This window comes from Streptomyces sp. NPDC049879 (assembly GCF_044461265.1).
Lineage (GTDB): Bacteria > Actinomycetota > Actinomycetes > Streptomycetales > Streptomycetaceae > Streptomyces.
Window position 1 is genome coordinate 112,504 of record NZ_JBITKT010000008.1, and the last position, 214,361, is coordinate 326,864.

The following is a 214,361-nucleotide window of genomic DNA, read 5'->3' on the forward strand; positions in this document are numbered from 1 at the left end:
CCGGGCAGGTCGCGGCGGTGGTCGCGCGGATCGAGGACGTCGTCAAGCGGTATCCGGCGGCGGCGGGCTACCGGCCCGGCGCGATCCTCTGAGCGCGGGGACGCGGGCGCCGTGGGCGGCATGGTGGGCGGAGACCCGTCGCTGCTGCGCCGGATCAACTCGGCGGCGGTGCTGCGCGCGCTGCGCGAGGCGGGGCGCACGCCCCGGTCGCTGACCGACCTGGCCGGTGCCACGGGGCTGTCGCGTCCCACCGTCGAGGGCGTGCTCGACGGGCTGGCGCGGTCGGGCCTGGTGGCCGCGTCCGAGGAGCCCGCGGTGGCGGCGGGGACGCGGCGGCTCGGCCGGCCCGCCCGCCGCTTCCGGTTCAGGGCCGAGGCCGGGCACGTGCTCGGCGTCGAGGTGGGGGCGCGGCGGGTGGCCGTCGTGCTCTCCGACCTGGCGGGGCGGCGGCTCGGGACGCTCGTACGGGAGGTGTCCACGGCCGCGCCCGCCGAGGAGCGGCTCGCGTGCGCGGCGCGGACGGCCGCCGAGCTGCTGGACGGGCACGGCGGCCCTGGCGTGACCCTGCGGGCGGTCGGCGTGGGCAGTCCCGGGATCGTCGGGCCCGACGGCTCGGTGCGCCTGGGCACGGCGCTGCCGGGCTGGACGGGCCTGCCGCTGCGCGAGCGGCTCGGCGAGGCGCTCGGCTGCCCGGTGCAGGTGGAGAACGACGCGAACGCCGCCGTGCTCGCCGAGCGCTGGCTCGGCGCGGCGGTCGGCGCCGACGACGTGGTGATGGTCCTCGCCGGGCTCAGCCCGGGGGCCGGCTCGCTGATCGGCGGGCGGCTGCACCGGGGGCACGGCGGGGCCGCCGGGGAGATCGGCGCGCTGCACCTGCTGGGCCGCCAGGCCACGCCGGAGCGGCTGCTGTCGACGTCGGTCGAGCCCCTCGTGCCGCTGGACGAGCAGGCGGTGGCGCGGGTGTTCGCCCGCGCGCGGACCGGGGACGAGGGCGCGGCGCAGGCGGCGGAGCGCTTCCTCGACCGGCTGGTGCACGACGTGGCGGCGCTGGTCCTGGCGCTCGACCCGGAGCTGGTGGTCATCGGCGGCTGGGCCGCCGGGCTCGACTGGGTGGTCGAGCCGCTGCGGGCGCGGCTGGAGCGCTACTGCCTGCGGACGCCGCGCGTCGTGGCGTCGGTGCTCGGCGCGGCGGCCGTGCCGCTGGGCGCGCTGCGCCTGGCGCTCGACCGCGTGGAGGAGGAGCTGTTCGCGCTGCCCGAGCGGGTCACTCGCCAGGAACGGTGACGGGGTGTCTGCCGCCGAAGGTGAGGCGGCAGGTGTCGGCGCGGTAGGTCGCCACGGCGGCGGCGACGGTGCGGCCGTCGATCAGGTAGCGGGTCGTGACGACGAGGACCGGGGCGCCGGGGAGCTGGTCGAGGCGCCTGGCCTCGTCGGCGCCGGCGGAGCCGAGTTCGACGGCGCGGTCCTGGCCGTCCGGGGCGAGGGCGTGGAGCAGCGCGAGCGCGCCGCCGCGTTCACCGGGCGCGCCCCCGGTGCCCGGCACGTACACGTGCTCGATGGCGACCGTACGGCCGTGGCTCAGCAGGCTGCGGTGGGCGACGCGCGCGGTGGCGCCCGGCTCGGTGCCGAGGAGGCGCGCCACGGCGGGCGGCGGCGGGGCGGTCCCGCCGTCCGTGGTGGTCCAGGTGTCGCCGGGACCGCCGGGCAGCGCCTGGTCGCGCGGGCTGACGTCCACGCCGACGCGGGGCGGGGCGACGGTGGTGCCGATGCCGCGGCGGCGCTGGAGGCGGCCTTCGAGTTCCAGCTGGTCGAGCGCCTGCCTGAGGGTGGCGCGGGCGACGCCGAAGCGTGCGGCGAGCGTCCGTTCGTCCGGGAGCGACTGGCCGACGCTGAACTCCGAGTCGAGCGCGGCGGTCAGCACCGTCTTGAGGTGCCAGTACTTGGGCTCGCCGTGCCGGCCCGCCTCCGTCCGCGCGTCCGCCTCCGGCCGGCCGAGCTGTGTGGTCCCCACCCTGAGCCTCCCGTGATCGTCCCGCCGCCGGCGGTCGCCCGCGCGTCCCCGGCAGGCGGTCATGAGCGGGGCGCCACGGGCGCGGAGGCCGATGACGCCATTATGAAAGGTTGTTGCGTATGTGCGGACACTACGGCGGCCCGGGACCTTGGTCAAGACCAATCCGAGGGGTGAGATGGCCGGTGACCGCCCGTATCGTTCCGGTATGCGGAGGGGGAACGGGCGCACGGGCGGGGTGCCCGAACGGCCGGGCGCCGGCGTGCCGTTGACGTTCCGTCCGTCAGCCCTGCGCGAGGTGCGCGGTCTTCTCCGGGTTGGTGAGGACGAGCACGCGCAGCGCCCGTCCGTCGGCGATGTCGAGCTGGAACACGCTGTGCGGACGGCCCGCGCTCGTGACGAGGAGGCCGAAGCCCCCGTTGAGCGCCACGAGTTCGTACGCGGCCGCGGTCGGCGCCTTGCCTGCGATGCCCATGAGGAAGCGGCCGACCTTGTCCGCGCCGGTGATGTCGCGCAGGGGCCCCTGCGCGATGCCGCCGCTGTCGGTGACGAGCGTGACGTCCGGGGCGAGGCAGGCGAGCAGGCCGGTGAGGTCCCCGTCCAGGGCGGCGGCGAGGAAACGTTCTGTCAGGTCGCGCTGCGCGGCGGCGTCGACGGTGTAGCGCGGGCGGCGTTCCGCCACGTGCCGCCGCGCCCGCACGGCGAGCTGCCGGACCGCGGCCTCGTCGCGGCCGAGGACGTCCGCGATCTCGGCGTGCGCGAGACCGAACGCCTCGCGCAGTACGAACACCGCGCGCTCCAGCGGCGACAGGGACTCCATGACGACGAGGACGGCGTAGGAGACGGTCTCGGTGAACACGACGTGGTCCGCGCCGTCCGGGGCGGTCGCCGGGGAGGCGACCGCACGGTCGGTCGGCAGCGGTTCCGGCAGCCAGGAGCCGACGTACGTCTCGCGGCGGGCGGCGAGCTGCCGCAGGCGGTCGACGGCGAGCCTGCTGACGACGCGCACCAGGTACGCGCGCGGCTCGCGCACCGCCGCCCTGTCGGCGGACGACCAGCGCAGCCAGCACTCCTGCACGGCGTCCTCGGCGTCCCCGACCCGGCCGAGCATCCGGTAGGCGACGCCGAACAGCAGGGACCTGTGCGTCTCGAAGACGTGCAGCGGGTCCGTCGCGGGACCGGCGCCGTCGGGGCTCTCGTCTGCCACGCGTCCATCTCATCAGAGTGCGCCGGTGCGCCTGAGCGGAGGGGGCGGGTGGGGCTGGAGCGAGAGGAACAATTGCCCCCTAAGCCGCCTTTACTCTCCGGTCACAGGCCGTTCGTGATCACGCAATAAGCGAGGACGACAGTGCAGGCATGGCAGACTGCGACGCACAGCACAGCTCGATCCGCCTCCCGCGCCGCTCCGCCCCCGACACCATGGGCGGTTACCGGTCGGGCCGGTCCTGTGCACCGGACACCTGGGGCGGATCGGAACGGCTGGTCACCGACGGCGCGGACGGCACGGCAACCCCGGTGCTGCTGCGGCCCGCCGGTCCGGCCGACATCCCGGCGGCACGGGCGATGCACGCCCGCTGCTCGCCCCACACCCTCACCCGGCGTTACACGGGACCCGCGGGTGACGCGGACCGGTACCTGGGACACCTGCTGAGCCCGCGCTTCGGCCGGAGCCTGGCGGCGGAGACCGCCCCCGGCCGCATGGTCGGCCTCGGGCACCTCCTCTGGGACGACGACGAGGCCGAGATCGCGCTGCTGGTCGAGGACGACTGGCAGCGGCGGGGAATCGGGCGCGCGCTGCTGCGGTCGCTGCTGGCGATCGCCCTGCGCGAACGCCGCGAGATCGTATACACCGTGACGCGGACGTCCGACGCCGCGATGCTCGCCCTGATGCGCGGCACGGGCCTGCCGCTGGAGCGGCACGCGGAGGGCGGAACTCTCGTTCTCAGCACCCGAGTCACGGCACCGCCCGTCGCCGCGCTGCCCCTGGCGGCCGGTGGCTGACCCGGGCCGCGCGGGCCGGCGGGAGGCGGCCCGGCGGGGCATCCGGGCATGTCAGGGGCGGAACGGGGCGTGACGAACCGGCCCCCTCCGTACGAGGATGGGGGCCATGTCAGAAGATCCCACAACTTGGCTTCCCCGTCGGCTCGCCGACGCGTATGTCGATTCCCTCGTCGAGCTGGACCCCGTGCTCGGCACCTACCTCGGTGTGGCGGCGTCGGCGGACGCGCTGCCGGACTACTCCCCCGCCGGAGAGGGGGCCCTCGCCGACCTGAAGCGGAGCACCCTCGCCCGGCTCGCCGAGGCCGAGAAGCTCCCCGGCGCGGACGCGGACATCGAGCGCCGCTGCGCCCGGCTGCTGCGCGAGCGGCTGACGGCCGAGCTGGCCGTGCATGACGCCGGGGAGCCGCTGCGCGCGGTGAGCAACATGTTCTCCCCCCTGCACTCGGTGCGCGACGTGTTCACCGTCGCGGCGACCGGGACGGACGAGGACTGGGCGGCCATCGCCCGGCGGCTGCGGGCCGTGCCCGCCGCGCTGGAGGGGTACCGCGCCTCGCTGGCGGAGGGGCTCGCACGCTCGCTGCACGCGGGCCCGCGCCAGGTGGCCACCGTGCTCGGGCAGCTGGACGAGTGGATCGGCGACGAGGACGGCGGCACGAGCTGGTTCACCGGCTTCGTCGCCGACGGCCCCGAGGCGCTGCGCGGCGAGCTGGACGCGGCGGCGCTGACCGCGACGGACGCCCTCGTCTCGCTCCGCGCCTGGCTGCGGGACGTGTACGCGCCCGCCGTCGAGGGCGGCCCCGAGGTCGTCGGCCGTGAGCGCTACGCCCGGTGGGCGCGCTACTGGAACGGCACGGACCTCGACCTGGAGGAGGCGTACGCGTACGGCTGGTCGGAGTTCCACCGGCTGCACGCGGAGATGACCGCCGAGGCCGCGAAGATCCTGCCGGGCGCCACCCCCTGGGAGGCGCTGAAGCACCTGGACACCGCGGGCGAGACGGTGGACGTCGCCGACGTCAGGGAGTGGCTCCAGTCCCTGATGGACCGGGCGATCGAGACGCTGGACGGCACGCACTTCGAGCTGGCCGAGCCGGTCAAGCGCGTCGAGTCGATGATCGCGCCCGCGGGCAGCGCGGCGGCCCCGTACTACACGAGCCCGTCGCTGGACTTCTCCCGGCCGGGCCGCACGTGGCTGCCGACGCTCGGCGAGACGAAGTTCCCCGTCTACGACCTGGTGTCCACCTGGTACCACGAGGGCGTGCCCGGCCACCACCTGCAGCTCGCGCAGTGGGTGTACGTCGCGGACCGGCTGTCGCGCTACCAGACGACGGTCGGCGGCGTCAGCGCCAACCTGGAAGGCTGGGCGCTGTACGCGGAGCGGCTCATGGACGAGCTGGGGCTGCTGGAGAACGCCGAGCAGCGCATCGGCTACCTGGACTGCCAGATGATGCGCGCGGTCCGCGTGATCATCGACATCGGCATGCACCTGGAGCTGGCGATCCCGGACGACTCGCCGTTCCACCCGGGCGAGACGTGGACCCCTGAGCTGGCGCACGAGTTCTTCGGGCGGCACAGCGGGCGTCCCGCCGACTTCGTGGCCTCCGAGCTGGTGCGCTACCTCGGCATGCCGGGGCAGGCGATCGGCTACAAGCTGGGCGAACGCGCCTGGCTGACGGGCCGCGAGGCGGCGCGCGCGGCGCACGGCGACGCGTTCGACGCCAAGAAGTGGCACATGGCGGCGCTGTCGCAGGGTTCGCTGGGTCTCGACGACCTGGTGGACGAGCTGTCGGCGCTGTGACAGCGGGCGCGGCGCGGGCCGGGGCGGGCGCCCGGTCCGCGCCGCGCGGCCGGTCCCGTGCCCGGCGTGCCCGGGTCAGGCGTCCAGGGGCGCCATGTGGTGGCGCAGCGTCGAGCCGGTGCGGGTCTTGACCACTTCGAGCTGGACGGGCACCCGGGCGCGCAGGTCGGGGACGTGGCTGACGATCGCGACGCTGCGGTCGTGCTCCCGCAGGCCGTCGAGCACGTCGAGCACCTCGTCGAGCGACTGCTCGTCCAGGCTGCCGAACCCCTCGTCGATGAACAGGGTCTCCAGCCGGATGCCGCCCGCCTCGGCCGTCACGACGTCGGCGAGGCCGAGGGCGAGCGCCAGGGACACGAAGAACGATTCGCCGCCGGAGAGGCTGGCGGTGTCGCGGGCGCGGCCCGTCCAGGCGTCCAGGATGTGCAGGCCGAGTCCGGAACGGGCGCGGTGGGCCGCGCGGGCGTCGGAGTGGACGAGCGTGTAGCGGCCGGAGGACATGCGGTGCAGGCGGGTGCCCGCGGCGGCGGCGACCTGTTCGAGGCGGGCGGCCAGGACGTACGTCTCCAGGCGCATGCGGTACTCGTTCTCCGCCGAGGTGCCCGCCGTGAGGGCGGCCAGTCTGGCGATGCCGCGTGCCTCGGCGCGCAGGGGGGCGAGCCGTTCGCGGTCGGCGGCGGCGTGGGCGGAGAGGCGGTCGAGTTCGTCCCGGCTGGTGCGGGCGGCGGACTCGGCCGCGGCGGCCGTGCGCAGGCGCGCGGTCGCCTCGGCGAGTACGGCGGCGGTGCGGGACGGGTCGGCGGGTGCGGGGTCGGCGGGGTCGGCGGCGCGTTCCTCGGCGAGTACGGCGGCGACGGCGCTCTCCTCGGCGTGCCAGGTGTCGAGGCGGTGCTGGAGCGCGCGTTGTTCCGGCTGGGTGAGCCGGGCGTGGGCCGCGGCGGCGGGGGTGGGGAAGCCGGCGGCGTAGGCGGCGGTGGCGACCTGGTCGTCCGCCGTCTTGAGGCGGTCGGCGGTCTCCTCGGTGGTGTGTGCCGCCGCGGCGGCGAGGCCGAGGGCGTCGGCGAGCGCGGCGAGGTCGGCGGTGCGGGCGGCGACCGTGGGGGCGCCCGCGCGGGCGCGGTCGATGTCCTCGCGCAGGGCGGCCCGTTCGGCGGCGAGGGCGGCGCGCTGCGAGGTGCGGGCGGCGATGCGGCGTTCCGTGTCCTGGACGCGGTCGCGCAGGGTCTCGTGCTCGCGCTCGGCGGAGGTGAGGGCCTGGCGTGCGGCGGGCTCGCCGGAGGCGGCCTCGCGGGCGGCGTCGTGGTCCGCGCGCAGGGTGGCGGCGGTCGCGGCGAGTGACGCGCGGGGCTCGTCGCCCGCCTCGGCCGCGGCGGTGGCGCGCTCCTCGCGCAGCGCGGCGAGGCGTGCCTCGGCGTCGGCGCGGTGGGCGTCGGCCTCCTGGTGGGCGGCGGACGCGGCGTCCTCGTCGGCGCGGTCGACGTGGTCGGCGGTGATCGGGGTGGGGCGCGGGTGTTCCGGCGAGCCGCAGACGGCGCAGGGCTCGCCCGAGGTGAGGGCGGCGGCCAGTTCGGCGGCGATGCCGCGCAGGCGGCGTTCGCGCAGGTCGAGCCAGTGGGCGCGGGCGTCGGCGGCGGTCTCGCGGGCGTGCAGGAGGTCGTCCTCGGCGGCGCGGACCGCGGTGTCGAGCGCGTCGCGGCGGTCGGCGGAGGCGAGGCGGCGTTCCGCCGGGCCGAGGCGCTGGGCCAGGACCTCGGCGCGTGCGGCGGCCTCCGCCGCGTGCTCCACGCGCTGCCGCAGGCGTGCGGCGGTCTCGGGCCAGGCGGCGAGGCGCGGGAGCTGGGTGGCGAGCAGGTCACGGTCGGCGGAGGCGGCGGTGTCCAGGTCGGCGAGTTCGGCGGTGAGGCGCTGGGCGCGGGTCTCGGCCTGGGCGGCGGTGGCGAGGGAGCCGAGCTGTTCGCGGACGGACCGTTCGCGGGCGGTGAGCTGGGCGGCGGGGGCGGTGGCGAGGTCGGGTGGGAGCTGGGCGCGGGCGTGGCGTTCGGCCGTGGTGGCGGTGCGGTGTTCCGCGTCGGCGGTGTCGCGGAGGGCGAGGGCTGGGGCGACGGTGTCGGCGGCGCGGGCGCGTTCGAGGGTCAGGCGGGCCTGGTCGCGTTCCGGCTGCTGGGCGGCGAGTGCTTCGGCGCGGCGGCGGGCGTCGGCGAAGCGCTCCTGGCGGCGGGCGCGTTCGCGGGTGTCGGCGTGCGCGGCGTCGGCCGTGGCGTGCCCGGCCTCGGCCGCGCGCAGGGCGGTGACGGTGATGTCGTGGTGCTCGCGGGCGGTGCTGCGCGCCTGGGCCGCCCAGGTGAGGACGGTTTCCGCGAGGTCGCTCTCGGTGTCGGGGGCGTCCGGCGGGTCGGGCAGCCCTGGCAGGGCCGCGGCGGCCTGGGACATGCGGTGGGCGGTGGCGAGGAGGCGTTCGTCGGCCTCGCGGACGCGGCCCGCGGCCTCGGCGCGGAGGTCGGCGAGGTGGGCCTCGGCGGCGGCGAAGCGGCGGGTGTCGAAGAGGCGGCCGAGGAGCCGGGCGCGCTCCTCCGCGTTCGCGCGCAGGAAGCGGGCGAAGTCGCCCTGCGGCAGGAGGACGACCTGGCAGAACTGGTCGCGGCTCATCCCGCCGAGGAGGCCGCCGAGTTCGTCCGCGATCTCCTGGTGCGAGCCGCTGAGGGCGTGCCAGGTGCCGGTGACGGGGTCGTGTTCGCGTAGGAGGGTGCGGGCGCGGTCACGGGTGGTGCCCGTGCCGCGGCGCTTGGGGCGGGTCTGCTCGGGGCGGCGGGTGATCTCCAGGCGCCGGTCGCCGAGGGTCAGGTCGAGGACGACCTCGGTGGCGGTGTCGGGGGCGGCGTGGTCGCTGCGGAGGGAGACGCCCGTGGTCTGGCGCGCGCCGGGGACCGTTCCGTAGAGGGCGAAGCAGACGGCGTCCAGGACCGAGGTCTTGCCCGCGCCGGTGGGGCCGTGGAGAAGGAAGAGACCGGCCGTGGAGAGGCGGTCGAAGTCGACGTGCTGGGTGCCGCCGAAGGGGCCGAAGGCCGTGAGGGTGAGCCGGTGCAGCCTCATGGGGTGCTCCGGTGGACGCGTGCCGCGTCGAGGGCGGCGCGGAGGTGGGCGCGTTCGGCGTCGTCGGGTCCCTGTCCGGCGCGGACGTGGGCGACGAAGTCCTCGGCGATCTGCCGGTCGTCGCGTCCGCTGAGGCGCTGGGCGTACGAGGCGGGGGACGCCGGATCGGTGCGTTCCGGGTCGTGGACGAGGCTGAGGATGTGCGGGAAGCGCGCGGTGAGCCGGGCCATGGGCTCGTCGGGGTGGACGGGGTCGGTGAGGGTCGCCTCGACCCAGGCGTCCTCGCGGGGGGCGAGCGACGGGTCGGTGAGGAGGGATTCGAGGCGGCCCCGGATGCGGGCGAGGGGGCGGGGGACGGGGAAGTCGACGCGTTCGGCGTGGACTTCCCCGGCGGGGCCCAGGTCGATGAGCCACAGGGACTTGCGGTGCCCGGCCTCGGAGAAGGAGTAGGCGAGCGGGGAACCGGCGTAGCGGACGCGTTCGGTGAGGGTCTGGCAGCCGTGGAGGTGGCCGAGCGCGGTGTAGTCGATGCCGTCGAAGAGGGCGGCGGGGACGGCCGCGACGCCGCCGACGGTGATGTCGCGTTCGCTGTCGGACGGCAGGCCGCCGGTGACGAAGGCGTGGGCGAGGACGACGGACCGGGTTCCGGCGGGGCGGCGGGCGAGGTCGGCGCGCACGCGGTCCATGGCGGCGCCGAGGACGGCCGCGTGGTCCGCCTTGGGGACGGCGAACTCGTCGCGTACCAGGGCCGGTTCGAGGTAGGGCAGGCCGTAGACGGCGACGTCGCCGTGGGCGTCGGCGAGGACGACGGGGGTGGCGCAGTCGGCGGGGTCGGTGCGCAGGTGGATGCCCGCGCGGGCGATGAGGCGGGCGCCGGAGCCGAGGCGGTGGGGCGAGTCGTGGTTGCCGGAGATCAGGACGGCGGGGATGCCGGTGTCCGCGAGGCGGTGGAGGACGTCGTCGAGGAGCCGGACGGCGTGCAGCGGGGGGATGGCGCGGTCGTGGATGTCGCCCGCGACGAGGACGGCGTCGACGCGTTCGGTGCGCGCGGTGGTGACCAGGTGGTTGAGGAACGCCGCCTGTTCGTCGCGCAGGCCGACGCGGTGGAAGCTGCGGCCGAGATGCCAGTCGGAGGTGTGGAGCAGTCGCATCCGGGCCGTGGTCCCCCGTCCTTCTTCCGGCCCCGGGTCCGGCGCCCGGTGGTGACGGGCCCAGTCTGCCACTGGGCGGGGGTGCGGCCGGTGGCGGGTGAAGTGGCGCGCCGGGGCGGGGGGTCAGCGCTCGCCGGGCACGACGATGCGGTTCTCGTAGGCGAGGATGACGGCCTGCGTGCGGTTGCGCGCGCCCAGTTTGGTGAGGACGTTGCTCACGTGGGTCTTCACCGTCTCCATGCTGACGGTGAGGTGGTCGGCGATCTGGGGGTTGGACAGTCCGGTGGCCATCAGGCGCAGGATGTCCGTCTCGCGGGCGGTCAGCGGTGTGGGGAGCCTGCCCGGGGTGCCGCCCTGGCCCGTGGCGGCGGGGCGGGTGGCGACCAGCCTGCGCACGGCGTCGGGGAACAGGAGGGTGTCGCCGGTCGCGACGAGGCGGATGGCGTGCGCGATCTGGTGGACGGGGGCCCGTTTGAGGATGAAGCCGTCCGCTCCGGCGCGCAGGGCGTCGTACACGTAGTCGTCGCTCTCGAAGGTCGTGATGACGATGATCTTCGGCGGGTCGTCCAGGTCGGCGCGCAGGCGGCGGGTGGCCTCGATGCCATCCATGCGCGGCATGCGGACGTCCATCAGCACGACGTCGGGGCGCAGGCGCTCGGCGAGCGGCAGCGCGTCGGCGCCGTCCGCCGCCTCGCCGACGACGGTCAGGTCGGGCTGGGCGGACAGCAGGGTGCGCAGGCCGGTGCGGGTGAGTTCGTCGTCCTCGACGAGCAGGACGTCCAGTGCGGGGCGGGTCATGAGCCGGACCTCAGGGGTATGCGCGCGGTGAGGTGCCACCGGCCGTCGGTGCCGCGTCCCGCGGTGAACTCGCCGCGCAGCAGGCGGACGCGTTCGTCCAGGCCGCTGAGTCCGCGTCCGCCGCGCGGGCGCGGGGCACGGGGCGGGCGGTGGTCGGGCAGCGGGTTGGCCAGGTCGATGGCGAGCCAGTCCCCGGCGGCGCTGAGCCGCAGGGTGACGGGGGCGTGGCGGGCGTGCCGCAGGGCGTTGGTCAGCCCCTCCTGCACGATGCGGTACGCCTCGCGGGAGACCGCGGCGGGCAGGCGGGCGAGGTCGCCGTCCATGTGGGCGTCGATGTCCGTGCCGGTGTGGCGGAGGCGTTCGAGCAGCGGCGCCAGGTCGGTGACCGTGTGGTCCGGGGTGGTGGCGGCGCGGCCTTCGCGCAGGACGCCGAGGACGTGGTCGAGGTCGTCCAGGGCGCTGCGGCAGGACTCCTCGATGGCGGCGAGCGCCCGGCGGGCGGCGGCGGGGTCGGTCTCCAGCAGTTCGGCGGCGACGGCGGCCTGGACGGTGGAGGCGGTGAGGGTGTGGCCGACGGAGTCGTGCAGCTCGCGGGCGAGGCGGTTGCGCTGCTCCAGCTCGCGGACCTGCGTCTCCAGGGCGGCGAACCGTTCGTCCGGGCCGGGCCCGAGGAGGGCGGACGCCGCCGCGCGCAGCAGCGCGGTGGCGCCGGCGCTCAGCAGGCAGCCCAGGAGGAGGGCGGCCGCGGAGACGACGGGTGTCCACGCCCCGGCGGGGCCCGCGGCGATGTGCACGGGCCGGAAGAAGGTGATGTCGTCGCCGCCGCCTATCCAGACGCCGGTGAACACCAGGGCGACGGTCACGCACAGGACGGTGGCGCCGAGCAGTGCCCAGCTCGCCGCCTGGTGCAGGACGATCCAGGCGGTCGTCCTCGCGCGGGTCCGCCAGGCACGGGCGGCGGGCGGCAGCGGCGTGGGGAGCGCGGTGCGCAGCGTGCGGTTGACCAGTCGGATGTTCCAGCGGCGGGCGGCGGGCAGGGCGCCGGTGGCCGCGGTCAGCAGGATGAGGAGGACGAGGGAGGCCACCCTGCCGCCGCCCGGCAGCGACGCGCCCGCGCCGAACCCGGCGGCCAGCGCGACCCCCGCGGCGGGCAGGCTGAGCGCCGCCCCGGCCAGGGCCAGGGGCTGCCCCCGGTAGGTGTCGGCCCGGCGCAGCGGACCAGTCGGTCTCCACACGCGGGCCAGTATGGCAGTGGCCTGCGACAATCCCCTCCCCCGGCCGGGGGCGCCTCCTCCTCCCCCGGTCGGGGGAGGGCGATTTCCCCCACAGCCGCGATGTGCGGGCACGGGCGGTTCGGCGAGGGTTCCGTCATGCTCGAATTGATCGATGTCGGCAAGGTCTACCGGGGCGGCAAGAGCGCCGTCTCCGGGGTGACACTGCGCCTGGGCCCCGGAATACTCGGCCTGCTCGGCCCCAACGGCGCGGGCAAGTCCTCACTGATGCGCATCTGCGCCACGGTCACCCGGCCCACCGCGGGCTCCCTGCGGTTCGACGGCGCGGACGCGGTGCGCGACCCGGAGCCGCTGCGCCGCGCCCTCGGGTACCTGCCGCAGGACTTCGGTGTGCACCCGCACCTGAACGCGCGGGAGTTCCTCTCCTACCTGGCCGCCGCGAAGGGGCTCTCGGCCCGTTCCGCGCGCGGCCGGATCGACGAACTGCTGGAGACGGTGAACCTCACCGGGGCGGCCAAGCGGGCGCTCGGGACCTACTCGGGCGGCATGCTGCGGCGCGTCGGCATCGCGCAGAGTCTCCTCGGCGACCCGCGCGTGCTGGTCGTGGACGAGCCCACCGCCGGGCTCGACCCGGAGGAGCGGGTGCGCTTCCGCAACCTGCTGAGCGACCTCGCCGCCGACCGCGCGGTCATGCTGTCGACGCACATCGTCTCCGACATCGAGTCGGTGGCCTCGGACATCGCGCTGATGACCGGCGGACGGCTCGTACGTCGCGGCTCGCCCGGTGAGCTGCTGCACGAGGTGTCGGGGCGGGTCTGGGAGCTGACGGTGGCGCCCGAGCACGTGACGGCCGTGCAGGCGCGGTACGTGGTGAGCCGCATGGTCCGCACGGACGCGGGGGTGCGGCTGCGGGTCCTGGCGGACGCGGCGCCGTCCGCGGGCGCGGAGCCGGTGGCGGCGGGTCTTGAGGACGTCTACCTCGCGGTCGTGGGGACCGCGGGCGCGGCCGGGTCGCGGCCGGTCCCCGGCGTGCGGGAGCTGCCGTGAGGCCCGCGGTCGGCAGGATGGCGTTCGCCGACTTCCTGGACCGGATGCGGCGGCCCGCGTACGCGGTCACCCTCGCCGGGGCCGTCGGGCTGGGGTACCTGGCGGTGCCCGCGGTGGACAGCCACTGGGCGATCATGCAGCTCGGCGACTACCGGGGCCTGTACAACAGCGCCTACACCGGGATGGCGACGGCGCTGGCCGGGACGCTGTGGCTGACGTTCGGCGGCTTCTTCGTGGCGCGCAACGGCGTGGCCAGGGACGAGGCGACGGGTGTGGGCCGCCAGCTGGCGGCGACGCCGCTGCCCACGTGGCGCTACCTGGCGTCGAAGTTCCTGAGCAACACGCTGCTGCTGGGGTCCATGGCGGCGGTGCTGGCGGGCACGGCGGTCGTCATGCAGCTGGCGCGCGGGGAGGACCGGACGCTCGAACCGGGGCCGCTGCTGATGCCGTTCCTGGTGCTGACGCTGCCGATGGTGGTGCTGACCGCCGCGGCGGCCCTGCTGTTCGAGACGACGCCGCTGCTGCGCACGGGCGTCGGGAACGGCGTGTGGTTCTTCGCCTGGCTGGTGCTGGTGCTCGGTGGCCAGCGGGAGGGCGCGCCGCTCGGCGGGATCGGGGTCCACGACGTGGTGGCCACGATGGGCGACGACCTGACGCGGCAGGGCGTGCCCCTGTCGGGCGGGGACTTCAGCCTGGGGTTCACGTTCGTGGAGGAGCCGCTGCGGACGTTCACCTGGGGCGGTTTCACGCCGGACGGCGGCTTCCTGGCGGGGCGGCTCGCGGTGCTGCTGCTCGCGGTGCCGGTCGCGCTGCTGCCCGCCCTGTGGTTCCACCGGTTCGACCCGTCCAGGAGCGTGCGGGTCTCGGCGGCCCCGGCCGCCGAGGAGGCGCCGGTGGCGGCCGCCGTGCCCGAGGCGGGGCAGGCCGTCCCCGGGTACGCCGGGCCGCCCCGTACGCCCGTGTCGTACGGCAGTCCCTTCGCGCGCCTGTTCACGGGCGAGCTGCGCGTCCTCGCGCACGGGCCCGTGTGGTGGTGGGCGGGCACGGCGCTGATCGCGCTGGCCGCCCTGTTCGTCCCTCTCGAAGGGGTCACGCGGCTCCTGCTGCCGCTGGCCTGGCTCTGGCCGCTGCTGGTGTGGTCCCGGATGGGCGCGCAGCGGTACGAGCACGGGGTCGCGGTGCTGCTGGGTGCCTGCCCGGGACCGGTGCGGCGCACGCTCGCCGAGTGGTGCGCCGGGGTCGCGGTGGCCGCCGTCACCGGTCTGACGCCGCTGATCCGGCTCGTGGCGGCGGGTGACGGCGCGGGAGCCGCCGCGTGGGCCGGCGGCGCGGTGTTCGTGCCGTCCCTGGCGCTCGCGCTCGGCACGCTGAGCCGCACGCACCGGACGTTCCAGGCCGTCTACCTGCCGCTGTGGTACGTGACGGTGAACGGGCTGCCGCTGCTCGACTTCATGGGCGCGGTGCGGGAGGACGGCCGCCCGGCCGGGCCGCACGCCGCCTTCTTCTGCGCGGCGGCGCTGCTGCTGCTCCTCGCCACACTCGCCACCGGGGCCACGCGGCGCCGGGCCGGCACGGAGAAAGGTGTCAGCCGATGACCACGCAACCGTCCGCGACGGCACGACGCAGGGGGCTGGCGGTCTTCTTCGCCATCTCCTTCGGCGCCGGATGGCTGCTCGTGCTGGGCGCGCACGCCATGGGGATGTCGCTCGTGAACCCGCTGGTGCAGCTGCCGTTCGCGTTCATGCCCGCCGTGGGCGCGATCGTCGCGCGGCGCTGGGTGACGCGGGAGGGCTTCGCGGACGCGGGCCTCGCGCTGCGGCTGCGGGAGGCGTGGCCGTACTACGCCGCCGCCTGGCTGGGCCCGCTCGCCATCACGGCGGGCGCGGCCGGGACCGCGGCGCTCGCCGGGCTGTGGGACGGCGACCTGGGGCCGCTGCGTGACCTCGTGCCCGGTACGCCGTGGTGGCTGGCGGTCCTGATGCTGGTGGGCGTGATGCCGCTGCTGGCGCCGCTCTACTGGGGCGAGGAGTTCGGCTGGACGAGCTACCTGCGCCCGCGCATCGGCGGCGGCACGCTGCGGTCCGTCGTGGTGACCGGGCTGATCTGGGCGGTGTGGCACTACCCGCTGGCGTTCGTGGGCTACGTGGAGTTCGGCAACGTCGGCGTCGGCCTGCTGGTGTGGACCGGATCGTTCCTGCTGCAGGAGATGCTGCTGGCGTGGCTGTACATCCGCAGCCGCAGCATCTGGACCGCCGCGCTGGCGCACGCGGGGAACAACATGGTGCTGTCCATGCTGGTGGGCGTGCTGCTGGGCGAGGACGACGGCGGCGCCGGTCTCGGCGCCACGACGCTCACCTGGCTGCCCGCCGTCCCGATGGCCGTGCTGTGCGGCTGGCTGCTGCTGCGCGGCGCGTTCCGCGGCCCCGTGGCGGAACGGCCCGCGCCCGCCGCTCCGGCGCGGGAGTCGGCGGGCGCGGGCGCCACCCCGTAGGGCGCGTGGCGCGTGGTTCAGCGGGGCCGCAGGGCGGCGAGCTGCTGGGCGAAGGGGACGACCTCGGGCTCCTCCGTCCCCTCCCCCGGCGGCTCCGCCTCCGCGTCGCCGCGCGGCGGCGGGGCGGGGAAGCGCTCCCCGGCCCGGAGGAGGGCCGCCAGCTCCCTGGCCGCCCGGTCCACGCGGCCGGGGAGCGTGTCGGTGCGCGGGTCGCCCGAGCCGCCCCAGTCCTCCGACGCGGCGTACACGCCGGTGGGCACGACGGTCGCGTGGAGGTACGAGAAGAGGGGCCGCAGGGCGTGCTCCAGGACCAGGGAGTGCCGCGCCGTCCCGCCGGTGGCGCCGACGAGGACCGGCTTGCCGGTGAGCGCGTCGGGCTCGACCAGGTCGAAGAACGACTTGAACAGGCCGCTGTACGACGCGGCGAAGACCGGGGTGACGGCGATCAGCGCGTCCGCGCCCGTCACCTCGTCGAGGGCGCGCCGCAGGGCGGGGGCCGGGAAGCCGGTCACGAGGTGCCCGGCGATCTCGGTGGCCAGGTCGCGCAGTTCGACGACCCGCACCTCGGGCTCCGGTCCCCCGCGGGCCAGTTCGCGCCGCACGGCCTGGACCAGCCGGTCGGCCAGGAGGCGGGTGGACGACGGCTGGCTGAGGCCCGCCGAGACCACCGCGATCCGCGGGGCGTGCGTCTGGCTGGACATGACTGCCTCTCTCTCGTCTGCTGCTGTCTCCCTCACGCGGACGCCGCGGTCAGGCGGCCGGTCCCGCCGCCGCGCGTTCCCGCTCCCCGGCGGCCGCGAGGAGCGACGCGTGGGTGGGCGCGTCCGGCACGTGGGCGGGCCGTCCCTTGGCGAACTCCTCGCGCAGCACGGGGACCACCTCGCCGCCGAGGATGTCCAGCTGCTCCAGGACGGTCTTCAGCGGCAGGCCCGCGTGGTCGACGAGGAACAGCTGCCGCTGGTAGTCGCCGAAGGACTCGCGGAACGTCAGCGTCTTCTCGATGACCTCCTGCGGGCTGCCGACGGTCAGCGGCGTCTGCTCGGTGAACTCCTCAAGCGACGGCCCGTGGCCGTACACCGGCGCGTTGTCGAAGTACGGGCGGAACTCGCGGACGGCGTCCTGCGAGTTCTTCCGCATGAAGACCTGCCCACCGAGGCCGACGATCGCCTGCTCCTCGCTGCCGTGCCCGTAGTGCGCGTACCGGCGGCGGTAGAGGTCGATGAGGCGCTGGAAGTGCTCCTTGGGCCAGAAGATGTGGTTCGCGAAGAATCCGTCGCCGTAGAACGCCGCCTGTTCGGCGATCTCCGGGCTGCGGATGGAGCCGTGCCAGACGAACGGGGGCACGCCGTCGAGCGGGCGCGGCGTGGAGGTGAAGCCCTGGAGCGGGGTGCGGAAGCGCCCCTCCCAGTCCACGACGTCCTCGCGCCACAGCTGGTGGAGCAGCGCGTAGTTCTCGATGGCGAGCGGGATGCCCTGGCGGATGTCCTGGCCGAACCAGGGGTAGACCGGGCCGGTGTTGCCGCGCCCCATCATGAGGTCGACGCGCCCCTCCGCGAGGTGCTGGAGCATCGCGAAGTCCTCGGCGATCTTGACCGGGTCGTTCGTGGTGATCAGCGTCGTGGAGGTGGACAGGATCAGCCGCTCGGTGCGGGCCGCGATCCAGCCGAGCATAGTGGTGGGCGAGGAGGGGACGAACGGCGGGTTGTGGTGCTCGCCGGTCGCGAAGACGTCGAGCCCGACCTCCTCGGCCTTGAGCGCGATGGCCGTCATCGCCTTGATGCGGTCGTGCTCGCTCGGCACCGAGTGGTCCGTCGGGTCGGGCGTGACGTCGCCGACGGTGAAGATCCCGAACTGCGTTCCGGCCTGCATGGCACCCACCTCCAAGTTGTTCATCGTTCAACTATCCAGCGGAACGATACCCTCTGCGCGGCTATTCCCTTCCTCCAGAGGGAAGGGGGCCCGGCCCGTCAGCCGGGGGCGTACACCTCGCCGCCCAGAGCGAGCCGCGCCGCGCCGCCCGTCGCCCCGGCCAGCCACGCGCGGAACGCCTCGACGTCCCCGGCGGGCAGGCCCACGCCGATGGTGACCTCGGCGCCGTACTCCACCTCCCGCACCGCGTGCCCGGTGGCCCGCAGGTCGTTCTCCAGACGCCCGGCCCGTTCGTGACCGACCGTGACGGTCGCCAGACGGAGCCGGCGGCGCGTGACCGTGCCCGCCACGTCGAGGGCCGCCCCCACCACGCCCCCGTAGGCGCGGATGAGGCCTCCGGCACCCAGCTTGATGCCGCCGAAGTACCGGGTGACCACCGCCGCGGTGAATCGAACCTCCCGGCGCAGGAGCATCTGGAGCATCGGCAGCCCGGCCGTGCCGCCCGGCTCGCCGTCGTCGCTGCTGCGCTGCACCCCGGCGTCGGCGCCGAGGACGTACGCCCAGCAGTTGTGGTTCGCGGCCGGGTGCGCGGCGCGGACCTCGGCGACGAACGCCTGGGCGTCCTCCTCGGTGCCGACGGGGGCCAGGGCGCACAGGAAGCGCGAGCGGTTGATCTCGGTCTCGTGGACGGTGCGGCCCGCCACCGTCTCGTACGCGTCACGCATCGGGCCAGCCTATGGGTTGGGGGAATGGCGCGGCCCGGCCGGTCGTTGTGCGGGGCATGTATGGCGACCGAGAGACCGCGCAGCGCATCCTGACCGAGTCCGGCGACACGTGGGCCGTCGTGGGGCTGTCCGGCAATCCGAGCCGCGCCGCGTACGGCGTCGCGGCGGTGCTCCAGCGGTTCGGCAAACGCGTCGTGCCGGTGCACCCGAAGGCGGAGACCGTCCACGGCGAGCAGGGGTACGCGTCGCTGGCCGACATCCCCTTCCCCGTGGACGTGGTCGACGTCTTCGTGAACAGCTCCCTCGCCGGGGCCGTGGCGGACGAGGCGGTGGCGGCGGGTGCGAAGGCGGTGTGGTTCCAGCTCGGCGTGGTCGACGAGGAGGCGTACGCGCGCACCCGCGCCGCCGGGCTCGACATGGTGATGGACCGCTGCCCGGCGATCGAGATCCCGCGCCTGCCCGCGCGCCCCTGACGCGGGCGGCGGGCCGCCGGGCGGTTACGCGGGGGCCCGGGTGCTCCCCCGGACGACCAGCCGGGTCGCCAGCTCGACCCGCGGGTTCTCCAGGGTCTCCCCGTCGATGAGGCGCAGCAGGGTGCGCGCCGCGAGCGCGGCCATCTCCAGGATCGGCTGGCGGACGGTGGTCAGCGGCGGGGAGACGCGGCGGGCCAGCGGGAGGTCGTCGAAGCCGACGACGCTGATGTCCTCGGGGACCCGCAGGCCGCGTTCGCGCAGTGCCTCGAAGGCGCCGAGCGCCTGGAGGTCGCTCGCCGCGAAGACGGCGGTGGGCGGTTCCGGGAGGTCGAGCAGGGCGCGGCACTGGGCGTACCCGGAGCGCTCGTTGAAGTCGCCGTGGCTCAGGTAGCCGGCCGGGACGGTCAGCCCGGCGCGCTGGACGGCGCTGCCGTACCCGTCGGCCCGTGCCTGGCTGCAGTTCAGCTCGGGCGGTCCGCCGATGTGGGCGATGCGGCGGTGGCCCAGGTCGATCAGGTGGCTGGTGCCCGCCATGCCGCCGCTCCAGTTGGTGGCGCCGATGGTGGGGATGTCCTCGCCCGCGCCGCCCACCGGGTCGACCAGGACAACCGGCACGCCCATGGCGGCGAGCTTCTCGCGGCGCTGCGCCGACAGTTCGGAGACGACGAGGAGCACCCCGGAGGAACGGCGGGTGGCCAGGCGGTCCAGCCACTGGCGGGTCTCCTCGGCGCGGCCGTGCACCGCGGACAGGACCATGTCCATGCCCGCCTCGTGCAGCACCTCGTCGACGCCGCGGACGATCTCCAGGGACCAGTCGCTGTCCAGTTCGTTGAGGACCAGGTCCACGAGGGTGCCGCGCTGGCGGGACGGCCGCCGGTGGTAGCCGTTGCGCTGCATGACGGCCTCGACCATGGTCCTGGTGTCCTCGGCCACGTCGTTGTGGCCGTTGAGGACCTTGGAGACCGTGGAGGTGGAGACCCCCGCCTCGCGGGCGATCTGCGTGATCGTCACTCTGGCCCGGGAACCGGACGCCATGTACGTTCCTCCTCGCTGATCCGGGTTGCAGGATATGCCGGGACGGGTGGTGCTCAGCGTGGTCCCGGGCGGTAGCGGAAGGCGGTGAAGTCGGCGGGCAGGCCCTGGCGTGGCAGGTCGTGGGCGCACAGGCCGATGAAGGCACCGGTGAAGCCCCAGGTCGCGGGCAGGGGGTCCGGTCCGGTGACGGCGTACTCGTCGGAGAGGCGGGAGACGTCCAGGCGCGGGCCGACGGGACGGAAGGCGCCGCCCGGGTGCGACCAGCTGAACTGCCCGTGCTCGCCGTCCGCTTCGAGACGCAGCAGGACAGGGGCCGCGCCGGGTACGGGGACGGGCGCGGCCGGTTCGGTGTAGGCCCCGTTGTCGCAGACGCCGAGGCGCAGGACGCGGCCCAGTTCCTCGTCCCGGGTGAGGTGGAGGTAGTGCCACAGCCGGGTGTTGTAGAAGTGGGTGAGCCCGGCCATCTGCTGAGAGGTCTCGGGCGCGTAGGCGACGGTGACGTCGGCGGTGAAGCGGTGGTGCTGCTGGCGGCGGGCCACCAGGGACTGCCGGTGGGTCGAGGCGGGGGACTCCTGGCCGCGCAGGCGGAGGGCGCCGGGGCGTTCGGTCAAGGTGAGCCACGCAGGGTCGGGGAGGATGCGCAGGGTGGCCCACTCGGGGCGCAGCCGGGGCGCGGAGAAGTCGTCGTGCCAGTCGGCGTCCGGGGAGGTGTGGGGGGCCGCGGCGGTGGGGGTGGTGGCGGCCGGGGCTTGGACGTGTACGGCGGGCAGCCGTCCGCCGTCCGCGAGGCGGGGCCAGCCGTCGTCGCTCCAGGTCACGCGCTGGATGGCGGTCTCGCGGCCGAGCGGGCAGCGGCCGCCTGGCGTGAGCGGCCTCGCGCACAGGTGGGCCAGGTACCAGTCGCCGCCGGGGGTCTGGACGAGGCTTCCGTGGCCCGCCTTCTGCAGCGTGGCGTCGCTGCCGTACGAGGTCAGCATCGGGCCGAGGGGATCGGCCTCCCAGAAGCCGGTCAGGGTGCGGGAGCGGGCGACGGTGACCGTGTGCTCGTAGCCGGTGCCGCCCTCGGCGACCATCAGGTAGTACCAGCCGTCACGGCGGTAGAGGTGCGGGCCCTCGGTGCGGCCGACGTCGCTGCCGTGCCACAGGGTACGCAGCGGGCCCTTGGCGGCGCGGGCGGTGCGGTCGTACTCCTGGATGAGGATGCCGCCGAAGGGGTCGTGGCCGGGGCGGTGGTCCCATTTCATGGCGAGCAGCCAGCTGCGGCCGTCGTCGTCGTGGAAGAGGGACGGGTCGAATCCGGCGCCGTGCACCTCGGTGGGTTCGCTCCACGGCCCGGTGGGGTGGGGGGCGGTGGCGACGTAGTTGCGGATGTCCTTGAACGCCCCGCCGAGTGACCGGACGTTGGACCACACGAGGTGGAACAGGCCGTCGGCGTGGCTGAGGCAGGGTGCCCAGACGCCCCCCGAGTCGGGGTTCCCCGCCATGGGGAGCAGCGCCTCAGTGGTGAGCGCGCCGCCGAGCGGGGTCCAGTGCACCAGATCGCGGGAGTGGTGGATCAGGACGCCTGGCTGCCATTCGAAGGTGGAGGTGGCGAGGTAGTAGTCGTCGCCGACCCGCAGGATCGAGGGGTCCGGGTGGAATCCGGGCAGCACGGGGTTGGAGATGGCCGCGCCGTGGGGTGTGGGCGGGGTACCGGGCTGCGGGGTGGCGGCCGGGGCGGGACGGGGACCGGCGGAAGCGGTCATGCGGAGGGCACCTCGGTGGGTTGGACGGGTCGGACGGCGGACGGGACGGGGAAGGTCAGCCCTTGACCGCGCCGGACATGACACCGGCGATGACGCGCCGGGCCAGCAGGGCGAAGAGGATGAGCAGCGGGATCACGGCGAGCACCGCGCCGGACAGCATCAGCGCGTAGTCCGTGTAGTAGCCCGCGGCGAGCTGGTTGAGCGCGGTCTGGACGGTGCCGTTGTCGGGCGGGAGCACGACCAGGGGCCAGAAGAAGTCGTTCCACGCGGTCATGAAGACGAACAGCCCGAGGACCGAGGCCGTGTTGCGTACGCCTGGGACGATGACGGACCACCAGACGCGCAGCAGGTTGGCGCCGTCCATGCGGGCGGCTTCGACGAGTTCGTCGGGGATGCCCTCGTCGATGGCCTGCCGCATCCAGAAGACGCCGAACGCCGAGACGGCGCCGGGCAGGATCACGGCCCACAGGCTGCCGTAGAGGCCGAAGTCGGTCATCAGCATGTAGAGCGGGATGATGCCGAGCTGGGTCGGCACCATGAGGGTGGCGACGACGACCACCATCAGGGCGTTGCGGCCGGGGAAGCGCAGCTTGGAGAAGGCGAATCCGGCGAGGCTGGAGAACACCACGTTGCTCAGGGCGACGGCGCTGGAGATGATCAGCGAGTTGCGGATGGCGGTCCAGAACTCGACCGAGTCGAACACCCGCGAGATGTTGTCGAAGAGGTGCCCGCCGGGGGTCAGCGGCGGTGTGGTGTCGGCGAGCACCTCGTTGCCCGACGAGGCCACGACGAACGTCCACCAGAGCGGGAACATCGACGCCAGCGCGATCAGCGCGAGCGCCGTGTACGTGAGGGGTCCCGCCCTGCGGACGCCCAGCCGGGCGCGGCGCCGGCGCGGCCGGGGTACGGAGGGTGCGGCGGTGGCGGCCATCGGGGTGTCAGTCCTTTGCGGAGATGCGGCGGGTGAGGAAGAAGTTGAGGGCGGCGATCACGGCGATGAGGAGGAAGAGCATCCAGGAGATCGCCGCGGCGTAGCCGGAGTCGAAGTTGGCGAACCCGTGCTTGTAGAGCAGCAGGGTCAGCGTCTGGAACTGGTGGTCGGAGCCGCCCTCGTAGCCGTTGATGCCGCCGAACAGCAGGGGCTCGGTGAAGAGCTGGAGGCCGCCGATGGTGGAGATGATCACCGTGAAGACGATGGTGGGCCTGATGGACGGCACGGTGATGGACCGGAAGACGCGCCAGCGCGAGGCGCCGTCGAGCAGGGCCGACTCGTAGAGGTCGCGGGGGACGGCCTGCATCGCGGCGAGGTAGATCAGCGCGTTGTAGCCGGTCCAGCGCCACATGACCATGGTGCTCAGCGCGAGATGCGAGGTGAACGTGTCGGCGCGCCAGTCGATCGGCTCGTCCCCCGCCAGGCCGACGGTGTCCAGCAGCCAGTTGACGACGCCGAAGTCGCGGCCGAAGAGCTGGGAGAAGACGAGGCCGACGGCGACGACGGAGACGATGTTGGGGATCAGCACCGCCGAGCGCCAGAAGGTGCTGCCGCGCAGCCGGGTGTCCAGCAGGTAGGCGATGCCGAGGGCGAGCAGGAGCTGGGGCACCGTGGAGAGGACGAAGATGCTCAGCGTGTTGAACAGCGCGTTGGTGAAGTCGGGGTCCGCGAGGAGGTCCCTGAAGTTGTCCAGGCCGACGAAGCCCTGGCGGCCGTTGACGAGGTGCCAGTCGTTGAGCGAGACCCACAGCGTGTAGAGCAGCGGAAACAGGCCGAAGAGGCCGAAGACGAGGAAGAAGGGGCTGATGAACGCGTAGGCGCCGGCGTGCCGGCGCAGCCCGCCGCGGCGGCCGCGGGCGCGGCGGTCCCCCGGTGAGCGGTAGGGACTGCGGCGGCGCCTGGACGGGGCGGCCGGCCCTTCGGTCGTGGTGGCCATGGGGCGTTCCTTCTGTACGGCGGCGGGCGGGGCGGCGGCGGTGTGCGGGGCCGGGCCCGGAGGGCGGGGAGTCCTCCGGGCCCGGGGCCGGTGGGGCGGACCGTCAGTCGACGGCGCCCGCGGCTTCCTCGACGGCCTCGGCGAACGCGTCGGCGGGCGAGGCGTTGCCCTGCTCGACCCGCTGGAGGGCGCTGCCGAAGACGGGCCTGACCTCGGAGTCGCGCACACCGCGGAAGTTGGGCTGCAGCTCGGCGGCGGACGACGCGAAGATCTGGCCCACCGGCGCGTCGTTGAAGTACGGGTTGGTGAAGTCGCTGACGGCCGGGTCCTCGTACAGCGCGGGGATGGAAGGCAGGCTGCCGACGTCCTGGAAGATGCGCTTTTCCTGCTCGGGCGCGGTCAGCCAGGCGGCCAGCTCGGCGGCCTCGGCCTGGTGGTCGCCCTGGGCGGGGACGGTCAGGAACGAGCCGCCCCAGTTGCCGCCGCCACCGGGGACCGCGGCGACGTCCCACAGGCCCGCGGCCTCCTCGCCCGCGGCGTCCTGGATCAGGCCGAGCGCCCAGGAGGGGCAGGGCGCGGTGGCGAAGGAGCTCTGCTTGAACCCGACGTTCCACTCCTGGGAGAAGCCCACGAGTCCGGCGGACATCCCGTCCTCGACGGCCGCGCCCACGGCCAGGAACGCGTCCTCGACCACCGGGTTGCTGTCGCCGACGAAGGTCTCGTCGCGGTCGAAGTAGCCGATCTCGCTCTGGTTGAGCATGGAGGAGTAGATCGTGTCGGCGCCGTCGAACCAGGCGGCGTCGGCGCCCGAGTCGAGGAACTCCCGCCCGGCGGCGAAGTAGTCGTCCCAGGTCGGCCAGAGCGCGCCGACCTCCTCGCGGTCGGTGGGCAGCCCGGCGGCCTCGAACATGTCGCGCCGGTAGCACATGGCGAGCGAGCCGACGTCGGTGCCGTAGCCCATCACGAAGGCGCCGTCGTCCAGGACGCCCTGCTCCCACTTCCAGGGGAGCCAGCGGTCCTGGAGTCCGGCGCCGCCGTGGTCGGCGAGGTTGGCGAACCGGTCCTTCGACTCGCGGAAGCGGGGCATCCAGCCCTCCTCCACGGCGACGATGTCGGCGGCGCCGGAGCCGCCGGCGAGCTGGGTGGTGAGCTGCTGGTGGTGCTGTTCGAACTGGCTGACCTGGATGGTGACCGTGACACCGGGGTGGTCCGCCTCGTACTCGTCGACCAGCGCCTCGTAGCCGAAGTCGCTGAACGTGGCGACCGTCAGCTCGACCGAGCCGTCGTCGCCCGAGTCGGAGCCGCAGGCGGCCAGCGGCAGCATGGCGAGGGACAGGGCGGCGGCGGTCGTCGCCCGGCGGGTGCGTCTTTGCATGGGTACTCCAGGGCACGGGGTGATCGGGAAGGGCCGGAGTGGGCTCCGAGTCGGCGTTCACTGTGCGCGAGAGTCCCGGTAGTCGTCAATAATTTTCCCGGGAATCTACTCGAAACATTTAGGTAACGAGGTCGGTGCCTGCATGCACCCGATGGCGCACCTGGCGCGGACGGCAAGGGGACGCGCGGTACACACCGCGTTCCAGAGCAACCGATCTGCCCGCGCGGACCGTCTGCGGGCTCCGGGAATCATCGAAAGATTTGCGAGAAAGGTTGACGGAGCATCGCACTGGCTGCAGTGTCCTCGGGCGAGTGACCCCCTCGGCCCGTGGCGCCGGTCCACCGGCGCCGCCGGGCCCCACCGGAGGAAGGAAACCCCGCCGATGCCCCATGTCCCCCGACTGCGCTCGCTGCGCGGCAGGTTGTGCGCCGTCGCGCTGCTCCCCGCGTTACTCCTGCCGGCGGCCGGCGCCACCGCCACGGCGACGGCCGCCTCCGCGGCCTCGATCGACGACGCGCCGGGCGTGCCGGACGACGGCCGCGTCATGCTGATCATGGGTCAGGACAGCAGCACGCTCGCCGACTACCGCCGCGACGTCCTGGACGTCCCGGCCCTCGACGCCCCGGAACCGGCGGGCGTCACCCTGTACACCAATCTCGTGATCCCGCCGGGCGGCGGAGGCACCGGGCCGGGCGCCGGGCTGAACGGCCCGGTGGACTACGGCTCGGGGACGGTCGACTTCCCCGCGACGCTGGCCCAGTACCCCGGGGCGGCGGTGTCCGTCGGCCTCTACCTCTCCGACACCCAGTTCGCGGCCTCCTGCGGCAACCAGCCGCTGCGCGCGCTGATCGGCAGGAACGACGACGACGTCCAGAGCGGCAGCCCGAACCTCGTCCAGCGCTACCGGACCGAGCTGGACCGGATGATCACCACCTTCGCCTCCTGGAACCGCGACGTCTTCCTTCGCGTCGGCTACGAGTTCGACGGCCCCTGGAACTGCTACAACGCCGACTTCTACAAGGAGGCGTACCGCTACATCGCGGGCCGCATCGACGCGCTCGGCGCGCACCGGGTGGCCACCGTGTGGCAGTCCGCCGCGTGGCCGCTCAACACCCACCCCGACCACCCGGAGTGGAACTACATCGTCACCGACCCCGACCACTTCGACACCTGGTACCCCGGGGACGCGTACGTCGACTGGGTGGGGCTCTCGACCTTCTACCAGCCGGGCTCAGTGGCCACCCAGTGGGGCTGCTCCCGGACGGACATCGACCCGATCGTCCAGCAGGACCGGCTGCTCGACTTCGCCCGCGCGCACGGCAAACCCGTGATGGTCGCCGAGGCCGCGCCGCAGGGCTACGACACGGGCGCCGCCACGGCGAGCTGCATCATGGACCCGCGCCCCGCCGCGGTGGACAGGAACGCCGTCTGGAACCAGTGGTACGACGGGTTCTTCTCGCTCATCGAGGAGAACCGCGACGTGATCAGGGCGGCGGCGTACATCAACACCGACTGGGACAGCCAGAGCATGTGGCGCTGCCCGCCCGGGAGCGCGCCGGGATCGCCGTCCTGCCCGAACGGCTACTGGGGCGACAGCCGGGTGCAGGCCGACCGCGGTGTGCTGGACAGGTTCCTCGCCGAGGCGCGCGCTTCCCACTTCGTGAACGGTGACGGCAGCGGCCCGGGACCGGGGCCGGGGCCCGATCCGGACCCGGACGGGCCGTTCACCCAGGGCCTCGACACCTCGGGGGCGACACCGCTGCTGTGGTTCCGGCCGGACGCGAGCGCCACGTTCACCGCCGTCCACTACCGGATCGACGGCGGGCAGCAGCTCAACCACATGATGACGTGGAACGCCGCCGCGCGGCGCTGGGAGCAGCCGGTCCCCGGGCTGCGGCCGGGGTCCGAGGTGCGGTACTGGTTCGACTACCAGCCGGCCACGCAGACATGGCAGATCACCACCGGCGAGTTCACCGCGCGCCGCTGAACACCGGGCCGCCGCCCGCCGCTCCCGGTGGCGGGCGGCGGCGCTCTCCGCTCATCTCACCCGATGGAAAATGTTTGATTCTCGGGCGTTCCTGATTGGTTCCGTTCGGCTCTGTCCCATGTTACGTTCCTCCCCGTCCGGACCACGCTCCGTCGTGGACCGGCACGCGGGGCCCGCCCCGCGCCCGCACCGCTCGCCAGCCCCGCACGGACCCCCGGCCGCTGCTCGTGCTGCGCCGGACTCCGCGCGCCCCCCAGCCCTGGAGGAGTCTGATGCGACGCATCATCGCCTTCCTGGCGGTCTTATTGGTGATGGCCGGAGGACTGTCCTTCGCCGGCACCGCCTCGGCCGCCATCATCCCCAAGACCCCGCCCCTGACGACCCCGTGGACCAACCAGGTGTCCACCACGAACCCGCTCCCCGAGTACCCGAGACCGCAGATGACGCGGCCGGACTGGCAGTCGCTCAACGGGGAGTGGCAGTTCCTCAACCCGGCGGTCGACGGCTCCGGCAACGTCAACCGCAACGCGGCGCCCCCCATAGGCCAGACACTGCCCGAGCGCATCCTCGTCCCCTACCCGGTCGAATCGGCGCTCTCCGGCATCATGCGCAACGACAACCGGGACCTGATGTTCTACCGGCGCACGTTCACCGTCCCGCCGGACTGGAACGGCGACCGCGTCCAACTGCACTTCGGCGCCGTGGACTACGAGGCCACTGTCTGGGTCAACGGCACCCAGGTCTCCACGCACCGGGGCGGCTTCGACCGGTTCGAGGTGGACATCACCGACCAACTCAACGGCGGCACGAACGAGTTGATCGTGCGCGTCTACGACCCCACCGACGGGCGGGGTGAGAAGCAGCCGCTCGGCAAGCAGGTCAACAACCCCGGCGGCATCTTCTACACCCCCAGCTCCGGCATCTGGCAGACCGTCTGGCTGGAGCCCACGCCCGCCTCGTCGATCTACTCCGTCGACATCAGGGCCGACCTGGCGACCAGCACCGCCCGGGTCAGGGTCTTCACGCGCGGCAACGTCGGCGGCCACACGGTCCTCGCCGAGGCGATGTCCGGCACACAGGTGGTCGGCCAGGCCACCGGCGGCTTCACCGAGTTCTCGGTCCCGGTGCCCAACACGAGGCTCTGGTCGCCCGACGACCCGTTCCTCTACAACCTGCGCGTCACCCTGCGCGATCAGTCCGGGGCCGCCGTCGACCGCGTGACGAGCTACTTCGGGATGCGGGAGATCGGCACCCGGATGGTCAACGGGACCCTGCGGCCCACCCTGAACGGCGAGTTCGTCTTCCAGATCGGGACGCTCGACCAGGGCTTCTGGCCGGACGGCCTGTACACGGCGCCCACCGACGCCGCGCTGGCCTCCGACATCCAGCGGCACAAGGACCTCGGCTTCAACATGGTCCGCAAGCACATCAAGGTCGAGCCCGCGCGCTGGTACTACCACGCCGACCGGCTGGGGCTGCTGGTGTGGCAGGACATCCCCTCCACCCCCGCGTCCGACCAGAACCGCACCGCCGCGCAGATCGCCCAGGTGGAGACGGAAGCACGGGAGATCATCGACGAGCACCGCTTCTCCCCCGCCGTCGTCACCTATGTGCCCTTCAACGAGGGCTGGGGCGAGTGGGACCTCGCGGCCACCCGCCGCGTCACCACCGAGCTGGAGAACTACGACCCGTCGCGCCTGATGAACGCGCACAGCGGCTACAACTGCTGCGCCTCGCGCGGTGATCCGGGCACCGGCGACATCATGGACTGGCACGTGTACACCGGACCCGACGCGCCACGGCCCTCGAACACGCGCATCTCGGTGCTCGGGGAGTTCGGCGGCATCGGCCTGCGGACACCGGGCCACGAGTACAGCCCGAACGGCCAGTTCTTCGCGTACGAGCAGGTGTTCAGCCGCGAGCAGCTCAACAACCGCTACACCGGCATGGTCCGCGACGTGCAGCAGCTCATGACGACCAAGGGGCTCTCCGCCTACGTCTACACGGAGATCACCGACGTCGAGGGCGAGTACAACGGCCTGTTCACCTACGACCGGCAGGTGCAGAAGGTGGACACGGCGCCGGTGCGGGCGGCGCACAGCGCGCTCATCGCGGCCTCGCGCAACCTCAACGCGACCGTTCCCCTCACCCTGGAGCACGTGCGGTCGTTCCGGGTGACCACGCCGGACTACACCAACCGCTACCTGCGGCACGCCGATTCCCTGGCCCGCACCGACGTGCTGACCTCCGCGTCCGCCGACGGCGCCCGCCAGGACGCGTCGTTCCGCACGGTGCCCGGCCTGGCCGACCCGCGCTGTTACTCGTTCGAGTCGGTCAACCAGCCGGGGCGCTACCTCAGGCACGCCGGCTACCGGGCGCGCATCGACGCGGACACGGGCGGCTCGTTCGCCGCCGACGCCACCTGGTGCACCCGCACCGGGCTCGCGTCCGGCGGCACCTCGCTCGAATCGCTCAACTTCCCCGGCCACTACCTGCGGCACCACGCGGACAACGTGTACCTCGCCCGCAGCGGCGGGCCGAACGCCTGGGACACCCCCACCTCGTTCGCCGCCGACGCCACCTGGAACCTCGGTGAACCCGCGCTGTGGCGCAGCTCCGTGTCGCTCGCCACCGACGCGCGCCAGTCGCTGCGCGTGACGACGCCGGGCTACACCGACCGGTACCTGCGGCATGCCGGGGGCCTCGGGTACACCGAGGTCGTCAACGCGGGGAGCGCCGCCCTGCTCAAGCAGGACGCGACGTTCACCGTACGGCGCGGGCTCGCCGACTCGTCCTGCTACTCGCTCGAATCGGTGAACCAGCCGGGCCAGTTCCTGCGGCACGCCGACAGCCGCGTCCGGCTCGCGGCCAACGACGGCTCGGATCTGTTCCGCCAGGACGCCACCTTCTGCGCGCGGCGCGGAGTGAACGCGACGGGCGTCACGTTCGAGGCCATCAACCAGCCAGGATCGTTCCTGCGCCACTACGCGTCGGAGGTGTACATCACCAACGGCGGCGGGGCGGAGACCTCCTTCGGCCGGCCGCAGGCCCTGACAGCCGACAGCAGCTGGCAGGTCAGCACCCCCTGGGCGCCCTGACCGAGTCCCGCTAGAACCGTGTGCCCCCGTCCTCCAGGGCGGGGGCACACGCGTTGACCCGGCGGCGGGCAGGCCCTCTACCGCCAGTGCCGACAGGGCACTTCACCTGACCGCCCCGTCCCCGCCCCCGAGGGGACGGGGCGCTGCACGACCCTTGCTGTTATTACATATAACGCCTAGGCTCGCAGGCCCCGCGAGCCGCCGCGGTGCGCAGGCACCCACCCCTGGCAGGAGGCCACAGATGGCCAAGCAGCGCGACCTTCTGACCTTCGAGGTCGAGGGGCACACGATCTCGGCACTCACCGCCGGTCCCGCCCGGCCGACCGGCAAACCCCTGATCGCCGCCCTCCACGGCGGCACCTACACCGCGCGGTACTTCGACGTCGCGGGCGCGTCCGCGGGGTCGTTCCTCGACGTCGCCACCGCCCACGGCCACCGGGTGGTGGCCTTCGACCGGCCCGGCTACGGCGGCAGCACGCCGCTCGACCCGGACGCCAACACGTTCTCCCGCCATGTCGAACTGCTCGGCGGCGCCCTGGCGCAGGCGGCCGCGCGCTTCGGGGCCGACAGCGTGCTCCTGGTCGGCCATTCGATCGGCGGCATGCTCGCCCTGATGATCGCCGCCGCCGATCCCGGCCTCCCCCTGATCGGCGTGTCGGCGACCGGGATGGGGGCCGTCATCCCGAGCGGCGGCGCGGCCGAGGCTCTCGGCGCGCTGCCGCCCGACCTGACCGTGGACCTGCCGTACGAGGAGCGGGACAAGGTGATGTTCGGCCCCGCGCACACCTTCGGCGCCGAGGGGCTGCGGCAGGCGCGCGACTCCTACGCGCCCGTGCCCGTACGGGAGTTGATCCAGGCCCCGGCGTGGCCGAAGGAGCACCTGCCCGCCGTCGCCCCACGGGTCCGCGTCCCCGTGCACAACGCGCTCGCCGAGTTCGACGCGCTGTGGAGCAGCGGCCAGGAGAACGTCGACCGGTTCGCCGCCCTGTTCACCGCCGCCCCCTTCGTCGACGCGTCCGTCGCCCGCGGCACGGGCCACTGCATCGACCACCACACGCTCGGCATAGCCCTGCACCTGCGGCAGCTCGCGTTCGCCGAGGAGTGCGCCCGCTGGGCCGCGGCGCGGCGGAAGACCGGGAACGGCGAGTGACGCCCTCCGCCGGGCAGCGGCGCCTCCCCCGGAAGGTGCAGGTTCTCGTCGCCGGTGGCGGGCCCGTCGGCCTGGCGGCCGCCGTGGAGCTGGGCCGGCGCGGCGTCGAGTGCCTCGTCGTCGAGCCGCGCCGCTCGGTCTCCCGGACGCGCCCCCGCTGCAAGACGCTCAACGTGCGCACGATGGAGCACCTCCGCCGCTGGGGCCTGGCCGACCGGCTGCGGGCGCGGGCGCCGCTCCCCGCGTCCTGGTCGCAGGACGTGGTGTTCTGCACGTCGCTCGCCGGGCGGGAGCTGTCGCGTTTCCGCGGCGTCCTGGGGCTCGTGCCCGAGGGCGACCGTTTCGCGGAAACCGGCCAGCAGGCGCCGCAGTACGTGCTGGAGGAGGTCCTCCGCGAGGCCGTGGGGGAACTCCCCTCCTGCCGGCTGGTGCTCGGCTCGAAGGTCACCGGCGTGCGCGGGGACGACGACCTGGTGTCCGTGACCGTGGAGGACGGCGCCGGGGACCGGACCGTCGTCACGGCCGACTACGTCATCGGCTGCGACGGCCCGCGCAGCGTCGTACGCGACGAGATCGGCGCGCGCTACGTCGGCGGGGAGGCCCTGCGCCCGAACTTCGGCATGGTCTTCGAGAGCCCCGGGCTGTGGGAGCACGTGCGGCACGGCCCGGCCGTCCAGTACTGGATCGTCAACCCGGCCGCCCCGGCGCTGGTCGGGCCGCTGGACCGGACGGGCACCTGGTGGGCGATCGCCTTCGGCGTCGGCCAGGAGACCGGCGTACGCGAGGCGGGCCGCATCATCGACGGTGTGGCGGGCCGCCCGGTGAAGGCCGGGGTGCTGTCCACCGACCCGTGGACCGCGCGGATGCAGATCGTGGACCGCATGCGCCGCGGCAGGGTCTTCCTCGCCGGTGACGCCGCGCACCTCAACCCGCCGTTCGGCGGCCACGGCCTCAACACCGGTATCGGGGACGCGGTCGACCTGGGCTGGAAACTCGCGGCCGTACTCGCCGGCTGGGGCGGGGCGGACGTCCTCGACAGCTACGAGACCGAGCGCCGCCCCGTCCAGGAACGCGTCATCCAGGAGGCGACGGCCAACATGCGCGTGCTCTCCACCGAGCTGCTCGCCGACAACCTCGACGCCGCCGACCGGGCGGGAGCCGAGGCCCGCCGGGCCGCGCACGCCCGTATCCAGGAGTCGAAGAAGGCGGAGTTCCATTCGCTCGACCTGGTCCTCGGGCTGCGCATCGCCGCCTCGCCGGTCATCCCCCCGGGGCGGAACGGGCAGGCGGGCGCCGCGTGGACGGGCGCCCGGCTCCCCCACCTGTTCCTCAAGGACGGCCGGTCCCTGTACGACCTGCTGGGCGACCATCTGACGCTCCTCGTGCTCGGACGCGGCACGTCGGAGGCAGCCGTCGAGGAGGCCGCACGCGCGCGCGGCGTCCCGCTGACCGTGGTGCACCTGCCGGAGGCGGCGCACCCCGGCTACGCCCGGCTGCTGGGCGCGCGCCTCGTGCTGGTCCGCCCCGACCAGGTGGTCGGCTGGCTGGGCGACGAGGTCCCGGAAGACATCCCGGCCGTCCTCGGCACGCTGAGCGGCGGCGCCCGCCGGAGCGAGGCCGCGGCACCCCGCGGCTCCTGAACGCCCCACCTGAGGAAAGGCAAGGACACAGCACCCATGAACGCTCGCAACTGGACGAGGCGTCAGCTCCTGAACACCGCCGCGGGGACGGGCGGCGCCCTCGCGGGCGCCTCCGCGCTGGCGGCCCCGGGCGTCGCCCAGGCTCACGGCGGCAGGCCCGGCGGGGGCGGCCGCCTGAAGATCATCGCGATCGAGGAGGCCGTCATGCTGCCGGGCCTCATCACCCAGGGCACCGCCCTCAACGGCGCGATCCCCTTCCGGCCCGAGGTCGCCGCGCGGTGGATGGAACGGCTCCCCGACATCACCGAGTACCGCCTCGCCGACATGGACGAGAACGGCGTCACGATGCAGGTCCTGTCCCTCACCCCGCCCGGCGTGCAGATGCAGCCGGACGCGGCCATCGCCGTCCGGGACGCGCAGCACGCCAACGACGCGCTGGCCGGCATCATCGCCGCGCACCCCACGCGCTTCGGCGGCCTCGCCGCGCTCCCCCTGCAGAACCCCCAGGCGGCGGTGCGCGAGGCCAGGCGCGCCATGGACGACCTCGGGATGGCCGGGTTCCTCGTCAACGGCCACACGAACGGGCACTATCTGGACGAGCCGCAGTTCCGCGAGGTCTGGGCCGTGCTGGAGGAACTGGGCGCCGCCCTCTACCTCCATCCGACTCCGGCACCCGCCGGCGACTGGGGACTCACGCACGACCGGCCCGAACTCGTCGGCCCCCTCTACAGCTGGGCGGCCGAGACCGGCGGGCACGCCCTGCGGATCATCCTCGGCGGGGTCTTCGACGACTTCCCCGGGGCCCGGCTCATCGTGGGCCACATGGGCGAGTTCCTGCCCTTCCACATGTCCCGCCTCGACGTGCAGATCCAGAACATCACCACCCGCGTGGCACTGCGGAGGAAGCCCTCCGAGTACCTCGTCGACAACGTCGCCATCACCACCTCCGGGGTGATGGACGACGACATGCTGCAGGCCGCGATCAAGGCGGTGGGGATCGACAACGTGCTCTTCGCCATCGACTACCCCTTCGAACGGAGCGCCCAGGCCGTCGGGTTCCTGCGCGGCGCGCGCCTGCCCGCCGGGCACCGCGAGAAGATCGCCCACCGCAACGCCGAACGCCTCCTGCGGCTGTAGCCGCCCGCACGGCGCGAGGGACGGACCACCCGGACGGGCGGGCCGCCGTGCGGTCTGACATGCACGCGGCCCGCCATCGGGGCCTCGCTATAGTTGATGCCGACCACCGGCCGAAGCGAGGTAAACACCGTGGCGACACCCCGAGGGGTCCTTCGGCCCATCACGTCGCGGTCGGTCGTGGAGCAGGCCACCGAGGAGCTGCGCCGGGCGATCCTGGCCGGCGACCTGGCCCCCGGCGCCGAGTACTCGCTGCGCGAGCTGGCCGGCATGCTCGACATCAGCTTCATCCCGATCCGCGAGGCGCTGCGCAGTCTGGAGAGCGAGGGCCTGGTCATCATGCGGCCGGGCCGCAGCGCCGTCGTGGCACCGCTCGACCTCGACGACCTGCGCGGCATCTACCGTCTCCGGCGCGCCCTGGAGCCGGAGATCGCCGGGCGCTCGTGCGGCCTCCTGGCGGACGAGGAGCTGGACCGCCTGGACTCGCAGGCGGCCGGCTTCGGCGCCGGGGAGCACGGCATGGCCGACATCTACGACGACCACCACGCCTTCCACCTCGCGCTCCTGGCGCCCGCCGCGACCGCCTGGGACATCCGCATCCTCACCACCCTGTGGCGGGCCGAGGAGCGGTACATCCGCATCGGTTTCGGCCGGCTCGACCCCGACCCGGCCGAGCACGAACGGCGGGGCAAGGCGCACACGGACCTCGTCGCCGCGTTCCGCACCCGCGACCCGGCCGCGGTCGCGGACGCCGTCGAGCAGCACCTCGCCCGGAACGAGAAGATCGCCGTCTCGGCCCTCTCCTGACCGCCGCCGGTCGCTCCCCGGCGTTCCGCCCCAGGCCGCTTCATGATCCGGATAATCATCATGTTGAATTGACCTGACGGTGTGACGACCGGGCGCCGTCCGGCCCCGGAGCGCCCGTCCGGCGAACAGGAGTGACAGTGGCCAAGCTGGAGATCATCACGGCGAGCACGCGGCCCGGGCGCATCGGTCCGGTGATCAGCGAGTGGGTGGCGGCCCAGGCGGTGGAGCACGGCGGCTTCGGCGAGGTGGAGGTGGTCGATCTGGCCGAGCTGAACCTGCCGTTCATGAACGAGCCCCACCACCCGCGCCTCGGCCGCTACACCCACCAGCACACCCGCGACTGGAGCGCCAAGGTGCGCGAGGCCGACGCGTTCGTGTTCGTCATGCCGGAGTACAACTACGGCTACAACGCCGAGCTCAAGAACGCGATCGACTACCTGCACGAGGAGTGGAAGTACAAGCCCGTCGGCCTGGTGAGCTACGGAGGCGTCTCCGCCGGGACCCGCGCGGCCCAGATGATCAAGCAGGTGGTCACGACGCTGAAGATGACGCCCCTCGCCGAAGCGGTGTCGATCCCCTTCGCCCACGGGTTCGTCGAGGACGGCCGGCTCGCGCCCAACGAGGTCATGACCTCCTCGGCGAAAGCCATGTTCGACGAACTGACCCGCGTGGCGGCCGCGCTCCGCCCCCTCCGCGCGTCCGGGGTGCCGCAGTCGTCGTGACGGGCGCCGGCAAGCGCGGCGCCTGAGCGGCCCGCCCCCGCGCCCACCCCGTCCGGCTTCCACCGGGCGCATCCGGAGCATTGCTGTTATCACATATAGCGGCTACGGTCGGTCCATCCTGGCCGCCCCCGGCGGAGGCGCGGAGGCACGGACGCCCCGGCTCCCGCACCCGCCCGGCAGAAAGGCACGACGATGTGCGTCAGCGACAGCAACAGGCGTGACTTCTTCAGGACGGCCACGGCCGCCGGAATCACCGTGGCGGGAGCGCAGGCCCTCGGCGCGGGCGCCGCGCACGCCGGGGAACGGACCGCCGCCGCCGGCGACAGGGTCGCGCTGACCCGCGTCCGGGTCTTCGACGGCAACCGGATCACCGCACCGCGCACCGTGGTCGTCGACAACGGCCGGATCGGCACCGTCGCCCTCGGCGCGCGCAGGATCGACTGCCAGGGCGCGGTCCTGCTCCCTGGCCTGATCGACGCGCACCTCCACCTGCGGGACGTGGCCACGCTCCGGCAGCTCGTGGCCTCCGGCGTGACGACCGCCCTGGACATGGCCTGCTTCCCGCCCTCGGCCGCCGACGCGCTGCGCGGGCTGCCCGGCCTGACCGACATCCGCAGCGCGGGCACCCCGGCCGTCGCGCCGGGGAGCCCGCAGAGCCAGTTGCCGGGCTTCCCCCAGGACGCCGTGCTGACCGGCCCCGAGCAGGCACACGACTTCGTACGGGCCCGGGTCGCCGAGGGGTCGGACTACATCAAGGTCGTCATCGAGGAGTCCGGCCCGGCGCCGGAGACCGTCCAGGCCGTGACGGCGGCGGCCCGTTCCCTCGGCAAGGCGGTCATGGCCCACGCGACCAGCACCGCCACGGTCGAACGGGCCCTGGCGGCGGGCGTCGGCATGATCCACCACGTCCCCCTCGACCGCCCGCTGTCGCCCGCGCTGGCGGAGCGGTACGCCGCCACGCTCACCGTCGCCGTCCCCACGCTGACCATGATGGAGGGCTTCGCGGGCCTCGGGATCCCCGGCATGGACTACGCGGCCGCCGAGGGCAGCGTCGCCGCGCTGCGCCGGGCCGGGGCCCGCGTCCTGGCGGGCACGGACGCCAACCTCACACCCGGCATACCGGTGCAGCCGCCGTTCGGCCACAGCATGCACCACGAGCTGGAGCTGCTGGTCCGGGCCGGGCTGACCGCCCGTGAGGCGCTGCGGGCGGCGACCAGCCTGCCCGCCCAGTCGTTCGGGCTGCGGGACCGCGGCGCCGTCCGCCCCGGGTACCGGGCCGACCTCCTGCTGGTCGGCGGCGATCCCCTGGCCGACATCACGGCGACCCGCGACGTCCTGCGCGTGTGGGTCGGCGGGATCGAGCACGTCCCCGCGGCGTGACCGCGATGGCCCGACAGCGCGTCACGCGCGGACGGTCCTGCGGTTCACTGGGTGAGGTCGAGCGCGGCGGCGACGATGCTGTCGGTGTCGATCCCGTGGTGGCGGTAGACCTCGTCGAGGGAGCCGGACTGGCCGAAGCGCGTCACGCCGAGCCGCCGGCTGGGGACGCGGTGGATCGCGGCCAGGAACGCGAGCGTATGCGGGTGCCCGTCCAGCACGGTGACGAGCGGCGTCGCGCGCTCCGCCGGGAACGCCTGGCCGAGGATCCAGTCGGGCGCCTCCCCCTGCCCGGCCCGCGCGTCGAGGGCCCGGTAGAGGAGCCCCGGGCTGGTCACGCAGACGACGTCGGCCGGGACGCCCAGGTTCCGCAGGCGGTCCGCCGCACCCAGCGCCTCGGTCACCATGGCGCCCATCGCCGCGAGGGTGACGCGGGCGCCTTCCTCGCGGCGCAGCGGGTAGGCGCCCGCGACGACCTGCCTCCGGCGGCGTTCCCTGGCCGCCGGGTCGGTGGGGACGGCGGCGAGCGTCTGGTCGACGGGGCGGGTGGACAGCCGCAGGTAGGCGGAGCCGCCGTCGGGCCTGCCGAGGCGTGCGAGCGCGGCCAGGAGCGTCCACTCGGTGTCGAGGGCGAACGCGGGCTCCCACGTGGTGCAGCCCGGCTGCTCGATGCCGAGGGAGGGCGTGGTGACGGACTGGTGGGCGCCGCCCTCCGGCGCGAGGGTGACGCCGGAGGGGGTCCCGACGAGGATCGACCTGCCACCGGCGTAGATGCCGAACGACCAGGGCTCCAGGGCGCGTTGGACGAACGGGTCGTACATCACCCCGATGGGCAGCAGCGGTTCGCCCCAGCGGCTCCAGGTGGCGCCGAGTTCGCCGAGGAGGCCGACCAGGTTGGTCTCGGCGATGCCCAGTTCGATGTGCCGGCCGGTCGGCCGCTCCCGCCAGTGCAGGATGGTCTCCGCGTCGTCGGCGAACCAGTCCACGCGCTCGGCCGGGGACCAGACGCCGACCTTGTTGACCCAGCCGCCCAGGTTGGTCGAGGAACTGACGTCCGGGCTGACCGTCACCACCCGCCGGGCCGCCTCCGGTGCGGCGCGGGTCAGGTCGAGCAGCGCCCGGCCCAGGGCGGCCTGGGTCGTCGCCACGCCCGTGGGGGTGCGGCCGATGTCCGCGGGGATCGCGGGGGGTGCCGTCACCGGGACGCTGTCCCGGCGCAGCCGCGCCGCGGTCTCGGCGCACAGCCGTGCCGCCGCGGAACCGGCGGCGAGGCCTGCCCAGGGGTTGTCGGCGTCGGCGCCCACCGCGTCGGCCAGTTCGCGCATCTGCTGCTCGGTCAGCAGGGAGGAGTGGTTCTGCGGGTGCCCCTGGGTGGGGAGGCGGTAGCCCTTGACGGTGTAGGCGAGGATCACCGTGGGCCGCTGGTCGTCCACGTCGGAGAGGGCCGCGTCGAGGGCGGCCAGGTCGTGGCCGCCGAGGTTGCGGACCGCCTCCATCAGCGTCGCGTCGTCCGTCCCCGTGAGGAGGCGGGCGATCGACGGCGCCCCGGGACCGCTGCCCGGCAGCCGTGTGCGCAACTCGTCGGCCGGGCAGCGCAGCAGGCGCTGGTACTCGGGGTTCGGCATGTCGTCGATGCGGTCCCGCAGGGCGTGCCCGCCGGGACGTGCGAAAAGGTCCTCCAGGAGCGTGCCGTACTTGAGCGTGAGCACCTGCCACCCGGCGGCGGCGAACATGCCGCGCAGGCGCCCGGCGGCCATGTCCGGCACGACGCGGTCCAGGGACTGGCGGTTCAGGTCGACGATCCACACCAGTTCGCCCAGCCCGGCGACCTGCGGGTCGAGCACCGCCTCCCACACGGCGCCCTCGTCCAGCTCCGCGTCGCCCACCAGCGCGTACTGCCGTCCGGCGAAGCGCCCGCCGGTGGCCCCGGCGGCGTAGCGGCGGGCCAGGGCGCCCCAGATCGTCGCCGTGGCGCCGATCCCCACCGACCCGGTGGAGTAGTCGACCGGGTCGGGGTCCTTCGTGCGGCTCGGATAGCTCTGCAGCCCGCCGAAGGCGCGCAGCGTGGGCAGGTAGGAGGCGTCCAGCTCGCCGAGCAGGTGGTTGACGGCGTGCAGGACGGGCGAGGCGTGCGGCTTGACGGAGACCCGGTCCTCGGGGCGCAGGTGGCGGAACCACAGGGCGGTCATGAGGGACGCCATCGAGGCGCACGAGGCCTGGTGGCCGCCGACCTTGAGCCCCGACGGGTTGGGGCGCACCCGGTTGGCGTGGTGGACGATCGCGGTGGACAGCCACAGGACGCGGTCCTCGATCTCGCGCAGCGCGCCGAGGGCGGCGTCCGTGGTCCGCCGGGGGGCGGCGGGTGCGGTGGTCATGGCGGCGGGTCTCCTCACGCTCGGCACGCCCCGGCCGGGGGACGCCCACGGCCTGATCGCGGGCGGCGTCCTGCCGGGAGCGGGCTCGTTGCGGACGAGGAGACCACCGGGCCGCGCCGGCGTTCAAGAACCCGTGAGGAAATTACGCAGAATGCCCAATCCCCCGGCCTCCCGGCCCAGGAAGGTGCGCACCGTGCCCAGTCCAGAGCGGATCGATCCGACCGACGCGCGCCTGCTCCTGGCCCTCGCCGCCCGGCCGCGGGCCACCACGGTGGCGCTCGCCGAGGCGAGCGGCCTGAGCCGCAACACCGTCCAGGCACGTCTGGCGGCGCTCGGCCGCACGGGCGCGGTGGAGTCGTTCGAACGGTGCGTCGTCCCGGCGGTCGTCGGGTATCCGCTCACCGCGTTCGTGACGACCCGGGTGTCCCAGCGCAGGCTGGACGAGGTCGCCGGGGCGCTCGCGGCGATCCCCGAGGTCCTCCAGGCGTACGGGCTGACCGGCGACACCGACCTGCTGGTCCACGTGGTCGCGACCGACGCCGAGGACCTGTACCGCGTGGCCGGGCACATCCTCGGCATCCCCGGGGTGGAGCGCACCAGCACGGCGCTCGTGATGCGCCAGATGGTCGACTACCGGATCGCCCCGCTGCTGCGCCGGGCCGCCGCGCGCTGACGCGGGGGCGAGGCCCGTACCCGGCCGGAAAATCCGTGCGCCGCCGCCTTGCTGTTATCACATATAGCGCTCTACTGTGAGCGGCAGCACAAGGCGACGTCGCCGCACGAGGAGGACCGCATGGCCACGGCGGCCGGCGCTCACGCGCCCTCCGGCACCGCGTCACGGCCGCCGGTGTACGCGCACGGCCCACCACGCGCTCACCGCGCCCGTCCGGCAGCCCATCCCCCCAGGAACACAGGAGCAACTCCGTGCGCATCGCCAATCTCTCCGGCCGCCTGGTCCTCGTCGTCGACGGACTGGCCGTCGACGTCGAGACGGCAAGCGGTGGCCGCTTCGCCGCGGATCCGCAGGCCGTCTACGAGCGGTGGGAGGAGTTCCGCGGGTGGGCGGCCGAGGCACGCCTGCCCGAGGGAACCGCCTTCGACGCCGCGCTGCTGGGCGCCCCGGCGCCCGCGCCCCGCCAGGTCGTCGCCGCCGGCCTCAACTACCGCGACCACGCGGCCGAATCCGGTTTCGCACTGCCCGAGAACATGCCGCCCGTCTTCACCAAGTTCCCGACCAGCGTCACCGGTCCGGTGACCGAGGTGACCCTGCCGCGCGGCGGCCACACCGACTGGGAGATCGAACTCGTCGCGGTGATCGGCGTCCGCGCCCACCGCGTCGCCGCCGACGCGGCGTGGGGCCATGTCGCCGGCCTCACCGTGGGGCAGGACATCTCCGAGCGCGTCACCCAGCTCGACGGGCCCTCCCCGCAGTTCAGTCTCGGCAAGTCCTTCCCCGGCTTCGCGCCCATCGGCCCGCACGTGGTCACCCCCGACGAGTTCGACGACCCGGACGACCTGGGGCTGCGCTGCACCGTCAACGGCGAGGAGGTCCAGAAGAGCCGCACGGACGACCTCATCTTCTCCGTGCCCGAGCTGATCGCCCGGCTGTCCTCGGTGATCCCCCTGCTGCCGGGGGACGTCGTGTTCACCGGAACGCCGGGCGGCGTCGGCCTGGGCCGCGACCCGCAGCGCTGGCTCGCTCCCGGCGACGAACTGGTCAGCACGATCGAGGGCATCGGCGAACTGCGCCAGCGCTTCGTCGCGGAGAGCTGACCCCGGGCCGACCGCCCGCACCCCCGTACGACCCCACCGGCCGGCGGCGGACACCCACCACCGGGTGGGCACCCCGCAGATTCGATCGAGGAGGATCGGATGACCGCAACTCCGAAGCTCGCCCACGTGGTGTTCCAGACCAGCGACCCCGGCGGGATGCGGGACTGGTACTGCTCCGTTCTCGACGGACACGTGGTGTTCCAGAACGACAGCCTGTGCTTCATCACGTACGACGAGGAGCACCACCGCATCGCCCTGCTCACCCCGCCCGTCCCGCTGGAGCGCAAGACTCCCACGACGGCCGCCGCGCACCACACGGCGTTCACCTTCGAGCACCTCGACGACCTGCTCGCCCGCTACGAGCAGCTCCGCGACAAGGGCATCACCCCGGCGGTGTCCATCGCGCACGGCGTCACCACGTCCATGTACTACCAGGACCCGGACGGCAACTTCGTCGAGATGCAGATCGACAACTTCGCCGACCCGGACGAGGCCACCGGCTACATGAACGGCCCGGAGTACAGCGCGGACGCGGTCGGCCCCGCGTTCGACCCCGAGGAACTCCTCACCGCCCGCCGCGCCGGAGCCTCCGTGGAAGAACTGATCCACCGCTCCTGGGCACTCAGGAGCGCCCTCCCCGACCCGATGCTGGTCCTCTCCGGAGCCGCCTGAGCCTCCGGCCAGGGCGGCCGCCCCGCCGCCCTGGCCGGGGCGGCCGCCCGGCTTCGCGCCGTGGGCGCGTGGCCGTCAGGCGGGGAAACCGGCGAAGTAGCCGGCGGCCATGTCCTGGGCGCCGTGCCCCTGCGCGGAGGCGCGCAGGAAGCGCCGGTGACCGGCCTCGACCGTGTCCAGGCGGACCCCGGCGCGCTCGGCCGCCTCCAGGACGAGGCGCGCGTCCTTCGCGGCGTTGTCGACGGAGAAGCTGGTGGTCCAGTCGTCCCGGAGGATGGCCGCGGACTTGCCCCTGAAGTAGCCGCTGTCCATGGGGCCGCCGCTGACGACATCGACGAAGTGCTGTGGGTCCACGCCCAGTCGTCCGGCGAGCGCGAGGGACTCCCCCACGCCGTGGGTCAGCGCCACGACCCAGGTGTTCAGGACCAGCTTCAGGCGGCTGGCCGCACCGGACGCACCGTCCTCGCCGACCCAGAGGGTGCGCGATCCGATGGCGTCGAAGAGGGGCTGCACGGTGGGGCGTGCGGACTGCGGGCCGGCCGCCATGACGACCAGCTCCGCGAGTTCGGCGGGCTGCCGGGTGCCCTGCACGGGAGCGTCGATGAACACGAGCCCTCTCCCGGCGGCGTAGGCGGCGAGTTCGTCGACGGCCTCGCCCACGGTGCTGACCTGCACCCAGATCGTCCCTGCGGTCACAGCGGGCTCGGCGCCCCGCATGGCGTCGAGGACGCGCGGGCCGTCGTTGAGGACGGTGAGGACGACATCAGCTCCCCTGACCGCATCGGCCGGGGTACCGGCGGTCAGGACGCCGTCGGCGGCCAGTGCCTCGGCCTTGCTCCTGGTGCGGTTCCAGGCCCGCACGGTGAAGCCGTTCCTGCTCAGGTTGCGTGCGACCGGGGCCCCGATGATGCCGGTACCCAGAATCGCGACGACCGGTTTGTTGTCGGACATGTCACCCTCCTCAAGGGTTCGCAATTTCTCGTGTCGCTTCAACCTGGGCACGACGCGGCCAGGTTGACGACGTGTTCAGGTGTTCGTGTTCCGGAAGGCCCGCTCGCTCGTACCGCCTGCCGCGCACCGGACATCAGCGCGCTTCGGTGAGTACGGGCGCTGCCGCAGGCCACGGGATAGCGGGAACGCCGCGCCGTGCACGGCGTCGCAGGGCGTCGGAGACGGCGACCGACCCGAGCCCCGCGACCGCCAGCAGCGCGCCCACCCAGGCCGGTGCCGTGTAGCCGAGACCCGCGGAGATGACCAGTCCGCCCAGCCAGGGGCCCAGGGTGTTCCCGATGTTGAAGGCCGAGGTGTTGGTGGTGGTGGCCAGCGTGGACGCCTCTCCCGCCTCTTTCATCACCTGCGCCTGCAGGGCGGGGTTGATGGAGAAGGCCGCCAGCCCGAAGACCACGAGCAGCACGACCGTGGCGGCCCCGTGGGGCGCGGCCACCGCCAGCGCGGCCAGGGCAACCGCCATGACCGCGGTGCCGACGTACAGATTCGGGAGCAGGGCGCGGTCGGCGAACCTGCCGCCCACCATGCTGCCCGCGAAACATCCGACACCGAAGAGCACGAGCAGCGGCGGCACGGCCGCGGAGGAGAAGCCGCTCACGTCGGTGAACAGGGGTGAGAGGTAGCTGAAGCAGCAGAAGATCGCGGCCTGGGTGAGCATCGACGTCGTCAGGGCCACCCACACACGCGGGTTGCGGAAGGCGGCCAGCTCGGCGCGTATCCCCGCGTGCGGCGTGCTCGGACGACGCGGCACCAGGGTGGAGACCCCGAGGAGCGCCACGACGGCGAGGGCGTCGACCACCCAGAAGCTGACGCGCCATCCCGCGTGCAGGCTGAGGAAGGTCCCCGCGGGGACGCCGAACACGTTGGCCACGGTCAGGCCCGCGAACATGACGGCCAGGGCCTTGCCCCGGCGTTCCGGTCCCGCGAGGTCCACCGCCACCATGGAGCCGATTCCGAAGAACGCCCCCTGGGCCAGGGCCGCGATCACGCGCCCCGCCATCAGGACCCCGTAGCCGGGTGCCAGTGCCCCCAGGGTCTGCCCCAGGATGAACAGCACCAGCAGTCCGGCCAGGGAAGTCTTGCGGTTCACCCGCAGGGTGGCCACGGTCAGGAGCGGGCCGCCGACGGCGACACCGAGGGCGTATCCCGAGATCAGCAGCCCCACCGTCGGGACCGACACCGCCAGGTCGGCCGCCAGGTCGGGCAGGAGTCCGGAGATCATGAACTCGGTCGTGCCGATGCAGAAGACAGTCAGGCCGAGCACGTACACGGCAGCGGGCATGCCGCCCCCTTCTTTGAACGAACATTCCAAAATAGGCGCGGCAAAAAGCCCCCGCGTGACGCGGGGGCTCTCAGAGCGACAGCAGGACCTTCTCGACGACGCCGGACATCACCTGCCGGTCGGCGACCTTGCCCATGACGCGCAGCCCGTACATGGAGCTGAGCAGGTACTGCGCCAGCTCCCGCGGATCCCGGTCCGCCCCGATCACCCCCTCGGCCTGGCCGTGCCGGACGCAGGTGGTCAGCGCGTTCTCCATGCGCTCGAAGGTGCGCCGCACCACCTCCGCGACCTTCTCGTCCCGGCCGGCCAGCTCCATGGCGGAATTGACGACGAGGCAGCCCCGGCGCCCTGGGGTGGGCGCGGTCTCCTCGCGCACCACCGACTCCAGGAACTCCCGCAGCCGCTCCATGGCCGGACGCCCCTCGTCTTCGAGGCGACGCATGGTCGGCGCCGACGTCTGCTCGTCGTACCGCCGCAGGGCGGCCTCGAACAGGCCGTGCTTGCTGCCGAAGGCGTTGTACAGACTGCCGCGCCCCAGGCCAGTGCCGTCCACCAGGTCCTGGGCCGATGTCTCGGCGTATCCGCGATCCCAGAAAGCGCCCATGGCGGCGTCGAGGACGAGGTCGATGTCGAAGCCACGAGAGCGAGCCATGAGCGCACGCTAGCATGTTTGGAACGTTCGTTAAAAAATCCTCCGGAGACCCTTCCTCGATCGACCATCCCCGTGGTCATGTGCAGTCCTCGGCACTTCACACTCGTTCGCGGATGCACTCCGGCCGGCTTCGGGACCCACTCGCCCGTGGCCGCCACCATCGGCCTCATCTGCTGGGGCGTCACCTCGGCGGCGCGCCGACCCTGCTGCAAAGCCACCGCCGACGCCGCGGGCGAGGAAGCGGACATCACCCAGTCCATGCTGGTCATCGTCTTCAGCCTCGCAGTCGCGGGCGGCCTCCTGCTCGACGCGACCGGCGCCACGGCCTTCCCCTGGGCGCTGCTCATCCTCGCCCTGGCAGGCGCGGCGGTTCCGCCCCGGAGCCCGCTGATCCTGGCACGCAACGCCGATTGTGGCGGGCGGCTGGTTGCCGTACTCGTCGGTGTCCGCACCGGTGGCCGCCCAGTCCGTGTCGAGCACGGGTGCTGGTGCCCGCCGTCGGTCGGCTCTCGGTGGCGCCGGACCCGGAACGTCCCCCGTCAGCCCGGGAAGGACAGCCCGACACGGCGGTCGGGGTTGTCCCCGTTCGTGTCCCGACCTCCGGTGTCCCCGACCTGGCCGCCGGCCTCGCCGGAGGCGGATTTCCCACTGCCCCATGGAGGTGAACGGGTGCTCGCGGCGCTCACCCCGGGAGATCTCCCCGCAACCGTGGCAGGTGAGCAGTTGCTGGAAGGCGAGCGCGGCGCCGGGCCAAGGGTGGACGGGATGTGAGCTGGCACGGCACGCGTCGGCGCGACCTCACAAACCTGCGAGCCGTGTCGTCTGTCAAGTGTGCCGAAGGCCAAGTGGCAACTGCAGATGGGGACTTCCATGCACGACACCTCTTCCGAGAGCGCGCCCTCCCGTGCCGGAGCGGGTACCGCGGTCATCCCGATGGCCGAGGCGGTGGACGGCCGGGGCGCGGTGACGCTGCTGCGGGTCGTAGCGGCTCTCGCCTGTCTTGACACCCTGTTGCAGGGCCTCCTGGCCGGAATGCTGCTGAACGGCGATCTCGACTCGATCGATCCGCACGGCCACAACGCCTACGTCTTCGAGTTCCTGGTGTCCGTCCAGGTCGTGGCCGCCGTCCTGCTGTGGCGCCGCAACCGCCGACTGACCTGGCCGTTGAAGGCGACCGTCGGCATCCTGCTGGTCACCTTCACCCAGACCTACCTCGGTCTGGAGAGTTCGCTCGCCGGCCACGTCACGCTCGGCGTCGCCCTCTGCGCGATGGAGGCGATCCTCGTCATGCGGGCCTTCTCCCTGCGTGTGGCGGACAGCTCCGCCTCTGCCTGACTCGGCGGGGACGGGGCCCCTCGCCCCCGCGCGGTCACGGCGGCACGGCCGTTGTGACCGCTTCGTGCTGCCCAGCTGCTGGCCTCACAGCCGACGGTGCTGTCTCGTCTTCTCCGGTGACGGCATCCGCACGATCCGAGGAGACTGCCAGCATGACCAGCCGATCCCCGCAGGGGCACGAGGAGCAGCTCGACCCGAGCCTGGACACGATCATGGGCGAGCGGCGCCGGCTGATCAACCTCGCCTACCGCCTCCTGGGCTCCGTGACCGACGCAGAGGACGTCGTCCAGGAGGCGTACGTCCGCTGGTACGCCATGACGCCCTCGCAGCAACGGGCCATCAACTCGCCGGGTTCCTGGCTGGCCAAGGTCGCCAGCCGCATCTGCCTCGACCTGCTCGGCTCGGCACGGGCCCGCCGTGAGACCTACGTGGGCGAATGGGTGCCGGAGCCCGTGCCCGACCGCACCGAGTGGACCGCGGTCCGGCCCGCGGGCGCCGAACCCGACCCCGCCGAACGCATCACCCTCGACGAGTCGGTCACCATGGCCTTCCTCGTCGTCCTGGAATCGCTCACCCCCGCCGAACGCGTCTCGTTCATCCTCCACGACGTGTTCCGCTACCCCTTCAACGACATCGCCGACATCGTCGGCCGCACCCCGGCCGCCTGCCGTCAGCTGGCCACGTCGGCACGCCGCCGGATCCGCGACGCCCAGGCCCCCCACCGGCCCAGCAGTCGACAGGCCGTCATCGTCCGCGACTTCCGGCAGGCCTGGGAGGCCAAGGACGTCGACGCCCTCATCAACCTGCTCGACCCCGGCGCCCTGTCGGTCGCCGACACCGGCGGCCTCGTCGAGGCCGGCGCCCGCTCCGTGGAGGGAGCCGCGGCGATCGCGCACGGCCTCGTCGCCCTGCGCTCGCGGATCCCCGACCTGGCCATCCTGGAGCGTATGGTCAACGGCCGGCCCGGACTCGTGATCCAGCGGGACGGCGTGATCGTGAGCGTGATGGCGCTTGAGGCCGACGACGACCGCATCACCCGCATCTGGGCCATGCGCAACCCCGAGAAGCTGCGGCACTGGCGGGCCGGCGAGGAGGACTGACCCGCGCCGAGCCTCCCGCTCGACCGGAACGTACTCACACGCCCCGGTGCGGTCGATCCCGGCCGCCTAGGAGGACGCGCTGAGCTGCCACGTTCCACGGCATCGACTTCTCGGTCCGGCGGAACCGGAGATCGAGAAGCCCTTGAACGAGATCCGCCACCGGGCCGCCGACGGCCAGGACCGCTGATCCCCGACCGGACCGGCCCCGCTCACCACGTGCCGTGACCTCACAAAGCCGACAGCTGCGTCGTCGTAGGGATGAGGCCCGGAGTTCATGGAATCGGAACAAGGAGAAGATCATGGCACCACAGAGCGCGGCTCCCATGGCTGGGCCGGGAGTGACTGCTGCGGACCCCAGACGGTGGCTCATCCTCGCCGCCGTCTGCTGCGCCTACCTCATGGTCGGCCTCGACCTGGCCGTGATGAACGTCGCGCTTCCGGACGCGCAGCAGGACCTCGGCTTCACGGACGGCGACCGGCAGTGGATCGTCACCGCGTACGCGCTGCCGATGGGCAGCCTGCTGCTGTTCGGCGGACGACTGACCACCGTGCTCGGCCGCAAGCGGTCGGTCCTGCTCGCGCTGATCGGCTTCGCTGCCGCGTCCATCCTCGGCGGGGCCGCGAACAGCTTCGGCGTCCTGGTGGCGGCCCGGGCCCTCCAGGGCGCCTTCGCCGCACTGCTGTCACCGGCCTGCATGTCCGTCGTGGCCACCACCTTCACCAGCCCCAAGGAGCGCGGCAAGGCGTTCGGGGCCGTCGGCGGTGTCATGGCGATCGGTGGCAGCCTCGGCCTGATCATCGGCGGCGCGCTGACGGACAGCCTCAACTGGCGCTGGTGCATGTACATCAACCTGGTCTTCGCCGGTGTGGCGTTCCTCGGCAGCGCCACACTGCTGACCGAGCAGCCCCGGCAGGGCGCCCACATGGACATCCCGGGCGTCGTGGCCGCGTCCGGTGGCCTGTTCTGCCTGGTCTACGGGTTCTCCAACGCCGAGGACAGCTGGAGCGGGCCCTCGACCTGGGGCTTCCTCGTCACCGGTGTCCTGATGCTGACCGGCTTCTGGGTCTGGCAGACGCGCACCGCGAACCCGCTGCTGCCGCCCCGGGTGGTCGCCGACCGCAACCGCGGCGCCGCCTACCTCACCACGCTGTTCGTCGGCGCGGGCTTCTTCAGCCTGCTGCTGTTCCTCGTCTTCTACATGCAGACCATCCTGGGCTACTCGGCGATCAAGACCGGCTCCGCCATGCTCCCGATGGTGGTGTGCACGATCCTGGTGACCGGTGCCGCGGGCGCCCGCCTGGTGCCCAAGCTCGGCCCCCGCCCCATGATCCCCTCCGGTCTGGTGGTCAGCGCGCTCGGCCTGGCCTGGCTCACCTTCATCGAGGTGGACTCCGCCTATGCGTCCGCCCTGCTCGGCCCGCTCGTCGTGATCGGCATCGGCATGGGTCTGATCTACTCCGCGACCGCGAACACCGGCACCTCCGGAGTCGCGCCGGAGGACGCCGGTGTCGCCTCGGCCTCCGTCAACGTCGGGCAGCAGCTCGGCGGCGCCATCGGCACCGCGCTGTTCAGCACGATCGCCACCGACACCGCCGCCGGCTGGCTGGCCGACCACGTCGCGGGCGAACCCTCCCGGAGCCAGCTCCACCAGGCGGCGCTGGAGGGCTACACGGTGGTCTTCCTCTGGGCCGCCTGCGCGCTGGCCCTGGGCGCCATCATCACCGCCGTGATGCTGCGCAGCGGCCCCCTGCCCACATCCGAGGGCGACAGCATGGCGAAGGAGCAGTCCGAGCCGCTGATTGCGGACCGGGTCTGACACGGCCGCGCCGCGCACGGACGACGTTCTTCCGGAGTTCGAGTGCTGCTTCAGACGGTGCTGTCGGTGTGCGGAGCATGAGTAACCACAAGGCCGGCGAACCTCTCCGGCGCGGCGAACGCGCCAAGCCGCTGTCTTCCGGACCGACGACCTCGTGTTCGAGACGAAGGGGCAGCCCGCCCTCCAAGACAAGGAGCTGACGCAACAACCTCGGGGGCCGGTCCGGGCCCCTGGGCAGGAAGAAAGGCCCGGCGCCTCCTCCTTCTGTCCAGGGGCCCGCTGCACATCCCGATCTGACCGAGTCCTCGTGCCGGTCCTCGACGGGGTAGGGCTGTTATCCAGACCGAAAGCACGGGTCAGGTTCGCAGCTTCCTGCGATTCCACAAACCCTCGCTCAGGCGCACCGAGTGTGCAGTCCATGGCCGCGGCGGGCGACGGTCCGCAGGACTTCGGCCGCATGCGGGAGCGGCTCGACGCGGTGAGTACGTCCTCGCGTCGGGTCCGTATCGCGCGGGACTTCGACGGACGCGCCCACGACGGTCCTGCTCAGCCGAGGAAACTCAGCCGGACCTGGCGGTCGGGGTTGTCCCCGTTCGTGTCGACCAGGCAGATGGACTGCCATGTGCCGAGTTCCAGGCGGCCCCGGATGACCGGGAGGGTCGCGTGGGGTGGGACGAGGGCGGGGAGGACGTGGTCGCGGCCGTGGCCGCGTGAGCCGTGGCGGTGCTGCCAGCGGTCGTCGGGCGGCAGCAGGTCGCGCAGCGCGGCGAGGAGGTCGTCGTCGCTGCCCGCGCCCGTCTCCAGGATGGCGATGCCCGCCGTCGCGTGGGGCACGAAGATGTTCAGCAGGCCGTCCGCGCCCGCCGCGGTGTCGGCGAGGAACGACTCGCACGCGCGCGTCAGGTCCTTGACGGTCTCGCGGGAGCCGGTCGTGACGTGGAGGACCGTGGTCCTGAAGGCGTCGCTCATGGGGTCCACGCTACGAGGTGGCGGGCGGCTCAGCCGCGCGCGGGGCGGCTCGACTCGCGGACGACCAGCTCGGGGTCGAGGACGATCCGCCGGTGCCGGTGGGCGGCGGCCTCGCCCGTCTCCTCCAGGAGCAGTTCGGCGGCCTGGTGGCCCATCCGGGCGGCCGGCTGGCGTACGGAGGTCAGCGGGACGGCGGCCGCGGCGGCGAACTCGATGTCGTCGTACCCCACCAGGGCGATGTCGTCGGGCACGCCCACGCCCGCCGCGAACAGGGCCTGGAGCACGCCGAGGGCCAGCAGGTCGTTGGCGCAGAAGACGGCGGACGGGCGCGGGGACAGTGCCAGCAGGCGGGCGCCCGCCGCGCGGCCGGAGGCGACGTCGAGCCGTTCCTCCTCGACGTGCTGGAGCGCCGAGGCGTCGAGCCCGGCCCCGGCGAGGGCGGCGAGCGCGCCGTCCCTGCGGTCGCGGCACTGCTGGAGCGACATGGGTCCGCTGACGTAGGCGACGCGCGTGTGCCCCCGGTCGAGCAGGTGGCGGACGGCGAGGGTGCCGCCGAGCACGTCGTCCACCGAGACCGAGCAGCCCTCCTCGCTGGGCAGGACGCGGTCCACCAGGACGAACGGGATGCCGTGCCGCCGGAAGCCGGCGACCGTGCGGCCCGACATGTCGGCCGGGGTGAGGAGGACGCCGCGGACGCGCTGCTCGGCGAACAGGCCCAGGTAGTCGGCCTCCTCCGACGGGCTCTGGGCGCTGTTACACAGCATCACGCCGAGGTGCGCGGCGCGGGCGACGCGTTCGGCCCCGGCGGCGACCTCGACGAAGAAGGGGTTGGCCATGTCGAGGACGAGCAGGGCGATGATGCGGCTCTGCCCGGCGCGGAGCTGGCGGGCCGACTCGCTGCGGACGTAGCCGAGTTCGGCGATGGCGGCCTGCACGCGTTCGCGGGTGTCGTCGGCGACGGCGTGGGGGCGGTTGATGACGTTCGAGACGGTGCCGACCGAGACCCCGGCGTGCCGGGCGACTTCCTTGATCCCCACCGTCCGCGCCATGTGCTGTGCCCCGCTCCTCGTCGTCACGTGCCGCCCGCCGCCGGGTCATCGTACGCACCACCGGCGGGTGCGCCGCCGCGCCGGGACGCGCGGTGACGCCCCTGACCTGCGCAGTCCGCTTGACAGTACCGGTCGCCGCCCCTAGCGTCACCCCTCGATGAAACGATTCATTCCCGTCACCACCCAGGAGCCCTGATCGCATGCCCGTCCCTTCGGCCGTCACGGCGGCCCTGACCTCCCAGGCCGTGGAGACCCCCTCGTGGGCCTACGGGAACTCCGGCACCCGCTTCAAGGTCTTCGCCCAGGAGGGCGTCCCCCGCACGCCGCGGGAGAAGCTGGAGGACGCGGCCCAGGTCCACCGCCTCACCGGCGCCGCGCCCAGCGTGGCCCTGCACATCCCCTGGGACCGGGTGGACGACTACGCGGCGCTCGCCACCCACGCGCGGGACCTCGGGCTGCGCATCGGCACGATCAACGCCAACGTCTTCCAGGACGACGCCTACCGCCTCGGCAGCGTGTGCAGCCCCGACCCGGCGGCGCGGCGCGCGGCGCTCGCGCACCTGCTGGAGTGCGTGGACATCATGGACGCGACCGGTTCGCGCGACCTGAAGCTGTGGTTCGCGGACGGCACCAACTACCCAGGCCAGGACGACATCAGGGAGCGCCAGGACCGGCTGTCCGAGGCGCTGGCGGCCGTTTACGAGCGGCTGGGCGCGGACCAGCGCCTCCTGCTGGAGTACAAGCTGTTCGAGCCGTCCTTCTACACGACCGACGTCCCCGACTGGGGCACGTCGTACGCGCACTGCCTGAAGCTCGGGCCGAAGGCGCGCGTGGTCGTGGACACGGGGCACCACGCGCCGGGCACGAACATCGAGTTCATCGTGGCGCTGCTGCTGCGCGAGGGGAAGCTCGGCGGCTTCGACTTCAACTCGCGGTTCTACGCGGACGACGACCTGATGGCGGGGGCGGCCGACCCGTTCCAGCTCTTCCGGATCATGTACGAGGTGGTGCGCGGCGGCGGTCTGACGCCGGATGTCGCGTTCATGCTCGACCAGTGCCACAACATCGAGCCGAAGATCCCCGCGATCATCCGCTCGGTGCTCAACGTGCAGGAGGCGACGGCGAAGGCGCTGCTCGTGGACCGCGAGGCGCTGGCGGCGGCGCAGCGCGCGGGCGACGTGCTCGGCGCGAACGCGGTGCTGATGGACGCGTACAACACAGATGTCCGTCCGCTGCTGGCCGAGCTGCGCGCCGGGCAGGGGCTGGACCCGGACCCTGTGGCGGCGTACGCGCGCAGCGGCTGGGCGGAACGAATCGTGGCCGAGCGCGTCGGCGGGCGCCAGGCCGGATGGGGGGCGTGAGCATGACCACGACGACGGGACGGGGCGGGCAGGACGCGGTGGTCGAGGCGCTGCTCGCCCGTTCGCACCGGCTGGGCGCGGACCCGCGCAACACCAACTACGCGGGCGGCAACACGTCGGCCAAGGGTGTGGCGGCCGATCCGGCGACGGGCGGCGAGGTCGAGCTGCTGTGGGTGAAGGGGTCGGGCGGCGACCTCGGGACGCTGACGGCGGACGGTCTCGCGGCGCTGCGGCTGGACCGGCTGCGGGCGCTGCGGGACGTGTACCCGGGTGAGGCGGACGAGGACGCGATGGTCGCGGCGTTCGACTACTGCCTGCACGGGCGGGGCGGGGCGGCGCCGTCGATCGACACGGCGATGCACGGCCTGGTCGATGCGGCGCACGTGGACCATCTGCACCCGGACTCGGGGATCGCGCTGGCGTGCGCGGCGGACGGTGCGGCGCTGACGCGGGAGTGCTTCGGCGACCGGGTGGTGTGGGTGCCGTGGCGGCGGCCGGGCTTCCAGCTGGGGCTCGACATCGCGGAGGTGCGCCGTGCGCATCCGGAGGCGATCGGCTGCGTCCTGGGCGGTCACGGGGTGACGGCGTGGGGCGCCACCGGTGAGGAGTGCGAGGCGAACTCGCTGTTCATCATCAGGACGGCGGAGGCGTTCCTCGCGGAACGGGGGCGGCCCGAGCCGTTCGGGCCGGTGCGCGCGGGGTACGGTCCGCTGCCGGTGGAGGAGCGGCGTGCACGTGCGGCGGCCCTGGCGCCGGTGGTACGGGCGCTGGCGTCGCAGGACCGGCCGCAGGTGGGGCACTTCACGGACACGGATGTGGTGCTGGACTTCCTGGCCAGGGAGGAGTGCGGGCGGCTGGCGCGGCTCGGCACGTCCTGCCCTGACCATTTCCTGCGCACGAAGGTCCGTCCGCTGGTGCTCGATCTGCCGGGGGACGCGCCGCTGGAGGAGGCGGTGGCGCGGCTGCGGGAGCTGCACGAGGAGTACCGCGCGGAGTACCGGGCGTACTACGAGCGGCACGCGGTGCCCGGGTCGCCCGCGATGCGCGGGGCGGACCCCGCGATCGTGCTGGTGCCGGGCGTGGGGATGTTCTCGTTCGGCCGGGACAAGCAGACGGCGCGCGTGGCGGGCGAGTTCTATGTGAACGCGATCAATGTCATGCGGGGCGCGGAGGCGGTGTCGTCGTACGCGCCGATCGAGGAGTCCGAGAAGTTCCGGATCGAGTACTGGGAGCTGGAGGAGGCGAAGCTGCGGCGGATGCCCCCGCCGAAGCCGCTGGCGGCCAGGGTCGCGCTGGTGACGGGGGCGGGCTCGGGTATCGGGCGTGCCATAGCGCGGCGCCTGGTGGCCGAGGGCGCGTGCGTGGTGGTCGCGGATCTGAACGGTGACGCCGCGGCGCAGGTGGCCGGGGAACTGGGCGGCCCCGACAGGGCGGTGGCGGTCACGGTGGACGTCACGTCGGAGGAGCAGATCGAACGGGCGTTCGCGGCGGCGCTGCTGGCGTTCGGCGGGGTGGACCTCGTGGTCAACAACGCGGGCATCTCGCTGTCCAAGCCGCTGCTGGAGACGGCGGCGGAGGACTGGGACCTGCAGCACGCGATCATGGCGCGCGGCTCGTTCCTCGTGTCCAGGGAGGCCGCCAGGGTCATGCTGGAGCAGGGCATGGGCGGCGACATCGTGTACATCGCGTCCAAGAACGGCGTGTTCGCCGGGCCGAACAACATCGCGTACGGCGCGGCGAAGGCCGACCAGGCGCACCAGGTGCGGCTGCTGGCCGCCGAGCTGGGGCCGCACGGCGTCCGCGTCAACGGGGTGAACCCGGACGGTGTGGTGCGCGGCTCCGGGATCTTCGCCAGCGGGTGGGGTGCCCGGCGGGCGGCGGTCTACGGGGTGCCGGAGGAGAAGCTCGGCGAGTACTACGCGCAGCGCACGCTGCTGAAGCGCGAGGTGCTGCCCGAGCACGTGGCGAACGCCGTCTTCGCGCTGACGGGCGGTGAGCTGAGCCATACGACCGGCCTGCACATCCCCGTCGACGCCGGGGTGGCCGCCGCGTTCCTGCGCTGACGCCCCGCCCCTCCCCCGCCTGCCCTCCCCCGTCTGCACCCGAGGTGAACCGTGTCCCCATCCCCCGCAGTCCACGCCGCCCCCGGCCGTCCGTTCGCGGCCGTCGACCTCGGGGCGTCCAGCGGGCGCGTGATGCTGGGCGCCGTGACGGACAGGGGCGTGTCCCTGCGGGAGGTGCACCGTTTCCCCAACCGGCCGGTACGGGTGGGCGGGACGCTGCACTGGGACGTCCTGGCGCTCTACGGCGGGGTGCTGGACGGCCTGCGCGCGGCGGGCAGCGCGGTGGATGGGGGGCCGGCGGGGATAGGGATCGACTCCTGGGCGGTGGACTACGGGCTGCTCGACGGCACGGGGGCGCTGCTGGGGAATCCGGTGCACTACCGCGACGAGCGGACGGCGGGTGCGGCGGAACGGGTGGCCGCCGTGCTGCCGCCCCGTGAGCTGTACGCGGCGACGGGCATACAGCATCTGCCGTTCAACACGGTGTACCAGCTCGTGGCGGCGCAGGGGGGCCCGCAGCTCGCGGCGGCGCGACGCCTGCTGCTGATACCTGACCTGATGGCGTACTGGCTGACGGGAGTGGCCGGCACGGAGCTGACCAACGCCTCCACGACCCAGCTGGTCGACCCCCGCACCCGCGACTGGGCGCGCCCGGTCGCGGACGCGCTCGGCATCGACCTGGGGCTCTTCCCGCCGCTGCGCGCGCCGGGCGATCCGGCGGGGGAACTGCTGCCGGGGGTGCTCGCGGAGACGGGGCTGGCCGGGCCGGTACCGGTGACGGCCGTGGGGTCGCACGACACGGCCTCCGCGGTCGCGGCGGTCCCGGCGGCCGACGGGCGGTTCGCGTACATCGCCACCGGCACGTGGTCGCTGGCGGGCGTGGAGCTGGACGCGCCGGTCCTCACGGAGGAGAGCCGCCGGGCAAACTTCACCAACGAGCTGGGGGTTGACGGTACCGTCCGTTTCCTGCGCAACGTCATGGGGCTGTGGCTGCTGCAGGAGTGCCTGCGGGAGTGGTCGGTGCCGGACGGGCCCGAGGGGCTCGCGCCGCTGCTCGCCGCCGCGGCGCGGGCGGAGCCGCTGCGGTCGGTGGTGGACGCGGGTGACCCGATGTTTATCGCGCCCGGGGGCATGCCTGACAGAATCGTGGGAGCATGCCGCAGCACGGGGCAGCCGACCCCGCGTGATCGGGCCGAAGTCGTCCGATGTCTACTGGACTCCCTGGCGCTCGCGCACAGGGCCGCCGTGCTGGACGCGCAGCGGTTGTCGGGCCTGGAGGTGAAGGCGGTGCACATCGTGGGCGGTGGCGCCAGGAACGAACTGCTGTGCCAGCTGACGGCCGACGCCTGCGGCCTGCCCGTGGTGGCGGGCCCGGCCGAGGCGGCGGCGCTGGGCAACGTGCTGGTGCAGGCGCGCGCGGCGGGAGCGGTGCGCGGCGGGCTCGCCGAGCTGCGCGCCCTGCTCCGCGGCGAGCTGACGCTGCGGCAGCATGAGCCGTCGGGTGATCGCACGGCCTGGGACCGGGCCGCGGCCAGGGTCGCCGTGGCCGGGAAGGACTGAGGATGCGCGTCGCACTGTTCGTCACATGCGTCAACGACACGCTGTATCCACGCACGGGCCGCGCCGTGGTCACGCTGCTGGAACGGCTGGGCGTGACGGTGGATTTCCCGCTGGAGCAGAGCTGCTGCGGCCAGCCCCAGTTCAACACCGGGTACCGGCACGAGACGGAGCCCCTGGTGCACCGCTTCCAGCGGGCGTTCGAGGGCTACGACCACATCATCACGCCGTCCGGTTCCTGCGCCGCGATGGTCAGGGACAACTACCCGCGCATCGGCGCGAAGGCGGCGGCCGAGGGGCGGGGCGACACACTGACCCGCATCGCGGAGTCGGTGGTGCCCAGGACGTACGAACTGACCGAGTTCCTGGTGGACGTGCTGGGCGTGACGGACGTCGGCGCGTACTACCCGCACACCGTCACGTACCACCCGACCTGCCACGGCCTGCGCATGCTGGGCCTCGGCGACCGGCCGCGGCGGCTGCTCGGCGCGGTCGGGGGCCTCGAACTCGTCGACCTGCCGGGCGCCGAGGAGTGCTGCGGCTTCGGCGGCACGTTCGCCGTCAAGAACGAGGCGGTGTCGGCCGCCATGGGCGCGGACAAGGCGCGCAACATCACCGCCACCGGCGCGTCGGCCGTCTGCACCGTGGACAACTCCTGCCAGATGCACATCGGCGGCACCCTCGCCCGCCTCGGCTCGACCGTCCGCCCCGTGCACATCGCGGAGATCCTCGCCAGCACCAAGGAGGCACCCCTGTGAGCGGCACCTACCTCGGCATGCCCCCCTTCCCCCAGGCGGCCGCGGTCTCGACCAAGAACACGCGGCTGCGCGCCAACCTCACCCACGCCACGCACACCATCCGCGACAAACGCGCCGCCGCCGTGCGCGAACTGCCCGACTGGGCGCGGCTGCGCGCCGCCGGAGCCGCCGTCAAGGACCGGACGCTGCGGCACCTCGACCACTACCTAGAGCAGCTGGAGGCCGCGGTCACGGCGGCGGGCGGCACCGTCCACTGGGCCGCCGACGCGCGCGAGGCCAACCGCATCGTGACCTCCCTGGTCCGCGCCACGGGCGAGACCGAGGTCGTCAAGGTCAAGTCGATGGCCACGCAGGAGATCGGCCTCAACGCCGCGCTGGAGGCGGCGGGCATCCGCGCGTACGAGACGGACCTCGCCGAGCTGATCGTGCAGCTCGGCGACGACCTGCCGTCCCACATCCTCGTCCCGGCGATCCACCGCAACCGGGACGAGATCCGCGACATCTTCCGGGAGCGGATGGCCGACTGGGGCCGCCCCGCGCCCGAGGGGCTGACCGAGGAGCCGGGGGTCCTCGCCGAGGCGGCGCGGCTGCACCTGCGGGAGAAGTTCCTGCGCGCCAAGGTGGGCGTCTCGGGCGCGAACTTCATGGTCGCCGAGACGGGCACGCTCGTGGTGGTCGAGTCCGAGGGCAACGGGCGGATGTGCCTGACGCTGCCCGAGACGCTGATCTCGGTCGTCGGGATCGAGAAGATCGTGCCGACCTGGCAGGACCTGGAGGTGTTCCTGCAGCTGCTGCCGCGCTCCTCCACCGCCGAGCGGATGAACCCGTACACGTCCATGTGGACCGGCACCACGGACGGCGACGGGCCGCGGACGTTCCACCTCGTGCTGCTGGACAACGGGCGCAGCGACACGCTGGCGGACACCGTGGGCCGCCAGGCGCTGCGCTGCATCCGCTGCTCGGCGTGCCTCAACGTCTGCCCGGTGTACGAGCGCGCGGGCGGGCACGCGTACGGCTCGGCGTATCCCGGGCCGATCGGCGCGATCCTGACGCCGCAGCTGCGGGGCGTCGGCAGCGAGCTGGACGCGTCGCTGCCGTACGCGTCGTCGTTGTGCGGGGCGTGCTACGAGGTGTGCCCGGTGGCGATCGACATCCCCGAGGTGCTCGTGCACCTGCGGGAGCGCGTCGTGCAGGGCGGGGAGGCGACGGTGCGCGGCGTGCGGACGCGCATCCGGCCCGCGAAGGGGCACGCGGCCGAACGCGCAGCCATGCGGGCCGCCCGCTGGGCGCTCGACCATCCGCGGACGGCGCTGCGGGCGGGGCAGTTGCTCGCGGCGCGGACGCGGCGGTTCCATCCGCGGCGGCTGCCCGGCCCCGGGCGGGCCTGGACGGCGAGCCGCGAGGTGCCCGCGGTGCCCGCGGAGTCGTTCCGCGACTGGTGGCAGCGTGAACGCGGCGGGAAGGTGACGCGATGAGCAGCAGGGAAGCGATCCTCGGACGGGTGCGGCGGGCGCTGGCGGACGTGCCGCGCGACGAGGCGCCGGACGACGTGCCGGTGGTGCGCGACTACCTGCGCACCCATTCCCCCGCCGACGCCGTGGAGACGCTGGCGGAGAACCTGGCGGACTACCGCGCCGTGGTGCACCGCACCGACGCGGCGGGCCTCCCGGAGCTGATCGGCCGGCTGCTGGCCGCGCGCGGGAGCCGCAGCGTGGTCGTCCCCGAGGGCCTGCCGGAGGAGTGGCTGCGGGCGGCGGAGGGCGTGCGGCGGGTGCCGGACGCGACGCCGGGCGAACTGGACGCCGTGGACAGCGTGGTGACGGGCTGCGCCGTGGCCGTGGCCGAGACGGGCACGCTCGTGCTCGACGGCTCGGCGGGCCAGGGCAGGCGGCGGATCTCGCTGATGCCGGACCACCACGTCTGCGTCGTGCGCGTACCCGGGCAGGTCGTGGACTCGGTGCCGCAGGCGCTGCCCCGGCTCGTGCCGACCAGGCCGCTCACGTGGATCTCGGGCCCCTCGGCGACCAGCGACATCGAGCTGGACCGCGTGGAGGGGGTGCACGGTCCGCGTACGCTTGAGGTCGTTCTGGTGACCGACTGATCGCACACCGACCCGGAGGAGAACGCACCGTGGAACTGCTCGACGGCTTCCGTCAGGGACTCGACGAATTCGGCACGCGCGTGCACGGGGTGGGTGCCGGCCAGTGGGCGTCCGGCACGCCGTGCGCCGAGTGGTCGGTGCGCGACCTGGTGAACCACCTCGTGGGGGAGCACCTGTGGGCGCCGTGGCTGCTGCGCGGCGCGACGCTCGCGGAGGTCGGCGACCGGTTCGACGGCGACGTGCTGGGCGACGACCCGGTCGCGGCCTGGGACGCGGCGGTCGCGCGGTCGCGCGAGGCGGTGGATCGCCCCGGGGTGCTGGAGGGGACCGTGCACACCAGCGCGGGCGAGATCCCGGCCGAGGAGTACCTGCGCCAGATGACGCTCGACCTGACCGTGCACGCGTGGGACCTCGCCAGGGGCACCGGCGCCGGTGACCGGCTCGACCCGGACCTCGTCGCGCTCGTGTACGGCCACGCCGCCGAGCTGGCGCCGCAGTGGCAGGGCGTGGGGATCTTCGCGCCGCCGGTCCCGGTGCCGGAGGACGCGCCGCTCCAGGACCGGCTCGTGGGCCTCATGGGCCGCCGCCCCTGACCCGGGCCCGGCCTCCCGCCCCACCCCGGGATTGCATCATCATGCAAGAAGACGCATACTCTTTCTGTGTCCAAGGTTCTCACCTCCCTGCCCACCGGCGAACGCGTCGGCATCGCCTTCTCCGGCGGCCTCGACACCTCTGTCGCGGTCGCGTGGATGCGCGACAAGGGTGCCGTCCCGTGCACCTACACGGCTGACATCGGCCAGTACGACGAGCCCGACATCGCGTCGGTCCCCGGCCGCGCGACGTCGTACGGCGCCGAGATCGCGCGCCTCGTCGACTGCCGGGCGGCGCTCGTCGAGGAAGGCCTCGCCGCGCTCGCCTGCGGTGCCTTCCACATCCGCTCAGGCGGGCGCGCGTACTTCAACACGACGCCGCTCGGCCGCGCCGTCACCGGCACCCTGCTCGTCCGGGCGATGCTCGAGGACGACGTGCAGATCTGGGGCGACGGGTCCACGTTCAAGGGCAACGACATCGAGCGGTTCTACCGCTACGGCCTGCTCGCCAACCCGCACCTGCGCATCTACAAGCCCTGGCTCGACGCGGACTTCGTCGCCGAGCTGGGCGGGCGCAAGGAGATGTCGGAGTGGCTGCTCGCCCACGGCCTCCCCTACCGCGACAGCACGGAGAAGGCGTACTCCACCGACGCCAACATCTGGGGTGCCACGCACGAGGCCAAGACCCTGGAGCACCTCGACAACGGCGTGGAGACCGTCGAGCCGATCATGGGCGTCCGGTTCTGGGACCCGGCGGTCGAGATCGCGGCCGAGGACGTGACGATCGGCTTCGACCAGGGCCGCCCGGTCACGGTGAACGGCAAGGAGTTCGCCACCGCCGTGGACCTCGTGATGGAGGTCAACGCGATCGGCGGCCGGCACGGCCTCGGCATGTCCGACCAGGTCGAGAACCGTGTGATCGAGGCCAAGAGCCGCGGCATCTACGAGGCGCCCGGCATGGCGCTGCTGCACGCCGCGTACGAGCGCCTGGTCAACGCGATCCACAACGAGGACACGCTCGCCCAGTACCACAGCGAGGGCCGCCGCCTCGGCCGGCTGATGTACGAGGGCCGCTGGCTCGACCCGCAGGCGCTGATGATCCGCGAGTCCCTCCAGCGCTGGGTGGGCGCGGCGGTCACCGGCGAGGTGACGCTGCGGCTGCGGCGCGGCGAGGACTACTCGGTCATGGACACCACGGGCCCGGCGTTCAGCTACCACCCGGACAAGCTGTCCATGGAGCGCACCGAGGACTCGGCGTTCGGCCCGGTGGACCGGATCGGCCAGCTCACGATGCGCAACCTCGACATCGCCGACTCCCGCGCGAAGCTGGAGCAGTACGCGGCGCTCGGCATCGTCGGCAACACGCACGCGGGGCTCGTCGGCGCCGCGCAGGCCGCGTCCACGGGCCTGATCGGCGCGATGCCCCAGGGCGGCGCCGAGGTCATCGCCTCCCGCGGCGAGACGGACGACGAGGACCAGCTGCTCGACCGGGCCGCGATGGAGCTGGGCAACGACTGACGCCCGGTACGGCGGGCGGCGCGCGGAACCCCCGTGCGCCGCCCGCCGTTCCGCGTCCCGGGCCTGGTCCCGTGGCCCCGCGTCCAGCGGACTACGACCAACGGGCCGCGGGTCTGCGTCCGCCGCCCGTTCCTGCCCCCCGCGGCGCGCGCATAGCGTGCCGGACATGAGGGAAACGACTGCGGCGCACGGCGACGGTGACACCGGCACGCTGGACGAGGCGCTGGAACGGCTGCACGCGACAGGGCCCGAGTTCGAGGGCTGGCTCAGCAACCACGCCCCCATGGCCGTCGAGGCCCTGGTGCGGCACGGCCAGGGCGCGCGCGTCAACCGCTGGCTCGACGACTACGGCGACCGCCTGGAGGAACTGCCGGGCACGTACGGCCGCATCACGGCGGAGAACTGGCGCGACGCCCTGGGCGACGCCCGCCATCTCGCGGACTGGCCGGTCTTCTTCGCCGAGCGCGTCGGCGAACGGCCCTGGCGCAACGTCCTCGCCGAGTGGTGGCCCCGGCTGCTGCCGGGCATCACGGCGAGCGCCACCCACCCGGTGATCCGCGTCGGCCACGCCGTCCGCGCGCTGCGCGAGGGCGGGGAGACCGCGCCGCGCCTCGCCGAACTGGCGCACGCCCTGGGCTACTGGGCCGCCCGGCACCAGGTGCTGCCCCGCGACGTCGCCCCCCTCCCCGCGCCGTCCGACGCGGGCGCGGCGCTGCGCGCGGTGCCCCGGGTGGCCGACCCGAGCGGCGGCGTCAACCACCGCCTCGGCCAGATCACGGCCCTCCCCGCCTGGCCCGGCGGGCTGACGGGCGGCCCCGAGGCGGCCGAGGGGCACCTGCGCGCGCTGGTGCGGGACGCCGTCGGCCACTACGCCGCCCACGCCCACGGCAACCCGGTCATGCTGGTGCACGCCGCGACCGCACCGAACGCCGTCCTGCGCGTCCTGCCCGACCTGCCGGTGGAGCTGTGGCCGGTCAGCGTGGCGGCGGCGTGGACGGCGAGCGCGGGCGTCGTCGCCGCGTACCGGCCGGACGCCCCGCGCCCCGAGCCGGCGGAGGGCGCCCGTACCGGCGCCGACGAGCTGTTCGACCGGGCCGCCGCGCACGGGGACGAGCACGCCATCAAGCTGGTGGACACGGCGCTCGACGTGGCGGCGTACGCGCCGGAGACGGCCGCCCGCGCGTACGGCGCCGGGCTGCGCGCCGTCGAGCTGATCGCGCCGCTGGACTGAGCCGCCGGGGGCGCCGGGCGCGGGAACGCTCAGCCGCGCTCGGGCAGTTCGGCGCCGAAGACGGCGAAGGCCCGTTCGTCGAACAGGACGAACCGCACCTCCTCGAACGCGCCGTCCGCCGTCTCCTCCCGCACCGTCCGCACGGCGATCCGCGCGCCGTCGTCCAGCGGCCAGCCGTAGACGCCGGTGGAGACGGCGGGGAACGCGACGGTGGACGCGCCGAGTTCGCGGGCGACACGCAGCGACGACCGGTAGCACGACGCGAGGAGCGCCGAGCGGTCCTCGCCCGCCGCGTGCACGGGCCCGACCGTGTGGACGACCCAGCGCGCCGGGAGGCGCCCGGCGGTCGTGGCGACGGCCTCGCCGGTGGGCAGCCCCTTGCCGTAACGGCCCGCCCGCAGCTCGCGGCACTCGGCGAGGATGCCGGGGCCGCCCTTCCGGTGGATCGCGCCGTCCACGCCGCCGCCGCCCAGCAGGGAGGAGTTGGCGGCGTTGACGATGACGTCGACGCGCTGCTCCGTGATGTCGCCGAGGACCCGGGTGAGGGCGGTCACGGGGTCACTCCCCGATCCGGGCGGCCCACAGCAGGCCGCCGAGCAGGTGCTGCCGGAAGACGGGCTCCGCGTACGACTCGGCGCGGTGGCCGAGCGCCGTGTAGAACGACCTGCCGCCCGCGTTCTCGTGGCACCAGACGAGCGGGTGGTCGGCGCCCATGCGGCCGCCGGAGTACGTCGACTCGTCGGCGCTCGCGAGGACCCGTACGCGCCCGCTCGGGCTGGCCTTGAAGTCGTACCACTCGTCGGTGACCTCCCAGCGCCCGGGGAGGTGCGCGGTCGCCGGGTGGTCGCGGTCGGCGACCGCGACCGTGCCCTCCTGGACCGGCGGGTGCCCGTCGAAGACCGCGCCGACGAGGTCGTCGCCGTACCAGGGCCAGTCGTACTCGGTGGTGGAGGCCGCGTGCACGCCGACGAAGCCGCCGCCGCCCGCCAGGTGGGCGCGCAGCGCGTCGCGTCCCTCGCCGGTGAGGACGGCGCCGCTCGTGGAGAGGAACACGACGGCCGCGCTGCCCGGGATGCGGGCGGCGAGGACGTCGGGGTCCTCGGTGGCGGTGACGTCGATGCCGCGCCCGGCGGCCAGTTCGGAGAAGGCGGTGACACCGGCCGGGATGGACTCGTGGCGGTATCCGGTGGTGCGCGAGTAGACGACGATGTGTGGTGCGCTCATGGGGACCCATGGTAGGAGGGCGTGTCCCCGGGGGCGGCAACACGCTTGCGCGCGCATTCCCTTCGGGGCATATTCACCGGCCGGGTCTTCCGTTCTGCGGTCGTCGGGCCGCATGATCATGGGCATCGCCAGTGAGGAGTACAGATGCCCCGTGAACACGTTGCCCAGGTGTTCAGCCGGCAGGCCGACGCCTGCGGCCGTCTCGGTTCGCCGCTGTACGCGGCGCTGTTGGCCCGCGTGGCGCAGGACGTGCGCGACAGCGGGCCGTGCGCCGGCGCGGTCATGGGGTACGAGGACAGCGGCCACGACGCCGCGCTCCCGCTGCGGTTCATGGCCGCCGTGAACTCCCTGGCGCTGACCGGACGGGCGCCGGAGGTCGCCGCCCACTTCCCGAGCGCGGGCGGCGAGTTCGACCCCGGGCACCCGGACGCGGCGTGGCCCGCGCTGCTCGCGGCCGTCACCGCGCACCCCGAGTGGGTCGCCGACTGGCTGACGCGCCCGCCGCAGACCAACGAGGTGGGCCGCGCGCACCTGCTCGTCGCCGGGCTCCTGCACAGCGTGCCCACCGCGCAGCGGCCGATCCGGCTGTTCGAGCTGGGGTCGAGCGCGGGCCTCAACCTCCGCGCGGAGCAGTTCCGCTACTCCGCCGACGACTTCGCCTGGGGACCGGTCGACTCGGCCGTGCGGCTGACCGGCGTGTGGGAGGGCGAGGTGCCGGACTGGCTGCGCGCCGGGGCGGAGCGGCACCAGGCGCTGCGGATCGTGGAACGGCGCGGCTGCGACCCGGCGCCCATCGACCCGCTGTCGTCCGACGGGGCGCTCGCGCTGCGGGCGTACGTGTGGCCGGACCAGGTGGCGCGCATGCGGCGGCTCGACGGGGCGCTGGCGATAGCGGCGAAGGTCCCGGCCACCGTCGAGGCGGCGGGGGCGGCGGAGTTCCTGTCCGCGGTCGAGCTGGAACCGGGGACGCTCACCGTGGTGTGGCACTCCGTGATGCAGCAGTACGTGGCCCCGGAGGAGTGGGCGCTGGTGCGGGGGGAGCTGGACCGGCTGGGGAGGTCGGCGACGGCGGAGGCGGGCTTCGTGTACGTGTCGTTCGAACCGCGGGCGGTGGACGGCGAGCAGGCGTTCTGGCTCGCGCTGCGGGACGGGGCGGGGCCGGAGCGGCTGCTGGCCAGGGCGCAGCCGCACGGGGTGCCCGCCAGGTGGCCGGTCGCCCGGGGATGACGCAGGATGGGCCCATGGCGCACAGGATGACGGACAGCGAGTGGCGGGCGTTCCTCTCGGACGGTACGCGGACGGGGAAACTGTCCACCGTGCGGGCCGACGGGTCGCCGCACATCGCGCCCGTCTGGTTCGTCCTGGACGGCGGTGATCTGCTGTTCACGACCGGCGGGGACACCGTGAAGGGGCGGAACCTGGTGCGGGACGGGCGGGTGGCGCTCTGCGTGGACGACGAGCGGCCGCCGTTCGGCTTCGTCGTGGTGCAGGGCACGGCCGAGGTGAGCGAGGACCTGCCCGAGATGCTGTTGTGGGCCACCAGGATCGCCGCCCGTTACATGGGCCCGGAGAAGGCCGAGGAGTACGGCGCGCGCAATGCCGTCCCGGGCGAACTGCTGGTGCGGGTGCGGCCGGACAAGGTGGTCGCGCTGGCCGACGTCGCGGACTGACGCGGCGCGCGAGGTGCCGGGCGACGTCACGGGGGCCGGGGAACGGGTGCGCCACCCCTGGTTCGCGCAGGTGTGGGTCCGGGTGGGGCCGATGCTGGACAGGCGCGGGCTCGCTCCCTGGCGGTCCGCGCTGCTGGGCGGGCTGGCGGGCGAGGTCGTGGAGATCGGGGCGGGCGACGGGCGCAACTTCCCGCGTTACCCGCCCGCGGTGACGCGGGTGGTCGCGGTGGAGCCCGAGCCGGTGCTGCGCAGGGCGGCACGGGTGCGGGCGGTGGAGAGCGGCCGGGGGCCCGGGGGGCGTCTGGGGCGGGTCGAGGTCGTCGAGGGGGTGGCGGGGCGGCTGCCCGCGGACGACGCGTCGTTCGACGCCGTGGTGGCGTGCCTGGTGCTGTGCACGGTGCCCGACCAGGAGGCGGCGCTGCGGGACGCGTACCGGGTGCTGCGGCCGGGAGGGACGCTGCACTTCCTGGAGCACGTCGAGGCGCCGTCGCGCGGGATGCGGGCGGTGCAGCGCGCCGTGGACGCGACGCTGTGGCCCCGGCTGGCGGGCGGCTGCCACACGGGCCGGGACACCGTCGCGGCGGTGGAGCGGGCCGGATTCACCCTGGCGGAGGTACGGCGCTTCCACTTCCCCGTATGGCGCACGCCTGCGTCGTTCCACGTGCTGGGCACCGCGCGCCGTCCGCCCGCCGTGCCGGGCGGACCGGGGGCGGTCACGGTGCGTTGAGGGGGACGCCGTCTTAAGCTCACGGCATGTCAGCAGCACGCTTCAAGGACCTGGCGCTGGACGCCCTCGACCACAAGGCGCTCGCCGACTGGTGGTGCGCGGCCATGGGGTACGAGCGGGTGCCGCCCGCCGACGGCGCCGCCGACCGTCCTGGCAACTGGCCCGTACCCATCCGCGACCCGGCGGGCAGGGGTCCGCTCATCTGGTTCAACCCGGTGTCGGAGCCGAAGACCGTGAAGAACCGGATGCACCTCGACGTCTTCGGCGACCCGGACGCCCTGCTGTCGCTCGGCGCGACGCTGGTGCGGCGCAGGGGCGGCGGCATCGAGTGGGACATCCTGGCGGACCCGGAGGGCAACGAGTTCTGCGTCTTCGCGCCGCGCCCCTGACGGACGGGCGGGCCCGGCCGGGTGTCGGACCCCCGTGCCATGATCGGGGGCGGACGGCGCGGCGGCGCGGCGGTGTGACGACGGAAGGGTGCGGGGCATGGACGCGACGGGTGTGACGGACGGTGTGGACGGCGCGGAGCGGGCGCGGCGGGTCATCGACACCGTGGCATGGGTGCACCTGTCGGACGGCCGCATCCTCGGCGCCCGTTCGCGCGGCAAGGACGTCTTCTACATCCCGGGCGGCAAGCGGGACCCGGGCGAGAGCGACATCGAGACGCTGACGCGCGAGGTGCGCGAGGAACTGACCGTGTCGCTCGTCCCCGGCACGGCCGAGCACGTCGGCACCTACACGGCGGCGGCCCACGGGCACCCGGACGGGACGCTCGTCACCATGGCCTGCTACACCGCGCGGTACGAGGGGACGCTCACCGCGAGCAGCGAGATCGAGGAGATCGCCTGGCTGCGCCTCGCGGACCGCGACCGGACCGCGCCGGTGGACCACGCGGTCTTCGACGACCTCGCGCGGGCCGGGCTGCTGCGCTGACGCGCGCGGCCCACCTGCGGCGGTCCGCCCGTACGATGGGCCGGGCAGACGGAGGGAGACACGCGGTGGCCGGTGCACGGACCGACGGGCGGGTGGCGCGGGGCGACGCGACGCGGCGCCTCGTGCTGGGCCGCACCATGGCCATCGCCTCGGTCGAGGGTCTGGAAGGGCTGTCGATCGGACGGGTCGCCGGGGACCTCGGGCTGAGCAAGAGCGGGGTGTTCGCGCTCTTCGGGTCGAAGGAGGAGCTGCAGCTCTCCACGATCCGGGCGGCGCGGGCCGTGTTCGTGCAGCACGTGGCGCTGCCCGCGCAGGAGGTGCCTGCGGGAGTCGGGCGCGTGTGGCGGCTGTGCCGCGCGTACCTCGACTACTCGCGCGGACGGGTCTTCCCCGGCGGCTGCTTCTTCTCTGCCGTCTCCGCCGAGTTCGGCGGCCGGGAGAGCCGGGTGCGGGAGGCGATCGCGGCGGCCCGTACGGAGTGGCTCGGCTACATCCGCACGGTGCTCATCGAGGCGGGGGACGCCGGTGAGCTGCGGGAGGGGACGGATCTCGACCAGCTGGTGTTCGAGGTCTCGGCGCTGGTGGAGACGGCGAACACGACCTCGGTCCTGCACGGGGAGGACGGCGGCTACGACCGGGCTGCCGTCGCCGTCCTCGCCCGGCTGCGGGCGGTGGCGGCCGACCCGGGCGTGCTGGACGGCGTCTGACGCGGACTGCTCAGGCCGCCAGGTCCGGCGCGTGGCCGCCCGCGGCCGCGAAGGCCAGGACGGCCTCGACGACGCCGGGGTCGGCGAGGATGCGCCGGTGGCCGAGGCCGTCGGTGGCGAACAGGTCGGCGCGGTCGGCGTAGGCGGCGACGAGCCGCTCCGCCTCCCCGAACGGGACCGCGCGGTCGCGCCGGTCGTGGACGGCCAGCACCGGCAGCCGGAGCTGTTCGGGGCGGTGGACGGGCGAGAACCGGTTCCACAGATCGACCTCGCCGGGGAAGAGGCGGCGTTCGAGCGTGCGCCGCAGGGCGGGCTTCACGGTCTCGCCCACGCCCGTCATGGCGCAGAAGCTGTCGACGACGTGCGGGAAGGACGACGGGGTGGAGACGGTGACGAGCCGGTCGGCCGTCACGCGCCCGCGCAGCGCGAGGAACGCGCCGAGGCCGCCGACCGAGTGGCCGACGACGGCGGCGAACCGGCCGTGGCGGGCGTGGAGCAGCTCGGCCGCCCGCACGTAGTCGAGGATCGTCGAGGCACGGCCGCCGGACGCGCCGTGGCCGGGTGCGTCGAAGGCGACGGGGGTGAAACCGCGGGCCACCAGGGGCGCGACGAAGGCGCTGAAGCAGGCGGCGCGTGACTTCCAGCCGTGGACCATGAGGACGGGCCGGGCGCCGTCGCCCCAGGTGTGGACGGTGACCGGGTGGCCGCCGACCTGGATGACGTCCTGGGCGGCGAGGGCGAGGACCGCCGTCTCGTCCCGGCTCAGCGGCAGGCGGGCCAGCGGCCTGGAGAAGAAGGGCACGACCGCGCGGGCGGCCAGCGAGGGGGCGACGCGGCCGGTGACGCCGACGGCGGCGCGGACGAGGCGGGTGGCGAGGGGCATGGCGGGCATCCCTTGGGTCGGCGGCGGAGTGCCCAGATATTAGCACGACCGTTCGCACACTTTTAGGGCCGCGGGCGGCCCGGCCCGGGAGGGACCGGCCGGGATCAGGGGGTGACGGGGGCCGCCGCGCGCGTCTCGCTGTCGCGGCGGACCAGGGCGGCGTACCTGCCGTCGCGCGCGAGGAGTTCGTCGTGCGTGCCGCGCTCCGCGATGCGGCCCGCCTCCAGGACCACGATCTGGTCGGCGTCGCGGACGGTGGACAGCCGGTGGGCGATGGTGAGGGTCGTACGCCCGGCCGACAGCGTGTCGATCGCCCGCTGGACGGCCTGTTCCGTACGGGTGTCGAGCGCGCTGGTCGCCTCGTCGAGCACGAGGACGGGCGGGTCGCGCAGGATCGTCCGCGCGATGGCGAGGCGCTGCTTCTCGCCGCCGGAGAACCGGTAGCCGCGTTCGCCGACGACCGTGTCGTAGCCGTCGGGCAGGGCGGCGATGTGGTCGTGGATCTGCGCGGCGCGCGCGGCGGCCTCGATCTCCTCGCGGGTCGCGTCCGGGCGGGCGAAGCGCAGGTTGTCGGCGACGGTGGCGTGGAAGAGGTACGTCTCCTGCGAGACGACGCCGACCGCGCGGGCGAGCGAGGCGAAGTCGAGGTCGCGCACGTCCACGCCGTCGAGGGTCACGCGGCCCGCCGTGACGTCGTAGAGCCGCGGGACGAGGTAGCCGAGCGTGCTCTTGCCCGCGCCCGTCGGGCCGACCACGGCGAGCGAGCCGCCCGCGGGGACGGTCAGGTCGATGCCGTCGAGCGTGCGCGGGGCGGCGGGGTCGTAGGCGAAGGAGACCTGCTCGAAGCGCAGTTCGCCGCGCGCCCGTTCGATGGCGACCGGGTCGGGGCGCTCGGTGATGTCCACCCGCAGGTCGAGGTATTCGAAGATGCGCTGGAAGAGGGCGAGGGACGCCTGGATGTCCACGCCGGTGGACAGCAGGGAGACGGCCGGGCGCAGCAGGCCCTGCTGGAGGCTGACGAAGGCGACGAGCGTGCCGATGGACGGCGGGGTGTTGCCGAGGGCGAGCATCGCGCCCGCCGACCAGTAGAGCAGGGCGGGGATCGCGGCCATGATCATGCCGATGGTGGCCATGCGCCAGCGCCCGGCCATGCTGGCGCGCACCTCAAGGCCGACCAGCCGCTCCGACTCGCCGGAGAACTCCCTCGTCAGCGCGTCGGCGCGGCCCATCGTGCGGCCCAGGAGGATGCCGCTGACGGACAGCGACTCGGTGACCATCGCCGCCATGACGGCCATCTGCTTCTGCCGCTGGGTGGTGATGCGCTTGCGCTCCCGGCCGACCCGGCGGGCGATCCAGACGAAGCCGGGCAGGAGGGCGAGCGAGACGAGGGTCAGGCGCCAGTCGAGGGCCAGCATGGCGACGACGGTGGCCGTGACGGCGGTGACGTTGGAGACGAGGGACGTCGCGGTGGACGTCACCGTGGCCTGCATGCCACCGATGTCGTTCGCGATGCGGGACTGCACCTCGCCGGTGCGGGTGCGCGTGAAGAACGCGAGCGGCATCTGCTGGAGCTTGCCGTAGACGGCGGTCCGCAGGTCGTGCATGACGTGCTGGCCGACCGTCGTGGAGACCAGGGTCTGGAGGACGCCGAAGACGCTGCTGGTCACGGCCGTGACGATCATGCCGAGCGCGAGGAGGGCGAGGAGGCCGGTGCGGCGTTCCGGCAGCGCGGTGTCGATGATCTCGCGCAGGAGGAACGGGGAGGCGACGGCGACGAGCGAGGAGGCCCCGACCAGCAGGGCGACGAGGAGGAGACGGCCCCGGTAGGGGCGGAAGAGGCGGAGGACGCGGCGGATCTGTGCCGGCGGGACCGGCGGGACCGGGGTGGCCTGGATCCCGGCCTGGGCCGCCCTGGCCATGGTGTCGTGCGGCATGGGCTCCTTCGGGGACGCGTTCGGGCTGACAGCCTTCCAGCCTACGTCGCCGAACGGCTGGTCAGGTGCCGTCGCGCGGGTCGGCGAGCGTGCGCCGGGCGTACGCGATCTCCTCGAAGCGGACGGGAAGGCCCTCGCCCGTCGGCGACTGGGCGAGGAACCCGGCCTCCGGCGGCGTGTCGGAGGGGAGCGCGAACCAGCGCACGAGGTGCCAGAACCGGCCGTCCGTGGAGGCGTGGAAGGCGTACGCCCCGCCGACGCGGGCCGCGCGCAGCCAGATGTCGCCGCTCTCGACGGGGAACGCGTTGGCGTCGTCGGAGACGCCGCGGGTGACGACCGTGACGACGGTGGGCCTGCCCTGGGGGGACAGTTCGAGGGCGAGCTTGGCCCAGGAGCCTGGGGCGGCGTACAGGAGGAGCGCGCCCGCGTCGTAGGTGGCGGACAGGCCGGCGCGTACGCGGGCGCTGAGGACGAAGTCCCCGGCGTGCGGGGTGGCGAGGAGCGCGGGCGCGTCGCTGAACCGGCCGGGGCCGCCCGGGTCGGCGAAGAGGTCGGTGCGCGGACCGGCGGCCAGGGCGAGGGCGGCCGGGCCGGTCGCCTGCGCCTCGACCGGGCTGCCCAGGGGGCGCAGGGGCCCGGGCATCACGGGCAGTGTCAGCGGGTCGTCCATCGGTGGTCCTCCGTCCCGGACGGCGAGCGTCGGTTGACGCCGGACCTTAGCGGGAGAAGGGAGGGTCGGCCAGGGGGCGGCGCCGGAGGGCGGCCGTGACACTGGCCGGGGGCCGCGGGGGCGTGCTACCAAGGGCCATGCCTGCTGCGACCGGATCTCCCGCCCTGTCCGCGTACGACGCCGTGATCGTCGGCGGAGGTCACAACGGCCTGGTGGCCGCCGCCTATCTGGCGGGGGCGGGGCGGCGGACGCTGGTGCTCGAACGGCTGGGGCGCACGGGCGGGGCGGCGGTGTCGGAGGAGCCGTTCCGCGGCGTGGCCGCGCGGCTGTCGCGCTACTCGTACCTGGTGAGCCTGTTGCCGCAGCGGATCGTGCGGGACCTCGGGCTGCGGATCACGCTGCGCAAGCGGGGCGTCGCCTCGTACACCCCGGCGGTGCGGGGCGGGAGGCCGACGGGGCTGATGGTCGGGGGCGGCGAGGCGCGGACGCGGGAGTCGTTCGCCCGGCTGACGGGTTCCGACCGTGAGTACGAGGCCTGGCTGCGGTTCTACGCGATGACGGCCCGGGTGGCCGAGCGCGTGTTCCCGACGCTGACGGAGCCGCTGCCGACGCGGGAGGAGCTGCGGGCGCGGGTGGGCGACGGGGAGGCGTGGGAGGCGCTGTGCGAACGGCCGCTGGGCGAGGCGGTGGAGGCGGCGTTCGCGGACGACCTGGTGCGCGGCGTGGTGTTCACGGACGCGCTGATCGGCACGTTCACGCACGCGCACGATCCGTCGCTGCTGCAGAACCGCTGCTTCCTCTACCACGTGATCGGGCAGGGCACCGGGGACTGGGACGTTCCGGTGGGCGGGATGGGCGCGATCACCGACGCGCTCGCGGCGGCGGCGCGCGCGGCCGGGGCGGAGATCGTCACGGGGCACGAGGTGACGGCGGTCGCGGCGGACGGCGCGGCGGCCGAGGTGACCTTCCACGACGGGCGGCGCGAGGGCCGGGTGGGGGCGGCGAAGGTGCTGGTGAACGCGTCGCCGCGCGAACTGGCCGCGCTGCTGGGACGCCCGGCGCCGCCGGTGGCGGAGGGCGCCCAGTTCAAGGTGAACATGCTGCTGGAGCGGCTGCCCGCGCTCCGGGACCCGCACGCGGATCCCCGGGAGGCGTTCGCCGGGACGTTCCACATCGCGGAGGGGTACGGGCAGCTGGAGGACGCGTACCGCGAGGCGGCCGGAGGGACGCTGCCGCGCGTCCCGCCCGGCGAGGTGTACTGCCACTCGCTGAGCGACCCGACGATCCTCTCCCCCGCGCTGGCGGCGCGCGGCTGGCAGACGCTCACGCTCTTCGGACTGCACACGCCCGCGCGGCTGTTCGCCGGGGACTCCGCCGGGGAAGGGGCGGCGGTGCGCGACCGGCTGCTGGCCGACACTCTGGCCGCGCTGGACGCCCACCTGGCCGAGCCGATCGCCGGCTGCCTCGCGCGGGACGCGGACGGACGGCCGTGCGTCGAGGCGAGGACGCCACTGGACCTCGAACGGGAGCTGCGGCTGCCCGGCGGGCACATCTTCCACGGCGACCTGGCGTTCCCCTGGCGGGACCCGGCCGGTGCCGGGGAGGACGGGGCGGCGGAGGACGCGGCGGCCCGCTGGGGGGTGTCGGGCGGGCACGCGAACGTGCTCCTGTGCGGGGCGGGCGCGGTGCGCGGCGGAGGGGTGAGCGGCATCGGCGGGCACAACGCCGCGATGGCCGCGCTGGGCCGCTGACCGGGGCTTTCAGGGGCTGTTGAGCGCTGTGGGACAGGCGCGGCGTACCGCGCGCGGGCGCGCCGACACCGGCCCCCCATTGGTCTGGACATGACCAAAGAGGGCCAGTACCGTCAGACTTGGTCTAGACCGCACGACCCGACCCGAGCGCTCACCCCCCACGGACCTCCGGGAGCCAATCATGCGTAAAAGGATCACCACCGCAGTGGCCGGTGTTGGCATGGCCATGACCATGGTGCTGGGCACCGGCGGCAGCGCCCAGGCGCACGGCTACACGACCAGCCCGACGAGCCGCCAGCTCCTCTGTGCCCAGGGCACGGTCACCGGCTGCGGCGAGATCGTCTGGGAGCCGCAGAGCGTCGAGGGCCCGAAGGGCTTCCCGCAGGCGGGACCGGCCGACGGCACCCTCTGCGCGGGCGGCAACTCCCGCTTCTCCCAGCTCGACAACCCGCGCAACGGGTCCTGGCCCACCACGCGCGTCAGCAGCGGCCAGCGGTTCACGTTCAACTGGACCTTCACGGCCCGCCACTCGACGACCGACTTCCGCTACTACATCACCCGCAGCGGGTGGAACCCCAACCAGCCGCTCACCCGGGCCCAGCTGGACACCACGCCGTTCCTGACCGTCCCGCTGAACGGCAGGCAGCCCGGCCAGACCGAGAGCCACGCGGGCACGCTGCCCAGCCGCTCGGGCCGCCACGTGATCCTCGCCGTCTGGAACGTCGCGGACACGGGCAACGCGTTCTACTCCTGCTCCGACGTGCAGTTCTGACCGCTCGCGCGGACATGACCGGCCCGGCCGGGAGGCCGAGCGCCTCCGGCCGGGCCGGGTCCGCCGGGCGTGCGACGTGGAACGCGGGTGCGCGGGAAGGCTGTCGTCCTCTCCCCGCGCACCCGCCGCATGGGTGCGCGCCGTGCGGACTGAGGGCTGCTCCGCAACCCCCGCCAGATCAGCGCGCGGCGTCGGACGCGGTGCGTCGCAAGGCGCCGGATGGCCCTCGTACTGGGCGTACTTGGGCAATTCGGCGACGCGGCGAGGTGCCGTGGCCGGCGTCGCGCGCCTGGCGGGGGTTACGGGACAGGCCTCAGCGGAGCCAGGGGTGGCGGCGGACCAGGGCGAGGCGCTCCCAGGCCGCGCCGAGACCCCAGACGCGCCCCGCGGAGCAGGCGGCCGCTATCACCATCACCGCCGCGTAGACGACATGCTGGTCGACCAGCGGGTTGGTGGACATGCTCGGCGAGCCGTCCGACAGGTGCCTCGCGGGCGGGAACTCGCCGAGCCACAGGAAGAGCATCATCAGCGGGCCCGCGACCGCCGTGACACGCAGGCCGATCCCGGCGACGAGGGCGATGCCGACGCCCAGCATGCCCGCCATGTACAGCCAGTCGATGACGGCGACGCCCGCCCAGGAGTGGTAGGTGGACTCCAGCGGGCCGACCGAGACGCCGGCGAGGTAGCCGCCCGCCGGGGAACCGCCGCTGAGCCAGGCGCGCTCGGACGGCGTGGCGTAGCTGAGGCCCAGCCACTTGTCGAAGAAGGTCCACAGGAAGATGACGCCGGTCGCGATCCGTAAGACGGCGAGGACCTTGAGCGCGGCGGCGGGGATCGTGGCGGCCTGCGGCGGCGCGGGCAGGACGGCCTGCCGGGACTCGCCGGTCAGGATGGGCTCGGGGACGGCCATGGTCGCTCCTGAATCTGTGCGATGGGTGCGGTGGGGAGGGCCTGCTGTCGGCCGGGGGACGTACGGCGGCGGCGCCGTGGAGCGGCGGGAGCCGGATCGGGCGCGGCGCGGGGAGTCGGCGGGGAAGCGGTACGGACTCCGGCGCGGTGCCTCGGGGCCGCCGGGACGGCCGAGCGTAGCGGCGCGTCGCCGCCCGGCCCAGGGCGCACGGGGCGGAACGGCGGCGGCGTCACCCGCGAGGGGCGGAGGCGTCACCGGTCCCGGGCGCCGGACCGCGGCGGACACGCGGTCCGGACGGCCGCGGACTCCCCCGGCCCGCATGTCCGTTCGGCCGGTGGCGCCCGGGAGTGGGGGCACGGCGGCCCGGCGGCGTCGCGCGCCGGGCGCTTCACGTGGACAGCGCATGGGAGCCCTTCTCGATACGGCGGGCGCCGGGGAGGCGCACCGCCGCCGGGTGGTGACCGCCACGCACCCCTTCGGTGCGTGGCGGTCGGGTTGGGAGCGCTCCCACCCGACGGCGGCAGTCAGTGGCGGAGAACCCGCCCCGGATGGCATCGGAACCCGTCGACGAGCCATCCGGGACGGGGGCCGTCCGCGCTGCTCGTCCCCGGCAGCGTCGGTACGGCGCGGCACCCCCCGCCCGCCGGACACCCCCTCCCGCAGGGGGTCCGGAGCGGCCGGCACCATGGCGGGCGGCGGGGGTCGGGGTCAGCCTCCGCGCGGCGCGCCCGGTGGCGGGGCGGGGCGGCCGGTCACAGGTCCGCGCCCCGGCTGCGCCGGTTGAAGGCGCTGCGGCGGTTGGCCTCGCGGATGCGCTGGAGCAGCCGGAGCCGGTGGTCGCCGCGCTCGGGCGGCGGGGGGTCGCTCCGGACGGGGCCGTCCTGGCCGGACGGCGGACCGGCGCGCCGGGAGAACCGGCGCACGGCCGAACTGCCTGCGGGGGGTGACATGGTGCGGCCCTTCTCGATGCTGCCGGGCGGGAGCGCCGAGCGCGCCGGGCGGGGCAGGCCCCGGTCCGGCACACCGTATGGGAGCGCTCCCACTCGGAGTGACGCAACTCATAGTGGGAGTCGCCCCGGGCGCCGTCAACACTTCGCGCATCCCCTTTTCGAAAGCACCAGGCCGGAGCGCCGCCCCTGTCGCCCTTTCCCCTCCACGAGGTGAACGCGGCCGGTACAGGAGCGCGTCGGGGACACCGCGCGGGACGGTCTTCACTTCGCCTTCCGAAGGCAGGCGGGCCGCGTCGAGCCCGCCACCGGGGCGGGCCGGAGCCGGGGGCGGGCGTCTGCCGCGGGTTCCGGTCCGCCGCCCGAACGGGTCCCCGCGGCCCCTCACAACCGATGGCCGGAAATCGCCGCCGGGCACGGGCAGATGCCCGACCCACCCTCTCGTCCATCCGCCCGACTCCGGGGCGCTGTCGCGACGGCGACCGCCCCCCGGAGTCCGGCCCACACCGGTCCCGGAACACCCGGCGCTCCTGTGCCGGGGCAGCCGCGGGAAGCCTCCCCACCAGCAGGGGGGGCGGCCGGTCGCGCCACCGCCGCGGGCGCCCGGCGGCCTTCCGTCACTCCCCCGGGCGCCCGGCGGCGCGGTGTACCGGCGCGATGCCCGTCACCCGGCAGTTCCCGGCACGGGAGGGGACACGGCCCGCCGGCGTCCTCCGGACGGCGCCCGAGAGGCCCGTTCCCGTCATCCGCGCTCGGCCGACGCACCATAAGATCTTCACGTCATAGCAACGCAAAACTCCAGGTTCCCGCCCCCGGCCGCCGACCGGAACGCCGGGGAAAAATCCATTGATTTTCGCCACCCGGCACGAGGACCCTTGCGAGGTTGTCCAGCTCCGCCCTCCCCCGTTCCGGGGCACCTTCCTCTGGGAAACCATGCACATTCGAGACCTCCCGCATCCCGACCCCGGCGAGCCGGACGTACGTTCCGGCTTCCGTTTCCTGCTCTGGCTCTTCCGGCGTCAGCTCGGCGGACAGGCCAGAGCCCTGCTCTGGGGCACCCTGCACATGGCGGCCATCGCGTGCCTGCCGGTGACCATGGGGCTCGCCATCGAGGCGGTGGTGGACGGCTCAGGCGGACGGCTGGCCCTCACCGGGCTGTTCCTGCTCGCCATCACGCTGGTGATGAGCTTCGCCGACACCATGCTGCACCGCACAGCCGTCACCAACTGGATCACCGCCGCCGCCCGTGTCCAGCAGCTCCTGGCGCGCCGCACCGCCGAACTGGGCGGGCTCCTCACGCGCCGGGTCGCCGCCGGGGAAGTCGTCAAGGTCTCCACGGGCGATGTGGAGAAGATCGGCTGGTTCGTCGAGTCCTTCTCGCGGTTCGCCGCCGCCGTGGTCGTGACGACCGGGGTGTGCGCGGGCCTGATCGTGTTCGAGCCCGGGATCGGGCTGCTCGTGCTCGGCGGCGTCGCGGTCGTCGCCCTGAGCGTGTGGCCGCTGCTCCCGGCCGCCACGCGGCGGGCCGACGCCGAGCGCGGGAAGTCCGGGCGGGCCACGGAGCTGGCCTCCGACACCGTCGCCGGGCTGCGCGTGCTGCGGGGCATCGGCGGCGAGGAGCTGTTCCTCGAACGGTACCGGCGGGCCTCGCAGGAGGTCCGCGGCGCGTCCGTCCGCAACGCGCGGATGTGGTCGCTGATCGACGCGCTCCAGGTCGTCATGCCGGGGCTGCTGCTCATCGCGGTGGTCTGGCAGGGCACGCGTCTCGCGCTGGACGGGCGCCTGGAGGCGGGTGAACTGGTCGCCGTGTACGGGGCGGTGAGCTTCCTGATGTTCCCGCTGCGCCTGTTCCAGGAGGCGGCGATGGCGTTCACGTTCTCGCGTCCCTCCGCGAAGCGGGCCGTCCGCGTCCTCGGCCTGCGGCGCGAGGACGCCGGGACCGGCGGGGGGCCGGGCACGGCGGACGTCGCGGGCGAGGCGCCCGACGGGGACCTGTGGGACCCGTCGACCGGCCTGCTCGCCGAGCGCGGCAGGCTCACCGCCGTCGTGTGCGGCGACCCGGACTTCGCGGAGCGGCTCGCCGGGCGGCTCGGCGGCCACGCGCCGGACGCGGCGGGCGAGCCGTCCGCGCAGCTCGGCGGCGTCCCGCTCGACGGGCTGCCCCGGGAGGCGGCCCGCACGGCGGTGCTCGTCCAGGACAAGGACCCCGTGCTCCTGTCCGGCACGCTGGCCGAACTGCTCAGCGTCCCCTCGTCCGGCCGCATCGCGGCGCGGGACGCCCTCGCGACGGCGCAGTGCCAGGACGTGCTGGCGACGCTGGCGCAGTCGGCGCCCGACGGCAGCGGCGACCCGATGCGCGCCCGGATCACCGAGCGCGGCCGCTCCCTGTCGGGCGGCCAGCGCCAGCGGCTGGCCCTGGCACGTTCGCTGGTCACCGACCCCGGGGTCCTGGTGCTCGACGAACCGACCTCCGCCGTCGACGCGCACACCGAGGCGCGGATCGCCGAAGGGCTCGGGGCGCTGCGGACCGGCCGTACGACGGTCGTGTTCACGTCGAGCCCGCTGCTGCTCGACCACGCCGAGACCGTGGTGTTCCTCCACGAGGGCACCGTGGCCGCGACCGGGCGCCACCGCGACCTCGTCCAGACCACTCCGGCGTACCGCGCGGTCGTCACGCGCGAGCCGGAGACCGCAGACCTTGCCGAGGAGATCGCATGATCGGCGTCCCACCCCCGGAGTACGACCCGTCGACCGCGGAGCACGTCGCGAAACTGCCCGTGGCGGGCCGGGAGACGGTGCGCCGGTACGTGCGCGCCCTGCTGCACAGGCACCGCCGCGCCTTCGGCGGACTGGTGGTGGTCAACGCGGTGGCCGTCATCGCGTCGATGATCGGCCCGTACCTCCTCGGCCGGGTCGTGCAGGACCTGGCGGACGGCGAGCGGGAGCTGCATCTCGGGCGGACGATAGCGCTGTTCGCCGTGTCGCTGGCCGTCCAGGCGTTCTTCGTGCGGCTGGTGCGGCTGCGCGGCGCGGTGCTGGGCGAGCGGATGCTGGCGGACCTGCGGGAGGACTTCCTCGTGCGCGCGGTCGGGCTGCCGCCCGGTGTGCTGGAGCGCGCGGGGACGGGCGACCTGCTCGCCCGGATCAACACGGACGTCGACCGGCTGTCGAAGGCGATGCGCGAGGCCGTGCCGCAGATGTCCATCGCCGTGGTCTGGGCGGGCCTGCTTCTCGCCGGGATCGTCCTGACCGCTCCGGCGCTCGGCATCGGCGTCGTCCTGGCGGTGCCGCTGCTGCTCTGCGTGTGCGTCTGGTACTTCCGCCGGGCGCCCGCCGGGTACCGTTCCGAGGCCGCGGGATACGCGGCCGTGGCCGCGACGCTGGCGGAGACCGTGGACGCGGGCCGGACCGTCGAGGCGCACCGCCTGGAGGCGGAGCGCACGGCGCTCTCGGACCTCCAGGTCGGGCGCTGGACCGCCTGGGAGCGGTACACGCTGTGGCTGCGGTCGATCCTGCTCCCGGCGATCAACGTCTACCACGCGCTCATCCTGTCCGGCGTGCTGCTGATCGGCGGCTCGTTCGTCCTCCAGGGGTGGATGGGCGTCGGTGAGCTGACGACCGGGGCGATGCTGGCCCAGATGATGATCGAGCCGGTCGGGATGATCGTGCGCTGGCTGGACGAGCTGCAGGTCGCGCAGGTGTCGCTGGCGCGGCTGGTCGGCGTGCACGAGGTGGAGCCGGACGAGGGCGACGCCTCGGTGGTGCCCGCCGGGCGTGATCTGACGGCCGACCGGGTGCGGTTCGGGTACCTGGCGGGCACCGACGTGCTGCACGACGTGTCGCTCGACGTCCCGCCGGGGACGCGGGTGGCGCTCGTGGGTCCTTCCGGTGCGGGCAAGTCGACGCTGGGGCGGCTCCTCGCGGGCATCTACGCCCCGCGCCGGGGAGAGGTGACCCTGGGCGGCGCGCGTCTGGCCGGGATGACGGCGGAACGGGTCAGGGAGCAGGTGGCGCTGGTCAACCAGGAGCACCATGTGTTCGTCGGCCCGCTGCGCGACAACCTGCTGCTGGCGCGCACCGGTGCGACCGACGCCGAGCTGTGGGCGGCGCTGGGAGCGGTCGACGCGGCCGGATGGGTGCGGGCGCTGCCCGGCGGTCTCGACTGCGAGGTGGGTTCCGGCGCGGTGACCGTGTCCCCGGCCCAGGCGCAGCAGATCGCGCTGGCCCGGCTGGTGCTGGCCGACCCGCACACGCTGGTGCTCGACGAGGCGACGTCGCTGCTCGACCCGCGGGCGGCGCGCCATCTGGAGCGCTCCCTCGGGCGTGTCCTGGAGGGGCGGACCGTGATCGCGATCGCCCACCGGCTGCACACCGCGCACGACGCCGATGTCATCGCGGTGGTCGAGGACGGCAGGATCAGCGAGTTGGGCAGCCATGACGAACTCGTGGCGGCCGACGGCGCGTACGCGGCGCTGTGGCGGTCCTGGCACGGCTGACCGGCGGCGGTGGCCGTCCCGTGCCGTCCGTTCCCGTGCAGGGGGCGGACGGCACGGTGCTGTGGGGCCGTGGGGCGCCTGCCGCGTCAGAAGGTCATGACGGTCGCGCCGACCGCGCTGGCCGCGCCTATCACCATGAACAGGGGCATCAGGACCTTGTTCTCCACCGGGGCACCGGCGCGGAAGCGCATGAACTGGGGGGTGCCGACCGGGTACCAGCGCTTGCCCGCGATGGGCAGCGGCCACAGGACGGGGCAGCCGGAGATGGTCAGGGCGTCGCCGATGGTGTGCACGATCGCGCCGAGGGCGATGGGCAGGCCGATCCACAGGTAGGGCTCGTCGGGGAAGAGCCAGGTGGAGCCGTTGCCCGGCTGGTCGAGGACGTCGGCGATGAGCCAGGCGCTGGTGGCGCCGAGCAGCCATACCAGGACGTCGCTGGAGACGCGGGCCATGCGCCACAGCAGGCCCTCGACGGCGAGGACGAGGTGGACGAAGAGGGTGGCGAGGACGGCCCAGCGGTCCCAGGCGACGGCGGCCGCGGAGAATCCGGCGCCGAGGGCCAGTGCCCACAGCCAGGTGTGCGTGAGGGTGCGGTGTCCGCTGGTGCGGCGGCGCTCCCCCTTGGCGCGGGTGCCGTTGTAGACGGCTTCGGCGATCTTGTCGATGATGCCCGCGAGGATCTTGGAGAACGGTCCGAAGGCCCGGGATATCGTCGCCGACTTGTGGTCCAGGTCGGGTCCGAGCGCGGCCCCCGCGCAGATCAGGGCGCCGGCCAGGAGGACGGGCCAGGGCATCGGGTGCTCCGCGTAGGCGGCTCCGGCGCCGACGACGAGCCAGGCCATCGCGCCTGAGAGTGAGTGTGCCGGTCCCATCATGGCTGTGCCCCGCCCCTTCGTGCCGCCCGTGTCGACCGGGCGGCGTGCCACCCGTGTCGGCCGGACAGCGTAATGCCTGATGATCTTCCCATGTCCGGCCGGTTCCCCCCGGCGGGCCCTGGACGGGCAGTATGGGACGGTGACCCTTATCGATCAGATGCCGCCGCAAGCCGATCCCGATGCCCTCTTCGAGGCGTTCTCGTCGTGGACGAGTCAGCGCGGGATCACGCTGTATCCCGCTCAGGAAGAGGCGCTGATCGAGGTGGTCTCGGGATCGAACGTCATCCTGTCCACCCCGACGGGGTCGGGCAAGTCGCTGGTGGCGGCGGGGGCCCACTTCGCCGCGCTGGCCAGGGACGAGGTGACGTTCTACACCGCGCCGATCAAGGCGCTGGTGTCGGAGAAGTTCTTCGACCTGTGCAAGATCTTCGGGACCGAGAACGTCGGCATGCTCACCGGTGACGCGTCGGTCAACGCGGACGCGCCGGTGATCTGCTGCACGGCGGAGGTCCTCGCGTCGATCGCGCTGCGGGACGGCGCCGAGGCGGACGTCGGCCAGGTGGTCATGGACGAGTTCCATTTCTACGCGGAGCCGGACCGGGGCTGGGCGTGGCAGATCCCGCTGCTGGAGCTGCCGCGGGCGCAGTTCGTCCTGATGTCGGCGACGCTCGGCGACATGTCGCGCTTCGAGGAGGACCTCACGCGGCGGACCGGGCGGCCGACGGCGGTGGTCCGCTCCGCGACGCGGCCCGTGCCGCTGAGCTACGAGTACCGCACGACGGCGCTCACCGAGACGCTGACGGAGCTGCTCGCCACCCACCAGGCGCCGGTCTACATCGTGCACTTCACCCAGGCGCAGGCGGTCGAGCGGGCGCAGGCGCTGATGAGCATCAACATGTGCACGCGGCAGGAGAAGGACGAGATCGCCGCGCTGATCGGCAACTTCCGCTTCACCACCCGCTTCGGCCGGAACCTGTCCCGCTACGTGCGGCACGGCATCGGCGTCCACCACGCCGGGATGCTGCCCAAGTACCGGCGGCTGGTGGAGAAGCTGGCGCAGGCGGGGCTGCTGAAGGTGATCTGCGGTACGGACACTCTCGGAGTGGGGGTGAACGTGCCGATCAGGACGGTGCTGTTCACCGCTCTGACGAAGTACGACGGCAGCCGGGTGCGGGTGCTGCGGGCCCGGGAGTTCCACCAGATCGCGGGACGTGCGGGGCGGGCGGGTTTCGACACGTCGGGGTTCGTGGTGGCGCAGGCGCCGGACCACGTGGTGGAGAACGAGAAGGCGCTCGCGAAGGCGGGCGACGACCCGAAGAAGCGGCGCAAGGTGGTGCGCAAGAAGCCGCCGGAGGGCTTCGTCAACTGGAGCGAGGACACGTTCACCCGGCTGATCGCGGCGGAGCCCGAGCCGCTGACGTCGCGTTTCCGGGTGACGCACGCGATGCTGCTCGCGGTGATCGCCAGGCCGGGCGACGCGTTCGAGGGGATGCGCCGTCTGCTGGAGGGCAACCACGAGCCGCGCAGGCAGCAGTTGCGGCACATCCGGCGGGCCATCGCGATCTACCGGTCGCTGCTGGACGGCGGGATCGTGGAGCGGCTGGAGACGCCGGACGCGCAGGGCCGCAGGGTGCGCCTCACGGTCGACCTGCAGGCCGACTTCGCGCTGAACCAGCCGCTGTCGACCTTCGCGCTCGCCGCGTTCGAGCTGCTGGAGCCGGAATCGCCCTCCTACGCGCTGGACATGGTGTCGGTGGTGGAGTCGACGCTCGACGACCCCCGGCAGATCCTGGCCGCGCAGCAGAACAAGGCGCGCGGTGAGGCCGTGGCGGCCATGAAGGCCGACGGCGTGGAGTACGAGGAGCGGATGGAGCGGCTGATGGACGTCGGCTACCCCAAGCCGCTGGAGGAGCTGCTGTTCCACGCGTACGGGGTGTACAAGAAGAGCCATCCGTGGGTCGGTGATCATCCGCTGTCCCCCAAGTCGGTGGTGCGGGACATGTACGAGCGGGCCATGACGTTCTCCGAGTTCGTGTCGCACTACGAGCTGGCGAGGACGGAGGGCATCGTGCTGCGCTATCTGGCGAGCGCCTACAAGGCGCTGGAGCACACGGTCCCGGACGACCTCAAGTCCGAGGACTTCCAGGACATCGCCGCCTGGCTCGGCGAGATGGTCCGCCAGGTGGACTCCAGCCTGCTGGACGAGTGGGAGCAGCTCGCCAATCCGGCGGACGAGGACGCGGAGACGGCCAGGGAGCGGGCGGACCAGGTCAAGCCGGTCACGGCGAACGCGCGCGCGTTCCGCGTGCTGGTGCGCAACGCCATGTTCCGGCGGGTGGAGCTGGCCGCCCTCGACCACGTGGACGAACTGGGCGAGCTGGACGGTGAGTCGGGGTGGAACGCCGACGCCTGGGCGGCGGCGCTCGACGGCTACTGGGACGAGTACGACGAGCTGGGGACGGGACCCGACGCCAGGGGGCCGCGGCTGCTGGAGATCGAGGAGCGTCCGGAGGACGGCCTGTGGCGGGTCCGGCAGACCTTCCACGACCCGGCGGGCGACCACGACTGGGGTATCTCGGCCGAGGTGGACCTGACGGCGTCCGACGCCGAGGGCCGGGCGGTGATCAAGGTGATCGACGTAGGCCAGCTCTGATCGTCACGGCGGGTCCGGTGGGCCCGGCGGGCCCGGCGGCGCCGCGGGCGTCGGCCAGTGCCCGGCGGAGGCCGTCGCGGTAGCGGCGCGTCTCGTCGGGTCCGGCCGCCGTGAGCAGCGGCCAGGCGGCCCGTCCCAGCCCCGGGCGGGGCCGCCCCTCCGTCGTGCGGCACGGGGCGTCCAGCGGGGGCCTGAGGCGGTGGAGCCGCAGGCGCTCACCGGGGTCGGGGACGTCGGCCGCCAGCAGGTGCGCCGGGAGCACCGCCGCGTACACGGCGGCGCGCAGCCACGGGTCTTCCGCCTGGGTGACCAGTTGGGTGGTGCGTCGGGCGCGCCAGTGCGGGCCGCGCCAGTCGTGGCAGCGCTGCAGGGCCCGGCGCATCCCGTCCGGCAGCCGTCCGCCGAGGAGAGCGGGCCGGTGCGCCGCGAACGCGCGGAGTTCGGCGGCGGGATAGCGCCAGACGGCGGCGCGGTGCCCGTGCGCGTGGAAGTCGAGCGGTACGAGGCAGCCGCCCCGGGCCAGCCGGGCGAAGCGGGCCGGGCTGATGCGGAGCAGTTCCGCTCCGGCGGCGGCGTTGACGAGGCGGGCGGCGTCGCGGAGCACGGCGGTGAAGCCCGGTGTGCCGCGCAGCCGGTCCAGTTCGGCGCGGGCGACCCGGCGCTCCCACGGGCGGGTGCCGGGGACGGTGCGGATGCGTCCGAGCCGGACGGCGGCCTCGAACTCGGCGGCCCCGAGTCCGAGTTCGTGGGCGGCCCGGCGGGCGCTCGCGGAGTCGCGGCCGGGGCGGGCGGCGCCGCGTCCGGCATCGGTGGCGACGCGGCGCCGGACGCACCGGGCCGGCGGAGGGCCGTCGGCGGACGGGACGGTCCGTACGGTCGGGGCAGTCGGGGCGGTCATGGTTTCCTCCTACAGGCGATCACTTTCTGTGACCACACTAGGAGGAAGTCCCGCCGCTTCGCCACCCTGGGTAATCAATTAGCTCGAACGAGTGACCCGCTCCCCGGGTCACCGGTCCCGGGCGGCGAGCCCCATGTGCTCCCCGACCTTGTTGACGAGGAGCGTCATCTCGTAGCCGACCTGCCCGATGTCCGCGTCGGCACCGGTCAGCAGGCACAGACAGCTGCCGTCCCCTGCCGCCGTCACGAACAGCATCCCGTCGTCGAACTCGATCATGGTCTGCAGGACCTCGCCGCAGGCGAAGTGCTCCCCCACCCCGCGGGCGAGGCTGTGCAGGCCCGAGGCGACCGCCGCCAGATGCTCGGCGCTCGCCCGTTTCAGCCCCTGGCTCACCGAGGTGACCAGGCCGTCGCTCGACAGCAACAGCACATGGCGGACGCGGGGCAGACGTTGCGCCAGATCGTCAAGCAGCCAGTCAAGCGTGGTGCTCAGTGCCATCCCCAGCTCCCCCTTCTCGTAAGGCGACTGCTGTGTCAGCCTTCCCCAGGAAGAGGGGCTCGACAACCATCCTGACGGGACCGCTATACGGAATCAGCCGTACCGTTCCTTCTGCCCCGCGCCGTCACCGGGCCGGGCGGCACGCGAAGCGGCGCGGGACGGCAGTCCGCCCCGCGCCGACGCACCGCCCCCGGCGGTACGGGTCGTCACGCCCGGCCGGCGCGCTCCGTCCGCTTCCCCTCGCGCAGCGGCGCCCCGACGCTGTGCATGTGGGCGAGCGCCTGCCGGTACGAGTCGATCACGCCCGTCTCGGTGTACCGGACGCCGATCTCCCGGCAGTAGTGCCGCACCAGCGGCTGCGCCAGCCGCAGGTGCGGACGCGGCATGCTCGGGAAGAGGTGGTGCTCGATCTGGTAGTTGAGCCCGCCCATGATCCAGTCGGTGACGGGGCCGCCCCGCACGTTGCGCGACGTCAGCACCTGGCGGCGCAGGTGCCCCCAGCGCTCGCCGTCCGACGTCGGCATCTCCATGCCCTTGTGGTTCGGCGCGAAGACGCTGCCGAGGTGCAGGCCGAAGAGGCCCTGGTGGATCAGCGCGAAGAGCACCGCCTTGCCGGGCGACATGGCCACGGCCAGCAGGGTCACGTACGCGGCGAAGTGGAGGACGAGCAGGAGTCCCTCGACGATCCGGCCGCGCTTCTCGCGCTCCCAGCCGTCGGAGGAGATGACCATCTGCACGCTGGCGACCTTGAGGGCGATGCCTTCGAGGAGCAGCAGCGGGAAGAAGAGCCAGGCCTGGTTGCGGGTCAGCCAGCGCGCGAAGCCCTCGCGCTTCTCTGCCTGGTTCTGGGTCCAGACCATGACGCCCTCGCCGACGTCCGGGTCCTTGTCGATGTGGTTCGGGTTGGCGTGGTGCCGGTTGTGCTTGTCGTTCCACCAGGCGGAGCTCATGCCGAGCAGCAGGTTGCCGTGGAAGAGGCCGAGGAGGCGGTTGACGCGCCGGGTGGCGGCGACCTGCGAGTGCCCGGCGTCGTGGCCGTAGAAGCCGCTGCGCGTCGAGAAGAGCGCGAAGGGGACCGCCAGCAGCAGCGTCCACCACGAGTCGCCGACCGCGAGCACCGCCCAGACGATCCCGGCGAGCGCCAGCGCGTTGACGGCCATGCCCACCGCGTACCACTCGCGACGGCGCGCGAGCAGCTGCTGTCCCTTGATCTGCCGCAGCAGGGGCGGGAACTCACCGGCGTCGCCGTCTCCCTTCCGCCGCTGCTGCGGCGCGGGAGCAAGGACGAGCTGGGCATCGGACATGTCGCCTCCGGGAAAAACCTGACGTGGCTCCCACGCTAGGGACGGGCCGATGGAGCGGCCATGGGCGCAGCACCCGGCCGATGGTGTAGCCAGCCCCCCTTTCGCGCGGCGGCGCGTTCCTGTAAAGAGGCGCGGGCCGGGGACCGGGCGAAAGCCGCCGTTTCCAGCGACAACCGGTCATGGGGTACCCTCGGCGTCCGCATCGACTGATCAAATTTGAGGAGTACGCTTCTCCGTGCGCGCGAGCCCGCCCGACGCCGCCCTCACCGCCGCCCTCGCCGCGTGCGCGGCCGTCTTCCTCCCCGCCGATCCGCCACGTTCCTCCCGCGTCGCCTTCTGGCGGCCGGACGGCACCCCGCCCCTCCCCGCGGACGACGGCACCGCCACCGAGGACCTGACCGTGGCCCTGCCCGCGGCCGGGGGCGGCGCGGCCGCCCTCACGACCGTCCCCGCGTACGTCCTGCCGATCGCCGACGCCGTGCCCGTCCTCACCCGCGCCCGCTCAGCCGTGACAGGATCGGCCGCCGCCTACTGGGGCGCCGCCGCCGTCCTGGCCCTCCAGGTCGCCGCACGCGGCCGGCTCCTCCCCGGGCTCACCCCCGCCGACCACGACGCCTGGCGCCTCGGCCCGCTCACCACGGCGGACGCCGAACGGCTGCGCGCCCTCGCCGACGCCATGCCGCCGCACGCCCACGCGACGCCCCTGGACACACCGCCGGGGGACGGCGGGCCGCTCCTGCCCCACCCCGAGGCGCTGCTCCGCGCGTTCCTCGACGCCGTCGCCGACACGCTGCCGCGCAGCCCGGCCGCCGCGCTCGCCGCCGGGGGCACCGCGTTCGCCTCCCCCGCCGCCCACCGCCTCCCCGCCCGCCGGGGCTGGGCCACCGAACTGGCGGCCGGACACGACACGGGCGTACGGATCTCCCTGCGCGTCGAAACCGTCCCCGCCCTGGGCGCCGAGGCCCCCGGCTTCCGCGCCGTGGTGCAGCTGCACAGCCTCGGCGACCCCCTGGCGGTCGCCGACGCCGCCGACGTCTGGGCGGGCGCCGCCGACGCGTTCGGCCCCCGCGCGCGCACCGACGCGCTGCTCGCCCTGCGCCGCGCCGCCGCCGCGTGGGAGCCGCTGGCGCCGCTGCTGACCGCCGCCGTGCCGGCCGCCGTGGACCTGGCGGACGAGGAGATCGGCGAGCTGCTCGGCGCGCCCGCCACCCGGGCGCTGGACGCCGCGGGCGTCGAGGTGCACTGGCCGAAGGCGATGGTCAGGCGGCTGCGCACACGCGCGGTGGTCGGCCAGGACGACGACGCGCGGGCGCCGTTGCCCACCGCCCCGGGCGCCGCCGCGTCCTCCGGTCTGCTGGGCCACGACGCGCTGCTCACGTTCTCCTGGCGCTTCGCCCTGGGCGACACGCCCCTGACCCGCGCCGAACTCGACCGGATCGCCGAGGCGGGCCGCCCCGCCGTCCGGCTGCGCGACCAGTGGGTGCTCCTCGACCCCGAGGAGATACGCCGCGCACGCCGCCGCGCCGACCGCAAGGTCACCGTGCTCGACGCCCTCGGCGCCGCGCTCACCGGCAGTGTCGAGGCGGACCCCGCCGGAGGCCCGGACGGGGAACGCGTCGAGGTCGACGCCACCGGCCGGCTCGCCGCGCTCCGCGACCTGCTGGCCGACCCCGAGGGCCAGGAGCCCCTCCCGCCGCCGCCCGCCCTCGCCGCCACCCTGCGCGGCTACCAGGCGCGCGGCTTCACCTGGCTGCACCGCATGACGTCCCTGGGCCTCGGCGCCTGCCTGGCGGACGACATGGGCCTCGGCAAGACGATCACCCTGATCACGCTCCACCTGCACCGCCAGCTCGACCCCGCCACGGCGGGACCCACTCTCGTCGTCTGCCCCGCCTCGCTGCTGGGCAACTGGCAGCGCGAGCTGGCCGTCTTCGCGCCCGGCACACCCGTGCGCCGCTTCCACGGCCCTGCCCGCGACCTGGCGGACCTCGCCCCCGGCGAGGTGGTCCTGACGACCTACGGCACGATGCGGCTCGACACGGACCGGCTGGCGTCGGGCCCCGACTGGTCGCTGGTCGTGGCGGACGAGGCGCAGCACGCGAAGAACCCTTTCTCCGCCACGGCCGCCGGGCTCCGCGCCATCCCGTCCCGCGCCCGCGTCGCCCTCACCGGCACCCCGGTGGAGAACAGCCTGTCCGAGCTGTGGGCGATCCTGGACTGGACCACCCCCGGGCTCCTCGGGCGCCTGCCGGCCTTCCGCCGCCGCTACGCCGACGCGGTCGAGGACGGCGGCGACCCGGCGGCGGCCGAACGGCTCGCCCGGCTCGTGCGCCCGTTCCTGCTGCGGCGCCGCAAGTCCGACCCCGGCATCGCGCCCGAGCTGCCGCCCAAGACCGAGACCGACCGCGCCGTCCACCTGACGCCGGAACAGGCCGGGCTCTACGAGGCGGTGGTCCGCGAGGGCCTGGTCGAGGTCGCGGGCACCGACGGGTTCGCCCGGCGCGGCCTGGTCGTCAAGCTCCTCACCTCCCTCAAGCAGATCTGCAACCACCCGGCGCAGTACCTCGCCGAGGACGAGCCGCGGCTCGCCGGGCGCTCCGGCAAGCTGGAGCTGCTCGACGAACTGCTCGACACGATCCTGGCCGAGGGCGCGAGCGTCCTGGTGTTCACGCAGTACGTGCGGATGGCGCGGCTGCTGGAGACGCATCTGACGCGGCGCGGTGTGCCGAGCCTGCTGCTGCACGGCGGTACGCCGGTGCCGCGCCGCGAGGAGATGGTCCGCCGCTTCTCGGACGGCGAGGTGCCCGTCTTCCTGCTGTCGCTCAAGGCGGCGGGCACGGGGCTGAACCTCACCCGCGCCGAGCACGTGATCCACTACGACCGCTGGTGGAACCCGGCGGTCGAGGCGCAGGCCACCGACCGCGCCCACCGCATCGGCCAGGACAAGCCCGTGCAGGTGCACCGGCTCGTCGCCGAGGGCACGGTCGAGGACCGCATCGCCGCGCTCCTGCGGCGCAAGCAGGACCTGGCGGACGCCGTGCTGGGCGCGGCGGGCGAGTCCGCGCTGAGCGGGCTCGGGGACGACGAGCTGGCCGATCTGGTCGCCCTGCGCGACCCGGACGAGCGGGGGAACGGGCTGTGACGCACGACGGCGAGCTGGTCTTCGCGGCCCTGCCGCCCGTCGGTGGCCGGGGGTTCGCGGTCACCTGGTGGGGTCAGGGCTGGGTGAAGGCGCTGGAGGACACGGCGCTCGACAACGGCACGCTCAAGCAGGGGCGCAAGGCGGCGCGCGCCGGGGCGGTCGGCGCGGTCTCCGTACGCCCGGGGCGCCTGACGGCGGTCGTACGGGCGGGCGACGGGACGCCGTACCGCGCGGACGTCCTGCTGCGGCGGCTGACCGGTGCGGAGTGGGACCGGCTGCTGGACACGGCCGCGCGGGAGGCGGGGCACGTGGCCGCGCTGCTCGACCACGAGATGCCCGCGCACCTGGCGGCGGACGCGGCGGCGGCCGGGGTGGACCTGCTGCCCGGCATCGGCGACCTGGAGCCTGAGTGCGAGTGCGGCGAGTGGGACCACTGCGCGCACACGGCCGCGCTCGCCTACCAGGTGGCGCGGCTGCTGGACGCCGACCCGTTCGTCCTCCTGCTGCTGCGGGGCCGGACGGAGGGCGATCTGACGGCGGAGCTGGAACGGCGCAACGCCGCCCGCGCGCCCGCCCAGCCGCCCGTTCCCGCGTCCGTGCCCGCCGCCGAGGCGTACGCGCGGGCCGTGCCCCCGCTGCCCCCTCCCCCGCCGCCGGTGACCGACGCGCCGCACACGCCCGACCTCGGACCCGACGGGGACAGGGACGGGGACGCGGAGGCGGCGGACGACGACGGCGTGCCGGGCCTGCGGGACCTGGAGTTCCTGATCGCCGACACGGCCGCGCGCGCCCGGCGCGCGCTCGCCGACGCCCTGCGCCCCGACCACGCCACCGGCGCGCCCCCCGCCCCGCCGACGGTGTGGCAGGACACCGTGCGGATCGCGGCGGGCCGTCCGCCCGCACGCGTCGCCGCGCGGCTCGCCGCGGGCTGCGGGCGGCCGTCCGACGACCTGTTGGCGGCGTCCGACGCCTGGGCGTACGGGGGTGCGACCGGTCTCGGCGTGCTGGAGGACGAGGCGCCGCGCCCCGCGCCCGAGGCCGCCGCACGGCTGGCCACCGCCTGGCCGGACGGCGCGGCGCCGCCCCTGGCGCGCACGGGCGTCAACCGCTGGACGGCGCAAGGGGACGCGGCCCAGCTGCGGTTCGGCCCCGACCGGCGCTGGTGGCCGTTCCGGCGGCGCGCGGGCCGCTGGTGGCCCGCGGGCCCGCCGGACGCGGCGCCGGCCGCCGCCCTCGCCACCGCGCTGGGCGACGCGGACGGCGGCCGGCAGGGAGCCGCCGTGCCGTCAGGCCAGTGACTCGAACACGGAGTAGTACCCGCCGGACTGCCCGGCGGCGTTGGGGTGGTACGAGTCGCCGACCGGCAGGGTGACGCTGTGCAGCCACTCGTCGCCGGAGCAGATCTCGTGCCCGGTGAAGGCGGGGCGCACGTCGCCGTACGCGAAGCCGTGGTCGGCGGCGCGCTTGGAGATGGTCGTGTGCAGGTTGTCCGACGCGCCGTTGATGGCGGCGCGCGACTCCTCGCTGATGCCGAACAGACAGCTGCCGCCCAGCTCGTACATGCGCGGGTAGCCGAGCACGACGACCTGCGCGTTCGGCGCGGCGGAGCGGATCGCGCCGTACACGGCGTCGAGTTCGCCCGGCAGGGTGTCCGCGATGTACTGGTTCGCGGTCTCGATCGCGGAGAGGCAGGCGCTGGTGCCCGACAGCACGCAGGTCTGCATCGTGCTGCCGAAGCCCGCGTCGTTGCCGCCGATGCTGATGCTGACCAGCGTGGTCCCCGCGTCCAGGGGGGCGAGCTGGCCGGCGAGGACGTCGTCGGTCGTGGCGCCTGAGCAGGAGGTGTTGTCGAAGGTGTCCGGGTCGTTGGCGGCGGCCCACAGGGCCGGGTAAGCGGCCCTGCTGCGGCGGCAGTCGCCGCTCGACTCGTCGTAGTCGCCGGCGCCGTTGCCCGAGGAGTAGGAGTCGCCGAGCGCGACGTACGCGCTCGCTGCGGTGGGGGTCTCCCCGGCCGCCGCGGCGGCGGGGGCGAGGGCGGTGACGCCGATGGCGAGGAGCGCGGCAGCGGTCCTCGCCGCCAGGCGGCGCAAGGTCATGGAACCTCCCAGGGAAGGTCGTGTGGGGGGACGTGGTGCAACTGCGCCTTACCCTCGCCGAGTTCCGTCCATGCCGCGGGGGCGTCCCTGCGGCGCGGACGGGCGGGCGGGCGCGGGCGCGTGTCCTCACCGGGGCAACGAGCGGGCGCGCCGGGAGTGACGGGCGCGCGCCGTCCGGTGGACGGAAGGGGCGTTCCGGGGCGACTCACCCGGGGTCTTGTGGGGGGACGCGCGGCAGATCTAGCGTGATCGAACAGCTAGGCACAGGAAGCAACATCGCGGGGCGGCGGGCGTCCGCCCGGCGGCGAGGAGACCCATGCACACCCGGCCAGCGGACGACCGGCTCCCCTACCACGAGGACCCCACGCCCGGCAGCGGCACGCTCCCGCCGCGCGCCTGGTACGCGGCGTCCGACGCCGCCCGGCTGTCCCTGGACGGCACCTGGGCGTTCCGCCTCACCGCCTCCGCGGACGGCACCGGCGCCGCCTTCACCGGCGACGACCCCGACGGCACCGCCACCGCCGGGTGGGACGCGATCGCCGTCCCGGGCCACTGGGTGCTCCAGGGCCACGGCGCCCCCGCCTACACGAACGTCAACTACCCCTTCCCCGTGGACCCGCCGCGCGTCCCCAGCGAGAACCCCACGGGCGACCACCGCCGCGTCTTCGACCTCCCCGGCGACTGGCCGGACGGCGGCGACAGCGTGCTGCGCTTCGACGGCGTCGAGTCGTGCGCGCGGGTGTGGCTGAACGGCGAGGAGCTGGGCGCGTTCCAGGGCAGCAGGCTGCCGCACGAGTTCGCGGTGGGGCGGCTGCTGCGCCCGCGCGGCAACGTGCTGGCCGTCCGCGTGCACCAGTGGTCCGCGGGCAGCTACCTGGAGGACCAGGACATGTGGTGGCTGCCGGGCATCTTCCGCGACGTCACCCTGCTGCACCGGCCCGCCGGGGCCCCGGCCGACTTCTTCGTCCATGCGGGGTACGACCACACGACGGGCGAGGGCACCCTGCGCGTGGACTGCGAGCCCGCCGGGCGCGTCACCGTCCCCGAGCTGGGCCTCGACCTGGCCACCGGCGAGGAGATCACCGTCCCCGCCGAGCCGTGGACCGCCGAGACGCCCCGCCTGTACGACGCGGTCCTCGCCGCCGGCGGCGAACGCGTCCCGCTGCGCGTGGGCTTCCGCACGGTCCGCGTCGAGGACGGCGTCTTCAAGGCGAACGGCAGGCGCGTCCTCTTCCGCGGCGTCAACCGGCACGAGTTCCACCCCGAACGGGGCCGCGCGCTCGACATGGAGACGATGCGCCAGGACATCCTGCTGATGAAACGCCACAACATCAACGCCGTCCGCACCAGCCACTACCCGCCGCACCCCGCGTTCCTCGACCTGTGCGACGAGCTGGGCCTGTGGGTCGTCGACGAGTGCGACCTGGAGACGCACGGCTTCACGTCCTTCGAGGGCTGGCGCGGCAACCCGGTCGCCGACCCGCGCTTCACCCCCGCGCTGCTGGACCGCGCGCGCCGCATGGTCGAGCGCGACAAGAACCACCCGTCCGTCGTCGTCTGGTCGCTCGGCAACGAGTGCGGCGCCGGGACGGGCCTGTCCGCCATGGCCGCCTGGATACGCGAGCGCGACCCGTCGCGCCCCCTCCACTACGAGAACGACCCGTCGTGCCCCGACAGCGACTTCTACTCGCGGATGTACGCGTCGCACGAGGAGGTCGAGCTGATCGGCAGGCGGGCCGAGGAGCCGCTGGGCGACCCGCTCGCGGACGCGCGCCGCCGCTCGCTGCCGTTCGTCCTGTGCGAATACGCGCACGCGATGGGCAACGGGCCCGGCGGACTCGCCGAGTACCAGCGGCTGTTCGAGACGTACGAGCGGCTCCAGGGCGGTTTCGTCTGGGAGTGGATCGACCACGGCCTGCCCCGGGTGACGCCCGATGGCCGCCCCTACTGGGCGTACGGCGGCGACTTCGGCGAGGAGCTGCACGACGGCAACTTCGTCTGCGACGGCCTCCTCTTCCCCGACCGCACCCCGTCGCCCGGCCTCGTGGAGTACAAGAAGGTCGTCGAGCCGGTGCGCATCACCGTCGACGCGGCGGCCGGGACCGTCCGCGTCACCAACGGGCACGACTTCCGCGACCTGGCGCACCTCGCGTTCGGCTGGCGCCACGAGGTGGAGGGCGTCGCGGTCGCCTCGGGAACGCTCGACGTCCCCGCGCTCGCACCCGGCGACAGCGCCGACGTGCCCCTGCCTCCCGCCCCCGCGACGCAGCTGGCGGGCGAGCCCGTGTGGACCGTGACCGCCGTCCTCGCCGACGACACCCCGTGGGCCCCGGCGGGCCACACCGTGGCCTGGGCCCAGGCCACGACGCCCGCCGCCCCGCGCCCGGCGGCCACGGGCACCGCGCACGCGCCGTCCCGCGACGCCGCCGGCATCCGCCTGGGCGCCGCCCGCTTCGACCCGCGCACCGGCGCGCTCCTCGCCCTCGGCGACCTCGCGCTGCGCCAGGCTCCCCGGCTCGACCTGTGGCGCGCCCCGACGGACAACGACCTGGGCGCCGACTGGCAGGACGACATCCGGTACGCGCCGCTGTGGCGCCAGGTCGGCCTGCACCGCCTCCAGCACCGCGTCGAGGCCGTGGACGCGGCCGGGGACGCGCTGCTGGTCCGCGCCCGCGTCGCCCCGGCGGCGAGCGACCTCGGGCTGTTCGCCGAGTACCGCTGGACGGCCGTCGGCGACGAGCTGCTCCTCGCCGTCACGGTCACGCCGGACGGGGGCGCGTGGCCGTGCACGCTGCCGCGCGTCGGCCTGCGCCTCGGGCTGCCCGGCGCGTACGGCGACGCGACATGGTTCGGCGGCGGCCCCGGCGAGGCGTACCCCGACAGCCGCGCCGCCTCGGTGACGGGCAGGTACGCCATGCCGGTGGACGCGCTGCAGACGCCGTACGTCCGGCCGCAGGAGAACGGCGCCCGCGCGGACGTGCGCTGGGCCGAGCTGCGCGCGGCGGACGGGTCGGGCCTGCGGATCGCGGCCGGGGACGACCCGTTCTGGTTCACCGCGCGGCGCTGGACGAGCGAGCAGCTCGACGCGGCGCGGCACACGACGGACCTCGTGCCGGGCGACACGGTGTGGGTCAACCTCGACCACGCGCAGCACGGCCTCGGCAGCCAGTCGTGCGGCCCGGGGCCGCTGCCGCGCCACCGCCTGGAGGTGGCGCCCGCCGCGTTCTCCTTCCGGTTCTCCGCGCTGGGCGGTCCGGCCGCCTGAGCGGCGGGTGACGGGCACACGTGGAGCCCGTGGCCGTGTACCGGCCACGGGCTCCACGCCCCCTCCGCGGCTCCCCTCCGCGGCGCGGAGGGGCGTCGGCGCTTCCCGGCGGGCCCCCGACCGCCGGGACGTCAGCGCTTGACGCCCACTCCGCAGTAGAAACCGAGCCCGTGCAGCTCGGGGTCGTCGGGCACCGGGCTCGCGGGCTGCCAGAACGGCGGCTGCACGATGCCGGGTTCGAGCAGGTCGAAGCCGTCGAAGTAGGAGCGCACCTGGGCGTACGGACGGAGCGTCAGGTTCGCCGTGGCGTTGTCGTACACCTTGCGGACGGAGGCCAGCTGCTCGGCGTCGTGGAAGTCGGAGGTCGCGTGGCTGAGGACCAGGCAGCTGCCGGGCGGCAGCGCGTCGGTGAGGGCGGCGACGAGGGCGCGGGGGTCGGCGGCGTCGTCGATGAAGTGCAGGATCGCGACCAGCAGCAGCGCCACCGGCTCGTCGAAGTCGATCAGCCCCCTGATCACCGGGTGGTCCAGGACGGCCCCGGGGTCGCGCAGGTCGGCGAGGACGAACCCGGCGTCGCCCGCGCTGGTGAGCTTGGCACCGGCGTACGCGCTGACGATCGGGTCGTTGTCGACGTACGCGACGCGGACGGCCGGGTCCACGGTCCTGGCGACCTCGTGGGTGTTCGGCGAGGTCGGGATGCCGGTGCCTATGTCGATGAACTGCCGTATGCCGCGGGCGGCGACGACGCGGGTGGCGCGGTGGAGGAAGCTGCGGTTCTCCCGCGCGGCGGTGCGGATGTCGGGCAGCAGCGTGATGACGCGTTCGGCCGCGGCGCGGTCCACCTCGTAGTTGTCCTGGCCGCCCAGGTAGTAGTCGTACATCCGCGCCGGATGGGGCCGGCTGGTGTCGATCTGCTCGGCGGTGAATCCCTCTTCGCCCACGCCCTGCTCCGTCTCTGTGCCGTGCCGTGTCGTGCCGTACCGCGGGGCCGTCGCGTCCCCTTGCCGTATCGCCGCGTTGTCCCCGACCCCCGCACGGGGACAACGCGGCGCGGCATCCTGCCCGTGCGCCGTCCGCACGGGCAGGCCGCTCACCTCACCGGGGCCTCACGCCACAAGGCCCCTCACACCACAAGGCCCCCTCATACCACGAGAAAATCCGCCTCCCCCGACTTGACGCCCTGGATGAAGCTCTCGATCTCGTGTGACGTGCAGATCAGCGCCGGGCCGTCGGGATCGGTGGACTGGCGCAGCGCGACGCGGCCGTCGCCCAGCCGCAGCGCCTCGACGCAGCTGCCGCCGTTGCCCCCGCTCCATGGCTTCCGCCACCCCTCGGTGCCGAGGTGCGTGGCGGGCATGCCGTTGTATATGCGATCCATGGCTCAGATCTCCTTGCGAATACCACTGAGGATGGCCTCAGTGCGGTGCACGGGCGCGGCTTGCGCGCACATCCGGTCGAGCGCCTCGCGGAACGTGGAGACGTCGTCGCGCTGTTCGAAGTAGGCGGCGCCGACCAGGCTCTCGGCGCAGGCGACGTCGGGCAGTTCGGGGAGCGGGAACCGGAAGAGGTGGAACGGCCCGTACATCGCGGGGTGCGGCCCCGCCGAGAAGGGCATGATCTGGAGCCGGACATGCGGCTGGGCGGTGACCTCGATCAGCCGTGTGACCTGGGCCCGCATCACGTTGGGGCGGCCGATGGGGCGGCGCAGGACCGTCTCGTCCATCACGACCCACAGCAGCGGCGGGCGGCTGCGCACCAGGAGGTCCTGGCGGGCGAGGCGGAGGGCGACGAGCCGTTCGATCTCGTCGGCGGGCGCGTGCGGCATCCCGGCGCGCAGCACGGTCGCGGCGTACGCCTCGGTCTGGAGGAGGCCGGGGATGTAGTGCGGCTCGTACGCCCGGATCTGATCCGCCTCCGCCTCCAGGCTGACGAAGGCGCTGAACCAGTCCGGCAGGACGTCGCGGTAACGGTGCCACCAGCCGGGCCTGTTGGCCTCGCGGACCAGGGCGAGGAAGGCGTCCACGTCCTGCTGCCGCGTGACCCCGTAGATCCGCAGCAGCTTCTCGACGTAGGGCACCTTGAGCCCGACCTGCGCCTTCTCCATCCGGCGGACGGTCGCGTGCGTGACGTCGAGCGCGGCGGCGGCCTCCTCGAACGAGAGGCCCGCGGCCTCCCGCAGGTCCTGCAGCCGCTTGCCGAGCACGAGCCGGAGCGCGGTCGCCGCCCCGCCTCCCTGTCCGCCCGCCACGTCCCCGTCCCTCCGGTCGCCGGTCCCGCCCCAACTGCCGTGCCGCAGCGGCAGTCTGCCACGCGGGGGGTGCCGCGCAACAGAGTGCAACGAACGATTCTGTAATTTGCAGGATGCCCCTTGCCGGATGCGAGGGACACGGCCCACAGTAGGAACGTGGCCTCCTCCCCGCACCTCCAGTCCCTGGAGCGGAACGCGAGCACCGGTTGTCCCCCCGGGCCGCTCCGCTTCCGGCTCCCCGCAGTCGACGCCTCGGCCGCCGAGGCACGGCGGCGCGCACGGCAGCGGCTGCGGGAGTGGGGGGCGTCGCCCGACGCCTGCGACACCGCGCAGCTCGTGATCTCGGAGCTGGTCACCAACGCGCTGCGGCACACCGGCAGCACCGCCGTGGGCTGCGAACTGCGGCTGAACGGCCCGCTGGTGCGCGTGGCCGTGGCCGCCGAGGGGCCGGGGCCGCGCCGCACCCCGCAGGTGGCCGACATGGACGACGAGTCGGGCCGCGGGCTGCTGCTCGTGTGCACCCTGGCGGACATGTGGGGCGTGCGGCCCTGGGACGGCGGCCGGGGGCACGTGGTCTGGGCCGACCTGCGGCTCGACGGCACGACCGGCTGACCGGCCCCGTACGGCGCGGGGTTCAGGCCGCGCGGACGATCCTGGTCGAGGCCATGGCACGCAGGTGCCGCGCCCCCAGCGCACCGACCAGCAGTGAGGCGCACCCGCAGGCGAGCGTCAGGACGTAGCCCCAGCGCGGGCCGTACGCGTCGATCACGACTCCGGCGCCGAGCACGCCGACCGCCTTGCCGACGCCGATGGCGGTGGACAGCCAGGTCATGCCCTCGGTGAGCGCCGTCGGCGGGACGCCCTGCCGGACCAGGCTGTACCCGGCGATGATCATCGGCGCGATGAGGAAGCCGGAGAACAGGGAGTACACCAGCAGCGCCGTCACCCCGGGCATCGCCCACAGCGGCGCGACGCCGACGACGACGGCCGCCAGGGTGAGCAGGAACCGCCTGTCGAGGGTGAGCCGCCACTGCCGCGCGCCGTACCACAGCCCGCCGACCCCGCTGCCGAGCGCGTAGGCGGCCATGACGCCGCCGGACATCCACGGGCTCCCGTAGGCGTCCGCGAAGGCGATGGTCGACAGCTCCCAGCCGGCCATCATCGCGGCCATGCAGACGTAGACCGCGCACATCAGGCGCAGCCCGTGCACCCGCAGGGCGCCGCCGCCCCCGCCCGCGGGGAGGGCGATCACCGGCGGCTCGGTGCGCCGCTGGGCGGCCAGCAGCAGGCTGCCGACGGCACCGGCGAGGGCCACGGCCGCGACCCCGGCGCCCGGGTGGAGCAGGACGACGGCGGAGACGACCAGCGGGCCGATGACGAAGATCAGCTCGTCGGCGACCGACTCGAAGGAGTAGGAGGACGCGACGAGCGAGGCGTCGCTGCCCGCGAGGTGGCTCCAGCGCGCCCTGACCAGCGCGCCGACCGGGGGCATGGTCGCCATGAACGCGGCACCGGCGGCGTACAGCGTCCAGCGCGGGCCGTCCAGCCAGGCCGCCAGGAGCAGCAGGCCGCCCAGGGCGCCGAAGGCGAGCCCGAGGGGCCGCAGGACCCTGCGCTGCCCGATCCGGTCGGCGGCGCGGCCGAGGCGGGGGACGACGAACGCGTAGCACAGGGCCCCGGCGGAGGCGACGGCCCCGGCGGTGGCGTAGCTGCCGGTCTCGGCCTCGATCAGGAAGACCGTCGCGAGGCTGAGCATCGCCGCGGGCAGGCGGCCGACCAGGCTCGCCGACACGAATCCCCCGGTGCCGGGGATGCGAAATATCTCACGGTAGGCACGCAGCCCGGCGGGTACTCCCATAGGGCCGCATCATGCCTGATCAGCGCGGGGCGGCGCACCCCCGTGACGCCGCCTCTCCCGCCCGTGGAACCGGGAACCCGGGGCCTTTCCAAGATCCAACCGGCCGTCGCGGGCACGCGGTTCGCGCGCGGCCCGGTCGATGTCCCCTCGAAACACCAGGAGTGACTTTACTATTTGATTAATCTAGCGTTGCACCTTCTTGGTGTACGCGGCAGTCGGAGGACCGGAGGAACAGTGGACGTCTCGTTGACCATGTGGGTGCTGACGGTGGTGGTGCTCTGCGCCCTCATCGCGGTCGACTTCTTCTTCGGGCGCAAGCCCCACGAGGTCTCGCTCCGGGAGGCCGGCACCTGGACCGTGATCTGGGTGATCCTGGCCTGCCTCTTCGGCGTCGGCCTGCTGGTCTCCGGCAACGGCGAGGCCTCCGGCGAGTTCTTCGCCGGCTACATCACCGAGAAGTCGCTGAGCGTGGACAACCTCTTCGTCTTCATCCTGATCATGACCAAGTTCGCGGTGCCCGCCCAGTACCAGGCGCGGGTGCTGCTGGTCGGCGTGCTGATCGCGCTGGTCCTGCGCGCGGCGTTCATCGCCGCGGGCGCCGCGCTGATCGCGAACTTCTCCTGGGTCTTCTACATCTTCGGCGCGTTCCTGATCTGGACGGCGTGGAAGCTGGTCCAGGACGCCCGCTCGGACACCGAGGACGAGGAGTACGAGGAGAACCGCTTCATGCGGATCGTGGAGCGGCGCTTCCCCGCGACCGACCGCTACCACGGCACGAAGCTCACGATCAAGGAGAACGGGCGCCGGCTCATCACCCCGATGCTGATCGTCATGCTCGCGATCGGCAGCACGGACATCCTCTTCGCGCTCGACTCGATCCCGGCGATCTTCGGCCTCACCGACGACCCGTACATCGTCTTCACCGCCAACGCGTTCGCCCTCATGGGCCTGCGGCAGCTGTACTTCCTCATCGGCGGCCTGCTCAAGAAGCTGGTCCACCTGTCGTACGGCCTGTCGATCATCCTGGGCTTCATCGGCGTGAAGCTGGTGCTGCACGCGCTGCACGAGTCGGGCGTCCACGTGCCCGAGATCAGCATCGCGGTCTCCCTCGGCGTCATCTGCACCGTGCTGGCCGTCACGACCGTCACGAGCCTGTACGCGACGCGCGGCGAGCGGGGCGACGGCGGCTCGGGCACGGGCGGCGAGGGCCAGGGGGACGGGCACGAGGCGAAGGCCTCCGACTCCACCCGGTGATCCACCGCGCGGTACGGTGACGCCGCCCGCCGTCCGGCCGGGAACCGGAGGACGGCGCGCGGCGTTCACCCGGTGAGACATTCCGCGCACCGAAGGTGGACGGAGGCAGCCCATGAGCGGCGAACAGGCGGGGCAGGACGGCCCGGGTCGCGACGACTGGGACGACATCGTGCTCGACGAGAGCTTCGTGCGCGGCGCGGAGGTGAAGGAGCCGACCGCCAGGACACGCATGCTCCGCGAGCGCTGGAAGAACGGGGCGCCCGCGCCGCAGCCCTGGCGGTCGGACGAGCCGCCGGCCGGCTGGATAGACGCCCCGGGCCGCCGGAAGCGGTCCGGACGGACCGGCAGGCGCCGGTGGTTCCGCAGGAAAGGCAAGAAGGACGACGGCGGGGAGTGACCCGCCACCCGCCGCGCCCGGCGTCCGTACGGCGGCGGCGGCGGTGAAGGCCCGTGCCGGGGAGCGTGCGCGTTCCCCGGCACGGGCCTGCGCGTTCCGCCGAAACGGTGAGCGCCGGTCGGATAAGCTGCGCGCCATGGATTCGGTTTCCGCGCCTTACCGGCACCGCGTCACCCCGCCGCCCGCCGCCCGCTGAGGGCGCCGCCAGGCCGCGTTCCACGCCTCAGGGCGGGTCCTCCCGGGCCCGCGCCGCATGCCGTCGCGCCCTCATTCCGCTGATTCCCGACCGGAACCCAACGGAGCAGGACGCGTACCGTCATGTCGTCATCCGGATCTTCCCTTTCCCCTCTCTCCCCGAGCCAGGCCCGCGGCGACCGCCGCGGCGCCCCGTACGTCCTCGCCGCGGCGGCCCTGTGGGGGACCACCGGCACCGCCGCGAGCTTCGCGCCGCCCGCCGCGTCGCCGCTGTCCGTCGGAGCCGCCACGATGGGGCTCGGCGGGCTGCTGACCCTGGCCCTGGCGGGCCGGTCCGTGTTCGCGCTGCTGCGCGGCGGCCGGGGCCTGCTGGCCCACCTCCTGACCGGCGCCGTCAGCGTCGTGGTCTATCCGCTCGCCTTCTACACCTCCATGGACCGCGCCGGGGTCGCCGTCGGCACGGTGGTGTCCCTCGGCTCCGCGCCGGTGTTCGCCGCGCTGCTCGACCGGCTGCTGCACGGCAGCCGGCTGACCGGCCGCTGGCTGGCCGCCACGGCGGCGGCCACCGGCGGGTGCGCCGCCCTCGCCCTCGACGGCGGCGGGGCGGCGACGGGCGACGGGACCGCCGCGGGCCTCGTGGCCGGGCTGCTGTCCGGCGCGGCGTACGCGGTGTACGCCTCCTGCGCCGCCGCCGTCATCCGGCGCGGCCACCCGGCGCGGGCCACGATGGGGGCGCTCTTCGGCCTCGGCGCCTGCGGGCTGCTGCCGCTCCTCGCCGCGACGGGCGGCGCGCTCGCCGCCGAGCCGCGCGGCATCGCCGTGGCGGCCTACCTGGCGGTGGTCCCGATGTGCCTGGCCTACGCGCTCTTCGGCGCGGGGCTCGCCCGCGTCCCGGCGGGCACGGCGACGGTGCTCACGCTCTTCGAGCCCGTGGTGGCGGCGGTGCTCGGCGTCGCCGTCGTCGGGGAGCGGTTCGGCGGGGCGGGCTGGGCGGGCGTCGGGCTCGTCGTGCTCGGGCTGCTGGTGCTGACGGCGCGGCGGCCGCGGCGCCGTCCCCGCGGCTGACGGCCCCGACACGAACGCGGGGTGCGCGTACGGGCCGGGAAGGCCGCGTACGCGCACCCCGCGCCGCGCCGGAGCGCGTGCCGTGTCAGCCGCGCACGCCGAGGAGGTGGTCCATGGCGAGCTGGTCGAGCGCCTCGAACGCGAAGCCGCGGGCGGCGGCCGCGTCCACGTCGAAGTCCTCGAAGGCGCTGCGGTCCGCCAGCAGCGCGGCGGCCGTCTCGCCCTCGGCGAGCGTCGGCGTGGCCAGCTCGTCGAGGCGGGCGGCGCGCAGCGCCTCCTGGACGGCCGGGTCGGCGCGGAAGGCGGCGGCGCGCTCCCTGAGGATCAGGTAGTTGCGCATGCAGCCCGCGGCCGAGGCCCAGACGCCGTCGGAGTCCTCGGTCCTCGGGGGCTTGAAGTCGAAGTGGCGCGGGCCCTCGTAGCCGCCCGTCTCCAGCAGGTCCACGAGCCAGAACGCCGAGCGCAGGTCGCCCGCGCCGAAGCGCAGGTCCTGGTCGTACTTGATGCCGTTCTGCCCGTTGAGGTCGATGTGGAACAGCTTGCCCGCCCACAGCGCCTGCGCGATGCCGTGCGGGAAGTTGAGGCCGGCCATCTGCTCGTGGCCGGTCTCCGGGTTGACGCCGAACAGCTCGGGGCGCTCCAGGCGCTCGATGAACGCGAGGGCGTGCCCGACGGTCGGCAGCAGGATGTCGCCGCGCGGCTCGTTCGGCTTGGGCTCGATGGCGAAGCGGATGTCGTAGCCCTGGGAGGTCACGTAGTCGCCGAGGAGGTCGAACGCCTCCTTGAAGCGGTCGAGCGCCGCGCGCACGTCCTTGGCGGCGCCGCTCTCGGCGCCCTCGCGGCCGCCCCAGGCGACATAGGTCTTGGCGCCCAGCTCGGCGGCGAGGTCCACGTTGCGGATCACCTTGCGCAGCGCGTACCGGCGGACGTCGCGGTCGTTCGAGGTGAAGCCGCCGTCCTTGAACACCGGGTGGGTGAACAGGTTGGTGGTCGCCATCGGGACGACGAGGCCGGTGCTGTCGAGCGCCTGCTTGAAGCGCTTGACGGTGGCGTCGCGCTCGGAGTCGGACGCCCCGAAGGGGATCAGGTCGTCGTCGTGGAAGGTGACGCCCCAGGCGCCCAGCTCGGCGAGGCGGTTGACGGACTCGACCGGGTCGAGGGCGGGCCTGGTGGCGTCGCCGAAGGGGTCGCGGCCCTGCCAGCCGACGGTCCACAGACCGAAGCTGAACTTGTCCGCGGGGGTGGGCTGGTACGACATGGCGGCTCCTTCGGTGCCCGGGTGTCCTGACGGCGGCGTACGACAGGTGTGCCGACGACTATTTCGTCAGCGCCGTTTACAAATTAGTATGCGGGAGCCCGCTGTGAAAACCCCCCTGCCCCTGGCCCGCGGAGAGGACGCCCCATGGCCGTACCGGACGGACCCCTTGTCATCGGCGTGGACAGCTCCACGCAGTCCACCAAGGCGCTGGTCGTGGACGTCGCCACCGGCCGCGTCGTCGCGCGCGGCTCGGCGCCGAACGTCGTCACCGCCGAGCGCGACAGCGACCCGGAGCAGTGGTGGCAGGCGCTGCTCGACGCCGTCGGCCAGTGCGGCCCGGCCGCCGCCCAGGCCGCGGCCGTCTCGGTCGCCGGGCAGCAGCACGGCCTGGTGACGCTCGACGCGGACGGCCGCCCGGTGCGCGGCGCGCTGCTGTGGAACGACACGCGCTCCGCGCCGCAGCGCGACCGGCTGCTCGACGAGCTGGGCGGCCCGGCCGCCTGGGCGGAGCGCACGGGCAGCGTGCCCGCCGCCTCGTTCACCGTCACGAAGTGGGCCTGGCTGCGGGAGAACGAGCCGGAGGCCGCGGCGCGGACCCGCGCCGTGCGCCTGCCGCACGACTACCTGACCGGCCGCCTCACCGGCCAGGAGGCGACCGGCGGCACGACCGACCGCGGCGACGCCTCGGGCAGCGGCTGGTGGTCCACCGCCACGGAGGACTACGACGGCGAGATCCTCGGCCACGTCGGGCTCGACCCGGCGCTGCTGCCGCGCGTCGTCCGGGCGGGCGAGGCGGCCGGGACGACGCGTTCCGGCCTGCTGCTGCCCGCGGGCATCCCCGTGGCGGCCGGGACGGGCGACAACATGGCGGGCGCCCTCGGGCTCGGCCTGACGCCCGGCAGCCCGGTCCTCAGCCTCGGCACCTCGGGGACGGTCTACGCCGTCACGCACCGGCGCCCGGCCGACCCGTCCGGCATCGTCGCGGGCTTCGCGGACGCGGCCGACGCCTGGCTGCCGCTGGCCTGCACGCTCAACTGCACGCTGGCCGTCGACCGGTTCGCCGCGCTGCTCGGCCTGTACCGCGAGGCGGTCGAGCCCGGCGGCGAGGCGGTCGTGCTGCCGTTCCTCGACGGCGAGCGCACCCCCGACCTGCCGTACGCGGCCGGGCTCGTGAGCGGCCTGCGGCACACCACCACCGGCGGCCAGCTGCTCCAGGCCGCCTACGACGGCGCGGTCTTCGCGCTCCTCGAAGCGCTCGACCGCGTGCTCGACGACAGCGCGGACCCCTCGTCGCCCATCCTGCTGATCGGCGGCGGCGCGCGCGGCACGGCCTGGCGCAACACCGTGCGCCGCCTGTCGGGCCGCCCCGTGCGCGTGCCGCGCGCCGAGGAACTGGTGGCCCTCGGCGCCGCGGCGCAGGCCGCCGGGCTGCTCCTCGGCCGCGACGCCGCGTCCGTCGCCCGCGACTGGGGCACGTCGGACGGCCCCGAGTTCGACGCGCTCCCCCGGGACGTCGCCGCGCTGGAGCGGCTGGCGGCCACTCTGACCGACGCCGACGCGCTGCTGCGCCGCCACTGAGCCGGCCGGCGAACGTGACAGCCACCGCCCCGAAGGCCCAGGCCGAGATGCGGCAGCGCAACCTCTCGCGCGTGCTGCACACCGTCGCCGCCGAAGGCCCGCTCTCCCGCGCCGACGTCGCGGCGCGGATCGGCCTGACGCGCGCGGCCGTGTCCACGCTCGTGGACGAACTGCTGCGCGGGGAGCTGCTCGTGGAGCGCGGCCCGGGCCGGTCGGGAACGGTCGGCCGCCCCGGCACCCAGCTGCTCGCCGCCGACCGGGGACCGGCCGGTGTGGGGGCGGAGATCGGCGTGGACCACCTGGCGGTCTGCGTCATGGACCTGCGCGGCGACGTCCGCGTCCGCGCGGTCCACGAGACGCGCAACCAGGGCAGCGATCCGGCGGAGGTCCTCGGCACGCTCGGCGGCATGCTGCGCCGTGCGGTGGAACGGGCCGCGTCCGCCGGACTGCGGCCCGCCGGGCTGGCGGTGGCCGTTCCGGGGCTAGTCGTCCGCGACACCGCGACCGTCCTGCGCGCCCCCAACCTCGGCTGGCACGGCGTGGACCTCGCGGACCTCCTGCCGTCCGGGCTCGGTCCCGTCACGGTGGAGAACGAGGCGAGCCTCGGCGCGCTCGCCGAGCTGTGGGGCGGCTCGGGCGTGCCCGGCGGCGCGCCGGACAGCTTCGTCCACGTCTCGGCGCAGATCGGCATCGGCGCCGCCGTCGTCGTGGACGGCGAACTGCTGCGCGGCGCCCAGGGGTTCGCGGGCGAGCTGGGCCACGTGCCGGTACGCCCGGAGGGCCGCCCCTGCACCTGCGGCGGGCGCGGCTGCCTGGAGGCGTACGCGGGCGAGGACGCGGTGCTGCGCGCCGCCGGGATCGAGCCGGGTCCCGGTGTGCGCATGGGCGCGCTGACGGCGCGCTGCGAGGCGGGCGAGCAGACCGCGCTGCGCGCCGTGCGGCAGGCGGGGACGGCGCTCGGCATCGCCCTGTCGGGGGCGGTCAACCTGCTGGACCCGCGCCGGATCGTGATCGGCGGCAGCCTCGCGCGGCTCGCCCCCTGGCTGCTGCCGCCGGTGGGCCGGGAGCTGGCCCGCCGCACCGCCGTCGCGGCGGGCGGCCGGGAGACGCCGGTGCCCGTGACGCCCTCGCCGCTCGGCCAGGACGGGCCGCTGCTGGGCGCGGCGCGGTCGGCCGTACGGGCGGCGCTGGACACCCCGGCGGCGCTGCTGGGCGGGTGACGGCGCCTCAGGTCGTGCCAATGGCGGGGCTTTCGCCCACTTGGCAGACGCCTGGCCCGGCGTCAGCATGAGTCCCATCGGTTGTCATGTCCAGGCCGCGATCCCGGCCCGACACCCCCGCGACGCCGAGCCCAGACACCGGGAGCCCTCATGCCGAAGCCCACCGAGCCGACGCCGTCCCCGTCCCGCCGCGCCCTGCTGCGCGGCGGCGCCGCGGTCGCCACCGCCGCGACCGCCCTCACGGTCACCGCAGGCCACGCGCTTGCCGGCCCGGGCCCGGGCCCGGCTCAGCGCCCGTCGGGCGGTTCCGCCGCCGCGCCGGGGGCGGCGGGCCCGATCCGCACCGCCGACTACCCGTACTCCGAGTGGGTGCCCGCGGCGTCGTCCAACTACACGGTCGCCAACCGGCCGCGGACGTACCCGGTCGAGTACGTCGTCATCCACGTGACGCAGGAGACGTTCGCCGACACGCTCGGCATCTTCACCGACCCGGCGGCGCGCGTGTCGGCCCACTACGTCGTCGCGTCGGGCGACGGCCGCGTCGCGCAGTGCGTCGAGGAGAAGAACGTCGCCTGGCACGCGGGCAACTGGTCCTACAACACGCGCAGCATCGGCATCGAGCACGAGGGCTGGGTCGACCAGCCGCGCTGGTTCACCACCGCGATGTACGAGGGCTCGGCGCGGCTGACGGCCTTCCTGTGCGGCTACTACGGCATCCCCGTGAACCGGTCGCGGATCATCGGACACAACGAGGTGCCGGGCGCCACGCACACCGACCCGGGCCCGCTGTGGGACTGGACGCGCTACCTCCGCCTGGTGAAGGGCTACCTGAACGCCGCCTGACCGCCCGCGCACCACCCCGTTCCTCCACAATCCCCGCCAGACCGCTTTTCATCACATCGGGCGAACCGGCACCCGTTCGGCCCCGCCCCGCGCGCCGCGCCGCCACGATCGCCCCGTGGACACATGGCAGCGCGTACGCCGGGCGGGCGCCGGGGCCCTCTGTGCCGCGTTCCTGCTGACGGGCGCGGCCTCGGTCGCGGCGGCACGCGGCGGAGCGGGTGACGGGGACGGCGGGGACGACGGGCGGGACCGGTGGTGGGACTGGTACTGCCCCGTCGTCGTGGTGGCCGAGACGGGGCACACGCGGGTCGTCGCCCCGGCGCACCCCCACTGCTTCCCCTGGCCGCACTGGCCGTGGCCGCCCCACCCGAGCCCCACGCCGTCGCCGTCGCCCACGCCGACGCCGTCACCCACCCCGTCGCCCTCGCCGACGCCGGAGCCGACACCCACGCCCGCGCCCCAGCCACCGCCCGTGCCTGAGCCGTCGCCCTCGCCGACGCCGGAGCCGACACCCACGCCCGCGCCCCAGCCGCCGCCCGTGCCTGAGCCGTCGCCCTCCCCCGAGCCGCCTCCGCCGCCCCCGCCCGCGGCGGAGCCGCCGCCGGAGCCGCCGCCCGCCGAGCCCGACCCGGCCCCCGCGCCCGCGCCGCCACCGCCGCCCGCGCCCCCGGCGGACGACCCGCTCCCGCTGACCGCCGGGCTCGCCGCGCCCCCGCAGCGCGAGACGCCGGACAACGGCGGTTCCGTCGTGAGCCGCACGCTGCTCGTCGTCGCCCCCGCCGTCCTCGCGGCGGCCACCCTGCGCCCGCGCGGCGGCGGCTCGTCCGCCCGTTCCTCACGTTCCAGCACCGGCTAGGAGACCACGGTGTCCGAATGGCTTGCCCTGACCATCATCGTCGCCGCGACCACCGGCGTCGTGCTCCTCCTCGCGCTGTTCAGGCGGCGCCACACCGAGGAGCCCGACGACCCGTCGGAGACCCCCGACGTCATCGAGTACATGACGATGATGCTGGGCGTCGTCTACGCCATCGTCCTCGGCCTCGCCATCGCGGGCGTGTGGGAGGCCAGGGGCGAGGCCGAGGCGTGGGTGCAGCAGGAGGCGCAGGCGCTGCACGAGATGGACGAACGGGCCGCCGTCTTCCCGCCCGAGGTCCGCGACGGGATCCGCGCCGACATCCACGCGTACGTCGCGTACGCCTCGGGCGACGAGTGGAGCGAACTGCGCGAGGAGGGGCAGCTGACGCCGGAGGGCGACCGGCTGCTCGGCGACCTGCGCGCCACCGTCACGGACCGCGAGCCGGAGACGGTGCGCGAGGTCGAGTCGTACCAGGGGCTGATCGACCAGGCCGCCACCGTGGCGGACGCCAGGTCGGGGCGCGTCCAGGCCGCCGAGCCGACGATGCCGGTCGAGGTGTGGATCGGGCTGCTGACGGGGGCGGCGGTCGTCGTCGGCATGGTCTTCGCGCTCCAGATCCAGCGGTCCGCGCGGGAACTGGTGCTCGCCGGGCTGTTCAGCGCGATGATCGCCTTCCTGCTGTTCCTCGTCTGGCACTTCGACGCCCCGTACGCGCGGGCGCTCGGCGACAGCGCGACCGAGCCGTACGCGCTGCTGTTCCCGGGGATCGCCGCGGGCTAGGGGGCCGGGGCCGTCAGCTGTAGTAGCCCGCCACCACGGCGGCGGCCTCGTCGTGCAGCGCCGGGCCCTCGGTGCGCAGCGCGGGCGGCTGCGCCGGGGGCTTGAGGGCGAGCAACTGCGCGGTGGACAGCGCGTACACCACACGGCCCAGGAACGAGCGTTCGATGGCGCCCGCACACATGCCGCACGGCTGGCAGCTGGTGTACATGGTGGTGCGCGCGGCGGTGCCGGGGTCGAGTTCACGGGCGGCCCAGACCGCGAGCTTCAGTTCCGGGTGCAGGGAGATGTCGGCCTCGGTGACCGTGGTGTTGTGCGCCTCGGCCAGCACCTCGCCGTCCGGGCCGACCAGCAGCGAGCCGAACGGCGGGTCCCCGCCTTCCCGTGCCAGGGCGGCGAGCGCGACGGCGCGGCGCAGGTGCCGTTCGTCCGCCTCCGTGAGGGGGCGGGGCGTGTCGGTGGGTGGCTGTGTCATGGTCGCTCCAGGTCGGGGAGGTGGGCGGCGACTGCCGCGACGGCCCGCCAGGCCGCCTCGGGACGCAGGGTCTCGTCCGGGTCGCCGTTGTACGGGTCGAGCAGCACGGTGTCGGGGTCGAGCTTCCGCAGCCTGTCGAGGTCGGCCACGATCTGCTCGACCGTGCCCTCCCCCGCGAGGCGGCCCGGCCCGGTGACGGGCCGGTCGGTCAGGCGCAGCGCGATCCGGGGCGCGAAGGCGGGTGCCGGGCGCCCCAGCTCGTGCGCGGTCGCGCGCAGCCGGTCCGCGGCGGCGTCCAGCCAGCCGGGGGTGGCGCGCAGGGGGTGCCAGGCGTCGCCGAGGCGGATGGCGCGGCGCAGTCCCGCGTCGCTGTTGCCGCCGATCCAGACGGGGATGCGCCCGGCGCGGTAGTCGTCCTGGTCGGCCCATGCCTCGCGGATCACCCGCAGGTGGTCGTCGGTCAGGGCGCCGCGCCGTTCGAACGGGACGCCGAGCGCCGCGAACTCCTGCCGCGCCCAGCCCGCCGCCACGCCGAGCACGAGCCGGCCGCCGCTGAGGTCGTTCAGGTTGGCCGCCATCCTGGCGACCAGCAGGGGGTGCCGGTAGGGCACGATGACGACCGTCGTGCCGATCCTGATCCGCCCGGTGATCCCGGCCAGCCACGCCAGGGTGGTGAACGGGTCGTAGAACGGCGGCCGGTACTGCTCGGTGACGTCGGGCGTCAGCACCACGTGGTCGGAGAGCGTCAGCAGGTCGAACCCGTGGCCCTCCACGCGCTCCGCCCAGCCGCGCAGCACACCGGGGTCGGTGCCGGGGCCGAAGTTGGGGATGTTCACTCCGATTCGCACCGGGTGAATGTATCCGGGGCGGGTGGCCCGGCTGAAGGGATTGCTCACGGCATCACGGGCGTCCGGCCGTGGATCTGCCGGTATCGTGGCCCGATGACCGAGACTCTCGATCCGACCGACTGGTCGATCCTCGCGGAGCTGCAGCGGGACGGCCGCCTGCCGCTGACCGAGCTGGGCAAACGGGTCCGGCTGAGCGCGTCGGCGGCCACCGAACGGGTGCGGCGCCTGGAGTCGCTCGGCGTGATCACCGGCTACCGGGCGGAGCTGGACCTGACCCGCGTCGGCTATCCGGTGCTCGCCGTGGTGCGGCTGAAGTACCCCGGCAGCCGCCACCAGCCGCTGCACGCGCTGCTGGGCGAGCGCGCCGAGATCCTGGAGTGCCTGCGGACCACGGGCGACGACTGCTATGTCCTGAAGGTGGCCGCCACGTCCATGCAGCACCTGGAGAAGGTGGTGGACGAGCTGGCCGGGTTCGGCAGCACGACGACCAACATCGTCTACAGCCAGACCCTCCCCTACCGCGGCCCCGCCCGCCCCTGAGCGCCGGGCGCTGGTCAGGCCCCGGCGACCGCCGGGTGGGCGGCGGGCGCCAGTCCGGCGAGCCGTGCGATGCGGCGCGTCGAGTCGAGACGGTCGGCGGTGCTGTGCGTGGAGAGGGTCACCAGCACCTCGTCGGCGCCGGTGCGGGATATCAGGCGGGCCAGGGCGCGTTCCATCCCGGCCTCGTCGCCGTGCAGCTGCCCGGCGCGCGCCTGGGCGAAGTACGTGCGCTCGCGTTCGGTGAGGTCCCTGGCGAGGATGTCGTCCGCCGGTTCGAGGGGGGCGAAGACGCCGCGTGTGCGGGAGTGCACGGTGGCCCACGCCTCGGGGACCTGGAGCAGCGCCGCCTCCTCCGCGGTGGCGGCGACCGCCGCGTTCACCGCGATCACGACGTACGGGCGCTCGGCGTATGGTCCCGGGACGAAGTCCCGCCGGTACGACTCGACGGCGGCGAGCATCCGTTCCTCGTCGTTCCGGTACGCCATCACGACCGGCAGCCCGTGCGCGGCGGCGATCCCCGCGCCGGAGCCGACCGCGAGGACGAACGGCGGCACCCGCAGCCCCTCGGCGGGCAGGGCGCGCACGGGGCCGCCGCCCTCGAAGTAGCCGAGCAGTTCCGCGATCTGCTCGCCGAACCGGTCGGCCGCGTCCTTGTCCGCCCCGAGCGCGCGCCGTACGGGCCCGACGAAGCCGACCGAGCGGCCGAGCCCCATGTCGATCCGGCCGGGGAAGAGCGACGCGAGCACCCCGAACTGCTCGGCCACCACGAGCGGCCGGTGGTTCGGCAGCATCACGCCGCCGGTGCCCACGCGGACGCGCCGCGTGGCCGACGCGACGGCGGCGGCGAGCACCGTGGGGGCCGATCCTGCGACGCCGGGGACGCCGTGGTGCTCGGCGACCCAGAAGCGGTGGAATCCGAGCGCGTCCGCGTCCCGCGCGTACGCGACGGTCTGCCGCAGCGCCTCGTCGGGCCGCTGGCCCGCGCGGACGAGGGCCCGGTCGAGGACCGACCAGCGGACCGACCGCAGTGTCGCCGCGTCCGTCCCTGTCTCCGTGCTTCCGCCCTGGTGTGTGCTCACCCTTGTGCCAACGCCGTGGAGCGCTCAGGATTCCCGCCGCTCCCCCACTCCCGCACGGAGTCGCACCATCTGCGGAGCAGGACGCGGTCGTGGCCGACGGCGAGCAGCGCGGCGCCGTGCTCCCGGCGGTAGTCCTCGACGAGGGCGACGAGCGCGGCGGTGGTGGAGGCGTCGAGCATGGCGGTCATCTCGTCGCAGATCAGCAGCCGGGGGCGGAGCAGGAGGGCGCGGGCCAGGCAGGCGCGCTGGAGCTGCCCGTCGCTCACCTCGTGCGGGCGGCGGCGCAGCAGTTCGGTGCCGAGTCCCGCGGCGTCGGCGAGGGCGGCGGCGCGGTCGGCCAGCTCGTGGCCGCGTCCGGTGGCGCGGGCGGGTTCGGCGATGAGGTCGCCGAGGGTGAGGCGCGGGTCGGCGGCGAGGCGCGGCTGCTGGAAGACGACGCCGACGGCGGTGCGCAGGTGCCGTGGCGCGCGGAAGCGGTAGCCGGTGACGGTCTCCCCGGCGAGGCGCACCGTGCCCTCCCACGGCCGGTGCAGCAGGGCGGCGACGCGCGCGAGGGTGGACTTGCCGCAGCCGCTCGGGCCGAGGAGTCCGAGCGCCTCGCCGTCGGCGACGGTCAGGGACAGGTCGCGGACGACGGGCGTGCGGCGGTCGTATCCGGCGGTGACGCCGGTCAGCTCAAGCATCGGCGGCCTCCGGGGCGGTGGCGTGGTGGCAGGCGACGCCGCCGTCGAGGGGCGGGCGGGTGGCGCACGCGGCGTCGGCGCGGGCGCAGCGGGGGGCGAACGCGCAGCCGCCGGGGAGTGCGTCCAGTTCGGGCGGCAGGCCGGGGATGGGGGCGAAGTCGCGTTCGGGCAGGGCGGCGAGGAGTCCGGCGGCGTACGGGTGGCGGGGGCCTGGGCGGCCGAAGAAGGCGGGGGCGTCGGCGAGTTCGACGATGCGGCCCGCGTACATGACGGCGACGCGGTCGGCGATCCGCTCGGCGGCGGCGAGGTCGTGCGTGATGACGAGGAGGCCGCGTCCCTCGTCGGCGTGGCGGCGCAGTCCGGCGACGGTGCGGTCCACCAGGTCGCGGTCGAGTCCGGTGGTCGGCTCGTCGGCGATGAGGAGGGGCGCGTCGCCGACGAGGGCGAGGGCGGTGGCGGCGCGCTGGGCGAGGCCGCCGGAGAGCTGGTGCGGGTGGTGGCCGAGGTGGTCGGCGGGGAACGCGGCCCGTTCGGCGGCGGCGGTGACGGCGGGCGGCAGCGCGTCGCGGCGGGTGCCGGTGAGGGCCTTGACGGTCTCGGTGAGGTGGGCGCGGACCGTCCGTACGGGGGTGAGGTGCGCCGCCGGGCTCTGCGGGACGAGGCCGATGCGGCGTCCGCGCACGGTCCGGGCGAGCGTGCGTTCGCCCGCGGTGAGCAGGTCGACGGCGGGCTCGCCCGGCGCGGCGGGCGGGAGGACGGCGCTGCCGCGCGTCTGGGCGTTGGCGGGGAGGAGGCCGAGGAGCGCGCCGGTCAGGACGGACTTGCCGCAGCCGCTCTCGCCGACGAGCGCCAGGCACTCCCCCGCCGCGAGGTCGAACGAGACGTCGCTGACGGCGGCGACGTGGCGGCCGCGCGGCATGCGGAAGCGGACGGACAGGCCGCGTACGGACAGCAGGGGCGTCACAGGACCAGCTCCGATCGGCGGCGCGGGTTGATGCGTTCCCGCCAGGCACCGGCGAGTCCGGCGATGGCGAGGGTCGGCAGGATGATGAACAGGCCCGGGAAGAGCGTCGGCCACCAGTCGCCGGCGGCCAGTGGTCCCCGGGCGGCGTTAATCATCGTGCCGAGGCTGGCCTGGTGGGCGGGGATGCCGAGGCCGAGGAACGAGAGCGCGGACTCGTGCCACAGCGCGTGCGGCACCATCAGCACGGCGGCCAGTCCTGCCTGGGGCAGTACGGCGGGCATGAGGTGGCGCAGGACGACGCGGCGGCGTCCCGCGCCACCGGATATGGCGGCGTCGATGTAGGGGCGGGTGCGCAGTGACAGCACCTCAGCACGGACGATGCGGGCGGTGGAGACCCAGTGGGTCAGCCCCACGGACACGATGACGGGCCACACGCCGGGGCGGAACATGGCGACGATGAAGATGCCCATCAGCAGGTGCGGCACGGCGGAGAACGTGTCCACCAGCCGCATCAGCAGCCGGTCGGTGCGGCCGCCCGCCGCGCCCGCGATACAGCCGATGGCGAGGCCGAGCACGGCGGCCACCAGCGCGGCGACGACGCCGACGGTCAGGGAGACGCGCAGGCCGTAGACGCTGCGCAGCAGGAGGTCGCGGCCGACGTCGTCGGTGCCGAAGGGGTGGTCCCAGGACGGCGGGATCAGCCGGGCGGTCAGGTCGATGGCCTGCTGGTCGAGGGGGAAGAGCGGGGGCACGAGCAGGACGGCCGCCACAGCGGCGGCGACCAGTACGGCGGACGTGGTGACGCGGACCCTGCGGGTGCCGCGCCGTTCAGCCGCCGGGGTGTGCCAGGGCTGCTCGGCGGGGTCCGCCGCTTCGGGGGCGGGGTGTTGGGTGGTGGCCATGGGGATCACATCTCGTCGTGGCTGACGCGGGGGTCGGCCAGGCCGTAGAGCAGGTCGGCCAGCAGGTTGCCCACCAGGACCGCGATCGCGGACAGCACGGTGAGGGCGGCCAGCAGGGGGAAGTCGGACGCGGTGGCCGCGCGCACGGTGGCGGACGCTATGCCCGGCCAGCTGAAGACGGTCTCCACCAGCAGGGCGCCGGTGATGAGTTCGGGTATGCGGGTGCCGATCAGGGTGAGCACCGGGAGGAGCCCGGAGCGGAGGGCGTGGCCGAGGAGGACGGTCCGCTCGTCCAGTCCGCGCGCACGGGCGCCGCGTACCGGGTCCTCGCGCAGGGCGTCGAGCACGCCCTGCCGCACGTACAGGACGAACCAGGGCAGCTGGGATACGGCGAGGACGGACGCGGGCAGGATCAGGTGCCGCAGCAGGCCGCCCGGGGTGACGGCGTCGCTGCCGGGGTCGGTCAGTCCTCCGGCGGGCAGCAGGTCGAGCCGGACGGCGAAGAACCAGATGGCCAGCAGGGCGAGCCAGAACGGCGGCGCGGCCTGGAGGGTGTAGCCGAGCGAGGTGACGGTCCGGTCCAGGAGGCGGCCCGGCCTGCGCGCGGCGGCCACGCCGAGCGCCGTTCCGCCGAGCACGGCGGCCACGAAGGCGACGGCGCACAGCAGCGCGGACCAGCCGAGCCGTTCGCCGATGACCTGGGCGACCGGCTGGCGCAGCGACAGGGAGTGGCCGAGGTCGCCGGTGGCGGCGGAGCGCAGCCATGTCCACCACTGCTCGGCGAAGTTGCCGTCCGCGCCCAGGTTGGCGCGCAGGCGGTCCAGCGTCTCGGCGGACGCGCCGACGCCGCTGCCGACGTACTGGCGTACGGGGTCGAAGGGGGACGCGGCGGCGACGGCGAACATGCCGAACGTCACCAGGGCCAGCACCGGGACGGCGGCGAGCAGCCGCCGCCCCGTGAGCCGTGCCATGGCGCCCCAGGGGAGCGCGGCGGTCACGCGCGGGCCCGCCAGGACTCCACGTTCCACCACGGGCCGTGGCCGAGGCCGTGGTCGTGCGGCTCGGGCTGGGTGGTCACGCCGTCCCAGCGGTCGGCCATCACGTAGACGTGGTCGATGTGGGTGAGGAAGGTGTAGCCGGGGTCGTCGGCCAGCTCGCGCTGGACGGCGTCGTACGCCTCCTGGCGGGCGTCGCGGTCGGCGGTGCGGCGGGCGGCGTCGAGCTGTTCGTCCACGGCGGGGTTGGCGTAGTGCGCCATGTTGTTCCAGCCGTCGCCGGCGAGGCGGGAGTGGAGCAGACCGTAGAGGTCGAAGTCGGGGTCGGCCGGGTTGCCGCCGCCGGAGAGCACGGCGTCCTCGGCGAGGCGGTCGTCGATGACCTCCCAGGAGCCGGACTCGACGGTCGCGTCGATGCCGATCTCGCGGGCGTCGGACGCGTAGGCGAGGGCGTGGTCCTGGCGCAGGCGGTCGCCCGCCGGGTACCAGAGGGTGAACTCGGCGCGCTGGCCGTCCCGTTCGCGGATGCCGTCGTCGCCCTCGGTCCAGCCGGCCTCGTCCAGGATGCGGCGGGCCTCGTCGGGGTCGTAGGCGCGTTCGGTGCCTTCGGCGAACCAGGGGCTGGTCGTCGGCACGGGGCCGTACGCGGGGCGTCCCGCGCCCTGGAGGATGCCCTCCACCATCAGCTCGCGGTTCACGGCGACGTCGAGGGCGCGGCGGACGGCGGTGTCGCCGGTGACGGGGTTGCCGGTGGGGAGGGTCACGGCGCGGAAGTCGGCGCTGACGGCGTTGTACGTGACGAGGCCCTCTTCGTCCGCGAAGCCCTCGGCGAGGCTGGGCGGGAGGACGGCGGCGTCGATGTCGCCGGAGCGCAGGCGGGTGGCGCGGACGTCGTCGTCGGGGATGATCGCCATGGTGAGGCGCTCGACGGTGGGCGCCCCGGCCCAGTAGTCCGGGTTGGCGCGCAGGCTGATGCGCTCGCCGGGGGTCCAGTCGGTGAGGACGTACGGGCCGGTGCCGACGGGCTCGGTGTTGTACGGGCCGGTGTTGGCGTCCTGGCCGCCCGCCGCGTCGGCGGAGGCGATGGGCAGGACGGTGCGCTCGGCGAAGGGCGCGTACGGGTAGGCGAGTTCGAAGACGACGGTGTGGTCGCCCTCCGCGCGGACGCTCTCGATCGGGTCGAGTTCGTCCTTGTAGGGGTAGTTGGTGCCGTCGTCGAGGACGGTCTCGTAGGTGAAGACGACGTCGCGCGCCGTGAAGGGGCTGCCGTCGCTGAACTCGACGCCCTCGCGCAGCGCGTACGTGTACGTGAGCCCGTCGTCGCTGACCTGCGGCAGCGCGGTGGCGAGCGCGGGCTGGAGCGCCAGCTCCTCGTCGTGGCGCAGGAGGCCGTCGAAGATCTTCGAGTTGCCGTCCTTGCCGTAGCCGAGGAGCGGGCTGAGCGAGTCGGGTTCGGTGGCTATGCCGACGACGAGCGTGTCCTGCCCGTCCGGCGCGCCGCCACCGCCGCCGTCGCCGCCGCTCTCCCCGTCGGACGGGGCGGAGCACGCCGCCAGCGCCAGCAGCGCGGCTGCCGCGGCGAGTGTCGTCCGGAGCGTCCTGACCGTCATGAATACCCCTGCTGAGCCTCGTACGTTGTTGCGAAATCTTCGCAATTAAACAGTAAAGGCGTCTGCGGGGACAGCGGGCCGGGGGCCGGACCTGGTTGTTCGCGCGTCCCTCGTCCCCCGTTTCCCGTGCGTTCCGGGGCTCGGGGCGGCTCGGGAACGCACGGGCGGGGAGCGCGTCACACGGCGGCGGGCGCGCCTCCCAGGCCGTGCGCGGCGAGCCACGCGTACTGGGCACGCTGCTGCGCCGGCCCGCCCCCGCCGTGGTCGCCGAACTCCCACACGGACATGTCCGCCGCGCCCCCGTACCGGTTGTAGGCGGCGTAGACCGTGGACGGCGGGCACACCGGGTCCATCAGCGCCACGCTGAACAGCGCGGGCGCGCTCGCCCGCGCCGCGAAGTGCACACCGTCGAAGTACGCCAGCGTGCCGAACACCCGCTCCCCCGCCTCCCGCCGGTGCCGCTGCAGGTACTGGACGATCTCCATGTACGGCCCGGCCGACGCGACATCCGCACCCCGTCGGTAGTGGCACAGGAACGGTACGTCCACGAGGGCACCCGCCACCGCGTCCCCCGCCAGCCCCGCCGTCGCCAGCGCCAGCCCACCGCCCTGACTGCCCCCGGAGACCACCACGCGCGAGGCGTCCACGTCAGGGTGCTCACGCAGCACCTCCACGGCCCGCACGCAGTCGGTGACCACGCGCCGGTAGTAGTGGTCCTCTGGGCTCTCGATGCCCCGCGTCATCATCCCGCCCACCCACTGCGCCGAACGCGCGCCTACCGGGTCGGGGGTGTCGTGCCCCTGCCCGCGCGTGTCCACCACGAAGTGGGCGTACCCGGCGGAGACCCACTCCAGGTGCTCGAAGTGCAGACCGCGCCCACCGCCGTAGCCGATGTAGCTGATCACGGCGGGCAGCGGCCGTGCGGCGCCGCGGGGCAGCAGCAGCCAGCCCGCTATGGGGTGCCCGCCCCAGCCGGGGAAGCGCACGTCGTACACCTCCGCCGACATCAGCGGTGTGTCCTCCACGCGCCGGAAACCGGGCGGCGCACCGGCCGCCTCGCGTGCGTCGCCGAGCGTCTCCGTCCAGAACGTGTCGAAGTCGCCGGGGGCCTCGACGGCGGGCCGGTAGTCGCGGAGTTCGTCGATCGGCATATCGGTCAGCGGCATGCTTCCCGCCCTTTCCTCGTAGGTGCCGCCGGAAAGCTACGCGCCGCCGCGTGCCTGGTCAACGGCCGTTCGGCAGCCCCCGGACGGCCCCGGATGGTAGGCAGGGCGCATGGACTGGATCGCCGACCCCGACGCCTGGCTCAGCCGTCTGGTACTCCAGCGCGGACTGGCCGTCGTGTACCTGATGGCATTCCTCTCGACGGCGCGCGAGTTCCCCGCGCTCGCGGGCGAACGGGGCCTGGCCCCCGCGCCCGCCTTCGCGCGCCGCGCCCCGGGGCTCTTCCGCTGGTGGCGGTACACGGACCGGCGGCTGCTGGCCGTGGCCTGGACGGGCGCCGCGCTGTCGGCCGCCCTGGCGGCGGGCCTCGCCGACATCGTTCCGCTGTGGGCGTCGATGCTGCTGTGGGCCGTGCTGTGGGCGCTGTACCTGTCCGTCGTGAACATCGGCGGCGTCTGGTACGCGTTCGGCTGGGAGTCGCTGCTGCTGGAGGCGGGCTTCCTGGCCGTCTTCCTGGGCAATGACGACGTCGCGCCGCCCACGTTCGGCATGTACCTCATGGTGTGGCTGGCGTTCCGCGTCGAGCTGGGCGCCGGGCTGATCAAATGGCGCGGCGACCCGTGCTGGCGCGACCTGACCTGCCTCTGCCACCACCACGAGACCCAGCCGATGCCGGGACCGCTCAGCCGCCTGTTCCACCTGCTGCCCAGGCCGCTGCACCGCGTCGAGGCGGCGGCCAACCACGTGTGCCAGCTGATCGTCCCCTTCGGACTCTTCCTCCCCCAGCCCGTCGCCACGTGGGCGGCGCTGCTGGTGATCGTCACGCAGCTGTGGCTGGTGGCCTCGGGGAACTTCGCCTGGCTGAACTGGCTGACGATGCTGCTCGCCCTCGCCGCCGTCCACCCCGCGCGCCTGCCGTTCCTCCCCTCACCACCCGCCGGCCAGGAGGACGCGCCGCTGTGGTTCAGCGTCATGGTGTGGGCCGTAGCGCTACTGGTCGCCGTCCTGAGCTACCAGCCCGTGCGGAACCTGTTCTCCCGGTACCAGTCGATGAACCGCACCTACAACGGCCTGCACCTGGTCAACACGTACGGCGCCTTCGGCAGCGTCACGCGGGTACGGCACGAGATCGAGCTGGAGGGCACGCGCGACGGGGAGCACTGGCGGGCGTACGGGTTCCACGGCAAGCCGGGGGACGTGCGACGGGTCCCGCGCCAGTTCGCGCCGTTCCACCTGCGGCTGGACTGGCTGATGTGGTTCGCGGCACTGAACCCGTCCGTCCCCCGCCCGTGGATGCGCACCCTGATCCGGCGCCTCCTCGACGGCGACCCGGCGATCCTGCGCCTGCTCCGCGTCAACCCATTCCCCGACGCACCCCCGGCACAGATCCGCGCCCGCGTCTACCGCTACCGCTTCTCGACCCACCGGGAACTGCGCGAGACGGGCGCACGCTGGCAGCGCACCTACACCCACGACCACATCCCACCGACCCCGGCCAGCGGCGATTAGGCAAGCACCCACACGGATGCGGTATGGTTCTGCTGCGCGGTCGGCGAGGGGAAACCCCGAGCCGGACAAGCACCGGGACGTGGCGCAGTTTGGTAGCGCACTTGACTGGGGGTCAAGGGGTCGTGGGTTCAAATCCCGCCGTCCCGACAGAGAAATGCCTCATCGGCGGGCACCTACTCTTCTTAGTAGGTGCCCGCCGATTAGCGTGCGTGACTCACTGCGTGACTACCGCTCCGGGGTCGGCGGCGTAGCGAAGATCTTGTCCATGGCCGTCGCTCCGGTCTGGATCACCGGGCGGATCTGCTTCCGGTAGACCCTTTCAGTGACGGCCGTGCCGGAGTGACCGACCAACCGGGAGATCTCTTCGAGCGGGATGCCCTTGTCGGACAGGATCGAGACGAACGACGTTCTCGTCTTCCGAGTCGTCCAGTCGTCCCGCGTCAGCTCGTGCGGTGTCGCCTTGATCGTCGGCATCTGCGGCGTCCGGCTCGGTGCCGACAGCCGGCGTGAAGACCAAGAAGCGGAGTGCCGACCTGTCCAGGACGGGGGAAGCCAGCCCGTAGGCCCCTCGACACCGCCGCCAAACCGGCCGAGGATGCGGGGTCCCTCCGGTGGCGGTCGCTCCGAGCCCTTTCTCCCTTCATGACACTCCGTCACACTATCTTCGTGACCGAAGCGGTATCGATTACCCGTGCGCGGCCGATCGTGGGCGACCTCGCACGCCGGGTCGCCACCACCCGTGAGCCCATCGTCCTGACCGACCGCGGCCGGGCCATCGTCACCATCGTGCCCCTGCCCCTGGGGCGCGCCGACGACCCCGGCGGCAGACCCGAGGAAGCGGCCGGAACGGCGCCCACCGGATGAGCAGCCCACAACGGCGCATCGCCGGCCAGTACCGTCTGGTACGCGAGCTGGCCGGAGGCGGCTTCGGCCGCATCTGGCAGGCCCACGACGAACTCCTGGACGTCGATGTGGCAGTCAAGGAGGTGTGGTTCCCTCCCGCCATCGACCCGGCCGAGCACTCCCGGCGGCTCGAATACGCCGCGCGGGAGGCCCGCAACGCCGCGAAGCTGCGCGGTCATCCGCACATCGTGCCGGTCTACAGCGTCGTCATCGAGGACGACCGGCCGTGGATCGTGATGGAGCTGGTCCGCGGCGGTTCGCTGGCAGACCGGCTGGTGCGGGGTCCGCTGCCGCCGAAGGAGGTGGCCGATGTCGCGGAGGCGATGCTGAAGGCGCTGGACGCGGCCCACAAGGCCAGGGTGGTCCACCGGGACGTGAAACCGGCGAACATCATGCTTGCCGACGACGGCCGGATACTCCTGACCGACTTCGGTATCGCCGCCCACCAGGACGACACCCGCCTCACCACCGTTGGCAACGTCGTCGGGACGCCGGAATACCTCGCCCCCGAGTGCATCAACGGCGCGGTGGCCGGGCCCGCGAGTGACCTGTTCGCCCTCGGCGTCACGCTCTACCGCGCAGCTGAGGGCAAATCCCCGTTCCGGCGTGAAACGGACACCGCGACCCTGGGCGCGGTGGCGACGCAGCAGCCGCCGCCGATGAAGAAGGCCGACGGCCTCGAATCGCTGATCTTCGGCCTACTGGACAAGGACCCCGAAAAGCGTCTGACGGACGCTGCCGCGCTGGAGAGACTGCGCGGTTGGCGGACGGGCCAGAAGCCCCCGGACGACAGCCCGTTCGTGGTGGTCTGGACGGGCAGAGAACCCCTGGATACCTATGCCGAGAAGCTCCCCGATCAGCGATTCTCGCAGACGTTCACGGGATGGTTCGGAACAAAGAAATTCGCGGTGCCTGAGGTGAGATCGGGCTGGGTCTTGCACGTCGGCCCGGAATACATCATGACCACCGACTCCGCAGAGCGCTATGAATTCACTTGGGACCAGGTCTTGCACATCTCCATCAGGGAGGTCCGGGACTGGGGTCCCCATCAGTTCACCGTGCTCTACCTGACGTTCATGCCGGGCTACGAGTCTCCCATGCTTAAGCCGGCGGGATGGCCCTATCCGAAGACGTCTCCCCCCGAAAGCATCCTGAAATTCCCCGTCTGCGTCCTGGGCCCGATGGCGCCGGAGCAGCGGGCTGAGCTGTCCGAGGCCCTCGGCAGATACGGCGGCAGGCGCTGGAAGCCCATTGCAGGCACTGCCGAAAAGTTCATCACAAGGATTCGTGGATGGAGACGGTGAGCGTGGCGCCTGGGGACTCGCAGTCGGCGGTCGAGTAGGAATCATGCAGAGCTCCAAGTGGCGATGCCATCAGCGAGTCCCGTTCGTTGTCTCCGGCGAGCGGCCCCATCACCTCGGCCCGCCGGACAGCTCTCTCCTGGACTTCGCCGGGCGCGGTGAGTACTCCGCGCTCGGCCACCGGCCCGTCTGCCGAGGCGGCAAGACCATCGGCAGTGCCTGCGTCAGCGACGACTCCACGTTGTCCATGGCCCTCCACCTCCGCGACCAGGAGATGAGCCGGCGCGACATCGCGACCCGACTGGTCATCACCACGGGCGCGAAGAGGGGACAGCACCCCTCACCCGCCACCGTCATGCGGATGCTCCGCGAACACGACGAGCAGGCCGCCTGATCACCCCGCTGCTTCACGGGTGGTGTCTGAGCTAGTGCCGCATCAGGCAACGTTCGCCCTGCTGTGATGTGACGTGCCCTTGATCGATAGGCTTCGAGAACGTGTTCAGGCTGGTGATCCTGGAGGTGCCCTCATGGCCGTCGAGTGGGTTCGGCTCAAGCTCGACCTGGATGCGTTCGACGATGCCCGATTCGAGCCTTACCTCCGACGCTGCCAGCAGGCTGGTATCGAGTTCACGACCATGGCAGCTGTCGGCGACACGGTTGAACATCGGCGTGCGCTTTACGGCCTGAACAAGACATGCTCCGCCGACATCCCGGAGCGGGGGGAATTTTACACGTTCGACGAGTACCTCGCCCAGCGCATCGAGACTCCGACCTACGATGCCCAAGGTGTCGTCCTTGCCGTGGACGGTGGGTCATGGGTCGGCATGGCAACCACGTCGCTCCAACCCGAAGGGCACGCCCTCAGCGAGATGACCGGGCTGCTGGCCAGCCATCGGGGAAGGGGAATCTCGCTGGCCATGAAGCTCCTGGCCATCGGTTTCGCGCGTTCTCACGGAATGCACTGGCTGCGGACCTTCCACCACCCTGACAACGCATCGGCCATCGGCATGAACCGCCGGCTCGGCTTCGTCAACGCCGAGCCACGAGTTGCAACCACGTGATGGTCTTGCACGTCAGGCGACATTCGCCCTGCGCACAACTCTCCGCAGACGCTCGTCGGTGGCGTGCTTGTTCCGCCAGATGATGTAGCGGCGGATCATCCTGCCCTGTTCCTTGTGGTCGGCGTGGTCGGTGCCGTCGAGGGTGAAGTAGCGCAGGGCCGTGAGAGCGCCCTCGGACAGCGATCGGGAACCGCCTGGCGGCGGACCCGCGATATCCGTACTGGGCGGGGCTTTCGACGGTGAGCACCGCCGAGTCGCCTGGGTCGAGCGGTACATCCATCGTCCGCAGGTCGTGCCCGATGAACCGTGGGTGACGGTCTTGATCAACGTCTGCGGGCCTGCCCTGCTGCGGACACCTCGCGCATGGATGTACGCACACGACGACTTGCCACACCAGCCGGAGGTCTCCGTACACCTGGCGGAGGACCGGGCCGACCGTGTGCACGAAGTCAGCGAGGTGCGATTCGCCCCCGACGACCGCCTGGACATCGTCTACGCCTGGGGGACATGGCATGCGGAATGCCGGCTGTGGCTGCCCACGGCCGAACGCCCGGCGCTTCGGCAGACATGGCTGACCCGTCCCCGGGTAGCGATTGCGCGAAGGGCGGGGCGCGTATCTCATGACCAGCCACTCTGCCCGTCAGGTATGTGGCGAGAGCGCGGGTTTGTTGCGTTCCATACTGGCGAGTAGTCGTCGCACGGGTACGGTGCCGGGGTCGGCCACGGCGGCGTGTGGGCGTGTGACCTTCCATCCGAACCCCTGTTGCGACACGACCCCAGCCTCGCACCCATCTGCTGTGCCGGATCGTCGGCGATGCGTGCGGGTGTCCGGTGGACTGCGGCTGCTGCTGAGCCGAGTGCCGGGTGAATCCTCCAGTGCGGCATCGTGATCTGAGCCATGAGGCTGGACTCGGGTGAGAGCAGGAACGGCGACCGCGTGACCCTGGAATGGGGGTTGCAGGGCGCGGCTGGGCCTGCCGCCGTCGGGGACGAGTGGCCGTGCGCGGCGGTCGGGTGGGTGGGTGGGTGGGGTGTGCGGAAGTGTGGGGGATGGGTGGAGCGTCGCGTGGTTCGGTGTCTTCCGCTTCAGCTGCGCCGTAATTAATCTCAAGTGACAAGCACATGAGTATCCGTCACCGAGGGCTGGGGCACCACTCAGTCGTCCAGAGAATGGTTGGCTCCGATGACAGACCCCACGAGCTCATCTGTGCGCCCCGCCCCCGGAAGACCCAAGACCGCCAAACGGTTCGACTGGGGCGGCCTGAAGGCGGACCTGCGCGCCGCGGTACCCGACGCCAGCCTCGCGCTGGTCATCACCGGCCTCATCTTCTGGTGGCTGTGGGCACGGATCGAGAACGGCAGCTCGCCGAGCCTGCGGATCATGCCGCCGTTCGAGACACCGTCCGAGTACTGGTGGTACTGGCTGTGCCAGGCCTTCGGCTGGTCCGCGCTGCTGTGGGCCTACATCACCGTCGTCTTCGGACTGCTCAGGTCCGGCAGCCGTCCGCCGTGGCGGTGGATGTCCGCGGCCCGCGTGGAGAAGTGGCACCGCACGACCAGCCTGACCACCATCGGGCTGATGTTCCTGCACATGGCCACCTTCTACGGCGCCGAGCTGCAGACCAACTTCGAGAACCAGCCGATGGGCGAACTGGCCCGCCAGACCCTCGTCAAGGTCTTCGTGCCCGGCGGCTACGCCACCGGGACGGGCCGGATCGCCATCCTCATCGGCCTGCTCGCGTTCTACCTCGCCATCATCCTGGGGCTGGCCTTCTACATCCGCCAGACCACCGGCTCCCGCCTGTGGCGCGCCCTGCACCGCTTCATCATCGTGGTCTACGTGCTGAGCGCATGGCACACCCTCATGTACGGCACGAACGTCTGGTACGACGGCTCCTTCCGCACCTTCGTATGGGCCCTCCAGATGCCGCTCGCGGGACTGCTGCTTCTGCGGCTGCTGACACCGGCCCGGCCCAGTGAACGGCTGCGGCTGCGCGGACCCCGCAGGGAGACGCGCCCGCTGCCGCTGACCGCGCGGCTGGCCGGACGGCTCGCGGTGGTGGGCACGGTCGTCGGCCTCGCCGTCGTCATCATCTCAGGGGCCGACGGCGGCAGGAGCGGCGACGGCCACTCGGCCGGACCGTGGCCCGAACGCTGGGTCATCTGGACCGGCCTGCTCGTCTTCACGCTCGCCCTGGTCGCCGTCGTCCACCGGCTGCGGCCCGTCCCCCGCGCGGCGGCCGGCAAGCGGGGCGGGAACACGGACGGGGAGCGGGCCACCGACGAACCGCAGCCCGCCGGCTGACGGAAGACAAACGCGCGTACGGGCGGCGTCCCGGTGACCGCCGGGGCACCGCCCATACGCACGCCGCCGGCCCGTGACCGGAAGCCCGGTCACCAGCTGGCACGCACCATCCGGCCCCGCCGCCACGTGAGCCGGCTGACGTCCTCGGCGAGCCGGAGTGCGGGAAAGCGGCGCGACAGGGTGCCGACCGCCACCCGCAGTTCCGCCTTGGCCAGCTGTGCCGCGACGCAGAAGCGCAGGCCGAAGCCGAAAGCGAGGCGGGGGTCGGGGCGGCGCGACCCGCGCGTCGCGGTCCGCCGAGCCTGGATCAACTCGGGTCCGCGCGGCGCGCTTCCAGCTCCTCAAGGGCCTTGGTCAGGGCAGGCGTCGGTGCGAGATCACAGGCGGCGCGGAGGGCGGCCGTCAGAAAAGTGATCCAGACGTTGACCAGCGCTTCGATGGTGAAGGGACGACCGCCCCTGAGCCAGAGGAGGGCCGTTTCATCGCAGGCGGCGCCGTATCCCCGCATGGACAGCTGGAGCGCCGGCTCGTCGGCGTCGAGGCCGAGCAACTCGCAGATCGCACGGACTCCCTCCCGGCGCGTCGCCTCGAAGGACTCCCAGGCCAGGTCGCCGGTGTCGCCATGACGGAGAACCAGGTTCACCGCGGCGCCCTCGTTCTCGGCCAGGAAACGCAGATGGGCGGCGAGATGCCGACGCAGACGTTCGCCGGCCGGCCCGTGGTGGCTCATCTCCGTGGCGGCGCGAAGGCGGCGGTCGACCTCGCGCACGGCCTCCGCGTAGAGGCTCTCCTTGCCGTTGAAGTGGTGGGAGAGAAGGCCGTGGGCGACCCCGGCCGAGCGGGCGATGTCCCCGACGGTCACCTCGGCGTACGGGCGCTGGGAGAAGTTCGTCAACGCGGCACGCAGCAACTTCTGGCGGGTCTCCTGGGCTGCCAGTTGCCGCCGGGTCGGCGGCTTGCCTGTGACGGGCTGGCGCACTCCCGCTCCTTCCCGACGTGGCCGACTTGTCCCGCCTCAGCGTATTCCAAAGGCCATCCGTCGCGGCACGGCCGGGCGTGGCGACCGAGCTGCGGCCACTTTGGCCGGTTTGGTTGATTGACATTCAATGACTCCCAGTCAACGATATGGCGAGGCGTGTCCGTCCGACGAGAGGACGGAGGGAACGGGGGCCCCGAGGCGGCGCGAGCGCTTCCGAAGGGACTTGCCCGGCGGAAGGGCCGCTGCGGGCTTCCCTCTCCGCACGGCGCGGCAACCCCCTGAGCGCGCCGCGCTTCGCCCGTCCACGACACCGCGGGAAAGGATCACAGCATGGCTCACCACCTGCCGCTCCCGGACAAGGACGACCCGGTATGGACAGCTGCCAACGGGTTCATCGTCCGCAAGGACGGGGGCGTCGTCCGGCTCACCGGACATGAGACGTTCGCGGTCAAGGTCACGGGAGAACAGACCGACGGCGCCTTCGCCTTCATGGACGGTCTCATCGAGCCCGGCCACGGCAACGTCCCCCACATCCACTCGAAGGAGGATGAGGCCTTCTACGTGGCGTCCGGAGAGTTCGAGTTCATCAACGGGAACGAGAAGATCGCAGCCGGCGCGGGCGACTTCGTGTACATCCCCAAGGGCACGCGCCACGGCTTCAGGAACACCGGCTCGGAGCCGGCCAGGCTCCTCGTCTTCTACACGCCCGCCGGGCCCGAGTCCTTCTTCCTGGCATTCGGCGAGACGGAACGCGATCCGGAGCCCTGGCCGGACGAGAAGTTCGGCGAACTGGTGGACATTCTGGGCGCCCACAACATGGTGCTGCTCCCGGCCGACCACGACTGGGACTGAGCCGCGACGGACACCCGGTCCACGCGCCGCGGGTGAGGTCGGCTCGTCCGAGTGTGTGGCGTCCCGGAGCACCGCCGCGCTGATCCACCCGCCCCGCAGCCCGGCGGACAGCCAGGCCATCAGACCGCCGACTGCCCCGGATAGAAGGGCCGTTCAGCCAGCGACTGCACAACGCCCGAACCGCTGTACAGCTCCCCGATCCGAAAGCCACACGAACCCGAGCGGCAACATCTCCTCTCTCCTTTCCCCCGGCACAACCGACGACCCTGCCGACATCCGTCACCGCCGGGGGAGCACAGAAGCCCCACCACCTGGCCGACGGTCTATCCCGCCCTCCCCCGATGCACCGGGCGGCCGGGAACGGGCTGTCGGAGGTGCTGCACGGGCCAGTGGCGGACGCCGAGCCCGTCGCAATACGGGTTTCTGGCGCGCACATGCCCGTAGCGTGGCAGCCGGCCCCTGGTCGCCCGGACGGCGGGGGCCTTGGCGTCTCGCGACGGAGACGACAGCGGGGGACGGTAGGCAGGGGAGTCATGTCCGACGCAGACACCAGCGGCTCAACGACCGACGGCCCTCTCACGACGCACCGGATCGACATCGGCGGCAGCACCACCGGCCCCGTGGTCGCGGGCGACCACAACGTGGTCGTGGACGCACAGCACGGCTCGCGGGTGACCGTGGTGATGGGGCCCGAACGGCCTCGCCCCCGGCGACGACAGCAGGTCGCGCTGCTGCCCCGGTCCATAACGCGTCCGGTGGGACGGGAGAACGAGACGCGGACGCTGGCGGCGGCAGTCCGCGCCGGTGGGCCGGCCCAGCTGTGGGGGCCGCCCGGGATCGGTAAGACCACGCTGTTGCGCCACGCGGCGCTGGTGTTGCCGCCCGGGCCGGACGGGGTGGTGTTCCTGGGCGGCGCCCACCGGGACATCGGGGACCTCGCCCAGGAGCTCTTCGAAGCCTGCTACGAGGGTCCCGGATACGCACCGACCCGGACCGAGCTGCGGCGGCTGATGACCGACGTGCGGGTGACCGTCTACGTGGACGACGTCGATCTGTCCTCCGATCAGCTGCTGGAGCTGATGGACGCGGCACCCGGCGCCACGTTCGTCGTCGCCGGCGCCGAACGGTCGCTGTGGGGCGACGGCACGGCGCTGCAACTGGGCGGCCTGACACCGGCCGCAGGTCTTGAGCTGCTGGCCCGGGAGTTGGGCGGCGCGCTGCCGGAGGGGGAACGCGAAGTGGCCGACGCGCTGTGCCGGGTCGCGTCCGGCCGGCCGCTGCCGCTGCTTCGTGCGGCAGCGGTGGCGGTGGAGTCCGCCTCGGCGGGTGGCGGCAGGCTGCCGCGCCCCGGCGAGGTCGCGGCCCTGCTCCCGATGCTGCTCGACCACCTGGCGTCTGACGCGGCGGTCATGCGAGTGCTTCACCTGCTGGCGACCCTCGACGGGGCCGAGGTGGCACCCGCGCACGTCGGGGCTTTGACGGAAGAGGCGGAGCCCGAGGCTGTGTGTGACCGCCTGGTGCGTCTGGGCTTGGCAGGGGCAGGTCAGTACGGCTATCGCGCCGTCGCCGACACCCTGCCAGAGCTGCGCCGTCGTTTCCCAGCTCCGTTCTCGGCCGAGCGACTGTGTGACCACTTCATCCGGTGGGGAGCGCTGGGGACGACCACACCGGTGGAATTGGCGGTTCACGGCGGGGTGCTCGAAAAGGTGGCCGAGCTGGCCGAGTCGGCCAGGCGCCCGGAGCTGGCGGTGCGGCTCGCGCGGGCCACGACGCCGGGGTTGGCCCGCTCCCTGCGGTTCGGTGCGTGGGGGCGACTGATCGGCCGCGGCTGGCAAGCCTCCCGCGCTGCCGGTGACCGGCGGGCCGAGGCGTACTTCCTCCACGAGGAGGCCGTGCGGGCCCTGTTGATCGGCAGGCGGGCCGCTTACACGGCGCTGCTCGCGCAGTCGGCGTGGCTCGGATACGAGTTGGGCGCGGAAGACGGCGGGAACACGGCCGCCACGGGCGACGACTCAGGCACCGGGCACCTGGGGGGACCCGGCGGCGAGGCAGGGGCCGACACGGGTCCTGGGCGTTCCGATTTCGATGTCGACCGCTACATGGGGGACAACGGCTTCGGGCCCGCTGCCCCCAGCGCTCCCGACGGCCACGGCTTTGCGGCCCAGCCGTCCGGGCCGGTCGGCGGCGAAGGCCCCTGGGGCGGCGCCACCGTCGACGGCGGGACAGCCGACGGCGCGGACTTCTTCCCCGTGCAGTCGAACAGCGCCGTCGAAGGCTCCTGGGGCGGCGGGGCGAACGCCCCGTCCAGCGGTACAGCCGCCGGGGCAGGGGCCGGGGCCGGGGCGGGGGCAGGGACGGGCGTGAACGCGGCAGCCGCAGCCGTTGTCTCCCTGATCGTCGGCTGCGCGCTCTTCGTCGGTCTGGGCTACGCCATCAGCGCGGCTACCGGCGACGACGAAAGAACGCCGTCCGAAATCGCGCAAGACGACGCGGTGCCGATCCCGACATTCACGTTCTCCCTCCCGGACGAGCCGACGGACACCCCGACCGAATCGGCTCCGACGAGTCCGCCGGGGTGCGACCAGCGGGGCGACGCGCATTCCGCCTACAGCGAGGCGATGTCCGAGGCCCCGCTCACGAATCCCGGTCACGATCAAGCGTGGGCCGGCGCCACGCACCAGCTCGCCGATGACCTGGCGGCAGCGGCCCGAGCGGCGACCGATCCGGCGATCCAGGCCGCGATCCAGGAGGAGTCCTCCGACCAAGCCGCCCTCGCGACCGCGATCACCAATGATGATGCCGCGGCCGTGAGCACGTACAACCAGGAGGTGTACGACGACGGGGGTGTGGTGATCGACCTCTGCTACGGGTGAAGACCCCGGTCCAGCGTCCCGTCCTCGGAGAGCCCATGTGAACCCAGCCCGTGGTGACGGACGAGGTGGGCTGCGCATCCGCGCGGAATCCGGACCGGGCAACCGGCACATCGGCTGACCGCGTTCCCACCTGTCCGAGGGATACCAGGACACGCCCTGCATGCTCGACCTCGCGCGACGCGGTGACCGGCACGGTGTGGAAGGTCAGCTGACGGTGCACCACAGCGACCACAGGTCCACCGGCGTCCTTCTCGGCTGCTCAGAGTCGTCCAGGGAGCAGCCCGCGCGTGCGGGGAGCAGATCGCCTGGCGGACGATGTCCGCGACGGCCAAGCTGCTCCCCGCACATGCGGAGTCACACAACTCGGGGCAGCCCATAAGGCAAGGGATCACCATCAGCTGCCGAACTTCAGTCAGGCAGACCCAAGCCGGTCGGACGCGGGCGTCGACAGAGGGGAGGGAAGGGGCGGGGTCAGGCGGGGTGCGAGCTGATCAGTATGCCGATCTTGTCTATTCGGTGTTCCGGGTTGTCGAATTCGTCGGACCAGAAGTTCCCGACGGCGTGGTCCTCCTGGGTGGCGCACGTTGAAAGGGTGATCACGGCCTCGTCAGGGGTGCGCCCGGGATAGCCGGGGACGGCGGCTCGTTGCTCCGCCAGGGACTGCTCCGAACGGAACGACGTCCGCCTGGTCTCATACACCTCGTACACGAAGACGCGCTCCTCGGTGGCCACTTCGACTCGTGCGCCGTTCTCGAGGTCGGGTATCGAGAAGAACGGTGCCCCGGCCGAGTTCCGATGCGCCGTCACCTGGTAGTTGCCGATCCCTCCCGGCCCGACTCCTCCGGACGGGCCGTGCGGGCTGGCCGCTATGCCGCGGTCCTGTATCACCGTTCCCGGACCGTCGTCGGTCTGCCCCTGATAGGGCTGGATGCGCAGGCGCTCGATATCGATGTCCGGAATCGTCAGGTAGGCCTCCTGCGGGCGGCCGTCGCCGGCGGGCGGCGCTTCGGCCTCGCCGCTCGGGTCCTCGCTGGGAGCCGGCGTCTCGTCGGCGGCATCGTCGGAAGGCGGGGGTTCCTCCGCAGGGCTCGGGTCCTGGCTGGGGGCCGGCGCCTCGGCGGCGATATCGCTGGAGCCCTGTCGGTTGTCCGACGCGGACGGGGTCTCGTCGTTGCTTAAGGTGCATCCGCCGATGGTCATGAGGAGGGTGGTCAGTCCGGCGACGCATAAGGTGGTGAGGCTGCGCGGACGCTTGGCAACGGGCTCTGGTGCGTGGGGTTTGTGTCTTGTCCACATGATGCTGCTCGTTTCGGGTCGGGATCGCCAGGAGACGACGGGACACGGGTATGGAGGCGCCGAGCACCGCCGTCGGCGGCTGCGGGCGCCGGTCGCGGGGCGACGGGCCTGTGAGGGCGGCGGTCAGGTCAGGCCGCGTTGGAGGAACGCGACGCTGTCTGCCATGGGCTGGACGGACTGCGGTTCGAAGGCGTGGCGCTCCTCGCGGTATCGGCTGGACGGTACGGCGCACGAACTCACGCGACGGGCATGGCTCGTTGCGGGTGCCCCGGATCGTCAAGACGGACACGGTGACGCTGTCACAGTACGGTCGGGTCGGCACGGCTCGCCAGGCCACGGAGCTTTCGCCGGGTCTGCCGTGGCGGCTCACGCAGCTCCGGAGTGGACATCTCATCACGGCGCACTGCGCACTGCCGCCCGACGGCGACCGTATCCACGCCGACACCCGCCTGCCCTCCGGCGGCACCGGCGCCCGGGGGCCGGTTCGTACACTGACAAGGGTGGAGGACCATTCGACCACCATGATCGAGGCACGTCCGGCCCCCGCCTTGCGGCGGTACGTCGGCTCGTATGCCGGTTTCGACCTTCGCGGGTTCCCGGCGGGGGTGCACTGCGGGCCGCCGGGGCGCATGCTCACCGCGGTGATCAGCCTGTCCGACCCGTTGGAGGTCGCCGCGGGCGTGGACGACGGGTCGCCGGTCACCCGGTTCGGCAGCGTGGCCGGTGGTCTGATGTGCCGGTCCGTCGCGATCCACCATGACGGACGCCAGCAAGGCGTGCAGGTGTCGCTGACACCGCTCGGGGCCCGGGCCGTCTACGGCGTGCCCGCCGCCGGGCTCGCCCACCGGCTGGTGCCGCTCGACGAGCTTCTCGGAGCGCTCGGCACCGAACTGGTCGACCGGCTCCGGGCGGTGACGGCCTGGGCCGCGCGGTTCGCCGTGCTGGACGAGCTGCTCCTGCGAGCCGTCCGCCGCGGCGCCGGCGGCGACCCCCTGTCCGGGGTCCGCCCCGAGGTGGCCGAGGCCTGGCGCCTCCTCGTCGCCGCGCGGGGACGCGTCCAGGTCGGGGCGGTGGCCGCGGAACTGGGCTGGAGCCGCCGGTACCTCACCGACCGGTTCCGCGATGAGGTGGGCCTGTCGCCGAAGACCTTCGCCCGAGTCCTGCGCTTCGAGCACGCGCACGAACTGGCGACGGCGCACGACCCGCTCCCGTGGGCCGAGGTGGCGACCGTCTCCGGCTACGCCGACCAGGCCCATCTCGTGCGCGACTGGCGCGAGTTCACGGGCCGGTCGCCCACGGTCTGGCGTCGGGGCGAAGTCCTCCTCAAGGCCGGGTAACCGCCCGCCGTGTCGGCTTCCGTTCCCTTTCCTTCAAGACCGCCCGGGCGCTGACCTGTGACGATCACCGGCATGAGACTTGTCGACCACGAACGCAACGCCATCGACCTGCGGACCACCCCCGTGCACCTCGGGCTGGGATCGAGCGCGAGACCCATCGAGGGCTTCGCCTGGGACCCGGAGGTGCTCCAGGCCTACAGTGCCGCCGTCGCCGCGGACGGCGCCGAGGGCCGGATGGTGACGGTCATCGACGACGACGGCCCCGGCGACCACTGGGAGCGCCACCCCTCCGGCGAGGAAATGGTCGTCTGCCTCAGCGGGTCGGTGACGGTCACCCGTGACGTGGACGGGGTGACCGACCGCGTCGTGCTGGGGCCGGGCGAAGCCACCGTCAACCCGGCCGGGGCATGGCACGCGGTCGACATGGCGGGGCCGGGGACCATCCTGACCATCACCCCCGGCCTCGGCACCGAGCACCGTCCCCGGACCGGCACCGGCCCGACCGACCACGCCGGTACGCCCGGCCCCCAGACGCCGTGACGACACGCGTCGCCTGCCTCGGCGACAGCCTCACCCGCGCGCAGATCAGCACCGACTACCTGGGCCTCGTCGAACGGCGCCACCCTCCGGGCGAGGTGCGGCTCGCCCGCTTCGGCGGCAACGGCGACTTCGCCTACAACCTCCTGCGGCGCCTCGATGCCGTCGTCGCGGACCCACCCGACGTGATCACCGTGCTGATCGGGACCAACGACGCCCGGGCGAGCCTCGCCGGCTACCCCGTCGAGCAGGCCATGAAGCGCAAACAGCTCCCCCAGCGCCCGTCGGACGGCTGGTTCCAGCAGTGCCTGGGAACCATCGTCGAACGGCTGCGCGCGGAGACCGACGCGACGATCGGTCTGCTGTCGCTCCCGGTCCTCGGCCAGCGACTCGACGGAGCGGCGGCGCAGGCATCGCAGGCGTACAGCCGGTTGATCGCCGAGGTCGCCACCGCCAACGCGGCGGCCTACCTCCCGCTCCACGAACGCCAGGTCGAGGAGCTGCGCCGAGCGGACCCGTCGCCGGTCCCCTACCGGGAGCCGACGCCCGCAGCGGGCCTCGGCGTCTTCATCCGACACGCCGTGCTCCGCCGCAGCCTGGACACGATCTCGCGCCGCCGGGGTCTCGTGCTGACGACCGACCACATCCACCAGAACAGCCGCGGTGCGGCCCTCGTCGCCGAGGTCATCGACACCTGGCTGCCGACCGGGAGCGCATAGCCGGTTCCGAGGCCCCTTGCGGCTGTGCGCCGTTCCTCTCCCTGTCGGGGGAGGCAACGACGACCGGCCGTCTCGAAGACTCTCGGCTGCCACGACAAAACCACCACGCCCAAGGCACCGGCACCAGGAGCGCCGGACTCACCGCACGGGCCGGGTCGCCCTTCAGGCACGACCCGGCCCGTGCGCCTCGGGCGGCCGCCGCTGCCGACAGCCATCGGCCCATTTCCCCATCGAGCACATCGGCGTGAGCGACAAACCCTGGCGCTCGTCGGCCGGGGCGGAAGCACGCTGCGCAGGGAGGTCCGCGGTCGCGGCGTAGGCCGTGGCCGGACCTAGGAGAGTTCCTTGCGCATCAGCGTGCACATCGTTTCGTAGCGGTGCAGCGATCCATCCGGGGCTTGCTCGTCCCACGAGTCGGGCCGGCGGTCGTACGCGACATAGCCCAGTCGTTCGTACAGCGCCCGGGCCCGGGGGTTGTTCTCCTCCACGCCGAGTTCGGCCTGCCGCAGACCGCGGTTCCTGATCCGGAGTTCCGCGGCTCCGACGAGGAAGGTGCCGATCCCGCACGACTGCAATGCCGGATGGACGGCCAGCTGCCACAGGGTGCCGACGCCCTCCTTGACCCGGTAGTCGACGCCCCCCTTCGCCACGGGAATGTCCGTCGCAGGGCAGACCGCGAGGTAGTCGACCTCGCCGAGCCGGGCACGCTCCAGCTGCGTCGCGACGCCGGCCAAGTGGAGCGCGGACCCCGACCATCCGCACGACACGAGGTCCGCGTGCACGAAATCGCGTGCCGACAGCTTCACCACCACGTTGGTCACCTTCACCGCCTCCGGCCAGCCAGCCTCCATTCCAGGCGTGCGGGACGCAAGGCCGTTTCCCGTCCGTGCGGCCGCCGACGCGATCCTGTGCGGCGCATGGACATGACATCGCAGGCGTGCTGTCATACCAAGAACGCACATTTACGCGTTCGAAACAAACATCAATCGTCGCCCTCACACATGCGTGACGCGTCTCCCCCTCTTTGGAGAGTCCCATGCCACTGAACCGGCGTGAGTTCGCCTCGCTGGCCGCGCTGGTCGCGGCAGGGGTCGCGGGGTTACCCCCGGCGCTCGCGGCCCCCGCCGCCGCCGCGTCTGTCCGCCTCCCGCCCGCACCCGGCGGCCGGTACCACCCGAACGCCGCCCCGCTCGGACCCACTTCCCTCCTGAGGCTGCCGCCGGCCGCCGTCACCGCCCGCGGGTGGCTGGCCGAGCAGCTCAGGCTCCAGCTGGAAGGGCTGTGCGGGCGGCTCGACGAGGCGTCGCACTTCCTCGACTTCACCACGTCCGGCTGGGTGCACCCCGACCGCGGCGGCTGGGAGGAGGTCCCGTACTGGCTGCGCGGATACGTCGACCTCGCCATCGCCACACGCGACCCCGACGCGCTCGCCACCTCCCGCCGCTGGCTCGACGCGATCCTCGCCACCCAGCGCTCCGACGGCTCGTTCGGGCCCGCCGCGCTGCGCACCTCGCTCGGCGGCGGCCCGGACTTCTGGCCCTTCCTGCCGCTGCTCCAGGCCCTGCGCTCCTGGCAGGAGCACACGGATGACACCCGTATCGTCCCGTTCCTGACCCGCTTCCTGCGCTACATGAACGCGCAGGGCGCCTCCGCGTTCAACCAGAGCTGGGTGTCGCTGCGCTGGGGCGACGGACTCGACTCCGTCGTCTGGCTCTACAACCGGACGGGCGAGTCCTTCCTGCTCGACCTGTACGACAAGATCCACCGCTACGGGGCCGACTGGACCGGCGCCCTCCCCAACAAGCACAACGTCAACATCGCCCAGGGCTTCCGCGAGCCCGCCCAGTTCGCGCTGCGCTCCGGTGCTGCGGCCGACACACAGGCCACGTACACCACGTACGGCGATGTCATGCGGCGCTACGGCCAGTTCCCGGGCGGGGGATTCGCGGGCGACGAGAACATCCGCGACGCCCACACCGACCCGCGCCAGGGCTTCGAGACCTGCGGGGTCGTGGAGTTCATGGCCAGTCACGAGCTGCTCACCCGGCTCACCGGCGACCCCGTGTGGGCCGACCGCTGCGAGGAGCTGGCGTTCAACCTGCTGCCTCCCTCGCTCGATCCGCAGGGCAAGGCCGTCCACTACATCACCAGCGCGAACAGCGTCGATCTGGACAACGTGCCCAAGTCGATGGGGCAGTTCCAGAACGGCTTCGCCATGCAGTCGTACCGCGCGGGCGTCGATCAGTACCGCTGCTGCCCGCACAACTACGGAATGGGATGGCCCTGGTTCACGCAGGAACTGTGGGCCGCGACCCCTGACAACGGGCTGTGCGCCGCGATGTACGCGCCCTGCTCGGTGACGGCGGAGGTGGCGGACGGTGTGCAGGTCACCGTCCGCGAGGACACCGACTACCCCTTCGGCGACACGGTCACCCTCACCGTCTCGCTCCCCCAGCCCACCGCGTTCCCGCTGGTCCTGCGCATCCCCGGCTGGTGCGACGCGCCCGCGCTCACCGTCGCCGGGCAGCCCGTCACCGCCCCCGCCGGACCGGCCTTCACGACCGTGCGCCGCACGTGGAACAACGGCGACACCGTCGTCCTGCGGCTCCCGCAGCGCATCACGGTCCGCGCCTGGGCGGACAACGGCAACCCCGTCACGGTCGGCCGCGGCCCGCTGAGCTACTCCCTGCGGATCGGCGAGCGGTACGAGCGCACCGGCGGCAGCGACACGTTCCCCGAGTACGACGTGCACGCCGACAGCCCGTGGAACTACGGCCTCGCGCTGGACCCCGCGGACCTGACAGCGGGCCTGGCCTTCAGCGCGACGGGCGGCGCCCTGCCGGCCAACCCGTTCACGCAGGGCACCGTTCCGTACCGGATCACCGCACCGGCGCGGCGGATCGCGGAATGGCGGGCGGACAGCCAGAACGTCGTCGACCCCCTCCAGCAGAGCCCCGCGCGCTCGACCGCGCCCGTCGAGACCGTCACCCTCGTCCCGCTCGGCGCGGCCAGGCTGCGGATCTCCGCGTTCCCGCTCGCCTCGCCGACGGGGAGGCCGTGGTCGGCCCCCGGCGCCGCCTTCCGCATCGGCAACCGGACCAGCGGCAAGGTCCTCGGGGTCGACGGGATGTCCACGGCGGACAGCGCCCAGGTCGTGCAGTTCGGCGACACCGGCACCGCCGACCACCTCTGGCAGCTGCTGGACAACGGCGACGGGTGGTACCGGGTGCGCAACGTCCACTCCGGCAAGGTACTGGCCGTGGACCGTATGTCCCAGGCGGACGACGCGCGGGTCGTGCAGTTCGGCGACACCGGCACCGCCGACCACCTCTGGCAGGTGGTGGACGACGGGGAGGGCTGGTTCCGGCTGCGCAACCGCAACAGCGGGAAGGTCCTGGCCGTGCTCGGCGACTCCGGCGCGGACAGCGTCCCGGTCGTGCAGTTCAGCGACAACGGGAACCTCGCTCACCGGTGGCGCTGGCTGCCCGACGGCGAGGTGCGGATACAGAACCGGCACTCGGGCAAGGTCCTCGGCGTCGACGGGATGTCCCAGGCCGACAGCGCGCAGGTCGTGCAGTTCGGCGACACCGGGACGGCGGACCACCGGTGGACGTTCCTGCCGGACGCGGACGGCTGGTACCGCATCCGCAACAAGCATTCGGGCAAGGTGCTGGGCGTGGACGGGATGTCCCAGGCGGACAGCGCGCGCGTCGTCCAGTTCACCGACAACGGGACCCCCGATCACCAGTGGCGGCTCGTCCACGACGGGGCCGGATACTTCCGCGTCCTCAACCGGCATTCGGGCAAGGTGCTCGGCGTGGACGGGATGTCGCAGGCCGACAGCGCACGCGTCGTCCAGTTCACCGACAACGGAACGGCGGACCACCTGTGGCGCCTGCTGTGACGCCGTGACTGCCACCGGAGGAGCGGCGCCGGCGCCCGGGCCGCGGCCTCGACGCGCAGGTCCTCCGCGACGGCCACGGCCTCCGTGGCCGTCGCGCGGCGGGACCGGCGGCCCGGGAGGGGTCACAGCATCCGGTCGACCAGCCCGTCGACGTAGTCCGGGGTGAGCGGGCCCATCCCGAACAGGACGCGGATGTACATCGGGGCCAGGATGTGGTCCAGCACCTCGAACGCGTCGGGCGCGTCCTCGCCGCGTTCGCGGGCGCGGTCGAGCATGGACTGGAGTTGCCGGGTGCGTTCGGCGCGCAGGGCCTCGCGGGCCTGCGCGCCCTGCTGACCGCTGCCGGCCAGCGCGATGGCGAGGTGCAGCACCGCGGGACCGTCGGGTCCGGTGATCTCGCGGGCCACCTGGGCCGCGTACGTGTGCAGGTCGCCGGAGAGGGTGCCGGTGTCGGGCATCGGCGAACGGGCGTTGAGGCGGGTGAGCGCCACCTCGCCGAGCAGGGCCTCCAGGTTGCCCCACCGGCGGTAGACGCTGCTGTCGGCCACGCCCGCGCGGGCCGCCACCTCGCCGACCGTGAAGTTGCCGTAGCCGCGCTCGCTGATCAGCTCGGTGACGGCCTGGTGCACCTGCGTGCCGACGCGGGCGCTGCGCCCACCGGGCCGCCGGGCCCGCTCCTTCTCGTTCACGCCCCCCACCTTAACGCAGTCAGAGCTTGCGTTTGTGAGGCGAGGTCTCTACAGTCGCCTAACGCAGCAAACGACTGCTTTAAGAGTTCGGGCGCACCACCGGTCGCGCCCGATGACCGGGAGGAATGCCCATGCCGGCTTCGCCCGCGGCCGTAGGCGGCCGTCCGCACCGGGCCGTGCTGCTCACGGTGACGTGCCTGGGCCAGTTCATGGTCCTGCTGGACAACACGATCGTCGGGGCGGCACTGCCCGACATGCAGCACCGGCTGCACACCGAACTGACCGGTCTGCAATGGATCGTCGACGCGTATGTGCTGCTGGTCGCCATGCTGCTGCTGTCCGGCGGTGTCTTCGCCGACCGGTTCGGCCGCAAGCGGGTCTACCTGACGGGCGTGGCGGTGTTCACCGCCGCGTCGGTGCTGTGCTGCCTCGCACCCTCGCTCGGCTGGCTGGTCGCCGGCCGGGTGCTGCAGGGCATCGGTGCCGCGGCGCTGAGCCCGGCCTCGCTCGCGCTGCTCGTCGCCGCCCATCCGGTGCCGCAGGAGCGCGTGAGGGCGATCGGGCTGTGGGCCGGACTCAGCGGAATCGGTCTGGCCGCGGGGCCCGTGGCCGGCGGTGCGCTGACGGACGCTTTCGGCTGGCCCGCCATCTTCCTGGTCAACCTGCCCATCGGCGCGGCCCTCCTGCTGCTCGGTCTGCGATACCTCGAAGAGACCCGCAATCCCGGCGCCGCCGCGATCGACGTTCCGGGCACGGTGCTGTCCGTCCTGGGCGTGGGGACGATGACGTACGGGCTGATCGAGGGCGGCGCACGCGGCTGGACGTCGCCGCCGATCCTGGGCAGCTTCGCCGCCGCGGTGCTGCTCCTCGCGGCCTTCGTCGCCGTCGAGGCGCGCCGCCCGGCGCCGATGCTGCCGCCGCGGCTGTTCCGGCAGCGCCTGTTCACCGTGTCCAACACCGCCATGGTGGTGGTCGGGTTCGCGCTCATGGGCTCGTCGTTCTTCTTCTCCCAGTTCTTCGTGTATGTCCAGGGCAGCTCAGTCCTGCGCGCCGGTCTGCAGACCCTTCCGATGTCCCTCGCCATGGTGCTCGTCAGCCCGTACGCGGGCCGGCTGGCCGCCCGGTACGGCTTCCGCGGCGTGGTCACCGCGGGCCTGGCCCTGGCGGGCCTGGGCCTGCTGGCGCTCGGCACCGTGCACGCCGACACCGGCTACGGGGACGTGTGGTGGCGGCTGGCGGTCGTCGGCACCGGCTTCGCCCTGACCATGTCCCCGCTGACGGGGGCCGCCATCCAGGCAGTCGGCCCGCAGGAGGGCGGCCTCGCCTCGGGCGTCAGCAGCACCACCCGGCAGATCGGCGCGGTGCTCGGTGTGGCGGTGCTCGGAGCCGTCGTCCGCGCCCGGCAGGCCGACGGCGCCTCCTTCGGGGCCGCCCTCGACGACGCCTTCCTCGCGGCCGGGGCCGTCACCCTGGCCACCGCCGTGGTCACCGGCCTGTGGCTGGCAAGGTCCAAGCCCGCGGAAGGCCCCACGGCCCCGCGACGGGCCACCGGCCCAGGTGCGGTCACCTCGGTGAACGAGGCACCCGCGAGCGGCCCGAACCAGTCAGCAGCCCTCTGACGGAGGCGTTGCGTCGCGTGCTCCGGGGTTGCCCGGACCTCACCCGGCGAGGTGGGCGAGCCAGCGTGCGGTCGTGGCGGCGGCCGCGAGGGAGCCGCCCTGTGCCTGTTCGACGATCAGCGGCATGGCGGCCGAGATCTCCCCTGGCGTCCAGGGTGTCCCGGGGCCCGCCGGGTCCAGCAGGACGTCGACCGCCGCCGACACCTGTTCCAGCCGCACCCTGCCCAGTCCGCCCACCACGACCGCGATGTCCGCCATGGCGGAAGGATCGCACGGCGGGGGACGGCGCGGCCATGGGTCTACCGGTCACCCACCGGCGCCCGCCACACCAGGGTGGTGCCGCCGTCGGGCGGGCTGTGCAAGGCGAGGTCCCCGCCCGACTGGCCCGCCCGTTCCGCCATGTTGCGCAGGCCGCTGCGGCGGCCGTCGGGGGGAATGCCGACGCCGTTGTCGGAGACGGTGAGGCGGACCTCGCGGCCGTCGGTCTCCAGGGCCACCGCGGCGCGGGTGGCCCTGGCATGCCGGGCGGTGTTGGTCAGGGCCTCGGAGAGCACGGCCACCACATGGTCGGCGGTCTCCTTGGGGACCTGGGTGTCCACGAGGCCCTCCATCCGCAGACTGGGCGCGAAGCCCAGCAGCGGCGCCGCATCGCCGACCACGCGCACCACGCGGGCCCGCAGGCCCGGGGCCGTCGCGCCCTCTCGCGCGCGCAGGCCGAAGATCGTCGACCTGATGATCTTGATCGTCTCGTCCAGGTCGTCCACCGCCCGCGCGACGCGTTCGGACGCCTCGGAGTGCTCGATGAAACGGCCCGCGCTCTGCAGGGTCATCCCCGTCGCGAACAGCCGCTGGATCGCCAGGTCATGGAGGTCGCGGGCGATGCGGTCGCGGTCCTGGAGCACCGCTATCTCCTCGGCGTCCTCGCGGCGTTCCGCCAGTTCCATCGCGACCGCGGCCTGTGCGGCGAAGCCCCGCAGCGCCTCGGTCTCCTTGCCGGTGAACTCCGCCTGGCCGCGCCCGCGCGCCAGCAGGACGATCCCCCGCACGCCCTCGTCCGCCCCGATGGGGATGCCCACCGCCGGGCCGAGCCCGGTGAACCGCGCCTGGTCGGCGGCGCGTTCCTCGGCCGCGATGTCGGGGGTGCCGACCGAGGTCGCCTGCGAGAACGCCCGGCCGATCAGCCCGTCGTCCGCCGGCAGCACGAGGCCGCGATGCGCCTCGGCGCCCTCCCCGATGGCGAGTTCCACCGTGAGCGCGCCGGTGTCCGCCATGGGCAGGGCGACCACGGCCAGGGCCGCCGACGTGATCTCCCTGGCGCGTTCGGCGATCAGGCCGAGCACCTCGCCGCGGTCGCTGCCGGACATCAGCCGGTGCGTGATCTCCGCGCTCGCCTGGAGCCAGCGTTCCCGCAGCCTCGACTCCTCGTACAGGCGGGCGTTGTCGATCGCCACCCCGGCCGCCACCGCCAGCGTGGACAGGACCGACTCGTCCTCCTCGTCGAACTGCGCCCCGCCCCGCTTCTCGGTCAGGTACAGATTGCCGAAGACCTGGTCCCGCACCCGGATCGGGACGCCCACGAACGTGTTCATCGGCGGGTGGTGGGGCGGGAAGCCGTACGAGGCGGGGTGTGCGGAGAGCTTCTCCAGCCGCAGCGGCTCGGGGTGGCTGATGAGCTGGCCCAGGATGCCGTGCCCCTCCGGGTAGTGACCGATCGCGGTGATCCGCCGCTCGTCGATCCCGACGGTGTGGAAGGCCGACAGGCGCCTGCCGTCCGGCCCGATCACGCCGAGGGCGGCGTACTCCGCGTCCACCAGCACGGCCGCGGCCTCGACGATGCTGTGCAGCGCCTGTTCCAGGTCCAGTTCCCGGCCGACGGAGAGCACGGCCTCCAGCAGGCTGTGCACCCGGTCGCGGGTGCCGCGGGCGGCGTCCAGCCTGGCCTGCAGCTCCTCCAGCAGCTCGTCCAGCCGCAGGTGCGGCAGCCGTACGCGGGCCTGACGGGACTCCTCGGAGCTTCCCACCGGTCGTTCCTCCAGGTCCCTCGGCGCACGGGCGGCGGGCGCCCGGGTCGTGTGCCACGGTATCGGTCGGACGCGGGGGAGCATACGGGTCCCAGGGCGCGGTGCGCGGGTGCGTCAGCGTCCTTCGTTCCGTGCCTGGGTGGCGATGACGGCGGCCTGGATGCGCCGTTCCACGCCGAGCTTGGCGAGCAGCCGGGAGATGTGGTTCTTCACGGTCTTCTCGGCGAGGAAGAGCCGCTGGCCGATCTGGCGGTTGGTCAGCCCCTCGCCGATGAGGGCCAGGATCTCCCGTTCCCGCTCGGTCAGGCCGGGCAGGGCGTCCGGTTCCTCCTTCGGCCGGTCCCCCGCGCGGAGGCGGGCCATCAGCCTGGCGGTGGCGCTCGGGTCGAGCAGGGACTGCCCTGCGGCCACGGTGCGGACGGCCGACACCAGGTCCGAGCCCTTGATCTGCTTCAGGACGTAGCCGGACGCCCCGGCCATGATCGAGTCGAGCAGGGCCTCCTCGTCGTCGAACGAGGTCAGCATCAGGCACGCGAGGTCCGGCACGCGGGAGCGCAGTTCCCGGCAGACGGTCACACCGTCGCCGTCGGGCAGGCGGACGTCGAGGACCGCGACGTGGGGGCGCAGCGCGGGGACGCGTGTCAGCGCCTGCTCCACGGTGGCGGCCTCGCCGACCACCGTGATGTCCGGTTCGTCGTCCAGCAGGTCGTGCACCCCGCGCCGCACCACCTCGTGGTCGTCCAGCAGGAAGACCCGGATCGGGCTGTCGGGGCCGGGCCGTTCGCCGTCCGCCATCGGATGATCCCTCTCGTGCGCGCCGGGCGCCGGTGTCCGCACCCGCGCGCGTACCGGCTTCCTCCGTCCCGCATCCTTCCCGCTTCCGGGGCGGACGACCAGGGCCGGTCGGCCCCGATTCCGCGGGCGGACCGGCCCGGCGGGCGCGCGGGGACGGCCGGACGCGGACGAGGGCCGAACGGCCCCTGGTGCGCCGCACACGGGCTCCGGTCCAATGGCCTGAGCGCACACGCGCCGTGTGCCACGAGCCCCTACGGAACCCGCCATGTCCTTCGACAACGCCGAACCGGCCGTTCCCCGGCCCCGTCGGAGCGTCGCGCTCGACAGCGACGAGGCCCTGCGGCTGCTGGGCAGCGTGTCACTGGGAAGGATCGTCTTCACCCGGTACGCGCTCCCCACCATCCGCCCGGTCCAGCACGTGCTGGACGGCGGGGACGTCGTCATCCGCACCCACGAGGGGGCGGCCATGACCTCGCGGACCCGGCAGCCCGGCGGTCCGGGGGTGGTCGTCGCCTACGAGGCGGACGCCATCGACCCAGTGACGCACCTGGGCTGGAGTGTGGTGATCACCGGCTACGCCCACCTGGTCACCGACTCGGGGGAACTTGCCCGCTACCGGAGGCTGCTCCGCCCGTGGGTGGAGCAGTCCATGGACTACGCCGTCCGTATCCGACCGGATCTGATCACCGGCGTGCGTCTCACGGCCGTCGGGCGGCCCGCGGCCTGAACCGGCGCGCGGGCCGGAGTCCCTTCGTGTGCGGCGCCGTTCATCCGGTCGGCACGACGAGCACGGGGCAGTGGGAATGATGCAGCAGGGTGTGCGCCACCGGGTCCAGGTGAGGTCCGAGGCAGCGGGCGCGCTGGGGGGCGCCGATGACGACGAGGTCGGCCGCGCGGGTCGCTTCGAGCAGCGCGTGCGCCGGTCCGGTGCGGACCGCGCGGGCATCGGTTCCGGCAGCGGGCTCCTCCGCCCTGTCCCGCCGGGTGAGCCGCGGCCGCCCTCGTGCCGTCGAGGACGCGGCGGCGGGCAGGTGGTCACGGACATGCAGGACGCGGAGCCTGGCGCCGCGCCACTCCGCCTCCCGGAAGGCGCAGGCGGCCACCTCCGTGTCGGCCTCGTCGGCCAGGCCGAGCAGGACCTCGCCTGCGTCGCCGCGCGTGTGGTCACCGCGTACGACCAGCAGCGGGCCGCGTACCTGTGCCGCCAGGCGCAGGCTCACGGAGCCGAGCAGCAGGCCGGTGAGGCCGCCGAGGCCGCGCGTTCCGACGACGGTGAGCGCGGCGTGCCCGCTCTCCCGCACCAGGGCCCGTACGGCGCTGCCCCGGACGGCCATGGTCGTGACCGGCAGTCCGGGGTGACGCGCGTGGACCCGTGTGGCGGACGCCGCCAGTATCGGGGCGGCCTCGTCGAGGTCGGGCACGGTGTACACGACGCGCAGTGCGGCGGCGCGGCGCGCCGCCTCGTCCGCGGCCCGGTCCAACGCCCTCATGGAGACCAGCGAGCCGTCCACACCGGCGACCACCTGATCGGCATCCATCGTCGTGCTCCCCTTCTCTTCCGTGTTCCGCGAACGATCGGTGCGGCGCTCCGGCCGGCGGCCGTCTCAGAAGGCGGCCACTCCCCGTTTCCGGAACTGCTCCAGGACCCGCCCGACCAGCTCGGGGTCGGGGCCCGGGGTGTCCCGCAGCGGGAAGGGCAGGCCGAGCGCCTCGTACTTCGGCGCGCCGAGTCTGTGGAACGGCAGGACGTCCACGCGCTCGACGCTGCCGAGCCCGGCGACGAAGCGGGCGAGCCCGTCGACGGCCTCGGGTGCGTCGGTCCAGCCGGGGACCAGGACGTAGCGGACCCATGTGCGGACGCCGAGCCGGTCGAGCCGGGTCGCGAAGTTCACCGTGGGGGTCAGCGAGCCGCCCGTCAGCGCGCGGTGGGCGGTCACGTCGAACGACTTGATGTCGAGGAGCACCAGGTCCGTGTCGGCGAGGAGCCCGTCGGTGGCGCGGGCGCCGAGGAAGCCCGACGTGTCGAGCGCGGTGTGCAGCCCGGCCTCCTTGCAGCGGCGCAGGACCGCGGCGGTGAAGGCGGGCTGGAGCAGGGGCTCGCCGCCGGTCAGCGTCACCCCTCCCCCGGCCGCGGTGACGAAGTCCCGGTACCCGCCGATCCCGGCCATCACCTCGTCGACGGTGGCCTCGCGGCCGTCCCGCATGTGCCAGGTGTCGGGGTTGGCGCAGTACAGGCAGCGCAGCGGACAGCCGCTGGTGAACAGGACGAACCGGGTCCCGGGCCCGTCCACGCCGGTGGACAGGTCCCAGGAGTGGATCCGCCCGGTCGTCCCCGCGGCCCGCCCGTTCACAGCGTTCCGTGGAAGGTGCGGCTGATCACGTCGAGCTGCTGCTCACGGGTCAGGCGGACGAAGTGGACGGCGTATCCGGAGACGCGGATCGTCAGGTCCGGGTGGTTCTCCGGGTGCCGCATCGCGTCCCGCAGCGTCTCGCGGTCCAGGACGTTGACGTTCATGTGGAAGCCGCCCGAGGCCGTGTAGGCGTCGAGGATGCCGACCAGGTGGGCCGCGCGTTCGCCGGGGCGGTGGCCCAGGCCCTCGGGGGTGATCGTCGTGGTCAGCGAGATGCCGTCGCGTGCCTGGTCGTAGGGGAGCTTGGCGACCGACAGGGCGGAGGCGGCGACGCCGTGCCGGTCGCGCCCGTTCATGGGGTTGGCGCCGGGGGCGAAGGGCTGTCCGGCGCGGCGGCCGTCGGGGGTGTTCCCGGTGTGCTTGCCGTAGACGACGTTCGAGGTGATGGTCAGCACCGACTGGGTGTGCTCGGCATCGCGGTGGGCGGGGTGCTCGCGGACCTTCGCCATGAAGGACGCGACCAGCCCGGCGGCGAGGGCGTCGGCGCGGTCGTCGTTGTTGCCGTAGGCCGGCCAGTCGCCCTCCGTCACGTAGTCGACGGCCAGGCCGGTGGCGTCGCGGATCACCTTCACGCGCCCGTACCTGACGGCGGACAGGCTGTCGGCGGCGACCGACAGGCCGGCGATGCCGCAGGCCATGAAGCGGTGCACCGGATGGTCGTGCAGGGCCATCTCGATACGCTCGTAGGCGTACTTGTCGTGCATGTAGTGGATGACGTTGAGCGTGTCGACGTAGGTGGCGGCGAGCCAGTCGAGCGTCCGGTCGTACGCCGTGGACAGTTCCTCGTAGTCGAGGTACTCGCCGGTCAGCGCGGGCGTCCGCGGGGCGACCTGCTCGCCCGTCATCTCGTCCCGGCCGCCGTTGACCGCGTACAGCAGCGCCTTGGCGAGGTTGACCCGCGCGCCGAAGAACTGCATCTGCCTGCCGACCGCCATCGCCGACACGCAGCAGGCGATCGCCGTGTCGTCGCCGGTGCGCGGCCGCAGCAGTTCGTCGGACTCGTACTGGACGGCGCTGGTGTCGATCGACACCTGCGCGCAGAACCGCTTGAAGCCGTCCGGCAGCCGGGGCGACCAGAGCACGGTGAGGTTGGGCTCGGGGGCGGGTCCGAGGTTGTGGAGCGTCCGGAGGAAGCGGAACGAGGTCCGGGTGACCAGCGGGCGCCCGTCCTCCCCGAGTCCGCCGATGGTCTCCGTCACCCAGGTCGGGTCGCCGGAGAACAGCGCGTCGTACTCCGGGGTCCGCAGGAACCGCACGATCCGCAGCTTGATGACGAAGTCGTCGATCAGCTCCTGGGCGCGGGTCTCGTCGATCTGCCCTTCCGCCAGGTCCCGCTGGAGGTAGACGTCCAGAAACGTGGAGGTGCGGCCGAGGGACATCGCGGCGCCGTTCTGCTCCTTCACCGCCGCCAGGTAGCCGAGGTAGAGCCACTGCACGGCCTCGTGGGCGGTGGTGGCCGGGCGGGCGACGTCGCAGCCGTACGAGGCGGCCATCTCCGTCAGCTCGCCCAGCGCGCGTATCTGCTCGGCCAGTTCCTCGCGGTCGCGGATGACGTCCGGGTCGGAGGGCCGCGCGTCCAGCAGGGCGCGCTCGCCCCGCTTGGCCTCGGTCAGCCGGGCCGTGCCGTACAGCGCCACCCGCCGGTAGTCCCCGATGATGCGGCCGCGGCCGTAGGCGTCGGGCAGGCCGGTGACGATGCCCGCCCGGCGGGCGGCGCGCATCTCGGGCGTGTAGGCGTCGAACACGCCGTCGTTGTGGGTCTTGCGGTAGGTCCCGAAGACGCGGGTGACGAAGGGGTCGGGCTCGTGGCCGTACGCCTTCAGCCCGTTCTCCACCATGCGCAGGCCGCCGTTCGGCATGATCGCCCGCTTGAGCGGGGCGTCGGTCTGCAGGCCGACGATCAGCTCGCGGTCGCGGTCGATGAAGCCGGGGCGGTGGGAGGTGATGGTGGACGGGGTGCGCGGGTCGACGTCCAGGACGCCCTTGCGGCGCTCCTCGGGGAACAGCGCGCTGACCTTCCGCCAGACGGCCAGGGTGCGTTCGGTCGGGCCGGCGAGGAAGGCCTCGTCGCCTTCGTACGGGGTGTAGTTGGCCTGGATGAAGTCGCGTACGTCGATGCGGCTGCGCCACAGCGTTCCGGCGAAGCCGCGCCATGCCTCGGCCCGTCGCCTGCCGGCTCTCACGGTTGCGGTCATGACCGGTCGTCCTCTCCCTGATCCGTCTGTACGTGTCCTGCTCGCTCCCCATGCTTGTCCGGCGCGGCCGCCGCGGGCAGTGCCGGACAGCACCGGCGGGTGGTCCTTCCGGCCCTGGGGCGATGGGGCCGGGCGGTCCGCCCCCTCGCTATCCGCGCGGCTCCTGCCCGCCCGGCCGGGAGCGGGCGTCGTCGCGCCGGACGCCGAGCCTGTCGACGACCGCGACCACGCCGTCCACCTGGCGCGTCACGGAGACGGCGATCCTCGCGTCGCTCCTGTGCTCCACGTGGCCGGACAGCGTGACCACCCCGTCGGCCACCGAGACCTCGATGGTCCCCGGCGCCGGGCGCAGCGCCCGTACGAGGACCTCGTCGATCACGTCCCAGCGGATCTCGCGGTCGGGCCGCAGGAAGACGCGGAGGAGGTCGTGGCGGGTGACGATGCCGACGAGCCGGTCCTCCTCGTCCAGGACGGGCAGCCGTTCCACCCGCCGGGCGGCCATGGTGCGGGCCGCCTCGGCGATGGTGTCGTCGGCGTGCACGGTCACGGGCGGGCCGGTCATCAGCTGCCCGGCGGTACGCGCCCGCGCCTTCGCGGCCTGCCCGCCGGTGCCGCGCCTCGGGCGGGCCAGGCGGCGCGTCGGCGCGTCCGCGGGCCGTGCCTGGCGGGCCATCAGGTCGGTCTCGGAGACGACCCCGAGGACCTTGTCGTCCTCGTCCACGACGGGCAGGCCGCTGATGCGGTGGTCGGCCAGCAGCCGGGCCACCTCCTTGAACGGGGTGCCGTACTCGGCCCGGACGACGTCCGTGGTCATCACGGAGCCGACCTTGTCGTGCTTCATGGGGGGTTCCTTCCTCAGCGGGGTCGGCGCTGGCGCGGGTCACGGGTCCGGGGAGGGCCTCCCGGGCGGGCGGGCGGTACGCGCGCCCGGGGGTCGTTCGGGCGGCGGTGCGATCCGGTCGGACGGCCGCCGCCCTCCTCCGTCGTACGCGTCAGTCGTGCGCCACGACGGCGACGGGGGCCGTGGCGTGGTGCAGGACGCTGTGCGTGACCGGGCCGATGTGCACGCCGAACGGGCTGCGGCGGACCCGGCGGCCGACGACGAGCAGCGACGCCTCACGGGACGCGTCCACCAGGTGGTCGGCCACGCTGCCGTTGCGGGACCGCTCGGTCACCTCGACGGCCGGGAACCGCCGCCGCCACGGACGCAGCACCTCGGCGAGGGTCTCGGCCCGCTCCTTGGACAGCTCGTCGAGGAGCCCGGGGTCCGCCGCGAGCGCGTACGCGTAGGAGGGCGGCGGGTTCCAGCCGTGGACGACCGTCAGGCCCGTCTCCCGGCGGAGCGCGGCGTCGAAGGCGAACCCGATCACCGTGTCGTGCGGGCTGCCGGTGTCGAGGCCGAGGACCACGGGCCGGAAGGGCGTGCCCGCGGGGGACCCCGTGTGCGCGGCGGAGGCCTGCTGCCCCGCGCGGACCAGGACCACGGGCTGTTCGCTCCGGGCGACGACGGCCTGGCCGACGGAGCCCAGCAGAAAGCCGCCGATGCCGCTCAGGCCCCGGGAGCCGAGGACGACCAGTGCGGAGTCCCGCGCCGCGCCGGACAGCACCTCGTGGGGCAGGCCGTCCAGCTGTTCCACGGTCACGTCCACGCCGGGGTGGCGCAGGCGGAGGCGGTCGGCGGCCTCGCGCGCAATCCGTTCGGACCACGCGTGGTGCGTCTCGGCGCGGGCGGGCGGCGCCTGGACCATGAACTCAGGGACGGGCTCCCGGGCGTGGACGAGCCTCAGCGGCAGGCCGCGCAACTCCGCCTCGCGGGCCGCCCACTCGGCGGCTGCCAGGCTCTCGGCCGATCCGTCCAGACCCGCGACTACCGTGCTGACCATGATTCCGCCTCCAGTGCGGTGAGGTGATGGGCCCTTGCGGCCCGAGGGGTTCGTGACGCGGGGCCGTCCGGCCCCGTGCGCTGTCCGGCGGACGCGGCGGACCCGTGGGGCGGGCCGCCGCGTGCGCCCCGGTCAGCGCAGCCAGGCATGGTCCCGGACGACGGGCAGCCGCGCCCAGACCCGGCCCAGGCCCCAGGTGGCGCCGGCCCCCGCCACGGCGAGGGCGATCAGGGCCACCGCGTAGATCACGTGGTAGTCGACGAACGGGTTCGTCGACATGCTCGGCGCGCCGTCCGACAGGTGCCGCGCGGGGGGCCACTCGGCGATCCACATCAGCGCCATCATCGCGGTGCCCGCCAGCGCGGCCGGTCGCAGCGCGACACCGGCCATGACGGCGATCCCGACGCCGAGCAGGCCGAGCATGAACATCCAGTCGGCCCACGCGGCCCCGGCCCAGTCGTGGAACGTGGACTCCATCGGCCCGACGGCCACGCCGCTGAGGAACCCCCTGGTCGGCGAGCCGCCGTCGACCCAGCCGCTGCCGGAGGGCGTGGCGTAGCCGAGGCCGAACGCCTTGTCCAGGAACGCCCACAGGAAGACGAAGCCGGTCAGCAGACGCAGCGACGCGAAGGCGTAGGCGCGGACGGTGTGCGTGTCGGCGAGTGCCGACGCCGTGTCCCCGGACGCCGGGGTGGTCCGGTCCCCACGCGACGACAGCGGGCGGAACCCCGGGCTCCGGTGGGGGTGCTCGTGCACGGTCATGGTGGTGGTCCCTTCGCGGGTGGTTCCAGTCGGTGTCTGGCACCTCCTACTCTCGGCTCACGGGGCGCTCCGCGCCGGATGCCGAAGGTCCGCGGCCATGGGGCTGAACGGCCCTGATGACAGGGCCCGTTGGACGGCGGCCGCCCGGACGTGCGCCGATGGGCGGGCGCGGTGCGACCGCGCAACGGGACCGCGGGCACACGCGTCATCGGCCTCTGAGGCGGAAGGCCCGTCGTAGCAAGGCCATTGAGGCTGTCCGTGTTGTCATGCGTGCGCGGATGCGCTCGATGCGGGGGCCGACGCGTGAGTTCGGTCCGGCCGTTCGTGCGGCGGTGCGGAATGAGCGGGCCGGCCGGGCCGGTTCGTCGGCGACGCGCGGGGGGTTCCCGGCCAGCCGGTGCGTGTACCGGTGGCCGCTGGAGGCCACGGCCCGCATCGCCGTCGGGGCCGTCCGGAGCACGTCGATCTCCGTGGCGGAGGTGCGGCTGGCCCTGTTCGGGTGTTCGCGGCGCGAACCGGCTGACCGCCGACGCACCGGCTCCCGCTCCGTTCGCCCTCAGGGGTGACCCGGGCCGCCGGGCGGGCCACCCGCCCGTGCGAACGCGGCCGTGCTCCTCTTTCTCCCCGCGCGGGTGACCGGAGGCTGCCCGCCGAAACGATTCCCCTCCTGTACCGGCCTGTGTCGCGGAGCGGAGGGAGGGCGAACGGGGGGTGGCTGAGCGGCTGGTCCGCCGCGCCTCACCCTCATCCGGTGCCCGGTCGCGGCCTGCAGGCTGAGCGAGTGGCGCCGGACCGGTACGAGCACGGTTCGTTCCCTGCCGTCTCCAGTCGGCGCCGCGAGACATGACCGCCGGACAACCACCTCCGAAGGAGAACGATGCTTTCGTTCCGCCCCCGTGCCCTCATCGCGGCCGCAGCCGCGGCCACCCTCCTCGTCGCCTTCGGCGGGGGAAGCGCCTCCGCGGCCGACCGCACCGGCCAGGACCTCGTCAACCGGACCGACGGGAGCCGTCTCGCGCTCTACGGCGACTCCGAGGCGGAGGGCGCCACCGCGGTCTCCCTCCGCGACCCGGGGTGGAAGCACAGGACCGAGGTCTGGGACGAGGTCGGCGGCCAGTGGGAGAACGGCCGCTACACGCTGACATTCAAGAACCAGGCCGCCGGCAAGTGCCTCCAGCCGGCCGACGCGGAGCCCACCCGCGGCACCACGATCGTCGTACGGACCTGCGACGGGTCCGACCTCCAGCGCTGGGTCCTGCGTCCCGAGGGCGACAACACCTCCCGCTGGTGGATCTGGCAGCCCAAGGTCGACACCGGCCTCGCCATGGCCCTCAACCGCTACAACGACGGCAGCTGGAACACCCTCTACCTGGACACCTCCTACCCGAGCGCCGACCGCCTCTGGCACCTGGCGGACGACAACACCAGCTGGTGACGGCGACCGCGCCTCCCCCGGGAGCTGACCGGGCGGAGGCGCGGACCGCGAGTCCGCCGCGGTCCCCGGCCGCCTGGCCGGGGACTCACCGCTTCCCGCGTCCGTGTCCGGACGCGCTGTCGACGGGTGGCTCAAGAGAACGCGCGTGACCTGGGCTGACGTGCTGGCGGCGCCTACGGGACCGGATCGGGGCCATAGTTGTCGGTCGTCTGCCCGTACGGGGACGGGCCGAGTGCCTCGGTGAGGAGGCGGTGGGCCGTGGTCCGGTCGGGGAGGCCGTCGGTGTCGCCGGGGTGGGCGACGACCCCGGCGGCGATCCGCGCGCCCAGGACGGCGGCGGCGTGCGGGCGGGCGCCCGCGAGCCGTCCGGCGAGGAACGCGCCGAGGAAGGCGTCGCCCGCGCCCACGGTGTCGACGGCCCGCGTGGGGTGCGCGGGGACGTGCCGCAGCCCTTCGTCCCACAGCCAGCAGCCGCGTTCCCCGCCCTTGAGCACCGTCTCGCCGACCCCGGCGGCACGCGCCGCGGCCAGCACCTCCGCGGGGTCGGTCGTGCCGAACAGCGGGCCTGACTCGTCGTCGCCCAGCACCAGGAGGTCCACGTGCGCGAGGAGCGGCCGCATCGTCGCCAGCGCGTCGTCGAAGCCGAGGGCGGGCCGCAGGTTCACGTCGAGCACCACGGCGGTGCCCGCGTCCGCCGGCTCCCGGACCAGCCGTTCCAGCAGGCGTCGCGGGCCAGGGCCCAGGGAGGCGGTCAGTCCCGAGACCACCACGGACCGCGGGGGCTCCTGCGCGGCGAGGAGGTCCGCGGCGGACGCGTCGAGTGCCGACGCGGCCGAACCGGCGCGGTAGTAGGTCACCCGCCGTTCCCCGTCGGCCGGAGTCTCGCGGAGGAAGAGGCCCGTCGGACGGGCGGGGTCCTCGCGCAGCAGCGTGTCCTCGACGCGCAGGTCGCGCACGGCGCGGCGTACCCGGCGCCCGGGGGCGTCCGTTCCCACGGCGGAGAGGAACGCGGCGCGGCCGCCGAGCCGGGCGACGGCGGCGCACACGTTCAGCTCCGCCCCGGCGACCGACACCGACAGCGCGTCCGCCTGCTCGATCGGCGACGGCGGGGGCGCCTGGAGGAGGAGCATGGCTTCGCCGACGCCGACGACGTCGAGGCGTGTGCCGAGTGGTGCGGGCGCGGGCGGCCAGGTCACCGTGCCTCCCCGGAGTGCTCCCGCGCGCCGGTGCGCCAGGCGGCGGTCAGTTCGGCGGCGCGTGCGCGCAGGCCGTCGAAGTCCCCGGCCGCCACGACGGCCTGGGAGACGAGGGAGCTGCCCACGCCGACCGCGTGGCAGCCCAGGGCGGCGTAGGCGCGGGCGGCGTGCGCGTCGACCCCGCCGGTCGGCACCAGGGGGATGTCGGGGAGCGGCGCCTGGAGGGCCTTGACGTACGCGGCTCCGCCGAGGGCGTCGACGGGGAAGACCTTGACCGCCGCCGCGCCGAGCCGCCAGGCCGTGTCGATCTCGGTCGGTGTCAGGGCGCCGCAGAGCACGGGGACGTCCAGCTCGGCGGCGGTCGCGAGGACGGCGGGCGAGGTGGTCGGGGTGACGAGGAACTGCGCCCCGGCCCGCGCCGCGCGGCGCACGTCGTCGGCGGTGCGGATGGTGCCCGCGCCGACCGAGGCGGCCACGCCCGCCTCCCGCCACCGCGCGATGGCCGCTTCGGCGCCCGGGGTGGTGAGGGTGACCTCCAGCGCCGGGACCCCGGCGTCCACCAGGGCGGCGCAGACATCGTCCGGCGGGGCGGTGCCGAGGCGGACGATGGCGACGACGCCCGCCGGGCCCCGCCGCGGGGGCTCGTGCCGCGGGCTCATCCCTTCACCGATCCCGTGGTCATGCCCTTGGTCAGGAACGGTTCGAGGAGCAGGAAGAGGAGGACCATCGGCAGCATCGAGACCAGGCCGACGGCCATCAGGCCGGACCAGTCCACGCTGAACTCGCCGATGAAGGAGGCGATGCCGACGGTGACGGTCCAGCCGTCGGGGTTGCCCATGAGCGTGCGGGCGAAGAGGAAGTCGCCCCAGGTGAGGATCGAGGCGTAGGTGAACGTCGCGGCGATGCCCGGCTTGAGCAGCGGGACGATCACGCGCCACAGGGCCCCCATCCGCCCGCATCCGTCGATCATCGCGGCCTGCTCGATCTCGACCGGGACGGCGTCGACGAACCCCTTCATCAGCCAGGTCGTGAACGGGACGGTGGCCGCGGTGTTGACCAGGGTGACCGACCAGAGGTTGTTGACCATGCCGAAGTGGGCGAAGAGCACGAAGACCGGGATGATCAGCAGCGTGCCCGGCAGCATCCGGCTGAACAGCAGGGTGAAGCCCATCGCCTGCTGGCCCTTGGTGCGGAAGCGGGAGAGGCTGTAGCCGCCCAGCGTGCTGACCACCGTCGAGATGACGGCGGCGCCGAGGGTGGTGATCGCCGAGTTCCGCAGCCAGTCCCAGAGGGGCACGTCGCGGAACACGGAGGTGTAGGCGTCGAGGGAGGTGGCGTCGGCGGGCGGGACCAGGGGCGGATCGGAGACCAGCAGACGTTCCGAGGGGACGATCGAGGTCATGATCATCCAGTAGACGGGGAACATCAGCACGGCGGTCACCGCGATCGCCAGGGCCAGCAGGGACCACCGGCGGGGGCGGGAGAGGGTGGTGGACATGGGGTGCTCCTGTGGTGACGGGCCGGTTCAGCCGAACTCGCGGCGCACGGACCGGCCCGCGGCCATCAGCAGGGCGCCGCAGATGGCCATGGTCACGATGCCGAGCGCGGCGGCGGTGCCCATCTCGAAGAACTGGAAGGCCTCGTTGTAGATCCGGATGGCGAGCGTCTGGGTGGCGTCGTTGGGTCCCCCGCCGGTGAGGGGGAAGATGAAGTCGAACTCGCGGAAGACGCCGATGCCGGTGATCACGATGGCGAGTGAGGAGGCCGTGCGGACCGCGGGCCAGGTGACGTGGGCGAACTGCCGCAGCGGGGACGCGCCGTCCACGCGGGCCGCTTCGTAGAGTTCGCCGGGCACGGACTGGAGCTGTGCCAGCAGGACCAGGACGAAGAAGGGGTAGTACTTCCAGATCGTCGGCAGGATCACGGCGACCATGGCGGTGTCGGGGTCGGCGAGCCAGGCGACGTTGCCGTCGATGATGCCGGTCGACCGCAGCAGGGAGTTCACGACGCCGTACGAGGCGTCGAGCATCCAGCTGAACGCGGCGCTCACCACCACGCCGGGCACCGCCCACGGCAGCAGGACCAGGGGCCGGATGATCCGGCGCCCGGGGAACGCCTTGTTGAGCAGGACGGCGAGGCCCAGGCCGATGGCGAAGGCGGGGACGACGACGCCGAGCGTGTAGACCATCGACCGCACGATGTCGTTCACCAGGCCGGGGTCGGTGAGGACGTCGCCGTAGTTGTCGAACGTGAGCGGGTTCTGCTCCAGGTTGAGCAGGTCGGATATCTGGCCGCCGCGGAGGCTGAGGTCGATCGCCACGTAGAGCGGGTAGGCCATCAGCAGGCCGACGACGGCGAGGGTCGGCGAGAGGGTCAGGTACGCGAAGACGCTGCGGCGCCGGTGCTCGCGCCGCAGTGCGGGCGAGGGCCCGGACGGCGGCCTGGTGCCGGGCTCGGCGGCATCCTTGCGCAGGGTGGGCTGTGAGGTGGTCGTCATCAGGACTCCATGGCTTGCTCAAGCTCGTCCTGTAGGCGGGCTGCGATCGAGGCGGTCGGCTCGTCGGTGGTGATCAGGGACGTGGCGGCGGCCGACACGATGTCGCTGATGCGGCCGAACTGCTCCCGGTGGGCCTGGTCGCCCGGGAAGATCGACACGGCCTCGTCGGCGAGCTGCTGGAAGAGGGCGAGCTGCGGGGTCTCGGCGACGGCCCGGTCGGTGACCGAATCGGCCCGGGGCGCGGGGTTCGCGGTCAGCTCGGTGTAGCGGCTCTGCCAGCGGGGGCTGGCGGCCAGTGCGATGAAGTCCCACGCGGCGTCCGCCTTGCGGGGGTCGATGCCCGCGGGGATGTGGATGCTGTTCGAGACGCCGCCGGGTACCTGGGGGAACGGGGCACGCGCGACCTGGAGCGCGGGGCGGACCGCGTCGGACGCACTGGCCAGCTCGCCCAGGAAGAACGGGCCGTCCAGGAGCATCGCGACCTTCCCGGTGAGGAACAGCTCGTTGCGCTGCTGGGACTGGATGCCGCGCGGTGCCTGGGCGAGCGCCCGGCGGTAGAGGTCGAAACCGGCGATCGTCGCGTCGCTGTCCGCGGTGAACCCGCCGTCGTCGGTGGACAGCGCGGCTCCGCTGCCGACGACGAAGGCGGCCAGCTCCGTGTAGTTGTCGGGGTTGGGCGCGGTCGTGGCGCCGAACCCGTAGATCCCGCCGCCGGTGATGGCCTCGGCGGCCTGGATCATCTCCTCGGCGGTGGCCGGGACCCGGGCGCCGACGGATTCGAGCAGCTGCTCGTTGTAGTAGAGGCTGTAGCCGTAGCCGAGCAGCAGGACGCCGTAGTCCTCGCCGTCGAGGGCCATCTCCTCCTGGAGCGGGGTCCAGGTGCGCGGGATGTCGGTGGACCGCATGCGGTCCTCCAGCGACGTGAGCCATCCGCGACCGGCGAACTCGGCGGCGTTCCGCGCCGGGAGGTGCACGATCTCGGGGCGGTCGTCGGCAGCGAACCGGATCGTGAGCTGGTCCACGTAGCTGTCGAACGGCAGCGAGTAGAAGTCCACCTTCACGTCCGGGCGTTTGCGTCCGAACTCGGCTATCAGTTCACGCCACCACAGTGCGAACGAGCCCTCGGCCGCCTGCCAGGAGGGGAACTCCAGGGTGATCTTCCCGTCCGCCGATCCGTCGCCGGAGCCGCAGCCGGAGAGGGCGGCGCCCGCGGCGGCGGCCAGGCCGAGCGAGAGCACCCGCCGCCTGGACGGTCTGAAGGACGGTGACGGCACCGGGCCGGTGAGCGGCGCCATCAGTGCGCACCGCCCGGCGTACGGGGTGCGGCGACGGCCGGGCCGGGGAGGTGCGGGTGCACGGTGGGGCCGGTGTAGCCGAGCGCCGTGCTGATCTCGTCGGCGGTCTCGATCACCCGCCCGGACAGTTCGGCCTCGCGGCTGTCGAGGTCCATGGCGGACAGCGAGCCCGAGATCGAGATGGCCGCGGCGATGCCCCCGGTGGTGTCGCGGATCGGTGCGGCCACGCAGGCGCGGCCCAGGGCGAGTTCCTCGACCTCCGTGGCGTAGCCGCGTCCGAGGACGGACTCGACCTGCGCGTCGAGTTCCTCGTGGGTGCCGATGGTCCGGCCGGTGAACCTGGGCAGTTCGGGGAGCATCGCGCGCCGCTGGTCAGGCGTGGTCCCCGCGAGGAGGCACTTGCCCATGCCGGTGGCGTGCAGGGCGTTGCGCTGCCCGGCCAGCGTCATCGACTTCGGCGCGAGCGCCCCCTCGAAGTTGGCGAGGTAGAAGACGGTGCCGCGGTGGAGGACGGACACGTTGACGCCGAGCCCCAGCAGCGCGGCGGCCTCCTGGGCGTGCTGCCGGGCGGCGCGGTGGACCGGATGCTGGTTGAGCGCGGACCCGGCCAGGGTGATCAGGCCGGTCCCGAGCCGGTAGAGGCCGGACTCGGCGTCCCGTTCCACGTACTCGAGGGCTTCGAGCGTCGCCAGCATGCGCGACGTCGTGGACTGGCCGAGTCCGGCGCGGGAGGCGACGTCGGCGCCCCGGAGGGGCCGTCCGTCGTGGAACGCCGCGAGGACGGCAGCGGCGCGCTCCACGCTCTGGTTCGTACTCGTGCCCTGCTCAGCTCCCATGGAACCGCTCTCCCACATCCGAGAAACTTGCGTTGCTCGACGGATACTGCATTAGAGTATCCGCCCAGCGCAAGGCTCCAACCGAAGAATGGATGCGGCGATGCAGATTGCCTCTGTCGAGACGTTCGTGCTCAAGGTCTTCCACCACGAGGCGTACCTCGGCGTCCTGCCGGACGGCAGCGAGGTACCGGCGGGCTACCAGGTGCGGGCGCCGTGGCGCAGCCTGTACTCGCGCCGGTTCGAGACCCTCCTCGTCAAGGTGACCGCCGAGGACGGCACGGCGGGCTGGGGCGAGGCGCTGGCGCCGGTCGCTCCCGAGGTGCCCGCGGGCATCGTCGACCTGCTGCTCGCGCCCGTCCTGCTGGGCCAGGACGCGCTCGCGCCCCGGCCCGCCTGGGTGAGGCTGCGGGACCTGATGCGCGAGCGCGGGCATCTGGTGGGCCATCAGGCCGACGCGCTGGCGGCCGTGGACATCGCGCTGTGGGACCTGGCCGGGCGGCTGCGCGGCGCCCCCGTCGCCGCCCTGCTCGGCGGGGCGTTCCGCGACCGGCTGCCGACGTACGTCTCAGGGCTGCCCCGTTCCACCGACGGGGAACGGGCCGAACTCGCCGCCGACTGGGCCGCCCGGGGCGCCGGGGCCGTCAAGCTGCACCTCGGCCACGGCGTGGACGCCGACCTCGCCACGGTCGACGCCGTCCGCGCCGCCGCGCCTGGCCTGCGGATCGCCGTGGACGCGCACTGGGCCTACGGCCCCGCCGACGCCCGGCGGCTCGCCGCAGGTCTCGCCGACCGCGGCGGCTGGTTCCTGGAGGCGCCGCTGGCCCCCGAGGACGAGGAAGGACACCGCCGGCTCGTCGCGCGGGCGGCGGTGCCCGTGGCGGTGGGCGAGACCCTGCGCAACCGGTACGAGTTCGCCCGCTGGCTGCACGGCCCCGCGCTGGAGATCGCCCAGCCGGACGTGGCGCGCACCGGCATCACCGAGGCGATGGCCATCGCCGAACTGTGCGCGGCGGCCCACGTCCCGGTGGCGCCGCACCACTCCGTCGGGCTCGGTGTCGCCCTCGCCGCCGGACTGCACGTGGCGGCGGCGGTCGAGGACCTGGCGGTCTTCGAGTACCAGCCGACGTCGACCGAGGTCGGCCAGCGCGTGCTGAGCACCCCGCTCACGGTCCACCCCGACCACTTCCCCCTCCCCGCCGGGCCAGGTCTCGGCATCGACATCGACGAGCGGGTCGTCCGCGACCTCGCCGGAAAGGACTGATCCCCCATGTCCCTCGTCCAAGGGCTCGTGCCGATCCTGGCGACCCCCTTCGCACCTGACGGCTCCCTCGACCTGCCCTCGCTGCGCCGCGTGGTGGAGTTCAACCTCGCCAGCGGCGTCGACGGGGTGGCCGTCTCCGGCATGGCGAGCGAGACGTTCGCGCTCACCACCGAGGAGCGGGCACGCGTACTGCGCGAGGTCGTGGACGTCGTGGCGGGCGCCGTCCCGGTGGTGGCCGGGGTCAACGCGACCTCGACGGTCACCGCCGTCGAGCAGGCCCAGGCGGCCGCGGCGGACGGCGCGGCCGCGCTCATGGTGCTGCCGCCGTACATGGTCAAGCCCACTCCGGCGCAGGTCGCCGACTTCTACGCGGACGTCGCGGCCGCCACGGACTGCGAGGTGATGGTCCAGGACGCCCCCGGGGTCACCGGTGTGGCCATGACGCCCGCGACGCTGGCCGCGCTCGGCAGGCTGCCGGGCGTCACCTCCGTCAAGGTGGAGGCGCCGCCGACACCGGCCAAGGTGACCGCCGTCCGCGACGCGGCGGACAAGGACTTCGCGGTGCTGGGCGGGCTCAACGCGCAGTTCTGCCTGGACGAGTACGCCCGCGGCGCCATCGGCACCATGCCGGCCTGCGAGTTCCCCGACCTGCTCCGCCCCGTGCTCGACGACTGGAACGCCGGACGCCGCGCGGAGGCACGGGAGGGCTTCGCCCGGCTGCTGCCCCTGATACTGCACGGGCTCCAGCAGGGCTGGGCCTGGGCGATACACAAGGAGGTGCTCGTCGCGAGGAAGCTCATCGCCGACGCGACCGTCAGATCCCCCGCACGCCCACTCGACACCCCGACCCGCACGGCACTCCACGAGATCCTGACCCCCCTGGGCATCACCACCAGCTGAGCCCCGCTCCCTTCCCCACCACCCCCGGCCCCACCGGGTGTCCGGCCCGGGCCGCCCGACCGGGCGGCCCGGTTCCGCCTCGCCGCACGCCTCCACCACCGCGCGCGCTCACGCTGCGGCGACGCGGGCGATTCCGCACGTCCGTAAACGCCTCAACCACTCGCGGCGAGTGTCACTCCGAACCGTTGGTGACCCAGTCGGCTACGGTCGCAGCGACTTCGGCAGGGCTCCGGCCGGTGGTGGTGAACTGCTGGTCGACCACGCACCGGAGCTCTGCGGCGTCCTCGACCGCGTCCTCGATCTGTTCCGCATCCCACCCGCGGGCGGCAAGGCGGGCACGTCTGTCCGTGTCGGAGCAGTCGAGGCGTGCCCAGGTGACATGCGGCGGACCCGCGGCGTCTCGGAGGGCTGTGCTTGCCCATTCACCCGGGGTCAAGGGACAGAGGATCAACACGGGTCCGCCTGACCGGAGCATCATGGTCGCGATCTTCACCCACAGCCTGTTGTAGGCGGGCCACACGGGACCGGCCGAGGAAGCGGTGATGTCGATCCCCAGCAGCCTGCCGTCCGGCTCAGGCAGCTCATCGAAGTCGGCGCTGGCGAAGGGGTATATCCCCAGGTGCGGCAGGAGTGCGGTCTTCCCGGCCCCCGGCGCGCCAGTGATGACATGCAGCTTCGACAACCGGCCTTCTCCCCTCAGCTCGCTCCCGACAGACACGCGTCGCCCTTCCGTGGGCCCGGCCGATCCCCGGCGCCGCACGCCGCTTGGACGAACTCGCTCTCGCTCCGGGTGACAGGCAGATCACGGCGTACGCGCTCAACCATCGGCGGCACAGGGCCTGGACGGGAGGCGGCCAGAGAACGCCTTCCCGTTTCAGTCGATCAAGTATCCACTCACGCCCGGGCGGGACCTCGACAATTGCCGCCTCCGCGCGGGCGCGGTTGGCCGCTTGTCCCGTCCGGGCAACGGTTTCCGCCGGTGGGGGGCCGGCGGAAACCGGGGTGGGCGGAGGGTCACCACATGCGGAACGTTGCGTTCGCCCGGTTCTGTGGTGTGTTGGTGATCGTCTCCTTCCAGAGCAGTGAGTCGCGGTGGCGCAGGTACTCGCCGGGGAAGTTCCAGGATTCGAAGGAGGTCAGTGCCGGGTCGGCGAGGCCTGGTCTGATGCGCCAGGTGGCGTCGGCGCGGAAGAGGGTGTCGTCCGTGGCGCGGTCCATCCAGACCTCGCCGAAGCGGTGGCGCAGGTAGTGGCCGGGGAAGTTGACCGATTCGAGCGACACGGCGGCGGGGTCGGCCAGGCCGGGGACGACGCGCCACTGCATGTCCGCGAACGGGGTGATGTCCGGGTCGATCCTGCCGCGGCTCCACTCGTGCCGCACGAAGCGGTTGGGCTGGTCGGACGCCTCAAGGCTGAACACGTTCGACCGCACCGAGAAGTTGTCGAAGACGGCCGAACGGCTCGCCCGCAGGCCGTTGGCGCCCGAGGCGTGGGTGGTGTCGGTCGCCTGGAGGCGGGGCGTCCGCATGTCGTCGACGTACACCTTCAGGGTCGATCCGGTGGCCTCGACCTTCAGCCGGTGCGTGGTGCCGACGCCGATGTCCAGTGCCGCCGCGGCCAGTTGGGTGCGGCTGTCGCCGACCCGGCTGAGGACCACGCCGTCCGGGCGCAGCGCCGCGTAGTAGCCGTGGTATCCGTCCGGGCCCGTGCCGGGCCGGGTGACGCGGAAGGCGAGACCGGCCTCGGAGCCGGCGTCCGTCAGCCGGACGTCGGCCTCCTGGACGAGGGAGGAGAAGGCGGTGTCCTGGACGGCGAGGGCGGTGGTGGCCGAACCGACGCCGTACGCACCGCCGTTGACGCTCCACTGCCCGGTGCCGTGGGTGCGCCAGCCGAGGGAGTTGCCGTCGGCGAAGTCGTCCTGGACCTTCATCGTGACGGGGCGGATGGTGCCGTCCTCGTTGAAGTACATCCGGTCGTAGGCGAGGGCCCGGTGGTTGCCGTCCGTCTCGCTCAGGGGGCGGCGGTGGTAGACGATGTACCAGATGTCGGTGCCGGGGACGTTGATCACCGAGTTGTGCCCCGATCCGCGGGCGACCGCCGCGTCCTGCACCAGCACGCTGTCGAGCCGGGTGAACGGCCCGGTCGGCGAGTCGGCGATGGCGTACGACACCGAGTAGTCGGGTCCTGTCCAGCCGCCCTCCGACCACATCAGGTAGTAGCGGCCGCCGCGTTTGAACATCTGCGGGCCCTCGGTGTAGCCGGACGGCGTGATCTCCCGGTAGGTGCTGCCGTCGGCGAACGTGCCGAGGCTGGTCATGTCGGGGTTGAGCTTGACGACGTTGGCGTGGCTCCAGCCGCCGTAGTACATGTACGCCTGGCCGTCGTCGTCGATGAAGACGTCCTGGTCGATGGGCTGGGCGCCATTGTGGAACTGCGCGATCAGCGGGCGGCCGATCGCGTCCCGGTAGGGGCCCTCGGGGCGGTCGGCCACGGCGACGCCGATGCCGCCGAGCTGCGAGTTGTTCTGGATGTCGTTGGCCGCGAAGTAGAGGTAGTAGCGCCCGTTGCGCTGGATCGGCGCGGGGGCCCACAGGGCGTAGCGGGCCCAGGAGATGTTCGCGGTCTCCAGGACTCTCGGGTGCTTGGTCCAGTTCACCAGGTCGGTGGAGGAGAACGCGTCGAGGAACGTCTGCTCGGAGTAGCTGCGCGAGGTCGTCGGGAAGACCCAGTACCGGTCGCCGTAGACGGCGACGTCGGGGTCGGCGTACCAGCCGTCGGCGATCGGGTTGCCCGCCTCGGCGGTGGTGACGACGGGTGGGGCGGCAGGGCCGTCGGCGGCCGAGGCGGCCGGCGAGAGGGTTAACAGGACTGCTGCGGAGAGGGCGACTGCCAGAGCGCGCAGGCGTCTCATGACGGAACCACCTTTCCCGTGCGTGGGGTCGTTGGGGGGTGGTGCGGTGGCGTGACGCGGGTGGGTGCGGGCGGTCGAGACGACTGCGGAGTCCGTGGCGCTGCACTGTCCGAGGGCGAACCACCTGGAGCGATGCCGTGGGGCGCACCGGACAGCGGCCGCTCACCGGTGGGATGGGCGACGAGTCCGGTTGCGGGACAGCATGCACCGGGGCGGCGGAGATGAACAGCACCGCTGCGGGAGTTTTTGTTTGATCATGTCGGCTGCTGTGCGTCCTGAGTGAGGGCAGGAGGAGGCCGACAGCCGGATCTGACACGACCACAAGTCGACCTGTGCCGTGCTGCTTTGAGGCCGATCGCCTCTCCGGTGGAGCTGGCTGCGCGCGGCCGGGCGGGCCACCGGCGCCGCCAAGCCCCCGTCCACGGCGGCCGGTTGGGCGGCGCCTCCTCCTGCCGTCCGCTCACGTCAGCCGCGGCGGCGCGGCCGTGCTGTCCCTGACGACCAGTTGGGTGGGCACCAGCGTCGTGCCCCGTTCCGTCGACTCCGTGCGGATCTGCCGCAGCACGCCCTCCACGCACAGCCGCCCGACCGCCGCGAAGTCCTGGTGGATGGTGGTCAGCGGCGGCACGAACGAGGCGGCCTCGGGGATGTCGTCGAAGCCGACCACGCTCACCTCCTCCGGCACCGACCTGCCCTTCTCGCGGAGCGCCCGCAGGAGCCCGAGCGCCATCTGGTCGTTCGCGGCGAACACCGCCGTGCACGCCGGGTCCGCGGCCAGCAGGAGCCCGGCGCGGTAGCCGGACTCCGCCGACCAGTCGCCGCGCACCGGCGGGGGCGCCTCGCACCCCGCCTCCGCCAGCGTCGCCCGCCACGCGTCGGCCCGGCGCTGGGCGGCGAACGACTCCGCCGGTCCCGCCAGGTGCCACACCGTGCGGTGCCCCAGGCCCAGCAGGTGGCGCACCGCCTCCCGCGTCCCCATCGCCTGGTCGGTGTCCACGACGCTGTACCGGTCGCCGGCGTCCGAGTCGACGACGATCACCTGCGCGGCGGGCGGCAGGGACACCGTCGCCGCGTCGAGCAGGTGCACCTCCATGATCGCGATGACGGCGTCCACGGCCAGTTCGCCGAGGCGGTGGAACGCGCCGCGCACCTCGTCGTGGGTCGGCACGGCGACCGGGAGCAGCGTTATCGCGTAGCCCTCGTGCGCGGCCGACGTCGCGATGGCTTCGAGGGTGCGCACGTTGCCCGTCGTGGACAGCGTGAACAGGATGACGCCGATGGTGCGGAACTCGCCCCGCTTCAGGGCGCGGGCGGCGCTGTTGGGCCGGTACCCCAGCTCCCGCATCGCCGCGAGGACCTGTTCCCGCGTCGCCTCGACGACACCGGGGTGCCCGTTCGAGACGCGGGAGACCGTCTGCGACGAGACGCCCGCGAGCCTCGCCACGTCCGCCATGGACACCCGGCGCTTCCTGCCCTGCATCGAGCATCCCCTCCGCTCTTGACGGTTGTCAGCAAGAAGTGTAAACATCTCGCGACATCGATGTTTACGTAAACATTCCTCCTCGGGCCACCCTGTCCCCGCGCGCCATGTTTACGCAACCATCGGCGCGCACCGGAACGACCACCAAGGCGGGGCGACCGCCGTGGAGAGCGAGGGAACCGTATGGCAGCGATGTCACCGCCCATGGCAGCGGGGCGCCGGGCCGCACGCGGGAGGGCGCGGCGGCGCGCCCTGCTGGGCTGGGGCTTCATGGGCCCGTTCATGGCCGTCTTCGCGCTGGTCTTCCTCGCCCCGATCGCGTACTCGGTGTACCTGAGCCTCTACAAGGACCAGCTCGTCGGCGGCACGTCGTTCGTCGGCCTGGACAACTACCGGCAGGCCCTGCAGGACTCGCAGTTCTGGGAGGCGCTCGGCCGGGTGACGCTGTTCCTGGCCGTCCAGGTGCCGATCATGCTGTTCCTCGCGCTGCTGGTCGCGCTGGCCCTGGACTCGGGGCGGCTGTACGGGCGCAACTTCTTCCGCATAGCGATCTTCCTGCCGTACGCGGTGCCCGCCGTCGTCGCCACGCTGATGTGGGGCTTCATGTACGGCACGCGCTTCGGGCTGATCGCGAACATCAACGACGCCTTCGGCACCTCCCTGCCGAACCCGCTGTCGTCCGACTGGATCCTCGCCTCCATCGGCAACATCGTGACCTGGGAGTTCGTCGGCTACAACATGCTGATCTTCTACTCCGCGCTGCGGGTCATTCCCCACTCCCTCTACGAGGCGGCGGAGATCGACGGAGCGGGTCAGCTGCGCGTCATCACGTCGATCAAACTGCCCGCCATCCGGGGCGCGCTGGTCATCGCGACGATCTTCTCGGTCATCGGGACCTTCCAGCTCTTCAACGAGCCGAGCATCCTCCAGAACCTGGCCCCCAACGTGATCACCACGGACTTCACGCCGAACCTCTTCACCTACTCGCTGTCCTTCTCCGGCCAGCAGCACAACTACGCGGCCACCGTCGCGATCGTCATGGGGCTCCTGACCATGGTCATCGCCTACGTCGTGCAGCTGCGCGGCATGCGAAAGGAAGGGTGACCACCGCATGAGCGCCCCCGCCACGCCCGCGCGCACGCCGTCCCCGAGGAGCGCCGTCCGGCTGCGCACCCAGCGCCCCCCGCGCCCCCGCGGCCGCCGGGCCGCGACCGGTGACCGCCGCCCCCGCCGGAGCGTGCTGCTCACCCTGCTGACCGGCCTCGTCCTCCTGTACGCCCTGGTACCGCTCGTCTGGCTGTTCATCAACTCCACCAAGACGCAGGGCAGCCTCTTCGACTCGTTCGGGCTGTGGTTCAGCGGCGACTTCGCCTTCTTCGACAACATCGCCGACACCTTCACGTACGACGACGGGGTCTTCACCCGCTGGCTGCTGAACACGGTGCTGTACGTCGTCGCCGGCGCGGGCGGGGCGACGCTCCTGGCCGTCCTGGGCGGGTACGCGCTCGCCAAGTTCGACTTCCCCGGCAAGCGCGCCGTGTTCGCCGTCGTGATCGGCGCGGTCGCCGTGCCGGGGACGGCGCTGGCGGTGCCGACGTTCCTGATGTTCAGCGAGATGGGCCTGACCAACACCCCGTGGGCCGTGATCATCCCGTCGCTGATCTCGCCGTTCGGCCTCTACCTGATGTGGGTGTTCGCCACCGACGCGATCCCCACCGAGCTGCTGGAGGCGGCCAGGATCGACGGCGCGGGCGAGCTGCGCACGTTCTTCCGGATCTGCCTGCCGCTGCTCGCGCCCGGCATCGTCACGGTGTCGCTGTTCACCATGGTCGCCACCTGGAACAACTACTTCCTGCCGCTGATCATGATCAAGGACCCGGACTGGTACCCGCTGCCCCTCGGGCTCAACTCCTGGAACGCGCAGGCGTCCACGGCGGGCGGCGAGGCCATCTTCAACCTGGTCATCACCGGCTCCCTGCTGACCATCGTGCCGCTGATCGCCGCGTTCCTGCTGCTCCAGCGGTACTGGCAGTCGGGGCTCGCCGCCGGAAGCGTCAAGGAGTGACCCCGGCCGCGCGCACCCCGCTCCTCCCCTCCCCCGCCCCTCCTCTTCCTCCTCCCTCCTCCCATCCTCTCGACGACGAAGTGAGACGACCATGATCAACCCCAAGCGCGCGCGTCATCTGATGCGCGGCACCGGTCTCGCCGGCGCGCTCGTCCTGGCCATGTCGGCCTGCGGCGGCTCCGACGACGGCGGCTCGGACGAGGCCTCATCCCCCGACGCCGTGCAGGCGGCCCTGGAGGAGGGCGGCGAGATAACGGTGTGGGCCTGGGAGCCCACCCTGCAGCAGGTGGCCGACGACTTCATGGACGCCCACCCCAATGTGAAGGTCAACCTGGTCAACGCCGGTACGAGCGCCGACCAGTACACCGCGCTGACCAACGCCATGGAGGCCGGTGACGGCGTTCCGGACGTGGCGCAGATCGAGTACTACGCGCTGGGCCAGTACGCCATCTCCGACGGCCTCAGCGACCTGTCCTCCTACGGGGCCTCGGACCTGGAGGGCACCTACACGCCCGGCCCGTGGAGCGCCGTGCACGCCGGGACCGACGGGGTCTACGGCCTGCCCATGGACTCGGGCCCCATGGCGATGTTCTACAACACCACCGTCTTCGACCGGCTCGGCGTCGAGGTGCCGACCACGTGGGACGAGTACGTGCAGGCGGCCCGCGACCTGCACGAGGCCGACCCGGACGTGTACATCGCCTCCGACACGGGCGACGCCGGGTTCACCACCAGCATGATCTGGCAGGCCGGCGGCCACCCGTTCAGCGTGGACGGCACCGAGGTCGGCGTGGACCTGGCCGACGAGGGCTCGGCGAAGTTCGCGGAGACCTGGCAGCAGCTCATCGACGAGGGCCTGGTCAGCGACATCGCCGGCTGGAGCGACGAGTGGTACCAGGGCCTGGGCGACGGCACCATCGCGACGCTGAACGTGGGCGCCTGGATGCCCGCGAACTTCGAGTCCGGCGTGCCCGGCGCCTCGGGCGACTGGCGCGTCGCCCCGCTGCCGCAGTGGGAGGCGGGCGGCACCGCCAGCGCCGAGAACGGCGGCAGCGCCCTGACGATCCCCGCCGCCGGTGCGAAGAAGGACCTGGCCTACGCCTTCGTCGAGTACGCCAACGCGGGTGACGGCGTGGCGACCCGGCTGTCCGCCGGCGCGTTCCCCGCGACGAGCGCGGACCTGGAGTCCGAGGAGTTCCTGAACACCGAGTTCCCGTACTTCGGCGGCCAGCAGGCCAACCGGATCTTCGCCGAGTCGGCCGCGAACGTCGCCGAGGGCTGGGACTACCTGCCCTTCCAGGTGTACGCGAACTCCATCTTCAACGACACGGTCGGCCAGGCCTACATCTCCGGCACCACCCTGTCCGAGGGCCTCGCCGACTGGCAGCAGCGGCTCCTCGACTACGGCCGCGACCAGGGCTTCACGATCAGCGACTAGTACGGACGCAGGTCGAGTGGAACGGCCGCCCGGCCGTTCCACCGCCCCGCCCTGCCCGGCTCCAAGGAGAACGATGACTTCCACCCGCAGGCACCGCTGGCTGCGCTGGCCCGCCGACCCGGCCACGCCGCGCTTCGCCTTCGGCGCCGACTACAACCCGGAACAGTGGCCGCGCGAGACCTGGCCCGAGGACATCCGGCTGATGCGCGAGGCGGGCGTCAACATCGTCTCGCTGGCCATCTTCTCCTGGGCGCGCATCCAGCCGGCCCAGGACACCTGGGACTTCGCCTGGCTGGACGAGGTGATGGACCTGCTGCACGAGGGGGGCATCGCCGTGGACCTGGCCACCGCGACGGCCTCGCCGCCCCCGTGGCTGACCACCCTGCACCCGGAGATCCTGCCGGTCACGCGCACCGGCGAGACTGTCTTCCCCGGCGCGCGGCAGCACTGGCGGCCCACGTCGCCCGTCTTCCGCGAGCACGCGCTCCGCCTGGCCGGTGCCCTGGCCGAGCGGTACGCCGGGCATCCGGCGCTGACCGCCTGGCACGTCAACAACGAGCTGGGCTGCCACAACGTCTACGACTACTCCGACGACGCCGCCCGCGCGTTCCGGGAGTGGCTGCGCGACCGCTACGAGACCCTCGACGCGCTCAACCACGCCTGGGGGACGGCGTTCTGGTCGCAGCGGTACAGCGGCTGGGACCAGATCCAGCCGCCCCGGCTGGCGGCCTCGCACCCCAACCCGACCCAGCAGCTCGACTTCAAGCGCTTCTCCTCCGACGCGCTGAAGGACCACCTGCGCGCCGAACGCGACCTGCTGGCGGGCATCACGCCCGATGTCCCCGTCACCACGAACTTCATGGTCATGGGCGAGACCAAGGGCATGGACTACGCGGACTGGGCCGCCGAGGTGGACTTCGTCTCGAACGACCACTACGTGGTGCCGGGTCCGCAGGCGCTGGACGAGCTGTCGTTCTCCGCCAGCCTCACCCGCGGCATAGCGGGCGGCGATCCGTGGTTCCTGATGGAGCACTCCACCAGCGCCGTCAACTGGCAGCCGGTCAACCGGGCGAAGGCGCCGGGCGAGCTGGCCCGCGACTCGCTGCTGCACGTCGCGCACGGCGCCGACGCCGTCTGCTTCTTCCAGTGGCGGCAGTCGGCGGCGGGCGCCGAGAAGTACCACTCGGGGATGGTGCCGCACGCCGGGCGGGACAGCGACGTGTTCCGCGACGTCGTCACGCTCGGCCGCACCCTGCGCGACAACCTCGCGCCCGTCGCCGGTATCCGGAACGAGGCCGCGCCCGCCGCCGTCCTGTTCGACTGGGATTCGTGGTGGGCCAGCGAGCAGGACTCGCACCCCTCGTCCCGGCTCAAGTACCGGCAGGAGGCGCTGGACTGGTACTCGGCGTTCCTCGCGCTCGGCGTGCGCGCCGACGTCGTGCCGCTGGGCACCGCGCTGGACGGGTACGGCCTGGTCGTCGCGCCCGTGCTGCACGTCGTGCCGGACGCGGTGGCGAAGGAGCTGGCCGCGTACGTCGAGGGCGGCGGGCACCTCGTGACGACCTACTTCTCCGGGATCGTCGACGAGAACGACCACGTGCGCCTCGGCGGCTACCCCGGTCCGCTGCGCGAGCTGCTCGGCCTGCGGATCGAGGAGTTCGCGCCGCTGCTGGACGGCGAGCGCGTGGAGCTGGACGACGGCGCCACGGGCACGCTGTGGACGGACCGGATCACCGTCACCGACCCGGCCGTCGAGGTCCTCGCGTCCTACGCGGGCGGTACGTTCGCGGGCCGCCCGGCGGCGACGCGCCTGCCCGCCCCCGGCGGCGGCTCGGCCGCGTACGTCTCCACGCGGCTCGGGCCCGCCGGTCTGGCGCCGCTGCTCGGCCGGCTGCTCACGGCGGCGGGCGTCGCCGGTGAGCTGCCGGAGGAGGCGAGGGGACGGGTGGAGCTGACGGTGCGGGGCGCGTACTGGTTCCTGGTCAACCGCACGGACGAGCCGGTGGAGCTGCCCGGTGTCACGGGCGAGGTGCTGACCGGCGCGCTCCCCGTGCCGCCGCGCGGCGTCACCGTGCTGCGGCGCTGACGGCCGCCGCCGCGCGGGCCGGTGGCGCCGTCCGCCGGGCCGCGCGGCGGCGCGTCAGGAGGCGGCGGCCGTCGAGCCGCGGACGACGACGCGCCCCTCCTGCAGCTCGGTGCCCGAGCCCGACCGCCCTTCGCGCGCCCGCAGCACCGCCCGCGCGGCGCGGCGGCCGACCTGTTCGAGATCGAGGTCGACGCTGGTCAGCGCGGGGCGCGAACCGGCGACCAGGATCTCCCAGTTGTCGAACCCCATGACGGCGACGTCCTGCGGAACGCGCAGGCCGCGTTCCCGCAGGACGTCCATGGCGCCGCGGGCCAGCAGGTCGTTCGCGCAGAGGAACGCGTCGATCTCCGGGTGCCGGTCGAGCAGCAGGGTGGCGGCGGTGCGCCCCCAGCTCTCGGACCAGTCGCCGAAGAGCGGCTCGCCGGCGAACGCCAGGCCCGCGTCGGCGAGCGCGTCCCCGGCGCCCTCGGCGCGCTCCCGCGCGGCCGCGTAGCCGCGGTCCCCGGCGATGTGGGCGACGCGGGTGCGGCCGCAGTCCAGCAGGTGGCGGACCGCCAGGCGGCCCGCGCCGCGGCTGTCGGGGACGATCGAGTGGTCCTCGGGGTCGTCGGACGGCGCGTAGGCGTAGACCACGGGGACGGGGAGGTCGCGGCCGAGGGAGGGGCGGGGGTCGGTGCGGCTGCCGACGACGATCAGGCCGTCCACCCGGCGGCCGAGCAGCGCGTCGAGGTGGTGCTGCTCGCGGATCGCGTCGCCGCGCGCGTCGCACAGGAAGACGGCGGCCCTGCCGACGCCGAACGCGTCCTCGGCCCCCATGAGGATGGGGATGCTGAACCGGCCGTCCAGGTCGTTCGTGAGCAGGCCGACCGTGTCGGTGCGTCCCGCCAGCAGCCCCCGCGCCATCGGATTGGGCTGGAACGAGAGCCGGTTGGCGGCCCGCAGCACCTTGTCGCGGGTCTCCGCGCGGACCTGCTGCCGCCCGTTGAGCGCCTTGGACGCGGTGGCGACGGAGACTCCCGCGAGCTGCGCGACGTCCCGTAGCGTGACGGCGCGCGTGCGTGCCGCTCCGGACGTGGGCTGCGGCATCACGGGTCTCCCTGCGGTCGTCGGCACGGGCGCGAGCCCCCGTGCGCCGGGCACGAAGTGTAGCGCAGCGCCGAAAACGGACCGAAACTCGTTTCGGTCCCCTTTCCGCCCCGCCCGCCGACGCTCGCTGAAGTAGGCGTGCCTCATGGGCATTTGATGTCTGTCCTGTGGCCGCCCGGGTTTCGCGAAACGTTTTCCGCGTCCGTCCGTGGGCCCCGCCGTCAGCCGGAGGTCGCGGCGGCGGGATTGCCGTAGTAGGCGCCGGGGCCGTGCTTGCGCGTGTAGTGGCGGTCGAGGAGGTGCTGCGGCGGCGGGGACGCCGGGGCCAGCGCCATGGTGTGCAGCGCCATCTCCGCGACCGCCTCGCAGATGACGGCGTGCTCGAACGACGCGCGTGCGCCGCTCCCCCAGGTGAACGGCCCGTGGCGGGCGACGAGGGCGGCGGGCACCTGCGCGGCGCGCTCGTCGTCGCCCTCCAGCATGTCCACGATGACGCGGCCGGTGTTGTACTCGTAGTCCGCCGCGCAGTGTTCGGGGGCCAGGTCGGGCGTGCAGGGCACCGGGCCGTTGAACGTGTCGGCGTGCGTGGTGCCGAGGACGGGTATGTCCCGGCGGGCCTGGGCGAAGGCGACGGCGTGGGTCGAGTGGGTGTGGGTGACGCCGCCGATGGACGGGAACGCCAGGTAGAGGCAGCGGTGCGTCTCGGTGTCGGTCGAGGGGCGCAGCGCGCCGTCGAGCACCGCGCCGTCCGCGAGGCGGACGGTGACGAGGTCGGCGGCGGTGAGCCGGTCGTACGGGACGCCCGACGGCTTGATGACGAAGACGCCCGCGTCGCGGTCGACGCCGCTGACGTTGCCCCAGGTGAGGGTCGCGAGCCCCGCCGCGGGGATCGCGAGGTTGGCCTCGAAGACCTCCTGGCGCAGCGCGTCGGAGACGGTGGCGGCAGCCATGCCGTGGGTCCTTCCCTGGTGTGCGGGGTGGTGCGGGGTGGTGCGGGTCGTGCGGGGCCCGGCTCAGCGGTTGCCGGTGAGGCGGTGGTAGGCGTGGTTCCAGCGGATCTCCTTGGCCAGCTGCTCCGGGGTGGTCCCCGGGCCGATGGCCAGCAGTTCGACGCCGGTCATGTCCGCCCAGTCGGTGAGCACGCCGGTGCCGAGCGCCGAGCTGAGGACGGTGTGGTGCGGCGCCCCGGCCAGGAGCCAGCTCTCCGTGGCCTCGGCGAAGGAGGGGCGCGGCGTCCACACGGCGCGTGCGACGGGCAGCCGGGGCAGGGGCTGCGACGGCGGGACGACGTCCACCTCGTTGAGCGTCAGCCGGAAGCGGTCGCCCAGGTCGGCGAGGCCGACGACGACGCCGGGGCCCGGCGCGGCGTCGAAGACGAGCCGTACGGGGTCCTCGCGTCCGCCGATGGACAGGGGGTGGATCTCGCAGCTCGGCGTCCCGGCGGCGATCGACGGGCAGACCTCCAGCATGTGCGCGCCGAGGATGCGGGGGGTGCCGGGGCCGAGGTCGTACGTGTAGTCCTCCATGAAGGACGTGCCGCCCGGCAGTCCCCTGGCCATGACCTTCATGACGCGCAGCAGGGCCGAGGTCTTCCAGTCGCCCTCGCCGCCGAAGCCGTAGCCGTCCGCCATGAGCCGCTGCACGGCGAGGCCGGGGAGCTGCCGCAGTCCGCCGAGGTCCTCGAAGTTGGTGGTGAAGGCGGTGAAGCCGCCGTCGGTGAGGAACGTGCGCAGCCCGGCCTCGATGCGGGCGGCGTAGCAGAGGGAGTCACGCCGGTCGCCGCCGAGCCGCAGGGCCGGTGCCATCGCGTACTGCCGGTCGTAGTCGGCGACCAGGGCGTCGACTGCCTCGTCGGGCACGGCGTCCACGACCTCGACCAGGTCGTTGACGCCGTAGGTGTTGACGGAGAAGCCGAACCGCAGCTGGGCCTCGACCTTGTCGCCCTCCGTCACGGCGACGTCCCGCATGTTGTCGCCGAAACGCGCGAGCCGCAGGCCGCGCGCGGTCTGCCGGCCGACGGCGGCGCGCGCCCAGTCCGCGACGCGCCGCCTGGTCCGGGCGTCGCCGTGGTGCCCGGCGACGATCTTGCGCGCCACGCCCGCACGGGCCCCGATGTGGGCGGTCTCGCGGTCGCCGTGGGCGGCCTGGTTGAGGTTCATGAAGTCCATGTCGATGCTGTCCCACGGCAGCGACAGGTTGTACTGGGTGTGCAGGTGCAGCACGGGGCGGTCGAGCGCGCTGAGGCCCGCGATCCACATCTTCGCCGGGGAGAAGGTGTGCATCCAGATGACGAGTCCGGCGCAGGCGTCCGACGCGTTGGCCTCCAGGCACACCCGGCGGATGGCCTCGGCGTCGGTCAGGACGGGCTTCCACACGACGCGGACGGGGATCTCGGCGGCGTCGCCGAGGGAGTGCGCGACATGTCGCGACTGCTCGGCGACCTGGCGCAGGGTGTCGTCGCCGTAGAGTCCCTGGCTGCCGGTGAGGAACCAGATCTCGTGGTCCGGATAGGGCTGCTCGGCCATGGACGTGCTCCTTGGTGGTGCCGGTCGCGGGGTGGGGCGGGGCCGGGGGCGCGGGTGTCAGACGGCGGCGGCGTCGCGTATCCGGCGCAGGCGGCGCATGACGTCGCTGCCGCCGCGGCCGAAGTGGTCGTGCAGCGCGGTGTATTCGGCGTACAGCCGGTCGTAGGCCGCCGCGCGGTCCGGATCGGGGACGTAGACGGCCCGCCGTACCCTGCTCATGGCGTGGGAGGCGGCGCGGATGTCCGGGTACGCCCCGGCGGCGACGGCCGCGTGCATCGCCGCCCCGACCGCCGGGCCCTGGGCCGAGTCGACGAGGTTCAGCGGGCGGCGCGTGACGTCGGCGTAGATCTGCATCAGCAGCGCGTTCCTGGTGAGTCCGCCGGTGACGGTCAGGTCCAGGACGGGGACGTCCGCCGACTCGAACGCCTCGATGATGGTCCTGGTGCCGAACGCGGTGGCCTCGAGCAGCGCGCGGTAGACGTCCTCGGGGCGGCTGGCGAGGGTGAGCCCGACGAGCACGCCGCTCAGCTCGTGGTCGACCAGGACGGAGCGGTTGCCGCTGTGCCAGTCGAGGGCGATCAGGCCGTGCTCGCCTATCCGCTGGCCCGCCGCGAGCGCGGTGAGGTGCTCGTGCGGGGTGCGGCCCAGCCGCGCGGCCTCGTCCGCGTAGGCGGCGGGGAAGGCGCTGCGCACGGCCCAGGCGAAGATGTCGCCGACGCCGGACTGCCCGGCCTCGTAGCCCCACATGCCGGGCAGGACACCGCCGTCCACGACGCCGCACATGCCCGGGACGGTGCCGAGCCGGTCGGAGCTCATGACGTGGCACGTCGACGTCCCCATGATGAGGACCATGCGGCCCGCCTCGACGGCTCCCGCGACGGGGGCAGCGACGTGGGCGTCCACGTTGCCGACGCAGACGGGGGTGCCCTCCGGCAGGCCCGTCCAGGCCGCGGCCTCCGCGGTCAGCCCTCCGGCCCGGGAGCCGAGCCGGCCGATGGGGTGCTCCAGTTTGTCGGTGACGAAGCCGGCGAACGCGGGGTCGAGGGCCGCGAGGTAGTCCCTGGAGGGGTGGGCGCCGTCCTGGAGCTGCCCCTTGTAGCCGGCGGCGCAGGCGTTGCGCAGGTAGGTCCCGCACAGGCGCCAGACGATCCAGTCGGAGGCCTCGATCCACCGCTCGGTCCGGTCGTAGACCTCCGGGTCCTCCTCCAGCAGCTGGAGGGCCTTGGCGTACTGCCACTCGGAGGAGATGCGGCCGCCGTAGCGGGACAGCCACTCCTCGCCGCGCTCGGCCGCGACCGCCGTGATGCGGTCGGCCTGGGCCTGCGCGGCGTGGTGGCGCCACAGTTTGACGTAGGCGTGCGGGCGCGAGGCGTACTCGGGCAGTTCGCACAGCGGGGTGCCGTCGGCGAGGACCGGCAGGACGGTGCACGCGGTGAAGTCGGTGCCGACGCCGATGACCTGGGACGGCTCCACTCCGGCCGCGGCCAGGGCCTCGGGGACGGCCGTCCGCAGCACGTCGAGGTAGTCGCGGGGGACCTGGAGGGCCCAGTCCTGGGGCAGGGGTGTGCCGTCGGGGAGGGCCGTCTCCAGGACGGCGTGCGCGTACGCGTGCTCGGCGGACCCGAGTTCGGCGCCGTCCCGCACCCGGACGACGACGGCGCGTCCCGAGAGCGTCCCGAAGTCGATGCCGACCACGCACGGCTCGGCGTCCTGCCCACTCGCGTCGCTGCCGGTCCTCACTCGTCTTCCTCCCGGGCGGTCGCCAGCACTGCCGGACGCGAGGGCGCGGTGCGGTCGGCAACGGTTTCGGCGGTCTCCACGCGGAAGCGGCGGCCCCGCTCCGAGGATCGGCCGGGCCGCTCGTGAACGTGCTGTTCGGATGGGGTGGTTCCCTGACGAAGGCGGTCGCACGCGTCCCGTGGAACGACCGAAATCGCTTTCGAAATCTATGAGCGGCCACCGCCGCTGTCAAGGACGGAGGGGCGACTTCCGAACACACTCACACAGCAGTGCCCACAACTCACCGGTCGATCGCCTGCGCGGAGGCGCGGCGGCCGGGTTCAGAGCTGCTGGACGAGCATGACGACGACCGCCACCAGGAAGACCACGCCGATCACCCGTTGCAGCGCGTACCCCCTGCCGGTGGGCTCGGTCGCCTCGGGGTTCTTCACCCACCCCCGCTGGAGGCGGCTGTTGAAGCGCCACAGCAGCTGCGGGCGCACGACCTGGATCAGTCCCATGATCAGGAAGAGGCACAGGAACGGGATGAGGACCGGACTCGAACTGCCGCCGTCGGAGGCGGCCTGCACTACCGCGTCGTGATTCATGGGACCCGGCTGCCCTGACGTCCCCTCAGCAAACTGCGCGCCCCGCCGCGGACGTACGACCAGGCATTCCGGGGCATCCGCAGGCGGTGGCGGGAAGGGCGGGTTCGATTCACCCTCCTGTTCGAGTCGTCCCGTCCTGTGCCGTATCTTCGTTGCTGACAAGCGCACGGCACGAGGCGGTAACGGGAGGCGGACCCTTGGTGGACACGACAGAGGCCGATCGGCTCGTCGAGCTGCTCGACACCAAGCGGGACGTGTTCGTGACCCAGTGGGTGAGCACGGTCTTCTCGGCCCTCGACGAGCGCCTGAGCCGCAACGAGCTGGAACGCGAGCTGACCGAGCTGTACGACGCGCTGCTCGGCGCCCTGCGCGGCGGCGGACTCGCCTCCAGGGGCGAGTCGTTCGGGGAGGTGCGCGGGCTGCTGGTCGAGCTGTCGCGCGGCCGGGCCCGTCAGGGCTTCACGCCCACCGAAACCGCCCTCGGCGTCTTCGCGCTCAAGCGGGTGCTCGAACCGTCGCTCGCCGGCGCCGAGGACGACGTGCGCGCGTACCTCCAGTTCTCCCGGGTGCTGGACGACCTGGGGCTGTTCACGGTGGAGACGCACGCGAAGACCCGCGAGGAGATCATCTCCCTCCAGTCCGAGCAGCTGCTCGAACTGTCCACGCCCGTCGTGAAGCTGTGGGACGGCGTGGTCGGCGTGCCGCTGGTCGGCACCCTCGACTCGGCCCGCACGCAGGTCGTGATGGAGAAGCTCCTCCAGTCGCTCATCGACTCGAACTCCACGCACGCCATCATCGACATCACCGGCGTCCCGGCCGTGGACACGCAGGTCGCCCAGCACCTCCTGAAGACCGTCGTCGCCGCGCGGATGATGGGTGCCGAGTGCATCATCTCGGGCATACGCCCGCAGATCGCCCAGACCATCGTGACGCTCGGCATCGAGTTCGGCGACATCCTCACCAAGGCGACCCTCTCCGACGCGCTGCGGCACGCCCTGCGGCAGATCGAGCGCGAGGCGTCCGACCAGACGGAGTCGCTCCTGTGACCGACCGCATACCCGTCCTGAAGATCGGCGACGTCCTGCTCGTCTCGATCCAGGTCGATCTGGAGGACCAGATGGTCCTCGACCTCCAGGAGGACCTGTCCGACCGGATCGTCGCCACCGGCGCCCGGGGCGTGGTCATCGACATCTCGGCGCTCGAGGTCGTCGACTCCTTCGTGGGGCGCATGCTCGCCACGATCGCCTCCATCTCCCGGCTGCTCGGGGCCCAGACCGTCGTCGTCGGCATGCGGCCCGCCGTCGCCATGACGCTGGTCGAACTCGGCCTCTCGCTCGGCGAGGTGCGCACGGCCCTCCACCTGGAACAGGGGCTCCGGCTGCTGCGCCGGGGCCGGGACGATTCGCCGGCACCTCGGTGAGCGCACCCACCCCGGGCGCGGAGGACGAGCACGAGGTCGCCATCGCGAGCAGCGGTGACGTCGTGAAGGCACGGCAGGTGATCCGCACGCTCGCCCAGCGCAGCCGCCTGTCCCTCGTCGACCAGACGAAACTGGTCACGGCCGCCAGCGAACTCGCCCGCAACACCCTCATCTACGGCGGGGGCGGGCAGATGCACGCCCGGCTGCTGCGCGAGGACGGCAGGAGCGGGGTGTGGGCCAGCTTCAGCGACCAGGGCCCCGGCATCCCCGACATCGAACTCGCCCTGACCGACGGCTGGTCGTCCGGCCGCGGCATGGGCCTGGGGCTGAGCGGCGCCCGCCGTCTGGTGGACTCCTTCGACCTGCGCTCCGGCGCGGGAGAGGGCACGAGCGTGACCGTCGTCAAGTGGGCGCGATGACCGCCCGCCGGACGACGGAGGCCGAGGACGTCGTCTGGCTGAGGAGCGGCTCCGCCCTGCCGTCCGCGGCCCGGCGCGAGGGGACGGAGCTGGCCCGCCGCGTCGGCCTCGACGAGGAGCGGATCGCCGGCCTGCGGATCGCGCTCACCGAGGCGGCCACCAACCTCCAGCGGCACGCGGGGGACGGCGCGCTCGCCCTGCGGGTGGTCAGGTTCGGCGACCGCCCCGCCGTGGAGTGCCTGGCCCTCGACAGCGGGCCCGGCATCGCCGACCCCGGGCGCGCGCTCGCCGACGGCGTCTCCAGCGCGGGGACCCTCGGCATCGGCCTGGGCGCGATCGCCCGCCTCGCCGACTCGTTCGACCTCTACACCCGGCAGGGCCAGGGCACCGCGCTCCTCGCCCACTTCACGGTCGGGGACGCCCCGGAGCCCGGCGCCCCCGGCGGGCCGGAGACGGCCGTCGTCGCGGGCCTGACCCGCCCGATCAGCGGCGAGCAGCTCTGCGGCGACACCTGGGCCGCGCACGAGGACGCCGAGGGCGTCACCGTGATGATGTGCGACGGCCTCGGGCACGGCCCCCTGGCGGCGCGCGCCGCGGAACAGGCCCGCGCCGCGTTCCGCGGCACGGCCCTCACCCGGCCCGAGGACCTGCTGCGGCACCTGCACTCCGCCCTCAAGGGCACGCGGGGCGCCGCCGTCGCCGTCGCGCGCGTCGATCTCGCGACCCGCCGCGTCGCGCTCTGCGGCGCGGGCAACATCGCCGGCTTCGTGCTGACCGGGACGGAACGCTTCCCGCTGCTGTCGATGCCCGGGATCGTCGGCCATCAGGTCCGCACCCTCCGCACGTTCGAGGCGGACCTGCCGACGGGCGCGCTGCTGATCCTGCACTCCGACGGCCTGCGGGACCGCTGGGCCCCGGCCGACTTCCCCGCCCTCCCGCGCCACCGCCCCGCCGTCGTCGCGGGGCATCTGCTGTGGCAGACAGGGGTGCGCAGGGACGACGCCGGGATCGTCGTCGTGAAGGTCCCGCCGGCATGACCGGCGCCCACGTCCTGGTGGCGCTCGCCGTCACCTCGGAGCGTGACGTGTACGCGCTGCGGCGGCACGGCCGGACCGCCGGGCGCCTGCTGGGGCTGGCCGACCACGACGTGGTGCGCACCGCGACCGTGCTGAGCGAGGCGGGGCGCGACCTGCTCGGCGCGACGGGCCTCACGGCGCAGCTCACGCTCGTGCCCGGCGTCCCGCCGCAGCTGACCGCCGTCTTCCGCTGGGAGCCGGGCAGCGGCGTCCCCTCCCCCGAACTGCTCACCGCGGCACAGCGCCTGCTGGACAGCAGCCGGTACGACGCGGCGCCCTCCCCCGCCCTCACCCTGACGCAGCCGCTGCCGCCGACCGTGGAGCCCCTCGCCGTCCTGGCCGACCGCGTGGCCGGGGAGCTGTCCGCCGACACCGAGACCACGGCCATGGGCGAGGGCCTGCGCGAGCAGAACCGGGACCTGCTCGCCGCGCTCCAGCAGGCGCGCGCCCACCAGGAGGACCTGCAGCGCCTCAACGACGAGCTGGAGGAGACCAACCAGGGCGTCCTCGCGCTCTACACCGAGCTGTCCAGGGAGCTGGAGGAGACCAACAGCGGTGTGGTCGCCCTCTACGCGGAGCTGGAGGAGAAGACGCGCGCCCTCGCCCTGGCGAGCGAGGCGAAGACCCGGTTCTGGGCCAACGTCAGCCATGAGCTGCGCTCCCCCGTCAACGCCGTCATCGGCCTGACCCGGCTGATGCTGACCGCCGACGCGGGCAGCGATCCGCTCACCGCCGACCAGCGCAGGCAGCTCTCGCTGATCGCCTCGTCCGGCACGACGCTGCTGGCGCTCGTGGACGAACTCCTCGACGTCGCCAAGGCCGAGTCGGGCCACCTCGACCCGGAGCCGTCCGAGGTGGACCTCGGCGCGCTCCTGCACCACCTGCGGGGCACGCTGGAGAGCACCGCGCGGCCCGGCGTGCGCCTGGTGATCGACACCTCCGGCGCGCCCGGACGGCTGGTCACCGACGAGGTGATGCTCACGCGCGTGCTGCGCAACGCCCTGTCCAACGGCCTGAAGTACACGGACGACGGCGAGGTCAGGCTCACGGCGGGACGCTCCGACGGCGACGCGGGACCGGCCCTGGCGGTCTTCACGGTGTCCGACACGGGGATCGGCATCCCCGCCGACCAGCAGGTGCGGGTGTTCGAGGAGTTCTACCAGGTCAGGGGCCCGCACCAGCGGTCGGGCTCCGGTACGGGCCTCGGCCTGCCGTACGCCAGGCGGCTCACCGAACTGCTCGGCGGGCGGCTCACCCTGGCCAGCACGCCAGGCGAGGGCACCACCGTGACCGTGGCGATCCCCGCCGACCTCATCGCGGGCCGCGAGGCGGTGGACGGGCCGCACCCCGACGCCGTGCCGCCGCTCGGATCGCTGGTCGCCGTGGACGACGACCCCGCGTTCCTCGCCGTCCTCCGCCCGATCCTGGCCAGGCTCGCCGACCGCGTCACCGAGGTCACCGACAGCTCCACCGCCGTGGACACCATCGCCCGGCTCCGCCCGGACGCCGTCCTGCTCGACCTCGGCATGCCGGAACCCGACGGCTACGCCGTGCTGCGCGCCCTGGCCGCCGAACCGGAACTGGCGGACATCCCGGTCGCCGTGCTGACCTCCGCCACCCCTGAGTCCGTGGACCGCGACGCGCTCCGCCACGCCCGGGGCGTCCTGGGCAAGGACCGGCTGACGGCCGTACGCGTCGCCGAGGTCCTCTCCCACGCACCCGCACCGCCGCACGCCACCGGAACCGGCAGCCCGCCCGGCACGGACCGGCCGGGCGATCCGAAGGAGCAGCGACCGTGACGCCCCAGCCCACCGCCGCGGACACCGCGCCCGCACGCGTCCTGATCGTGGACGACAACCCCGCCAACCGCTACGTGCTGGGGACCAGCCTGCGGCGCGCGGGGCACACCGTCATCGAGGCCGGGGACGGCGCCCAGGCGCTCGGGTTCCTCGCCGACCCGGCGGACGCCCTGCCCGACGTCGCGGTGGTGGACGTCCGGCTGCCCGACATGACCGGCTTCGAGGTGTGCGAGCGCATCAAGACGGACCCGCGGACGGCCGCGATACCGGTCGTGCACGTCTCGGCGTCCGCCATCAGCGCGGCGGACCGCACCCAGGGGCTCTACCGGGGCGCCGACGCCTACCTCACCGAGCCCATCGCGCCCGAGGAACTCGTCGCCACCCTCACCGCCACCCTCCGCTACGCCAGGGCCCGCGCCCGCGCCGAACGGCTGGCCGAACGCCTCGGCCGCCTCAACGCCGCCACCCTGGCCCTCTACAGCGCCAAGGACGCCGCCGCGCTCGCCCACGCCGCCGCCGAGGGCGCGGGCGGCACCCTCGGCACCGACGCGGCCGTGATGCTCGCCGACCCGCAGCACGCGCAGCTCGCCCACGTGGTGTCGGGCGACGGGGGCGACATCAGCGCGGGCCCGCGCACCCTCGCCGACTTCCGCGCCCTGCTCGCGGGCCACCCGCTGGGCGAGGCGAGCGGCGCCGCGCTGCACGCCGTGCCGGCCGGACGCTGGCCGGGACGCCGCGTGTTCCCCGGCCACGAGCGGATGGCCCTGGCCGCGGCGCGCGCCAAGCCCGGCCGCCCGCCGGTGTGCATCGCCGTGCCCGCCGACGCCCTCACGCCCGACGACCACGACCTGCTGACCCAGCTCGCGCACGCCTGCGCCCTGGCCCTGGAGGCGCTGCGGACGTTCAGCGAGGAGCACACACTCGCCCTGACGCTCCAGCGCACGTTCCTTCCGGAGCGGCTGCCCGACACCGAACGCGCCCTGCTGGCCGTCCGGTACCTCCCCGCGAGCGCCACCACCGAGATCGGCGGCGACTTCTACGAGGCGCTGCACACCCCGTCGGGCCTGCTGCTGGCCGTCGGCGACGTGGCGGGGCACTCCCTCGACGCGGCCGTGGTGATGGGCCAGTTGCGGCACGCGCTGCGCGCCTACGCCCTGGAGGGCCACGGCCCGCAGGACATCCTGACCCGCCTCGAACACCTCCTGCACACCCTGGAGCCGTCACAGACCGCCACGCTCTGCGTCGTCCTGGCCGAGCACGACAGCGACACCCTGCACATCGCGAACGCGGGCCACCTCCCGCCGCTGATCCGCCGCCCCGGGGAACGCGCCCTCTACCTCACCGACCATGGCCCGCTGCTGGGCCTCGGCCTGCCCCACCCGCCCGCCACCGTCACGCAGGCGCCGCCGGGCACCGCGCTGGTGATGGTCACGGACGGGCTGCTGGAGCGGCGCGGCACCGACCTGGGCGACAGGCTGGCCGAGCTGGAGACGGTGTTCGACGCCGGTCCCGTGGACGATCCCGAGGCGATGTGCGAGCACCTGCTGGAGCTCTTCCCGCCGGACGGCGAGGACGACATCGCCCTGATGGCCATCACGCTGACGGCCGGGGAACGACAGGCGGCGGAGGGAGAGGTGCCGCGGTGAACCGGTGGGTCGGGGTGACCGTCGACTGCCTGGACGTGGAGCGTGTGGCGCGCTTCTGGAGCGCGCTGCTCGACCGCCCGCGCGGCCCGTCCCGGCCCGGCTGGGTCTACCTCGGCAGTGTCGGCGACGCGCAGCCCCGGCTCGTCTTCCAGCCCGTCACGGAACCGGCGCGCGGGAAGGTGCGGCTGCATCTCGACGTGCTGGTGGACGACATCGAGGAGGGCGTCGCGCAGGTCGTGGCGCTCGGCGGCCGGGCCACCGGCGAGCGGCACGAGTTCGACGAGGGCGTGGTCGTCGTCATGGCCGACCCGGAGGGGCACGAGTTCTGCCTGTCGCAGTTCCGGTGAACACTCGGCGGAATGGGCTGAAAGCGGTGAACGCGCGGTTTGATCCGGGGGATCGCGTCAACGGGTAACGGTATGGCCCAGTCGAAACGAGAGACAGAACGCAAGTACGCCGCCCCCGCCGCCGACGACCTCAGCTGGCTCCCCGGCCTGACGCGCGCGGACCCGGTCGTCTCGCTCGCCGAGGCCGGGGTCCACGAACTGGACGCCCTCTACTACGACACCGCCGACCTGCGGCTGACCCGCACCGGCGCGACCCTGCGGCGCAGGACCGGCGGCACCGACGCCGGATGGCACCTCAAGCTGCCGCTGCCTGGCGACAGCCGGGAGGAGGTGCACGCCCCGCTGACGTCAGGGGACGTGCCGGCGGAACTGCGGGAACTGGCCCTGTCCCGCACGCGCGGCGCCGCGCTGCGGCCGGTGATGCGGCTGCGTTCCACCCGTACCCTGCGCCTGCTCCTCGACGCCGATGGCGGCACCCTGGCCGAGCTGAGCGTGGACGCCGTGCGGGCCGACGCGATGCTCGACGGCGGCGGGCACGCCGGATGGACGGAGCTGGAGGTCGAACTCGCCGACGGCACCGACCCGGCGCTGCTCGACCGCGTCGAGAAGGTGCTGCGCAAGAGCGGCATCGACCGCGCGCCCGGCCCCTCCAAGGTGGTCCGCGCCCTGTCCGAGACCACGTCCCTGCTGGCGGACGGGCCAGGCGCGCGCCGCGAGCCGGTCCCCGGATCGGCCGGGGAGCACGTGCTCGCCTACGTGGCACGGTGGGCCGGCGCCCTGACGGACCTCGATCCGGCCGTCCGGCGGGACGAGCCGGACGCCGTGCACCGGATGCGCACGACGGCGAGGCGCCTGCGCGGCTGCCTGCGCACATACCGTTCCGTGCTCGACCGGGAGGTCACCGATCCCCTCCGGCGCGACCTGCGCTGGCTGGCCGGTGAGCTGGGCGCGGAACGCGACCACGAGGTGCTCAGGGAGCGGCTGGTCTCCGGCGTCCGCGCGCTGCCGGGCGAGCTGGTGCTCGGCCCGGTCGCCGCGCGGCTGCAGGTCTGGGACGCGGCGCACCGCGCCCAGGGCCGCCGCCAGGTCGTGGAGACGCTCGGCTCCCCCCGCTACCTGGGCCTGCTGGAGGGGCTGCACGCCCTGACCACGACGCCGCCGCTGCGCCCCAAGGCGGCCGGGAAGCCGGCGAAGGTGCTGACGAGGGCGCTGATGAAGGAGTACGGGCGGCTCGCGCGCCGCCTGGACCACGCGCTCGCCATGCCCGCCGGGCCCGCGCGTGACGCGGCGATCCACGACGCGAGGAAGGCGGCGAAGCGCGTCCGTTACGCGGCGGAGGCGGCACGTCCGGCTCTCGGGAAGCCCGCGCGGCGGCTCGGCGCGCGCGTGAAGGCGGTGCAGCAGGTGAGCGGCGCGCAGCACGACGGTGTCGTGACCCGCGACGCGCTGCGCCGCATCGCGATCTCGGCGCACGCGGCGGGCGAGCCCGGCTTCACGTGGGGTCTGCTGCACGGCCGCGAGGAGGCGGCGGCGGGGGCGCGCGAACGGCAGCTCCCCGACGCCTGGGCCCGCGCCCGCGCGGCGGCGGCGCACAAGGCGCTCCACTTCTGACACCCCGGCAACCCCCGGCGAGGCGCCGCAATCCGGCCCCGCCGGGGGCCCCGCGCCTGCGGTGGCGACGGCCCCGGAAGCACGGACGCACCTGACGGCACCGACAGAACGCCCCCACCTGGCCGGAGACCACGGCCGACGCCCCGGAGGCACGCACCCCCGCCCTGCCTCAACCGGGCGGGGACCCACACACCCCTGCCACCGGCACATACTCACACCAGCCGCGCCGAGCAGTCCGAAGCGCGCGTGGAACGCGGCGCCCTGGAGACACCGGCTCACGCCACTTCCCGCGCCGCCCAGCCGTGCGAAAGTCCGCAGGAAACGCGGACGCTCGGGCCTCCGGGACCCCCGCCGCCTGCACGCCCCCCGAGCGAGCAGCGCGTGGCCGTCCGGAGCGTGCGTGGGGCACGGCGCCCGGCAGGCACGGACTCACCCCCGGTCTCCGGTCCTCCCCCTGCCGCCCGGCCGTGCGAAAGGCCCACAGGTACACAGCATCCCCCGAGCCGCGGACCACAACCGGCCTCCGGTTCGCCGCGCGTCCCGCGCGCTCGGGAGGCCTGTCGACAGATCGACAGGCCTCCCGAGGCGGTGGGCCGGCTACGCCGCGAGGCCCGCGCCGGGGATGGCGGCGAGCAGCTCGCGCGTGTACGGGGTGCTCGGCGAGCCGAAGATCTCCTCCGGGGTGCCGCTCTCGACGATCCGCCCGCGCTGCATGACGTGGACGCTGTGCGAGATCATCCGCACCACGGCCAGGTCGTGGCTGATGAACAGGTAGCTGAGGCCCAGCTCGCGCTGCAGATCGGCCAGCAGTTCGAGGATCTGCGCCTGCACCAGCACGTCGAGCGCGGACACCGCCTCGTCCAGCACGATCAGTTCGGGCGACAGCGCCAGGGCCCGCGCGATCGCGACACGCTGCCGCTGGCCGCCGGACAGCTCGTGCGGCAGCCGTTCCGCCATGGCCGCCGGGAGGGCGACCTGGTCGAGCAGCCTGGCGGCCTCCTTCCTGCGGCTCGCGGCCGTGCCGACGCGGTGCACACGCAGCGGCTCCGCGATGGACTGGCCGACCGTGTAGCGGGGGTCGAGGGACGCGTACGGGTTCTGGAACACCGGCTGCACCCGGCGCCTGAACGCGAACATCTCCTTGCGGCGCAGCCCGGCGAGGTCGGTGCCGTCGAAGTCGATCCGGCCCGAGGTCGCCTTCTCCAGGCCGAGGAGGAGGTTGGCGGTGGTGGACTTGCCGGAGCCCGACTCGCCGACGATCGACACGGTACGGCCGCGCGCGATGCCGAAGCTGACGTCGTCGACGGCGGTGAAGTGCTCCGTCTCGCCGCCGCGGCCCGCGGACCTGAGCGTGAAGACCTTCGACAGCCCCCGGACCTCCACCAGGTCGCCCCCGGTGGCGGGCGTCGCGGCGGCGCCCGGGGTCCCGGCGGCCGCGTGGCGTCCGGTGGCGCGCGCGGGGACGGCGGCGACCGTGCGGGCCGAGGCCAGGCTGGGCGCGGCGCGCAGCAGGCGCCGGGTGTAGTCGTGCTGCGGGTCGGCGAGGATGCGGGCGGCGTCGCCCGACTCGACGATCTCGCCGTGGTACATGACGGCGATGCTGTCGGCCCGTTCGGCGGCGAGCGCCAGGTCGTGGGTGATCAGGAAGACGCTGGTGCCCATCTCCTCGATCAGCTCGGTCAGCTGGTCGAGGATGCGGCGCTGCACCGTCACGTCGAGCGCCGAGGTCGGCTCGTCGGCGATCAGCAGGCGGGGCTTGCAGGCGAGGCCCATGGCGATCAGGGCGCGCTGCCGCATGCCGCCGGAGAACTCGTGCGGGTACTGGTTCGCGCGCCGCGCCGGGTCGGGGATGCCGACCATGTCGAGCAGTTCGGTGACGCGGGTGTGGGCGGCCTTGCCCGCGGCCAGGCCGTGCACCTCCAGGGCCTCGGCTATCTGGTCGCCGATGCGCATCAGCGGGTTGAGGTTCGACATCGGGTCCTGCGGGACGAAGCCGATCTGCGCGCCGCGGACCGCGACCATCTCGCGTTCGCTCAGCTGCGCGAGGTCGCGGCCGTCGAAGAGGACCTGGCCGCCGGTGATGCGCCCGCCGGGGGGCAGCAGCCGGTTGACGGCGGCGGCGGTCGTGGACTTGCCGGAACCGGACTCGCCCACGACGGCGACCGTCCTGCCGGGCAGGACCTCGATCGACACGCCCTTCACCGCGGGGACCTCGCCGGTGCCGGAGCGGAAGGAGACGGAGAGGTCGCGGATGGACAGGACGGGCGTCGGCGTTGCCATGGTGGTCACCTTTGCGGTCGTGCGGAGTCGTGCGCCACCCGGCCCGCCACCGCGCGCGCCTCGGCCCACAGGGCGTCGGTCGGCACGGGGGTCCCGGGGGTCAGCAGGCGGTTGGTGGCGAGGGCCAGGGCGATGCCGCGGCCGGGGACGAACCCGACCGCGCAGCCGGTGAAGCCGGGGTGTCCGAGCAGCGGAAGGCGTTCCCCGCCGACCCGCAGCTCGTAGCGGCGGAAGCCGAGGGACTGCCCGGCGTCGGGTCCTGGCGCGAAGAACTCCTCGGCCGTGCGGGGGTCCCACAGGTCCTCGTGCCGGGTGTGGTCGGACAGGGCCGCGGCCAGGATGATCAGGTCGGCGGGCGGCGCGAACAGGCCCGCGTGGCCGGACACGCCGCCCAGCGCGTGGTGGGCGTTGCCGTCGTTCGGCCGTCCGGTGACCGGGCCGCGCCGCCACCCGCGGAAGTCCGCGCTGCGGTGCGGCACGGGGTGCGGGGTGCCGGTGTCGAGCATGGTGATCTCGACGCCGTCGCCGAGCGAGCTGGTGGCGACCTCGGCTCCGGCGGGGTGCCCGTACCGGGTGCCGGTCATGCCGAGCGGGCCGGTGACGAGCGCGGCCACCGCGCCGGGGAGGTCCGTGCCCGCCGCCGCCTCGATGACCTGGCCGAGGAGCATGAAGCCGAGGTCCGAGTAGTGGCGGCCGGTGCGGGGGGCGTGGCGCAGGGGCAGTTCGGCGGCGCGGCGCAGCGCGTCGTCCCGGTCGGTGGCGGCGACGTAGAGCGGCCACCACTCCCACAGGCCGCCCCGGTGCAGCAGGAGGTCGCGCACCGTCACGTCGTCCTTGGCGCCGCCGGTGAACCGCGGGACGTAGTGGCCCACCCGGGTGTCGAGCCCGACGTCGCCGGTGGAGACGAGGCGCATCAGCGCGGTGGTGGTCGCGGCCACCTTGGTCACGGACGCCAGGTCGTGGTGGGTGTCCGTGTTTATGGGCAGGCCGTCGGGGGCCTCGTCGGAGGGTAGGGCGCGCAGCCCGGCCGCGGCGGCGCCGTCGAAGCCGGGCGCCCGTACGGCCAGGGCAGCGCCGGCCGGTGGCCGCGCGGACGGCGGCGCGTCCGGGGGCACGACGGTCGTCAGCCGGGCGACGGCGTCCGTGAGCGCGTTCACGCCGCCGCTCCGTCCGCGGAGGCGGGGCCGAGCGCGCGGGCGAGGCGTATCTCGGGCTCGCCGAACTCCTCCTGGGTGCGCTCCGCGCCGTCCGGGAGCCAGCCCCGGCCGCGGTAGAACGCGACGGAGGGCGCGTTGTCCCGGAAGACCCACAGGGTCGCGGCGGTGGCGCCGGCGTCGCGCAGCGCCGACGTCGCGGCGGTGAGCAGCGCGGTGCCGGTGCCGTGGCCCTGGGCGAGCGGGGAGACGTACAGGGAGTGGACCGTGCCCGTGCCGCCGCCGGGCGGCATCGCCCAGCGGGTGACGCCGAGGACCGCGCCGGAGCCGTCGGGCGCGGGCTGGACGACGACCTCGCCGGGCGCGGCCGTCTCCAGCACGCGGGTCCACAGGGCCAGGGCCCGGGGGCGCGTCATGGCGTCGGTCAGCCGCCGCGGGAGCACGGCCGCGTAACTCCCGTGCCAGCAGGCGAGGAAGGTGTCGGTGATGCCCGTGAGGTCGGCGACCGTCGCGGCCCGCAGCGGCGGCGTCATGCTCCGGTGCCGCCCTTCGTCTCCAGCGTCAGGGCGCGCGGCGGCTGCGGCAGGGGCTCGGGCAGGCGCAGGGGGCCCGTGCCCGGCGTGATGCTGCCGAGCAGGCGCGCCTCGCGGGCGCCCGTTCCGGCGGGCGTCGCGCCGGGCAGGCCGTGCGCGGTGCACCAGCCGATGAGGGCGAACGCGATGGCCTCCTTGTCGTCCGCCGGCGCGCCGAACTCGTCGGACAGCAGCAGGCGTACGCCGGGGAGCGCCGCGCGCAGCCCGGCCATCAGGACGGGGTTGCGGCAGCCGCCGCCCGAGACGACGAGGGTGTCCACACCGGCGGCGCGCACGTCGTCGGCGACGGTGCGGACGGTCAGCTCGGTGAGCGTCGCGATGAGGTCGGCCGGGGCCGGGGCCGTGCCCGCCCTGGCGACGGCGTCGGCGACGTAGGCGGTGTGAAAGTGCTCCTTGCCCGTGCTCTTGGGCGCGGGCAGGCGGTAGTACGCGTCGTCGAGCAGGACGGCGAGCAGGCGTGCGTCGACGGTGCCCGAGGCGGCGAGCAGGCCGTCCTCGTCGTAGCCGCCGGGGTGGGCGCCGGTGTCGGTGACGGCCGCGTCGATGAGCGCGTTGGCCGGGCCGATGTCGTAGGCGTACAGGTCGGCGGCGCCGCGCACGACGGTCATGTTGGCGATGCCGCCGAGGTTGAGGGCGGCGGGGGTGCCGCCGAGTCCGGCGAGCAGCAGGCCGTCCAGGTAGGAGACCAGGGGCGCGCCGTGGCCTCCGGCGGTGATGTCGCGGATGCGGACGTCGGAGAGGACCGGGGTGCCGGTGCGTTCGGCGATCCAGGCGGGCTGGCCGATCTGGAGCGTACCGAGGGCCGTTCCGGCGTCCACCCAGTGGTAGACGGTCTGGCCGTGCGAGACGACGAGGTCGACGGGGCCCGCGGCGGCGACGGCCTCGGCAGCGGCGTCGGCAAAGCTCTGCCCGATGAGGGTGTCGAGTTCGCAGATCTCGGCGAGGGTGGTCGGGGCGGGGGGCAGCGCGGCCAGGAGGCGGGCGCGCAGCTCCGGCGTGTAGGAGGCGCTGCCGGTGTGCTCGACGGTGCCGTGCAGGCGGTCGCCCGTCCTGGTGAAGGTGACGACGGCGGTGTCGATGCCGTCGTGCGACGTGCCGGAGATCATGCCGAGGATTCTCACGATGCCTCCTCGATGGCGGCGCGCAGCCGTCCGCCGGTCTTCTCCAGGCGGGCGGACGCGGCGTGGGCGTCGATGTTGGCGGCGATCCGCAGGGCGGCGAGCTTCACCTCGTAGCCGCTGTCCTCCAGGGTCCTGACGGCCTCGTCGCGGTCGGCGCCGGTGATGGCGGTGACGATGCGGACGGCGCGTTCGCGGAGCTTGGCGTTGGTCGGCCTGACGTCGACCATGAGGTTCCCGTAGGTCTTGCCGAGCTGGACCATGGTGATGGTGGAGAACATGTTGAGCACGAGCTTCTGCGCCGTGCCCGCCTTGAGGCGGGTGGAGCCGCTGATCAGCTCGGGGCCGACGAGCACCTCGACGGCATGCTCGGCGGCGGCGCTCAGCTCGGTGTCCGCGTTGGAGGACAGGCCGACGGTGAGGGCGCCGCGCTCCCTGGCGCGCCGGACGGCGCCGATGACGTACGGGGTCCTGCCGCTGGCCGCGATGCCGATCACGGTGTCCTGGGGGCCGACCTCCGCCTCGTCCATGGCGGCGGCGCCGGCGAGCGGGTCGTCCTCGGCGCCTTCCTGCGAGGTGACGATGGCGTCGGGGCCGCCGGCGATGATCGCCTGGACCTGTCCCGGCGCGGTGTTGAACGTCGGGGGGCACTCGGAGGCGTCGAGCACGCCGATGCGGCCGGGGGTGCCCGCGCCGGTGTAGATCAGGCGTCCGCCCGCCTTCATCCGCTCGGCGGCGCCCTCGATCGCGGGCACGATCTGGGGCAGGGCGCGGGCGACGGCGGCGGGGACACCGGCGTCGGCGTCGTTCATCGCGGCCGCCAGTTCGGCCACCGGCATGCGGTCGACGGTCGCGTAGCGAGGATCGGCAGCCTCGGTGGACAGGCCGGTGAGCCGGCGGACGTCGCGGCTGGCGGAACTCATTTCTTTCCTCGGTTTCTTGGGTCGAGAGCGTCGCGCAGGCCGTCTCCGAGCAGGTTCAGCCCGACGACGAGGAGGACGACGACCGCACCGGGGCCGTACAGCGTCCAGGGGGCGATGGAGACGAGGGTGCGCGCCTCGAAGATCATGGAGCCCAGCGAGGGGGCGGGCGGCGGGGTGCCGAGGCCGAGGAAGCTGAGCGAGGCCTCGGTGAGCACGGCCCAGGACAGCGACAGGGTGATCTGGACGATCACGAGGGACGTGATGTTCGGCAGCACGTGGCGGAACATCGTGGCGATGCGGCGCTGGCCGGTGCTGGTGGCGGCCTTCACGTACTCGATCTCGCGCAGCGTGAGCACCGGGCCACGGGTGACGCGGATGAAGATCGGCGCGTACACGACGGCGATGGCGATGGCGACGGTGAACCAGTTGCGGTCGAACACCGCGGCGAGGGAGAGGGCCAGCAGCAGCGGCGGGAAGGCGAACAGGACGTTCGCGACGCCGCCGATCGCGGTGTCGGCGAAGCCCCGGAAGAAGCCGGAGACCAGGCCGCCGAGGGTGCCGACGACCGAGGCGAACAGCACGGCGACGACGGCGATCAGGACCGAGTTGCCGACCCCGGCGGCCACGCGGGAGAACACGTCGCGGCCGAACTGGTCGGTGCCGAGGAGGTGGTCGGCCGACGGGGAGAGCAGCCGGGACGGCGGGTCCTGCGCGACGGGGTCGTACGGCAGCAGGTCGAGCCAGGACGCCACCGCGGCCACGGCCAGCAGGGCGATCAGGATCAGGCCGATGAGGCCGCTGGGGCTGCGCAGCAGGGCGCGCAGCCGCTGGGTGCGCCCGGAGGCGGGGGGAAGACCGGGTTCGAGGGCCGGGCCGGTGCCGGGACCGGCGGCCTGCGCGATGTCGGTCATGAGGCACGCACCCTGGGGTCGATCAGGCGGTAGGTGATGTCGGTCAGCAGGTTGACGAGCACGAACGCCACCGCGATGACCAGGACGGTGCTCTGCACGAGCGCGTACTCCTTCTGCTGGATACCGAGCAGGACCTGCCGGCCGATCCCCGGGACGGAGAAGACCTGCTCCACGACGACCGCGCCGCCCAGCAGGTAGCCGAACTGGAGGCCGACCATGGTGACGATGGGCACCATGGCGTTGCCCAGCACGTGCCGCACCTGGAGGCGCTTCGCGGGGACGCCCTTGGCACGCGCGGTGCGGACGAAGTCGTGGGAGCGCACTTCGAGGACGGCGGTGCGGGTCGTGCGCATGATCGGGGCGGCGATGCCGAAGCCGAGGACCAGCGCGGGCAGCAGCATCTGCTGGAGGTTGAGCAGCGGGTCGTCGAACAGCCCGGCGAACGGCTTGCCGTTCGGGTTGAAGCCGAAGGACGAGGCGAGGACCGACAGCAGGGTGGTGGCGAGCAGGAAGGCGGGGATGGACAGTCCGGCGAGACCGACCACCTGGCCGGCCGCGTCGCGCGGCGAGTCGGGCTTCGAGGCGGAGAGCATGCCCAGGGGGATGCCGATGAGCAGCGCGATGACGATCGCGAGCAGGGCCAGTTCGAGCGTGACGGGCAGGGACTTGAGCGTCAGGTCGAGCACGCTCTCCTGGGCGCGGGAGGAGAAGCCGAGGTTTCCCGTGAGCAGGTTGCCGATCCAGGAGAAGAACTGGGTGAGGAGGGGCTTGTCGATGCCGTAGTACGCCTCCAGGTCGGCCCGCTGGTCGGGGGTCAGCGCCGCAGCCTCCGTGCCCAGGCCCGCCGTGATCTGGTCGCCTGGGATGGCGCGCAGCATGATGAAGACGAGGATCGCGACGCCGAGCAGGGTCGCCAGGGAGGAGGCGATCCTTCGGGTGACGCGGTTCCTGGTGAGTTTTCTGAGCATGGTTCTCGCAGAGGTCTCCGGCCGTGGCGCGGGGTCCGCGGGAGTGCGGGCCCCGCGCCCGGCGGTCGGACTGGTCGGGCTGGGGCCGGTCCGGCCGCCCTCGGGGGGCGGTCGGACCGGCCGGGCCGGCTGGAGGGGCCGGCGGGTCGGTCGGGTGGGCCGGCCGGTCAGGACATGGTGGCCGAGCGGAGCCCGACCAGCGACCCGTCGGCGCGCGGCACGAAGCCCTGCACCGAGGAGGAGGACGCGGTGTAGCTGTAGCTGGTGAACAGCCAGATCCAGGCGGCGTTGTCCTCCAGCTCCTCGGACACCTGGCGGTAGATGTCGCGGCGCTCCTCGACGTTGTCGGTCGCGCGGCCCTGGGCGAACAGGTCGTCCAGTTCGTCCGAGCTGTAGCCGGCCACGGCGTTCAGGTTGCCGTCGCTGGTGAAGTAGCGGCCGTACATGCCCTCGGGGTCGGGGCGTCCGCCGTTGAGTGCGACGGCGGCGTCGAAGTCACCGGCGACCCAGCGGTCCACGTAGGCGCCGGACTCCAGCACCTCCAGGTCCAGCGTGATCCCGGCCTCGGCGAGCTGCGACTGCAGGTTCTGCGCCTCGTTGACCGAGGTGGCGTACTCGCCCTGCGAGACGATGGTGGAGATCGTCACGTCCGTCTTGCCCGAGGCGGCGAGGTACTCGGCCGCCTTGTCGAGGTCGCGCTCGGGGCAGGGGCGCTCGGCCGGGTCGGACAGGAAGGCCGGGGAGGTGATCGGGCCGGTGACCTGGCCCTCGCCGAGCGCGGCGGTGTCGAGGACTTCCTGGCGGTCGATGGCGCACTGGATGGCGAGCCGGACGTTCAGGTCGGCGAGGTCGCCGTGCGTCGCGTTGAGCTGGAGCGCGTGGTAGCTGAGCTGCGGGACGCTGTCCACGGTGACGTTGCCGCCCCTGGCGGTGTCGGCCACCAGCGGGTCGTCGAAGACGGCGAGCTGCACGTTGCCGGACTGGAGGGCGGAGACGATCGCCGACTCGTCGGGGATGACCTGGAACTCGACGCCGTCGAGGGCGACCGGGAAGCCCCAGTACTCGGGGTTCTTCTTCAGCGTGATCGACTGGTTGGCGACGCGGCTGTCGAAGAGGAACGGGCCGGTGCCGTTCGGCGCGGTGTTCAGCTCCTCCTCGGTGTCGTCCGAGGACAGGATGGCCATGTTGATGGAGGCCAGGTTGGCGGGCAGCGAGGCGTCGGGGCTGCTCAGGTTCAGCACGACGGTGTGCTCGTCGGGGGCCTCCACCGACTCGACCGAGGCCAGGGACGAGGCGGCGACCGCGGCGGTCTCCTCGTCGGCGATCAGGTCGAGGGAGCTCTTGACGTCCTCGGAGCCGAAGGTGCTGCCGTCGGCGAAGGTGACGTCCTTGCGCAGCGTGAAGGTCAGGGTGAGACCGTCCTCCGAGGTCTCCCACGACTCCGCGAGGCCGGGGACGACGCTCAGGCCGTCGTCCAGCTCGGTCAGCGTCCCGTAGATGGTCTGCATGACGTTGACCGCCTGGAACTGCGTGGCCTTCCAGGGGAACAGGGTGTCGGCGTCGGAGGTGACGCCGAGGACGAGGGTGCCGCCGTTGGAGCCGGAACCGCCCGACGAGTCGTCGTCCGAGTCCGAGCTGCCGCATCCGCTCAGGAGCAGCGAGGTCGCCACGGCCCCGCTCAGTACGGCGGTCGCGCTGCGAAGTATCCGCGATCTGTGTGACATGGGTCTTTCCTCGATCGTGTGAGCGACGTCCGGCTCGGGAGGCGCCGGCACCCCTCCGGCCGTGACGGTGAACCTGCATGGGCCGGGATGAGGCAGAAACTTACCTCCAACGCTTCTCGTATGTAAATATGTTGCCCGAACACATTTACGTCACTGGCGGCCGGTACCGTTGGCCGCCCGCGACTCAGCGGGACGGAAGGAGTGAGCGTGGCCGACGAATCGACCGAACGGCCGGACTCCAGAACGGTGTTGGTGCGGATGCGTGCCGTACTGCCGTCGTTGCGGCCGTCCGAACGCCGCATCGCGCAGGCGTTCCTGGATGCACCGGTCGACTCCGCGGACCTGTCCATCGCGGACCTGGCCCAGCAGTGCGGCACGTCGACGACCTCCGTCGTCCGCTTCTACAAGCGCATCGGTTACGCACACTATCGCGACCTCAGGATCGACGTTGCGCGGGAGGCCACTCGCGAGAAGCTGGCGCACGCCGAAGTCCCGCCCGTCTCCGGGGACATCGACCTCGACGACACCCTGGACGAGGTGATCGCCAAGGTCGCGCGCAACGAGACGCTGTCCATAGCCGACACGGCGCGCACCCTCGACCGGCAGGCGCTCGCCAAGGCCGTCGAGCTGATCACGGCGGCCCGGCGCGTGGACTGCTTCGGGGTCGGCGCCAGCTCCCTGGTCGCGCTCGACCTCCAGCGCAAGCTCACCCGCATCGGCCGCACGGCGCTCAACTGGCCGGACTCGCACAACGCCTGGACGTCGGCCGCCACCCTCGACGCGTCCTGCGTCGTCGTGGTCGTCTCCCACTCGGGCGAGACGGCGGACACCGTGGAGTTCCTCACACTCGCGCGCGCGGCCGGGGCGTCGAGCGTCGCCATCACCAACCACGAGGGCTCGCGGCTCGGCGTCAACGCCGACGTCACGCTGACGACCGCCGCCAGGGAGACCCGGTTCCGCGCGGGCGCGCTGGGCAGCAGGATCGCCCAGCTGATGGTGGTGGACTGCCTGTTCACCGGGGTGGCGCAGGCGTCGTACGACGCGTCGCAGTCCGCGCTGCGCAGCACCTACGCCGCCGTCCGCCTGCCCGCCTCCGACAAGAAGCGCTGACCCGGGACCGGGCGGTCGCGCACCAGGACCACGAGAAGTCCCAGAACCACGGAAAGGGGCGCCGCGATGGGCCCGAGGAAGACCACGCCCGCGGGCAGGGCGCCCGGCACCCGGGCGCTCGACCGCCTCGCGGCGGCGCACGACGCCTCGCACTACCTGCTCGTCCCCCAGGAGGTGGCCGCGCCGCGCGGCGCGGACGACGTCGCCGCCCTGCTGCGCGCGTCCCGCGCGGACGGACGGCCGGTGACCTTCAGGTCGGGCGGCACGAGCCTCAGCGGCCAGGGCGTCACCGACGGGCTGCTGGCCGACACGCGGCGCCACTTCCGCCGCATCGAGGTCCTGGACGACGGCGCACGGGTGCGCGTGCAGCCGGGCGCGACCGTGCGCCAGGTCAACACGCGCCTCGCCCGGTACGGCCGCAAGCTCGGCCCCGACCCGGCGAGCGAGGTGGCCTGCACCGTCGGCGGCGTGGTGGCCAACAACTCCAGCGGCATGGCCTGCGGCACCGAGCAGAACACGTACCGCACGCTCGACTCCCTGGTCGTCGTGCTGCCGGACGGCACGGTCCTCGACACCGGCGCGCCCGACGCCGACGAGCGCCTGCGCACCACCGAACCCGCCCTGTACACCGGCCTGCTGGCCCTGCGCGACCGCGTGCGCGGCAACCGCGAGTCGGTCCGGACCGTCCGGCGGCTCTTCGCCATGAAGAACACCATGGGCTACGGGGTGAACGCGTTCCTGGACTTCGACACCCCCGTCGACATCCTGACGCACCTGATCGTCGGCAGCGAGGGGACGCTCGGCTTCATCGCCGAGGCGACCTTCCGCACCGTCCCCGCCCTGCCCGCCGCCGCCACCGGCCTGGCCGTCTTCCCCACGCTGGCCGCCGCCACCGCCGCGCTGCCCGGCCTCGTCTCCGCCGGGCTCGCGACGATCGAGCTGATGGACGCCACCTCCCTGCGCCTGGCACAGGCCGAGGCGGACGCCCCCGCCGCGCTCGCCGGGCTCACGGTGGAGGGGCACGCCGCGTTCCTCGTCGAGTTCCTGGGCGCGACCGCGCAGGACCTGGCCGCGCAGCGCGCCGCGGGGGAGCCCGCGCTGGCCGGCCTCGACCTGGCCGTGCCGCTCGCCCTGACCGGCGACGCCGCGGAGCGCGCCCGCCTGTGGCACATCAGGAAGGGCCTCTACACGACCGTCGCGGGCGCCCGCCCGCAGGGCACGACGGCGCTGCTGGAGGACATCGTCGTCCCGGTGCCCGCGCTGCTGCCCACCTGCGAGGAGCTGACGGCCCTGGTCGCGGGGCACGGCTACGGCGAGACCGTCATCTTCGGCCACGCCAAGGACGGCAACGTCCACTTCATGCTCAGCGAGCGCTTCGACGACCCGGCCTCGCTCGACCGCTACCGCCGGTTCACGGAGGACATGGTCGGGCTGGTCCTCGGCATGGGCGGCTCCCTGAAGGCCGAGCACGGCACCGGCCGGATCATGGCGCCGTTCGTCCGCAGGCAGTACGGGGACGAGCTGTACGCGGTGATGCGCGAGGTCAAGCGGCTGTTCGACCCCGCCGGGCTGCTCAACCCGGGCGTGGTCCTCTCCGACGACCCCGACTCGTACCTGCGGGACCTCAAGCGCGTCCCGGCGGTCGAGGAGGAGGTGGACCGCTGCGTCGAGTGCGGCTACTGCGAGCCCGCCTGCCCGTCGAAGGACCTCACGCTGACGCCGCGGCAGCGCATCGTGCTGCGCCGGGAGATGCGCACCGCCGAGGAGGCGGGCGACACCGCGCTGCTCGCCGAGCTGCGCGAGGACTACGCGTACGCGGGCGTGGACACGTGCGCGGTGGACGGCATGTGCCAGGTCGCCTGCCCCGTGCACATCAACACCGGCGACCTCGTCCGCCGCCTCCGCCAGGAGGACGGGGGCGGCCTCCAGCGTGCCGCCTGGAACTTCTCCGCCGGGCACTGGGGAGCGGGCACCCGGCTCGCCGGACTCGCCCTGACGACGGCCTCGGCGCTGCCCTCCTCCGTGGTCACCGCCGTGACGCGGGCGGGCCGCGCCGTGGCCGGCGCCGACACCGTGCCGCTGTACGGCGGCGACCTCCCGGCCGGGGGCAGGGCACGCAAGCCCGTCGCCGCCGCGCGGCCCGCCGCCGTGTACGTCCCCTCCTGCGTCGGCGCGCTGTTCGGTCCCGACCAGAAAGCGGAGGGGAACGGCGGCGTGGCGGACGCGTTCCTCGCGCTCTGCGCCCGCGCCGGGGTCGAGGTCGTGGTGCCCGAGGGCATCGGCTCGATGTGCTGCGGCACCCCGTGGAAGTCGAAGGGCCACACCAAGGGCTACCAGCGCATGACCGACACGGTGCTGCCCGCCCTGTGGGAGGCCTCCCGGCACGGCGAACTGCCCGTCGTCTGCGACGCCGCCTCCTGCACGGAGGGCCTGGAGACGATGCGCGCGGGCGCCGCCGAGGCGGGCGGCGAACTGGCCGGACTGCGCATCGTCGACGCCGTGCAGTTCACGCACGAGCACCTCCTCGACGCCCTCACCGTCACCGAGCCGCTCGACTCCCTCGCCCTGCACCACACCTGCTCCTCGACACGGCTCGGCACCAACGCCGCCATGACCGCGATCGCCGGACGCCTCTCGGACGACGTCCACGTCCCCGACGACTGGGGCTGCTGCGCGTTCGCCGGTGACCGGGGGCTCCTGCACCCGGAGCTGACCGCGTCCGCCACCGCGCCCGAGGCGGCCGAGCTGACCGCCCGCGAGTTCGCCGCCCACGCCTCCGCGAACCGCACCTGCGAGCTGGGCATGAGCCGCGCCACGGGCCGCGACTTCCGGCACCTGCTCGAACTGCTCGAACGAGCCACCCGCACCCCGCACACCCCCGAGGAACGCACCCATGGCTGAAGTCGTCGTCGTCCCCGACCCGGACACCGGCGGGCGGCTCGCGGCCCGCACCGTCCTCGACACGGTCAGGCGGAACCCGGAGGCGGTGCTCGGCCTCGCGACCGGCTCCTCGCCGCTCCCCGTCTACCGGGCGCTCGCCCGGCTGATCGCCGAGGAGGGCGTGGATGTCGGCCGCGTCTCGGGCTTCGCCCTGGACGAGTACGTCGGCCTGCCCCCCGGGCACCCGGAGAGCTACCGCTCGGTCATCACCCGGGAGGTGACCGTCCCGCTCGGCCTGTCCCCCGACCGCGTCCACGTGCCCGACGGCGACCCGGCGCGCGCGGACACGGCGGGCGAGGCGTACGAACGCGCGCTCGCCGCGGCGGGACCGGTCGACGTCCAGCTGCTCGGCGTCGGCACGGACGGGCACATCGGCTTCAACGAGCCGGGGTCGTCCCTCACGTCGCGGACCCGCCTGAAGACGCTCACCGAGCAGACGCGGCGGGACAACGCCCGGTTCTTCGGCTCGGTCGAGGAGGTGCCGGTCCACTGCGTCACGCAGGGCATCGGCACGATCCTGCGCGCCCGCCACCTGATCCTGCTGGCGTTCGGCGCGGCGAAGGCCGAGGCCGTCGCGGCGGCGGTGGAGGGGCCGCTCACCGCGAGCGTCCCCGCGTCGGCGATCCAGCTGCACGCCCACACGACCGTGATCGTGGACGAGCCCGCGGCGTCCCGCCTCACCCACCTCGCCTACTACCGCCACGCCTGGGCCAACAAGCCCGCCCCGCAGCACATCTGACCGGCGCGGACGGACCGGCGGGCACGCGGGCCCGCCGCCCGTACAACCTCGACTCCCCGGCAGGCGTCTTGTGTTCGCCCAGTTGATCTTCCTGTCGAGGAGATGTGCATGCCACGAAGAACATTAAGGACCGCCGCGACTCTCGGGGTCGCGGCGGTCATGGGGGCCGGGCTGCTGCCCGCCCTGACCGCCGGGACGGCCCAGGCCGCGCCCGCCCGCCACGCGGACGACTTCGACGGGGACGGGTACCGCGACTACGCCGCCTACCTGCCGTGGTCGGACCAGGCGCGGGGCGCGGGAGCCGTGGAGATCACGTACGGCACCGCGACGGGGCCCGGCACCCGGCGGCAGGTCGTCCACCAGAACAGCGCCGGGGTACCGGGCGCCAACGAGACGGACGACGACTTCGGCACCGTGCGGACCTCCGCCGACTTCAACCGCGACGGCTACGCCGATCTGGCGGTCTCCGCGCCGGGCGAGACCGTCTCGGGGCGGGAGCGGCAGGGCGCCGTGACCGTGCTGTGGGGCAGCCGGAACGGGCTGTCGGGCGGCACGAATGTGCCGAACCAGTCGCCCAGTGCGTACGAGCAGTTCGGCTCCGACCTGGCCGCCGGGGACTTCAACGGCGACGCGCGGCCCGACCTCGCGGTGATCGACGGCTCGTACGCGTACGTGTTCCGGGGCGCCGTCACGCCCTCGGGCGTGGCCGGTTCCCTCACCCGCCTGAACCGGGACGTCGGCTTCTTCGCCACCCGTCTCATCGCCGGGAACGTCACGCGCGACGCCGCCACCGACCTGGTCGTGATCGGCGCCAACGGCCTGGAGGGGCGGGAGGGGACCGAGGCGTGGTTCGTGCGCGGCGGCTCCACCCTCGCCTCCGGCGCCTCGCTGCGCCTGGCCGACTCCCAGACCGGCTGGGCGGCGGACGGGGTGATCGCGGACTTCAATCGTGACGGTTACGGGGACATCGCGATCGGCGACGACACCTGGTCGGACTGGCGGGGCCGGGTCAGCGTCTGGCGCGGCGGGGCGAACGGGCCGGGCGCGTCGGCGCGGATCGGGCAGTCCACCGCCGGTGTGGCGGGGGCGGCCGAGCCCGACGACGCCTTCGGCCAGTCCGTGTCGGCCGGCGATGTCGACGGCGACGGCTACGCCGACCTGGCGGTGGGTTCGCCGGGCGAGACGATCGGGGCCGCCGAGTCGACCGGCTCGGCGTACGTGCTGCGGGGCGGCTCCGGCGGCCTGACGGGCACGCGCTCGCAGGTGTTCGACCGCGGAACGGCGGGCGTTCCGGGCGGGCGGACGGCGTACGACACGTTCGGCGCCGCCGTGCGGCTGCGGGACACGAACGGCGACCGGCGCGCGGACCTGCTGGTGGATGGCAGGCAGCCGTCGGTCCGGCTGCCGGGCACCGCCTCGGGCGTCACGGCCACCGGCGCCTCCTGGTGGGGCGACGGCGCCTCCGCCGACGCGGTCCTCCAGTGACACGTCCTGGGGCGGCCGGAACGGGCCGCCCCAGGACCTGAGGCCCTCAGGCGGCGGCCCGGCGGGAGGCGGCGCGGTCCACGGCGGCGGCGAGGATGTCCAGCCCGGCGTGCAGCTCGGACTCGGTCACGGTGAGCGGCGGCGCGATCCTGAAGACGCCGCCCATGCCGGGGAGCTGGACGATGTTGAGGTGCAGGCCGTGGTCCAGGCAGTCGCGGGTGACCTCCTGGCCGAGGGCGTCGGCGGGCGTCCTGCTGCGCCGGTCGGTGACGAGTTCGAGGCCCTGGAGCAGGCCGCGCCCGCGCACGTCGCCGACGATGTCGTAGCGCTCGTGCAGCTCCGCGAGCCGGGCGCCGAGCTGGCGGCCGAGTTCCGCCGCGCGGGCGACGAGCCCGTCCCGCTGGACGACCCGCAGCACCGTCGCGCCGACCGTGGCGGCGAGCGGGTCGGACACGTGCGTGGTGAAGAAGAGGAACCCCCGCTCGTGGCAGACGCGTTCGATGCGCTCGCCGGTGAGCACCGCCGCCACGGGCAGTCCCGCGCCCAGCGTCTTGGAGAGCGTCAGCAGGTCGGGGACCACGCCGTCGCGTTCGAACGCGTAGAGGGTGCCGGTGCGGCCGAGCCCGGTCTGCGCCTCGTCCAGGATCAGGAGCATCCCGCGCTGGTCGCACAGTTCCCTGAGCCGGGCGAGGTAGCCGGGCGGCAGCTCGATGATGCCGCCCGACGACAGGATGGGCTCCACGAGGCAGGCGGCGAGGCTGCCGGAGGACTGGCGGTCGACCATCGCGAAGCCGTAGTCGAGTTCCGCGGCCCAGTCGTGGGAGCCGTCGGCGGCGCGGAACGGCGACCGGTAGGCGTCGGGCGTGGGCAGGGTGAGGTTCCCCGGCACGGGCGGCCCGTACCCGCGGCGTCCGGCCGAGAACGTCGCCGACGCCGCGCCGTGGCTCATCCCGTGCCAGGACCGGTCGAACGAGACGATCTCCCAGCGGCCGGTGTAGAGCTTGGCGAGCTTGATCGCCGCCTCGTTGGACTCGGCGCCCGTCGTGAGGAGCAGCATCCTGCCCAGTTCGGGCGGGAGGGTGGCGGCGAGGGCGGCGGCCAGGTCGAGGACGGGCCGGCTGAGCATGCCGCTGTAGAGGTGGTCCAGTGTCCCGACGGCCGCCGTGACCGCCGCGACGACGTCGGGGTGCGCGTGGCCGAGCACGGCGCTCATCTGGCCCGAGGTGAAGTCGAGGATCGGCTCGCCCCGGTCGTCGTACACGTAGGCGCCGGCGGCGCGTTCGATGACGCGCGGGCTGAAGTCCGCGCCGTAGCGGATCAGCAGGCGGTCGGCGTCTTCCCTGAATCGCTCGTCCATGGCACCACCCTGGCGGCACGGATCGCCTGCAACAAGCGGAGAAAACCTGCGGATCGTTCGGTGTAGCCTCAACGTCGCATGCTGAACACCCATCGCCTCGCGATCCTGCGGGCCGTGCTCGCGGCGGGCTCCGTCAGCGCCGCCGCCCGCAACCTCGCCTACTCCCCCGCGACCGTGAGCCAGCACCTCGCGGCGCTCGCGCGGGAGACCGGGCTCGTCCTCTTCGAGAAGGACGGCCGCGGCATCGCGCCGACCGACGCGGCGGTCCAGCTGGCCGAGCAGGCGCGGCCCCTCTTCGCCGACCTCGCCCGCCTGGAGCGGACCGCGGCGGACCTGCGCGCGGGCCAGGCGGAACGGCTGGCCGTCGCCTGCTGCGCGTCCGCCGCGCAGACGCTGGTCCCCGGGGTGGTCCGCGCGGTGCGCGCCCTGCGGCCGAACATCACCGTCGAGGTGAGCCTGAACGAGCCGGTGAACGGCCACGGCCGCCGCCCGGCGGACCTCGACCTCCGCACCGAGCCGGTGGACGGCCCCGGGCTCCGCCTCGACGGCCACCGCCGCCATGTCCTGCTCACGGAGGAGCTGCTCGCCGTCGTCCCCGCCGGGCACCCCCTGGCGGGCGCCGGGTCGGTCGCGCTCGGCGAGCTGGCGGCCGAGCCGTGGATCGACCACGACATCTACGACAGCCCGATCGGGCGGATCATCGCGGGCGCGTGCGCCGAGGCGGGGTTCACGCCGCGCCATGTCGCGCGCCTCGACGACCACCACGCGGCGCTCAGCCTGGTGGCGGCGGGCATCGGCGTCACCGTCCTGCCACGCCTGGCGGTGACCGGCCTGCCGGGCGGCGCCGTGGCCCGGCCGCTGACGCACCCGGTGACGGGCCGCGTGCGGCGGCGCGTCGTCCTGCACGCCCGCGGCCACCCCCACCGCGACGCCCTCATCACGGCCGCCGCGCGGCGGTTCGTGGCGGAGGCGGCGCGCCACCGGGACGGCGCGGGACGCGGGGAGGCGGACGCCTGACGCCGTACGTGTCAGGCCGGGCGGCGTGCGAAGAGGAGCGCCTGCGGGACCTCCTCGCCGGGGCCGAGCAGCAGCTGCGCCTCCACCTCGAACCCGGCGTCGCCCAGCCAGGCCGCCACGCGCCCGGGGGGACGGCGGTGGACCCGGACGTTCATGGGGTGGCCGCCGTAGCCCTGCGTCTTCAGCCGGGAGCCGTCGCCGACGTGGAAGCCGAGCTGGAGCGGCCCGCCGGGGCGCAGCGCCCGGTGGAAGTGCCCGAGCACGGCGGGCACCTCGTCGTCGGGGACGTGGATCAGCGACCACCAGGCGAGCAGCCCGGCCACCGGCGCGGCAGACAGTACCGGGTCGGTCATCGACCCGACCTCGAACCTGACGCCCGGATGGTCCCGCCTGGCGACCTCGATCATCCCGGGCGACAGGTCGAGGCCGAACGCGTCGAGTCCGAGGCCGCGCAGGTGGGCGGTGACATGCCCGGGACCGCAGCCGACGTCCGCCACGGACCCGCCGCCCGCCGCGTGCACCGCCTCGGCGAACAGGGCGAGCGCCGCCCGCAGGTACGGCTCCCCCGCCAGGCGGTCGCGCAGCAGGTCGGCGTAGCCGGCGGCCACCGTGTCGTAGGAAGTGCGGGTGTCGGCGAGCCAGTTGTCGGAGGGCATGGCGGGTAGGGTAGCCCGCGCTGTCACCCGGACGGTCACGTTCCGTGCGAGGGGCGGCGGGTAAGGGCGGCGTGTGAAAGCCATCGTGATCAATTGCACGCTCAAACCGTCACCCCAGCCGTCGAACACCGAGGCGCTGGCGAAGGTCGTCGTCGGGCACCTGGAGGGGCACGGCGTCGGCACGGAGATCGTGCGCGCCGTCGATCTGGACATCAGGCCCGGCGTGCGGAGCGACATGGGCGAGGGCGACGCCTGGCCCGGGGTGCGCGACAAGCTGCTGGCCGCGGAGATCCTGGTCGTCGCGTCGCCCACCTGGCTGGGACGGCCGTCGTCGGTGGCGCAGCGCGTCCTGGAGCGGATGGACGCCATGCTGTCGGAGACGGACGCGAAGGGCCGCCCGGTGGCGTACAACCGGGTCGCCGGGACGGTGGTGACCGGCAACGAGGACGGCGCCCACCACGTCATCAGCGAGATCCACGGGGCGCTCGGCGACATCGGCTACACCGTGCCGGGACAGGCGTGGACGTACTGGCACCTCGGTCCCGGCCCGGGACCCGACTACCTGGACGACGAGCGGGGGCACGACTTCTCGGCGAAGTCGGCCCGCGCGATGGCCGCCAACCTCGTCGGCACGGCGCGGGCACTCGCCGCCTCCCCGCTGGGCCCGCCGCCGGGCTGAGGCGCGGGCCCGCCCGCAGGCGGCGTGAGCCGGTCCTCGTCCGTCCTCGTCCGTCCTCGAAGGGATACGCGGCGGGTCGGCGGAACCGGTCCGCCGCGTACCCGCGATCCCGTACCGGCGGCGGGCGGCGGACGCGGGTCAGAGCCAGCCGCGGTCGCGGGCGAGGCGGGCCGCCGCGTGGCGGTTCTCCGCGCCGAGCTTCGCGGTGGCCGCCGACAGGTAGTTGCGCACGGTGCCGGGCGCGAGCGAGGCGCGGCGGGCGATCTCGGCGACGGGGGCGCCGTCCGCGGCGAGGGCGAGGACGTCCGCCTCCCGCTCGGTGAGGGGGGAGTCGCCCGCGCTGATGGCGTCCGCCGCCAGTTCGGGATCGATGTAGCGCGTGCCGCCGTGCACGAGGCGGATGATCTCGGCGAGCCGCTGCGCGGAGACGGTCTTCGGCAGGAAGCCGCGCACCCCGGCCGCCAGCGCCTGCTTGAGGGCGGCGGGGCGGCCGTGGCTCGTCACGATCAGCACGGCGCAGCCGGGCAGCAGCGTCCGCAGCTCCGCCGCGACGGACAGGCCGTCGCGCACCGGCATGTTGAGGTCCACCACGGCGACGTCGGGGGTATGTGCGCGTGCCATGGCCAGCGCCTCGTCGCCGTCGGCGGCCTCGGCGACCACCTCCAGGTCGTCCTCCAGGGCGAGCAGCGCCGCGAGGGCGCCGCGGATGAGGTGCTCGTCGTCGGCGAGCAGCACGCGCAGGGTCATCGTTCCTCCTGGCGGGGGACGGAGGCGGTCAGGACGAACGTGCCGTCCTGGGCGCGGGTGGTGAGGGTGCCGCCGAGGGTGGCGAGCCGTTCGCGCAGGCCGGTGAGGCCCGTGCCGGCGCCCTGCCGCGCGGCGGGGCGTGCCCCGTTGTTGGCGACGGTGAGGACGGCCCGTTCGCCGTCCACGCGCAGGCGGATCTCGCAGCCGGCGGCGTCGGAGTGGCGCAGGACATTGGTGGTGGCCTCGCGGACCACCCAGCCGAGCGCCACCTGCGCCGCCGGGGTGAGGGCGACGTGGCGCGGGGTGTCGATGACGCAGTCGATGCCCGCGGACTCCAGCACACCGCGGGCGCCGGAGAGTTCGGTGGCGAGGTCGGCCTCGCGGTAGCCGCGGACGACGGCGCGGATCTCGGCCTGCGCCTCCTGGGCGGTGCGCTGCACGTCCTCCATCTGCGCGGCCGCCGCGTCGGTGGCGCCGCGCCTGGCGAGCCTGGCGGCCAGTTCGCTGCGGAGGGCGAGGACGGAGAGGTTGCGGCCCATGACGTCGTGGAGGTCGCGGGCGAACCTGAGCCGTTCCTCCGCCACCGCGAGCTGGGCGCGCGTGTCGCGGGCGTCGAACAGTTCCCACATGATCTGCATGATCCAGCCGGAGAGGCGGCCGAAGAGCGCCGCGCCGCCCGCGAGCCAGAACGCGATCCAGGCGTTCACGGCGACCGGTTCCGCCGCCAGCCCGGCCACCGCACCGGCGGCCGTCACCACCGCGACCGCCGCCGCGACCATGCCCGCGATCCGGGGCGCCGAGACCGCCCCCACGGTGAGCACGGCCAGCGGCAGCGTCACGCAGCCGACCGCGAAGACGTAGGCCAGCTCGTCGTCCTGCGGCGGGTCGGCCGGGTGTGCCCGCAGGACGAGCGGCAGCAGCAGGAACGCCACCGCGACGACCGCCGCCATGAGCGCGGTGGGCCGGTCGCGGCGGCCGACCGTCCAGCGCAGCGCCTGGGAGGCCGCGTGGCCGACCGTCAGGCCGTAGGCGGGGAAGAGGACCACGGCCGCCACGTCGGCCCCCGGTGTGTGGAGGGTCCCCGTCACGCTGACGGCGGCGGAGACGGCCATCCCGAGGGCGTAGAGGTAGAAGCTCCCGTGGGTGATCAGTTCGACCCTGGCGGTGCTGGAGCGGCCGGTCCACCACCGGGGCCACCGGGGTCCGGCCGCCGCGTCGCGCGGCGCACGGTCCTGCATGCTGTCTCCCGCTCCCCTGTCGTCCACCGGCCCTGCCGTCCGTCCGCCGTGCCGTGCGCGGGCTCAGCCGCGCGGCTCCCAGCGGAACCAGCGCCGCACGGCGAGCACCGACAGTACCGTCCACGCGGCCGCCGTCCCGAGCGCGCGCAGCGTCTCCTGCGCGTCCAGGCCGCCGATCCAGCCGCCCCGCACCAGGTCCGTCACCGGCGTGAGCGGCAGGAGGCGCAGCACGTCGGCCGCGCCGTCGGGGAACACGTCGAGCGGCACCGTGACGCCCGAGCCGAGGAGCGCGACGAGGAGCAGCGGCAGCGCCGTCACCTGCGCGCTCTCGACGGTGCGGGTGACCGCGGCGGTCGCGGCGGCGAGCGCCGCCGTCATGACCGTGCCCAGGGCGACCCCGGCGAGCATCAGGTCGGGGCGCTCGGGGAGCCGTCCGCCCCACAGCGCGGCGCCCAGCACGACCAGCAGGGCGATCTGCGCGAGGGCGATCACGGCCGCGGGGAGGGCGGTGGCGCCGAGGATCTCGGGGTCGCGCACCTCGCCGGTGCGCAGGCGCTTCAGGACGAGTTCCTCGCGGCGGCTCACGTACGCGGCGACGAGGGTGGTGTAGACGACGAGCGCCAGCACCATCACGACGCCGCCGGTGAGGAGGAGTTCGGCGGAGCTGAGGCCGGTCTCGGCGGGGGCGCCCGCGCGGTCGAGCGTCGGCTTGGTCACGGCGATCATCAGCGGGGGCATGACGAGGGCGGTGAACAGCGCTGTGCGGTTGCGCAGGAGCAGGGTGACCTCGGCGCGGGCCAGGGCGGCCATGCGGCTCGCGGTGGTCGTGCGCGCCGGTGCGGTGCGCCGGGTCGTCGTGGGCGGGGTCGTCGTGGGCGGGGTCGTGCTCATCGGTCGGCCACCTCCGTCGTGCCGTCGTGCCGCCTGCCGTCCCCCGCGATGTCGAGGAACGCCTCTTCGAGCGACGCCGTGCGGGCGTCGAGGTCCGCGAGCGCCACGCCGTGGTCGCGCGCCCACAGCAGCAGTTCTGTCAGGGCGCCCTGCAGGTCGTGCGTGGCGATCCGTACGTCCCGGCCGTCGCCGCGCGCGCCCAGCGTGGCGGGCAGCTGCCAGCGCCCGATGTCCTCGGGGAGGCGGAAGCGGATGCGCGACGCGCTGCGCGCCGTGACGGACGCGGTGGTCCCCGAGACGGCGATCCGGCCCTTGTGCATGATGGCGAGCCGGTCGGCCAGTTCCTCCGCCTCCTCCAGGTAGTGCGTGGTGAGGAGGACGGTCGTGCCGTCCGCCAGCAGGTCGCGGACGACCTGCCAGGTCGCCCGGCGCGCCTCGGCGTCCATGCCGGTGGTGGGCTCGTCCAGGAAGAGGACCCGGGGGCGGCCCAGCAGGGCGAGCGCCAGGTCGAGCCTGCGCCGTTCGCCGCCGGAGAGCTGCTTGACGCGGACCCCGGCGCGCTCCGACAGGCCGACCGTCTCCAGGGCCTCCCCCACCGGGCGCGCGCCGCTCGTGCAGCCCGCCCACATGCGGGCGGTCTCCCCGGCGGTCAGGTCGGAGGGGAAGCCGCCCTCCTGGAGCATGATGCCGATGTCGGGGCGTACGGCGCGGCGTTCGGTGAACGGGTCGCGGCCCAGGACGCGTACGGTCCCCCGGGTCGCGGGGGCCAGGCCTTCGAGCACCTCGAGCGTGGACGTCTTGCCCGCGCCGTTGGTGCCGAGGAGTGCGAAGAGTTCGCCCTCGCGGACGTCGAGGTCGAGGCCGCGCACGGCGTCGAACCCGCTGTCCCCCGGGGGGCCGTACCGGCGCCACAGGCCGCTCGCGCTGATAGCTGTGTCGGTCATGCCTCCAGCCTTCCGCCGGGGAGGGCCGCGGTGACGTGCGGACTGTCATGACCTCGTATGACATCTGTCATGCCGGGCGCCGGGGCGCGGGGCGGCGCGCGCGGGACCGGCGGCCGCCGCCCCTCGCCGACCCGGTGGGATATTTTGGGCGGATCAGACATTCATCTCTTTCTTGTGGACGAGGGGAAGAGGGGTCGGCAGTGGCGACCAGTGACAGCGCGAGCCCCCACCCGTGCGAGGACCGGGCCCACGACGCCCGGCTGCGGCTGCTCGGCGAGGCCGTCTCCTCCGGCGAGCTGGACGCCGTCGAACTGCTGCGGCTCTCCCTGGAACAGGCCGTCATCACCACCGCCGCGCTCGGCGGCGCCGCCCACCTCGTCACCGGCCAGGACGCCACGCTGCACCTCGCCTCCGTCGTCGGCCTGCCCAGGGACCTCGCGCGGCCCTGGGAGCGGCTCACCGAGGACGACCCCGCGGCGCCCGCGCGGGCCGCCGGGACGGACGAGCAGCTCTGGGTCCCGGCGGGCGAGGGGGAGGCGTCCGGCCGGACCGTGCTCCCCGTCGAGGGGGCGGCCGGGGCCCTGTCCGTGCCGCTGCGGGGCGGCGGCGGCCTCACCGGCGTCCTGACCCTCTTCACGCCGCGCCCGCCCGACGGGGAGCAGCGCCACGCGCTCCGGCGCCTCGGCGCGACGGTCGGCGAGGGCCTGGCGCGCGCCCCGGGGCCCGTCACCGGCGTGGTGCCCTGGTGGCAGGAGTCCAGCTCGCGCCTGTCGGAGGCCATGGCCGCGATCAACGTGGCCACCTGGGAGGTCGACCTGACCGAGCCGAACGGGCGCCTTGAGGTGGACGACACGGGCTTCGACGTCATCGCGCGCGCGGCCGGGATCGAGCCGGAGGAGTGGGACGGCCGCCTCGACACGTGGATGCGCCGCGTCCACCCGGACGACCTGCCCGGTGTCCTGGAACAGATGCAGGCCTCCATCACGCACCCGGGCAAGGTGTACGCCGTCGAGTACCGCGTGACCAACCCGAAGACCGGCCGCGTCTCGTGGGTGGAACTGCGCGGGCACGTCACGTACGGTCCCGGCGGCGAGCCGCTCCGCATGACGGGCACCGGCTGGGACACCACCACGAGCCGCATGACGGAGCAGGTCGTCGAGCGCATCCTGCGGCACCTCACCGACCCCGTGCTCATCGTGGACCCGGCGGACAGCTGGCGCGTCGTCTACGCGAACGCCACCGTCACCAGGCTCGGTCCGCACGACGCGACCGAACTCGTCGGACGGGTCCCCTGGGACGCCATCCCGGAACTGCGCGGCGCCGAACAGCACTTCGAGGAGGCGCGGCACAGCGACGAGCCCGTCGTCGTGGACCTCCGCGTCAGGGAATGGTGGCAGCGGCTGCGCGTCATCCGCGCCGACCGGTACGTGGTGGTGTTCCTGACGGACGTGACCGAGGAGGTCGACACCGCCCGCGCGGAGGCCGCCAGGACCGAACGGGTGGAGGCCGTCACAGCGGCGCTCTCGCAGGCCCTGACCACGGAGGACGTGGTGGACGCGGTGGCCGCCCAGCTCCTCGCCCCGCTGGAGGGCGACGGCGTCCTGATCTACTCGCTGGCCGGGGGCAGGCTGCACCTCGTCGGCCATGTCGGCTACCCCGCCGACGCCGTGCTGCGGGTCGCCCGTCTCGACAGCGACCCGTCGCTCCTCGACCCGCAGCCCCGGTTCTTCGGCTCCCTGGAGGAGTTCGCCGCCGCCTGCCCGCCGCCCCTGGGCGAGCTGGCACGGTCGCGGGGCGAGGGGCGGGAGGCCGCGTGGGCGGTGCTCCCCCTGGTCGCCGGCGGCCACCGCACCGGCTCGCTGCTGGTGTCCTTCCCCCGGCCGCGCACCTGGACGGGAGGCGACGAGAGCATGCTGCTGGCCCTCAGCGGCCTGGTCGCCCAGGCGCTGGAGCGCGCCAGGCTCTACGACGAGGAGCACGACCGCGCCCAGCGCTGGCAGCGCGCCTGGCTGCCCACGCTGGAGGACGACCTGCCCGCCCTGGACGCCGCCGCGCGCTACCGTTCGGCGGGCGGCGAGGAGGCGGGGGGCGACTGGTACGAGATCATCCCGCTCTCCGGGGAACGCGTCGCGCTGGTCATCGGGGACGTCGCGGGCCACGGCCTGCGCGAGGCGACCATCATGGCGCGGCTGCGCTCGGCCTCGGCGGCGCTGGCCATCCTGGACCTCGACCCGGAGGAGATGCTGCTCTTCCTGACCGAGATCACCGCGCGGCTCGTCGCCGAACTCGACGACGCCACCGACCCGTTCGACCGCCGCCTGGTCAGCTGCCTGTACGCGATCTACGACCCGACCAACGGCGAGCTGGCCATGGCCTCCGCCGGGCACCTGCCGCCGGTGATCGTCCCGCCCGGCGGGCGGCCCCACCACCCGGACGTCACCACGGGCCCGCCGCTGGGCTTCGACCAGACCCCGTACGAGGCGTCCCAGCTCGTCCTGCCCCCGGACAGCCTGCTGGTGCTCTACACCGACGGGCTCATCGCCACCGCGGCCTCCGACCCGGACACCGGCATGCGGCGGCTCACCGACACGCTCGCCGGGCTGACCGAGGGGCCGGACCACCCGGGCGCGGGCGACGGCGCGGGGCGGCTGGCCGACCTGTGCGACGCCGTCATGGACGCCCTCCCCCACGAGGAACGGCGCACGCGGGACGACGCCGCGCTCCTCGCCGTCAGCCTGCACCGCATCCCCGCCGACCGCATCGCCTCCTGGGAGCTGCCGCTCGAAGCCGCCTCGGCGCGCAAGGCACGCGCCCTGACGGGCGAGCAGCTCGCCCGCTGGGGCCTGGAGGACCTCGTGATGACGGCGGAACTCGTCGTCAGCGAACTGATCGGCAACACCGTCCGCCACGCCTCGGCGCCCCTGCGTCTGCGCCTGATCCACAGCACCACGCTGATCATCGAGGTGTACGACGGCAGCGAGGCGACGCCCCGCGTCCGGCACGCCGCGCTGATGGACGAGAGCGGCCGCGGCCTGAACCTCATCAGGACCGCCACCGCGCACTGGGGCACCCGGTACACCGCGAACGGCAAGGTCGTCTGGGCACAGCTGCCCCTCGACGCCCAGCTCTGACTGATCAGGCCCCACTGATCAGGGCCCCTCTCACTGATCAGGCCCCACTGATCAGGATTAGAGAAGCAGCGCCCGGGCCCCCGGACCTAGCGTTGCGGGCATGGCAGACATCGCATCCGTGACCCTGGAGGTGGCCGACCCGACGGCCGCCCGACGCTTCTACTCCGACGCCTTCGGCCTGGACACGCAGCTGCGGCTGCGGGCCTCCGAGGCGCCCACGACCGGCTTCCGCGGCTTCACCCTGTCGCTCACCGTGCAGGGCCCCGGCACCGTGGACAGTCTGATCGGCACCGCGCTCGACGCCGGTGCCACGCCGCTGAAGCCCGCGGCGAAGTCGCTGTGGGGCTACGGCGGTGTCGTCCAGGCCCCCGACGGCACGATCTGGAAGGTCGCGACGTCGGCGAAGAAGGACCCCGGGCCTGTCACCCGGCGGATCGACGAGATCGTGCTGCTGCTCGGCGTCGCGGACGTGGCCGCGAGCAAGCGGTTCTACGTGGCCAAGGGGCTCACCGTGGGGAAGAGCTTCGGCCGCGTGTACGCCGAGTTCGCGTCGGGCCCCGGCCCCGTGAAGCTGGCGCTGTACCGGCACAAGGCGCTGGCGAAGGACGCCGGGGTGAAGCCGGACGGCAGCGGGTCGCACCGGATCGCGATCGGCGGGGACGCCGGTGCGTTCACCGACCCGGACGGCTTCGCGTGGGAGGCCGTGTCACCGGCCCTGGCCGACAGCTGACGCGGGCGGGGCGGCCGGTCCCCTGTCTCAGAAGCCCCACGGGTCGGGGTGCGGGGTGCGCGCCGGGTCCTCGGACCAGCACAGGCGGGACTCCAGGTCGTCGCCGAGGCGCGCCGTGAGCAGGTCGGCCGCCCAGCCGTTCCAGTAGACGGCGCCCGGCGCCTCGGGCACGCGGAACGCGGCGGCCGCGGTGGGCAGCGCCTCCGGCAGGAAGACGGCCCTGGTGATCTCGCCCGTGCTGCGCTTGGGCTTGGAGGAGCGCCGCACGTCCAGGCAGTCCACCACGCGGGTCACCAGCAGCAGGAAGTACGCGCCGTCGCCGGTGTCCTCGGGGTCACCGGTGTCCACCGGCACCAGGTCGCCCGACGCGGCGAGCCCGTCGCCCAGCGCCGCGCGCACCTCGGGGCCCAGCACGGGGGCGCACGGGTAGTCGCTGGGGAACGAGGACTTGGGCTCGGTGGCGTCCTCGAACCACGTGCCGGCGACCCGGGCGGGACGGTCCGCGTCCGTCGCGGGCGCGCCGGACATGCACCAGCGGATCGCGCTGTCGAGCGACGCGTCGTCGAGGCGGAGCGTCGCCCTGTCGCCGAGGAGGCTGGGCAGCAGGCGGTGGACGGACAGCGGCGCGCGGTGGGTCTCGCTCATCACACGGTCCATGATGCGCCAGGGCCGGGCCTGCCCGTCGCAAGCTCACGCTCGACCTGGCGGCCGACGCGGCGCAGTTCCCTGCGCAGTTCCCGGCGGATCGCGCCCGCGCCGAGGCCGCGGATCCGGCCCATGCGGGCGACGTGCTGGAGGCGGCGGTCGAGGCGGCCGAGGAAGCGGTTGGTGTGGGTGAAGTTGTGCGGGGTGGGGTGGCCGAGGGGGATGCCGTTGGCCGCGTCGTTGATGTCGATGTTGTAGCGCCGCAGCAGGGCGCGCATCGCGGGGGCGCCGCCGCGGTTGAAGCCGGAGGGGACGATGTGGGCCGCCGCCTGGCCGGGGCCGACGATCCGGTTCTCGGCCGCCATGTTCCGCCGCAGCTGGGCGGCGTTCTGGGCGCAGGTCAGCAGTCCGAGGAGGTCGGTCCAGGTGAGGGGATCGACCACGTACGCGCGGTGGTTGGGCCCCGCGTCCATGCCGAGCGGGTCGGGGGTGACGTAGCGGGCGGTGAAGGGGTCGTAGTGGCGCAGGACGTTGTAGTGGAGCTGGGTCTCCTGGTCGGCGTACTGGCCGGGGAAGCGCAGCGGGGTGTCCGTAGCGGCGCCGGGCCGGGATGTCGTCAGTCCCCACAGGGTGGCGGCGGCGCGCCAGGCGATCCGGCCCTGTTCGTCCACGAGTTCGGTGGGGGTGCCGACGAGGTCGGTGACGACGGCGTAGAACCGTTCGTCGATGATCTCCTGCGGTGCGTCGGCGAGATGGCGCCGTTCGGTCTGCGTGACGGGGCGCTCGCCGTCGCGTCCCCAGGTGAGGGTGACCGCCTCGGTGTCCCCGGCGACGGTGGTGGTCTGCTCCACGAGGTCCGTGCCGTCCCAGGTGAAGCGGGTCTCCTCGGCGACCGAACCGTCCGGTGCGAGGCGGTGTTTGGCGACGCGGCGGCCGAGGGCGTCGTACAGGTACCGCCAGACGGTGCCGTCCGGGGTGGTGACGGAGGTGAGGCGGTCCTCGGCGTCCCAGGCGTAGCGCCACACGTCGGGTTTGCGGGACAGCCGGGTCCTGCGGCGCAGGACGACGCGGCCCGCGGCGTCGTACTCGTAGGCGACGCGGCCCGCGCGGACGAGGCGGGTGCCGTCGTAGGCGCGGTCGCCCTGCGCGTCGTCCGCGTGGGGCGCGTCGGCGGGCCATGCGGCGTCGGTCTGGTTGCCCGCCGCGTCCCAGGCGTAGGTCTCCGACCAGTCGTCGGCGCGGACGGCGGTGACGCGTCCGGCGGGGTCGGTGGTGAACGTGCGTGCGCCGGTGGCGGAGTCGTCCAGTGCGGCCACGCTGTCGTCGGCGCGGTAGCGGTAGTCGCGCCGGGCCGGGGTGGCCGGGCCGGGGGCGCCGGGGACGGTGACGGTCTGGCGGGTGAGCCGGTCGGCGGCGTCCCAGGTATGGGCGATGACGGGCCCCTCGGTGCCGAGGCCGCGGCGGGTCTCCCGGCCCGCGGGGTCGTGGCGGCTGGTCAGGACGCGTCCGGCGACGTGCAGGGCGGTGCGCTGCCCGGCGGCGTCGTAGGCGTGACGGGCGGTCAGTCCCGCCGGTGTGGTCTGCTCGACGGGGCGGCCGAGGATGTCGTGTCCGGTGCGCAGGGTCCGGCCGTCCACGGTCTCGGCGACGGTGCGGCCCGCGGCGTCGTAGGTGAACGCAAGGGTGACGTCCGGGCCGGTCGCGGTGAGCATGCGGCCGCTGTGATCGTGGGTGTAGGCGGTGGGGATGCCGTCGCTGGTGGTGGCGGTGAGGCGGCCCGCGGGGTCGTAGGCGTACGTGACGGTCTGCCCGGCCGCGTTGGTGCGGCTGAGCAGCTGGCCCACGGCGTCGTAGGTGTAGGTGACGGTGTGGCCGTCGAAGTCGGTCTCCGAGGTGGGGTTGCCGAGCGCGTCGTAGGTGTAGGTCCAGTCCTGGCCGCGCTGGTCGGTGACGCGGACGAGGCGCTGTTCCGTGTCGTGGGCGAAGGCGACGCGGGCGCCGTCCGGGGTGGTGCGGCTCGTCAGCTGGTCGAAGGGGCCGTACGTCCAGTGGGTCGTGCGGCCGAGGGCGTCGGTGTGGGAGAGGCGGTTGCCCTCGGCGTCGTAGGTCCAGCTCTCCGTGGCGCCGTCCGGCTGGGTGAGGGACGCGGGGAGGCCCCCGGCGGTCCAGGTGTGGCGGGTGGCGGCGCCCAGCGGGTCGGTGACGGTGGTGACGCGGCCGTGCGTGTCGTAGGCGATGCGTGTCTCGTGGCCGAGGGGGTCGAGGGAGCGGACGGGCTGGCCCGCCGCGTTGTTGGTGAACTGCTGGACGGCGCCGGTGGCGTCGGTCAGGGTGGCGAGGGCGCCGCTGGGGTCGCGGGTGAAGCGGGTGGTGGCGCCGGTGGCCTCGGTGACCGAGAGGCAGTTGCCGCGCGCGTCCCACTCCATGCGCCGCACGGCGCCGTCGAAGTCGGTGACCTCGACGGGCAGGTCGAGGTCGTCGTAGCGGGCGCGGGTGGTGGCGCCGTCCGGGAGTTCGACGGCTGTCAGGTTGCCGGCCGCGTCCCAGGTCAGGCGCGTGGTGTGGCCCAGTTCGTCGGTGCGTGCCAGGAGTTTGTCGCGCCGGTCCCATTCCTGGCGCACGGTGTGGCCGAGCGGGTCGGTCTCGGCGACGAGCTGGTAGCAGTCGTTGAACTGGTAGCGCCGGGTGTGGCCGAGGGAATCCACGGCGGTGGTGGTGAGGGCCTCGGCGTCGTAGGCGAAGGTGTAGGCGAGGACGCCGTCGGTGCCGCCCGCGGCGACGCAGCGGTCGGCGCCGTCGTACGTGTAGTCGTACCAGGTGCCGTTGCGGTCCTCCCAGCGGGTGAGGCGGTGGCGCGCGTCGTAGGCGAGGCGCAGCGGGAGGCCGGACGGGTCGGTGATCTCGGTGAGGTCGCCCGCGGCGTCGTAGCCGTAGGTGACGAGGGTGGGTTCGGCGGGGTCGCTGAGGAGCGTGAGGCGGGTGATGCGGCCGTGGTCGCAGGCGATGCTGATGCGGTAGCCGCCGTCGTGGGTGATCCCGGCGGGGAGGCCCGTGGCGTCGTAGGTGACGGTGAACGCGTTGCCGTTGCGGTCGTTGACGCCGGTGAGCGGCAGGGTGGCGCGGGAGCGGCCGGGGACGGGGCGGAAGCGCAGGGTGAGTCCGGTGTCGTGCTGCCGCACGGTCATCTCGCCGCCGGGCTCGCCGTCCCAGCCGAGGGGCCAGTGCGGGCCTTCGACGGGCAGGACGCCGCTGTGGGCGGACGGGACGGGGTAGCGCAGGACCATGCCGTCTGCGGTGTGGAGGCGTGCCTCGTACTCGGTGAGTACGAGGCGCTGGTCGAGGGTCCCGGCCCAGCTCGGTCCGTACAGCAGGCCGCTGCGGACGCTGGTGCGGTGGTGCCGGGTGAGGATCAGCGGGAGGACGCCGGGGAGTTCGACGTCCGTCGCGGACATCACGAGTTCGCCGGTGGCCATGTCCACGGGGTCGCCGCAGAGGGAGAGGCCGCGGATGTCGCGTCCCATGCGGCGGATGTTCTGGCCGAGGCCGCGGATGCCGACGGCAATGCCGCGTAGTCCGGTGCGTGCGGCGCCGATACCGCCGCGGATGCCACGGGCGAGACCGCCCAGGGTCGTCAGCCCCCGCATCCCCGGAATACAGTCCAGCGCAGCGAACGCCACATCCAGCAAAGACCCCTCACCCCGCGCGAACTTGATCAACGTGTC

General features: G+C 73.8%; 182 protein-coding genes, 1 tRNA gene and 3 pseudogenes (1 of these 186 running past the window's edge). 95 read left to right on the plus strand and 91 right to left on the minus strand.

Annotated features, from left to right (window positions below; genetic code table 11):
- Positions 1 to 92 carry the end of an adenylosuccinate lyase gene (gene purB, locus ACIBPC_RS25435; protein ID WP_398847804.1) on the plus strand. It extends 1,339 nt beyond the left edge of the window, so 92 of the gene's 1,431 nt are visible here — the last part of the coding sequence; its start codon lies off the left edge, out of view; it ends in the stop codon at positions 90 to 92.
- Between the two features lie 19 nt (positions 93 to 111).
- Positions 112 to 1,284, plus strand: coding sequence for an ROK family transcriptional regulator (locus tag ACIBPC_RS25440; protein ID WP_362967937.1), 1,173 nt, complete (start codon positions 112 to 114; stop codon positions 1,282 to 1,284).
- Here ACIBPC_RS25440 and ACIBPC_RS25445 read toward each other — a convergent pair.
- On the minus strand, positions 1,265 to 2,011 hold the full coding sequence (locus tag ACIBPC_RS25445; protein WP_398847806.1) for a GntR family transcriptional regulator: 747 nt from the start codon (positions 2,009 to 2,011) through the stop codon (positions 1,265 to 1,267). The two genes, ACIBPC_RS25440 and ACIBPC_RS25445, sit on opposite strands and share 20 nt — an antisense overlap.
- A gap of 280 nt (positions 2,012 to 2,291) precedes the next feature.
- Positions 2,292 to 3,215 carry an RNA polymerase sigma factor SigJ gene (gene sigJ / locus ACIBPC_RS25450; protein ID WP_362967938.1) on the minus strand — a complete coding sequence of 308 codons (924 nt, stop codon included), beginning with the start codon at positions 3,213 to 3,215 and terminating at the stop codon, positions 2,292 to 2,294.
- Between the two features lie 149 nt (positions 3,216 to 3,364).
- On the opposite strand from sigJ (ACIBPC_RS25450), the gene ACIBPC_RS25455 reads away from it, so the two are divergent.
- Together ACIBPC_RS25455 and ACIBPC_RS25460 are read left to right on the plus strand one after the other, a co-directional pair.
- On the plus strand, positions 3,365 to 4,009 hold the full coding sequence (locus ACIBPC_RS25455; RefSeq protein WP_398847808.1) for a GNAT family N-acetyltransferase: 645 nt from the start codon (positions 3,365 to 3,367) through the stop codon (positions 4,007 to 4,009).
- A 106-nt stretch (positions 4,010 to 4,115) separates the two neighbouring features.
- Positions 4,116 to 5,804, plus strand: coding sequence for a DUF885 domain-containing protein (locus tag ACIBPC_RS25460; RefSeq protein ID WP_398847810.1), 1,689 nt, complete (start codon positions 4,116 to 4,118; stop codon positions 5,802 to 5,804).
- 75 nt (positions 5,805 to 5,879) lie between these two features.
- On the opposite strand, the gene ACIBPC_RS25465 is transcribed toward ACIBPC_RS25460, so the two are convergent.
- The 4 genes from ACIBPC_RS25465 to ACIBPC_RS25480 all read right to left on the minus strand — a co-directional run bounded on the left by ACIBPC_RS25465 (position 5,880) and on the right by ACIBPC_RS25480 (position 12,078).
- A complete protein-coding gene (locus ACIBPC_RS25465) occupies positions 5,880 to 8,894 on the minus strand; it encodes an AAA family ATPase (RefSeq protein WP_398847812.1) in 3,015 nt (1,004 codons plus the stop codon).
- Positions 8,891 to 10,045 (minus strand): exonuclease SbcCD subunit D, encoded by a 1,155-nt coding sequence (locus tag ACIBPC_RS25470; RefSeq protein ID WP_398847814.1) that lies wholly within the window; start codon positions 10,043 to 10,045, stop codon positions 8,891 to 8,893. Before ACIBPC_RS25470 ends, ACIBPC_RS25465 begins: the two co-directional genes overlap by 4 nt.
- Positions 10,046 to 10,168: 123 nt before the next feature.
- The gene (locus tag ACIBPC_RS25475; protein ID WP_398847816.1) at positions 10,169 to 10,843 is read right to left on the minus strand and encodes a response regulator; all 675 of its coding nucleotides are present in this window, start codon (positions 10,841 to 10,843) and stop codon (positions 10,169 to 10,171) included.
- Positions 10,840 to 12,078, minus strand: a complete 1,239-nt coding sequence (locus ACIBPC_RS25480; protein WP_398847818.1) for a sensor histidine kinase — start codon at positions 12,076 to 12,078, stop codon at positions 10,840 to 10,842. Before ACIBPC_RS25480 ends, ACIBPC_RS25475 begins: the two co-directional genes overlap by 4 nt.
- A 135-nt stretch (positions 12,079 to 12,213) precedes the next feature.
- On the opposite strand from ACIBPC_RS25480, the gene ACIBPC_RS25485 reads away from it, so the two are divergent.
- The 3 genes from ACIBPC_RS25485 to ACIBPC_RS25495 are packed head-to-tail and all read left to right on the plus strand — an operon-like array spanning position 12,214 to position 15,613.
- Complete coding sequence (locus ACIBPC_RS25485) at positions 12,214 to 13,122, plus strand: ABC transporter ATP-binding protein (RefSeq protein ID WP_362967948.1); 909 nt, start codon at positions 12,214 to 12,216, stop codon at positions 13,120 to 13,122.
- Between the two features lie 17 nt (positions 13,123 to 13,139).
- Positions 13,140 to 14,717, plus strand: a complete 1,578-nt coding sequence (locus ACIBPC_RS25490) for a hypothetical protein (RefSeq protein WP_398848054.1) — start codon at positions 13,140 to 13,142, stop codon at positions 14,715 to 14,717.
- Positions 14,714 to 15,613 carry a lysostaphin resistance A-like protein gene (locus ACIBPC_RS25495; RefSeq protein ID WP_398847820.1) on the plus strand — a complete coding sequence of 300 codons (900 nt, stop codon included), beginning with the start codon at positions 14,714 to 14,716 and terminating at the stop codon, positions 15,611 to 15,613. Before ACIBPC_RS25490 ends, ACIBPC_RS25495 begins: the two co-directional genes overlap by 4 nt.
- A 17-nt stretch (positions 15,614 to 15,630) precedes the next feature.
- Here ACIBPC_RS25495 and ACIBPC_RS25500 read toward each other — a convergent pair whose 3' ends face one another.
- From ACIBPC_RS25500 to ACIBPC_RS25510, 3 genes are all read right to left on the minus strand, one after another.
- Positions 15,631 to 16,314: an FMN reductase gene (locus ACIBPC_RS25500; protein ID WP_398847821.1), complete on the minus strand. Its 684-nt coding sequence runs from the start codon at positions 16,312 to 16,314 to the stop codon at positions 15,631 to 15,633.
- 49 nt (positions 16,315 to 16,363) lie between these two features.
- Positions 16,364 to 17,506: an LLM class flavin-dependent oxidoreductase gene (locus ACIBPC_RS25505; protein ID WP_398847823.1), complete on the minus strand. Its 1,143-nt coding sequence runs from the start codon at positions 17,504 to 17,506 to the stop codon at positions 16,364 to 16,366.
- A gap of 74 nt (positions 17,507 to 17,580) precedes the next feature.
- Positions 17,581 to 18,207: a YigZ family protein gene (locus tag ACIBPC_RS25510; protein ID WP_398847825.1), complete on the minus strand. Its 627-nt coding sequence runs from the start codon at positions 18,205 to 18,207 to the stop codon at positions 17,581 to 17,583.
- 56 nt (positions 18,208 to 18,263) lie between these two features.
- Here ACIBPC_RS25510 and ACIBPC_RS25515 point away from each other — a divergent pair, with 56 nt between their 5' ends.
- Positions 18,264 to 18,680 (plus strand): CoA-binding protein, encoded by a 417-nt coding sequence (locus ACIBPC_RS25515; RefSeq protein WP_398847826.1) that lies wholly within the window; start codon positions 18,264 to 18,266, stop codon positions 18,678 to 18,680.
- 24 nt (positions 18,681 to 18,704) lie between these two features.
- On the opposite strand, the gene ACIBPC_RS25520 is transcribed toward ACIBPC_RS25515, so the two are convergent.
- The 5 genes from ACIBPC_RS25520 to ACIBPC_RS25540 form a co-directional block, all read right to left on the minus strand.
- A complete protein-coding gene (locus tag ACIBPC_RS25520) occupies positions 18,705 to 19,715 on the minus strand; it encodes a LacI family DNA-binding transcriptional regulator (RefSeq protein ID WP_398847828.1) in 1,011 nt (336 codons plus the stop codon).
- Between the two features lie 53 nt (positions 19,716 to 19,768).
- Entirely contained in the window at positions 19,769 to 21,460 is a 1,692-nt protein-coding gene (locus ACIBPC_RS25525) for a glycoside hydrolase family 43 protein (protein ID WP_398847830.1), read from the minus strand.
- A 55-nt stretch (positions 21,461 to 21,515) separates the two neighbouring features.
- Entirely contained in the window at positions 21,516 to 22,391 is an 876-nt protein-coding gene (locus ACIBPC_RS25530; protein WP_362967957.1) for a carbohydrate ABC transporter permease, read from the minus strand.
- A gap of 7 nt (positions 22,392 to 22,398) precedes the next feature.
- Positions 22,399 to 23,388: a carbohydrate ABC transporter permease gene (locus ACIBPC_RS25535; RefSeq protein ID WP_398847832.1), complete on the minus strand. Its 990-nt coding sequence runs from the start codon at positions 23,386 to 23,388 to the stop codon at positions 22,399 to 22,401.
- Between the two features lie 103 nt (positions 23,389 to 23,491).
- Complete coding sequence (locus ACIBPC_RS25540) at positions 23,492 to 24,763, minus strand: ABC transporter substrate-binding protein (protein WP_398847833.1); 1,272 nt, start codon at positions 24,761 to 24,763, stop codon at positions 23,492 to 23,494.
- Positions 24,764 to 25,145: 382 nt separating this feature from the next.
- Here ACIBPC_RS25540 and ACIBPC_RS25545 point away from each other — a divergent pair, with 382 nt between their 5' ends.
- From ACIBPC_RS25545 to ACIBPC_RS25585, 9 genes and pseudogenes are all read left to right on the plus strand, one after another.
- Entirely contained in the window at positions 25,146 to 26,750 is a 1,605-nt protein-coding gene (locus ACIBPC_RS25545) for an endo-1,3-beta-xylanase (RefSeq protein WP_398847835.1), read from the plus strand.
- Positions 26,751 to 27,022: 272 nt separating this feature from the next.
- A pseudogene (locus tag ACIBPC_RS25550) lies at positions 27,023 to 29,350 on the plus strand (AbfB domain-containing protein); the annotation flags it as partial.
- 60 nt (positions 29,351 to 29,410) lie between these two features.
- Positions 29,411 to 29,848, plus strand: a pseudogene (locus tag ACIBPC_RS25555) (AbfB domain-containing protein); the annotation flags it as partial.
- 241 nt (positions 29,849 to 30,089) lie between these two features.
- The gene (locus ACIBPC_RS25560) at positions 30,090 to 30,998 is read left to right on the plus strand and encodes an alpha/beta fold hydrolase (RefSeq protein ID WP_398847837.1); all 909 of its coding nucleotides are present in this window, start codon (positions 30,090 to 30,092) and stop codon (positions 30,996 to 30,998) included.
- Positions 30,995 to 32,638, plus strand: a complete 1,644-nt coding sequence (locus ACIBPC_RS25565; protein ID WP_398847839.1) for an FAD-dependent monooxygenase — start codon at positions 30,995 to 30,997, stop codon at positions 32,636 to 32,638. Before ACIBPC_RS25560 ends, ACIBPC_RS25565 begins: the two co-directional genes overlap by 4 nt.
- Positions 32,639 to 32,674: 36 nt before the next feature.
- Positions 32,675 to 33,775, plus strand: coding sequence for an amidohydrolase family protein (locus tag ACIBPC_RS25570; protein ID WP_362967964.1), 1,101 nt, complete (start codon positions 32,675 to 32,677; stop codon positions 33,773 to 33,775).
- 129 nt (positions 33,776 to 33,904) lie between these two features.
- Positions 33,905 to 34,579, plus strand: coding sequence for a GntR family transcriptional regulator (locus ACIBPC_RS25575; RefSeq protein WP_362967965.1), 675 nt, complete (start codon positions 33,905 to 33,907; stop codon positions 34,577 to 34,579).
- Positions 34,580 to 34,716: 137 nt separating this feature from the next.
- A complete protein-coding gene (locus ACIBPC_RS25580; RefSeq protein WP_362967966.1) occupies positions 34,717 to 35,301 on the plus strand; it encodes an NAD(P)H-dependent oxidoreductase in 585 nt (194 codons plus the stop codon).
- Positions 35,302 to 35,493: 192 nt separating this feature from the next.
- The gene (locus ACIBPC_RS25585) at positions 35,494 to 36,681 is read left to right on the plus strand and encodes an amidohydrolase family protein (RefSeq protein ID WP_398847841.1); all 1,188 of its coding nucleotides are present in this window, start codon (positions 35,494 to 35,496) and stop codon (positions 36,679 to 36,681) included.
- 44 nt (positions 36,682 to 36,725) lie between these two features.
- Here the strand turns inward: ACIBPC_RS25585 and ACIBPC_RS25590 are convergent, their stop codons facing one another.
- The gene (locus tag ACIBPC_RS25590) at positions 36,726 to 39,053 is read right to left on the minus strand and encodes a transketolase-like TK C-terminal-containing protein (protein ID WP_398847843.1); all 2,328 of its coding nucleotides are present in this window, start codon (positions 39,051 to 39,053) and stop codon (positions 36,726 to 36,728) included.
- A 193-nt stretch (positions 39,054 to 39,246) separates the two neighbouring features.
- Here ACIBPC_RS25590 and ACIBPC_RS25595 point away from each other — a divergent pair, with 193 nt between their 5' ends.
- From ACIBPC_RS25595 to ACIBPC_RS25605, 3 genes are all read left to right on the plus strand, one after another.
- Positions 39,247 to 39,726, plus strand: a complete 480-nt coding sequence (locus tag ACIBPC_RS25595; protein WP_398847845.1) for an Lrp/AsnC family transcriptional regulator — start codon at positions 39,247 to 39,249, stop codon at positions 39,724 to 39,726.
- Between the two features lie 251 nt (positions 39,727 to 39,977).
- A complete protein-coding gene (locus ACIBPC_RS25600; protein ID WP_398847847.1) occupies positions 39,978 to 40,826 on the plus strand; it encodes a fumarylacetoacetate hydrolase family protein in 849 nt (282 codons plus the stop codon).
- A gap of 99 nt (positions 40,827 to 40,925) precedes the next feature.
- Complete coding sequence (locus ACIBPC_RS25605; RefSeq protein ID WP_398847849.1) at positions 40,926 to 41,498, plus strand: VOC family protein; 573 nt, start codon at positions 40,926 to 40,928, stop codon at positions 41,496 to 41,498.
- A gap of 75 nt (positions 41,499 to 41,573) precedes the next feature.
- Here the strand turns inward: ACIBPC_RS25605 and ACIBPC_RS25610 are convergent, their stop codons facing one another.
- The 3 genes from ACIBPC_RS25610 to ACIBPC_RS25620 form a co-directional block, all read right to left on the minus strand.
- Complete coding sequence (locus ACIBPC_RS25610; RefSeq protein ID WP_398847851.1) at positions 41,574 to 42,449, minus strand: NAD(P)-dependent oxidoreductase; 876 nt, start codon at positions 42,447 to 42,449, stop codon at positions 41,574 to 41,576.
- Between the two features lie 133 nt (positions 42,450 to 42,582).
- Positions 42,583 to 43,788, minus strand: coding sequence for a Cmx/CmrA family chloramphenicol efflux MFS transporter (locus ACIBPC_RS25615; RefSeq protein WP_398847853.1), 1,206 nt, complete (start codon positions 43,786 to 43,788; stop codon positions 42,583 to 42,585).
- 70 nt (positions 43,789 to 43,858) lie between these two features.
- Entirely contained in the window at positions 43,859 to 44,440 is a 582-nt protein-coding gene (locus tag ACIBPC_RS25620; protein WP_398847855.1) for a TetR/AcrR family transcriptional regulator, read from the minus strand.
- Between the two features lie 147 nt (positions 44,441 to 44,587).
- Between ACIBPC_RS25620 and ACIBPC_RS25625 the strand changes: the two genes are divergently transcribed.
- The 4 genes from ACIBPC_RS25625 (at position 44,588) to ACIBPC_RS25640 (ending at position 48,692) form a co-directional block, all read left to right on the plus strand.
- Positions 44,588 to 45,211 carry a hypothetical protein gene (locus tag ACIBPC_RS25625; RefSeq protein WP_398847857.1) on the plus strand — a complete coding sequence of 208 codons (624 nt, stop codon included), beginning with the start codon at positions 44,588 to 44,590 and terminating at the stop codon, positions 45,209 to 45,211.
- Positions 45,212 to 45,310: 99 nt separating this feature from the next.
- Positions 45,311 to 45,775, plus strand: a complete 465-nt coding sequence (locus ACIBPC_RS25630; protein ID WP_398847858.1) for a hypothetical protein — start codon at positions 45,311 to 45,313, stop codon at positions 45,773 to 45,775.
- A gap of 152 nt (positions 45,776 to 45,927) precedes the next feature.
- Entirely contained in the window at positions 45,928 to 46,875 is a 948-nt protein-coding gene (sigJ, locus tag ACIBPC_RS25635) for an RNA polymerase sigma factor SigJ (protein WP_398847860.1), read from the plus strand.
- A 299-nt stretch (positions 46,876 to 47,174) separates the two neighbouring features.
- Positions 47,175 to 48,692: an MFS transporter gene (locus ACIBPC_RS25640; RefSeq protein ID WP_398847862.1), complete on the plus strand. Its 1,518-nt coding sequence runs from the start codon at positions 47,175 to 47,177 to the stop codon at positions 48,690 to 48,692.
- A gap of 546 nt (positions 48,693 to 49,238) precedes the next feature.
- Here the strand turns inward: ACIBPC_RS25640 and ACIBPC_RS25645 are convergent.
- A complete protein-coding gene (locus ACIBPC_RS25645) occupies positions 49,239 to 49,661 on the minus strand; it encodes a secondary thiamine-phosphate synthase enzyme YjbQ (RefSeq protein WP_398847864.1) in 423 nt (140 codons plus the stop codon).
- Between the two features lie 29 nt (positions 49,662 to 49,690).
- Entirely contained in the window at positions 49,691 to 50,710 is a 1,020-nt protein-coding gene (locus ACIBPC_RS25650; RefSeq protein WP_362966847.1) for a LacI family DNA-binding transcriptional regulator, read from the minus strand.
- A 200-nt stretch (positions 50,711 to 50,910) separates the two neighbouring features.
- Between ACIBPC_RS25650 and rhaI the strand changes: the two genes are divergently transcribed.
- From rhaI to ACIBPC_RS25695, 9 genes are all read left to right on the plus strand, one after another.
- Complete coding sequence (rhaI, locus tag ACIBPC_RS25655) at positions 50,911 to 52,071, plus strand: L-rhamnose isomerase (RefSeq protein ID WP_398847866.1); 1,161 nt, start codon at positions 50,911 to 50,913, stop codon at positions 52,069 to 52,071.
- A 2-nt stretch (positions 52,072 to 52,073) separates the two neighbouring features.
- Positions 52,074 to 54,134, plus strand: coding sequence for a bifunctional aldolase/short-chain dehydrogenase (locus tag ACIBPC_RS25660; RefSeq protein ID WP_398847868.1), 2,061 nt, complete (start codon positions 52,074 to 52,076; stop codon positions 54,132 to 54,134).
- Between the two features lie 51 nt (positions 54,135 to 54,185).
- Positions 54,186 to 55,694, plus strand: a complete 1,509-nt coding sequence (locus tag ACIBPC_RS25665; protein ID WP_398847870.1) for a rhamnulokinase family protein — start codon at positions 54,186 to 54,188, stop codon at positions 55,692 to 55,694.
- A 2-nt stretch (positions 55,695 to 55,696) separates the two neighbouring features.
- Complete coding sequence (locus ACIBPC_RS25670; RefSeq protein WP_398847872.1) at positions 55,697 to 56,449, plus strand: (Fe-S)-binding protein; 753 nt, start codon at positions 55,697 to 55,699, stop codon at positions 56,447 to 56,449.
- Complete coding sequence (locus ACIBPC_RS25675; RefSeq protein WP_398847874.1) at positions 56,446 to 57,924, plus strand: lactate utilization protein B; 1,479 nt, start codon at positions 56,446 to 56,448, stop codon at positions 57,922 to 57,924. Before ACIBPC_RS25670 ends, ACIBPC_RS25675 begins: the two co-directional genes overlap by 4 nt.
- On the plus strand, positions 57,921 to 58,550 hold the full coding sequence (locus ACIBPC_RS25680; RefSeq protein WP_398847875.1) for a lactate utilization protein C: 630 nt from the start codon (positions 57,921 to 57,923) through the stop codon (positions 58,548 to 58,550). The genes ACIBPC_RS25675 and ACIBPC_RS25680 overlap by 4 nt, the downstream gene beginning before the upstream one ends.
- A gap of 29 nt (positions 58,551 to 58,579) precedes the next feature.
- Positions 58,580 to 59,143: a TIGR03086 family metal-binding protein gene (locus ACIBPC_RS25685; protein WP_398847877.1), complete on the plus strand. Its 564-nt coding sequence runs from the start codon at positions 58,580 to 58,582 to the stop codon at positions 59,141 to 59,143.
- A gap of 66 nt (positions 59,144 to 59,209) precedes the next feature.
- A complete protein-coding gene (gene argG / locus ACIBPC_RS25690; RefSeq protein ID WP_362966831.1) occupies positions 59,210 to 60,658 on the plus strand; it encodes an argininosuccinate synthase in 1,449 nt (482 codons plus the stop codon).
- A gap of 166 nt (positions 60,659 to 60,824) precedes the next feature.
- Positions 60,825 to 61,889 (plus strand): questin oxidase family protein, encoded by a 1,065-nt coding sequence (locus tag ACIBPC_RS25695; RefSeq protein ID WP_398847879.1) that lies wholly within the window; start codon positions 60,825 to 60,827, stop codon positions 61,887 to 61,889.
- A gap of 29 nt (positions 61,890 to 61,918) precedes the next feature.
- On the opposite strand, the gene ACIBPC_RS25700 is transcribed toward ACIBPC_RS25695, so the two are convergent.
- Positions 61,919 to 62,443 carry an O-acetyl-ADP-ribose deacetylase gene (locus ACIBPC_RS25700; RefSeq protein ID WP_398847881.1) on the minus strand — a complete coding sequence of 175 codons (525 nt, stop codon included), beginning with the start codon at positions 62,441 to 62,443 and terminating at the stop codon, positions 61,919 to 61,921.
- Positions 62,444 to 62,447: 4 nt separating this feature from the next.
- Positions 62,448 to 63,113 (minus strand): ThuA domain-containing protein, encoded by a 666-nt coding sequence (locus ACIBPC_RS25705; protein ID WP_398847883.1) that lies wholly within the window; start codon positions 63,111 to 63,113, stop codon positions 62,448 to 62,450.
- 144 nt (positions 63,114 to 63,257) lie between these two features.
- On the opposite strand from ACIBPC_RS25705, the gene ACIBPC_RS25710 reads away from it, so the two are divergent.
- The 6 genes from ACIBPC_RS25710 to ACIBPC_RS25735 all read left to right on the plus strand — a co-directional run bounded on the left by ACIBPC_RS25710 (position 63,258) and on the right by ACIBPC_RS25735 (position 67,150).
- Entirely contained in the window at positions 63,258 to 64,340 is a 1,083-nt protein-coding gene (locus ACIBPC_RS25710) for a DUF2332 domain-containing protein (RefSeq protein WP_398847885.1), read from the plus strand.
- 14 nt (positions 64,341 to 64,354) lie between these two features.
- Positions 64,355 to 64,783 (plus strand): PPOX class F420-dependent oxidoreductase, encoded by a 429-nt coding sequence (locus tag ACIBPC_RS25715; protein WP_362966821.1) that lies wholly within the window; start codon positions 64,355 to 64,357, stop codon positions 64,781 to 64,783.
- Positions 64,784 to 64,874: 91 nt separating this feature from the next.
- Positions 64,875 to 65,510, plus strand: coding sequence for a methyltransferase domain-containing protein (locus ACIBPC_RS25720; RefSeq protein ID WP_398847887.1), 636 nt, complete (start codon positions 64,875 to 64,877; stop codon positions 65,508 to 65,510).
- A gap of 26 nt (positions 65,511 to 65,536) precedes the next feature.
- Positions 65,537 to 65,899 carry a VOC family protein gene (locus ACIBPC_RS25725; protein WP_362966817.1) on the plus strand — a complete coding sequence of 121 codons (363 nt, stop codon included), beginning with the start codon at positions 65,537 to 65,539 and terminating at the stop codon, positions 65,897 to 65,899.
- A 97-nt stretch (positions 65,900 to 65,996) separates the two neighbouring features.
- The gene (locus tag ACIBPC_RS25730) at positions 65,997 to 66,443 is read left to right on the plus strand and encodes an NUDIX domain-containing protein (protein ID WP_362966815.1); all 447 of its coding nucleotides are present in this window, start codon (positions 65,997 to 65,999) and stop codon (positions 66,441 to 66,443) included.
- A gap of 65 nt (positions 66,444 to 66,508) precedes the next feature.
- Positions 66,509 to 67,150 carry a TetR/AcrR family transcriptional regulator gene (locus tag ACIBPC_RS25735; protein WP_398847889.1) on the plus strand — a complete coding sequence of 214 codons (642 nt, stop codon included), beginning with the start codon at positions 66,509 to 66,511 and terminating at the stop codon, positions 67,148 to 67,150.
- Positions 67,151 to 67,160: 10 nt separating this feature from the next.
- Here the strand turns inward: ACIBPC_RS25735 and ACIBPC_RS25740 are convergent, their stop codons facing one another.
- The 3 genes from ACIBPC_RS25740 to ACIBPC_RS25750 form a co-directional block, all read right to left on the minus strand.
- Entirely contained in the window at positions 67,161 to 68,033 is an 873-nt protein-coding gene (locus tag ACIBPC_RS25740; protein WP_398847891.1) for an alpha/beta fold hydrolase, read from the minus strand.
- A 104-nt stretch (positions 68,034 to 68,137) separates the two neighbouring features.
- The gene (locus ACIBPC_RS25745; protein WP_398848056.1) at positions 68,138 to 69,952 is read right to left on the minus strand and encodes an ABC transporter ATP-binding protein; all 1,815 of its coding nucleotides are present in this window, start codon (positions 69,950 to 69,952) and stop codon (positions 68,138 to 68,140) included.
- Between the two features lie 76 nt (positions 69,953 to 70,028).
- A complete protein-coding gene (locus ACIBPC_RS25750) occupies positions 70,029 to 70,637 on the minus strand; it encodes a DUF1349 domain-containing protein (RefSeq protein ID WP_362966809.1) in 609 nt (202 codons plus the stop codon).
- A 137-nt stretch (positions 70,638 to 70,774) separates the two neighbouring features.
- Here ACIBPC_RS25750 and ACIBPC_RS25755 point away from each other — a divergent pair, with 137 nt between their 5' ends.
- The gene (locus ACIBPC_RS25755; protein ID WP_398847893.1) at positions 70,775 to 72,388 is read left to right on the plus strand and encodes a phytoene desaturase family protein; all 1,614 of its coding nucleotides are present in this window, start codon (positions 70,775 to 70,777) and stop codon (positions 72,386 to 72,388) included.
- A 181-nt stretch (positions 72,389 to 72,569) separates the two neighbouring features.
- On the plus strand, positions 72,570 to 73,160 hold the full coding sequence (locus ACIBPC_RS25760; RefSeq protein WP_362966805.1) for a lytic polysaccharide monooxygenase auxiliary activity family 9 protein: 591 nt from the start codon (positions 72,570 to 72,572) through the stop codon (positions 73,158 to 73,160).
- 313 nt (positions 73,161 to 73,473) lie between these two features.
- Here the strand turns inward: ACIBPC_RS25760 and ACIBPC_RS25765 are convergent, their stop codons facing one another.
- Both ACIBPC_RS25765 and ACIBPC_RS25770 read right to left on the minus strand, forming a co-directional pair.
- Complete coding sequence (locus ACIBPC_RS25765; protein ID WP_362966803.1) at positions 73,474 to 74,070, minus strand: hypothetical protein; 597 nt, start codon at positions 74,068 to 74,070, stop codon at positions 73,474 to 73,476.
- Between the two features lie 752 nt (positions 74,071 to 74,822).
- Positions 74,823 to 75,020 carry a hypothetical protein gene (locus ACIBPC_RS25770; RefSeq protein WP_362966801.1) on the minus strand — a complete coding sequence of 66 codons (198 nt, stop codon included), beginning with the start codon at positions 75,018 to 75,020 and terminating at the stop codon, positions 74,823 to 74,825.
- A gap of 930 nt (positions 75,021 to 75,950) precedes the next feature.
- Here ACIBPC_RS25770 and ACIBPC_RS25775 point away from each other — a divergent pair.
- Positions 75,951 to 77,735: an ABC transporter transmembrane domain-containing protein gene (locus ACIBPC_RS25775; RefSeq protein ID WP_398847895.1), complete on the plus strand. Its 1,785-nt coding sequence runs from the start codon at positions 75,951 to 75,953 to the stop codon at positions 77,733 to 77,735.
- A complete protein-coding gene (locus ACIBPC_RS25780) occupies positions 77,732 to 79,513 on the plus strand; it encodes an ABC transporter ATP-binding protein (RefSeq protein WP_362966797.1) in 1,782 nt (593 codons plus the stop codon). Before ACIBPC_RS25775 ends, ACIBPC_RS25780 begins: the two co-directional genes overlap by 4 nt.
- An 86-nt stretch (positions 79,514 to 79,599) precedes the next feature.
- Here the strand turns inward: ACIBPC_RS25780 and ACIBPC_RS25785 are convergent, their stop codons facing one another.
- Positions 79,600 to 80,388 (minus strand): metal-dependent hydrolase, encoded by a 789-nt coding sequence (locus ACIBPC_RS25785; protein WP_362966795.1) that lies wholly within the window; start codon positions 80,386 to 80,388, stop codon positions 79,600 to 79,602.
- A 139-nt stretch (positions 80,389 to 80,527) separates the two neighbouring features.
- Here ACIBPC_RS25785 and ACIBPC_RS25790 point away from each other — a divergent pair, with 139 nt between their 5' ends.
- A complete protein-coding gene (locus tag ACIBPC_RS25790) occupies positions 80,528 to 83,041 on the plus strand; it encodes a DEAD/DEAH box helicase (protein ID WP_398847898.1) in 2,514 nt (837 codons plus the stop codon).
- Here ACIBPC_RS25790 and ACIBPC_RS25795 read toward each other — a convergent pair.
- From ACIBPC_RS25795 to ACIBPC_RS25805, 3 genes are all read right to left on the minus strand, one after another.
- On the minus strand, positions 83,013 to 83,939 hold the full coding sequence (locus tag ACIBPC_RS25795; RefSeq protein WP_398847899.1) for a DUF6397 family protein: 927 nt from the start codon (positions 83,937 to 83,939) through the stop codon (positions 83,013 to 83,015). The two genes, ACIBPC_RS25790 and ACIBPC_RS25795, sit on opposite strands and share 29 nt — an antisense overlap.
- A gap of 108 nt (positions 83,940 to 84,047) precedes the next feature.
- On the minus strand, positions 84,048 to 84,437 hold the full coding sequence (locus ACIBPC_RS25800) for a roadblock/LC7 domain-containing protein (protein WP_362966789.1): 390 nt from the start codon (positions 84,435 to 84,437) through the stop codon (positions 84,048 to 84,050).
- 206 nt (positions 84,438 to 84,643) lie between these two features.
- Positions 84,644 to 85,741 carry a fatty acid desaturase family protein gene (locus ACIBPC_RS25805; RefSeq protein WP_398847901.1) on the minus strand — a complete coding sequence of 366 codons (1,098 nt, stop codon included), beginning with the start codon at positions 85,739 to 85,741 and terminating at the stop codon, positions 84,644 to 84,646.
- A 235-nt stretch (positions 85,742 to 85,976) separates the two neighbouring features.
- Here ACIBPC_RS25805 and ACIBPC_RS25810 point away from each other — a divergent pair, with 235 nt between their 5' ends.
- The gene (locus ACIBPC_RS25810; RefSeq protein WP_398847903.1) at positions 85,977 to 88,883 is read left to right on the plus strand and encodes a DEAD/DEAH box helicase; all 2,907 of its coding nucleotides are present in this window, start codon (positions 85,977 to 85,979) and stop codon (positions 88,881 to 88,883) included.
- Entirely contained in the window at positions 88,880 to 90,181 is a 1,302-nt protein-coding gene (locus ACIBPC_RS25815; protein ID WP_398847904.1) for an SWF or SNF family helicase, read from the plus strand. Before ACIBPC_RS25810 ends, ACIBPC_RS25815 begins: the two co-directional genes overlap by 4 nt.
- Here ACIBPC_RS25815 and ACIBPC_RS25820 read toward each other — a convergent pair.
- Complete coding sequence (locus ACIBPC_RS25820) at positions 90,170 to 90,979, minus strand: SGNH/GDSL hydrolase family protein (RefSeq protein ID WP_362966781.1); 810 nt, start codon at positions 90,977 to 90,979, stop codon at positions 90,170 to 90,172. The genes ACIBPC_RS25815 and ACIBPC_RS25820 overlap by 12 nt on opposite strands.
- A 316-nt stretch (positions 90,980 to 91,295) precedes the next feature.
- On the opposite strand from ACIBPC_RS25820, the gene ACIBPC_RS25825 reads away from it, so the two are divergent.
- Positions 91,296 to 94,244 carry a glycoside hydrolase family 2 TIM barrel-domain containing protein gene (locus tag ACIBPC_RS25825; RefSeq protein WP_398847907.1) on the plus strand — a complete coding sequence of 983 codons (2,949 nt, stop codon included), beginning with the start codon at positions 91,296 to 91,298 and terminating at the stop codon, positions 94,242 to 94,244.
- 131 nt (positions 94,245 to 94,375) lie between these two features.
- Here the strand turns inward: ACIBPC_RS25825 and ACIBPC_RS25830 are convergent, their stop codons facing one another.
- The 3 genes from ACIBPC_RS25830 to ACIBPC_RS25840 form a co-directional block, all read right to left on the minus strand.
- Positions 94,376 to 95,185 (minus strand): SAM-dependent methyltransferase, encoded by an 810-nt coding sequence (locus tag ACIBPC_RS25830; RefSeq protein ID WP_362966777.1) that lies wholly within the window; start codon positions 95,183 to 95,185, stop codon positions 94,376 to 94,378.
- 200 nt (positions 95,186 to 95,385) lie between these two features.
- Positions 95,386 to 95,622 (minus strand): DUF397 domain-containing protein, encoded by a 237-nt coding sequence (locus ACIBPC_RS25835; protein WP_362966775.1) that lies wholly within the window; start codon positions 95,620 to 95,622, stop codon positions 95,386 to 95,388.
- A gap of 3 nt (positions 95,623 to 95,625) precedes the next feature.
- The gene (locus tag ACIBPC_RS25840; RefSeq protein WP_362966773.1) at positions 95,626 to 96,492 is read right to left on the minus strand and encodes a helix-turn-helix transcriptional regulator; all 867 of its coding nucleotides are present in this window, start codon (positions 96,490 to 96,492) and stop codon (positions 95,626 to 95,628) included.
- A gap of 156 nt (positions 96,493 to 96,648) precedes the next feature.
- On the opposite strand from ACIBPC_RS25840, the gene ACIBPC_RS25845 reads away from it, so the two are divergent.
- Positions 96,649 to 97,104: an ATP-binding protein gene (locus ACIBPC_RS25845; RefSeq protein WP_362966771.1), complete on the plus strand. Its 456-nt coding sequence runs from the start codon at positions 96,649 to 96,651 to the stop codon at positions 97,102 to 97,104.
- A 22-nt stretch (positions 97,105 to 97,126) separates the two neighbouring features.
- On the opposite strand, the gene ACIBPC_RS25850 is transcribed toward ACIBPC_RS25845, so the two are convergent.
- Positions 97,127 to 98,350 (minus strand): MFS transporter, encoded by a 1,224-nt coding sequence (locus ACIBPC_RS25850; RefSeq protein ID WP_398847910.1) that lies wholly within the window; start codon positions 98,348 to 98,350, stop codon positions 97,127 to 97,129.
- A 234-nt stretch (positions 98,351 to 98,584) separates the two neighbouring features.
- On the opposite strand from ACIBPC_RS25850, the gene ACIBPC_RS25855 reads away from it, so the two are divergent.
- From ACIBPC_RS25855 to ACIBPC_RS25865, 3 genes are all read left to right on the plus strand, one after another.
- A complete protein-coding gene (locus tag ACIBPC_RS25855) occupies positions 98,585 to 99,604 on the plus strand; it encodes a TerC family protein (RefSeq protein ID WP_362966767.1) in 1,020 nt (339 codons plus the stop codon).
- A 112-nt stretch (positions 99,605 to 99,716) separates the two neighbouring features.
- Positions 99,717 to 100,001 (plus strand): hypothetical protein, encoded by a 285-nt coding sequence (locus ACIBPC_RS25860; protein ID WP_362966765.1) that lies wholly within the window; start codon positions 99,717 to 99,719, stop codon positions 99,999 to 100,001.
- Between the two features lie 318 nt (positions 100,002 to 100,319).
- The gene (locus ACIBPC_RS25865; RefSeq protein ID WP_398847911.1) at positions 100,320 to 101,261 is read left to right on the plus strand and encodes an EamA family transporter; all 942 of its coding nucleotides are present in this window, start codon (positions 100,320 to 100,322) and stop codon (positions 101,259 to 101,261) included.
- 85 nt (positions 101,262 to 101,346) lie between these two features.
- On the opposite strand, the gene xylA is transcribed toward ACIBPC_RS25865, so the two are convergent.
- Positions 101,347 to 102,519: a xylose isomerase gene (gene xylA / locus ACIBPC_RS25870; RefSeq protein ID WP_398847913.1), complete on the minus strand. Its 1,173-nt coding sequence runs from the start codon at positions 102,517 to 102,519 to the stop codon at positions 101,347 to 101,349.
- Between the two features lie 144 nt (positions 102,520 to 102,663).
- On the opposite strand from xylA, the gene xylB reads away from it, so the two are divergent.
- The 5 genes from xylB (at position 102,664) to ACIBPC_RS25895 (ending at position 107,796) form a co-directional block, all read left to right on the plus strand.
- The gene (gene xylB, locus ACIBPC_RS25875; protein WP_398847915.1) at positions 102,664 to 104,097 is read left to right on the plus strand and encodes a xylulokinase; all 1,434 of its coding nucleotides are present in this window, start codon (positions 102,664 to 102,666) and stop codon (positions 104,095 to 104,097) included.
- Between the two features lie 47 nt (positions 104,098 to 104,144).
- Positions 104,145 to 105,317: an ROK family transcriptional regulator gene (locus tag ACIBPC_RS25880; protein WP_362966877.1), complete on the plus strand. Its 1,173-nt coding sequence runs from the start codon at positions 104,145 to 104,147 to the stop codon at positions 105,315 to 105,317.
- 150 nt (positions 105,318 to 105,467) lie between these two features.
- Entirely contained in the window at positions 105,468 to 106,160 is a 693-nt protein-coding gene (locus ACIBPC_RS25885) for an N-acetylmuramoyl-L-alanine amidase (RefSeq protein WP_398847917.1), read from the plus strand.
- Between the two features lie 115 nt (positions 106,161 to 106,275).
- Complete coding sequence (locus tag ACIBPC_RS25890; RefSeq protein WP_398847919.1) at positions 106,276 to 107,016, plus strand: hypothetical protein; 741 nt, start codon at positions 106,276 to 106,278, stop codon at positions 107,014 to 107,016.
- A gap of 9 nt (positions 107,017 to 107,025) precedes the next feature.
- Positions 107,026 to 107,796 (plus strand): hypothetical protein, encoded by a 771-nt coding sequence (locus tag ACIBPC_RS25895; protein ID WP_362966752.1) that lies wholly within the window; start codon positions 107,026 to 107,028, stop codon positions 107,794 to 107,796.
- Between the two features lie 13 nt (positions 107,797 to 107,809).
- Here ACIBPC_RS25895 and ACIBPC_RS25900 read toward each other — a convergent pair whose 3' ends face one another.
- Both ACIBPC_RS25900 and ACIBPC_RS25905 read right to left on the minus strand, forming a co-directional pair.
- Positions 107,810 to 108,268 (minus strand): nucleoside deaminase, encoded by a 459-nt coding sequence (locus tag ACIBPC_RS25900; RefSeq protein WP_398847921.1) that lies wholly within the window; start codon positions 108,266 to 108,268, stop codon positions 107,810 to 107,812.
- Entirely contained in the window at positions 108,265 to 109,116 is an 852-nt protein-coding gene (locus ACIBPC_RS25905; protein WP_398847923.1) for an LLM class flavin-dependent oxidoreductase, read from the minus strand. The genes ACIBPC_RS25900 and ACIBPC_RS25905 overlap by 4 nt, the downstream gene beginning before the upstream one ends.
- A 93-nt stretch (positions 109,117 to 109,209) precedes the next feature.
- Here ACIBPC_RS25905 and ACIBPC_RS25910 point away from each other — a divergent pair, with 93 nt between their 5' ends.
- The gene (locus ACIBPC_RS25910; protein ID WP_362966746.1) at positions 109,210 to 109,656 is read left to right on the plus strand and encodes an Lrp/AsnC family transcriptional regulator; all 447 of its coding nucleotides are present in this window, start codon (positions 109,210 to 109,212) and stop codon (positions 109,654 to 109,656) included.
- A gap of 14 nt (positions 109,657 to 109,670) precedes the next feature.
- Here the strand turns inward: ACIBPC_RS25910 and ACIBPC_RS25915 are convergent, their stop codons facing one another.
- From ACIBPC_RS25915 to ACIBPC_RS25945, 7 genes are all read right to left on the minus strand, one after another.
- Complete coding sequence (locus ACIBPC_RS25915) at positions 109,671 to 110,735, minus strand: MsnO8 family LLM class oxidoreductase (protein WP_398847925.1); 1,065 nt, start codon at positions 110,733 to 110,735, stop codon at positions 109,671 to 109,673.
- The gene (locus ACIBPC_RS25920; protein ID WP_398847927.1) at positions 110,732 to 111,418 is read right to left on the minus strand and encodes an ABC transporter ATP-binding protein; all 687 of its coding nucleotides are present in this window, start codon (positions 111,416 to 111,418) and stop codon (positions 110,732 to 110,734) included. Before ACIBPC_RS25920 ends, ACIBPC_RS25915 begins: the two co-directional genes overlap by 4 nt.
- The gene (locus ACIBPC_RS25925) at positions 111,411 to 112,337 is read right to left on the minus strand and encodes an oligopeptide/dipeptide ABC transporter ATP-binding protein (protein ID WP_398848057.1); all 927 of its coding nucleotides are present in this window, start codon (positions 112,335 to 112,337) and stop codon (positions 111,411 to 111,413) included. Before ACIBPC_RS25925 ends, ACIBPC_RS25920 begins: the two co-directional genes overlap by 8 nt.
- Positions 112,338 to 112,378: 41 nt before the next feature.
- The gene (locus ACIBPC_RS25930; RefSeq protein ID WP_398847929.1) at positions 112,379 to 113,284 is read right to left on the minus strand and encodes an ABC transporter permease; all 906 of its coding nucleotides are present in this window, start codon (positions 113,282 to 113,284) and stop codon (positions 112,379 to 112,381) included.
- Between the two features lie 5 nt (positions 113,285 to 113,289).
- Complete coding sequence (locus tag ACIBPC_RS25935) at positions 113,290 to 114,255, minus strand: ABC transporter permease (protein WP_398847931.1); 966 nt, start codon at positions 114,253 to 114,255, stop codon at positions 113,290 to 113,292.
- A 23-nt stretch (positions 114,256 to 114,278) separates the two neighbouring features.
- Complete coding sequence (locus ACIBPC_RS25940) at positions 114,279 to 115,889, minus strand: ABC transporter substrate-binding protein (protein WP_398847933.1); 1,611 nt, start codon at positions 115,887 to 115,889, stop codon at positions 114,279 to 114,281.
- Positions 115,890 to 116,065: 176 nt separating this feature from the next.
- Positions 116,066 to 117,055: an acetylxylan esterase gene (locus ACIBPC_RS25945; RefSeq protein ID WP_398847935.1), complete on the minus strand. Its 990-nt coding sequence runs from the start codon at positions 117,053 to 117,055 to the stop codon at positions 116,066 to 116,068.
- Positions 117,056 to 117,164: 109 nt separating this feature from the next.
- Between ACIBPC_RS25945 and ACIBPC_RS25950 the strand changes: the two genes are divergently transcribed.
- Complete coding sequence (locus ACIBPC_RS25950) at positions 117,165 to 118,562, plus strand: lipase maturation factor family protein (protein ID WP_398847937.1); 1,398 nt, start codon at positions 117,165 to 117,167, stop codon at positions 118,560 to 118,562.
- 73 nt (positions 118,563 to 118,635) lie between these two features.
- Positions 118,636 to 118,709: transfer RNA gene (locus ACIBPC_RS25955), tRNA-Pro, on the plus strand.
- Positions 118,710 to 118,787: 78 nt separating this feature from the next.
- Here ACIBPC_RS25955 and ACIBPC_RS25960 read toward each other — a convergent pair.
- Positions 118,788 to 119,006: pseudogene (locus ACIBPC_RS25960) on the minus strand (site-specific integrase); the annotation flags it as partial.
- A gap of 222 nt (positions 119,007 to 119,228) precedes the next feature.
- Here ACIBPC_RS25960 and ACIBPC_RS25965 point away from each other — a divergent pair.
- The 5 genes from ACIBPC_RS25965 (at position 119,229) to ACIBPC_RS25985 (ending at position 124,132) form a co-directional block, all read left to right on the plus strand.
- Entirely contained in the window at positions 119,229 to 119,426 is a 198-nt protein-coding gene (locus ACIBPC_RS25965) for a hypothetical protein (protein ID WP_398847938.1), read from the plus strand.
- Positions 119,423 to 120,769, plus strand: coding sequence for a serine/threonine-protein kinase (locus tag ACIBPC_RS25970; protein ID WP_398847940.1), 1,347 nt, complete (start codon positions 119,423 to 119,425; stop codon positions 120,767 to 120,769). The genes ACIBPC_RS25965 and ACIBPC_RS25970 overlap by 4 nt, the downstream gene beginning before the upstream one ends.
- Positions 120,770 to 120,812: 43 nt before the next feature.
- The gene (locus ACIBPC_RS25975; protein WP_398847942.1) at positions 120,813 to 121,160 is read left to right on the plus strand and encodes a hypothetical protein; all 348 of its coding nucleotides are present in this window, start codon (positions 120,813 to 120,815) and stop codon (positions 121,158 to 121,160) included.
- A 133-nt stretch (positions 121,161 to 121,293) separates the two neighbouring features.
- The gene (locus ACIBPC_RS25980) at positions 121,294 to 121,827 is read left to right on the plus strand and encodes a GNAT family N-acetyltransferase (protein ID WP_398847944.1); all 534 of its coding nucleotides are present in this window, start codon (positions 121,294 to 121,296) and stop codon (positions 121,825 to 121,827) included.
- 1,183 nt (positions 121,828 to 123,010) lie between these two features.
- On the plus strand, positions 123,011 to 124,132 hold the full coding sequence (locus tag ACIBPC_RS25985) for a ferric reductase-like transmembrane domain-containing protein (protein ID WP_398847946.1): 1,122 nt from the start codon (positions 123,011 to 123,013) through the stop codon (positions 124,130 to 124,132).
- Between the two features lie 89 nt (positions 124,133 to 124,221).
- Here the strand turns inward: ACIBPC_RS25985 and ACIBPC_RS25990 are convergent, their stop codons facing one another.
- Positions 124,222 to 124,443 carry a hypothetical protein gene (locus ACIBPC_RS25990; protein ID WP_398847948.1) on the minus strand — a complete coding sequence of 74 codons (222 nt, stop codon included), beginning with the start codon at positions 124,441 to 124,443 and terminating at the stop codon, positions 124,222 to 124,224.
- Positions 124,440 to 125,111 (minus strand): TetR/AcrR family transcriptional regulator, encoded by a 672-nt coding sequence (locus ACIBPC_RS25995; protein WP_398847950.1) that lies wholly within the window; start codon positions 125,109 to 125,111, stop codon positions 124,440 to 124,442. Before ACIBPC_RS25995 ends, ACIBPC_RS25990 begins: the two co-directional genes overlap by 4 nt.
- A gap of 330 nt (positions 125,112 to 125,441) precedes the next feature.
- Between ACIBPC_RS25995 and ACIBPC_RS26000 the strand changes: the two genes are divergently transcribed.
- On the plus strand, positions 125,442 to 125,963 hold the full coding sequence (locus ACIBPC_RS26000; RefSeq protein ID WP_398847952.1) for a cupin domain-containing protein: 522 nt from the start codon (positions 125,442 to 125,444) through the stop codon (positions 125,961 to 125,963).
- A gap of 533 nt (positions 125,964 to 126,496) precedes the next feature.
- Positions 126,497 to 128,836 carry an ATP-binding protein gene (locus ACIBPC_RS26005; protein WP_398847953.1) on the plus strand — a complete coding sequence of 780 codons (2,340 nt, stop codon included), beginning with the start codon at positions 126,497 to 126,499 and terminating at the stop codon, positions 128,834 to 128,836.
- 471 nt (positions 128,837 to 129,307) lie between these two features.
- Here ACIBPC_RS26005 and ACIBPC_RS26010 read toward each other — a convergent pair whose 3' ends face one another.
- Positions 129,308 to 130,036: a sortase domain-bontaining protein gene (locus tag ACIBPC_RS26010; RefSeq protein WP_398847955.1), complete on the minus strand. Its 729-nt coding sequence runs from the start codon at positions 130,034 to 130,036 to the stop codon at positions 129,308 to 129,310.
- 596 nt (positions 130,037 to 130,632) lie between these two features.
- Between ACIBPC_RS26010 and ACIBPC_RS26015 the strand changes: the two genes are divergently transcribed.
- The 3 genes from ACIBPC_RS26015 to ACIBPC_RS26025 all read left to right on the plus strand — a co-directional run bounded on the left by ACIBPC_RS26015 (position 130,633) and on the right by ACIBPC_RS26025 (position 132,725).
- Entirely contained in the window at positions 130,633 to 131,469 is an 837-nt protein-coding gene (locus ACIBPC_RS26015; RefSeq protein WP_398847957.1) for a helix-turn-helix domain-containing protein, read from the plus strand.
- A 72-nt stretch (positions 131,470 to 131,541) separates the two neighbouring features.
- Positions 131,542 to 132,009, plus strand: a complete 468-nt coding sequence (locus ACIBPC_RS26020; protein ID WP_398847958.1) for a cupin domain-containing protein — start codon at positions 131,542 to 131,544, stop codon at positions 132,007 to 132,009.
- Positions 132,006 to 132,725, plus strand: coding sequence for an SGNH/GDSL hydrolase family protein (locus tag ACIBPC_RS26025; protein ID WP_398847960.1), 720 nt, complete (start codon positions 132,006 to 132,008; stop codon positions 132,723 to 132,725). Before ACIBPC_RS26020 ends, ACIBPC_RS26025 begins: the two co-directional genes overlap by 4 nt.
- Before the next feature lie 332 nt (positions 132,726 to 133,057).
- Here ACIBPC_RS26025 and ACIBPC_RS26030 read toward each other — a convergent pair whose 3' ends face one another.
- Positions 133,058 to 133,576, minus strand: a complete 519-nt coding sequence (locus tag ACIBPC_RS26030) for a GNAT family N-acetyltransferase (protein ID WP_398848059.1) — start codon at positions 133,574 to 133,576, stop codon at positions 133,058 to 133,060.
- A gap of 185 nt (positions 133,577 to 133,761) precedes the next feature.
- Between ACIBPC_RS26030 and ACIBPC_RS26035 the strand changes: the two genes are divergently transcribed.
- Positions 133,762 to 136,629, plus strand: coding sequence for an RICIN domain-containing protein (locus tag ACIBPC_RS26035; RefSeq protein WP_398847961.1), 2,868 nt, complete (start codon positions 133,762 to 133,764; stop codon positions 136,627 to 136,629).
- Positions 136,630 to 136,751: 122 nt separating this feature from the next.
- Here ACIBPC_RS26035 and ACIBPC_RS26040 read toward each other — a convergent pair whose 3' ends face one another.
- Positions 136,752 to 137,318 (minus strand): TetR/AcrR family transcriptional regulator, encoded by a 567-nt coding sequence (locus ACIBPC_RS26040; RefSeq protein WP_398847963.1) that lies wholly within the window; start codon positions 137,316 to 137,318, stop codon positions 136,752 to 136,754.
- 131 nt (positions 137,319 to 137,449) lie between these two features.
- Between ACIBPC_RS26040 and ACIBPC_RS26045 the strand changes: the two genes are divergently transcribed.
- A complete protein-coding gene (locus ACIBPC_RS26045; protein ID WP_398847964.1) occupies positions 137,450 to 138,937 on the plus strand; it encodes an MFS transporter in 1,488 nt (495 codons plus the stop codon).
- 39 nt (positions 138,938 to 138,976) lie between these two features.
- Here ACIBPC_RS26045 and ACIBPC_RS26050 read toward each other — a convergent pair whose 3' ends face one another.
- From ACIBPC_RS26050 to ACIBPC_RS26060, 3 genes are all read right to left on the minus strand, one after another.
- A complete protein-coding gene (locus ACIBPC_RS26050; protein WP_398847966.1) occupies positions 138,977 to 139,195 on the minus strand; it encodes a hypothetical protein in 219 nt (72 codons plus the stop codon).
- A 41-nt stretch (positions 139,196 to 139,236) separates the two neighbouring features.
- Positions 139,237 to 140,958, minus strand: a complete 1,722-nt coding sequence (locus ACIBPC_RS26055) for a GAF domain-containing protein (protein WP_398847967.1) — start codon at positions 140,956 to 140,958, stop codon at positions 139,237 to 139,239.
- Positions 140,959 to 141,072: 114 nt separating this feature from the next.
- Positions 141,073 to 141,753 (minus strand): response regulator transcription factor, encoded by a 681-nt coding sequence (locus ACIBPC_RS26060; RefSeq protein WP_362968437.1) that lies wholly within the window; start codon positions 141,751 to 141,753, stop codon positions 141,073 to 141,075.
- Positions 141,754 to 142,018: 265 nt separating this feature from the next.
- On the opposite strand from ACIBPC_RS26060, the gene ACIBPC_RS26065 reads away from it, so the two are divergent.
- Entirely contained in the window at positions 142,019 to 142,480 is a 462-nt protein-coding gene (locus ACIBPC_RS26065) for a pyridoxamine 5'-phosphate oxidase family protein (protein WP_398847969.1), read from the plus strand.
- 40 nt (positions 142,481 to 142,520) lie between these two features.
- Here ACIBPC_RS26065 and ACIBPC_RS26070 read toward each other — a convergent pair whose 3' ends face one another.
- From ACIBPC_RS26070 to ACIBPC_RS26095, 6 genes are all read right to left on the minus strand, one after another.
- On the minus strand, positions 142,521 to 143,291 hold the full coding sequence (locus tag ACIBPC_RS26070) for a universal stress protein (RefSeq protein ID WP_398847971.1): 771 nt from the start codon (positions 143,289 to 143,291) through the stop codon (positions 142,521 to 142,523).
- 66 nt (positions 143,292 to 143,357) lie between these two features.
- Positions 143,358 to 144,104 carry a pyruvate formate-lyase-activating protein gene (gene pflA, locus ACIBPC_RS26075; RefSeq protein WP_398847972.1) on the minus strand — a complete coding sequence of 249 codons (747 nt, stop codon included), beginning with the start codon at positions 144,102 to 144,104 and terminating at the stop codon, positions 143,358 to 143,360.
- Entirely contained in the window at positions 144,101 to 146,359 is a 2,259-nt protein-coding gene (pflB, locus tag ACIBPC_RS26080; RefSeq protein WP_398847974.1) for a formate C-acetyltransferase, read from the minus strand. The genes pflA and pflB overlap by 4 nt, the downstream gene beginning before the upstream one ends.
- Positions 146,360 to 146,507: 148 nt before the next feature.
- Complete coding sequence (locus ACIBPC_RS26085) at positions 146,508 to 147,200, minus strand: CBS domain-containing protein (RefSeq protein ID WP_398847976.1); 693 nt, start codon at positions 147,198 to 147,200, stop codon at positions 146,508 to 146,510.
- 151 nt (positions 147,201 to 147,351) lie between these two features.
- Positions 147,352 to 148,242 (minus strand): universal stress protein, encoded by an 891-nt coding sequence (locus ACIBPC_RS26090; RefSeq protein WP_398847977.1) that lies wholly within the window; start codon positions 148,240 to 148,242, stop codon positions 147,352 to 147,354.
- Positions 148,243 to 148,374: 132 nt separating this feature from the next.
- A complete protein-coding gene (locus tag ACIBPC_RS26095; RefSeq protein WP_362968430.1) occupies positions 148,375 to 149,004 on the minus strand; it encodes a hypothetical protein in 630 nt (209 codons plus the stop codon).
- 877 nt (positions 149,005 to 149,881) lie between these two features.
- Between ACIBPC_RS26095 and ACIBPC_RS26100 the strand changes: the two genes are divergently transcribed.
- On the plus strand, positions 149,882 to 150,439 hold the full coding sequence (locus ACIBPC_RS26100) for an RICIN domain-containing protein (protein ID WP_398847979.1): 558 nt from the start codon (positions 149,882 to 149,884) through the stop codon (positions 150,437 to 150,439).
- 173 nt (positions 150,440 to 150,612) lie between these two features.
- On the opposite strand, the gene ACIBPC_RS26105 is transcribed toward ACIBPC_RS26100, so the two are convergent.
- From ACIBPC_RS26105 to ACIBPC_RS26130, 6 genes are read right to left on the minus strand one after another with little or no spacing between them, the layout of a single operon-like run.
- A complete protein-coding gene (locus ACIBPC_RS26105; RefSeq protein WP_398847981.1) occupies positions 150,613 to 151,635 on the minus strand; it encodes a sugar kinase in 1,023 nt (340 codons plus the stop codon).
- Positions 151,632 to 152,294, minus strand: coding sequence for a bifunctional 4-hydroxy-2-oxoglutarate aldolase/2-dehydro-3-deoxy-phosphogluconate aldolase (locus ACIBPC_RS26110; RefSeq protein ID WP_398847983.1), 663 nt, complete (start codon positions 152,292 to 152,294; stop codon positions 151,632 to 151,634). Before ACIBPC_RS26110 ends, ACIBPC_RS26105 begins: the two co-directional genes overlap by 4 nt.
- Complete coding sequence (locus ACIBPC_RS26115; RefSeq protein ID WP_362968702.1) at positions 152,291 to 153,133, minus strand: carbohydrate ABC transporter permease; 843 nt, start codon at positions 153,131 to 153,133, stop codon at positions 152,291 to 152,293. The genes ACIBPC_RS26110 and ACIBPC_RS26115 overlap by 4 nt, the downstream gene beginning before the upstream one ends.
- A gap of 27 nt (positions 153,134 to 153,160) precedes the next feature.
- Complete coding sequence (locus ACIBPC_RS26120; protein ID WP_398847985.1) at positions 153,161 to 154,132, minus strand: carbohydrate ABC transporter permease; 972 nt, start codon at positions 154,130 to 154,132, stop codon at positions 153,161 to 153,163.
- The gene (locus tag ACIBPC_RS26125; protein ID WP_398847987.1) at positions 154,132 to 155,427 is read right to left on the minus strand and encodes an ABC transporter substrate-binding protein; all 1,296 of its coding nucleotides are present in this window, start codon (positions 155,425 to 155,427) and stop codon (positions 154,132 to 154,134) included. The genes ACIBPC_RS26120 and ACIBPC_RS26125 overlap by 1 nt, the downstream gene beginning before the upstream one ends.
- A complete protein-coding gene (locus tag ACIBPC_RS26130) occupies positions 155,427 to 156,227 on the minus strand; it encodes an IclR family transcriptional regulator (RefSeq protein WP_362968705.1) in 801 nt (266 codons plus the stop codon). The genes ACIBPC_RS26125 and ACIBPC_RS26130 overlap by 1 nt, the downstream gene beginning before the upstream one ends.
- Positions 156,228 to 156,363: 136 nt before the next feature.
- On the opposite strand from ACIBPC_RS26130, the gene ACIBPC_RS26135 reads away from it, so the two are divergent.
- Together ACIBPC_RS26135 and ACIBPC_RS26140 are read left to right on the plus strand one after the other, a co-directional pair.
- On the plus strand, positions 156,364 to 157,524 hold the full coding sequence (locus tag ACIBPC_RS26135) for a mandelate racemase/muconate lactonizing enzyme family protein (RefSeq protein ID WP_362968706.1): 1,161 nt from the start codon (positions 156,364 to 156,366) through the stop codon (positions 157,522 to 157,524).
- A gap of 6 nt (positions 157,525 to 157,530) precedes the next feature.
- On the plus strand, positions 157,531 to 158,424 hold the full coding sequence (locus ACIBPC_RS26140; protein WP_398847989.1) for a dihydrodipicolinate synthase family protein: 894 nt from the start codon (positions 157,531 to 157,533) through the stop codon (positions 158,422 to 158,424).
- 172 nt (positions 158,425 to 158,596) lie between these two features.
- Here ACIBPC_RS26140 and ACIBPC_RS26145 read toward each other — a convergent pair whose 3' ends face one another.
- The 3 genes from ACIBPC_RS26145 to ACIBPC_RS26155 form a co-directional block, all read right to left on the minus strand.
- On the minus strand, positions 158,597 to 159,106 hold the full coding sequence (locus ACIBPC_RS26145) for a hypothetical protein (protein WP_398847990.1): 510 nt from the start codon (positions 159,104 to 159,106) through the stop codon (positions 158,597 to 158,599).
- A gap of 332 nt (positions 159,107 to 159,438) precedes the next feature.
- Positions 159,439 to 161,334: a family 43 glycosylhydrolase gene (locus ACIBPC_RS26150; RefSeq protein ID WP_398847992.1), complete on the minus strand. Its 1,896-nt coding sequence runs from the start codon at positions 161,332 to 161,334 to the stop codon at positions 159,439 to 159,441.
- A gap of 460 nt (positions 161,335 to 161,794) precedes the next feature.
- On the minus strand, positions 161,795 to 162,814 hold the full coding sequence (locus ACIBPC_RS26155) for a LacI family DNA-binding transcriptional regulator (RefSeq protein WP_362968713.1): 1,020 nt from the start codon (positions 162,812 to 162,814) through the stop codon (positions 161,795 to 161,797).
- A gap of 183 nt (positions 162,815 to 162,997) precedes the next feature.
- Here ACIBPC_RS26155 and ACIBPC_RS26160 point away from each other — a divergent pair, with 183 nt between their 5' ends.
- The 4 genes from ACIBPC_RS26160 to ACIBPC_RS26175 all read left to right on the plus strand — a co-directional run bounded on the left by ACIBPC_RS26160 (position 162,998) and on the right by ACIBPC_RS26175 (position 168,403).
- The gene (locus tag ACIBPC_RS26160; RefSeq protein ID WP_362968715.1) at positions 162,998 to 163,918 is read left to right on the plus strand and encodes a sugar ABC transporter permease; all 921 of its coding nucleotides are present in this window, start codon (positions 162,998 to 163,000) and stop codon (positions 163,916 to 163,918) included.
- 7 nt (positions 163,919 to 163,925) lie between these two features.
- Positions 163,926 to 164,879 carry a carbohydrate ABC transporter permease gene (locus tag ACIBPC_RS26165; RefSeq protein WP_398847994.1) on the plus strand — a complete coding sequence of 318 codons (954 nt, stop codon included), beginning with the start codon at positions 163,926 to 163,928 and terminating at the stop codon, positions 164,877 to 164,879.
- Positions 164,880 to 164,970: 91 nt separating this feature from the next.
- Positions 164,971 to 166,317, plus strand: coding sequence for an ABC transporter substrate-binding protein (locus ACIBPC_RS26170; protein WP_398847996.1), 1,347 nt, complete (start codon positions 164,971 to 164,973; stop codon positions 166,315 to 166,317).
- Positions 166,318 to 166,390: 73 nt separating this feature from the next.
- Complete coding sequence (locus tag ACIBPC_RS26175) at positions 166,391 to 168,403, plus strand: beta-galactosidase (protein WP_398847998.1); 2,013 nt, start codon at positions 166,391 to 166,393, stop codon at positions 168,401 to 168,403.
- Between the two features lie 54 nt (positions 168,404 to 168,457).
- Here the strand turns inward: ACIBPC_RS26175 and ACIBPC_RS26180 are convergent, their stop codons facing one another.
- The 5 genes from ACIBPC_RS26180 to ACIBPC_RS26200 all read right to left on the minus strand — a co-directional run bounded on the left by ACIBPC_RS26180 (position 168,458) and on the right by ACIBPC_RS26200 (position 174,341).
- The gene (locus ACIBPC_RS26180; protein WP_398847999.1) at positions 168,458 to 169,489 is read right to left on the minus strand and encodes a LacI family DNA-binding transcriptional regulator; all 1,032 of its coding nucleotides are present in this window, start codon (positions 169,487 to 169,489) and stop codon (positions 168,458 to 168,460) included.
- 221 nt (positions 169,490 to 169,710) lie between these two features.
- Positions 169,711 to 170,439: an L-ribulose-5-phosphate 4-epimerase AraD gene (gene araD / locus ACIBPC_RS26185; RefSeq protein WP_398848000.1), complete on the minus strand. Its 729-nt coding sequence runs from the start codon at positions 170,437 to 170,439 to the stop codon at positions 169,711 to 169,713.
- Between the two features lie 63 nt (positions 170,440 to 170,502).
- Entirely contained in the window at positions 170,503 to 172,014 is a 1,512-nt protein-coding gene (gene araA, locus ACIBPC_RS26190) for an L-arabinose isomerase (RefSeq protein ID WP_398848001.1), read from the minus strand.
- A gap of 57 nt (positions 172,015 to 172,071) precedes the next feature.
- Positions 172,072 to 173,754, minus strand: a complete 1,683-nt coding sequence (araB, locus tag ACIBPC_RS26195; protein ID WP_398848003.1) for a ribulokinase — start codon at positions 173,752 to 173,754, stop codon at positions 172,072 to 172,074.
- A gap of 320 nt (positions 173,755 to 174,074) precedes the next feature.
- Entirely contained in the window at positions 174,075 to 174,341 is a 267-nt protein-coding gene (locus tag ACIBPC_RS26200) for a DUF6199 family natural product biosynthesis protein (protein ID WP_362968598.1), read from the minus strand.
- Positions 174,342 to 174,538: 197 nt separating this feature from the next.
- On the opposite strand from ACIBPC_RS26200, the gene ACIBPC_RS26205 reads away from it, so the two are divergent.
- The 8 genes from ACIBPC_RS26205 (at position 174,539) to ACIBPC_RS26240 (ending at position 182,659) form a co-directional block, all read left to right on the plus strand.
- Positions 174,539 to 175,387: an STAS domain-containing protein gene (locus ACIBPC_RS26205; RefSeq protein WP_362968599.1), complete on the plus strand. Its 849-nt coding sequence runs from the start codon at positions 174,539 to 174,541 to the stop codon at positions 175,385 to 175,387.
- Positions 175,384 to 175,761 carry an STAS domain-containing protein gene (locus tag ACIBPC_RS26210; RefSeq protein ID WP_362968600.1) on the plus strand — a complete coding sequence of 126 codons (378 nt, stop codon included), beginning with the start codon at positions 175,384 to 175,386 and terminating at the stop codon, positions 175,759 to 175,761. The genes ACIBPC_RS26205 and ACIBPC_RS26210 overlap by 4 nt, the downstream gene beginning before the upstream one ends.
- Positions 175,758 to 176,180 (plus strand): anti-sigma regulatory factor, encoded by a 423-nt coding sequence (locus ACIBPC_RS26215; RefSeq protein ID WP_362968601.1) that lies wholly within the window; start codon positions 175,758 to 175,760, stop codon positions 176,178 to 176,180. The genes ACIBPC_RS26210 and ACIBPC_RS26215 overlap by 4 nt, the downstream gene beginning before the upstream one ends.
- Positions 176,177 to 177,217, plus strand: coding sequence for an ATP-binding protein (locus tag ACIBPC_RS26220; RefSeq protein WP_398848005.1), 1,041 nt, complete (start codon positions 176,177 to 176,179; stop codon positions 177,215 to 177,217). The genes ACIBPC_RS26215 and ACIBPC_RS26220 overlap by 4 nt, the downstream gene beginning before the upstream one ends.
- Complete coding sequence (locus ACIBPC_RS26225; RefSeq protein WP_398848007.1) at positions 177,214 to 179,055, plus strand: ATP-binding protein; 1,842 nt, start codon at positions 177,214 to 177,216, stop codon at positions 179,053 to 179,055. The genes ACIBPC_RS26220 and ACIBPC_RS26225 overlap by 4 nt, the downstream gene beginning before the upstream one ends.
- Entirely contained in the window at positions 179,052 to 180,701 is a 1,650-nt protein-coding gene (locus ACIBPC_RS26230) for a fused response regulator/phosphatase (RefSeq protein ID WP_362968604.1), read from the plus strand. The genes ACIBPC_RS26225 and ACIBPC_RS26230 overlap by 4 nt, the downstream gene beginning before the upstream one ends.
- Positions 180,698 to 181,048 (plus strand): VOC family protein, encoded by a 351-nt coding sequence (locus tag ACIBPC_RS26235; RefSeq protein WP_362968605.1) that lies wholly within the window; start codon positions 180,698 to 180,700, stop codon positions 181,046 to 181,048. The genes ACIBPC_RS26230 and ACIBPC_RS26235 overlap by 4 nt, the downstream gene beginning before the upstream one ends.
- A 72-nt stretch (positions 181,049 to 181,120) precedes the next feature.
- Positions 181,121 to 182,659 carry a CHAD domain-containing protein gene (locus ACIBPC_RS26240; protein ID WP_398848010.1) on the plus strand — a complete coding sequence of 513 codons (1,539 nt, stop codon included), beginning with the start codon at positions 181,121 to 181,123 and terminating at the stop codon, positions 182,657 to 182,659.
- 597 nt (positions 182,660 to 183,256) lie between these two features.
- Here ACIBPC_RS26240 and ACIBPC_RS26245 read toward each other — a convergent pair.
- The 8 genes from ACIBPC_RS26245 to ACIBPC_RS26280 form a co-directional block, all read right to left on the minus strand.
- Positions 183,257 to 184,939 carry an ABC transporter ATP-binding protein gene (locus ACIBPC_RS26245; protein ID WP_398848011.1) on the minus strand — a complete coding sequence of 561 codons (1,683 nt, stop codon included), beginning with the start codon at positions 184,937 to 184,939 and terminating at the stop codon, positions 183,257 to 183,259.
- A gap of 5 nt (positions 184,940 to 184,944) precedes the next feature.
- On the minus strand, positions 184,945 to 186,096 hold the full coding sequence (locus ACIBPC_RS26250; RefSeq protein ID WP_398848013.1) for a serine hydrolase domain-containing protein: 1,152 nt from the start codon (positions 186,094 to 186,096) through the stop codon (positions 184,945 to 184,947).
- A complete protein-coding gene (locus ACIBPC_RS26255) occupies positions 186,093 to 186,626 on the minus strand; it encodes a GNAT family N-acetyltransferase (RefSeq protein WP_398848015.1) in 534 nt (177 codons plus the stop codon). Before ACIBPC_RS26255 ends, ACIBPC_RS26250 begins: the two co-directional genes overlap by 4 nt.
- Positions 186,623 to 187,807 carry an anhydro-N-acetylmuramic acid kinase gene (locus ACIBPC_RS26260; protein ID WP_398848017.1) on the minus strand — a complete coding sequence of 395 codons (1,185 nt, stop codon included), beginning with the start codon at positions 187,805 to 187,807 and terminating at the stop codon, positions 186,623 to 186,625. Before ACIBPC_RS26260 ends, ACIBPC_RS26255 begins: the two co-directional genes overlap by 4 nt.
- A complete protein-coding gene (gene murQ / locus ACIBPC_RS26265) occupies positions 187,804 to 188,727 on the minus strand; it encodes an N-acetylmuramic acid 6-phosphate etherase (protein WP_362968839.1) in 924 nt (307 codons plus the stop codon). The genes ACIBPC_RS26260 and murQ overlap by 4 nt, the downstream gene beginning before the upstream one ends.
- On the minus strand, positions 188,724 to 189,638 hold the full coding sequence (locus ACIBPC_RS26270; RefSeq protein ID WP_362968842.1) for an ABC transporter permease: 915 nt from the start codon (positions 189,636 to 189,638) through the stop codon (positions 188,724 to 188,726). Before ACIBPC_RS26270 ends, murQ begins: the two co-directional genes overlap by 4 nt.
- Positions 189,635 to 190,606, minus strand: coding sequence for an ABC transporter permease (locus ACIBPC_RS26275; protein ID WP_398848019.1), 972 nt, complete (start codon positions 190,604 to 190,606; stop codon positions 189,635 to 189,637). Before ACIBPC_RS26275 ends, ACIBPC_RS26270 begins: the two co-directional genes overlap by 4 nt.
- Before the next feature lie 167 nt (positions 190,607 to 190,773).
- On the minus strand, positions 190,774 to 192,330 hold the full coding sequence (locus ACIBPC_RS26280) for an ABC transporter substrate-binding protein (RefSeq protein WP_362968557.1): 1,557 nt from the start codon (positions 192,328 to 192,330) through the stop codon (positions 190,774 to 190,776).
- A gap of 207 nt (positions 192,331 to 192,537) precedes the next feature.
- Between ACIBPC_RS26280 and ACIBPC_RS26285 the strand changes: the two genes are divergently transcribed.
- The 4 genes from ACIBPC_RS26285 to ACIBPC_RS26300 all read left to right on the plus strand — a co-directional run bounded on the left by ACIBPC_RS26285 (position 192,538) and on the right by ACIBPC_RS26300 (position 198,604).
- Positions 192,538 to 193,440 (plus strand): MurR/RpiR family transcriptional regulator, encoded by a 903-nt coding sequence (locus ACIBPC_RS26285; RefSeq protein ID WP_362968556.1) that lies wholly within the window; start codon positions 192,538 to 192,540, stop codon positions 193,438 to 193,440.
- Between the two features lie 66 nt (positions 193,441 to 193,506).
- Positions 193,507 to 196,341 (plus strand): FAD-binding and (Fe-S)-binding domain-containing protein, encoded by a 2,835-nt coding sequence (locus ACIBPC_RS26290; protein WP_398848022.1) that lies wholly within the window; start codon positions 193,507 to 193,509, stop codon positions 196,339 to 196,341.
- Entirely contained in the window at positions 196,334 to 197,119 is a 786-nt protein-coding gene (nagB, locus tag ACIBPC_RS26295) for a glucosamine-6-phosphate deaminase (RefSeq protein ID WP_398848024.1), read from the plus strand. Before ACIBPC_RS26290 ends, nagB begins: the two co-directional genes overlap by 8 nt.
- Positions 197,120 to 197,227: 108 nt before the next feature.
- On the plus strand, positions 197,228 to 198,604 hold the full coding sequence (locus ACIBPC_RS26300) for a VCBS repeat-containing protein (RefSeq protein ID WP_398848026.1): 1,377 nt from the start codon (positions 197,228 to 197,230) through the stop codon (positions 198,602 to 198,604).
- A gap of 46 nt (positions 198,605 to 198,650) precedes the next feature.
- On the opposite strand, the gene ACIBPC_RS26305 is transcribed toward ACIBPC_RS26300, so the two are convergent.
- The gene (locus ACIBPC_RS26305; protein WP_398848027.1) at positions 198,651 to 199,961 is read right to left on the minus strand and encodes an aspartate aminotransferase family protein; all 1,311 of its coding nucleotides are present in this window, start codon (positions 199,959 to 199,961) and stop codon (positions 198,651 to 198,653) included.
- Positions 199,962 to 200,039: 78 nt separating this feature from the next.
- Between ACIBPC_RS26305 and ACIBPC_RS26310 the strand changes: the two genes are divergently transcribed.
- Positions 200,040 to 200,978, plus strand: coding sequence for a LysR family transcriptional regulator (locus tag ACIBPC_RS26310; RefSeq protein WP_362968551.1), 939 nt, complete (start codon positions 200,040 to 200,042; stop codon positions 200,976 to 200,978).
- A gap of 11 nt (positions 200,979 to 200,989) precedes the next feature.
- On the opposite strand, the gene ACIBPC_RS26315 is transcribed toward ACIBPC_RS26310, so the two are convergent.
- Positions 200,990 to 201,634 (minus strand): class I SAM-dependent DNA methyltransferase, encoded by a 645-nt coding sequence (locus tag ACIBPC_RS26315; RefSeq protein ID WP_398848029.1) that lies wholly within the window; start codon positions 201,632 to 201,634, stop codon positions 200,990 to 200,992.
- Positions 201,635 to 201,707: 73 nt separating this feature from the next.
- On the opposite strand from ACIBPC_RS26315, the gene ACIBPC_RS26320 reads away from it, so the two are divergent.
- Entirely contained in the window at positions 201,708 to 202,313 is a 606-nt protein-coding gene (locus ACIBPC_RS26320; protein WP_362968549.1) for an NAD(P)H-dependent oxidoreductase, read from the plus strand.
- 138 nt (positions 202,314 to 202,451) lie between these two features.
- Here the strand turns inward: ACIBPC_RS26320 and ACIBPC_RS26325 are convergent, their stop codons facing one another.
- From ACIBPC_RS26325 to ACIBPC_RS26340, 4 genes are all read right to left on the minus strand, one after another.
- Entirely contained in the window at positions 202,452 to 203,060 is a 609-nt protein-coding gene (locus ACIBPC_RS26325) for a response regulator transcription factor (protein WP_362968548.1), read from the minus strand.
- On the minus strand, positions 203,057 to 204,298 hold the full coding sequence (locus ACIBPC_RS26330; protein WP_398848031.1) for a sensor histidine kinase: 1,242 nt from the start codon (positions 204,296 to 204,298) through the stop codon (positions 203,057 to 203,059). The genes ACIBPC_RS26325 and ACIBPC_RS26330 overlap by 4 nt, the downstream gene beginning before the upstream one ends.
- Before the next feature lie 63 nt (positions 204,299 to 204,361).
- Complete coding sequence (locus ACIBPC_RS26335) at positions 204,362 to 205,189, minus strand: ABC transporter permease (RefSeq protein WP_362968546.1); 828 nt, start codon at positions 205,187 to 205,189, stop codon at positions 204,362 to 204,364.
- Positions 205,186 to 206,133 carry an ABC transporter ATP-binding protein gene (locus ACIBPC_RS26340; protein ID WP_398848033.1) on the minus strand — a complete coding sequence of 316 codons (948 nt, stop codon included), beginning with the start codon at positions 206,131 to 206,133 and terminating at the stop codon, positions 205,186 to 205,188. Before ACIBPC_RS26340 ends, ACIBPC_RS26335 begins: the two co-directional genes overlap by 4 nt.
- 200 nt (positions 206,134 to 206,333) lie before the next feature.
- On the opposite strand from ACIBPC_RS26340, the gene ACIBPC_RS26345 reads away from it, so the two are divergent.
- Both ACIBPC_RS26345 and ACIBPC_RS26350 read left to right on the plus strand, forming a co-directional pair.
- Positions 206,334 to 209,264, plus strand: coding sequence for a SpoIIE family protein phosphatase (locus ACIBPC_RS26345; RefSeq protein WP_398848034.1), 2,931 nt, complete (start codon positions 206,334 to 206,336; stop codon positions 209,262 to 209,264).
- Between the two features lie 100 nt (positions 209,265 to 209,364).
- On the plus strand, positions 209,365 to 209,994 hold the full coding sequence (locus tag ACIBPC_RS26350; protein ID WP_398848036.1) for a glyoxalase: 630 nt from the start codon (positions 209,365 to 209,367) through the stop codon (positions 209,992 to 209,994).
- A gap of 27 nt (positions 209,995 to 210,021) precedes the next feature.
- Here the strand turns inward: ACIBPC_RS26350 and ACIBPC_RS26355 are convergent, their stop codons facing one another.
- The gene (locus tag ACIBPC_RS26355) at positions 210,022 to 210,639 is read right to left on the minus strand and encodes a hypothetical protein (protein WP_398848038.1); all 618 of its coding nucleotides are present in this window, start codon (positions 210,637 to 210,639) and stop codon (positions 210,022 to 210,024) included.
- Positions 210,639 to 214,283, minus strand: a complete 3,645-nt coding sequence (locus ACIBPC_RS26360; RefSeq protein WP_398848040.1) for a DUF6531 domain-containing protein — start codon at positions 214,281 to 214,283, stop codon at positions 210,639 to 210,641. The genes ACIBPC_RS26355 and ACIBPC_RS26360 overlap by 1 nt, the downstream gene beginning before the upstream one ends.
- Positions 214,284 to 214,361 lie beyond the last annotated feature (78 nt).

Bases quoted from the DNA above. Each gene is read 5' to 3' on its own strand.
- ACIBPC_RS25455 (WP_398847808.1), top strand. From the start codon at position 3,365: ATGGCAGACTGCGACGCACAGCACAGCTCGATCCGCCTCCCGCGCCGC.
- ACIBPC_RS25460 (WP_398847810.1), top strand. From the start codon at position 4,116: ATGTCAGAAGATCCCACAACTTGGCTTCCCCGTCGGCTCGCCGACGCG.
- ACIBPC_RS25465 (WP_398847812.1), bottom strand. From the start codon at position 8,894: ATGAGGCTGCACCGGCTCACCCTCACGGCCTTCGGCCCCTTCGGCGGC.
- ACIBPC_RS25470 (WP_398847814.1), bottom strand. From the start codon at position 10,045: ATGCGACTGCTCCACACCTCCGACTGGCATCTCGGCCGCAGCTTCCAC.
- ACIBPC_RS25475 (WP_398847816.1), bottom strand. From the start codon at position 10,843: ATGACCCGCCCCGCACTGGACGTCCTGCTCGTCGAGGACGACGAACTC.
- ACIBPC_RS25485 (WP_362967948.1), top strand. From the start codon at position 12,214: ATGCTCGAATTGATCGATGTCGGCAAGGTCTACCGGGGCGGCAAGAGC.
- ACIBPC_RS25490 (WP_398848054.1), top strand. From the start codon at position 13,140: ATGGCGTTCGCCGACTTCCTGGACCGGATGCGGCGGCCCGCGTACGCG.
- ACIBPC_RS25495 (WP_398847820.1), top strand. From the start codon at position 14,714: ATGACCACGCAACCGTCCGCGACGGCACGACGCAGGGGGCTGGCGGTC.
- ACIBPC_RS25500 (WP_398847821.1), bottom strand. From the start codon at position 16,314: ATGTCCAGCCAGACGCACGCCCCGCGGATCGCGGTGGTCTCGGCGGGC.
- ACIBPC_RS25505 (WP_398847823.1), bottom strand. From the start codon at position 17,506: ATGAACAACTTGGAGGTGGGTGCCATGCAGGCCGGAACGCAGTTCGGG.
- ACIBPC_RS25510 (WP_398847825.1), bottom strand. From the start codon at position 18,207: ATGCGTGACGCGTACGAGACGGTGGCGGGCCGCACCGTCCACGAGACC.
- ACIBPC_RS25515 (WP_398847826.1), top strand. From the start codon at position 18,264: ATGTATGGCGACCGAGAGACCGCGCAGCGCATCCTGACCGAGTCCGGC.
- ACIBPC_RS25520 (WP_398847828.1), bottom strand. From the start codon at position 19,715: ATGGCGTCCGGTTCCCGGGCCAGAGTGACGATCACGCAGATCGCCCGC.
- ACIBPC_RS25525 (WP_398847830.1), bottom strand. From the start codon at position 21,460: ATGACCGCTTCCGCCGGTCCCCGTCCCGCCCCGGCCGCCACCCCGCAG.
- ACIBPC_RS25530 (WP_362967957.1), bottom strand. From the start codon at position 22,391: ATGGCCGCCACCGCCGCACCCTCCGTACCCCGGCCGCGCCGGCGCCGC.
- ACIBPC_RS25535 (WP_398847832.1), bottom strand. From the start codon at position 23,388: ATGGCCACCACGACCGAAGGGCCGGCCGCCCCGTCCAGGCGCCGCCGC.
- ACIBPC_RS25540 (WP_398847833.1), bottom strand. From the start codon at position 24,763: ATGCAAAGACGCACCCGCCGGGCGACGACCGCCGCCGCCCTGTCCCTC.
- ACIBPC_RS25545 (WP_398847835.1), top strand. From the start codon at position 25,146: ATGCCCCATGTCCCCCGACTGCGCTCGCTGCGCGGCAGGTTGTGCGCC.
- ACIBPC_RS25560 (WP_398847837.1), top strand. From the start codon at position 30,090: ATGGCCAAGCAGCGCGACCTTCTGACCTTCGAGGTCGAGGGGCACACG.
- ACIBPC_RS25570 (WP_362967964.1), top strand. From the start codon at position 32,675: ATGAACGCTCGCAACTGGACGAGGCGTCAGCTCCTGAACACCGCCGCG.
- ACIBPC_RS25585 (WP_398847841.1), top strand. From the start codon at position 35,494: ATGTGCGTCAGCGACAGCAACAGGCGTGACTTCTTCAGGACGGCCACG.
- ACIBPC_RS25590 (WP_398847843.1), bottom strand. From the start codon at position 39,053: ATGACCACCGCACCCGCCGCCCCCCGGCGGACCACGGACGCCGCCCTC.
- ACIBPC_RS25605 (WP_398847849.1), top strand. From the start codon at position 40,926: ATGACCGCAACTCCGAAGCTCGCCCACGTGGTGTTCCAGACCAGCGAC.
- ACIBPC_RS25610 (WP_398847851.1), bottom strand. From the start codon at position 42,449: ATGTCCGACAACAAACCGGTCGTCGCGATTCTGGGTACCGGCATCATC.
- ACIBPC_RS25615 (WP_398847853.1), bottom strand. From the start codon at position 43,788: ATGCCCGCTGCCGTGTACGTGCTCGGCCTGACTGTCTTCTGCATCGGC.
- ACIBPC_RS25620 (WP_398847855.1), bottom strand. From the start codon at position 44,440: ATGGCTCGCTCTCGTGGCTTCGACATCGACCTCGTCCTCGACGCCGCC.
- ACIBPC_RS25630 (WP_398847858.1), top strand. From the start codon at position 45,311: ATGCACGACACCTCTTCCGAGAGCGCGCCCTCCCGTGCCGGAGCGGGT.
- sigJ (WP_398847860.1), top strand. From the start codon at position 45,928: ATGACCAGCCGATCCCCGCAGGGGCACGAGGAGCAGCTCGACCCGAGC.
- ACIBPC_RS25640 (WP_398847862.1), top strand. From the start codon at position 47,175: ATGGCACCACAGAGCGCGGCTCCCATGGCTGGGCCGGGAGTGACTGCT.
- ACIBPC_RS25645 (WP_398847864.1), bottom strand. From the start codon at position 49,661: ATGAGCGACGCCTTCAGGACCACGGTCCTCCACGTCACGACCGGCTCC.
- ACIBPC_RS25650 (WP_362966847.1), bottom strand. From the start codon at position 50,710: ATGGCGCGGACGGTGGGGATCAAGGAAGTCGCCCGGCACGCCGGGGTC.
- rhaI (WP_398847866.1), top strand. From the start codon at position 50,911: ATGCCCGTCCCTTCGGCCGTCACGGCGGCCCTGACCTCCCAGGCCGTG.
- ACIBPC_RS25660 (WP_398847868.1), top strand. From the start codon at position 52,074: ATGACCACGACGACGGGACGGGGCGGGCAGGACGCGGTGGTCGAGGCG.
- ACIBPC_RS25670 (WP_398847872.1), top strand. From the start codon at position 55,697: ATGCGCGTCGCACTGTTCGTCACATGCGTCAACGACACGCTGTATCCA.
- ACIBPC_RS25680 (WP_398847875.1), top strand. From the start codon at position 57,921: ATGAGCAGCAGGGAAGCGATCCTCGGACGGGTGCGGCGGGCGCTGGCG.
- ACIBPC_RS25695 (WP_398847879.1), top strand. From the start codon at position 60,825: ATGAGGGAAACGACTGCGGCGCACGGCGACGGTGACACCGGCACGCTG.
- ACIBPC_RS25705 (WP_398847883.1), bottom strand. From the start codon at position 63,113: ATGAGCGCACCACACATCGTCGTCTACTCGCGCACCACCGGATACCGC.
- ACIBPC_RS25710 (WP_398847885.1), top strand. From the start codon at position 63,258: ATGCCCCGTGAACACGTTGCCCAGGTGTTCAGCCGGCAGGCCGACGCC.
- ACIBPC_RS25715 (WP_362966821.1), top strand. From the start codon at position 64,355: ATGGCGCACAGGATGACGGACAGCGAGTGGCGGGCGTTCCTCTCGGAC.
- ACIBPC_RS25720 (WP_398847887.1), top strand. From the start codon at position 64,875: ATGCTGGACAGGCGCGGGCTCGCTCCCTGGCGGTCCGCGCTGCTGGGC.
- ACIBPC_RS25725 (WP_362966817.1), top strand. From the start codon at position 65,537: ATGTCAGCAGCACGCTTCAAGGACCTGGCGCTGGACGCCCTCGACCAC.
- ACIBPC_RS25730 (WP_362966815.1), top strand. From the start codon at position 65,997: ATGGACGCGACGGGTGTGACGGACGGTGTGGACGGCGCGGAGCGGGCG.
- ACIBPC_RS25740 (WP_398847891.1), bottom strand. From the start codon at position 68,033: ATGCCCCTCGCCACCCGCCTCGTCCGCGCCGCCGTCGGCGTCACCGGC.
- ACIBPC_RS25745 (WP_398848056.1), bottom strand. From the start codon at position 69,952: ATGGCCAGGGCGGCCCAGGCCGGGATCCAGGCCACCCCGGTCCCGCCG.
- ACIBPC_RS25750 (WP_362966809.1), bottom strand. From the start codon at position 70,637: ATGGACGACCCGCTGACACTGCCCGTGATGCCCGGGCCCCTGCGCCCC.
- ACIBPC_RS25755 (WP_398847893.1), top strand. From the start codon at position 70,775: ATGCCTGCTGCGACCGGATCTCCCGCCCTGTCCGCGTACGACGCCGTG.
- ACIBPC_RS25760 (WP_362966805.1), top strand. From the start codon at position 72,570: ATGCGTAAAAGGATCACCACCGCAGTGGCCGGTGTTGGCATGGCCATG.
- ACIBPC_RS25765 (WP_362966803.1), bottom strand. From the start codon at position 74,070: ATGGCCGTCCCCGAGCCCATCCTGACCGGCGAGTCCCGGCAGGCCGTC.
- ACIBPC_RS25770 (WP_362966801.1), bottom strand. From the start codon at position 75,020: ATGTCACCCCCCGCAGGCAGTTCGGCCGTGCGCCGGTTCTCCCGGCGC.
- ACIBPC_RS25775 (WP_398847895.1), top strand. From the start codon at position 75,951: ATGCACATTCGAGACCTCCCGCATCCCGACCCCGGCGAGCCGGACGTA.
- ACIBPC_RS25780 (WP_362966797.1), top strand. From the start codon at position 77,732: ATGATCGGCGTCCCACCCCCGGAGTACGACCCGTCGACCGCGGAGCAC.
- ACIBPC_RS25785 (WP_362966795.1), bottom strand. From the start codon at position 80,388: ATGATGGGACCGGCACACTCACTCTCAGGCGCGATGGCCTGGCTCGTC.
- ACIBPC_RS25795 (WP_398847899.1), bottom strand. From the start codon at position 83,939: ATGACCGCCCCGACTGCCCCGACCGTACGGACCGTCCCGTCCGCCGAC.
- ACIBPC_RS25800 (WP_362966789.1), bottom strand. From the start codon at position 84,437: ATGGCACTGAGCACCACGCTTGACTGGCTGCTTGACGATCTGGCGCAA.
- ACIBPC_RS25805 (WP_398847901.1), bottom strand. From the start codon at position 85,741: ATGTCCGATGCCCAGCTCGTCCTTGCTCCCGCGCCGCAGCAGCGGCGG.
- ACIBPC_RS25820 (WP_362966781.1), bottom strand. From the start codon at position 90,979: ATGACCTTGCGCCGCCTGGCGGCGAGGACCGCTGCCGCGCTCCTCGCC.
- ACIBPC_RS25825 (WP_398847907.1), top strand. From the start codon at position 91,296: ATGCACACCCGGCCAGCGGACGACCGGCTCCCCTACCACGAGGACCCC.
- ACIBPC_RS25835 (WP_362966775.1), bottom strand. From the start codon at position 95,622: ATGGATCGCATATACAACGGCATGCCCGCCACGCACCTCGGCACCGAG.
- ACIBPC_RS25850 (WP_398847910.1), bottom strand. From the start codon at position 98,350: ATGGGAGTACCCGCCGGGCTGCGTGCCTACCGTGAGATATTTCGCATC.
- ACIBPC_RS25860 (WP_362966765.1), top strand. From the start codon at position 99,717: ATGAGCGGCGAACAGGCGGGGCAGGACGGCCCGGGTCGCGACGACTGG.
- ACIBPC_RS25865 (WP_398847911.1), top strand. From the start codon at position 100,320: ATGTCGTCATCCGGATCTTCCCTTTCCCCTCTCTCCCCGAGCCAGGCC.
- xylA (WP_398847913.1), bottom strand. From the start codon at position 102,519: ATGTCGTACCAGCCCACCCCCGCGGACAAGTTCAGCTTCGGTCTGTGG.
- xylB (WP_398847915.1), top strand. From the start codon at position 102,664: ATGGCCGTACCGGACGGACCCCTTGTCATCGGCGTGGACAGCTCCACG.
- ACIBPC_RS25880 (WP_362966877.1), top strand. From the start codon at position 104,145: ATGCGGCAGCGCAACCTCTCGCGCGTGCTGCACACCGTCGCCGCCGAA.
- ACIBPC_RS25885 (WP_398847917.1), top strand. From the start codon at position 105,468: ATGCCGAAGCCCACCGAGCCGACGCCGTCCCCGTCCCGCCGCGCCCTG.
- ACIBPC_RS25900 (WP_398847921.1), bottom strand. From the start codon at position 108,268: ATGACACAGCCACCCACCGACACGCCCCGCCCCCTCACGGAGGCGGAC.
- ACIBPC_RS25910 (WP_362966746.1), top strand. From the start codon at position 109,210: ATGACCGAGACTCTCGATCCGACCGACTGGTCGATCCTCGCGGAGCTG.
- ACIBPC_RS25920 (WP_398847927.1), bottom strand. From the start codon at position 111,418: ATGCTTGAGCTGACCGGCGTCACCGCCGGATACGACCGCCGCACGCCC.
- ACIBPC_RS25925 (WP_398848057.1), bottom strand. From the start codon at position 112,337: ATGCCGCGCGGCCGCCACGTCGCCGCCGTCAGCGACGTCTCGTTCGAC.
- ACIBPC_RS25930 (WP_398847929.1), bottom strand. From the start codon at position 113,284: ATGGCCACCACCCAACACCCCGCCCCCGAAGCGGCGGACCCCGCCGAG.
- ACIBPC_RS25935 (WP_398847931.1), bottom strand. From the start codon at position 114,255: ATGGCACGGCTCACGGGGCGGCGGCTGCTCGCCGCCGTCCCGGTGCTG.
- ACIBPC_RS25940 (WP_398847933.1), bottom strand. From the start codon at position 115,889: ATGACGGTCAGGACGCTCCGGACGACACTCGCCGCGGCAGCCGCGCTG.
- ACIBPC_RS25945 (WP_398847935.1), bottom strand. From the start codon at position 117,055: ATGCCGCTGACCGATATGCCGATCGACGAACTCCGCGACTACCGGCCC.
- ACIBPC_RS25950 (WP_398847937.1), top strand. From the start codon at position 117,165: ATGGACTGGATCGCCGACCCCGACGCCTGGCTCAGCCGTCTGGTACTC.
- ACIBPC_RS25970 (WP_398847940.1), top strand. From the start codon at position 119,423: ATGAGCAGCCCACAACGGCGCATCGCCGGCCAGTACCGTCTGGTACGC.
- ACIBPC_RS25975 (WP_398847942.1), top strand. From the start codon at position 120,813: ATGCAGAGCTCCAAGTGGCGATGCCATCAGCGAGTCCCGTTCGTTGTC.
- ACIBPC_RS25980 (WP_398847944.1), top strand. From the start codon at position 121,294: ATGGCCGTCGAGTGGGTTCGGCTCAAGCTCGACCTGGATGCGTTCGAC.
- ACIBPC_RS25985 (WP_398847946.1), top strand. From the start codon at position 123,011: ATGACAGACCCCACGAGCTCATCTGTGCGCCCCGCCCCCGGAAGACCC.
- ACIBPC_RS26000 (WP_398847952.1), top strand. From the start codon at position 125,442: ATGGCTCACCACCTGCCGCTCCCGGACAAGGACGACCCGGTATGGACA.
- ACIBPC_RS26005 (WP_398847953.1), top strand. From the start codon at position 126,497: ATGTCCGACGCAGACACCAGCGGCTCAACGACCGACGGCCCTCTCACG.
- ACIBPC_RS26010 (WP_398847955.1), bottom strand. From the start codon at position 130,036: ATGACCATCGGCGGATGCACCTTAAGCAACGACGAGACCCCGTCCGCG.
- ACIBPC_RS26020 (WP_398847958.1), top strand. From the start codon at position 131,542: ATGAGACTTGTCGACCACGAACGCAACGCCATCGACCTGCGGACCACC.
- ACIBPC_RS26030 (WP_398848059.1), bottom strand. From the start codon at position 133,576: ATGGAGGCTGGCTGGCCGGAGGCGGTGAAGGTGACCAACGTGGTGGTG.
- ACIBPC_RS26035 (WP_398847961.1), top strand. From the start codon at position 133,762: ATGCCACTGAACCGGCGTGAGTTCGCCTCGCTGGCCGCGCTGGTCGCG.
- ACIBPC_RS26045 (WP_398847964.1), top strand. From the start codon at position 137,450: ATGCCGGCTTCGCCCGCGGCCGTAGGCGGCCGTCCGCACCGGGCCGTG.
- ACIBPC_RS26050 (WP_398847966.1), bottom strand. From the start codon at position 139,195: ATGGCGGACATCGCGGTCGTGGTGGGCGGACTGGGCAGGGTGCGGCTG.
- ACIBPC_RS26060 (WP_362968437.1), bottom strand. From the start codon at position 141,753: ATGGCGGACGGCGAACGGCCCGGCCCCGACAGCCCGATCCGGGTCTTC.
- ACIBPC_RS26065 (WP_398847969.1), top strand. From the start codon at position 142,019: ATGTCCTTCGACAACGCCGAACCGGCCGTTCCCCGGCCCCGTCGGAGC.
- ACIBPC_RS26070 (WP_398847971.1), bottom strand. From the start codon at position 143,291: ATGGATGCCGATCAGGTGGTCGCCGGTGTGGACGGCTCGCTGGTCTCC.
- pflB (WP_398847974.1), bottom strand. From the start codon at position 146,359: ATGACCGCAACCGTGAGAGCCGGCAGGCGACGGGCCGAGGCATGGCGC.
- ACIBPC_RS26085 (WP_398847976.1), bottom strand. From the start codon at position 147,200: ATGAAGCACGACAAGGTCGGCTCCGTGATGACCACGGACGTCGTCCGG.
- ACIBPC_RS26090 (WP_398847977.1), bottom strand. From the start codon at position 148,242: ATGGTCAGCACGGTAGTCGCGGGTCTGGACGGATCGGCCGAGAGCCTG.
- ACIBPC_RS26095 (WP_362968430.1), bottom strand. From the start codon at position 149,004: ATGACCGTGCACGAGCACCCCCACCGGAGCCCGGGGTTCCGCCCGCTG.
- ACIBPC_RS26100 (WP_398847979.1), top strand. From the start codon at position 149,882: ATGCTTTCGTTCCGCCCCCGTGCCCTCATCGCGGCCGCAGCCGCGGCC.
- ACIBPC_RS26110 (WP_398847983.1), bottom strand. From the start codon at position 152,294: ATGAGCCCGCGGCACGAGCCCCCGCGGCGGGGCCCGGCGGGCGTCGTC.
- ACIBPC_RS26115 (WP_362968702.1), bottom strand. From the start codon at position 153,133: ATGTCCACCACCCTCTCCCGCCCCCGCCGGTGGTCCCTGCTGGCCCTG.
- ACIBPC_RS26120 (WP_398847985.1), bottom strand. From the start codon at position 154,132: ATGACGACCACCTCACAGCCCACCCTGCGCAAGGATGCCGCCGAGCCC.
- ACIBPC_RS26125 (WP_398847987.1), bottom strand. From the start codon at position 155,427: ATGGCGCCGCTCACCGGCCCGGTGCCGTCACCGTCCTTCAGACCGTCC.
- ACIBPC_RS26135 (WP_362968706.1), top strand. From the start codon at position 156,364: ATGCAGATTGCCTCTGTCGAGACGTTCGTGCTCAAGGTCTTCCACCAC.
- ACIBPC_RS26140 (WP_398847989.1), top strand. From the start codon at position 157,531: ATGTCCCTCGTCCAAGGGCTCGTGCCGATCCTGGCGACCCCCTTCGCA.
- ACIBPC_RS26150 (WP_398847992.1), bottom strand. From the start codon at position 161,334: ATGAGACGCCTGCGCGCTCTGGCAGTCGCCCTCTCCGCAGCAGTCCTG.
- ACIBPC_RS26155 (WP_362968713.1), bottom strand. From the start codon at position 162,814: ATGCAGGGCAGGAAGCGCCGGGTGTCCATGGCGGACGTGGCGAGGCTC.
- ACIBPC_RS26160 (WP_362968715.1), top strand. From the start codon at position 162,998: ATGGCAGCGATGTCACCGCCCATGGCAGCGGGGCGCCGGGCCGCACGC.
- ACIBPC_RS26165 (WP_398847994.1), top strand. From the start codon at position 163,926: ATGAGCGCCCCCGCCACGCCCGCGCGCACGCCGTCCCCGAGGAGCGCC.
- ACIBPC_RS26170 (WP_398847996.1), top strand. From the start codon at position 164,971: ATGATCAACCCCAAGCGCGCGCGTCATCTGATGCGCGGCACCGGTCTC.
- ACIBPC_RS26175 (WP_398847998.1), top strand. From the start codon at position 166,391: ATGACTTCCACCCGCAGGCACCGCTGGCTGCGCTGGCCCGCCGACCCG.
- ACIBPC_RS26180 (WP_398847999.1), bottom strand. From the start codon at position 169,489: ATGCCGCAGCCCACGTCCGGAGCGGCACGCACGCGCGCCGTCACGCTA.
- araD (WP_398848000.1), bottom strand. From the start codon at position 170,439: ATGGCTGCCGCCACCGTCTCCGACGCGCTGCGCCAGGAGGTCTTCGAG.
- araA (WP_398848001.1), bottom strand. From the start codon at position 172,014: ATGGCCGAGCAGCCCTATCCGGACCACGAGATCTGGTTCCTCACCGGC.
- ACIBPC_RS26200 (WP_362968598.1), bottom strand. From the start codon at position 174,341: ATGAATCACGACGCGGTAGTGCAGGCCGCCTCCGACGGCGGCAGTTCG.
- ACIBPC_RS26220 (WP_398848005.1), top strand. From the start codon at position 176,177: ATGACCGCCCGCCGGACGACGGAGGCCGAGGACGTCGTCTGGCTGAGG.
- ACIBPC_RS26225 (WP_398848007.1), top strand. From the start codon at position 177,214: ATGACCGGCGCCCACGTCCTGGTGGCGCTCGCCGTCACCTCGGAGCGT.
- ACIBPC_RS26240 (WP_398848010.1), top strand. From the start codon at position 181,121: ATGGCCCAGTCGAAACGAGAGACAGAACGCAAGTACGCCGCCCCCGCC.
- ACIBPC_RS26245 (WP_398848011.1), bottom strand. From the start codon at position 184,939: ATGGCAACGCCGACGCCCGTCCTGTCCATCCGCGACCTCTCCGTCTCC.
- ACIBPC_RS26255 (WP_398848015.1), bottom strand. From the start codon at position 186,626: ATGACGCCGCCGCTGCGGGCCGCGACGGTCGCCGACCTCACGGGCATC.
- murQ (WP_362968839.1), bottom strand. From the start codon at position 188,727: ATGAGTTCCGCCAGCCGCGACGTCCGCCGGCTCACCGGCCTGTCCACC.
- ACIBPC_RS26270 (WP_362968842.1), bottom strand. From the start codon at position 189,638: ATGACCGACATCGCGCAGGCCGCCGGTCCCGGCACCGGCCCGGCCCTC.
- ACIBPC_RS26275 (WP_398848019.1), bottom strand. From the start codon at position 190,606: ATGCTCAGAAAACTCACCAGGAACCGCGTCACCCGAAGGATCGCCTCC.
- ACIBPC_RS26280 (WP_362968557.1), bottom strand. From the start codon at position 192,330: ATGTCACACAGATCGCGGATACTTCGCAGCGCGACCGCCGTACTGAGC.
- ACIBPC_RS26290 (WP_398848022.1), top strand. From the start codon at position 193,507: ATGGGCCCGAGGAAGACCACGCCCGCGGGCAGGGCGCCCGGCACCCGG.
- nagB (WP_398848024.1), top strand. From the start codon at position 196,334: ATGGCTGAAGTCGTCGTCGTCCCCGACCCGGACACCGGCGGGCGGCTC.
- ACIBPC_RS26300 (WP_398848026.1), top strand. From the start codon at position 197,228: ATGCCACGAAGAACATTAAGGACCGCCGCGACTCTCGGGGTCGCGGCG.
- ACIBPC_RS26305 (WP_398848027.1), bottom strand. From the start codon at position 199,961: ATGGACGAGCGATTCAGGGAAGACGCCGACCGCCTGCTGATCCGCTAC.
- ACIBPC_RS26310 (WP_362968551.1), top strand. From the start codon at position 200,040: ATGCTGAACACCCATCGCCTCGCGATCCTGCGGGCCGTGCTCGCGGCG.
- ACIBPC_RS26315 (WP_398848029.1), bottom strand. From the start codon at position 201,634: ATGCCCTCCGACAACTGGCTCGCCGACACCCGCACTTCCTACGACACG.
- ACIBPC_RS26325 (WP_362968548.1), bottom strand. From the start codon at position 203,060: ATGACCCTGCGCGTGCTGCTCGCCGACGACGAGCACCTCATCCGCGGC.
- ACIBPC_RS26330 (WP_398848031.1), bottom strand. From the start codon at position 204,298: ATGCAGGACCGTGCGCCGCGCGACGCGGCGGCCGGACCCCGGTGGCCC.
- ACIBPC_RS26335 (WP_362968546.1), bottom strand. From the start codon at position 205,189: ATGAGCACGACCCCGCCCACGACGACCCCGCCCACGACGACCCGGCGC.
- ACIBPC_RS26340 (WP_398848033.1), bottom strand. From the start codon at position 206,133: ATGACCGACACAGCTATCAGCGCGAGCGGCCTGTGGCGCCGGTACGGC.
- ACIBPC_RS26350 (WP_398848036.1), top strand. From the start codon at position 209,365: ATGGCAGACATCGCATCCGTGACCCTGGAGGTGGCCGACCCGACGGCC.
- ACIBPC_RS26355 (WP_398848038.1), bottom strand. From the start codon at position 210,639: ATGAGCGAGACCCACCGCGCGCCGCTGTCCGTCCACCGCCTGCTGCCC.
- ACIBPC_RS26360 (WP_398848040.1), bottom strand. From the start codon at position 214,283: ATGCGGGGGCTGACGACCCTGGGCGGTCTCGCCCGTGGCATCCGCGGC.